This window comes from Deltaproteobacteria bacterium HGW-Deltaproteobacteria-6, assembly GCA_002840435.1.
GTDB lineage: Bacteria > Desulfobacterota > Syntrophia > Syntrophales > Smithellaceae > UBA8904.
On the sequence record PHAT01000002.1, the window covers coordinates 1 to 230,686 of the forward strand.

The 230,686-nt window shown below is 50.4% G+C and carries 214 protein-coding genes, 2 pseudogenes and 1 riboswitch (1 of these 217 cut by a window edge); of the genes and pseudogenes, 120 read left to right on the top strand and 96 right to left on the bottom strand.

Annotation, left to right across the window (positions count from 1 at the left end; genetic code table 11):
- Nucleotides 1-774, bottom strand: a 774-nt coding sequence (locus tag CVU71_04345; protein ID PKN19609.1) for a hypothetical protein, incomplete at its 3' end; no start/stop codon positions are given.
- 306 nt (nt 775-1,080) lie between these two features.
- Between CVU71_04345 and CVU71_04350 the strand changes: the two genes are divergently transcribed.
- The gene (locus tag CVU71_04350) at nt 1,081-2,034 is read left to right on the top strand and encodes a tRNA dihydrouridine synthase DusB (GenBank protein ID PKN19610.1); all 954 of its coding nucleotides are present in this window, start codon (nt 1,081-1,083) and stop codon (nt 2,032-2,034) included.
- A 336-nt stretch (nt 2,035-2,370) separates the two neighbouring features.
- Here CVU71_04350 and CVU71_04355 read toward each other — a convergent pair whose 3' ends face one another.
- Both CVU71_04355 and CVU71_04360 read right to left on the bottom strand, forming a co-directional pair.
- A complete protein-coding gene (locus tag CVU71_04355; protein ID PKN19611.1) occupies nt 2,371-2,562 on the bottom strand; it encodes a hypothetical protein in 192 nt (63 codons plus the stop codon).
- Nucleotides 2,563-2,679: 117 nt separating this feature from the next.
- Complete coding sequence (locus CVU71_04360; protein ID PKN19612.1) at nt 2,680-2,880, bottom strand: cold-shock protein; 201 nt, start codon at nt 2,878-2,880, stop codon at nt 2,680-2,682.
- A 434-nt stretch (nt 2,881-3,314) separates the two neighbouring features.
- On the opposite strand from CVU71_04360, the gene CVU71_04365 reads away from it, so the two are divergent.
- The 10 genes from CVU71_04365 (at nt 3,315) to CVU71_04410 (ending at nt 12,871) form a co-directional block, all read left to right on the top strand.
- Nucleotides 3,315-3,554 carry a hypothetical protein gene (locus CVU71_04365; GenBank protein ID PKN19613.1) on the top strand — a complete coding sequence of 80 codons (240 nt, stop codon included), beginning with the start codon at nt 3,315-3,317 and terminating at the stop codon, nt 3,552-3,554.
- Between the two features lie 42 nt (nt 3,555-3,596).
- Entirely contained in the window at nt 3,597-4,169 is a 573-nt protein-coding gene (locus CVU71_04370) for a DNA-3-methyladenine glycosylase I (protein PKN19614.1), read from the top strand.
- Nucleotides 4,170-4,293: 124 nt separating this feature from the next.
- Nucleotides 4,294-4,728, top strand: coding sequence for a hypothetical protein (locus CVU71_04375; protein PKN19615.1), 435 nt, complete (start codon nt 4,294-4,296; stop codon nt 4,726-4,728).
- Nucleotides 4,729-4,984: 256 nt separating this feature from the next.
- Nucleotides 4,985-7,207 (top strand): hypothetical protein, encoded by a 2,223-nt coding sequence (locus CVU71_04380; protein ID PKN19616.1) that lies wholly within the window; start codon nt 4,985-4,987, stop codon nt 7,205-7,207.
- Nucleotides 7,204-8,544 (top strand): sigma-54-dependent Fis family transcriptional regulator, encoded by a 1,341-nt coding sequence (locus CVU71_04385; GenBank protein PKN19617.1) that lies wholly within the window; start codon nt 7,204-7,206, stop codon nt 8,542-8,544. The genes CVU71_04380 and CVU71_04385 overlap by 4 nt, the downstream gene beginning before the upstream one ends.
- Nucleotides 8,545-8,553: 9 nt before the next feature.
- Nucleotides 8,554-9,291, top strand: coding sequence for a hypothetical protein (locus CVU71_04390; GenBank protein PKN19618.1), 738 nt, complete (start codon nt 8,554-8,556; stop codon nt 9,289-9,291).
- A gap of 122 nt (nt 9,292-9,413) precedes the next feature.
- On the top strand, nt 9,414-9,923 hold the full coding sequence (locus CVU71_04395) for a hypothetical protein (GenBank protein PKN19619.1): 510 nt from the start codon (nt 9,414-9,416) through the stop codon (nt 9,921-9,923).
- An 11-nt stretch (nt 9,924-9,934) separates the two neighbouring features.
- Complete coding sequence (locus CVU71_04400) at nt 9,935-10,894, top strand: tat (twin-arginine translocation) pathway signal sequence (protein ID PKN19620.1); 960 nt, start codon at nt 9,935-9,937, stop codon at nt 10,892-10,894.
- 4 nt (nt 10,895-10,898) lie between these two features.
- Nucleotides 10,899-12,434, top strand: coding sequence for a 4Fe-4S ferredoxin (locus CVU71_04405; protein ID PKN19621.1), 1,536 nt, complete (start codon nt 10,899-10,901; stop codon nt 12,432-12,434).
- A 23-nt stretch (nt 12,435-12,457) separates the two neighbouring features.
- Nucleotides 12,458-12,871, top strand: coding sequence for a hypothetical protein (locus CVU71_04410; GenBank protein ID PKN19622.1), 414 nt, complete (start codon nt 12,458-12,460; stop codon nt 12,869-12,871).
- Nucleotides 12,872-12,901: 30 nt separating this feature from the next.
- Here the strand turns inward: CVU71_04410 and CVU71_04415 are convergent, their stop codons facing one another.
- Nucleotides 12,902-14,506 carry a long-chain-fatty-acid--CoA ligase gene (locus CVU71_04415; protein ID PKN19623.1) on the bottom strand — a complete coding sequence of 535 codons (1,605 nt, stop codon included), beginning with the start codon at nt 14,504-14,506 and terminating at the stop codon, nt 12,902-12,904.
- A 220-nt stretch (nt 14,507-14,726) separates the two neighbouring features.
- Between CVU71_04415 and coaD the strand changes: the two genes are divergently transcribed.
- Nucleotides 14,727-15,230, top strand: a complete 504-nt coding sequence (gene coaD / locus CVU71_04420; GenBank protein PKN19624.1) for a pantetheine-phosphate adenylyltransferase — start codon at nt 14,727-14,729, stop codon at nt 15,228-15,230.
- 99 nt (nt 15,231-15,329) lie between these two features.
- Here coaD and CVU71_04425 read toward each other — a convergent pair whose 3' ends face one another.
- Together CVU71_04425 and CVU71_04430 are read right to left on the bottom strand one after the other, a co-directional pair.
- The gene (locus CVU71_04425) at nt 15,330-15,563 is read right to left on the bottom strand and encodes a hypothetical protein (GenBank protein ID PKN19625.1); all 234 of its coding nucleotides are present in this window, start codon (nt 15,561-15,563) and stop codon (nt 15,330-15,332) included.
- A gap of 1,052 nt (nt 15,564-16,615) precedes the next feature.
- Nucleotides 16,616-16,966, bottom strand: a complete 351-nt coding sequence (locus CVU71_04430; protein ID PKN19626.1) for a hypothetical protein — start codon at nt 16,964-16,966, stop codon at nt 16,616-16,618.
- A 610-nt stretch (nt 16,967-17,576) separates the two neighbouring features.
- Between CVU71_04430 and CVU71_04435 the strand changes: the two genes are divergently transcribed.
- The 4 genes from CVU71_04435 (at nt 17,577) to CVU71_04450 (ending at nt 22,342) form a co-directional block, all read left to right on the top strand.
- Complete coding sequence (locus CVU71_04435; protein ID PKN19627.1) at nt 17,577-17,795, top strand: CopG family transcriptional regulator; 219 nt, start codon at nt 17,577-17,579, stop codon at nt 17,793-17,795.
- Nucleotides 17,792-18,196, top strand: a complete 405-nt coding sequence (locus CVU71_04440) for a putative toxin-antitoxin system toxin component, PIN family (protein PKN19628.1) — start codon at nt 17,792-17,794, stop codon at nt 18,194-18,196. Before CVU71_04435 ends, CVU71_04440 begins: the two co-directional genes overlap by 4 nt.
- 428 nt (nt 18,197-18,624) lie before the next feature.
- Nucleotides 18,625-20,289: a long-chain fatty acid--CoA ligase gene (locus CVU71_04445; GenBank protein ID PKN19629.1), complete on the top strand. Its 1,665-nt coding sequence runs from the start codon at nt 18,625-18,627 to the stop codon at nt 20,287-20,289.
- A 190-nt stretch (nt 20,290-20,479) separates the two neighbouring features.
- Nucleotides 20,480-22,342, top strand: a complete 1,863-nt coding sequence (locus tag CVU71_04450) for an acyl-CoA dehydrogenase (GenBank protein ID PKN19630.1) — start codon at nt 20,480-20,482, stop codon at nt 22,340-22,342.
- 85 nt (nt 22,343-22,427) lie between these two features.
- Here the strand turns inward: CVU71_04450 and CVU71_04455 are convergent, their stop codons facing one another.
- The 6 genes from CVU71_04455 to CVU71_04480 form a co-directional block, all read right to left on the bottom strand.
- Complete coding sequence (locus CVU71_04455) at nt 22,428-22,784, bottom strand: hypothetical protein (GenBank protein ID PKN19631.1); 357 nt, start codon at nt 22,782-22,784, stop codon at nt 22,428-22,430.
- A 196-nt stretch (nt 22,785-22,980) separates the two neighbouring features.
- Nucleotides 22,981-23,412 (bottom strand): hypothetical protein, encoded by a 432-nt coding sequence (locus CVU71_04460; protein PKN19632.1) that lies wholly within the window; start codon nt 23,410-23,412, stop codon nt 22,981-22,983.
- Nucleotides 23,413-23,438: 26 nt separating this feature from the next.
- Nucleotides 23,439-23,780, bottom strand: a complete 342-nt coding sequence (locus CVU71_04465; GenBank protein ID PKN19633.1) for a hypothetical protein — start codon at nt 23,778-23,780, stop codon at nt 23,439-23,441.
- A gap of 231 nt (nt 23,781-24,011) precedes the next feature.
- Nucleotides 24,012-25,367: a two-component system response regulator GlrR gene (locus CVU71_04470; GenBank protein ID PKN20072.1), complete on the bottom strand. Its 1,356-nt coding sequence runs from the start codon at nt 25,365-25,367 to the stop codon at nt 24,012-24,014.
- Nucleotides 25,368-25,503: 136 nt separating this feature from the next.
- Nucleotides 25,504-26,031: a hypothetical protein gene (locus CVU71_04475; GenBank protein ID PKN19634.1), complete on the bottom strand. Its 528-nt coding sequence runs from the start codon at nt 26,029-26,031 to the stop codon at nt 25,504-25,506.
- Nucleotides 25,968-27,452 carry a hypothetical protein gene (locus CVU71_04480; GenBank protein ID PKN19635.1) on the bottom strand — a complete coding sequence of 495 codons (1,485 nt, stop codon included), beginning with the start codon at nt 27,450-27,452 and terminating at the stop codon, nt 25,968-25,970. The genes CVU71_04475 and CVU71_04480 overlap by 64 nt, the downstream gene beginning before the upstream one ends.
- Nucleotides 27,453-27,489: 37 nt before the next feature.
- Between CVU71_04480 and CVU71_04485 the strand changes: the two genes are divergently transcribed.
- Nucleotides 27,490-27,669, top strand: a complete 180-nt coding sequence (locus CVU71_04485; GenBank protein PKN19636.1) for a hypothetical protein — start codon at nt 27,490-27,492, stop codon at nt 27,667-27,669.
- 32 nt (nt 27,670-27,701) lie between these two features.
- Here CVU71_04485 and CVU71_04490 read toward each other — a convergent pair whose 3' ends face one another.
- The 3 genes from CVU71_04490 to CVU71_04500 are packed head-to-tail and all read right to left on the bottom strand — an operon-like array spanning nt 27,702 to nt 30,670.
- Entirely contained in the window at nt 27,702-28,352 is a 651-nt protein-coding gene (locus CVU71_04490) for a hypothetical protein (GenBank protein ID PKN19637.1), read from the bottom strand.
- A gap of 6 nt (nt 28,353-28,358) precedes the next feature.
- Nucleotides 28,359-29,246 carry a PhzF family phenazine biosynthesis protein gene (locus tag CVU71_04495; protein PKN19638.1) on the bottom strand — a complete coding sequence of 296 codons (888 nt, stop codon included), beginning with the start codon at nt 29,244-29,246 and terminating at the stop codon, nt 28,359-28,361.
- A gap of 2 nt (nt 29,247-29,248) precedes the next feature.
- The gene (locus CVU71_04500) at nt 29,249-30,670 is read right to left on the bottom strand and encodes an aspartate aminotransferase family protein (protein PKN19639.1); all 1,422 of its coding nucleotides are present in this window, start codon (nt 30,668-30,670) and stop codon (nt 29,249-29,251) included.
- A 109-nt stretch (nt 30,671-30,779) separates the two neighbouring features.
- On the opposite strand from CVU71_04500, the gene CVU71_04505 reads away from it, so the two are divergent.
- The gene (locus tag CVU71_04505; protein PKN19640.1) at nt 30,780-32,159 is read left to right on the top strand and encodes a PLP-dependent aminotransferase family protein; all 1,380 of its coding nucleotides are present in this window, start codon (nt 30,780-30,782) and stop codon (nt 32,157-32,159) included.
- 19 nt (nt 32,160-32,178) lie between these two features.
- Here the strand turns inward: CVU71_04505 and CVU71_04510 are convergent, their stop codons facing one another.
- A complete protein-coding gene (locus CVU71_04510) occupies nt 32,179-36,750 on the bottom strand; it encodes a hypothetical protein (protein ID PKN19641.1) in 4,572 nt (1,523 codons plus the stop codon).
- Between the two features lie 272 nt (nt 36,751-37,022).
- Between CVU71_04510 and CVU71_04515 the strand changes: the two genes are divergently transcribed.
- From CVU71_04515 to CVU71_04570, 12 genes are all read left to right on the top strand, one after another.
- Entirely contained in the window at nt 37,023-37,355 is a 333-nt protein-coding gene (locus tag CVU71_04515; GenBank protein PKN19642.1) for an Hpt domain-containing protein, read from the top strand.
- Nucleotides 37,356-37,419: 64 nt separating this feature from the next.
- Entirely contained in the window at nt 37,420-39,612 is a 2,193-nt protein-coding gene (locus CVU71_04520) for a hypothetical protein (protein ID PKN19643.1), read from the top strand.
- Between the two features lie 942 nt (nt 39,613-40,554).
- Entirely contained in the window at nt 40,555-40,863 is a 309-nt protein-coding gene (locus CVU71_04525) for a hypothetical protein (protein PKN19644.1), read from the top strand.
- Between the two features lie 6 nt (nt 40,864-40,869).
- On the top strand, nt 40,870-41,820 hold the full coding sequence (locus CVU71_04530) for a hypothetical protein (protein ID PKN19645.1): 951 nt from the start codon (nt 40,870-40,872) through the stop codon (nt 41,818-41,820).
- A gap of 8 nt (nt 41,821-41,828) precedes the next feature.
- Nucleotides 41,829-43,715: a hypothetical protein gene (locus tag CVU71_04535; protein ID PKN19646.1), complete on the top strand. Its 1,887-nt coding sequence runs from the start codon at nt 41,829-41,831 to the stop codon at nt 43,713-43,715.
- 1 nt (nt 43,716) lies between these two features.
- On the top strand, nt 43,717-44,049 hold the full coding sequence (locus tag CVU71_04540; GenBank protein PKN19647.1) for an ATPase: 333 nt from the start codon (nt 43,717-43,719) through the stop codon (nt 44,047-44,049).
- Between the two features lie 57 nt (nt 44,050-44,106).
- On the top strand, nt 44,107-44,412 hold the full coding sequence (locus CVU71_04545; protein PKN19648.1) for a hypothetical protein: 306 nt from the start codon (nt 44,107-44,109) through the stop codon (nt 44,410-44,412).
- A gap of 193 nt (nt 44,413-44,605) precedes the next feature.
- The gene (locus tag CVU71_04550; GenBank protein ID PKN19649.1) at nt 44,606-45,214 is read left to right on the top strand and encodes a hypothetical protein; all 609 of its coding nucleotides are present in this window, start codon (nt 44,606-44,608) and stop codon (nt 45,212-45,214) included.
- Nucleotides 45,215-45,247: 33 nt separating this feature from the next.
- Nucleotides 45,248-47,020: a V-type ATP synthase subunit A gene (locus tag CVU71_04555; GenBank protein PKN19650.1), complete on the top strand. Its 1,773-nt coding sequence runs from the start codon at nt 45,248-45,250 to the stop codon at nt 47,018-47,020.
- Nucleotide 47,021: 1 nt separating this feature from the next.
- A complete protein-coding gene (locus CVU71_04560) occupies nt 47,022-48,413 on the top strand; it encodes a V-type ATP synthase subunit B (GenBank protein ID PKN19651.1) in 1,392 nt (463 codons plus the stop codon).
- Nucleotides 48,413-49,036: a hypothetical protein gene (locus tag CVU71_04565; GenBank protein ID PKN19652.1), complete on the top strand. Its 624-nt coding sequence runs from the start codon at nt 48,413-48,415 to the stop codon at nt 49,034-49,036. The genes CVU71_04560 and CVU71_04565 overlap by 1 nt, the downstream gene beginning before the upstream one ends.
- A gap of 141 nt (nt 49,037-49,177) precedes the next feature.
- Nucleotides 49,178-49,663 (top strand): thioesterase, encoded by a 486-nt coding sequence (locus CVU71_04570; protein ID PKN19653.1) that lies wholly within the window; start codon nt 49,178-49,180, stop codon nt 49,661-49,663.
- Between the two features lie 42 nt (nt 49,664-49,705).
- Here the strand turns inward: CVU71_04570 and CVU71_04575 are convergent, their stop codons facing one another.
- Nucleotides 49,706-50,539: a monofunctional biosynthetic peptidoglycan transglycosylase gene (locus CVU71_04575; protein ID PKN20073.1), complete on the bottom strand. Its 834-nt coding sequence runs from the start codon at nt 50,537-50,539 to the stop codon at nt 49,706-49,708.
- A gap of 252 nt (nt 50,540-50,791) precedes the next feature.
- Between CVU71_04575 and CVU71_04580 the strand changes: the two genes are divergently transcribed.
- The 5 genes from CVU71_04580 (at nt 50,792) to rlmN (ending at nt 56,936) form a co-directional block, all read left to right on the top strand.
- Complete coding sequence (locus CVU71_04580) at nt 50,792-51,760, top strand: hypothetical protein (protein ID PKN19654.1); 969 nt, start codon at nt 50,792-50,794, stop codon at nt 51,758-51,760.
- Between the two features lie 171 nt (nt 51,761-51,931).
- Nucleotides 51,932-52,675, top strand: a complete 744-nt coding sequence (locus CVU71_04585; GenBank protein ID PKN19655.1) for a chemotaxis protein MotB — start codon at nt 51,932-51,934, stop codon at nt 52,673-52,675.
- A 39-nt stretch (nt 52,676-52,714) separates the two neighbouring features.
- Nucleotides 52,715-54,649 (top strand): aconitate hydratase, encoded by a 1,935-nt coding sequence (locus CVU71_04590; protein ID PKN19656.1) that lies wholly within the window; start codon nt 52,715-52,717, stop codon nt 54,647-54,649.
- A gap of 33 nt (nt 54,650-54,682) precedes the next feature.
- A complete protein-coding gene (locus CVU71_04595; protein PKN19657.1) occupies nt 54,683-55,906 on the top strand; it encodes an isocitrate dehydrogenase (NADP(+)) in 1,224 nt (407 codons plus the stop codon).
- Entirely contained in the window at nt 55,899-56,936 is a 1,038-nt protein-coding gene (gene rlmN, locus CVU71_04600) for a 23S rRNA (adenine(2503)-C(2))-methyltransferase RlmN (protein ID PKN19658.1), read from the top strand. The genes CVU71_04595 and rlmN overlap by 8 nt, the downstream gene beginning before the upstream one ends.
- Before the next feature lie 54 nt (nt 56,937-56,990).
- Here the strand turns inward: rlmN and CVU71_04605 are convergent, their stop codons facing one another.
- Both CVU71_04605 and CVU71_04610 read right to left on the bottom strand, forming a co-directional pair.
- A complete protein-coding gene (locus CVU71_04605) occupies nt 56,991-57,920 on the bottom strand; it encodes an alpha/beta hydrolase (GenBank protein PKN19659.1) in 930 nt (309 codons plus the stop codon).
- Nucleotides 57,921-57,953: 33 nt separating this feature from the next.
- Entirely contained in the window at nt 57,954-58,178 is a 225-nt protein-coding gene (locus CVU71_04610) for a hypothetical protein (GenBank protein PKN19660.1), read from the bottom strand.
- Between CVU71_04610 and CVU71_04615 the strand changes: the two genes are divergently transcribed.
- Nucleotides 58,159-59,508 (top strand): hypothetical protein, encoded by a 1,350-nt coding sequence (locus CVU71_04615; GenBank protein ID PKN19661.1) that lies wholly within the window; start codon nt 58,159-58,161, stop codon nt 59,506-59,508. The genes CVU71_04610 and CVU71_04615 overlap by 20 nt on opposite strands.
- Nucleotides 59,509-59,528: 20 nt before the next feature.
- Here the strand turns inward: CVU71_04615 and CVU71_04620 are convergent, their stop codons facing one another.
- The 7 genes from CVU71_04620 to CVU71_04650 all read right to left on the bottom strand — a co-directional run bounded on the left by CVU71_04620 (nt 59,529) and on the right by CVU71_04650 (nt 69,873).
- On the bottom strand, nt 59,529-61,178 hold the full coding sequence (locus tag CVU71_04620; GenBank protein PKN19662.1) for a hypothetical protein: 1,650 nt from the start codon (nt 61,176-61,178) through the stop codon (nt 59,529-59,531).
- 685 nt (nt 61,179-61,863) lie between these two features.
- The gene (locus CVU71_04625) at nt 61,864-62,154 is read right to left on the bottom strand and encodes a hypothetical protein (protein PKN19663.1); all 291 of its coding nucleotides are present in this window, start codon (nt 62,152-62,154) and stop codon (nt 61,864-61,866) included.
- Nucleotides 62,155-62,283: 129 nt separating this feature from the next.
- Complete coding sequence (locus CVU71_04630) at nt 62,284-65,418, bottom strand: AcrB/AcrD/AcrF family protein (GenBank protein ID PKN19664.1); 3,135 nt, start codon at nt 65,416-65,418, stop codon at nt 62,284-62,286.
- Entirely contained in the window at nt 65,405-66,529 is a 1,125-nt protein-coding gene (locus tag CVU71_04635; protein ID PKN19665.1) for a hypothetical protein, read from the bottom strand. Before CVU71_04635 ends, CVU71_04630 begins: the two co-directional genes overlap by 14 nt.
- Nucleotides 66,530-66,564: 35 nt before the next feature.
- Nucleotides 66,565-67,866, bottom strand: coding sequence for a hypothetical protein (locus CVU71_04640; GenBank protein PKN19666.1), 1,302 nt, complete (start codon nt 67,864-67,866; stop codon nt 66,565-66,567).
- 35 nt (nt 67,867-67,901) lie between these two features.
- Nucleotides 67,902-69,233 (bottom strand): hypothetical protein, encoded by a 1,332-nt coding sequence (locus CVU71_04645; protein PKN19667.1) that lies wholly within the window; start codon nt 69,231-69,233, stop codon nt 67,902-67,904.
- Nucleotides 69,223-69,873, bottom strand: a complete 651-nt coding sequence (locus CVU71_04650; GenBank protein ID PKN19668.1) for a hypothetical protein — start codon at nt 69,871-69,873, stop codon at nt 69,223-69,225. Before CVU71_04650 ends, CVU71_04645 begins: the two co-directional genes overlap by 11 nt.
- Before the next feature lie 171 nt (nt 69,874-70,044).
- Between CVU71_04650 and CVU71_04655 the strand changes: the two genes are divergently transcribed.
- Both CVU71_04655 and CVU71_04660 read left to right on the top strand, forming a co-directional pair.
- Nucleotides 70,045-70,911 carry a hypothetical protein gene (locus tag CVU71_04655; protein PKN19669.1) on the top strand — a complete coding sequence of 289 codons (867 nt, stop codon included), beginning with the start codon at nt 70,045-70,047 and terminating at the stop codon, nt 70,909-70,911.
- Between the two features lie 36 nt (nt 70,912-70,947).
- Nucleotides 70,948-71,454 (top strand): hypothetical protein, encoded by a 507-nt coding sequence (locus CVU71_04660; GenBank protein PKN19670.1) that lies wholly within the window; start codon nt 70,948-70,950, stop codon nt 71,452-71,454.
- Between the two features lie 12 nt (nt 71,455-71,466).
- On the opposite strand, the gene CVU71_04665 is transcribed toward CVU71_04660, so the two are convergent.
- The 7 genes from CVU71_04665 to CVU71_04695 form a co-directional block, all read right to left on the bottom strand.
- Nucleotides 71,467-72,261 (bottom strand): cation transporter, encoded by a 795-nt coding sequence (locus CVU71_04665; protein PKN19671.1) that lies wholly within the window; start codon nt 72,259-72,261, stop codon nt 71,467-71,469.
- 37 nt (nt 72,262-72,298) lie between these two features.
- Nucleotides 72,299-73,111, bottom strand: a complete 813-nt coding sequence (locus CVU71_04670) for a formate dehydrogenase family accessory protein FdhD (protein PKN19672.1) — start codon at nt 73,109-73,111, stop codon at nt 72,299-72,301.
- A 95-nt stretch (nt 73,112-73,206) separates the two neighbouring features.
- Nucleotides 73,207-74,349: a cystathionine gamma-synthase gene (locus tag CVU71_04675; protein ID PKN19673.1), complete on the bottom strand. Its 1,143-nt coding sequence runs from the start codon at nt 74,347-74,349 to the stop codon at nt 73,207-73,209.
- A gap of 259 nt (nt 74,350-74,608) precedes the next feature.
- On the bottom strand, nt 74,609-75,568 hold the full coding sequence (gene cysK, locus CVU71_04680; protein PKN19674.1) for a cysteine synthase A: 960 nt from the start codon (nt 75,566-75,568) through the stop codon (nt 74,609-74,611).
- A gap of 64 nt (nt 75,569-75,632) precedes the next feature.
- A complete protein-coding gene (locus CVU71_04685; protein PKN19675.1) occupies nt 75,633-76,925 on the bottom strand; it encodes an O-acetylhomoserine aminocarboxypropyltransferase in 1,293 nt (430 codons plus the stop codon).
- A gap of 298 nt (nt 76,926-77,223) precedes the next feature.
- Nucleotides 77,224-78,309, bottom strand: a complete 1,086-nt coding sequence (locus CVU71_04690; protein ID PKN20074.1) for a tRNA 2-thiouridine(34) synthase MnmA — start codon at nt 78,307-78,309, stop codon at nt 77,224-77,226.
- Between the two features lie 10 nt (nt 78,310-78,319).
- Nucleotides 78,320-78,760, bottom strand: a complete 441-nt coding sequence (locus CVU71_04695) for a hypothetical protein (protein PKN19676.1) — start codon at nt 78,758-78,760, stop codon at nt 78,320-78,322.
- Between the two features lie 224 nt (nt 78,761-78,984).
- Here CVU71_04695 and CVU71_04700 point away from each other — a divergent pair, with 224 nt between their 5' ends.
- The 4 genes from CVU71_04700 to CVU71_04715 all read left to right on the top strand — a co-directional run bounded on the left by CVU71_04700 (nt 78,985) and on the right by CVU71_04715 (nt 82,795).
- Entirely contained in the window at nt 78,985-79,866 is an 882-nt protein-coding gene (locus tag CVU71_04700; protein ID PKN19677.1) for an RNA polymerase subunit sigma-70, read from the top strand.
- A 33-nt stretch (nt 79,867-79,899) separates the two neighbouring features.
- Nucleotides 79,900-80,346: a hypothetical protein gene (locus CVU71_04705; GenBank protein ID PKN19678.1), complete on the top strand. Its 447-nt coding sequence runs from the start codon at nt 79,900-79,902 to the stop codon at nt 80,344-80,346.
- An 86-nt stretch (nt 80,347-80,432) separates the two neighbouring features.
- Nucleotides 80,433-81,308, top strand: a complete 876-nt coding sequence (locus CVU71_04710) for a hypothetical protein (GenBank protein PKN19679.1) — start codon at nt 80,433-80,435, stop codon at nt 81,306-81,308.
- 242 nt (nt 81,309-81,550) lie between these two features.
- The gene (locus CVU71_04715; GenBank protein PKN19680.1) at nt 81,551-82,795 is read left to right on the top strand and encodes a hypothetical protein; all 1,245 of its coding nucleotides are present in this window, start codon (nt 81,551-81,553) and stop codon (nt 82,793-82,795) included.
- Here CVU71_04715 and CVU71_04720 read toward each other — a convergent pair whose 3' ends face one another.
- The 13 genes from CVU71_04720 to CVU71_04780 form a co-directional block, all read right to left on the bottom strand.
- Nucleotides 82,796-82,990, bottom strand: coding sequence for a hypothetical protein (locus CVU71_04720; protein ID PKN19681.1), 195 nt, complete (start codon nt 82,988-82,990; stop codon nt 82,796-82,798).
- A gap of 44 nt (nt 82,991-83,034) precedes the next feature.
- Entirely contained in the window at nt 83,035-83,835 is an 801-nt protein-coding gene (locus tag CVU71_04725; protein PKN19682.1) for a hypothetical protein, read from the bottom strand.
- Nucleotides 83,836-83,861: 26 nt separating this feature from the next.
- A complete protein-coding gene (locus CVU71_04730; protein ID PKN19683.1) occupies nt 83,862-84,752 on the bottom strand; it encodes a F0F1 ATP synthase subunit gamma in 891 nt (296 codons plus the stop codon).
- Entirely contained in the window at nt 84,739-86,307 is a 1,569-nt protein-coding gene (locus CVU71_04735) for a F0F1 ATP synthase subunit alpha (protein PKN19684.1), read from the bottom strand. Before CVU71_04735 ends, CVU71_04730 begins: the two co-directional genes overlap by 14 nt.
- 66 nt (nt 86,308-86,373) lie before the next feature.
- A complete protein-coding gene (locus CVU71_04740) occupies nt 86,374-87,144 on the bottom strand; it encodes a hypothetical protein (GenBank protein ID PKN19685.1) in 771 nt (256 codons plus the stop codon).
- A 12-nt stretch (nt 87,145-87,156) separates the two neighbouring features.
- The gene (gene atpE / locus CVU71_04745) at nt 87,157-87,423 is read right to left on the bottom strand and encodes an ATP synthase F0 subunit C (GenBank protein PKN19686.1); all 267 of its coding nucleotides are present in this window, start codon (nt 87,421-87,423) and stop codon (nt 87,157-87,159) included.
- 27 nt (nt 87,424-87,450) lie between these two features.
- Nucleotides 87,451-88,176: a F0F1 ATP synthase subunit A gene (locus tag CVU71_04750; GenBank protein PKN19687.1), complete on the bottom strand. Its 726-nt coding sequence runs from the start codon at nt 88,174-88,176 to the stop codon at nt 87,451-87,453.
- Between the two features lie 32 nt (nt 88,177-88,208).
- Nucleotides 88,209-88,502 carry an ATP synthase subunit I gene (locus tag CVU71_04755; protein ID PKN20075.1) on the bottom strand — a complete coding sequence of 98 codons (294 nt, stop codon included), beginning with the start codon at nt 88,500-88,502 and terminating at the stop codon, nt 88,209-88,211.
- Nucleotides 88,503-88,509: 7 nt separating this feature from the next.
- Nucleotides 88,510-88,839, bottom strand: a complete 330-nt coding sequence (locus CVU71_04760) for an ATPase F0F1 (protein ID PKN19688.1) — start codon at nt 88,837-88,839, stop codon at nt 88,510-88,512.
- A 41-nt stretch (nt 88,840-88,880) separates the two neighbouring features.
- A complete protein-coding gene (locus tag CVU71_04765) occupies nt 88,881-89,261 on the bottom strand; it encodes a F0F1 ATP synthase subunit epsilon (GenBank protein PKN19689.1) in 381 nt (126 codons plus the stop codon).
- A complete protein-coding gene (locus CVU71_04770; protein PKN19690.1) occupies nt 89,251-90,636 on the bottom strand; it encodes a F0F1 ATP synthase subunit beta in 1,386 nt (461 codons plus the stop codon). Before CVU71_04770 ends, CVU71_04765 begins: the two co-directional genes overlap by 11 nt.
- Before the next feature lie 21 nt (nt 90,637-90,657).
- Nucleotides 90,658-91,110, bottom strand: a complete 453-nt coding sequence (locus tag CVU71_04775) for a hypothetical protein (GenBank protein ID PKN19691.1) — start codon at nt 91,108-91,110, stop codon at nt 90,658-90,660.
- Between the two features lie 138 nt (nt 91,111-91,248).
- The gene (locus tag CVU71_04780; GenBank protein ID PKN19692.1) at nt 91,249-91,560 is read right to left on the bottom strand and encodes a hypothetical protein; all 312 of its coding nucleotides are present in this window, start codon (nt 91,558-91,560) and stop codon (nt 91,249-91,251) included.
- 97 nt (nt 91,561-91,657) lie between these two features.
- On the opposite strand from CVU71_04780, the gene CVU71_04785 reads away from it, so the two are divergent.
- The 3 genes from CVU71_04785 (at nt 91,658) to trkD (ending at nt 97,716) form a co-directional block, all read left to right on the top strand.
- Nucleotides 91,658-92,992, top strand: coding sequence for a hypothetical protein (locus tag CVU71_04785; protein PKN19693.1), 1,335 nt, complete (start codon nt 91,658-91,660; stop codon nt 92,990-92,992).
- 253 nt (nt 92,993-93,245) lie between these two features.
- The gene (locus CVU71_04790) at nt 93,246-95,528 is read left to right on the top strand and encodes a hypothetical protein (GenBank protein ID PKN19694.1); all 2,283 of its coding nucleotides are present in this window, start codon (nt 93,246-93,248) and stop codon (nt 95,526-95,528) included.
- 250 nt (nt 95,529-95,778) lie between these two features.
- Nucleotides 95,779-97,716 carry a potassium transporter Kup gene (gene trkD, locus CVU71_04795; GenBank protein ID PKN19695.1) on the top strand — a complete coding sequence of 646 codons (1,938 nt, stop codon included), beginning with the start codon at nt 95,779-95,781 and terminating at the stop codon, nt 97,714-97,716.
- Nucleotides 97,717-97,718: 2 nt separating this feature from the next.
- Here the strand turns inward: trkD and CVU71_04800 are convergent, their stop codons facing one another.
- Complete coding sequence (locus tag CVU71_04800; GenBank protein PKN19696.1) at nt 97,719-99,764, bottom strand: 2-enoate reductase; 2,046 nt, start codon at nt 99,762-99,764, stop codon at nt 97,719-97,721.
- A 306-nt stretch (nt 99,765-100,070) separates the two neighbouring features.
- Between CVU71_04800 and CVU71_04805 the strand changes: the two genes are divergently transcribed.
- From CVU71_04805 to CVU71_04895, 19 genes are all read left to right on the top strand, one after another.
- Nucleotides 100,071-100,814, top strand: a complete 744-nt coding sequence (locus CVU71_04805) for a siroheme synthase (GenBank protein PKN19697.1) — start codon at nt 100,071-100,073, stop codon at nt 100,812-100,814.
- Nucleotides 100,780-101,631, top strand: a complete 852-nt coding sequence (locus CVU71_04810) for a hypothetical protein (protein ID PKN19698.1) — start codon at nt 100,780-100,782, stop codon at nt 101,629-101,631. The genes CVU71_04805 and CVU71_04810 overlap by 35 nt, the downstream gene beginning before the upstream one ends.
- A gap of 3 nt (nt 101,632-101,634) precedes the next feature.
- Nucleotides 101,635-102,894: a glutamyl-tRNA reductase gene (locus tag CVU71_04815; protein ID PKN19699.1), complete on the top strand. Its 1,260-nt coding sequence runs from the start codon at nt 101,635-101,637 to the stop codon at nt 102,892-102,894.
- 214 nt (nt 102,895-103,108) lie between these two features.
- Nucleotides 103,109-104,023, top strand: a complete 915-nt coding sequence (locus CVU71_04820; protein PKN19700.1) for a hydroxymethylbilane synthase — start codon at nt 103,109-103,111, stop codon at nt 104,021-104,023.
- A 4-nt stretch (nt 104,024-104,027) separates the two neighbouring features.
- A complete protein-coding gene (gene cobA, locus CVU71_04825; GenBank protein ID PKN19701.1) occupies nt 104,028-105,578 on the top strand; it encodes a uroporphyrinogen-III C-methyltransferase in 1,551 nt (516 codons plus the stop codon).
- Nucleotides 105,575-106,762 carry a 12,18-didecarboxysiroheme deacetylase gene (gene ahbC / locus CVU71_04830; GenBank protein PKN19702.1) on the top strand — a complete coding sequence of 396 codons (1,188 nt, stop codon included), beginning with the start codon at nt 105,575-105,577 and terminating at the stop codon, nt 106,760-106,762. Before cobA ends, ahbC begins: the two co-directional genes overlap by 4 nt.
- Before the next feature lie 2 nt (nt 106,763-106,764).
- Nucleotides 106,765-107,271: a cyclic nucleotide-binding domain-containing protein gene (locus CVU71_04835; GenBank protein PKN19703.1), complete on the top strand. Its 507-nt coding sequence runs from the start codon at nt 106,765-106,767 to the stop codon at nt 107,269-107,271.
- Nucleotides 107,272-107,274: 3 nt separating this feature from the next.
- The gene (locus CVU71_04840) at nt 107,275-108,252 is read left to right on the top strand and encodes a porphobilinogen synthase (protein PKN19704.1); all 978 of its coding nucleotides are present in this window, start codon (nt 107,275-107,277) and stop codon (nt 108,250-108,252) included.
- A gap of 99 nt (nt 108,253-108,351) precedes the next feature.
- Nucleotides 108,352-109,377: a heme b synthase gene (ahbD, locus tag CVU71_04845; GenBank protein ID PKN20076.1), complete on the top strand. Its 1,026-nt coding sequence runs from the start codon at nt 108,352-108,354 to the stop codon at nt 109,375-109,377.
- Nucleotides 109,378-109,527: 150 nt separating this feature from the next.
- On the top strand, nt 109,528-109,974 hold the full coding sequence (locus tag CVU71_04850; GenBank protein ID PKN19705.1) for an Lrp/AsnC family transcriptional regulator: 447 nt from the start codon (nt 109,528-109,530) through the stop codon (nt 109,972-109,974).
- Nucleotides 109,975-110,060: 86 nt separating this feature from the next.
- Nucleotides 110,061-110,789, top strand: coding sequence for a hypothetical protein (locus CVU71_04855; GenBank protein ID PKN19706.1), 729 nt, complete (start codon nt 110,061-110,063; stop codon nt 110,787-110,789).
- A 79-nt stretch (nt 110,790-110,868) separates the two neighbouring features.
- A complete protein-coding gene (locus tag CVU71_04860; GenBank protein PKN19707.1) occupies nt 110,869-113,526 on the top strand; it encodes a DNA polymerase I in 2,658 nt (885 codons plus the stop codon).
- Between the two features lie 595 nt (nt 113,527-114,121).
- Nucleotides 114,122-115,048 (top strand): hypothetical protein, encoded by a 927-nt coding sequence (locus CVU71_04865; protein PKN19708.1) that lies wholly within the window; start codon nt 114,122-114,124, stop codon nt 115,046-115,048.
- 149 nt (nt 115,049-115,197) lie between these two features.
- Complete coding sequence (locus tag CVU71_04870; GenBank protein PKN20077.1) at nt 115,198-115,488, top strand: addiction module antitoxin RelB; 291 nt, start codon at nt 115,198-115,200, stop codon at nt 115,486-115,488.
- A 9-nt stretch (nt 115,489-115,497) separates the two neighbouring features.
- A complete protein-coding gene (locus CVU71_04875; GenBank protein PKN19709.1) occupies nt 115,498-115,800 on the top strand; it encodes a putative addiction module antidote protein in 303 nt (100 codons plus the stop codon).
- A 365-nt stretch (nt 115,801-116,165) separates the two neighbouring features.
- Nucleotides 116,166-116,543: an anti-sigma factor antagonist gene (locus tag CVU71_04880; GenBank protein ID PKN19710.1), complete on the top strand. Its 378-nt coding sequence runs from the start codon at nt 116,166-116,168 to the stop codon at nt 116,541-116,543.
- A gap of 45 nt (nt 116,544-116,588) precedes the next feature.
- Complete coding sequence (locus CVU71_04885; protein ID PKN19711.1) at nt 116,589-116,987, top strand: hypothetical protein; 399 nt, start codon at nt 116,589-116,591, stop codon at nt 116,985-116,987.
- Nucleotides 116,988-117,209: 222 nt separating this feature from the next.
- The gene (locus CVU71_04890) at nt 117,210-119,078 is read left to right on the top strand and encodes a hypothetical protein (protein ID PKN19712.1); all 1,869 of its coding nucleotides are present in this window, start codon (nt 117,210-117,212) and stop codon (nt 119,076-119,078) included.
- Between the two features lie 126 nt (nt 119,079-119,204).
- Nucleotides 119,205-119,477 (top strand): hypothetical protein, encoded by a 273-nt coding sequence (locus tag CVU71_04895; GenBank protein ID PKN19713.1) that lies wholly within the window; start codon nt 119,205-119,207, stop codon nt 119,475-119,477.
- Between the two features lie 80 nt (nt 119,478-119,557).
- Here CVU71_04895 and CVU71_04900 read toward each other — a convergent pair whose 3' ends face one another.
- The gene (locus CVU71_04900; GenBank protein PKN19714.1) at nt 119,558-119,902 is read right to left on the bottom strand and encodes a hypothetical protein; all 345 of its coding nucleotides are present in this window, start codon (nt 119,900-119,902) and stop codon (nt 119,558-119,560) included.
- A 258-nt stretch (nt 119,903-120,160) separates the two neighbouring features.
- Here CVU71_04900 and CVU71_04905 point away from each other — a divergent pair, with 258 nt between their 5' ends.
- Both CVU71_04905 and CVU71_04910 read left to right on the top strand, forming a co-directional pair.
- Nucleotides 120,161-122,326, top strand: coding sequence for a cAMP/cGMP-dependent 3',5'-cyclic-AMP/GMP phosphodiesterase (locus CVU71_04905; protein PKN19715.1), 2,166 nt, complete (start codon nt 120,161-120,163; stop codon nt 122,324-122,326).
- A gap of 109 nt (nt 122,327-122,435) precedes the next feature.
- On the top strand, nt 122,436-123,593 hold the full coding sequence (locus tag CVU71_04910) for a hypothetical protein (protein PKN19716.1): 1,158 nt from the start codon (nt 122,436-122,438) through the stop codon (nt 123,591-123,593).
- Between the two features lie 35 nt (nt 123,594-123,628).
- Here CVU71_04910 and CVU71_04915 read toward each other — a convergent pair whose 3' ends face one another.
- The 6 genes from CVU71_04915 to CVU71_04940 form a co-directional block, all read right to left on the bottom strand.
- Nucleotides 123,629-125,704 carry a diguanylate cyclase gene (locus CVU71_04915; GenBank protein ID PKN19717.1) on the bottom strand — a complete coding sequence of 692 codons (2,076 nt, stop codon included), beginning with the start codon at nt 125,702-125,704 and terminating at the stop codon, nt 123,629-123,631.
- A gap of 83 nt (nt 125,705-125,787) precedes the next feature.
- Nucleotides 125,788-126,429, bottom strand: a complete 642-nt coding sequence (locus CVU71_04920; GenBank protein PKN19718.1) for an OmpA family protein — start codon at nt 126,427-126,429, stop codon at nt 125,788-125,790.
- Complete coding sequence (locus tag CVU71_04925; protein PKN19719.1) at nt 126,429-126,884, bottom strand: hypothetical protein; 456 nt, start codon at nt 126,882-126,884, stop codon at nt 126,429-126,431. Before CVU71_04925 ends, CVU71_04920 begins: the two co-directional genes overlap by 1 nt.
- A 134-nt stretch (nt 126,885-127,018) precedes the next feature.
- A complete protein-coding gene (locus tag CVU71_04930) occupies nt 127,019-129,241 on the bottom strand; it encodes an adenylate/guanylate cyclase domain-containing protein (GenBank protein PKN19720.1) in 2,223 nt (740 codons plus the stop codon).
- A 35-nt stretch (nt 129,242-129,276) separates the two neighbouring features.
- Complete coding sequence (locus tag CVU71_04935; protein ID PKN19721.1) at nt 129,277-130,647, bottom strand: two-component system response regulator; 1,371 nt, start codon at nt 130,645-130,647, stop codon at nt 129,277-129,279.
- A gap of 200 nt (nt 130,648-130,847) precedes the next feature.
- The gene (locus CVU71_04940) at nt 130,848-131,420 is read right to left on the bottom strand and encodes a hypothetical protein (protein PKN19722.1); all 573 of its coding nucleotides are present in this window, start codon (nt 131,418-131,420) and stop codon (nt 130,848-130,850) included.
- A gap of 265 nt (nt 131,421-131,685) precedes the next feature.
- Between CVU71_04940 and CVU71_04945 the strand changes: the two genes are divergently transcribed.
- From CVU71_04945 to CVU71_04955, 3 genes are all read left to right on the top strand, one after another.
- Nucleotides 131,686-132,483 carry a hypothetical protein gene (locus CVU71_04945; protein PKN19723.1) on the top strand — a complete coding sequence of 266 codons (798 nt, stop codon included), beginning with the start codon at nt 131,686-131,688 and terminating at the stop codon, nt 132,481-132,483.
- Complete coding sequence (locus CVU71_04950) at nt 132,456-134,663, top strand: hypothetical protein (GenBank protein PKN19724.1); 2,208 nt, start codon at nt 132,456-132,458, stop codon at nt 134,661-134,663. Before CVU71_04945 ends, CVU71_04950 begins: the two co-directional genes overlap by 28 nt.
- Before the next feature lie 63 nt (nt 134,664-134,726).
- Nucleotides 134,727-136,589 (top strand): excinuclease ABC subunit C, encoded by a 1,863-nt coding sequence (locus CVU71_04955; GenBank protein ID PKN19725.1) that lies wholly within the window; start codon nt 134,727-134,729, stop codon nt 136,587-136,589.
- Nucleotides 136,590-136,610: 21 nt separating this feature from the next.
- Here CVU71_04955 and CVU71_04960 read toward each other — a convergent pair whose 3' ends face one another.
- On the bottom strand, nt 136,611-137,036 hold the full coding sequence (locus tag CVU71_04960) for a hypothetical protein (protein ID PKN19726.1): 426 nt from the start codon (nt 137,034-137,036) through the stop codon (nt 136,611-136,613).
- Between the two features lie 409 nt (nt 137,037-137,445).
- Here CVU71_04960 and CVU71_04965 point away from each other — a divergent pair, with 409 nt between their 5' ends.
- Together CVU71_04965 and CVU71_04970 are read left to right on the top strand one after the other, a co-directional pair.
- A complete protein-coding gene (locus CVU71_04965; protein PKN19727.1) occupies nt 137,446-138,036 on the top strand; it encodes a hypothetical protein in 591 nt (196 codons plus the stop codon).
- Nucleotides 138,037-138,151: 115 nt separating this feature from the next.
- Complete coding sequence (locus tag CVU71_04970) at nt 138,152-138,445, top strand: hypothetical protein (GenBank protein PKN19728.1); 294 nt, start codon at nt 138,152-138,154, stop codon at nt 138,443-138,445.
- Nucleotides 138,446-138,591: 146 nt separating this feature from the next.
- On the opposite strand, the gene CVU71_04975 is transcribed toward CVU71_04970, so the two are convergent.
- Nucleotides 138,592-138,963: a hypothetical protein gene (locus tag CVU71_04975; GenBank protein ID PKN19729.1), complete on the bottom strand. Its 372-nt coding sequence runs from the start codon at nt 138,961-138,963 to the stop codon at nt 138,592-138,594.
- A 469-nt stretch (nt 138,964-139,432) separates the two neighbouring features.
- On the opposite strand from CVU71_04975, the gene CVU71_04980 reads away from it, so the two are divergent.
- The 5 genes from CVU71_04980 to CVU71_05000 all read left to right on the top strand — a co-directional run bounded on the left by CVU71_04980 (nt 139,433) and on the right by CVU71_05000 (nt 150,606).
- Nucleotides 139,433-139,987 carry a hypothetical protein gene (locus CVU71_04980; protein PKN19730.1) on the top strand — a complete coding sequence of 185 codons (555 nt, stop codon included), beginning with the start codon at nt 139,433-139,435 and terminating at the stop codon, nt 139,985-139,987.
- A 107-nt stretch (nt 139,988-140,094) separates the two neighbouring features.
- The gene (locus tag CVU71_04985; GenBank protein PKN19731.1) at nt 140,095-142,356 is read left to right on the top strand and encodes a hypothetical protein; all 2,262 of its coding nucleotides are present in this window, start codon (nt 140,095-140,097) and stop codon (nt 142,354-142,356) included.
- A gap of 31 nt (nt 142,357-142,387) precedes the next feature.
- Nucleotides 142,388-144,202 carry a DNA helicase RecQ gene (recQ, locus tag CVU71_04990; protein ID PKN20078.1) on the top strand — a complete coding sequence of 605 codons (1,815 nt, stop codon included), beginning with the start codon at nt 142,388-142,390 and terminating at the stop codon, nt 144,200-144,202.
- Between the two features lie 48 nt (nt 144,203-144,250).
- A complete protein-coding gene (locus tag CVU71_04995) occupies nt 144,251-147,958 on the top strand; it encodes a hypothetical protein (GenBank protein PKN19732.1) in 3,708 nt (1,235 codons plus the stop codon).
- A 317-nt stretch (nt 147,959-148,275) separates the two neighbouring features.
- Nucleotides 148,276-150,606, top strand: coding sequence for a trypsin (locus CVU71_05000; GenBank protein PKN19733.1), 2,331 nt, complete (start codon nt 148,276-148,278; stop codon nt 150,604-150,606).
- A gap of 83 nt (nt 150,607-150,689) precedes the next feature.
- On the opposite strand, the gene CVU71_05005 is transcribed toward CVU71_05000, so the two are convergent.
- The 5 genes from CVU71_05005 to CVU71_05025 form a co-directional block, all read right to left on the bottom strand.
- Nucleotides 150,690-152,318: a hypothetical protein gene (locus CVU71_05005; GenBank protein ID PKN19734.1), complete on the bottom strand. Its 1,629-nt coding sequence runs from the start codon at nt 152,316-152,318 to the stop codon at nt 150,690-150,692.
- 96 nt (nt 152,319-152,414) lie between these two features.
- Nucleotides 152,415-152,771, bottom strand: coding sequence for a hypothetical protein (locus CVU71_05010; GenBank protein PKN19735.1), 357 nt, complete (start codon nt 152,769-152,771; stop codon nt 152,415-152,417).
- Nucleotides 152,772-152,792: 21 nt separating this feature from the next.
- On the bottom strand, nt 152,793-153,902 hold the full coding sequence (locus CVU71_05015; protein PKN19736.1) for a hypothetical protein: 1,110 nt from the start codon (nt 153,900-153,902) through the stop codon (nt 152,793-152,795).
- A 98-nt stretch (nt 153,903-154,000) separates the two neighbouring features.
- On the bottom strand, nt 154,001-154,624 hold the full coding sequence (locus tag CVU71_05020) for a cytidylate kinase-like family protein (protein ID PKN19737.1): 624 nt from the start codon (nt 154,622-154,624) through the stop codon (nt 154,001-154,003).
- A 76-nt stretch (nt 154,625-154,700) separates the two neighbouring features.
- Nucleotides 154,701-155,879 (bottom strand): MFS transporter, encoded by a 1,179-nt coding sequence (locus tag CVU71_05025; protein ID PKN19738.1) that lies wholly within the window; start codon nt 155,877-155,879, stop codon nt 154,701-154,703.
- 361 nt (nt 155,880-156,240) lie between these two features.
- Here CVU71_05025 and glyA point away from each other — a divergent pair, with 361 nt between their 5' ends.
- Nucleotides 156,241-157,584, top strand: coding sequence for a serine hydroxymethyltransferase (glyA, locus tag CVU71_05030; protein ID PKN19739.1), 1,344 nt, complete (start codon nt 156,241-156,243; stop codon nt 157,582-157,584).
- Nucleotides 157,585-157,637: 53 nt separating this feature from the next.
- On the opposite strand, the gene CVU71_05035 is transcribed toward glyA, so the two are convergent.
- Genes CVU71_05035 through CVU71_05045 form a run of 3 tightly spaced genes read right to left on the bottom strand, consistent with a single transcriptional unit; the run spans nt 157,638 to nt 159,345 of the window.
- Nucleotides 157,638-158,195 carry a hypothetical protein gene (locus tag CVU71_05035; GenBank protein ID PKN19740.1) on the bottom strand — a complete coding sequence of 186 codons (558 nt, stop codon included), beginning with the start codon at nt 158,193-158,195 and terminating at the stop codon, nt 157,638-157,640.
- Between the two features lie 32 nt (nt 158,196-158,227).
- Nucleotides 158,228-158,542, bottom strand: coding sequence for a hypothetical protein (locus CVU71_05040; GenBank protein PKN19741.1), 315 nt, complete (start codon nt 158,540-158,542; stop codon nt 158,228-158,230).
- Entirely contained in the window at nt 158,539-159,345 is an 807-nt protein-coding gene (locus CVU71_05045; protein ID PKN19742.1) for a 5-carboxymethyl-2-hydroxymuconate isomerase, read from the bottom strand. Before CVU71_05045 ends, CVU71_05040 begins: the two co-directional genes overlap by 4 nt.
- 230 nt (nt 159,346-159,575) lie before the next feature.
- Between CVU71_05045 and CVU71_05050 the strand changes: the two genes are divergently transcribed.
- Entirely contained in the window at nt 159,576-159,890 is a 315-nt protein-coding gene (locus CVU71_05050) for a hypothetical protein (protein PKN19743.1), read from the top strand.
- A gap of 484 nt (nt 159,891-160,374) precedes the next feature.
- Here the strand turns inward: CVU71_05050 and CVU71_05055 are convergent.
- From CVU71_05055 to rplU, 7 genes and pseudogenes are all read right to left on the bottom strand, one after another.
- Nucleotides 160,375-161,331 (bottom strand): annotated as a pseudogene (locus CVU71_05055) (RNA methyltransferase).
- A 56-nt stretch (nt 161,332-161,387) separates the two neighbouring features.
- Entirely contained in the window at nt 161,388-163,379 is a 1,992-nt protein-coding gene (locus CVU71_05060) for a hypothetical protein (protein ID PKN19744.1), read from the bottom strand.
- A 33-nt stretch (nt 163,380-163,412) separates the two neighbouring features.
- Nucleotides 163,413-164,006: a hypothetical protein gene (locus CVU71_05065; protein ID PKN19745.1), complete on the bottom strand. Its 594-nt coding sequence runs from the start codon at nt 164,004-164,006 to the stop codon at nt 163,413-163,415.
- A gap of 58 nt (nt 164,007-164,064) precedes the next feature.
- Nucleotides 164,065-165,225 carry a glutamate 5-kinase gene (gene proB / locus CVU71_05070; GenBank protein ID PKN19746.1) on the bottom strand — a complete coding sequence of 387 codons (1,161 nt, stop codon included), beginning with the start codon at nt 165,223-165,225 and terminating at the stop codon, nt 164,065-164,067.
- 6 nt (nt 165,226-165,231) lie between these two features.
- Nucleotides 165,232-166,233: a GTPase ObgE gene (locus tag CVU71_05075; GenBank protein ID PKN19747.1), complete on the bottom strand. Its 1,002-nt coding sequence runs from the start codon at nt 166,231-166,233 to the stop codon at nt 165,232-165,234.
- A gap of 221 nt (nt 166,234-166,454) precedes the next feature.
- Nucleotides 166,455-166,709 (bottom strand): 50S ribosomal protein L27, encoded by a 255-nt coding sequence (locus CVU71_05080; GenBank protein ID PKN19748.1) that lies wholly within the window; start codon nt 166,707-166,709, stop codon nt 166,455-166,457.
- Nucleotides 166,710-166,721: 12 nt separating this feature from the next.
- Nucleotides 166,722-167,033: a 50S ribosomal protein L21 gene (rplU, locus tag CVU71_05085; protein ID PKN19749.1), complete on the bottom strand. Its 312-nt coding sequence runs from the start codon at nt 167,031-167,033 to the stop codon at nt 166,722-166,724.
- Nucleotides 167,034-167,444: 411 nt separating this feature from the next.
- Between rplU and CVU71_05090 the strand changes: the two genes are divergently transcribed.
- Nucleotides 167,445-168,314: a hypothetical protein gene (locus tag CVU71_05090; GenBank protein PKN19750.1), complete on the top strand. Its 870-nt coding sequence runs from the start codon at nt 167,445-167,447 to the stop codon at nt 168,312-168,314.
- 31 nt (nt 168,315-168,345) lie between these two features.
- Here the strand turns inward: CVU71_05090 and CVU71_05095 are convergent, their stop codons facing one another.
- Nucleotides 168,346-169,992 carry a biotin carboxylase gene (locus CVU71_05095; GenBank protein ID PKN19751.1) on the bottom strand — a complete coding sequence of 549 codons (1,647 nt, stop codon included), beginning with the start codon at nt 169,990-169,992 and terminating at the stop codon, nt 168,346-168,348.
- Nucleotides 169,993-170,073: 81 nt separating this feature from the next.
- Here CVU71_05095 and CVU71_05100 point away from each other — a divergent pair, with 81 nt between their 5' ends.
- A complete protein-coding gene (locus CVU71_05100) occupies nt 170,074-170,253 on the top strand; it encodes a hypothetical protein (protein ID PKN19752.1) in 180 nt (59 codons plus the stop codon).
- A gap of 4 nt (nt 170,254-170,257) precedes the next feature.
- Here the strand turns inward: CVU71_05100 and CVU71_05105 are convergent, their stop codons facing one another.
- From CVU71_05105 to CVU71_05135, 7 genes are all read right to left on the bottom strand, one after another.
- Nucleotides 170,258-171,610 (bottom strand): hypothetical protein, encoded by a 1,353-nt coding sequence (locus CVU71_05105; GenBank protein ID PKN19753.1) that lies wholly within the window; start codon nt 171,608-171,610, stop codon nt 170,258-170,260.
- Entirely contained in the window at nt 171,597-172,955 is a 1,359-nt protein-coding gene (locus tag CVU71_05110) for a hypothetical protein (protein ID PKN19754.1), read from the bottom strand. The genes CVU71_05105 and CVU71_05110 overlap by 14 nt, the downstream gene beginning before the upstream one ends.
- A gap of 2 nt (nt 172,956-172,957) precedes the next feature.
- Nucleotides 172,958-173,662 (bottom strand): ABC transporter ATP-binding protein, encoded by a 705-nt coding sequence (locus CVU71_05115; protein PKN19755.1) that lies wholly within the window; start codon nt 173,660-173,662, stop codon nt 172,958-172,960.
- A complete protein-coding gene (locus CVU71_05120) occupies nt 173,649-174,383 on the bottom strand; it encodes an ABC transporter ATP-binding protein (protein PKN19756.1) in 735 nt (244 codons plus the stop codon). The genes CVU71_05115 and CVU71_05120 overlap by 14 nt, the downstream gene beginning before the upstream one ends.
- A 4-nt stretch (nt 174,384-174,387) precedes the next feature.
- On the bottom strand, nt 174,388-175,431 hold the full coding sequence (locus CVU71_05125; GenBank protein PKN19757.1) for a hypothetical protein: 1,044 nt from the start codon (nt 175,429-175,431) through the stop codon (nt 174,388-174,390).
- Nucleotides 175,425-176,300, bottom strand: coding sequence for a hypothetical protein (locus CVU71_05130; protein ID PKN19758.1), 876 nt, complete (start codon nt 176,298-176,300; stop codon nt 175,425-175,427). The genes CVU71_05125 and CVU71_05130 overlap by 7 nt, the downstream gene beginning before the upstream one ends.
- 161 nt (nt 176,301-176,461) lie before the next feature.
- Nucleotides 176,462-177,721: a hypothetical protein gene (locus CVU71_05135; GenBank protein PKN19759.1), complete on the bottom strand. Its 1,260-nt coding sequence runs from the start codon at nt 177,719-177,721 to the stop codon at nt 176,462-176,464.
- A 394-nt stretch (nt 177,722-178,115) separates the two neighbouring features.
- Here CVU71_05135 and CVU71_05140 point away from each other — a divergent pair, with 394 nt between their 5' ends.
- Nucleotides 178,116-178,757, top strand: coding sequence for a TetR/AcrR family transcriptional regulator (locus CVU71_05140; GenBank protein ID PKN19760.1), 642 nt, complete (start codon nt 178,116-178,118; stop codon nt 178,755-178,757).
- A gap of 72 nt (nt 178,758-178,829) precedes the next feature.
- Nucleotides 178,830-179,630 (top strand): hypothetical protein, encoded by an 801-nt coding sequence (locus CVU71_05145; GenBank protein PKN19761.1) that lies wholly within the window; start codon nt 178,830-178,832, stop codon nt 179,628-179,630.
- Nucleotides 179,631-179,807: 177 nt separating this feature from the next.
- Here CVU71_05145 and CVU71_05150 read toward each other — a convergent pair whose 3' ends face one another.
- Nucleotides 179,808-181,013 carry a carnitine dehydratase gene (locus CVU71_05150; protein PKN19762.1) on the bottom strand — a complete coding sequence of 402 codons (1,206 nt, stop codon included), beginning with the start codon at nt 181,011-181,013 and terminating at the stop codon, nt 179,808-179,810.
- A gap of 330 nt (nt 181,014-181,343) precedes the next feature.
- On the opposite strand from CVU71_05150, the gene CVU71_05155 reads away from it, so the two are divergent.
- From CVU71_05155 to CVU71_05165, 3 genes are all read left to right on the top strand, one after another.
- Nucleotides 181,344-181,922: a hypothetical protein gene (locus tag CVU71_05155; GenBank protein PKN19763.1), complete on the top strand. Its 579-nt coding sequence runs from the start codon at nt 181,344-181,346 to the stop codon at nt 181,920-181,922.
- Nucleotides 181,923-182,201: 279 nt separating this feature from the next.
- Nucleotides 182,202-183,467 carry a hypothetical protein gene (locus CVU71_05160; protein ID PKN19764.1) on the top strand — a complete coding sequence of 422 codons (1,266 nt, stop codon included), beginning with the start codon at nt 182,202-182,204 and terminating at the stop codon, nt 183,465-183,467.
- A gap of 68 nt (nt 183,468-183,535) precedes the next feature.
- Complete coding sequence (locus CVU71_05165; GenBank protein ID PKN19765.1) at nt 183,536-183,979, top strand: cupin domain-containing protein; 444 nt, start codon at nt 183,536-183,538, stop codon at nt 183,977-183,979.
- Between the two features lie 128 nt (nt 183,980-184,107).
- On the opposite strand, the gene CVU71_05170 is transcribed toward CVU71_05165, so the two are convergent.
- A complete protein-coding gene (locus tag CVU71_05170) occupies nt 184,108-184,527 on the bottom strand; it encodes a secondary thiamine-phosphate synthase enzyme (GenBank protein ID PKN19766.1) in 420 nt (139 codons plus the stop codon).
- A 105-nt stretch (nt 184,528-184,632) separates the two neighbouring features.
- Between CVU71_05170 and CVU71_05175 the strand changes: the two genes are divergently transcribed.
- From CVU71_05175 to CVU71_05215, 9 genes are all read left to right on the top strand, one after another.
- Nucleotides 184,633-185,382: a YebC/PmpR family DNA-binding transcriptional regulator gene (locus tag CVU71_05175; protein ID PKN19767.1), complete on the top strand. Its 750-nt coding sequence runs from the start codon at nt 184,633-184,635 to the stop codon at nt 185,380-185,382.
- 29 nt (nt 185,383-185,411) lie between these two features.
- A complete protein-coding gene (locus CVU71_05180) occupies nt 185,412-185,891 on the top strand; it encodes a crossover junction endodeoxyribonuclease RuvC (protein ID PKN19768.1) in 480 nt (159 codons plus the stop codon).
- Nucleotide 185,892: 1 nt separating this feature from the next.
- Nucleotides 185,893-186,501 (top strand): Holliday junction branch migration protein RuvA, encoded by a 609-nt coding sequence (locus tag CVU71_05185; protein PKN19769.1) that lies wholly within the window; start codon nt 185,893-185,895, stop codon nt 186,499-186,501.
- A gap of 25 nt (nt 186,502-186,526) precedes the next feature.
- Nucleotides 186,527-187,555 carry a Holliday junction branch migration DNA helicase RuvB gene (locus CVU71_05190; GenBank protein ID PKN19770.1) on the top strand — a complete coding sequence of 343 codons (1,029 nt, stop codon included), beginning with the start codon at nt 186,527-186,529 and terminating at the stop codon, nt 187,553-187,555.
- A gap of 16 nt (nt 187,556-187,571) precedes the next feature.
- Complete coding sequence (locus CVU71_05195) at nt 187,572-188,114, top strand: hypothetical protein (protein PKN19771.1); 543 nt, start codon at nt 187,572-187,574, stop codon at nt 188,112-188,114.
- A 186-nt stretch (nt 188,115-188,300) separates the two neighbouring features.
- Complete coding sequence (locus tag CVU71_05200; protein ID PKN19772.1) at nt 188,301-189,230, top strand: UDP-3-O-[3-hydroxymyristoyl] N-acetylglucosamine deacetylase; 930 nt, start codon at nt 188,301-188,303, stop codon at nt 189,228-189,230.
- A gap of 128 nt (nt 189,231-189,358) precedes the next feature.
- Complete coding sequence (locus CVU71_05205; protein ID PKN19773.1) at nt 189,359-190,030, top strand: hypothetical protein; 672 nt, start codon at nt 189,359-189,361, stop codon at nt 190,028-190,030.
- A 43-nt stretch (nt 190,031-190,073) separates the two neighbouring features.
- Nucleotides 190,074-192,296 (top strand): PAS domain-containing sensor histidine kinase, encoded by a 2,223-nt coding sequence (locus tag CVU71_05210; protein PKN19774.1) that lies wholly within the window; start codon nt 190,074-190,076, stop codon nt 192,294-192,296.
- 32 nt (nt 192,297-192,328) lie between these two features.
- A complete protein-coding gene (locus CVU71_05215) occupies nt 192,329-193,699 on the top strand; it encodes a Fis family transcriptional regulator (protein ID PKN19775.1) in 1,371 nt (456 codons plus the stop codon).
- Nucleotides 193,700-193,807: 108 nt separating this feature from the next.
- Here the strand turns inward: CVU71_05215 and CVU71_05220 are convergent, their stop codons facing one another.
- From CVU71_05220 to CVU71_05255, 8 genes are all read right to left on the bottom strand, one after another.
- The gene (locus tag CVU71_05220; GenBank protein PKN19776.1) at nt 193,808-194,791 is read right to left on the bottom strand and encodes a hypothetical protein; all 984 of its coding nucleotides are present in this window, start codon (nt 194,789-194,791) and stop codon (nt 193,808-193,810) included.
- Nucleotides 194,792-194,830: 39 nt separating this feature from the next.
- The gene (locus CVU71_05225) at nt 194,831-195,232 is read right to left on the bottom strand and encodes a hypothetical protein (protein PKN19777.1); all 402 of its coding nucleotides are present in this window, start codon (nt 195,230-195,232) and stop codon (nt 194,831-194,833) included.
- Nucleotides 195,233-195,313: 81 nt separating this feature from the next.
- Nucleotides 195,314-196,372, bottom strand: a complete 1,059-nt coding sequence (gene dnaJ / locus CVU71_05230; protein ID PKN19778.1) for a molecular chaperone DnaJ — start codon at nt 196,370-196,372, stop codon at nt 195,314-195,316.
- Nucleotides 196,369-196,767: a hypothetical protein gene (locus CVU71_05235; GenBank protein ID PKN19779.1), complete on the bottom strand. Its 399-nt coding sequence runs from the start codon at nt 196,765-196,767 to the stop codon at nt 196,369-196,371. Before CVU71_05235 ends, dnaJ begins: the two co-directional genes overlap by 4 nt.
- Nucleotides 196,768-196,851: 84 nt before the next feature.
- On the bottom strand, nt 196,852-197,733 hold the full coding sequence (locus tag CVU71_05240; GenBank protein PKN19780.1) for a phosphoribosylaminoimidazolesuccinocarboxamide synthase: 882 nt from the start codon (nt 197,731-197,733) through the stop codon (nt 196,852-196,854).
- Between the two features lie 15 nt (nt 197,734-197,748).
- Nucleotides 197,749-198,378, bottom strand: a complete 630-nt coding sequence (locus CVU71_05245; protein ID PKN19781.1) for a hydroxyacylglutathione hydrolase — start codon at nt 198,376-198,378, stop codon at nt 197,749-197,751.
- 60 nt (nt 198,379-198,438) lie between these two features.
- Nucleotides 198,439-199,785 carry a 16S rRNA (cytosine(967)-C(5))-methyltransferase RsmB gene (locus tag CVU71_05250; protein ID PKN19782.1) on the bottom strand — a complete coding sequence of 449 codons (1,347 nt, stop codon included), beginning with the start codon at nt 199,783-199,785 and terminating at the stop codon, nt 198,439-198,441.
- 122 nt (nt 199,786-199,907) lie between these two features.
- Nucleotides 199,908-200,846 carry a methionyl-tRNA formyltransferase gene (locus tag CVU71_05255; GenBank protein PKN20079.1) on the bottom strand — a complete coding sequence of 313 codons (939 nt, stop codon included), beginning with the start codon at nt 200,844-200,846 and terminating at the stop codon, nt 199,908-199,910.
- A gap of 329 nt (nt 200,847-201,175) precedes the next feature.
- On the opposite strand from CVU71_05255, the gene CVU71_05260 reads away from it, so the two are divergent.
- The 10 genes from CVU71_05260 (at nt 201,176) to CVU71_05305 (ending at nt 209,104) form a co-directional block, all read left to right on the top strand.
- The gene (locus CVU71_05260) at nt 201,176-201,634 is read left to right on the top strand and encodes a hypothetical protein (GenBank protein ID PKN19783.1); all 459 of its coding nucleotides are present in this window, start codon (nt 201,176-201,178) and stop codon (nt 201,632-201,634) included.
- 48 nt (nt 201,635-201,682) lie between these two features.
- Nucleotides 201,683-202,141: a hypothetical protein gene (locus tag CVU71_05265; GenBank protein ID PKN19784.1), complete on the top strand. Its 459-nt coding sequence runs from the start codon at nt 201,683-201,685 to the stop codon at nt 202,139-202,141.
- Between the two features lie 93 nt (nt 202,142-202,234).
- A complete protein-coding gene (locus CVU71_05270; GenBank protein ID PKN19785.1) occupies nt 202,235-203,416 on the top strand; it encodes an MFS transporter in 1,182 nt (393 codons plus the stop codon).
- Nucleotides 203,417-203,665: 249 nt separating this feature from the next.
- Nucleotides 203,666-204,484: a hypothetical protein gene (locus CVU71_05275; protein PKN19786.1), complete on the top strand. Its 819-nt coding sequence runs from the start codon at nt 203,666-203,668 to the stop codon at nt 204,482-204,484.
- A gap of 19 nt (nt 204,485-204,503) precedes the next feature.
- Complete coding sequence (locus tag CVU71_05280; protein PKN19787.1) at nt 204,504-205,142, top strand: hypothetical protein; 639 nt, start codon at nt 204,504-204,506, stop codon at nt 205,140-205,142.
- Nucleotides 205,142-206,320, top strand: coding sequence for a glutathionylspermidine synthase (locus tag CVU71_05285; protein PKN19788.1), 1,179 nt, complete (start codon nt 205,142-205,144; stop codon nt 206,318-206,320). Before CVU71_05280 ends, CVU71_05285 begins: the two co-directional genes overlap by 1 nt.
- Before the next feature lie 145 nt (nt 206,321-206,465).
- The gene (locus CVU71_05290; protein ID PKN19789.1) at nt 206,466-207,395 is read left to right on the top strand and encodes a hypothetical protein; all 930 of its coding nucleotides are present in this window, start codon (nt 206,466-206,468) and stop codon (nt 207,393-207,395) included.
- Between the two features lie 200 nt (nt 207,396-207,595).
- The gene (locus tag CVU71_05295; GenBank protein ID PKN19790.1) at nt 207,596-207,841 is read left to right on the top strand and encodes a CopG family transcriptional regulator; all 246 of its coding nucleotides are present in this window, start codon (nt 207,596-207,598) and stop codon (nt 207,839-207,841) included.
- A complete protein-coding gene (locus tag CVU71_05300) occupies nt 207,834-208,109 on the top strand; it encodes a hypothetical protein (protein PKN19791.1) in 276 nt (91 codons plus the stop codon). Before CVU71_05295 ends, CVU71_05300 begins: the two co-directional genes overlap by 8 nt.
- A gap of 206 nt (nt 208,110-208,315) precedes the next feature.
- Entirely contained in the window at nt 208,316-209,104 is a 789-nt protein-coding gene (locus tag CVU71_05305; GenBank protein ID PKN19792.1) for a hypothetical protein, read from the top strand.
- Between the two features lie 208 nt (nt 209,105-209,312).
- Here the strand turns inward: CVU71_05305 and CVU71_05310 are convergent, their stop codons facing one another.
- From CVU71_05310 to rsfS, 5 genes are all read right to left on the bottom strand, one after another.
- Nucleotides 209,313-211,721, bottom strand: coding sequence for a primosomal protein N' (locus tag CVU71_05310; protein PKN19793.1), 2,409 nt, complete (start codon nt 211,719-211,721; stop codon nt 209,313-209,315).
- Between the two features lie 143 nt (nt 211,722-211,864).
- A complete protein-coding gene (gene dksA, locus CVU71_05315; protein ID PKN20080.1) occupies nt 211,865-212,227 on the bottom strand; it encodes an RNA polymerase-binding protein DksA in 363 nt (120 codons plus the stop codon).
- Between the two features lie 156 nt (nt 212,228-212,383).
- Nucleotides 212,384-212,872: a D-glycero-beta-D-manno-heptose 1-phosphate adenylyltransferase gene (gene rfaE2, locus CVU71_05320; protein ID PKN19794.1), complete on the bottom strand. Its 489-nt coding sequence runs from the start codon at nt 212,870-212,872 to the stop codon at nt 212,384-212,386.
- A 63-nt stretch (nt 212,873-212,935) separates the two neighbouring features.
- The gene (locus CVU71_05325) at nt 212,936-213,664 is read right to left on the bottom strand and encodes an amidophosphoribosyltransferase (GenBank protein ID PKN19795.1); all 729 of its coding nucleotides are present in this window, start codon (nt 213,662-213,664) and stop codon (nt 212,936-212,938) included.
- A complete protein-coding gene (rsfS, locus tag CVU71_05330; GenBank protein PKN20081.1) occupies nt 213,661-214,023 on the bottom strand; it encodes a ribosome silencing factor in 363 nt (120 codons plus the stop codon). The genes CVU71_05325 and rsfS overlap by 4 nt, the downstream gene beginning before the upstream one ends.
- A gap of 337 nt (nt 214,024-214,360) precedes the next feature.
- Here rsfS and CVU71_05335 point away from each other — a divergent pair, with 337 nt between their 5' ends.
- Genes CVU71_05335 through CVU71_05345 form a run of 3 tightly spaced genes read left to right on the top strand, consistent with a single transcriptional unit; the run spans nt 214,361 to nt 216,986 of the window.
- Entirely contained in the window at nt 214,361-215,155 is a 795-nt protein-coding gene (locus CVU71_05335; protein ID PKN19796.1) for an AP endonuclease, read from the top strand.
- 29 nt (nt 215,156-215,184) lie between these two features.
- Nucleotides 215,185-216,159, top strand: coding sequence for a diguanylate cyclase (locus CVU71_05340; GenBank protein ID PKN19797.1), 975 nt, complete (start codon nt 215,185-215,187; stop codon nt 216,157-216,159).
- Complete coding sequence (locus CVU71_05345) at nt 216,159-216,986, top strand: peptide ABC transporter permease (protein ID PKN19798.1); 828 nt, start codon at nt 216,159-216,161, stop codon at nt 216,984-216,986. Before CVU71_05340 ends, CVU71_05345 begins: the two co-directional genes overlap by 1 nt.
- 153 nt (nt 216,987-217,139) lie before the next feature.
- On the opposite strand, the gene CVU71_05350 is transcribed toward CVU71_05345, so the two are convergent.
- Complete coding sequence (locus tag CVU71_05350) at nt 217,140-217,985, bottom strand: hypothetical protein (protein ID PKN19799.1); 846 nt, start codon at nt 217,983-217,985, stop codon at nt 217,140-217,142.
- An 85-nt stretch (nt 217,986-218,070) separates the two neighbouring features.
- Nucleotides 218,071-218,262, bottom strand: coding sequence for a hypothetical protein (locus tag CVU71_05355; GenBank protein ID PKN19800.1), 192 nt, complete (start codon nt 218,260-218,262; stop codon nt 218,071-218,073).
- Between the two features lie 379 nt (nt 218,263-218,641).
- Between CVU71_05355 and CVU71_05360 the strand changes: the two genes are divergently transcribed.
- The 13 genes and pseudogenes from CVU71_05360 to CVU71_05420 form a co-directional block, all read left to right on the top strand.
- Nucleotides 218,642-219,418: a hydrolase TatD gene (locus CVU71_05360; GenBank protein ID PKN19801.1), complete on the top strand. Its 777-nt coding sequence runs from the start codon at nt 218,642-218,644 to the stop codon at nt 219,416-219,418.
- 64 nt (nt 219,419-219,482) lie between these two features.
- On the top strand, nt 219,483-220,169 hold the full coding sequence (gene queC, locus CVU71_05365; protein PKN20082.1) for a 7-cyano-7-deazaguanine synthase QueC: 687 nt from the start codon (nt 219,483-219,485) through the stop codon (nt 220,167-220,169).
- Nucleotides 220,170-220,332: 163 nt separating this feature from the next.
- Nucleotides 220,333-220,962, top strand: coding sequence for a 7-carboxy-7-deazaguanine synthase (gene queE / locus CVU71_05370; protein ID PKN20083.1), 630 nt, complete (start codon nt 220,333-220,335; stop codon nt 220,960-220,962).
- Nucleotides 220,963-220,972: 10 nt separating this feature from the next.
- Nucleotides 220,973-221,332 (top strand): 6-carboxytetrahydropterin synthase QueD, encoded by a 360-nt coding sequence (gene queD, locus CVU71_05375; GenBank protein PKN19802.1) that lies wholly within the window; start codon nt 220,973-220,975, stop codon nt 221,330-221,332.
- Nucleotides 221,333-221,475: 143 nt separating this feature from the next.
- Nucleotides 221,476-221,586, top strand: a riboswitch (TPP riboswitch).
- A 208-nt stretch (nt 221,587-221,794) separates the two neighbouring features.
- A complete protein-coding gene (locus CVU71_05380) occupies nt 221,795-222,466 on the top strand; it encodes a thiamine diphosphokinase (GenBank protein ID PKN19803.1) in 672 nt (223 codons plus the stop codon).
- 4 nt (nt 222,467-222,470) lie between these two features.
- Nucleotides 222,471-223,271 (top strand): bifunctional hydroxymethylpyrimidine kinase/phosphomethylpyrimidine kinase, encoded by an 801-nt coding sequence (thiD, locus tag CVU71_05385; GenBank protein ID PKN19804.1) that lies wholly within the window; start codon nt 222,471-222,473, stop codon nt 223,269-223,271.
- 16 nt (nt 223,272-223,287) lie between these two features.
- Nucleotides 223,288-224,559 (top strand): phosphomethylpyrimidine synthase, encoded by a 1,272-nt coding sequence (locus tag CVU71_05390; protein PKN20084.1) that lies wholly within the window; start codon nt 223,288-223,290, stop codon nt 224,557-224,559.
- A 93-nt stretch (nt 224,560-224,652) separates the two neighbouring features.
- Complete coding sequence (locus CVU71_05395) at nt 224,653-225,933, top strand: phosphohydrolase (protein PKN20085.1); 1,281 nt, start codon at nt 224,653-224,655, stop codon at nt 225,931-225,933.
- A gap of 164 nt (nt 225,934-226,097) precedes the next feature.
- Entirely contained in the window at nt 226,098-226,736 is a 639-nt protein-coding gene (locus CVU71_05400) for a hydrolase (GenBank protein PKN20086.1), read from the top strand.
- A 355-nt stretch (nt 226,737-227,091) separates the two neighbouring features.
- Nucleotides 227,092-227,271, top strand: a pseudogene (locus CVU71_05405) (hypothetical protein).
- 258 nt (nt 227,272-227,529) lie between these two features.
- Nucleotides 227,530-229,101, top strand: coding sequence for a carbohydrate kinase (locus CVU71_05410; GenBank protein ID PKN19805.1), 1,572 nt, complete (start codon nt 227,530-227,532; stop codon nt 229,099-229,101).
- A 223-nt stretch (nt 229,102-229,324) separates the two neighbouring features.
- Entirely contained in the window at nt 229,325-230,083 is a 759-nt protein-coding gene (locus tag CVU71_05415) for an ABC transporter ATP-binding protein (GenBank protein PKN19806.1), read from the top strand.
- On the top strand, nt 230,064-230,686 hold the 5' portion of the coding sequence (locus CVU71_05420; protein PKN19807.1) for an ABC transporter permease. Its footprint extends 298 nt past the window's final position; the window shows 623 of its 921 coding nt (coding positions 1-623); its start codon is at nt 230,064-230,066; the stop codon falls past the right edge of the window. The genes CVU71_05415 and CVU71_05420 overlap by 20 nt, the downstream gene beginning before the upstream one ends.

Sequence of the window (230,686 nt, forward strand, 5' to 3'; positions counted from 1 at the left end):
CAGAGACGACGACGTTTCTTCAATGGCACTGGCCTGATTCGACGCACCGTCGGAAAGCGCCTGCCCGGATCTGGAAACCTGCTCGGATGCTTCCGCGACATTTACCGCTTCTTCGTTAATTGCCACGGCGATGTGCTGAAGAGGAAGGCGAATGGACCGCCTGATCATGATGATCATGAAAATGACTGAAAAGATGATAATGCCGATGAAGATTCCCGTATTAAGATTCTGTTGATCCATGCCTGTTTCAACAGCTGTGCTGAAATTCACCTGAAGAGCATTTGTAAAATTACTGTTCATTGTTTCCAAAGAAGTTTTTATGGCTTCTCCCTTTGCATTCAAGGCATCCGCTTTCTCCTTGAGACTCTGATCGCCTTTACTCAAGGCCAGATAAACCTGCTTGGCTTCGTCCGTGTAGGCTTTGTGATCGTCTATCGCTTTTTTGATGGTCGAGGAAGATTCAGCATCGATCAACGGCAACAGGGACATCGTGCCGAGTATATCCTGAACTTCATCCGCCTTTTCTTGTGCCGATTCGACTTTAGACGGGTTGCTTAAATTGACGCCCTCAGTATATAAGTTGACTTGATCCCGGAAGGCAAACTTGACGGACAGACTGTGCCTTGCGCCCGGCATCAGAAATCTGCTGACAACATTTAAATTTTCTTTTACTTTCATGCCCGACACGTATCCCAACACGATGGATACCAGACACCCTGCCAATAGAATGCCGATGGCAAACCAGATTTTTTGAAATATGCTTAACTTTTTCATCTTCTGCATCTCCTTGCTTACGAACGACCTTTTTCATTTATTAAAATGTTGTGTGATTTTCAACCAGATGTATCAGTCTCCAATACACGCCATTATTGCTTCGGTCTTCTGCGATTTTGTTGAATCGTATTTACAATATAGTATCAAAACGCAGGACCTAGTCAATCTATTTATTGTGTCATGATACCCTGCATAGCCGAGGTCGTCCTAAATCCGGCCTTGACAAACCGCCGGCAATCGGAAAAAAGCAATCCCTGTGATGATTTATTATGCCAGGCTGCATTCAAAAGGATTTAAAGATTACCCATGATGATATACCTTGCGCCCCTTCAGGGGATAACCGACAGGATTTATCGCAACCTGTTTCCTGTTTATTTTAAAGGCGTTGACGCGGCGATTGCGCCGTTTATCTCCTCTTCGAAGAAGATGAAACCGGATAATAAACTTCTGCGCGAATTCTATCCTGAAAACAATACAGGCATCCCCACAATACCGCAGATCATGAGTTCAGCGCCTGCTGATTTCATCATGATCGCCAATAAATTGTATGACGTTGGATGCGGCACGGTAAACTGGAACCTCGGCTGCCCGTACCCCATGGTTGTAAGGAAGGGCAGGGGCGCGGGGCTTCTCTGCGATCCGGTCCGGGTCGAATCTTTTCTCGAAACGGCCATGCCTCTCCTGAAACCGAATTTGTCGATCAAGCTCAGGATAGGGCTGAAATATCCCGACGAGGTGCTGGAGCTTATGCCGATTTTCAACCGGTTTCCGATCGAGGAGCTGGTCATCCATCCGAGAACCGGCGCACAAATGTATGGAGGGAACGTCGACCTTGATATTTTCGGACAGTGTCTCGACATGTCGAAACACAGGGTTGTCTACAATGGAGATATCGATTCGTTTGAAAAATTTGAGTTGCTGACAAAGCGGTTTGGATCAATCGAACGGTGGATGCTTGGCAGGGGACTGCTGGCCAACCCTTTCCTTGCGGAGAAAATTAAATTCAATACGGAAAAGCCTTATGCTGAAAGAATCAAAATCATCAGAGGTTTTCATGATCATTTATTTGCTGAATATCTGAAAATATTGTCCGGCCCCTCGCATATCACCAATAAAATGAAAGCCGTCTGGACTTACCTGGGAGACTTTTTTGAAGACGGGGCGAAAATAAAAAAAAGAATATGGAAAACACATCACCGGGATAATTACCTTGATGTTATCAATAAAATATTCAGTGAGACACCCGTTTCAAAAGCGTAGCGCACTGAAATTGCCGATGTGTTTGAAAAGTCCACCCGGCTTCCCGCTAATATCTCAAGGTTTCAATTATAATTGATTTTCCGGCGCTTACTTTTTGCCCATTGCGTCATTGCTGTCAGGGTTTTCTTTTGGGCTGTTTATTCTGCTTGTCCTGCGATTTTTGTTTCTGCTTTTCAGCGTTTTGTTTCTGACCTTTTTCCTTATCTTTCTTGCCGCCCTTGTCTCCCATGATATCACTCCTTTTGTGTTTTTCGAAAACACCTTTTAGTCGTGTGGCTTCAGATGCAGACAATAGACCCATTGATGATTAAAGCTTTGCACATAAAGACGGACAGGTCAATCCGCACTTTGGGCAGTCGATCCGGTTAAGATTGGTTCAGCAGTATCCGGATGGGCTTTGGAAACAGGCATCCCGGCATGGATCTTCTTCTGCCGGGTCATCCTGCGTTTTAATTCTTTGCCGGCCTGCTTCTGCTGCCTTGCTTTTTCTTTGGCCTGTGTTCCGCTGAGGTTCAAGGGTCTTCCCATGATAAACTCCTGTTTTTATTTTTGCTGAAGACGTAAAAAACATCCATGAAAAATAGAGAGGCGCTCCGGGACAGTATATCTCCATAGAGCGCCTCTTTCTTGTTTACCTGTTTTGAATTAAAGGAGTTTCACGTTTTCCGCTGCCGGGCCTTTTGCACCCTGAACAACATCGAAGCTCACAGACTGGCCTTCGGCCAGCGTCTTGAAACCAGCAGCCTGAATCGCGCTGAAATGGACGAAGATGTCCCCGCCATCGCTCTTCTCGATAAACCCGAAACCTTTACTTTCGTTGAACCATTTTACTTTACCTTCTGACATAATTAGTATCCTCCTTTCCCCGATATTTACCTGAAGTCGAATGCCCTTATGACAGAAATAAAAAAGCCACCAACACTATTAAAGAGTAAGGTGGCCGCCTTTGCACTTCAAATTGTCATAACGCAACTTCTTCTGTACCCTCCTGATAAAGACCATTGAAAAGTACAGGATAGGGCTGCACCCTACGTTACTTATGCTGCAATGTCAAGCACCATTAATTGGTGATGATTCTGTTAATTGTTACTGATGCCGGGTTGCACTGAAGCCGCCCTCTTCAGACGTCGCTTCGTGAGAGGGCAATAATGAATGTTTATTTGATTTTAAACCGGTTTTTGTGTACAAGGAAAATCATTCCCAAGGCGGATTTTGCACCAGGAACCGGACTTTACCAGAGTCGCACATTAATGATCAGACCGACAAAAAGGAGGTAATGAATGAAAAAGATCATTGTTTTGTCAGCAGCGGTGACGGTGTTTTGCTGCGCATCAGCGTTTGCCGAAATCAAATCATGTGATGAACTGAAGGGGGAAATTGAAGCACGGTTAAAGGCGAAAGGGGTAAAGGAATACACGCTGGAGATTATACCGGCGGATCAGGTTAAAGATCAAAAGATTATCGGTTCCTGTGCGGGCGGCACAAAGAAAATTTCTTACTCCCGCCATAAGAGCAAATAGTCCTGATCGTTATGATTCATGACCCCAGGAGAGGTTTAATCAATGAAACGCTGTGAATGGGCCGATCAGAGCGAGTCCATGCGATCCTATCACGATCATGAATGGGGCGTGGCGATTCACGACGACAGAAGCCTGTTCGAGTTCCTGGTTTTAGAAGGCGCGCAGGCGGGGCTGAGCTGGTCCACCATCCTTAAAAAACGGGAAGGTTACAGGAAAGCATTTGACAATTTTGATGCCGGGAAGATCTCCCGATATTCCGAGGAGGACATTTCCCGATTGCTCGGTAACTCAGAGATCATCAGAAACAGGCTCAAAATTAAGGCGGCGATCGCTAATGCCCGTGCCTTCCTGCAGGTCAAGGAACAATTTGGCAGCTTTGATCATTACATCTGGCAGTTTGTCAAGGGAAAGCCCGTTCAGAACTCATGGAAAAAGATAGCGGATATACCCGCAAGCACCCCCGAGTCTGAAGCCATGAGCAGGGATCTGCAGAAAAGAGGATTCAAGTTTGTCGGGAAAACAATTTGTTATGCGTTCATGCAAGCCATTGGCATGGTCAACGATCATGTGGCGGGTTGTTTCCGGCACGAGGCTGTCAGGAATTCTGATCGATAAACTGACGCAGACACAGGCGATAAAATATTCCGCAAAAGCGGATAAAACATTCATAGGACATCATCACAAGGGCAATCCCGCCGGTCTTACATGCTCCGGCTGATTTTGCCGGACAAAAGGAGGAATGCACATGCCGGCATCTTTGGAGTCTAAAGTTCGTACACGCGCATTCGCCCGGATCATCGGTCCGTTCCTCGTTCTCGTCCCCGCCATTCTGGTTGTTCGGGCGCCCAATCTGGGAACGATTCTTACCGCCTTCTTCCAGAACGAAGCGCTGGTCTGGATGATGGGCAGTTTGCTGCTTTTTTGCGGTTTGCTGATCATCGCGTTCCACCAGTACTGGTCGAGTCCGGCGGCGGTCATGATCTCACTATTCGGATGGTTCCTTGCGCTTCGCGGCCTGGTTCTCCTTACCGCCCCGCAATTGATTCTGCAGGGCGGCATCGCTTCTATGGACATGATCCCGGCGGTAAGGATCGGCTTTTCCATTCTCGTTGCGGTGGGCCTCTGGCTCACCTATGCCGGCTGGATTGCCGGACCGCCGGCTAGTGACAAGTAAAAGACTTTTCCATCCGGATATTACATAACCGAACCATCCGGCTTGTCGCCGGACCCGCGCTGTTTTTTTGTTTCACCTCGCGTCTGTCGAAGGAGGGCAACCCCCGTTTTCAAAAGAAAAGTTTGACTTCTGCGGCAAAGCCAATATAATTATTTTCAAAGTTATTATTCAGATAGATTCTTCATCGCAGCCGGACCCGGGTTTGGAAAACCATTAGATTCATGTCAGCTCTCAACTTCAGGTAAAGGGTGGAATCATGAAGAACAGGCAGCAATCGGATGATGATCCCGTTCACAAAATTCAGCAGCTGCGCCGCCAGCTCAAAGACCTTAAACAATCGGAAAACAAACGCAGGAGCACGGAAGACGAACTCAGGGAAAGCGAGCAGCGGCTTTCGAGCGTCGTCAGCCGTTCCCCCATTCCCGCGTTTGTGATCGGCAAAGACCACCGGATTCTATACTGGAATAAAGCCCTCGAAGAACTTACGAAAATCAGGGCTGAAGATGTCATCGGAACTTCCCAGCAATGGCGGGCGTTTTACAGTAAGAAGCGCCCCTGCATGGCGGATCTGCTGGTAAGCCGCGAGCAGGAAAAAATTTCCAAATGGTACACCGGTAAATATACCCGTTCCAAACTGCTTGATGAAGCTTACGAAGCCATCGATTTTTTTCCCGAACTGGGTAATCAGGGCAAATGGCTCCGATTCACGGCGGCGATTATTCGCGACGACGCCGGTGAACTGATCGGCGCCATTGAAACACTGGAAGATATAACCCGACGCAAGAAAGCAAAGGAAGCCCTGCTGAAGGCGCACGAAGAGCTGGAAGAGCGCGTCCGGGAAAGAACGGCGGAGCTGGCCCGGGCCAACGAGGCGCTCCTGACCGAACTGATGGAACGCCACAAGACGCAGAAGGCCCTCAAACAAACCACCGATCACTTGTCGCTGCTCCTGGAATCCCTGCCGATTATCTCTTATACGCGAAAGGCCGACGGCGATTTCGGCATCACGTTTGTGAGCAACACCATTGAAGAGATTACCGGCTATCCCACGCACTGCTTTATTGAAGATGAAAATTTCTGGACGGACCATATTCATCCGGATGACCGGGCGCGCATTGTCGCCGATCTGCAAGCCGGGCGGGAGAAAGGCACGCACCGCTATAGTTACCGGTTTCGGGTCATGGATGATTCCTACCGCTGGTTTTCGGATTACTGGCGGATCGTCCAGCATCCGTCCGGTTCAACCAGTTATATTGTCGGCGCCTGGCAGGATGTGACCGAGGATAAAAGAATCCGTCAGGAAGGAGAACTGCGGCTCCAGCAGATGATTCAAACCCACAAGCTGACGGCGCTGGGCGAAGTGGTGGCCGGCGTTGCGCATGAGATCAATAACCCCGTCAGCTTCATTGCCTACAATGTTCCGATTCTGGAAGAAATCTGGAACACGGTGGAGACCATTCTTTCCCGCTCAAGCGCTCACCATCCCGATTGGGAAAAGCGCGGCCTGTCTTACGAGGAAGTATGCGGCAACATGCGCGAGATCATCGAGGCGTTCAAAATCGGCGCCAACCGGATCAGCCGGGTCATTACCAGCCTGAAGGAATTCTCGCGCTCCGATGAAGCTACTCAGAAAAAAATGGTTGCCGTACCCGACGTGATTGCGGGCGCGCTGGTCATTGTGGGGGCGCAGGTCCGCCGAACCGTGTCCAAAATCAATCAGGAAATCGCCGAAAAAATTCCTCCCGTTTCCGGCCATTTTCAAAAAATTGAGCAGGTCATGGCCAACCTGCTGATCAACGCCCATCAGGCGATCGAACCGGGGCAAAAAGGCTCCATCACCATTCGCTGCCGCTACATCGAACGTTTAAAATCCGTGGTCGTGGATATCGAAGACACGGGGAAGGGGATAGAACGCAAAAACCTGGAGCATATCTTCGATCCTTTCTTCACCACCCGCAGGGAGATGGACGGCACGGGCCTGGGCCTTTCCATTTCCTACGGACTGATCAAGGAGCATCATGGCTTCATCAGTGTTCTTTCGCGTCCCGGCAAAGGCAGCCGGTTTTCCATTTATCTGCCGGTGAACAGCGAGGTCAATCTCAGTTTGTGTCCCGCCCTGTTGTGCATCGATCATAATGTGACGTATCTCAAAGAACTCAAAGCCAACTTTGTGGACGCGGTGATCTGGCGTTCGGAAGCCGGGGACAAACCCGAGGATATTCTCAACTTCCTCGCGGAGAATCCGGAAGTGGATATGATCGCATCCGAGGTCCGTTTAAAGGGTTTTAACGGATGGGAGCTCATGGAAAGAATCAAGGCGAAATATCCCCTGCTGCCGGTGATCCTCTACTCGGCCGACCGCAAGGCGCTCAAGCCGCCGCCTCAGATCAAGCCGCTGCCCGACTATACGCTGCATAAGCCGTTCAATATTGACAAGCTTCAAAAAATCATCCACGATCTGGGGAGACAGCAGTTATGAAAATATTGATTGTCGACGACGAAGAGGTGTCCCTCTCTTCGGTTAAAAGAATACTCAAGTGGCATGGCCTGAAGAATGTCGAAATCTGCGACAACGGCCGGGAAGCGATCAAAAAAATCCGCCGGGATAATTTTGACATTGTCCTTCTGGATCTGCTCATGCCCGAAGTGGACGGCATGCAGGTGCTGGAATCCACCAAGCCTTTCTGTCCGCAGACGGAATTTATCATCCTGACCGCCGTGGATGATATTCCGACCACGGTCAAAGCGATGCGCCAGGGCGCGTATGATTATCTGGTCAAACCCGTGGACAATGAACTGCTCTTTTTGTCTATCGAAAGAGCTTACGAGAGAAAAGGACTGCTGGCCGGTTTATCCATCAACGCCAGCTGCGAGGCGGCTGATATTCCGCCGTCGTTTGCCGACACGCTCACGCAAAGCACGCAAATGAAAGCTTTGATTTCCTATGCCCAGGTCATGGCCCGCAGCGGCAACCCGATCCTGATTACAGGGGAGTCGGGCACCGGCAAGGAATTGATGGCGCGCGGCATTCACCGGGCGGGCCCATCGCCTGCCGGTCCTTTTGTGGCGGTCAACGTTTCCGCGATCCCGTCGACCATGTTTGAAAGCCAGTTTTTCGGCCACGCCAAAGGCGCGTTTACCGGCGCGGACGGGAGCCATGCGGGATTTTTTGAACAGGCGGACAGCGGCACACTGTTTCTGGATGAAATAGGCGAGCTGCCCATCGGACTGCAATCCAAGCTGCTACGCGTTCTGGAAGACAAAACCTTTACGCCGCTGGGCGCGCAAAGCCCCGTGCGCGTGGATGTCCGGCTTGTCTCGGCAACCAATACCGAGCTGGACCGCGCGTGTCAGGAAGGCAAATTCCGCATTGACCTCTTGTATCGTCTGAGGTCGGCTTATATCTGCCTGCCGCCTTTGCGGGAAAGAAGAAACGACATTCCGCTTTTGGCCGCCGGCTTTCTGCAAAAAGCCTGTCTGCGCCACAAAAAGGATATTTCCGGATTCACCACCGCCGCCATGCAGCTGCTGACGCACAAAGACTATCCCGGAAACATCCGCGAATTGTCGCAGATTGTGGAAAATGCCGTTCTGCTGGCTGATGGTCCGGTCATCACGCCTGCGCTGCTGGGCGGAAACGGAGCGCAAAACGGACAGGTTTCCGCGTCCAGCCGCAGCCTGTGCACGCTCAGGGAAAATGACGCGGCGCATGTGCAGTTTGTTCTGAACTCCACCGGCGGCAACCGCCGCGAAACCGCCCGGATTCTGGGAATAACGCTTCGTCAGTTGCAGAGAAAACTGGCCGAGGCGAAGTAGTTTATTGAGATGACGAATTATGGTAATAAAAGCCAAAAGGAGCTGGACATGAAAAAGAATGTTTTGATTTTGATGATCGGCTTGCTGCTGCCGGTTGTCTGGACGACGGCAATGGCCGAAAGGTACCTTCCCGGTAGTCGTTTGACAAGCGTTGTGAACTGGGGGAACGGCAAGGTCTATTTCTTTAACGGCGACCGGTATATTCGTTATGACGCGGCTGCCGACCGGGCCGATCCCGGTTATCCCAAACCCATCAATTCCGAGACATGGCCCGGTATGATCTGGACGGATGGGGTTGATGCCGTAGTCAACTGGGGGAACGGCAAGGTCTATTTCTTCAGAGGCGCTCAGTATATCCGTTATGACGTGAGGGCCGACCGGGCCGATCCCGGCTATCCCAAACCCATCAATTCCGAGACGTGGCCCGGCATGATCTGGACGGATGGGGTTGACGCCGTGGTCAACTGGGGGAACGGCAAGGTCTATTTCTTTAAAGGCGCTCAGTATATCCGTTTTGACGTAAAGGCGGACCGGGCTGATCCCGGTTATCCCAAGCCCATCAATTCCGAAACGTGGCCCGGCATGATCTGGACGGACGGCATTGACGATGCGGTCAACTGGGGAAACGGCAAAGCCTATTTCTTTAAAGGCAGCCAGTATATCCGCTATGACTTAAGGGCGGACCGGGCCGATCCGGGTTATCCGAAAACCGTTGATGACAGCACATGGCCGGGCGTTCGCTGGTAGGGAGCTGTCTTTTCAAGGACGCGGCTCCATGATCAGGACGGTCGGCATCCGGGGGCTGTCTCCCGCGTCCGCACCGACAGGGAGTTTTTACGGCCTGATGACTTAATAAAGGAGGTGTGAAAATGAAAGAAGCATCTTTGACGACAACCGGCGCGGCAGCATGGGTTCCCCGGGCAGCGCAAATTGCGGCGCTGCTCATCGTGCTGCCCTTTCTGCTCAGCCTGATTAATATTAATTTTGCACAAAGCTGGAAGCTGCACTTCTTCCCGGCGGCGGTCATTTTGGCGGCAATGGTGTTTGGCGCCGGGGGAGGCGTTGTCGCCGGGATATCCGGGTCCCTTTATTCCGCCGTCATTCTCGGCAACCCTTATCTCATCCTCGGGAACGCGCTTTTCGGATTGCTGACGGGCGTCTTTTACCGGAAGAGCGGAAAAATTATCCCTTCCGTTCTGATGGCCTATGCCTGTGAACTGCCCTGGCTGATTCTATCCGATTACTATCTTGCCCGCCTGTCCGCCGATTTCATCGCGAGGCTGGTGATCGTATTGCTGTTGTCCAATCTTCTGTGGGCGTCTCTGATCAATCTGGGAATCAAGCCGGTTAAGAAACGCTTGAACATTGAGGATCGTTAACGGGGGAGGCTATGGGAGAATTATTAAAAACGGACCGGCGCGGATTTTTGAAGCAGGGGATTGCTCTGGGGGTTGCCGCGGGCAGCTCGGTTATTCTGGGTAAGACGGACAGCATCTGGGCTAAAGATGTGACGCCGAATAGTCCCGACCTGGTCGCGGTAAAAAACGGTCAGCCGGACACGCTGTTTAAAAAGGCCATTTCCCTGATGGGCGGCATGGGGCAGTTTGTTAAAAAAGGGCAGACGGTTGTGGTCAAACCGAACATCGGTTTTGCCGGACGGCCGGAGATGTGCGCCACGACCAATCCGTTGCTGGTCAGGACGGTTGTCGAACATTGCCTGGCGGCGGGCGCCAGGAAAGTTTATGTGTTTGACAATGCCACCATGGCCGGCAGCGCTGCGGAAAACTGTTACCGGATAAGCGGGATTGAAGAAGCGGCGCGAAAAGGGGGCGCCACGGTTGTTCCGGGGAACGAAGAAAAGTATTATAAAGAGGTAAAAATTCCCGGAGGCAAAGTGCTGAAATCCGCAAAAGTCCATGAACTGCTGTTAAGTTCGGACGTGTTTATTAATGTGCCCATTTTAAAAAGTCACAGTTATGCCCATTTGACGGCAGGCATGAAAAATCTGATGGGAGTCGTCTGGGATCGCATGACCTATCACATGTCCGGTCTGGATCAATGCATTGCCGATTTCTGCCTGTACCGCAAGCCGGATTTAAATATTGTTGATGCCTACCGGGTGCTGATGAAAAACGGGCCTTCTCCCCCCAGAAGCGAAAGCGCGGCCGCCCGCGACATTGAACTGAAAAAGACGCTGCTGATATCCCGGGATATTGTCACGGTGGACGCCGCCGCGGCAAAAATATTCGGAAGCGATCCGGAAAGAATCCGCTATATCCGGACAGGCCATGAACAGAGAATCGGCAATATGCATTTAGACAAGCTGAAAATTGCCACGCACGCAATGTAAATATATGAACCTGGTGACGCTCAGAAAGAGTTTTTCCCTTCTGATCTTTTTTTTATTTATCCTGCTGTTTACCGTCGGGGAAAGCGCAGCCGATTTTCTTTCTTCGCTCTTGCTGCCGTTCCAGCTGGTTCCCGCCTTGCTGCACAGCCTTGCAAACCCCGGGGTCTTGTTTGTTTCCGGACTGATGATTCTTGCGGCTCTTTGCCTTGTTTTCGGCAGGGTTTACTGTTCCTTCCTGTGTCCGCTGGGCGTAATGCAGGATGGTTTTATCTTCCTGGCGCGCAAGGCGCGCATCCGCCTGAATCACAAAACGGAAAAGCCGTATAACCGGGTCAGATATTCGCTGCTGGCCGTCACGCTGGTTACCGCCGTATCCGGTTCCATGATCCTGCTCAATTTCCTTGATCCGTTCAGCCTGGCAGGCAGACTGATCACGCACCTGGGCGATCCTGTCGTTGCGGCACTGCGCAGCACTTACATCGGCATCCTCAAATATTTTGATATTTATCTGTTTGACGGGGCCATGAATCCTGTGCCGCTTTCTTTGCTGATGACAACCGTCATGTTTCTTTTCCTGATTATTTTTATGTCCCTTCGCGGCGGCCGCCTTTATTGCAATACGGTCTGCCCCGTGGGAACGCTTCTCGGGCTCATCGCGCGATTTTCTCTTTTTAAAATTTCCTTTAAGGGTGGCCGGTGCAATGATTGCGGGTGCTGCGAAAATGTCTGCAAAGGAGGCTGCATTGATCTGTCCAAAATGCAGATTGACCACAGCCGCTGCGTCAACTGCTTTAACTGCCTGAAGGCCTGTTCCCAATCCGCCATCAGCTATCGCCTGCCGCTTGCGGATGATGATCAAAAAGGCTGGTCGCCTGCGCGCCGCGGTTTTATTTTCAGATCAATCGCCGCAGCGGGATCGCTGGCGCTGGTTTTCAACTCCGGGATCCGCAATGTTGCCGCTTCGTCCGCCGTCGAACAGGAAGATATACCGGTCACGCCTCCCGGCTCGGGCGGCGTTGCTCATTTTACCAATGCCTGCAGCGCCTGCCATCTGTGCGTGAACATCTGTCCGACAAAGGTTTTAGTGCCGTCAATGTTCGCCTATGGCATCGGCGGTTTCATGCAGCCTCAGATGGATTATCGGAAAAGCTATTGCGATTTTGAATGCAAGGCCTGCGGCAGGGTTTGCCCGACGGGAGCCATCATTGATCTTCCGCTCGCGGATAAAAAGCAGACGCAGATCGGCGTTGTACAACTGCTTAAAGAGGAGTGTATCGTCTACGTGAAACATCAGAACTGCGGAGCCTGCGGCGAGGTGTGTCCCACCAGCACAATTTATTCGGTCAATAAAAATGATGTCCTTTATCCGGAAATCGACGATCAATACTGCATCGGCTGCGGGGCCTGTGAAAAGGCCTGCCCGACCGAGCCGAAATCGATTATCGTGAAATCCAACCCGCTGCATAAAAAAGCGGTGAAGTATGTTCTGCCTGCGGAAGTCGTCCAGCCCAAAAAAGCGGATAAGGACTTTCCGTTCTGATCAAAGCGTGAAAGGATAGACTGATGATTAATCCGGAACTTGCAAACTGCTCTCTGGCGTTGATTGACGGAGATAAAATTATTTACACCGCAAGCGGAGCGGGGCTTGCGCCTCTGTGGGAGTGTCTGGAGAAATTCCGCGACAGCGGGGGCCGATTTACCTTGTTCGATAAAGTGGTGGGGCTTGCCGCGGCCAGGCTGATTGTCTATTCGGGAATCATCGAGTCGGTCCTCACGCCTCTGGCTTCACAACCGGCAAAACAGTTTCTGGAGGAAAACGGCGTCAGGATAAGCGCAGATCAAGTTGTCGCCAATATTCTCAGAAAAGACAAAAGCGCGATTTGTCCGGGCGAGATCATGGCCATGGGCACGGATAACCGCGATGATTATCTGGCCGGGGTAAAAGCAATGCTTGCCTTATCCGGCGGGAGCAAATGAGTAGAGTCCGCTGCTTGTCCGGGCGCCTGATCAGCCCAGTTTGCGGAGTTCCCGGCGGAGAATCTTGCCGACGGCGCTTTTCGGCAGGGCATCCATCAGCTGAACGGCCTTCGGCCGTTTATAGGTCGGCAATTGCTCCCGGCAGAAGTTCATCAGATCCTCTTCCGTGACTTCGCCCTGCCGCTTCAGAACGACAAAGGCCTTGACCGCCTCACCGTAAACCGGATCGGGAATGCCGGTGACGCCCGCTTCGAGAACCGCGGGATGCCGGTACAGGATATTTTCTATTTCCCTCGGGAAGATATTTTCTCCTCCCCGGATGATCATGTCCTTCTTTCTGTCCGTGATAAAGATATAGCCGTCCTCATCCATATGTCCGATGTCTCCGGTATGCAGCCAGCCGTTGCGAATGGCCTCGGCCGTTTCCAGAGGCTTGTTCCAGTAGCCTTTCATTACGCCGGGGCCTTTAATCACAATTTCACCGGTTTGTCCGGCCGGGAGTGCGCGATCCTGGTCGTCGAATATTTTAATGGTATTAAACTTCTGGTAGCACAAGCCGATGGAGCCGTATTTGGGCGGCCGCCGCCCCGCCACATTACCGCAGTTGACGGTGGTTGCTTCACTGAGCCCGTAGCCTTCCCAGATATCGATGCCGTATTTTTGCTTCCAGCTGCGGGCGATTTCCAGGGGCATGGGCGCGGAGCCGCAGATGCAGGTTTTAAGCGAGCTTAAATCATACTGCGCGGCCAAGGTGTGGTTCAACAGTTGAATATACATGGTGGGTACGCCGCGAAAATCCGTGACCCTGTGTTTTTGAATGGCGTCCATGGCGAGAACGGGGTCCCAGCGGCTGAGCATGACCAGTTTGCCCCCGGTCAGAAATTCCAGGCTCAAGGCAAAAACCCCGTAGCCATGGAACAAAGGAAGCGTGATGAGCGAAACGCGGTTTCTGCTGACGCCGAAAACCTCGCCTTCGGGGCTGCTGCTTTTGGCCTGTCCGCCGTCCTGTTCGTGCAGCGTCCCTCTGGCCGTCATGCCCCAGCTGTCCAGCAGGACCAGATCGTAATAACCCGAGACATGGGTGTACCAGTTGAAATGCGTCAGCATGACGCCTTTCGGATTTCCGGTGGTGCCCGCCGTATAGATCATCACGGCCGTATCATCGTTTTCCGTTTCTTCAGGCGCCAGACGGTCGGAAGCCTTTTCAATGAATTGATCAAAGAACAGAACATCATCGCGGCCGGTTTCCTCCACCAGAATGACCGCCTTCAGATCAGGTGTTTCCCTGCGGGCCGCGTTGATATTCTCCAGACAGCTTTCAGAGCTGATGAGGACGGATAAGCCGGCATCCTTGTAAATATAAGCCAGATCCGGCACGCGCAAAGACGGATTGATCGGAACCAGTATGGCGCCCGCCTTGAACGCGGCAAAAAAAGACTGCACAAGTTGCGGACAATTCAGCAGCTGGACGCCGATCCGGTCGCCCTTCCGGATTCCCAGCCCTTTTAAAGCATTGCCCAGCCTGTTGGCCGCGCGATTCATGGCGACATTGGTATGCCGGTGTCCGTCATGATAAAGAAATTCGTATTCGCCAAACCTTTGGATATTGTCATCTGCCAGCCGTCCAATATTCATGGTCCACCCCGACTTTCTTCATATTAAAGTGGTACAGCGTTTGATTTCAGAATATCTTACAGGAATTTTTGAAAAAAGGAAACAGGAGGCTCATTCGTTGAACGCAGGGAAGATGATCCGTAGTTCCGTTTTTTTACTGAAATACCTCACAAGCATGCGCCTTGACCGGATGGCGCGGGAATGTTATGGGGGCAGATCAAATCGTTGGTGCGGGAGGACTATGAAGAAACAGAATCGAATTGCGGTGTATGCGGGGACATTTGATCCGGTTACTATCGGCCACCTGTGGATGATTAAGTCGGGGGCGAATCTATTTGACAAACTCGTCATAGCGGTTGGAACCAATCCGGACAAGAAGTGCCATTTCTCTTTGAAAGACAGAATTAAAATGCTTCAGGAATCGATAGCAGGATACGAGAATGTCACGATCGACAAATACCCGAACAAATTTCTGGTCAAGTATGCCGAAAGCATCGGCGCCAGATTTATTTTACGAGGAATCAGGAGCACGACCGATTACGAGTACGAGAAATCTCTGAGCTATGTTAACCGTCATTTTAATTCTGAAATAGCGACGGTGTTTTTATTGCCGCCAAGGGAAATGATCGAAATCAGTTCCAGCATCGTCCGGGGACTGGTCGGTCCTGAAGGATGGGAAGAGGTTGTCGGCAAATATATCTCGCCGCACGTCCTGAAGCGATTCATGTTAAAAAATAAGTTATAGGTCCGGCATCATAGGGCCAAGTCTTGATATAAGTTTTTCCCCGCCAGGTCAGGACTTCATAATGGTCTAAAGGACACCCCCATTGGCCCGCTGCGCGGATTACAGCGTTTTGTCAATATTTCCGGGGCCGCCGCATTCCGGCGTATAACAGGTGACATTTTTAAACTCGCATTTCCGGAAGCAGGATGGACATTGTTCCGGGAGCGTCGGCGCTTTCAGGATGTATCCGCATTCCCTGCATTTCCAGAATGTCTGTCCGCATTCAGGACAAATATCATCGTCAAACGGTGTTGCGGATTTATATCCGCAGGCAGCGCATTCTTTAACGGCCATTTCAATGCCTCCTTGAACAAAATTTTGTTGCTGATCGTCAGGCACAATGATGACAGAAAGTAAGGGCTGTTATCTACAGGCAGAAATCATGGGTTGGCCTGATGCGGTGCAGCCCATACCGTTACTATGTGCATTTGTAAATTGCCCGGACGAAGTAACGGTTATGCTGTAATTGCAGCCAGCCCCTCCACCTGAGCCATAAGGACTGCGTGAACTGACCCAATTGCAGGTTTTTCCCGCGACCCTGAAAGATATTGGTGCATCAGGCCGAAAGGCATACGTGAGAGTGCTGCTGCTTGAATGAGATGGGGTTATGAAGTCAGCCTGTAACGTAATATTTACCGTATCAGCATTGGCGGCGGTTGACAGCAACAGTAAAGCGGCAGCAGCAATAAAAATCTTTTTCATGTTAGCACCTTTCGTGGTTGTGCACGGAAGAGACGGACATACGCCCAAATCCCATACGCATGCAAAAGTTTAGTGAATCCGAAAATACCAGTAGAAATTGATAAGTCGTTGTTTTTCACGGCGATCAAGGTAGCAAAGGCTGTTTTGTGCGTCAAGAATATTATTTCACAATCGGGTGATTACCTGTGCTGTCGGAAAGGGGGGATTGGCTGAAGGCTGCCAACTTGTGTCAAGAGCAGACTTGAGCCCTCTAAAAGGTGGCAGTTGCACCGGGGCATCCGGCATGCGCCAGAGTTCCTGCCCTTCGCTCAATGCCCTCGACTGTGGCGCTAAGCTTGCTACGCTACAGCCGAAAACTCGCCCTTCGGGCTCAAACAGTTCGGCTGTCTGACGCTACACCGCGCTAAGCGCCACAACATCTCGGCCATGATTCGCGCAGTCACACCCCGGTGCAGCTGCGGGTGATAAATTAAATAGAATCGTTCCTGATTTTCTTCTTATTATATTTCTTGTATAACGACGAAGTGAGCCGGAGCGCAGCGATCGGCTCTACTGATTTGTTGGCAGTTCAATTATTTTCATAGACAATATTAATGCCTTTGACCTTACTCTCTGCTTTAAATATTCTTGCGTTTTTATGATGCTTAAAAATTACCGAAATTATTGTCTTGCCACGCAACTTCAACTATAAGTTCGTTGCCTTGCCCTGATGGTGCTTTTCCATGAGCTGCGTCTGCACTGAATAGATTGCCACCTTCATTTGCAAGAGACTGCTCTGAATTTATGACTGATGCATGAGTACTGAAACCAGTTGTAGCGCCACAATCTCTCACAAATATTATTATTCTATTATTTTGATTTGGCGATTTTACTTCCTTAATAATTTTATTCCCGCACATACCGTCTGCTAATCTGTTTAAAAGGAATGCTGTTAGGCCAACTAGAACTATTAGACCCACGAAAATATAAAGGCATACCTTCTTCCACTTTTTCATTATTTCTCTCTGCCAACAATTAATCTACCGCCGCGGTAAAACCCGGTTCCGGGCAAAAAATAACTTTGAACTCGTTTTTGACGTTTAAAAATACTTCTTGAAAATCAGCTAATTATAAATTACCGTAGCGGCAAAAGGTCCTTTTTTGTGAAATGCAGCAAAAGATATCTGTTTCTAGTGCATAGGGTCAGGTCTTGAAACATAAGTTTTCTGCCCTCCAGTTAATGTTTTATAATTCTTTGAAGATGAGTTTTTGTGATGTGCCATAATCCCCCTACGCTTCACTTCGGGGATAATTCGACTAACAAATTTCAATGCATTCTATTTCTGAAATTTGAGTCTCATTAACAACATCTTAAAAACATTGCAAGAAAAAATAAGAAAGGGGTTCAACGTTTAGCGGTTCACCGTTCGTACCCCTGCGGGGCATACACAGTTAAATGATAGATTGCCACGCCGTCTGAGAGACGGCTCGCAATGACAGGGGCCTCACTGAGTAGTTAATGGGACAGGTCTGCCGTTGACTTATGAGAATTAAGTATCAAGTCAACCTGATTTTTTAATTTGAATGATTTGGTATTGTAGTGTATTGTAGTGGCGGAGGTGCATTATGAGAAGCGTTCTATCTGTCAGTTTGCCGGAGAAGATGGCGTCGGAACTGGAGTCCATTGCCCGTGCAACAGGAAGAAATAAAAGCGATATCGTGAAAGAGTCGCTGGGGGTGTTTTTATGGGAAGCCAGATTCCGTCGGATGAAGAAGCGCCTGAGCCCCAAAGCGAAAGCGTCAGGCCTGATCACGGATGACGATGTTTTTAAGGCTATATCATGAAGGCGGTATTTGACACCAATGTTCTGATTGCCGCCTTTCTGACGGAAGGGCTTTGTTCAGGCCTGTTGATTCGCGCCCGCAAGCAGACATTCAGCCTCGTTCTGTGCGATGATATTATCAGCGAGTTTAAAGGTATTCTGAGAAAAAAATTCAAAATTACCCCGGCCGATATTACCGAAATTTCGGCCATAGTTTCAGAAGCAGCGACCGAAATCATTCATGATCTGAGTCCTGTTCCGAATATTTGCAGAGATCCGAATGACGATATGATTATAGCCTGTGCTGTCGATGCGCATGCCGATTATATCGTTACCGGTGATGAAGACCTGCTGATCCTCAAGAAGTATAAGGGTGTTGTCATCATTAATCCGCGCAATTTTGAAGCCTTGTTTGACGACTGACGCTGATGATTTCCAACCGGTTTAGTAGCTACTTTTTTCCTCACAGCTTCCGCTACGATCACGGATGAACTTCATGTTGACATTCCGAAACTTATGCACGCCTTATTAAGTTTATTAGTGCGCTCGAAATAAGCTAACAGACACTTCGTAATTGTGGCACGCACAAATTGTGACGTCCCAGATTGAGGCATGCCACAATCCACTAACTTTTCCAGCTTTCAGGATATTCCTTAAATCGTTTTGAAATTATTGATGATTACTGTTTGTTTGGCCCCGGCGCTTTCTGGCACGTTATCCGCAGGGAGCACTTACGAATTTGGAATTGCACGGATTAAGCCATTTGGTCTCTGCATTCAAAAAAATAACAACGGGACAGCGAACTGCATCCCCTGTCAATCTTAATAAACTAATTTTTTAGGAGGTAACACATGTTTGAAGCGAAACCCTGGCTGAGTAGTTACGATTACAATGTCCCGAGAACGATCCAGTATCCGAGGATCCCCGCACAGAACCTTGTACACCTTGCCGCCGCAATGTACCCCCACAAGGCTGCCACCAATCTTTATGGATCCAAGATGACATTCCGTCAAATCCGGTCCCAGATTCTGCGCCTGGCCAACGCGCTGGTCAAATTCGGCGTCAAAAAAGGCGATCGGATCGGCCTGGCTCTTCCCAATTGTCCCCAGTACATCATCGCTTATTATGCGGCGCTGTCCACAGGCGCTATCGTCGTCAACATGAACCCCCTTTACACCCATGACGAACTCAAGTTCATGATGGAAAATTCCGGTTTGCAGACCCTTTTCACTTTTGACATGGTTCTGCCCGTGATGCGCCCTCTGGCCAAAGAACTGGGTTTGAAAAATGTGATTATCACGAAGGTGACGGACTATATTCAGGGGCTCCCGGTCAGCACGGCCAAAAGCCTGGAACTGGAAGAAGGCTGGCATCATTTTTCGGAACTCGTAGAGAGCTCTAAAGACGAAAGCATACCGAAAGTGGCCGTCAATTCCGAAGATCCCGCCCTGATCCAGTTCACGGGAGGGACGACGGGGCTGCCCAAAGGCGCGCTTCTGACCCATTCCAACGTTGTCTCCGGAGCCTTTCAGGGAACCCTCTGGGGAAATTCCATTACCACCTATGTTCCCCACGCGCAGCGGGCCGTCATCGGCGCCATCCCGTATTTCCATATTTACGGCAACACTTTTTCCATGAACTGGGGCTTCCTTAATGCCGCAACCCAGGTCTTGTTCCCGAGATTCGAACTCGAAGAATTCATGAGCGTTCTGGCGACGCTTGACGAAATCACCTATTTCCCCACCGTTCCGACGATGGTTACGGCCATTGCCGGTCATCCCAAGGCCGCAGAGATTGATCTGGGCTCCCGCATCCGGCTCTTAAGCACGGGCGGCGCTCCCATGCCTGTCGAATTGATTCAGAAAGTCAAAGACATGGGCGTCTTCTTTAATGAAGGCTGGGGCATGAGCGAAACCGCCTCCGTCGGCATCAGCATTCCGATTCTCCGCCATAAGCCGGGTTCCATCGGCTGTCCGGTTCCCGACAATGAAGTTCGTCTGGTGGATCTGGAAACAGGCCAGCATGATGTCAAGCAGGGCGAGCCGGGTGAAATCCTGATTAAAGGCCCCACCGTCATGCAGGGATACTGGAACAACCCGTCAGAGACGGCCAATCAGCTCAAAGACGGCTGGCTCAGTACCGGTGATATCGCGCAGATGGACGAAGACGGTTATTTCTACATTGTCGACCGCAAGAAGGATATGATCATCGCCGGCGGCTTCAATGTTTACCCCCGCGAGGTTGACGAGGTTTTGTATCAGCATCCCAAAATCGCCGAAGCGGTTTCCGCCGGTGTTCCGGATGCCTATCGCGGCGAGACGGTCAAAGCCTTTGTCGTGCTGAAACCGGGCGTTGAAGCAACTGACAAGGAAATCATTGCTTTCTGCAAAGAAAAACTCGCGCCCTATAAAGTGCCGAAGATGGTTGAGTTCCGTCAGGAACTGCCGAAATCAGCCGTCGGCAAGATTCTGCGCAAGATTCTGCGCGACGAGGAAGTCGCTAAAAGCAAGAAATAGCGGATAGTTGTCAGATTTATGGTTGAAAAGCATACGCCTGCGCCAGGACGGAAAAATCCGGGTTGCAGGCGTATGCCGGTATAAATTAAAAAGATGCAGGCTGGCGGCAACTGTGGTAATCACCATGCAGTGAAAAAAGCAAAAACGCTTATGGTGTGAAAAATATTTTATCCAAAAGGAGTATCAACGTATGAGTAATTTGTTAGTCAATACCAGAGATCAGCAGTTTGTTTTGTTTGAGCAGTTGGGGATTGAAAAGCTGTTTGAATATGACGCGTACAAGGATTTTTCCAAAGATGATTTGACGATGATCCTGAATGAAGCCGAAAAGCTGGCCGTCAATGAACTGGCTCCGGCCTGCAAGGAAGGGGACGAAGAAGGCTGCCACATTAAAGACGGCGTTGTCACCGTTCCCAAATGCTTCCGCGCGCCTTACAAAAAGTTTTGCGAAGGCGGCTGGATCAACCCCATGGATGACGCGGAGGTTGGCGGGCAGGGCGTTCCCGCGGCCATCGGGTTTGCCTGCATTGAATATTTCGGCGCCGCCAATTACGCCTTTGCCATGTATCCGGGGCTCACGCACGGCGCGGCAAGTCTGATTCATGCTTATGGAACCGAGGAGCAGAAAAACAAATACATGTACAGAATGTTTTCCGGTGAATGGACGGGAACCATGTGCCTTACCGAACCGGGCGCGGGCTCGGACGTCGGCGCGCTGAAGACCACCGCTAAGAAGCTGCCGGACGGCAAATACCTGATCACGGGAACCAAGTGCTTTATCTCCGCGGGTGACCACGATCTGACCCCCAACATCATTCATCCCGTTCTGGCCCGTATTGAAGGCGATCCTCCCGGAACCAAGGGAATTTCCATTTTCATCGTTCCCAAAATCACCGTCAACGACGACGGAACGCTTGGCGAATCCAATGACGTCAAGACCGGCGGCATCGAGCACAAGATGGGCATCAAGGGGTCGGCCACCGCAACGCTGAATTTCGGCGAAGACGGAAAGTGTATCGGCGAACTGCTGGGCAACGAGCGCGAAGGCATCAAGATCATGTTCATGATGATGAATGAAGCCCGCCTGGGAACCGGTATGCAGGGACTGGTCCTTTCTTCGGCGGCTCTGGAACATGCCGTGCAGTATGCCAAAGAACGCATTCAGAGTACGGCGATCTGGGACATGAAAAACCCGGAGGCCAAGCCCGTGACCATCATCAATCATCCCGACGTCCGCAGAAAATTGCTCTGGATGAAATCTCACGTCGAAGGGTCCCGCAGCCTCTGTTACTTTACCGCTTTCTGCATCGACATGGCCAAAGTAGCGAAGACGGACGAGGAAAAAGCCAAATGGGAAGGCCTGCTGGATCTGATGACACCGGTTGTCAAAGCCTGGACGACGGACAAGGGGCTTTTGTCCTGCTCACTGGCCATGGACGTTTACGGCGGCTATGGCTACTGTTCGGAATACCCCGTAGAACAGTATCTGCGCGATGAAAAGATCGGCACCATTTACGAAGGAACCAACGGCATTCAGGCGCTGGATCTGGTCGGCCGCAAACTTGGCCAGCGCAAGGGCGCCAATGTCATGAACCTTGCCGCCATGATCCAGAAAACCATCGCGGATGCCAAAAAGAATCCGGAACTGGCCAAATATGCCGCTACCCTGGAAGAGGCATCCAACGCCTGTCTGGAACTGACCATGTTCTTTGCTCAGGCCGGCAAATCCGGTGATTTCCTGCTGCCGATTCTCAATGCCTGCAAGTTCCTGGAGATCTTCGGAGACGTGATCGTCGGCCATCTGCTTCTGGAAGGCGCCGGTGTCGCTTCGGGAAAACTGGCCGCCATTTATGAAGCCAATGGCGCCACGTCCATCGGCAAGCAGAAAGGCTTGCAGCGATCGGACAAAGATGCCGCCTTCTACAGCGGCAGAATCGCTTCGGCGAAATTCTTCACCAACGAAATTCTGACCACGGTCAAAGCCCGCTGCGAAGCCGTTAAGATGGGTGACAAGACCCCGTTGGAAATCACAGACGAGGCATTTGCCTGGTAGACGAAGATTTTTAGATGGATAGAAAAAGGGGCTGCGGTTGATTCCGCGCCCCTTTTTTTTCAGGAACAGTGTTCCTGTGTATCACTCAGCGATGTCTGTTCCGGCGGTGATTTTGGTAATCATCCCTCCATGTCGCCGGCACCTGCCGATAAAAAGAAGGAACCTGCCGATAAGGCGTCCAGTCGGAGTTATATTGCTTTGAACGATACCAGTGTCCGTTTCGGGAGCGCCACCACCAGCCGCGATAGAAAAAGACATCTTCTTCAATATCGGGAGCGGCATAGATATACGTTTCCGGAATAACGACTAATGCCGGCAACGCGGGAAGGACGACAGCCGGGGGAGCGGGAACGCCGATATGAACATTGACCTCTGCCGTTGCCGGTGCGGGAGGGCCAATGATCAATGCCAAAAGCAGTGCCTCGGAATATAATTTTACCATGATGTTTTCGCCTTGCGCGTAATTTATAACTATCAACTGCTATGAGGATTTTCTTCAACCATATAATTGTGCGGCTGGCCTGACCATGCCCGCACGGATGGAATTCCTGCCGATTTTCCATTGGAGTGCGGGCATGGTCCAGGCGAAGATTGGCCCAGTGATGAAGCCAATCTGAAAAGGGGCGCCTTTGGTTTGTTTATCGATAGGCCGATGCAGCGAAACGACCGGGCAGCAGGCGGGCATCGTCAATATGGACGGGAAGAGCCGGAGCATGCGGCCATGTGCGAAATCTGTTTTCGATTGCCTGTTCAATTTCACCGATACGAAACGGTTTGGCAAAACAGACATCGGCGCCCGCGGCGCTGAGTTTCTCAAGCGCTTCCGAAGAACCGCTCATTCCAATGATGTAAAGATCCGGCAATTCGGCTTTGATGAATTTGCAGAGGCCTGTTCCATCCATTCCGGGCATTTCAGAATCGGTAATAACAACGTCATAAACATGCTTCTGCAATAATTCCACCGCCTCTATTCCGTTGAGTGCTTTATCTGTTTCATGGTCCGACAACTCCAGAAAAGAAGCTAAAAGGTTCAGGATGTCCGCGCAATCATCCACTAGTAATATTTTCATGACAACTCTCCTTATGTTTTTTGTTTTCAGTTTGACGGCAGAGAAATGCCGTTATTGGTTTCCACAATAAAATCTCTCTGGTTGGCCGGGGATATTTTAATGAATTTGTAAGGGATCGCCACAGGTTCACGTCCGGTTGCCATTGTACGATACGTTAATATCCAGGTAAAACCTGTAGTTGTGTCCAGAAGATAGGCTTTGTCTTCACCGCCTGCCACGACCTGATATCTGGGCGTCTTTTCCGCCGCGAAAGCTGTATTACTCATGAAGACGACCGCCATCAATATGAAAGCGACCGCGATGAATATTTTATGCCTGCGCCGACGGCCCTTTGATGGATGGTTGCCACCATATTCTTTATTATTCATATGCCATCCTCCTTTTGCTTTGATCCTTGCTGCTGACTAATAAGGCAAGGGATGTGCCAGGAAAGAATTAATAAAGATATGTGTTTGATATTATTGTCTAATATGGTTGTAAAATCATGGAATAGGGCAGGATAGGAATGAAACAAAGTGTATGGATTATCCTACGGAGAAAATCATGACAGCGGCGGAAAGTGCCGCGAATACTGAAATGTCCGGTGAATGGTTTTCCCTTCAGTCCTTACGGTAATCCAACGGATTCAACTGGTATTTCTCCAGCAGGGCATAAAGATCGGCGCGGTACTTACCGGCCAGCTTAGCTGCCTGGCTGATATTGCCTTTGCTGATTTTCATCAGTTCAATAAGATAGTTGCGCTCGAAATCCTGTTTGGATTCCCGAAACGGCCGAAAAGTGGTTTCATCCGCTTTCTGGTTTATGACAACCATATCTTCATTAATCATATCATCTCTGGCCATGGCAACCGCGCATTCAATAACATTTTCCAATTCCCGGACATTACCCGGCCAGGAATGAATGATGATTTTTTGCAGGGCCTGCGGCGTAATATCCTTGATTTGTTTGTTCATCGCCGCGGCGCATTTTGCCAGAAAATGGTCGACCAGAAGCGGGATATCCTCCCGGCGGTCCCTCAAAGGAGGCATTTTAATGGGAATGACATGGATCCGGTAGAAGAGATCCTGGCGGAAGTTGCCTTCCGCCACTTCTTTTTCGATATCTTTATTGGAAGCGGAAACGATGCGGATGTCAACTTTGACTGGTTTCTGAGCGCCCAGCGGGTAAAACTCTTTTTCATCAAGCGCTTTGAGGAGCTTGCCCTGCATGGACAGAGGAATTTCCGATATTTCATCAAGGAAGATCATTCCGCCGTCAGCCTGCAAAAAAAGACCTTTCTTGCCGGAGACGGCGCCGGTGAAGGCCCCTTTTTCAAAACCGAACAGTTCACTTTCCAGCAGCGTTTCCGGAATGGCCGCGCAGTTAAGAGAGACAAAAGGCTTATCCTTCCGGTCGCTCAACTGGTGCAGCGCGCGGGCGATCATTCCTTTTCCGGTTCCGCTCTCGCCGCTGATGAAGATATTGGAATGGGACTGGGCCGCCAGAGCCGCCGTTTCAAAAACCTGTTTCATCACGTCGCTGTGGCCGATGATGCCCTGAATACCATGATCCTTGTGGATCATGCTTCTTAGTCTTTTGACCTCCCGCGAAAGAAAGGATTTCTCAATGCCGTTTTTGATCTGCAGGAGCAGCTCCCGGTAGTCGAAAGGCTTGGTCAGATAGATATAAGCCCCCTGTTTCATGGCTTCCACCGCACTTTCAATCGTCCCGTGAGCGGTCAGGATGATGATGGGGAGATCGCGATCCACCTCCAGGATATTCTTCATGAGGTCAATTCCGGTGCCGCCGGAGAATTTCATATCGAGAATCGCCAGATCGTATTCGTTCTTTAGCGCCAGGGCTTTGGCCGTTGCAATATCCGAAGCGGTTTCCACCTGATACCCTTCGGATTCCAGCCTCATTTTCAACACTTTTAAAATATTCAAGTCATCGTCTGCAATCAGGAGTCTGTTCATCATGGACCTCATTATTTTCCTGTAAACGGCATTGGCAGGAAGGTAATTTCCGCTGTATCACATCCGGTCATCCTTCCTGTTTTCTAAGATAACGGCCGGTGTTCTGTCCGGCAATGCTGTATAAAATTCCCCTTCATCACTCGGGCCTCTGCCCGGGCCGTATGCTGTAGGGAAATGTTTTTTTCCTCTCGTTTAAATTAATATCCACTTCTTTGAGCTGTTCCAACTGCTGTTCGAGCTTTTCGATCTGTCTGCGCTGCGCGTTCACTCTCTTGTCCGCGCCGGCAATATCGGCAATCAGGGCAACAAAGGTGTCGCCGGTCCTCCGGTAGCGGCTTTGCGGATAATCAGCGGCAAGCCGCTGAAAATATTCCAGAGCTTTGGAATAATCCTTTTGCCTGTTTAGCGGCAGCAGATAAATCATTCCCAACTGAAACAAAGCCCGGTCGCCAACCTGCGGATAGCGGCTGAGGATCTGTTCGTATCGGACGGCGGCCGCGCTGAAATTTCCCTGCCCGGTCTCATCTTCAGCCTGTGAAAAATCCGGCCCGGTGACTGCCTTTTCGTAAAGGTGCGTGCACCCGGATACGAGAACCGTCGTTATGATGACAAGGGCAAGGAGAAGGTAAAAGTGCTTCCCCCTCCTATTTTGCTGACTACCCATATGCGACCTCCATGTGTATTGATGATATGCCGGACAATGGCCAATCCCAGTCCGGTGCCCCGGATCGCGCCCCGGCGGTCGTCGACCCGTTTGAATTTTTCAAATACCTGCCGCAACCCGTCTTCGGGAATGCCCATTCCGGTATCGGTTACGGAAATTTCCAGTTCGCCCTTTTCACGATTATGAACAGCGGAAAGGGTAATGGTTCCTCCGGGCGGCGTGTATTTCCAGGCATTGCTCAACAAGTTTTCCAGAACTTCTTCTATTCTCTCGACATCCATCCGCAGTTCAGGAATATCCGGGGGGATGTCCCGGATGATGTTCATTTTCTTGTTCTGCATCAGCGGTGAAAACTTGGCGATGCTTTTTTCGATGACCGGGTAAATCGCTGCGTGCTGAAAAGAAAAATACATATCTCCGGCTTCCATGCGGGAGAAGTCAAGTATCCGGTTAACGGACGATATCAGCCTTTCGCATTCCTCCTTGATCACGTTGAATAATTCTTCCTGCTTTTCAGGAAATCTGGCAAAGACGCCCTGCTGGAGCATCAGCGACGCTTCCTTGATAACGGTTAAAGGCGTTCGCAGTTCATGGGACAAATGACTGATGTAATCAATCTTGATCTGATCCAGTTCCTTTAACCGTTCGGACATGACGTTAAACGCATTTGCCAATTCCCGGATTTCGGGCGGAGAGGATATTTCCACAGCCTCACCGAATTTTCCGGAGGCAATATCTCTTGTTCTTTCTCTCAGGAGCCTGATCGGCAAATTGATCTTTCGCGCATTAATATAGGTGATGATGAGGACCAGAAAAATAACAATGCTGATCGAAATGATATTGATGCCGAGAATCCGCGTCGCTATTTCCCGGGACTCCTGCAATTTTCTGTCACGGTCGCCCGTGGAACGAATCAGGAGATTGCGCAACAGCCGATCGACTGGCCTGGTAATTTCTTCCCTCATCTTTTTATAATGCCGGCGTTTTTCGGTTTGCAGCTGAGCGCCTGCGGGCGGTTTCCGTTCTTTCAGCAGGGCGTCGAACCGGATCAGAAATTTTTCAACGTCGCCAAGCAGGTTTCTTTTTTCCCGGGTGTCGGCCAAACCGGATAACTGAGTCACATCCTGATGGAAATCATTTTTGATCTGGCTGAATTGCCGGCGGTAGTCGGGATCTCCGGATATCAGATATTTGTCATCGGCGGCGGTCATCCGGTAGAGATCATCCAGCGCGACTTCAACAATTTTTATCATGCGCGAATCATGCTGGATGGCTGATTCAATGAGGTTGTTGAGGTTATGCAGATAAATGATCGTATAGATGCTGATCATGCCGACAAGCAGGATAATCAGAATATTGCTGATAATCAATCTGTTGAAAATAGTCAGTTTCAGTATCCGGGCCTCCCGATGCAAAATCACTTAAAAGTATAATCATCTTTAAGCCCGAAAGCAAATTTTGAAAGGCCCGCAACAGCCGGAACAGGAACTGCATCCCCGGCACCGGCATTCCTGTCAGCCGTTGCAGTCTCTCTTTCCGGTCAGGGAATGTCAATATTTCCGGTATGATGCCGCAGCAGTTGTTTGGAAAACGGCAAGAATGGAAAAAGCCCGCTTCATCCCTTTTATTTCTGAATAGCTCCTCGATGCCAGTGGAGATGAATATGCCGCTCAACAAAGTTTCATCATCAGGCGCGCGATGCCGAAGTCGCCGTAGGTTGTCTCGAATTCAGGATCGCGTTTTTCATCCACATAGCGGAAACCGGCTTTTTCATAGGCCCGGCGCGCGGGGGTGTTATTGATCAGCACGCTGATCTGTGCGGTTTGGCAGCCTTGCGTCCTGCCCTTTGCCAGGATTTCCTGAAGGAGCAGATTCATCATGCCCTGTCTTCTGGCTTCCGGCATGGCTGCCACGCTCTCCACAATCCAGACGCCTGAAACTTCGGTGGACATGCAGCTCACAAAAGGCGCCAGACGCCGGAAAGCTTCTTTGAGGTTGGCTTTGGTCCAGCCGATTTCACCGCAAGCCTCCGGAAGAATCTGAACAAAGTATTTCATGCCGTGAAATTCCGGGTTATATCCGCTTAACCCGGCGACGGCTTTCCCGTCTTTTTCAGCGATCATAAAGACATCATGGTGAAAGAGATGGGGCGTTTTTGTCACAGCGATTTTCTGCAGGAAAGACAGGCAGTCCTTCTCATCCCTTTTAACGAAATGGTCCCAGAGGCCATAAGGCCTGTGAGAGCGCGAAGCCGTCAGCATGACCCGGGCCAGAAACGGTGCATCATCCGCTTGTGCATTGCGAATCGTTACGTTCATCATTCCTCCTTATGTAAGAATATATTTCCCATCAATCCGGCAGACGCTTTGACCGCCGATTTGCAGCCGGTCACCTGCTTTCTTCAGGATAACAATATTCGGATTTTCGCGGGACATCCCCTGTTCAATTTTCAGTGTTGCTTCACGCCAGTGATCTCTTGAGGCCAGTAGATACCCGAGTGCCGCATTACCGGAGCCGGTTGCCGGGTCTTCCAGATAACCGAACAGGGGAGGGAAGACCCGCGTCCGGACGTCGGAATCTTTAAAGGTTGTATCGAAAGTATGGAGGGTGATGACGTCTATCTCATAATCTGAGCAGAACCGGCGAAGCGTTTCATAATCCGGCCGGCAATCGACGCAATCGGATAGTGTCTTCAATCCCACCAGCAGAGTATTCAGCCCAGCATTGACGGAGGCAATCGGGCATGACAGGTCCAGCGCCCCTTCGTTCAGGTTCAGTGCTTTGACCACGTCTGCCGCCGGGGGCTTAACTTCAAAAAACTGCGGAAGGGGCGCATGGATGAAAACGAGATTCTGATCGGAAATCCGATTCTCCACATCCAGCACACCAGCGGGAGTCTCGATTTTGACCGTTCCGGCATGGTTTGCCTTCTCTCCTCGTTTTAAAAGATCATACATGATGGCCACCGTGGCGTGCCCGCAAAAATTGACTTCCCGCTCCCGGGAAAAATATCTCAGCTCATAGTCCCAGTCTGTTGCCGGTGATGGCCACACATAGCCCACCTCTGAAACCAAATCTCCCAGTTCGCGGGCAATACGCTGCATGTCATTTGCGCTGATGTCACCGGGCGAAGTAAGCAAGACGCATCCGGCGGGATTTCCCGGTGATGCCCCTGTTGTAAACGCATCCAATTTTCTGAATGAACAGGATTTCATTATTATTCTCCTTCTGCTGCGGCGCCGGGTGTTTTACCCGAAGCAACGGACCGGGCTTCAATAAATGCTGCAATCGAGCATTCCACATCGGATGCCGTTGTTGCCCATGAACAGACACTGATGCGGATAACCGGTTCCCCTTTCCAGGTGGACCCGCCGCACCAGCACGTTCCGGATGACTGAATCGCCTCCAACGTCAACCGGGTCAGCTCCGGTGTGGCGCAGGCCACCAGCACCTGATTGAACACAACGTCATTGAGAATCCGAAATCCCTCCGCCCGCAAACCCTCCGCAAATTGTTGCGCCCTTTGACACAAGCCTTCTACCAGAGCATCAATGCCTTCTCGTCCCAGGGCCTTCAGCGTTGCCCACAGATCGACGGCGCGCGCCCTGCGGGACATTTCCGGCGTGTAAAGCATGCCGTCGCGATGTGCGCTGTAGGTAATGTAAGAGCCGGTTGCCTGCATGGCTTGCGCCAGCGCCTCACGGCTGCGGCACAGTACAATGCCGCAGTCATATGGCGCGTTCAAAGTCTTGTGGGCATCAACGGACCAGGAATCGGCTTTTTCCATGCCTGCTGTAAGATGAGCACGGGTTTGGCAAGCCGCCGCCCATAAACCGAATGCCCCATCCACATGAACCCAGGCGCGGGCTTGCTCTGCGGCACTGCACAAAGGTTCAAAAGGATCGAACGCTCCGGAGTTCACATTACCGGCTTGCAGAATCAACAGGGTATTTTGATCTAGCGCGGGAACCTTTTCCGGAATCATGCGTCCCTGACCGTCCGCCGGAACAAGAATGACCCGGTCCCTGCCCAGACCGATAAACGAAAGGGCCTTGAAGACCGAGGCGTGGGCCTGCTCACCGGCAATGACGCGTATTTCCGGCGCGCCGAAAAGGCCTTTGCCGGCCACATCCCATCCCATCCGTGTGAGAAGGTCATTTCGTGCGGCAACCAGTGCACACAGGAGCGCTGTGGATGTGCCGCTGACCAATCCCGCCGCCGTGTTTTGAGGAAGGCCGAGCAGGTCGGAAATCCAGATTTCACAAAGAGATTCCAGTTCGGACGCTACAGGGGACATGATATAGAGTCCCGCATTCTGGTCCCAGACATCGGAAAGCCATTTTGACGCCAGCGCTGCGGGAATTGCACCGCCGCATACAAAACCGAAGTAGCGTCCTCCGGTCTGGGCGACCGTGGCCGGGGAGCCTGTTGTGTGGAGCATATTCAAGATGTCAGCCGGAGGCGCCGGTTTTGCGGGCATCGGTTCCTTGAAAAGGTTGAGCGACTGCAAGGCCTGCCTGGTCGGAAAAACATTTCTGCCCGGAACCTTATCCATATAGTCGCAGGCATAACGCCTTGCCTGTTCGAACAGCGTTTTGTCTTCCATCTGAGTTTTTAATTGTTCCTGAAGTGTCTCCATAGGTGTTGCTCCATAATAAATTGTGTGGTATGTGTTACAATACAACCGATGATTGTATGCAGTCAATATTATTATTGTATGCATGACAATATTTTCAGGAGGACGGAGTATGTGGAAGCCGGCTCTGACGGATATCAGTCAGCCGAAATACAGCGCGATTGTCGATCGGCTGGAACAGGACGTCCGCAGCGGACTTTTGCGGCCGGGCGATCAACTGCCCACCCACCGGGATCTGGCGGATTTGATCGGGGTCAATGTTAGCACTGTCACGCGGGCATACAAAGAAGCGGAACGCAGAAGGCTCATCGCGGCAACCGTCGGCCGGGGGACTTTTGTTGCTGCGGATGCGTGCGCCGCTCTTGATCTGGTGCGTCCGGAGGGCATGCATCCGGAGTTGATTGAAATGGGGCTGGTTCTGCCTCTTTACGGCAAAGATGAGAATCTGGCGGAAATCGTCAAACGGCTGAGCCGTAACCGCCGCCTGGAAGATTATATGAAATATACAGACCCGGCGGGACTTCCGGAGCATCGGGCGGCGGGCGCCGACTGGGTGAAGCGATACGGCCTGAAGGCCGGGCCCGAGCGGATTGCGGTGACCGCCGGCGCGCAGCATGCGCTGGCCTGCAGTCTGCTTTCCTGCTTTCGGCCGGGAGACCGCATTGCGGTGGATGTCCTGACCTATCCGGGGTTTAAAACACTGGCCGGGATGCTGGGCATGAGGCTTACGGCCATTCCCGCGGACAGGCAGGGCATGATTCCGGAGGCGCTGGATGCCGCCTGCCGCCGTGATGAGATCAAGGGGATTTATCTGATGCCCGGAGTTCACAACCCCACGGTCATTCACATTCCTAAAAAACGTCGCGAACAACTGGCCGATATGATCCTGCGTCACCGGTTGCTGCTGTTGGAAGATGATGTTTACGAGCATACCTGTTTTGTGAAGACGAAGGCCATTTCAGCGCTGGTGCCGGATAACAGCATCTTTGTCGCCGGGCTGTCCAAAATTCTGCATGCGGGTCTGCGTTCCGCATACGCTGTCGCCGGTAAAAAGTATCGCGACTTGCTGACCAAAGCGATTCTGAATACACTCTGGATGGCCCCGACGCTCAATGCCGCGATCATTGCGGAATGCATCAATTCCGGCGCGATGGAAAAAACCATATCCGCCAAGGTGGCGGAGTCCGTCCGCCGCAATAAACTGGCTTCTGAGAAGCTGTCCGGAATCCAGTACGCAGGGTTGCCCGCCGGATACTTCATCTGGCTTCAACTGCCCAAACGCTGGTCGGGGATTGATTTTGAAAACCGGTGCCGCGGGCTGGGAGTGAACATTTTCAGCGCGGAAAAATTTGCCGTCGGCGGCACGCCTCCGCCCTCTGCAGTGCGGATTTCCCTTTCCGGGCCGGATACACAGGCCCAATTGGTAAAAGGCCTGGATGTTGTATCGAAACTGCTTCATGAACCTTACAATCCCGCTCCCCCGATTTTCTGAATTTTTAAACAGGAACGGGTCAGCGGAATTTTTGCAGGGCGGAGAGAAAATCCTGCTTCTTAATCGGTTTGGTCAGATGTCCGTTGCATCCGGCATCAATGCTCTTCTGCTCATCCTCCTGTAAGGCATGAGCGGTCAGGGCAACAATGACGGTCGGTTGAAGTTGATGGTCCTTCTCCCAACTTCTGATATGCCTTGTCGCCGTATATCCATCCATCACCGGCATCTGGACGTCCATAAAAATGATGTCGTACTGCCTGCCCTCAAGGATTTTATCCACCGCCTCCCGGCCGTTTACCGCCATATCCAAAGTATGCGGCAGCTTTTTGAGGTATGCCTGGATGAGAAGACGATTGTCTTCGTTGTCTTCAACCAGCAGGATATTGAGCGGATGTTCCGCACCGCCACTTGCCGGGGATAAAACCGATGGCTTTTCATTTGCCGTATCTGCCACAGCCGCTTTCCTGTATGCTTTCAGGCGGACTGTAAAATAGAAAGTACTGCCCAATCCTTCCGTGCTTTCGACCCAGATTTTTCCTTCCATGAGAGTGATCAGTTGCCGGCAGATAGCCAGGCCAAGGCCGGTGCCCCCGAACTTACGCGATATGGTAGAGTCTGCCTGGATAAATTTGTCAAATACATGTTCAACCATGCCCGGAGGAATGCCTATACCGGTATCTTTGACGGAAAAACAAAGACAGATGGCATCCGGCATCTGTGCGGCAGGATCGGTCGTCTGGTTTTCCATTCTTCCGACCATAATTTGGATACTTCCGGCAGCCGTAAATTTAAGCGCATTGCCGATGAGATTAAACAAAATTTGTCTGAGTCTCATCGGGTCTCCCACCAGTTCGTCATCAATATCCCTGCCCACCAGCCAGGAAAGTCCTATTTCTTTTTCTGCAGCTCTGAAGGTCATTGTATCAACAATGCTCTTCAGCAAATCACGGAGGGAAAAGGCCATTGATTCGAGAGAAATCTGTCCGGCTTCCAGTTTTGAAAAATCCAGAATGTCGTTAATGATACGCAGCAGGCCTTCTCCCGCGCGCCGGAACACATTGACATATTTCGCCTGATCTTCCGAAAGCGGACTGTCCAGCAGAAGATCAGCCATGCCGATAATGGCGTTCATGGGCGTGCGGATCTCATGGCTCATGCTTGCCAGAAAGTCGGATTTGGCAGCATTAGCCAGCTGAGCCTGGGTTGCCATTTCCCTGGCAAAGAGTGTCTGCTTTTCCAGCGCAATATTCATCTGGCGCAGCGCTTCCTGCGCGGCTTCTTTTTCCTTCTCAACCTGCTTTTGCGCCGTAATATCGCGGTGAGTACCCATGAATCTCAATGGCTTGCCGTCTTCGGTGCGCGCCGTACATGTGCCGCGAGCCCAGAACCAGCGCCACTGGCCGTCTTTTACCTTGATGAGGTACTGAAATTCAAAATATTTACTCCGGCCTTCCAGATAGGCCGCCAGGGCTTCATCGAAAACCTGAGCGCTTTTGCGGTGGACATGATCGGAAAACCACTGGAAATTGAAACTGTCGTCGCCCTCGGTAAACCCCATCGATCTCAGCAGGCTGGCGCTGAATTGCAGATCATTGTTCGTGATGTTCCATGTCCAGAAGCCCTCATCCGTGGCTTCCATCATCAGGTTGATTCGTTCTTCGCGGTCTTTAAGCGCTTCCAGGGCTGCCGCCCGTTCCTCTTCCGCCCGCTTCTGAACGGTAACGTCGCGGCTGACGCCGATCACGCCGATCAGAATTCCGTCCGGTCCCCAATAGGGTGTTTTGAGTGTATCGATCAGCTTTTTTTGCCCGTCGGGATAAGTAATCCATTCCTCGTTTTGCCGCGCCTGATGTGACTCCAGCATTTGCCGGTCGTATTCCCGGAAAGAGTCCGCAACGTCTTTATCGAAGAGGTCGTAGTCTGTTTTGCCGACGATTTCATCCCTGGACCGCCCGATAAACTCGCTAAAGGGCGGATTGCAGCCCATGTAAACGCCATGGATATCTTTGAAGAAGATGATATCGGGAATGGAATCGAGCAGTGAATTGATCAATCCGATCTGCCGTCTGATTTCTTCTTCCGCCTTTTTGCGTTCGGTGACGTCTTCCTTAACACAGATAAAACGGGTGATCTTTCCCTTTTCATCGGTCATGGGTGATATCGAGGCGTGCTCCCAGTATAGTTCACCATTCTTTTTCTTATTATGAAATTCACCCTTCCAAGTTTTTCCAGAAGTGATTGTTTTCCAGAGTTGCTGATACGCTTCCGGAGACATCTCGCCGGATTTTAAAATACGGGGATTTTGTCCTATGACCTCTGCGTAATTGTAACCGGTGATTTCTATAAACTTGGGATTGACGTAAGTTATATTGCCCTGAGGATCGGTGATGACAACTGCTGCGGGACTTGCTTCCGTGGCAAGCGACAGGTTCCGCAGGGAATCTTCAATCATCCTGCGTTCCGTGATATCGACAAAGGTAACCACCGCGCCGGATACTTTGCCATCCATTATCTGGGGATGAGACCAGTACTCCACGGGGAAGCTGCTGCCGTCGGCTCTCCAGAGGACTTCGTCGTCAACATGTACCTGCCTGCCTTCACGGAAGGCCTGATATATTTTGCATTCTTCAACGGGCATCGGATTGCCATTGGCATATGAATGGTGAATCAGCCGGTGCATTTTTTGGCCCAGCAGTTGTCCAATGTCGCTATAGCCAAGCATCCTGATGCAGGATGGATTGGCAAAGGTACAGTCGCCGGCAAGATCAATGCCGTATATCGCCTCTGCGGTTGAGTTGAGCAGGAGACGAACCTGCTCTTCACTTTTCTTCAAAGCTTTTTCCGCAGCTCTGCGCTCGGTAACTTCCGATGTCAACTGGCGGTTCACGTTGGAAAGTTGTTCGGTTCGTTCGATCACCTTTTCTTCAAGAGACCTGGCCATTTCCTGAATCTCTTCGTTTTTTCGTTTGATCACGGCAGTATGTCCGGTCAGGCCGAGCATCAGAATTTGTAAGAGAACGGCCAGCGCAAGTCCCACCGCCCCGGTGGCCCAAATCATCCAGGGCCGGTGCTGCTGCTGATAACCTTTAGTGACGTAAACCGATAATTCCCACTCACGATCACCCATGTACAGTGTCGTTTTCCAGTTGGCTGCCCGGTCAGGCTGGTTTCCGCCGTCTCCTTGAGGATCAGAATGGTAGAGCCGGTGCTGTTCATCGGGTCCATGGGTATCGATCAATTGAAACATCAGCCCGGGGGGCATATGTTTGCGGGTTGCAATATTGATCATTTCATCGACTTTGACCACGGCCACGGCAAAACCCAGCAGTCGGTCTTTTCTGTGATCAGCTGCCTTTGTAGGTACGGTGACGGGTAAAAGCTCAAGGATACCGATGTGTTTTTTCTGCTCCTGTACCAACTGGATGGGCGACGTTACAGCCATGCTTTGCGAGGTTCTGGCGCGCCGAATGGCATCACGGCGAATCGGTTCGGAATGGATATCGTAACCGACAGCCGGTTCATTTTTAGCCAGAGGCACAATGTAGCGAACCGCCACGTATTCGGGGCGCACCCCGGCGCGAACCAGGTGTCCTCTTCTGTCCCGTTCGGTAATCTGAAACGGTCCCAGGGGAGAAAGGCGGCTCATCATCTGTTCGTAGGATGATCGTTTGTCATGGGTGATCAAATCGTTGAAGCAGAGCGCGAAAATATCGGAATTGTCCTGGAGGGTGACGGAGGTAAACTGCTCGAACTGACTGAAAGTGAAATCCGGTATGGCCTCGATAAAGTGCTGCAGGGATGCGAGTACCTCGCGTTGAGCAATTAAACGGTCCGTGATGCTCCGGGCAATGGCTTCGCCATCATTATGAATATGGTTATCCCGGTCCTGTTTTTCCCAACGGGCGGTACCGTAAAAAGCCAATGCCACCAGTCCCAAGATAAGCAGCATGGGCAGGACGATGCGCCGCCGCCTTTCGCGCCACAGCTCATCCGATCTGTTGAAGAAACACAAAGTGAGCGGGGCGAAAATGATGATGCCCAGAACATCACCCACGTACCAGTTCCACCACGTGAAGAAAAATTCAGCGCTCTCAATGACGCCACTGGCATACAGGCCGGTTACCGCGATGGAGGGCGAAAGGATGCCGGCCAGCATCCCGCCAAAGGATAAAAACAAAAAGGCATCCCGTCCGTTTGCCAGATCACGCCAGGCCGGTCCCAGAAAGCGGTTCACGAGCCAGCATCCGGTCCATGACTGGGCCGTGGCGCCGGTGGCGATCAGAACCGCCACGGCCGTTGCAGATAGATTGAGTGTGCCATTTAAAAAGGTGGGCAACATATTGACGAGGATGGCGCCCAGCCAGATACCGGAAAATGCCCGGCGCCCAAACCAGAGCCCGCAAGCCAGCGCCAGGCCTGCAGCCGGGAATACAGGGCTGGCGTAACCAGATACCGTGCCAAGCGTAAGTCCTATAGCACCCAGCAGGGCGTAAGCCAAAGCAGTATATATTACCACACGCGTGGTTGAAGGGGAATTGGGTGTCGCGATGTTTTGAGCGGTCTGGCTCACAAGCCCCGGCTCCTTCTGCAATGTTAACTGATGATCAACAATTCTTACGAATTAGAAATCAAGGCCTGTTCAGTGATATTCTACTTAATAAGTGCACCTCAAACCGCCGCCAATAAAAATGGATTGATACTATTGAATGGATAAAGCCTTTACCATCTCAAGTATAGGGAAAATTGCCATGGGTGTCAATTGAATATTAGCCTTTGCCCTTTATGTCTGTATGATCACTCCAGTTAAGAGCCTTGCAAAAATAAGCATGCTCTGATACTTTTATTGCATGGAGAAAAACGGCGATGGCGGGCAAAGACCATGATTCCCTGAATGAAAAATTTACGGTGATTGTCGATGAAGACCTGCGGGATCTGATCCCCGGATATCTGGAAAATCGCCGGAAGGATATGACGGAAATCATCTCCGCTCTGGATCAAGGTGAATTTGAAGTAATCCGTTCCCTGGCCCATAAGATCAAGGGCTCCGGCGGCGGTTACGGATTTGACGGGATCACTGAAATCGGCAGGGCCTGCGAGGATGCCGCTAAACGATTGGACGCACAGGAAGTCCGGGAGCAGGTCGAGCGTCTGCAAGTTTATCTGGACAACGTTGAAGTGATCTTTGAACCATCCTGAAGAGATTGTTTGTCAAAACGTTTTTTATCAAACTGAGGAAGCCGGAAGATTAGGAGTAAAAGCCATGACTGCTTTACAAGACGGGCATCTTTATCTTGATTTTGGGAAATTTAAAGAACACATTCTCGGCAGCGCAACTCTGTCCGATTCAGCAAGGGACAAAATTCTTAAATACCGTCCATCCGAGCTTTACGCGATAGAGGAAGACCTGAAAATAACGGAGGCCGACTTTGTCGAACGTGTTGCCTCGTTTTTAGGTTTACCCCTTGTGTCTGTTATTCGCCCTGAGCAGTTTCAGGAAAATGTCATGTCCTACGATTTCTGCGCTCTAAACCTGGTAGCCCCCATCATAACGGAGACGGGAGAAGCAGTTTTTCTGCTGAGTAATCCCTTTGATTATGAACTTCTGGACGCTCTCAGAAAAAAAACCGCGGCCGACCAGCCCCTGCGCCTGATTATCTCTGCTCCGGCAAGCATTCGGGATCTGCTTGGCAAAATACAGGGGAGGCCAAGTCAATACTCCGGTAATGAGGACGAGGACACATCTCTTTTAAAAGATCAGGACGATGTCGCCATCATCACAACGGTCATAGACGATATGGAGCCGATCTCCGAAATGGAGCTGGAACAAAGGCCGGTTGTTTATGTCTCCAACAATATCCTCTATACCTCCGTGATGAAACGTGCGAGCGATATCCATATCGAGCCTAAAGAAAAGAATACCGTTGTACGATTCCGGATCGACGGCGATTTGCAGGACATCTTCACCCTGAAAAAACAAACAGGCATCATGGTTATTTCGCGTCTGAAGGCTCTTGCCGGTCTGGACATCGCGGAGCGGATGAAGCCTCAGGACGGTTCCGTAGAGGCCACCATCAGCAAACGGACTTTCAAGCTTCGTCTGGCAACGACGTCAACGCCGAATGGCGAAAGCCTGATTGTCCGCATTCTGGAACCGTCGGCCAAACCAAAAGCGCTCGACGAACTGGGCATGTCGGAAAGCCAGGCTGCGATCATGCAGGACTTCGCCACACGTCGCTATGGACTCATCCTGGTCGTCGGTCCGACCGGCGCCGGCAAGACAACAACCATTTACAGTTTCCTTTCCCATCTGGATTCAAAGACACGCAGTCTTATCTCTGTTGAGGATCCCGTAGAATATAGAATACCAAACGCCAATCAGCAGCAGGTTAACGAAAAGGCCGGTGTTACATTTGAGGCCCTGCTGAGATCATCTGTGAGGCAGGATCCTGATATCCTTTATCTTGGAGAGATCAGAGATAATTTTTCAGCGCGGATTTCCGTGGATTTTGCCAGTACGGGACATATGGCTGTTTCCACACTCCATACCAACAATGCCACCACGGCTATTTTTCGCCTCGAAAGACTGGGGGTGACCCGTGACGTCATGGCCGACGCCCTTTTGGGTATCATCGCCCAAAGGCTTTTTAAGAAGCTCTGCCCCCACTGCAAAAAAATCCTGCCCATTACACAGCAGGAAATCGAAATGCTGTCGCCTTTTCTGGATGCACTGCCTGCTGAAACAGCTCATCCTGTGGGATGCGAAAAATGTATCGGTGGATATCTCGGACGGGAAGGTGTTTACGAGGTCCTGGCCATCGACGCCCGGATGGCGGAATTGATCCGAAACGGGGCCCCCATCGCAGAAATCCGGGACTACATCCAGCAAAACGGGGGTTACCTGATCAGCCATCATGCCGCGCAAAAAGCAAAGGATTTAATGTTCCCGGTGAAGGACGTCTACGAAAAGATCCTTGTCGAAGATATCAAAGCACCAAAGCAGACACCGGCAAAAGAAGACACGACCTTCAAGAATGAACAGAAGAGGGAAAACATCGCGGTTGCACCGGTTGCTAAAGAGAGCAAAGGGCCGGGTTCCATCCTTGTCGTGGAAGACGATCAGGATACACAGCTACTGATTTCCACAATCCTTTCGAATCAAGGCTATAACGTATCCGTCGCCTCAGACGGTGTTGATGCTCTGATTCTTTTAGCCAAACAGGATTTTAATCTTATTATTTCAGACGTGAACATGCCCAATCTTGATGGTTTTAAACTGATAGAGATTATTCATCAAAAAGGCATCAAGGCACCTTTGATATTTTTAACCTCGCGCCTTGAAGACGAAGACGAAATCAAGGGATTGGAGCTCGGAGCGCTGGATTATCTGAAAAAACCCTTCAAGAAAAACATGCTGCTGCTCAGGGTTCAGAAAGCCATCGAGAAGTCAGCGTAAGGCAATTTGTTTGCTTCGGGCAACGGATTTGCCGATGGCTGCTTTCCAAAATCCAATAGATGGACATAACTTCTTCATGGCCGGCACGAATAATTAAACCACCCATTACCCGCGCATGGAGACATGAAGAAATGCTGCCGCATTGCATTGACATGATATTAGAGATGTTAAAAAGTTTATGATGCCTAACGTGCAAGAATGGAAGTTTGATAATTTCTCCCAATAGTGGAAGTTGCCCCTATGATGTATCTTAATTTATCAATACCAGATAATTCCATGCAGGAATCTTGAAATAATTGAAAGCATCTTCAAAATTTCGTCTCAGAAAATATACAGGATAATGGTTCATTGCCAAGAGCGATATTATTGGTAACAGAATGATAATTATGAACATTTCTTCCTGGTAAGCTTATCAATTGTTTCTGCTTTAAAATTGTGATGGATCATATGATGATCAAAAAAAGCAGTACCGGAGACAGATGTTTTCTTGGCAGAGAAAAACAGACGGTTGTTCTCTGCCACTTTTCATTCCGTTTCATTGGTTCTGATAAACCAGCCGTTATGAAGCCTTGCATTTGAAAGGATGTACCTTAATTGGTCAGCTCTTGTTTATTTTTTGTCATGATTTTCTCTTTTTCCCTTATTAGACCATTTTTTGTGTTGTTTGTGACAAAAAAACGATAACCCGCAACAGAAAATTTGTCTGCGACTGAAATATTAATGGTTCTGCAGATGAAGCCACGCGGGGCGGATGTACAGTTGAAAAGTCAGTAAATGATAGAGTCACGACTGGTGTTTAGATGCAATATCACCGCTGTCCTTCTCAAGCATTTCCATGGTTTTTACTATTATTTCATTGACATCCGTCAATCGCATCCCTATACTATTATTAAAGAAGAAAAGTTTTTTTAAACCCTTTTCCCGTTGAGAGGGACGATCTGCATGGACACTGTGGTTGCCCGGATAATAGAGATCGAAAGAGAGTCCACGCGGGACATCGAACGGGCCGAGGAAACCTCCCGGCAAAATATCGAGGCGCATCGGCTTGCCCTGGATAAAGAAAAAGAACAGGCACATGCCAACATTATCTCCACGGAAAATAACAGACTGGCTCAAGCTGTTCTGGAAGCCAAAAGACAAACCGAGGCAGCCTCTGTTGCTTTTCAGAGAGATTGCGAACATCCTTTTCATGACCCGATTCTGACTGAGACGATCAAAGAAGATATGATTTCCATCCTGCTCGAGGGCTAGAAAACGATGCGAAATTATGCCGATGAACCCAATTTACACACGCGTATCTACGCCATGAGAAGCCGCCTCTTCTCGCTTCGGGACTACACCCTGATGATCAGGGAGCCGGCCAGCATGCCGGGCAATATTTCAAACATTCAGGATCCAACCCGGGCCAAGGAGTCGCTCTTCAGGCAACAGATTGCCCCGGTCGTCAACCTGGCCCAGGCCTTTGAAAAATACACGCCGTTTTTTATCGCCAATCTCCGTCAATACGAGGCGCAAAACGCCAGGATTCTTTTGACCAGAGCAGCAGGTCATCAGGCGCTTGAGCAGTGGAATGACATCGGTCCCTTTGCCGCTCTGGACAGAGGGCTGCTTGAGAAAAAGCTGTCACTCGATGACGTCAAATCGCTTTTGGCCGACATCTACCTGGACGATGATTTCAAAACCATTTCCAGTTACCGGCAGCTGGTTATTCACCTGGATATATGTACAGCCAGGAACCTCTATCATTCCGGAGACCTGCTTTCCGGGGCGGCGGTGCAGGAGTTTCGGGAAATGATGCTCAAACGTCTGGCTGTGATGACCCTGATCTGGTCATACAGGCTCAGGGTCAATCACCGCTTCAAAGACGACAGGATCAGATTTTACATGGACAAGGTTCACAAACTTTATGGAGGCAAGGTGTGGTACCGGGTCAGCCTTGAAAAGGAGGCGCTCGCGGAACATCTTGAACAACTGCGCAAGGACACGGGGGAGGAACCCTCTGTTGCGAATATCGAACATCATCTTGAACAAAATTATTATGCCTGGATCACCTCCGTATTTCATCGGGATTTTCATTCCATTTACTGTGTTGTCGCCTATCTCTGGCTTCTCTTCTATCAGATCCGGAATCTGTTTCGGATAATCGACGGCCGGCGCTTCGGGATGTCCCAAGACGCGATCATTAACAGAATGATTTGTGAGGCGTGAGGTCGGATATGTTTATAAAATCGGATATCCGGAAAATTACCATTGCTTTTGAAAAGGCCTTCTATCATGAAGTGTATCTTGAACTGGGGAAAGCGGGTCTCATCCATCTTGCCCGTTTTCAGGAAAGAGATTCCGTGACGGACGGCGGACTTCAGGCAGAGGAGGCGCTGACCCGTGAAGTCCTGTCGGAAACGACGTATATCCTCAATGCCTTGCATATTTTGCCTGACGAGGCGGGTTCGGAGGTCAGGCTGGTTAATGCGGTTGAGGATGAAGCGTTTGCCCGGGCGGTGAAAAAAAAGCTGGAGTACACGGCAAGGCTTCGGGCCAAAATCTGTGAGCAGCAGGAAATTCTGACCCGGGAGATCCAGTACGCCGAAGCGCTTGAGCGCATGGGCATTGATGCCGGAGCATTCAAAAAAGGAAGAATTCTTCGGACGGTTTTCGGAACGGTGGAGAATACCGACTGGCAGGTTCCGTCCTACGAGCGGTTTATGATCGCCAGAACCGGGCACTTCGTGTTCGGCATGGCCTTGCCGGCTTTTGCCGCCGATATGCTTCAGTTCCTCAAGGAAAACGGATTTACCGACCATTCCGATGAACTCCGGCCGGTGGCTCTGACAACCCTTGCGAAGCGTGCCGATGCCCTGAAGCGGCGCGTGGAAACGCTTGCCGCCTATGTCAACCGTCTGAAGGAGGAAAAAGGACAGGCCTTCAGGCAAATGAACGCTGATTACCGGGCTTATGAGGAAATGCTCAAGGCCATGCGGATGTCCGTATTTTCATCCCGGGCGATGTTCATCACCGGATGGATGGATGCAAGAGAAAGAACAAGGCTTGTTGAAATCATGCAGACCGTGTGCGGCGGCAGGTTTATCGTGTCCGATGAGCAGGACCGGGATGCGCCCGTTCGCCTGAGAAACATGCGCTTGTTCCGGCCCTTTGAGCTGCTGGTGAAAACCATGGGAATGCCTTCCCCCGGCGAACTCGATCCCACGCCCCTTACCGCCGTCACTTATGTGATGATGTTCGGCCTCATGTTCGGCGACCTCGGCCAGGGGTTGATCCTCATGATGTGCGGCCTGATTTTGAGAAGATTCGGTCAGAAGAAGTTTCGGGAAGAACTTGTGCAGGCGGGCGGGATTCTTCTGGCCTGCGGCGGCTCAGCGGCTGTCTGCGGCCTGCTCTATGGCAGCGTCTTTTCCAGTGAACATCTTCTGCCCGCCCTCTGGTTCCATCCCACCGGCGATATTATGCGTCTGTTTTTCATGACCATCATGATGGGGGTGGTGTTTATCATGATCGGTTTTGGCCTCAATATCATCAACAGTTTTCTTAATTCGGATTATACCGAAGCCCTTCTGGAAAAGCGGGGACTGGCCATCCTTACCCTCTATGCCGCTATGGTCGTATTTGCCCTGAATTACCAGAGAACCGGTCAGCTCCCGGCGTTCTGGGCGGTTGGTGTTTTTATCTTTCTGCCCCTGATGGTTTTTTCACTGCGCGGCGTACTGGGAATGATGTTTTTTGAAAAACCAAAGCCGCACAGTATTTCAGAATACATCATCGAAACCGTCATGGAAGTTGTGGAGATTGGCCTGGGGCTTTTTGCCAACACGATTTCCTTTATCCGGGTGGGCGCCTTCGCGCTTTCCCACGCGGGCCTGAGCATTGTAACCTACACGCTCGCGGGCATGGCTGATCCTTCCCTGAAATCCGCCGGTGCCGTTATGATCATTATTCTCGGCAACATTTTCATCATCGGTTTTGAAGGCCTGATTTGCGGCATTCAATCCATGCGTCTGGAGTACTATGAGTTTTTCAGCAGGTTTTTCAAAGGAGACGGGGTGGTCTTTTCCCCGTTTACATTAAAGGCGAAAACATCGGAGGTGTAAGATGATCAGGGACAAGCTTTTGACTTTTTTGACCTGGGGGATTTTTTCATGCGCAGGGTTGTGCCTTTTTCCGGCGCTGTTATGGGCGGCTGAGGGAAGTCCGGGGAAAGCTTCCACCGACGCGATCGGATTGGCTTACATCGGAGCGGGAGTGGCCGTGGGATTCGCCTGTCTGGCCAGCGGTTACGCGGTGGCCAAAATCGGTTCAGCAGCCATCGGGGCGGTCAGTGAAAAACCGGAGCTGATGGGGCGAACCCTGGTTTTTCTGGGGTTGGCGGAAGGGATTGCCATTTACGGTCTCATTATCGCGATCATGATTTTGAATAAATTGTAATCCCGCTTAAGCGGGAAGAATGCTAAACTGCCGCAGCTTGCTGCGAGGTGTTTGATTATGGAAAAAATTTACATGATCGGGGACATGCATACGGTAAGCGCGTTTCGCCTGGCCGGCGTGGAAGGAGTGGTTGCGGTTCCCGCCCGGGCCGCAATCGTGCTCGAAGAGATTGTCAGAAAGAAAGACGCCGGGATCGTCCTGATCACCAACGAGCTGGCTTCCGGACTCGATGAGCGCATTGCGGAGATCAACCTCAACAGGCCGTCACCGGTGGTTGTTGAAATTCCCGGTATTGACGACCGGGAAGGCTTCCGCGGATCGGTGATGGGGTATGTGTCGGAGGCATTGGGTATCTCGCTATGACAATTTCGCTTGGAATATTCCGCTTTGCAGCGGAAATTCCCGGTAAGGTAGGCACTATTTATAATGCGCCCCTGGTCGGGATGCGCTCCCGGTCTTCGGTTAACTTTGTTGGCTGCGTCGTCGGCTTCCTCTTCGGGAAGTGACGCCGACGAGGCGGCAGCTTCAAATCGAAATGTCATCTAAAGGATTGGGCATGGACAATACAACACTCGAAAGTTCCATAAAACGGGAATCGGAAGAAATGATTGCCGCCATCAAAGATAAGGAGACCGCCGAGATCCGGCGACTCGATGAGGATTACGCCGCAGAGATTGAACGCTTCCGTAAAAAGATCGAAGCCGAAACCCAGGCTCGCATTGATCAGGAGCTTTCCCGCCTGGAAAACAAAGCCATTCTGGAAAGAAAAAAACTGAACCTGACGAGTGTGGAACAATTTATCAACTGCACGGTGGAAGAGGTGATGAAGGGGATCAGAAATAACCCGCGCTACAGGCAATTTCTGGTGAATGCGGCTTGCAGCGCCGCTCTTCAAATATCCGGCGGTGTGGAAGTGCGGCTGAAGCGGGAAGACCTTGTTCTGGGTGAGGAGATTACGGCGGCCATCCGGAAGGCACGCGGCAGTCAGCCCGTTGTCATCAACGCGGATGCCTCGATCGGATGGGGCGGATGTCTTGTTCTGGATGAGGCCCAGGGCCGCATCTTCAACCATACGCTGGAGAGAATATCCTACCGGAAAGCATTGCTGATCCGCCAGAAGGCCGTAAAAGTTATGACCGATCATACCGGAGATGATAAAAAGTAGAATTTTCCCGGGGCGGAATCCTAAGGAGTGACTGTGGACGAAACATTGACAGGTAAAGTGATTGCGGTAAACGGCCCGATTGTCAAGGCGGTCGGACTGTCCGGGATAAGAATGTTCGATATCGCCGAAGTGGGGCCCGACCGGCTCATCGGTGAAGTGATCCGGCTTGCTGAAGATGTTGCCATCATTCAGGTATATGAAGACAACACGGGGCTGAAGCCGGGCGACGAAGTGCTTTCCTACGGCCGGCCGCTTTCCGTTCTTCTGGGACCGGGACTGATTGCCAGCATCTATGACGGCATTCAGCGGCCTCTGGTCGGTATCTCCGAGATGTGCGGAAGTTATATCCGGAAGGGGATAAAACTCTCTCCTCTGGATACGGCGAAGAAGTGGGATTTTAAACCGCTGATGGAATCCGGAGCGGAGGTCAGGGAGGGAAGTGTTGTCGGCGAAATTCAGGAGAGCCCGCTGGTTCTGCACCGGGTGCTTGTTCCTCCCGGTATTTCCGGCAAACTGACCCGCATCGCCCCGGCCGGCGCCTACACGATCGAGGATGATATCTACGTGGTGGACACGGGGAAAATTATCTTTAACGGTAAGCTTGCCGCTTACTGGCCGGTTCGCAAACCGCGCCCCAATAAAAGCAGAAAGAAGCCTTCCCTTCCCCTGATTACGGGGCAGAGAGTTATCGATACCTTTTTCCCCATTGCCCGCGGGGGCACGGCGGCCATCCCCGGCGGATTTGGAACGGGGAAGACCATGACGCAGCATGCGTTGGCGAAGTGGTGTAATGCCGATATCATCATCTACATCGGCTGCGGGGAGCGCGGCAATGAGATGACGGACGTTCTGACGGACTTTCCGAAACTGGTTGATGAAAGAAACGGCAGGCCGCTGATCGAACGCACGGTCATGATTGCCAACACCTCCAACATGCCGGTGCCCGCGCGTGAGGTCAGTATCTACACCGGCGTGACCATCGCGGAATATTACCGTGACATGGGATACAGTGTGGCCGTCATGGCCGACTCCACGTCGCGCTGGGCGGAGGCCCTGCGGGAGCTCGCCAGCCGTCTGGGGGACATGCCCGCGGAGGAAGGATTTCCTCCTTATCTGGCGACGCGGCTGGCCGAATTTTATGAACGGGCGGGTCTGGTCGAAACGCTGTCGGGTAAGGAAGGGGACATCACCATCATCGGGGCTGTGTCTCCCCCCGGCGGTGATTTCTCGGAACCCGTCACCCAGCATACATCCAGGTTTGTAAGGTGCTTCTGGGCTCTGGACAAAACGCTGGCTGACGCGCGGCACTATCCGTCCATCAGCTGGATCGACAGCTATACCGAATATCTCTCCGACATCGAGGACTGGTGGAAGACCCTCGACCCGGAATGGCTCACCACGAGAAATGAAGTCATGAATATTCTGCTGGAAGATCACAGGCTCGAGCAGGTGGTGAAACTGGTTGGAAGCGACGCGCTGCCGCCCGCTGAACAATACATTCTTTTCTGCGCTGAAGCCGTCAAGAACGCCTTCCTGCAGCAGAACTCTTTCGATCCTCAGGACAAGTTCTGCTCTCCGGCCAAGCAGATCAAAATCCTGGCGTGCCTGCTCAGCCTTTATAAAAAAGGCCTGGAGCAGGTGCATGCGGGAATAACCGTGAAAGATATTGCCGCGCTGGATGTTGTCGCCCGGATCGTGCGGCTGAAATCCGAAATTTCCAATCAGGATATCGGAAAGATCGACGAGTATCAGAGAATGCTGGAGCAGAAACTGGCTTCGCTCAAAGCGCCGTCAGGAGGAGTGTAAAATGTCCGCGGAAATTGAATATTCAAACCTGTCAGGAATCTCCGGCCCGCTGATCTTTGTCGACGGCATCAAAGGGGTTGGTTACGGCGATATCGTGGAAATCCGGGACGCCTCGGGGGAAATAAGAATCGGCCAGACATTGGAGGTTGATGAACAAAGAGCCGTCGTTCAGGTGTTTGAAGGAACCAGCGGGCTTTCGGTGAAAGGTACAAGGGTAACTTTTGTGGGAAAGGCCCTTGAGATTCCCGTGGACCGCGATATGCTGGGCAGGGTCTTCGATGGCCTGGGCCGGCCCATCGACGGCGCCCCGCAGGTGATTACCGACCGGATGATGAATGTCAACGGCCTGCCGATCAATCCCTGGAGCCGGGAGTATCCCCGGGACTTTATTCAGACGGGTATCTCGGCGATTGACGGGATGAACACACTCATCCGCGGCCAGAAGCTCCCGATCTTCTCGGGCAGCGGCATGCCGCACAACCGCATTGCCGCCCAGATCGCCCGCCAGGCGAGGATTCTGACCGCCGAGGAAGAATTTACCGTCATCTTCGCCGCCATGGGTGTAAAGTTCGACGTGGCGAGATTTTTTATCGATTCCCTGGAAGAGTCGGGCGTGCTCACGCACTCCGCCATATTCTTAAGCCTGGCCGATTCGCCGTCCATTGAACGCCTGGTCACGCCGCGCACGGCGCTGACGCTGGCGGAGTATCTGGCCTTTGAGGAAGGGATGCATGTTCTGGTCATCCTGACCGATATGACGAATTACTGCGAAGCGCTCCGTGAATTGTCCAGTTCACGCGGCGAGATTCCTTCGCGGAAAGGCTATCCGGGCTATCTTTACAGCGACCTGGCTTCCGTCTATGAACGTGCCGGGCGGCTCAAAGGGGGGAAGGGGTCCATTACGCAGGTGCCGATCCTCACGATGCCGAGCGACGACATTTCGCATCCCGTGCCGGACTTGACCGGATACATTACCGAGGGGCAGATTGTTCTGGAACGGGCGCTTTTCAACAAGGGCATCTATCCGCCGATTGCCGGATTGCCGTCGCTATCGCGGCTGATGAAAGATGGCATAGGCGTCGGACGGACACGCAAAGACCACGGCCAGGTGGCCGCTCAGCTTTTTGCTTCCTACGCGAAAGTCAAGCGCATCAGAGCGCTGGCTGCGATTGTCGGGGAAGAGGAGCTTTCCGACCTCGATAAAATTTATCTGAAATTTGGAACGGCTTTTGAGGAGATATTTTTACGACAGGCTTATGAGGAAAACCGTTCCATCGAGCAAACGCTGGATATCGGCTGGCGCATGCTCTCGCTTTTGCCCCGCGACGAACTGTACCGCATCGCGAGGGAGGATATCCAGCAATACTATATGCCGGAGGCCCAGGGTTCATAATGCCGAAAATAGAATTGCCGCCCACAAAATCATCGCTCAGGAAGCTTAAGGAAGATCTTTCTTTCGCTTATGAGGGATACGACCTGCTCAACCAGAAACGTGAGATTCTGGCTATTGAGATTGTCCGGAAGATTGATGAAATCCGCAGGATTGAGGCGGATTTTCAGCAGGTTTTAAATGAACTCTATGCATCCTATCGCAAGGCGGCTGTGGATGTGGGGGCAGATGCCATGACCTTGCAGAGTTGCTCGGAAGTGAGAAGCTATTTCCTCCGTATGGACTTTACCAAACTCATGGGGCTGAAAATGCCGGTGATCAGGCTTGCTCTCAAAAAGCCTCATGCTGTTTTTACGCTGCAGCAAACCTCCGCCACTTATGATGAAGCAAAAGATCTATCCCGAAAGACGCTGCTGATCCTTGCTGAATACGCAACCATGACCAAGTCCATCATGATGCTTTCGCGGGAGTTGAAGAAAGTGCAGCGCCGGGTGAATGCCCTGGAGAAGATTTTCATTCCCCAGCATGAGGAAGCCAGAAAATACATCACCGATCGCATTGAGGAAATGGAGCGGGAAGAAGTGTATGTGAAAAAGCTCATCCGTCAGCGGATGGCCTCTGAATAAAACTTACCCTGATCCTTTATATTCTTCCCGGCGCAGGAAACAGCGTTTGCCGGCTGCCGGTATCCGGTACAATAGTTGACGAAACGGGTCAATGGTGTATAATCGAATCTATTGAAGACGTGCCGTCAATAAGGAGATCGGATGACAAAAAAAGCTTTTCAGGATTACTACCCGGACCATTTCAGCCACTGTTACGGCTGCGGCCGTCTCAACGAGCATGGCATGCAGATCAAGAGTTACTGGGATGGTGAAGAAGCCGTCTGTATTCACACGCCCGAAGCCCGTTACACGGGCGGGGCGCCCGGACATGTCTATGGCGGGTTGATCGCGTCGCTGATCGACTGTCACTCCATGGGCACGGCGGCCGCCGCCAAATACCACGCCGAAAACCGCGAAATGGGCGCCGAGCCGGCTCTTCGTTTTGTGACCGCGTCGCTGCATGTCAATTACCTTTTGCCCACTCCGATGGGCGGCCCTCTGGAAATCCGCGCGAAGGCCAGAGAAATCAAGGGACGCAAGGTGATTGTGGAGGCGCGTCTCATCGCGGGCGGCAAGGTCTGCGCGACCGGAGAAGTGGTCGCGGTCCAGGTGCCTGAACATTTGACGCCAAAGAATATAAAAGAATAAGAAAACCGGTCGGGACCGGGGGCAGCGTCCTCGCCTTGGCCATTAAGGTACTTCTTTGGGGGGCGTCATGACTTCGGATGCGCCGGTTTGAGGATTTTCACCGGACTCCCGGATTTCCTCTTTTTTCCCTTCAAGGGCGTCGTCTTTTTCTTCCAGGACTTCATCGTATTCTTCAATGACAATGCCGCGGCGCACCATGATCTGATAAATTCTATCCGCGCGGTTGGACGCATATTGTGAACTGCCGTCAGGTCGAAAGCGCCTTGGATTGGGCAGGGCGGCGGCCAGTTCCGCCGCTTCGCGCGGGCCAAGCCCCCCGGCGGATTTGCCGTAATATTTACGCGCGGCCGCCCCGATGCCGAACATGCCGTCTCCCCACTCGGCAACATTTAAATAGAGTTCCATAATTCTTCTCTTGCTCAGTTGCTGTTCAATACGCCAGGTCAGGATGGCTTCTTTGATTTTTCGAATCGGGTTCTTGTCCGGAGTCAGATATAAATTTTTTGCCAGTTGCTGCGATATCGTGCTTCCGCCGGCTTTAAATTTCTTCTTTTTAATATCTTTTTCCAGCGCCTTCTGCATGGCCTCAAAATCAAAACCTTCGTGAGACCAGAATTTATCATCTTCGGCAATAATAACCGCCTTCATGGCGTAAGGCGATATTTGTGAAAGCGGCACCCAGGATGTCGAAATTTTTTTCTTGATGCCTTTTTCCTTCCACATATCTTCCCGATACTCCATAAAAGCGGTTTTACCGGGACGATTCTTCGAGAGATCAGCCACGTTCGGATAGAAAAAATAACGGCCGACATCTATTGCGAAAAAAACCAGTAAGGCAAGGACGCTCCATAAAAATATTTTTTTCCAGTGATGCATCATGAATTGTTTCCCTTTTTTTCAGTTGCCGTTTCCTATACCTCATTAAAAAAGAATGCAAAATAAATTTGACAGTCCCTGTGTTTTTTAGTATGTCAACTAACACGAAGCTGGTGATAGGCTTTTTTATGTAGAACTTCGTTTTCTGTGTGCAGTAAATTATCCTTAGATATATTTACACTGAGCGGCAATGGGCTGCAATCTGTGCACCGTTAACAAAATGGGACCCCCCCGCAAAAAAGGAGGTACTTCATGATGAAACGGCGGATTTTAGTAGTCTCGGGATTTTTTGTTCTTTTTTTGTTATTCTGTTTCAACACCGGCGCTCATGCCAGCCAATACAAAGTCAAGAAGGGTGAAAACCTTTACACCATTTCCAAAAAGTTCGGTGTCAGCGTAGCTGATATCAAAAAAGACAACAATCTTACCGGTAACAAACTGAAACCCGGTCAGGTTTTGCAAGTCAGTCCAAAGAAATCCGATTCTCCCGCTTTAGCAAAATCAAAATTAAAATCAAAATCAAAATCCTTACCTCAAGCCACCTCTTCATACAAAGTTAAAAAAGGCGATACCCTTTCCACTATTTCAAGAAAAACAGGCGTTCCTGCAAAACAAATTGCCGCTTTAAATAATATTAAATCGAAAAAACTGCGCGCCGGCCGCGTCCTCATTTTAGCAAGAGCAAAGCCATCCGCGACCTCCGCCTCTGCGGGGGATGAAGATGAAGAGTTATTAGGCGAGGAAGAGGAAGTTGCTTCTCCCGAAGCCGGCAGCAGCATTGCCTGTGAGAACCAGGCCAGTGAAGAGCTTTTAGGCAAGTGGGGCAGCGTGGATGAAAGAAAATTGTTTATTAAAGTCTCCACCGGTTTCCTGGGGGCGCCTTACCGCCTGGGCGGCGCCACCGTAAAAGGAATTGATTGTTCCGCGTTTGTCCGGAAAATGTACGAATTATTCAACATCTCCCTGCCGCGCACCGCAAGCGAGCAGTCACACGTTGGCGTTCGGGTTGACCGCAATGAACTGGTTGAGGGTGACCTGGTTTTCTTCCGGACCAGAAAACCCATCGGCCACGTCGGCATTTATATCGGCAATAATGAATTTGTTCACGCGTCTTACCGGGGAAAATCCGTACGCATTGACAGTCTGGATCAGCCCTATTTTCAAAAGAGATTTCAACGGGCTGTTCGCGTTAAAGGTCTGGATGAGAACGGCGGTACCTGATTTGTCCCTGCTATAAAACATATCTTCAGAAAAAGGGGCTGTGACGCCTCTTTTTTTGTGTTTTTGCCGGTTGATTATCCCATCAGTTTATTATATGAAGTTAACCTTACCGGCGTGTTCGTTTACATTGATCAATGACGACTAACTTGGCAATTTTATAAGGAGGATTTTATGAAAAGAACAGCAGCTGTCTTTTTAAACATTTTTATGCTGGCTTTTCTATGCAGCGGTTGCCTGGTCGCGGAAAGCAAGTATCTGAAAAAAGCGGATGAAGCGGATCAAATGACCAAACAGGCGGCCGCTCTCGAAACGGTAAACAAAAATTTGAAAGAGCAAATAAAATCGTTAACCGGGCAAAATGAAGACCTCACCGGTGCTGTGGCAATCCTGGAAGCGGAAAACAACAAACTTAAGCAAAACGTGTCTCAGGTAACAAAAAAAACGCAGGAAGTGGAAAAAGCCAGCAATACCTATCGGGAACTCTTAAATGAAATGAAGGGTGAAATAGCCCAGGGGCAGATTACCATCAAAGAGCTCAAGGGTAAATTGACCATGGATGTCGTCGATAAAATTTTGTTTGATTCCGGAGAAGCAAAAGTTAAAAAAGAAGGCATCGAAGTTCTCAGCCGGGTTGTGGAAATTCTGAAGACTGTTAAAGATAAAAATATCCGCATTGAAGGCCACACGGACAATGTCCGGATTACCAGCAAGCTGGCCCGCGTGTATCCCACAAACTGGGAACTTGCCGCCGCGCGCGCCATTAATGTTTCAAAATATTTACAGCAGCAGGGCATTGATCCGACGATTCTCTCGGCAACCGCTTTTGGAGAATATCAACCGGTTGCCGATAACACGACGCCGGAAGGGCGGGCGAAAAATCGTCGCATAGCGATTATCCTGTTGCCGAAAGATTAGCAGCATTAAATATTATCAGAATGTATCAAGGAAGAATTGATGGGAAAAAACATTGTTGAAAAAATTCTCGACCGGCATCTGGTTTCAGGGAACCTTGTGCCCGGTTGCGAAATAGGCATCCATATTGATCAAACCCTTACGCAGGATGCCACAGGCACCATGGCCTATTTGCAGTTTGAAGCCATGAATATCCCGAAGGTTAAGACGGAACTGTCCGTCAGCTATATCGATCATAATACGATTCAAATCGGGTTTGAAAACGCGGACGATCACCGCTATCTGCAAAGCGTCGCCCGGAAATTCGGCGTGGTGCTTTCACGCGCCGGCAACGGCATCTGCCATCAGGTCCATCTGGAGCGGTTCGGCAAACCCGGCAAAACCCTGATTGGATCAGACAGTCATACACCCACCTGCGGCGCGCTGGGCATGATCGCCATCGGCGCGGGCGGCCTTGATGTGGCGCTGGCTATGGCCGGTGAACCGTTTTACCTCACGTGCCCTTCCGTCATTAAAATCAATCTCAGCGGTCGTCTGCAGCCCTGGGTTTCCGCGAAAGATGTGATCCTTAAAGTATTGGAAATTTTCACAACGAAAGGCAATGTCGGAACCGTTTTTGAGTATGGCGGAGAAGGGGTCGCATCGCTCAGCGTTCCGGAACGCGCTACCATCACCAATATGGGGGCGGAGTGCGGCGTGACGACTTCAATTTTCCCCGGCGACGAACTGACCCGGATTTTTCTTGCCTCGCAAAAAAGAGAAGCCGATTTTATTGAACTGAGGGCGGACGACGATGCGGCCTACGCAAAAATTGTCGATATTGATTTATCCGCGCTTGAACCGATGACGGCTAAACCGCACAGCCCGGAAAATATCGGCACCGTGCGCAGTATGAAGGAAATTGCCGTGGATCAGGTCTGTCTGGGCAGCTGCACCAATTCTTCGTATAAAGATCTGGTGACCGTGGCAAAGATTCTCGAAGGACGCGTGGCTCATCCCGATGTCAGTTTTATTTTAGCGCCGGGGTCCCGGCAGGTGCTGGACAACCTTGCCCGGGACGGCTATCTCGCCTCTCTTATCGCGTCAGGCGCAAGGCTGATGGAAAACGCCTGCGGATTCTGCATCGGCAACAGCCAGAGCCCGAAATCCGGCGCGGTATCCCTGCGCACGTCAAACCGCAACTTTCTGGGACGATCGGGAACGATGGACGCTGATGTCTATCTGGTCAGTCCTGAAACGGCGGCGGCAGCCGTCATCACCGGCCGTTTTACCGATCCGCGGGACCTCCGGATGGACTATCCGCAGGTTGCGATGCCCGGGGATCTGGTCATTGACGACAGTATGATGATCCGTCCGGAAAACGCCGGCAACAATATGGAAATCTATCGCGGACCGAACATCGGCGCTCCGCCCGCCAATTCAGCGCTGCCTGATGTTATTTCCGGCAAGGTTACGATTAAGGTCGGGGATAAGATCACGACGGATCATATTATTCCTGCCGGAGCGCGGATGAAATACCGCTCGAATATTCCCAAATATTCCGAATTTGTTTTTGAAAATGTGGATGACTCCTTTGCCCGGCGGGCCATGGCGCAAAAAGAAGCAGGAAAGCACAACATCATTGTGGCCGGCCTTTCCTATGGCCAAGGCTCATCGCGCGAACATGCCGCCATCTGCCCCATGTATCTGGGTGTGCGCGCGATCATCGCCAAATCGCTGGAAAGAATTCATGCCGCCAATCTGATCAACTTCGGCATCCTGCCTTTGACCTTCCTTAATGAAAGGGACTATGACACCGTCACAGAAGGCGATGATCTGGAAATCCCCGCGCTGAGAGCCGCCGTGATGGAAGGTAGAAATCCGGTCGTGCAAAACAAGACCAGGGGAACAATATTTGAGGTAAGCTGTTCTTTGTCGTCAAGACAAAAACAAATCATCCTGGCCGGCGGTGCGCTCAACGTCCGCAGTCAAAAATAAAAAATAATAAATGAGATGGAGTAATATTTTTACATGACGAAAAAAATCAAAGTGAAAACAACGCTTGTCGAAATGGACGGCGATGAAATGACCCGCATCATGTGGCAGATGGTGAAAGACAAACTGCTGCTGCCTTATCTGGATATGGATATTGATTATTACGATCTGCACGTTAAGCATCGTGACGATACGGATGATCAGGTGACGTTTGACGCCGCCCGCGCGATTCAAAAATACGGCGTCGGCATTAAATGCGCCACGATCACTCCCAATGAAGACCGGGTGAAGGAATACAATTTAAAAAAAGCATGGAAAAGTCCCAACGGCACGATCCGCGCCCTGCTGGACGGAACGGTTTTCCGGAAGCCCATCCTGGTCAATAATATCCAGCCGGGAGTTTCGGCGTGGAAAAAACCGATTACCATCGGCCGCCACGCGTATGGCGACGTTTATAATAATTTTGAGCTGAGCATTCCGCAGGCCGGAAAGCTGGAAGTCGTTTTCACGCCCGCCGACGGCGGCAAGCCGCAAACATCTCTGGTGCAGGATTTTCCGTCGGCAGGCATCGTTCAGATCAACCATAACCTGGAGCAATCGATTCTGAGTTTTGCCCGGGCGTGTTTCACCTACGCGCTCGCCGAGAAAATTGATGTGTGGTTTTCCACGAAGGATACCATTTCCAAAATATATGATGCGGGCTTCCGCGATATTTTTGACCGGGAATTTGAAAATAACTGGAAAGATAAATTTGCAGCCGCCGGCATTGAATATTTCTTCACGCTGATCGACGACGCGGTCGCGCGCATTATGAAAACGGAAGGCGGCATGCTGTGGGCGCTGAAAAACTATGACGGCGATGTGCTGTCGGACATGATTGCTTCCGCCAGCGGATCGCTCGCCATGATGACCTCCGTGCTGGTTTCCCCCAACGGCTGGTTTGAATATGAAGCCGCGCATGGCACGGTGCAGAAGCATTACTACAAACATCTGAAAGGCGAAGAGACCTCCAGCAATTCGATGGCGTTGATTTTTGCCTGGACCGGCGGTTTGCGCAAACGCGGTGAACTGGATGGAACACCGGATGTTGTCAGATTCGCCGATCAGGTTGAAAAAGCGGCGCTGGAAACGGTGGAGGGCGGCATCATGACCGGCGACCTGCTGCTTTTGGCCGAAAAGAGAGCTTCCAACAGAAAAGTGAATACGGAAGAATTCATCGATGCCATCGCGGAGACACTGAAGAAAATAATTAATGACTAATTTATTGCCCAATCTGCTGGATTTTACCCTCGAGGAGATGGAAGCGTTTATCTCCTCTTCCGGCAAGGAAAAGTTTCGCGCCCGCCAGATCATGAAATGGCTGCATCAGACAGGCTGTACATCTTTTGACACCATGACGACCTTGTCGCGTGATTTCCGGGGAAAGCTCTCCGCCAATGCGCGGATTTACCGGCCGGAAATTGTCAAAATTCAGAAATCGCAGGACGGCACGCAAAAAGCGCTGCTGCGGCTGGAGGACGGCCTTTTCATCGAAAGCGTTTTAATCCCCGGGAAAAGCCATTGGACGATTTGCTTATCGACGCAGGCCGGCTGCGCGATGGGGTGTGAATTTTGCCTGACGGCACGCCAGGGCTTTAAGCGTAACCTGACGCCCGCGGAAATCGTCGGGCAGCTGATTACCCTGAAGCACAAAACGCCGGATGGCGCGGGCATCAACAACATCGTCATGATGGGTATGGGAGAGCCGCTGGCTAACTTCGCAAGTACGGTCAAGTCGATCCGGATCCTTACCTGCGATTTCGGTCTGGGGATGTCCAACCGCCGGATAACGGTTTCCACCTGCGGGCTTGCGCCGCAAATCATCCAGCTGGGCAAAGACATCTGCATCAATCTGGCCGTATCGCTAAACGCCTCTGATGATGAAACCCGGAATCTGCTCATGCCGGTCAATAAAAAGTATCCGCTTGCCGCGCTGCTTGCCGCCTGTAAAAAATACCCCATGCCCGGACGGCGTCTGCTCACTTTTGAATATATTCTCATTGACGGCGTGAATTCATCCCGGGCGGACGCGGAAAAGCTGGCCCGGCTCTTGAAGGATCAGCGCTGCAAATTGAACCTGATTGTCTTTAATGAATATCCCGGATCACCTTATAAGTCACCGTCCGCAAAAGACGTGGAAGCCTTTCAGCAAATCCTGCTTGACCGGCACTTCACCACCATGCTTCGTAAAAGCAAGGGCAGCGATATCCTTGCCGCCTGCGGCCAGTTGAGCGGTGCTTTCGGAGCATAATGAGCTCGTTTATTTCGGTATTTAAGAGCGGCTCAATACGTTTCCGGAGAATCTTCATCTTTTCTCCTTCAGGAAGTTTAGATAAGGCTTTGCCGTTTCTTCGGGCTTTTCGATCATCGGGGTATGACCCGTATCTTTCAAAATCACTGATCTGGAAGTTTTCAGATGCTTTTCCAGGAATGGAACGCCTTCCACATTTACAAGTTTGTCCTGCTCTCCCCATATAATCAGGACCGGTGACGAAATGAGCGGCAGGGCCGGGGCGAGTGAGAATTTTTCAGGCTGCCAGTCTTTCCATATTTTCCTGTCAAACGCATTGTGCTCGGCCATATAGGCCGCAAATATTTTCTTAAAAGGCGCGGGGATGGGGGGTGGTTTTACAAAGATCAACGCCAGAAGATCGTCGTAATCCTTCGCGTTGCTGACCAGCAGGAGATTCCTGCCTTTTTCAATTTGGATGACAAACTCGCTTTTCTTCTGCGACGGCACGCCGGCCGGGGCCAGGAGGGCAAGCGTCAGAACTCTCTGTGTGTGTTTTGCTGCGTAGCTTGCGGCAAGAGCGCCTCCCATTGAATTTCCCGCCATATGGAATTTATCAAGTTTAAGCGCCTCCACAAACCGGTTGATGCGCGCCACCTGGCTTTCCATGCCGTAATGGTCCGCGGGCACCTGCGAGCTTTCACCGAAACCGGGAATGTCGGGTATGATCAAATGGTAGCCTTTCAAATATTTAGCGAACATGGGCCAGCTGTCCTTGTTGCTGCCGAATCCGTGAAGGAGGATGACGGTTTCTCCTTTTCCTCCTTCCAGGTAAACGATCCTGTGATTGTCGACCTGGACTTCCTTCTTGGCGAGATCGGCCGCGCGCCGCTGAGCATCAATCGCTATCTTGAACACCGATTCCGGGAAAAGGACGTAAAATGCCACCAGCAGGGCAGCGGCAGCAATAAGTGTGAGCAATCCATACTTCAAGATTTTATTCATTTTATTTCCTCGCCTTTTATGTTCGTATCGGGTCTAACGCACAGATATCGGGTAACCCTGTTTCAAAAAGAGGCTGCAATCAGCTGTTGCCTGCTTGCTGCGTTTTTTTGCCGGAAACGGATTGTCCTTTTTCAGCCGCTCGGGCGGATTAAATTTCTGGCAGCAATTTACAAACCATTGACAATATCTCCTGATTAAGTTAAATAATTCCATCTTATTATAATAAGAGAGGATTATCATGGGGAGAAAAATAAACATTACTTATTTTACCATCACTATTATAATCTATCTTATAACCATATGTAATGTGAGCATATCACTGGCTCAATATAATTCAAATGCAAATATAAGTGATTTTAATATTGATATTAAAAATTTGTCTACAAAGATAATTGAGGGGATAAAAGGTGAAACAATAGCTAACAAGAAAGATATAGTTATTATTGATTTTTGTACCTCCAGAGGAATAGTAAATAGTGACGGAGAATATTTAACGTCAAAGCTTAGCCAATATCTTGTGTCCCAGTCTATTTTCTATAAATACAACATATTAAATATGGACAAAGAGATAAATATTAAGCAGCAGCTTGTGGAAAAAAATATTAAGCCGATACAATTGGCAGATCCCCAAATATCTGCAAATTTTGGCAGACAAATATTTGCGGATTTAGTCATCACTGGAAGTCTAAATGAACTAGCGGACAAACGAGGTTATGGCATTTCGGTCAATATAATTAAGACTGACAATGCAACAGTATTAAAGACAATAAATGTTCAATTTCTGGCTGTATCTTCAAATAACCAGCCAGTTCCGACGGTAGTAACTCCGCGTAACCCACCACTACCTCCAAAAGTTTCATCACCACCTACGACACAGGCTACTGAGCCTTCCCCATCAAACGATAATCAATTATCACTATTTCTAGAACGAGCGAAGAAGATTCAAATTGATATTTCCAAATTAAGTGAAAAAATCATATCAAAACACCCTTTTGATGTAAATGACCCTTCACAAAACAGGGAAAAAGCATTAGTGATATTTGATGCTTTTATTAAAGACATTAAACCTCTAACCGACGAGTTGAAGGCCATTCAGAATAAAGATTTTATCGTGCCCAGAAATGCGTTTAGCTGCCGTATTGGTGACCCGCTTCCTAATTATGATGGATTTTTAGTTGAAGCTGTTTATGATTATAATACCTATAAGGGAATATGGAATATTAAAGATTCAGTACAAGGACAATCGCTCTCAAAAATTACACGAGCAATTGAATGCGAAGGGCGGTATAGGCTGGTTGAACGAAAGGATTCAGTGGTAGTCTCTGGATTTGATTTATTGGAAACAATCTTTGGGACAACAACCGACTTTATAATGGATATAGATATCCTAGCTGGCTTGAAAAGTGCAAGGATGATGCAAGTAAATTATAGAAACGATATAGAACCCACCTTAGCGGGTGCCATTATGAAACATCCCAGTATAAAAAAGATCAATCCGAGGGTAGAGTTAAACAAATTTGAATATTCATCAGCAATAAATGGCATGGAGCAAATCGAACTTGCCTATCAAATTTTAAAGCGGCAATGAATAATGCTCTATCTTTTTCTTCAATTGCAGGTTTTCTGAAGGCCTTCTTGGGCTTCCACATCTCTAGGATTCAGTTCAAGCATCTTTCGATAGACATCACATGCCTTGTTATTGTTGTCCATTTTAGTATATGATAGTGCTAGTATTTTCATTGCCTTTACATTTTTAGAATCTATCATAATTAACTCCGTTGCATAATTGATGGCTTCATCATACTTTTTTAAAATAAAAGCCTTACGGGCGTTAGCCATTAGCTTTTGTTCCTTTTCTGGATCTTCAACGGGAATGACAGCTCCAGAAAACTTAACCTTTAAGCCTAAAAGAACGCCACATCTTAATATTCCGCCCTCTCCTGGCCGGTATGAAATTCTTACAATAGGGATATTATAGGCAACAGGTACAGCCTTAGAATAAAAAGTACTGGCCTCTTCGCTCCGCAGGACATGATCTACAACAACAAAAAACTTGTATGATTTTAATTGCTCTGCCCGCATCAAAAGGTCTTCATAACCGCCTTTCGCCATTTTTTTAAATAAATCTTTCACGGGATCCTCGCTTTGCGATACCTCACTTTGAACAGTAAGAAGAATCATTTCCCTTTCCCGAACATGATTAACCAGCATGTTCTCAGCCTTGGTTCTGTCCTCATGAAGAGATTTAATTGTGACATCTTTATATGAGCTTTCTAATTCATTATCAATTTCATCAAGTTTGTTTTTTGCTTTATTTTTCTTTGATATTGCTTGCCCAATATTATTTTGATAGTCGTGATCTATTTCAGTCAGGAGTTGGAGCTGTCTTAAATTGTAGTCTTGAGTCTGCTTGTACATATTCTTGATAGACTCTTTATTTTTGACATTATCTGCAGTAAATTTATCGATCATTTCTCCTTTGTCAGGATCTAGCAAGACTTTTGCAGAGAATGTTCCAAGATCGGTCTTTGTTGTATTTTTCTGATCAGTTTTATCAGTATGGCTGACTTTTGCGAATTCAGGATATATCCTGTATTGCTGAAGCATATAAAAGTCTTTAAGGTCACTTGACATTTGTGTTACGGGATCTGTTTCAAAAGACTCAACCCTGCCGGCTTCTGTCGCCCTTATAATATCGCTGACAACCTTGAGCTGTTTTACTGTTGTGTCACCTGTGATAAAAGATGGCATATAGTTTTCACTTAAGAAGTGTTTAGATGATTTATCAAGTTTTCGGTTAATATCTTTTCTAGATTCTTTAAAAATATCGGCATTGGTCTTTGAAAGAAGAAGATAGCCTGTTGGAATGGCCTTTAATCGATTTTTATAAATTTCTCTTACGCTATCTATTGTTTCGTCAATTTGTTTCAATACTCGAATAATTTGAATTTTCCTATCGAGGAGTGATTTGTATCTCAGCAGTCTTTCATTAGTGTCTTGGAGTTGGGATACATAACTGAAATACAACTCATCCCATGCTCGGTTTTTTTCTATTGATTCTCTAAGAAGTTTATTGCTTTCCCTTGCTATTTCTTCGGTTTTATCCGTTTGCAAAATATTTTGTTCTCTAAAGTTTTCGACATCATATAATAATTGCTCTTTATTTGTAAAAGTTTTCCAACCATTCTGAGCATTTGCGGAACTAAAAGAAATAATTATCAAAATAAAGGTTAAAATGATGCAAAATCTGGATTTCATCTTCATTCTCCTTTTGGTATCTACTTTATGAAAGTATTATACGATAAAATGGCTGCTTGAATTCTGATGACGATTTTTTAATAACACATTCAGGGGTATAAATTAAAATATTCATTTTTTCTTTTTATAAAAATCTGCTGAAATTGCGCTTGACAGGCAAAATTTTACATAATCATTGAGAATTGTCAATGTTCAATTTAGTTAAGTCAAACATTTTATTCACATATTTAGCTTTGAAGTTTGTTGTTTCTCTTGTAGCTCGATTTACTTGCAGTGTTGCAGCATTTGTTTGATGAGATCTATTCTGACCATGAATTTTAATAATTATGCAGGTATTAACTAACATTTAGCAGGGTTATTATCAAAAGTTGTCGATTTGATAAAAACAAGGGGGGGACGGTGATTGCTGAGTCTGCGTAAACAACATTTTGTGGATATTTTCTACAAACACTTAATTACCAAGTGTTTCATAAATCTAATATTTCTGGACAATATATTTGTCTGAGCAAGAATATAAATTGACGTTTATGGCCCTTCTACTGCTTGCTGCGTTTTTTTGCCGGAAACGGATTGTCCTTTTTCAGCCGCTCGGGCGGATTAAATTTCTTTTCGCGCAGCAGCCGTGAGATGTCTTTTTGTCTGCGGGTATTTTTCTGATTAGCCATAACATCACCATGCGCGAACGTTAAATACATTCTTCCAGAGGAAAGGTAAACGCCCTCAGGCCGGCGCGTGGATGCGCTTCCTTCAGCTTCTTCGCGAGTTCGACAAGCTTCTGAATCTCATCATCCGGCACCCCCAGTAAAAGGGTATTGTTTCTGCCGGGCCAGTAATGCGTGTCCAGTTTGGGTTCGCTTTCCCGGCCTTCGCCCGTCGCACCATGCATTTTTGTATAAGATTTGTAACCGGCTTTTTTAAAGGCTGCTGTGATGATTTCATCGGAGGATTCGGCATAAACAACAAAAAACATTTTCATTCTGGCACCTCCAGGAGCATCCATACGTTATTTTCTAAAAACTCTGATTCTGAACGCATAGCGTAAACAAAGCCTGCGGCCGAATGGTCCCGTAAAAGGGGGGCGCAGTAGTCCGCAGCAAGCTGCGGACTACTGCGCCGGTGGTTTTTCAGCAAGTTCCGCTTTTTTGCTTTTTCTGTGTTTGAATTTTTCCTGCCAGTCATCAAAAATATCGTAGGCGGACGGAATAACGATCAAGGTCAAAACCAGTGATGTGAGGAGTCCGCCAATCACCGCGATACCCATCGGGGCGCGTGTTTCCGCCCCTTCTCCGACGCCGAGAGCAATCGGCAGCATGCCGAAAACCATCGCAAACGTCGTCATGAGAATCGGCCGCATCCGGACGGGTCCCGCCTGAAGGATCGCTTCACGGCGCGCCGTGCCCCGGCCCCGCAAAACATTGGTATAGTCTACCAGCAGGATGGCATTTTTCTTTACCAGACCCATCAGCAGAATCAAACCGATAAAGCTGAAAATGTTCAGGGTCTTGCCGGTGATAAACAGGGCGCCGAAAGCGCCGACAAAAGACAACGGCATGGAAAGCAGCACGGTGATCGGATGAACAAAACTTTCAAATTGCGATGCCAGAATCATGTAAGCCATGATGATGCCCAGCATCAGGGCAAAAAGCAGATAACCGAAAGATTCGCTCATCGTATCAGCCATGCCCTGATATTTGGGTAAATAATCGGAAGGCAGAATTTTACCGGCAATGGCATCGAGCTCACCTTTCGCCTGTCCCAGTGGTTTTCCTTCCAGCGAAGCGAATATGGTAATGGCCCTTTGCCGGTCAACACGGTTGATGACGCTGGGGCCGGTGCCTTCCTCTACTTTAACCACGTTAGCCAGCTCCACCAGCTTTCCATCGCGGGCGCGCACGAAAATACGCTGCATGCTCCTTGAACTTTCCCGGTCTTCCGGATTGAGCCGGACCCGGATATCGTACCGTTTTCCCTTGAGTTCGTCCTTGTATCTCGCGATGTCCAATTCGCCGCTGATCAGCAGGTTGATGGCCTCGGCAACCGTGGCCACATCCACGCCCAAAGCGGCTGCCCGGTCGCGGTCGATGTAAACCTTGAATTCCGGCTTGCCGACTTCCAGCGACGTATCCACATCCACGATTCCCGGCAGCTTGGAAAACTCGGACGTGATCTGCTTGGCATAGTTCTGCATGGCGCCAAGGTCCTGACCGCGGATGCTGTATTGAATCGGCACATTCCTGATGCCGCCGCCGACAACTGAAAGATCTTCGGCGGAGACTTTCAATCCCGGAATTTCCCGCAGTTTCGTTCGCGCTATTTTCTTAATGTCTTCCTGGCTGTTTTTACGCTGCGCTTTGGGCGTCAGGTTGATCATCATCCTGGCGCGATTGGCATACCCTCCGTATCCCTGAACGTAAAAGACGGATTTGACGCCCGGGATTTCCTGCATGATGGCTTCCGTTTTTCCCAGATACTGTTCGATCTGATCAACGGAATAATCAATCGGTGCTTCCATGCGAACAATAAATACACCCTGATCTTCAGGCGGTGTGAATTCCTTTCCGATGAATTTCGTCAGACCGATACTTAAAATAAAAATCATCAAGGCGCCTGCCAGCACGGTTTTACGGTACCCCAGTGTAAATTCCAGCGTTGCGCGGTAAAATAACTCCAGCTTGCCGTAATAATGTTCGGCATAATCGCTGATTCTCGTCCAGAGGTTCTTCCTGCCGCCCGTGTTTGCGGCCAGAGGATTGGGTATGGATTTTTTATGCGACTTGAGGAAAATCGACGCCATCATCGGCGTCAGCGTAAAGGATACCAGAAGGGAAACCATTACGGCAAAAACAATCGTCAGGGCAAACTGCAGGAAAAAGCGGCCGATGATGCCTTTCATGAAGGCGACGGGCAGAAATATGCCGACGATGGCGAACGTTGTGGCCATAACGGCCAGTCCGATTTCCGATGTGCCGAAGGTTGCCGCTTCCCGTGGTTCCATGCCTTCTTCCACATGCCGGTAAATGTTTTCAATAACAATAATGGCGTCATCAATCAACAGGCCCACCGAGAGCGACAGCGCCAGCATGGTCATGTTGTTGAACGTAAAACCGAAAGCGTTAATCAGCGCGAAGGTCGAGATGACGGAAACGGGCAGGGCTACCGCGCTGATGAGCGTTGTGCGCATATTTTTCAGAAAGATAAAGACAGCCAGAATGGCAAAAAGACTGCCGATAATTAAATGAAACTGCACTTCCTTAATCGAACGGACAATAAAAAGCGACTGATCCACGGCGGTGTTGATTTTCATTCCGGGAGGCAGTGTCTTATTAATGCGCTCCACTTCCTTTTTGACGCGATCGGCCACTTCCACCGTGTTGGTCCCCGATTGTTTCTGAATCGCCATGCCGACGGCAGGAACCCTGTTGAAACGCGACAGGGATCGTTTTTCTTCCATGCCGTCTTCCGCCCGGCCGATATCGCGGACCCGCACCGGCGCGCCTTTGTAATAACTGATGATCAAGTCGTTGAAATCCGGAATCTTGGCGAACTCCCCCTTGATCCGGACGGTATATTCTTTGGTTTTTGTTTCAATCCGGCCGCCCGGCAACTCGATATTTTCACGCTTCAGGGCCACAACCACGTCGCTTGGGGCTATCTGGTAGGCCTGCATTTTTGCGGCAGAAAGCCAGATGCGCACCTGGCGCAGCCGCTGACCATAGAAGATCACGTCTCCCACGCCATTGATGCGCTGAAGCTGCTCTTTGAGCACTTCATCCGCGTAGGTGGAAAGATCGCGTACGGAACGGGTTCCGGAAAGATTGATAAACAAAATCGGCGTGGCGTCGGGATCCACTTTGGCAATCTTGGGCTCGTCAATATCGGGGGGCAATTTGTTCCGGATTCCGGACACTTTTTCGCGCACATCCTGAACAGCCTGGTCGATATTTCTCTCCAGGACAAATTCAATGGTGGTAAGCGATACGCCTTCGTAACTTGTTGATGTGATGCTTTTGATTCCATTAATGGTATTGACGGCGCCTTCAATGCGATCAGCGACATCCACATCCATTACGTCGGGACTGGCGCCTTTCAGCTCCGTCCTGACGGTGACGATGGGAAAATCAATCTTCGGCAAAAGATCAACGCCGATGGACGGATAACTGACCAGGCCCAGCACCACCAGGGCCATGATCACCATCGTGGCGAAAACCGGTCGTTTAACAGAGGTATCAGCGAGCCACATGGACCTTCACCCCTTCCGATAAATTGTTCTGGCCGACAACAACAACCTGTTCTTTTTCTTTGAGGCCTTCTCTGATTTCTATATATTCGCCGTATTTGTTGCCTGTTTTAATCACCCTTTCCTGCGCTTTATTCCCGTTGACGACAAAGACACGGATTGTGGCGGCGTCATACAGAAGCGATGTGATGGGGATGACCACAACATCCCGCGCCGCCTGGGTATTGATTTGCACCCGGGCAAAGTATCCCGGCTTCAGCAGATGATCGGCATTGGGCACAAGGGCCTCCGCCTGAAGCGTCCGCGTGCGCTCTTCCACATTCGGATAAAGCAAACTGACCTTGCCTCTGAATTGTCTGCCCGGGAAAGCATCGACTGAAAAAACAACTTCCTGTCCTGTTTTCAAACCGGCAACATCTTTCTCGCTGATGGTAAAACTGAGCTTCAGCGCATTGATCTTAATCAACTGCAGAAGGGGCGTGCCGTTGCGGACATAATCGCCGACGGATACTTTCTTTTCCTTGACCGCGCCGACAAGCGGTGAATAAATTCTCGTCCGGATCAGTTTTTCGCGGGAGATGGCCAGGGTTGCTTTGGCCCTGTCCAGTTCCGCTTCCGCCAGAGCAACTCTTGTGACGATATCATCAAATTGTTGTTTGGTAATCAGTTCTTCCTTGAACAGAGCTTCCTTCCTCCTGTATTCGGCATTCGCATTGGCCCCAGAAGCCTGGGCCTGTTTCAGCGCTGCTTCGGATCTTTTCCAGTCCAGCTGATAATCGGTTTCATTGATTTCCACCAGAAGTGTTCTGACGCCGACGGAGGTTCCTTCTTCCACATGAATTTTTTTAATCAGGCCGTCGACTTCCGAACTGATCGTTACTTCTTCATCCGCTTTCAGGGTTCCCGTTGTTTCAAGATACGGCTGAACTCTTTTTATTTCAGCAGGCCAGACGCGCACATTCACCTGCCGTTCCGGCTCCGCTTTTTTTTCCTTCTGACAGGATGCAAAAGAAAAAACAGCCAATATCATCATCAGCAGCAGGACCGTTGAGATCAACCGTCCCGGCCGTGTGTTCGCGGAATTATTTTTTTTCTGAAACCCCATACCCTTCATCCTCCTTGTGACATGCCGGCGCGCATCTGTTTGAATTAAATGCCTTCCGTAATAAATTTCAGCAGTGTGCCGCTTGATTTTCTGACTTTCAGGTGGGCCAGTTGATAATTATACAAAGCTTCAGCCACATTCTTTTCCGATGATAAAAGAAGGGTGTTGGCATCCATAACATCCAGGCTTGTGGCCAGGCCGTTTTCATACTGCCTCAGGACGGCCTTGTAATTGTCCCGGGCAAAAACAAGTTGATCTTCCAGAAATTTCAGTGTGCCTTTTTGTGTTTCCAGGTCCAGGCAGGCTCCGCGCAATTCAATATCAATGTTTTTCTTTAGGTCATCATACGCCAGACGCGCCTGCCGCTCTTTGGATTTTGCTTCGTTGAGTTCGGCGACTCTCAAGCCGCCTTCAAAAAAAGGAAAGGTAAGCGAAACGCCGGCCAGCATGCTTTCCCGGAGAAGCGTTGCGGTGACGGGATTTTGATCAACCCCGTTGTAAACGGCAAACACGCCAACGCTGGGCCAGAAGGCGCCCCGGGCATACTTTACCTGTTGCCCGGCCATTTGCGTCTGCATGTCATAACTTTTTAAATCGGCTCTTGCGGCCATGGCCGTTTCGCGTATTTTTTCGAACCGGTCAAGATCAGCGGACGGAATTTCCGTTTCTTTCAGACGGAAGGTTTCCTCGATGCCCGTGATGCGGATTAACGCGGCGCGCGCGAGTTTGAGGGCATTGGTTGCCCGGAGATAATCGGCGCGGGCTCCCGATAATTCGCCGTTGGCCCGCAGCAAAGCTGTTTTAGTCAACTCACCGACCTTCACTCTCTTTGCCGCAAAATCACGGTACTGGGTCAGCCTTTCCATATTGTCCGCCGCAATGTCGAGAGCTTTTTTCGCTTTTAACACGTCATAGCAGGCCGACGCGACCGCCAGGACGAAATCCGATTTTGCGGCATCCAGATCAAACTCGTTTTTTGTAATATTCTGTCCGGCAAATTTCAAGGCGTCGAGTTCGCGCACGGAGAGAGAAAAAGATTGATCCGCACGGACGCTCCACGTTCCTGATTCTTCCGGCTGAATCAACGAACCGGCAACGGAGTATTTCTTATCGGTATAACGATTATAGGTTCCAGCCGCCGTCACTCTGGGAATTAAAACCGCCCAGGCCTTGTTTTTGCCCATCTGGGAGATGTAGACATTTTCCTCGGCATACTTGATTTTTTCTGAATTTTTCAGCGCCTGCTGATACAGATCCTGCAGGGTGTATTCCTGAGCCCACCCGCCAGATGCGGACATCAGGGTGACGGCCGGCAGCATCAACAGGCATAACCATACGTTCTTCATCCTCGAAAATCCTTTCCTGCAAAAACTAATGACTGTTAATTGGTGACGCCCATCGCTCTTAAGAGGCGGGCGTATGAAATATTATAATCGGCCAGTGCATTGGCATATTCGGATTTGGCTTTTGTGAGCAGCGTCTGGGCATCAAGCACTTCCGTTGAACGCGCCACTCTTTCTTTATAACGCGCTTCGGAAATCCGGAAATTCTCCTCGGCCTGATCGATCACTTTCTGCGAAACGGCGATCTGGCTTTCGGCTTCCTGCAAGAGGAGATAGGCATTTCTTATCTCCAGCGCAATCTGGTCGTTTAATTCTTTGGATTGATCAATGGCCTGATTTTCCGCGGCTCTTACGGCGTCAACCCGGAACTTTGTCTTTCCCCATTCCCAGAAATTCCAGTTGGCCACCGCCATGATCTGCCAATTTTCCCGGTCTTTATATTCGGTGCCGGAAACGGACGCCGTATCGCCTTGGCGCCCGTAGGTGCCGACAAGGTTGACCGAGGGAAAGAATTCACTTTGACCCGCGCGAACCATTTTGCCCGCCTGCAGGGCCTTGAGCTCGGAGATCCTGAGCTCCGGCCGGTGTGTCTTTGCGGTGACCAGACAATCCTGCAATGACTGACGGAGAGGTTTGTAGTCGAGAACATCAACAACCTCAACAGATGACAGCAATTCTCTTTTTAAAACGGTATTGAAGCGGGATTTCGCCAGTTCCACGGCATTTTGCGCTTTGACCAGCGCCTGCCTGCCGTTAGCCAGTTCCACCTCCGTTTGCAGGAGGTCATTCTTGGGGATCAGGCCGACGCGGAAAAAATTTTGCGCGACGTCACGATGGGCCCCCAGCATTTCCACCGCCTGACGCGACGTGTCCCGGAGCCTTTGTGTCCGCAAAATGTTGTAATAAGCAATCCTGACATCCTGAACGACATCATGAGATTTCGCCTTTTCTTCAACCAGGGCGGCGTCTTCGGCAATTTTATTGGCCTGATAGTTGGCGAGTATTCCTCCGCCGGCAAAAAGCGGCTGACGGGCTTCGACAATCCAGTTGTAATTATTAATGGTGCCGGTAACCATATTACTTGCGGGGATCAGGGGGGGGAATCCGGGAAAATAAAAACTGGGTTCTTGATTAAGCCGTGTATAGTTGTAGGATGTGCTGAATCTGGGCAGGAAGCCGGTCAGGGCCTCCCGTTTCCTGGCTTCCGCTCCCTTTGTTCCTTCCTTGGCGATGTGGATCACCAGGCTGTTTTTGAGGGCGATGGCAATGCTCTCGTCCAGCGTTAAAGGTTGTGATGCCGCGATGGACGCGGGCAGGAATAATAAAGCGGCAAACGTCACGACCAGCATGCACCGGGTTTTAATCGTCATGTTTTTTCACTCCGTTAAAAAAAATGTTCAGGATCATTTCTTTTTTGGAAACAAGCCTGTCTTGCGACGGTGTGATCAACCAGTTCATGATAGCCGCCCTGATCAGAAAGGACAAAGCTGCCGCAAGATCATGCGGCGGGATATCACGCAACACACCGTCTTTTACACCGGCTTTCAGGATGTTTTCGATAAAAGATAAATGTTTAAAATAATCGCTCGTCAACCGTTCCTGCATGGAATTCATCGTTTTAGCCGACAGCTCGTTTTCCCCCCGCAGAAAGATCCGGCAGAAATAAGCATTCTCTTCGGCAAACTTTAGCTGTGTGCCAACCAGAGCAGCGATCTTACCATTCAGATCGGAGACCGAATTCACTTCCTGCTTGATGATTTCATACATCATGGCCAGCTTTTCACTGATCATGGTTGTGTAGAGATGTTCCTTGCTTTTGAAGAACTGATAAAGGGCGCCCGTGGAAAAACCTGATGCGGATGCGATTTCGGCCATGGTCACATAATGATAACCTCTGGCGGAAAAATTCTTTTCCGCCTCGGTCAGAATCGCCGTGCGCCGGATATTATATTCACGTTCTTTTCTTTTTACCTTTTCCATGCATCCCTGGTTATGTGAACAATGATTCATTTTATGAATAATGGTTCACACAGATTGCAGGATTAGTCAAGATTTTTGTGGAGATGGCCCTGCTGCTTCTCTATAGGAATTCACTTGTTGAAGGATCGGAGAAAATATGTCATAAAGATGACGCTAAAGGGCAGAGCAAAAGCCATAATCCCACACATTTTCAAATGATGAGTGACCGTGAAGAAAGAAAAACTGACTAATTTACCGGATATCGTGTCGGACATCCCTTCTCTGCCGATTGTTGCTTCCCGGATTCTGCACATCATTGCCGATGACAAATCTTCGCTGGAAGAATTAAAAAAAGTCATCTCAATGGATCAGTCTTTTTCCTCCCGTCTGCTCAAAGTTGCGAATTCCCCTTATTACCGGGCCAGCAATACGATTTCCGATATTACCGACGCCATTACGCGCATCGGATTTACCACCGTTCAGGCGCTTGTCTTTGCCATATCTTTAAAAGACCTGCGCCGCGCATCCAATAAAACAGACATCCAGTTGTGGGAGCACTCTCTGGCGGTGTCTGTTGCGACGGGGCTGATTGCCAGGGAACTGGGAATGATGTCTTCGGGTGAAATGTTCGTCTATGGCCTGCTGCATGATATCGGGAAAGTTGTCATCAACCTGTCTTTAAAAAAAGAATATGCCGATGTCATCCGCATTGTCCAGGAACAGGATCTTCCTTTCTTTGAAGCGGAAAATAAAATACTGGGTTTTGATCACGGCGACATGGGCAAATACGTGGCCGATCAATGGCGCCTGCCGGCGGACCTAACCTTTGTTATTGCGAATCACCATGAAACCGACATTCTGGAAAGTCATACGGCAATCGATTTAAAGAAGAAAACTATGATTGTCCGGGCGGCCGACGCTCTGTGCTCGTCATTGGATATCGGTCTGACCTATAGCGGTGTCCTTTCAGAGGAGGAGTGGCAATTTCTGAAACTGGCCAATCTCAAAAAGCAGGACGCAATCCGCGCCAGAATAATGGAAGAGTATCAAGCCTACCGGGTTTTCATTATGGGGCAGGGGCCTCGCTGAAAAAGGGCAAAGACTTTAATCTTTTGAGAGGTCAGAATGGATACACTTCAGAATCAGGGCCGCCAGGAAATCATTTACCGCTATGCAGCGAAAAAAGCCCTGCAGGATTTGAGAAACGGCGAAGCGCTTGACGAGGCGCTCATATCGCATCTGAACGAACATCCTCTTCTTGGTTATTGCAGCGACGCCGTGAAAAAAGACGATAAGAATATCCTCAAGAAAAACGCAGCGGCAACCGACAATCCTCTTCTCCTCAGGCGTTTTTGTCTGAAACTGCTGCGTCCTTTCGGAAACGAACGGGATGTCCGGGATTTTTCATATGAACTGTGGAAGACATCGACCGATTATGAAATCAAGCTGGAGGTACTCTGGAGCCTGCTCAGCTATCAGGATCTGGCTGAAGAAATCTACGCGGATATCAGCCGTCACTTCGACGCGGCCAACTGGGACAAGTGGCTGCCGTTGATTGTGGAAAAGCTGGAGGGCGACAAAGAAGAAAAAAACCACGTCAAAGAACTAATGAAGCGATACTTTAATCTGTAGGATGTTAGAGCATTATTTCGACAGCTGTAGAATTCGATACGCACCTTTTCCGACCATAACAAAAACTATGGCCCCGACGATCAAGTCGGGAAGCATGGATTTCGTCAGATAGACTGTGACGCCCGCCAGAATAACACCGATGTTAACGATCACATCCATGGATGTGAAAATCATGCTTGCCTGCATATGCACTTCCTGACTTCTGGACTTCTGAAGCAAATACAGGCAAATCGTATTGCCGGTAAGAGCGAGAAGAGAAATAATAATCATCAGCTGAAAATCAGGTGTTTCTCCATGCCCGGCAAAACGTCTGATCACCTCTGCAAACCCCAAAACGGCCAGCGACAGTTGGAAATAACCGGCTGCTTTGGCAACGTTCTTCTTCCGCAAGGCCGCTCCCCCGACAACAGAAAGCGATAACCCGTATACAATGCTGTCGGCCAGCATGTCCAGACTGTCGGCGACAAGACCCATGGAACCGGCGATGAAACCGGTGAGCATTTCAAGGATGAAAAAGAATAAATTGATAACCAGAACCTGCCACAGGACTTTTCTTTCCTGACGGTGGCCGTCATGGGTATTTCCGATGTCCACTGGTTCGGAGGAAACAAGTTTCGTATCAAATTGAAGCGAATGGAGGGAGGCAAGGATGTCGTCATAGCCGTCTGTATGGCAAACCTCCAACCTGCGGTCGGGTATATCAAACCGCAGCGATTGTATGCCGGTCAGTCCTTCCAATTTCATTCTGATCATGCGCTCTTCAGAAGGACAGTCCATCTTTGATATTTTAAATGTTGTTTTCAGCATGAATTTCTTTTCACATCAGACAGGAAAATGCGACCCGTCACACCAACCGGTTTTCGCCGGAATAGACAAAGCCTGAGTTTTTACGCACATAGCCTAAAAGCGTAACGTTATACTCTCTGGCCAGATGGACGGCGGCAGCCGTGGGTGTCGACCGGGACACAAGAACCGGTACGCCCAGGCGAATGACCTTGGTGATGATTTCAGACGAAACCCTTCCGCTGACCAGCAGCATGCCGGTTGTAACCAGCGCCATTTTGTTGTTTCTCAGGAGTACGCCCCCGATCTTGTCAAAGCAGTTATGCCGTCCGATATCCTCGTTGAAAACAGAAAAGTCCGGGTGCCGGAAAAGGACACTGTGCACACCGCCCACACGCCTGTATACTTCCGACTGCCGCTCGAAATCTTTCATCACATTCAGGATGTCATTGATGGAGAATTTATCCTGATTGGCGACAGGCAGAAATTTCTCGTGCTTGAGCGGATTGATGTAGGTAAAGCATTTGCCGCAGCCCGACGTGACACTGCGCAGGCTCTCGCATTTTTCAACGGACTTACCGGGAGCAAGGTTGATCATGACGGCAAAGAGACGCTCGTTATAGGAGATGTCGGCGACATCGCCGATGCTGTCGATAACGCCTTCACTGTAGAGAAAGCCAAGGGCCAGTTCTTCCGTCAGTTGATTGAGGCACAAAAGCGACGCATATTCCGTCCCGTTGATATATATTTTCAGCGATATCTCGCCGATGACATCTTTTTCTTTATCGCGTAAAACGGTCGTGCCGTTATCAGCAGTAATTTCTTTTACGTCAAAAGTAGCGAATAATTTATCGTCCATATTTCCCCCATTCATGCTTTAATTGAACTGATACATAAACCATGTTCAGTCAGGTGTCAATTTCCGTTAAAACCGGAACCGACCATTTCGGCAGTCCCGCTAATGCGGAATCAAACAAGGGCCAGCGCCTGCTGCAGATCGGCGATCAGATCATCGACATGCTCGATTCCGACGGAGATGCGAATCAGATTGCCGGTGATGCCTGCGGCCTTGCGGACATCTTCCGGCATGGAGAGATGCGTCATCGTCCACGGGTGTTCGATAAGCGACTCGACGCCGCCCAGCGATTCCGCCAGGATGAAGAGTTTGAGATTTTCCAGCAGGCGAAACGCGTCTTCCTCTCCGCCTTTTACTTTGAAAGAGAACGTGCCGCCGAAACCGCGTGCCTGTGAGACGGCCAGTTTATGCTGCGGGTGACTTGCCAATCCCGGATGCAGAACGTCTTCAATTTTGGGATGCGCTGCAAGCCACAAAGCTATGGCCAGGGCGTTTTTGTTGTGGACTTCCATCCGCAGGGCCAGTGTCTTCAGGCCGCGTAAAACCAGAAAACAGTCATGAGGCGCCTGACAGGTGCCCATCGTGTTCTGATGGAAATAAACGCGTTTGGCCAGGTCCTCATTATTCACAACAATCGCGCCGCCCACGACATCGGAATGACCGTTGATGTATTTGGTGGTGGAATGCAGCACCATATCGATTCCCAAAGCCAGCGGATTCTGAAAGTACGGAGACAAAAAAGTGTTATCGCAGACGGTCAGCACACCTTTGGCTTTTGCGATGGCGGCAATGGCCGCGAGATCCAGAATGTTCATCAGGGGATTGGTGGGCGATTCCGTCCAGATCATTTTGGTATTGGATTTGATGGCCGCCTTCAAGGCGTTAAGATCCCGCAGATTGACAAACTGGACTTCAACGCCATGCTGAGTGGCCACTTTAGACATCAGACGATAGGTGCCGCCGTAAAGGTCGTTATGCACAATGACGTGGTCTCCGGCTGCAAGCAGAGCAATCGCGGTTGCTTCCGCAGCCATGCCTGTACCGAAGGTAAAACCGTGCGTTCCGCCTTCGAGGGCGGCGATGCATTCTTCCAGCGCTTTGCGCGTGGGATTGCCGGAGCGGGAGTAATCGAAAGGCCCCATCTGCTTCACGCCCTTGTAGGCGAATGTTGACACCTGGTAAATCGGCTGCATGACTGCGCCATACGCCGGGTCCGGCGCCTGTCCGGCGTGAACGGCAAGCGTTTCAAATTTCATACGCTATCCCCCTGGGGTTATTTTCGGGTAAGTTATATCATTCCTGCAATGAAAACAACCGCCCCTTTACAATGGCAAATCACCTTTTGAGTCCAATGAATCCTTTCAAACAAGGTTATCCAAATAAATTAATCAATGAGGCCGCAAATGAGATCCGCAAGCAGCTTTTCTCCCCGAGCCCCCGGGGCCATGTCCTGAATCCGGATTAATATGACCTGCAGCGGCCGCCCATTGGTCACAGGCAGCGCTGCCCCGGGCGTTAAGCCCCTATGCCTTCAAATAAAACGGTTGACAGATAACGCTCTCCGGCATCCGGCAGGATGACCACGATGGTCTTGCCCGCAAACTCTGCCTGTTTGGCCAGCCGCACCGCCGCTGCTGCCGCCGCACCGCAGGAGATGCCGACAAGCATGCCCTCTTCTTTAGCCAGCCTGCGGGCGAACTCTACGGCTTCCGCACTGTCCACCTGTTCCACGCGGTCGACAACCGACAAATCAAGCGTATCGGGAATGAAGCCCGCGCCGATTCCCTGAATTTTGTGCGGTCCCGGCTTTAAATCTTCGCCAGCCAGTTTTTGACTGATCACCGGGCTTTCTTTGGGCTCGACGGCCACGGAAATGATTTTCTTTCCCATTTTATTTTTGATGTAGCGGGAAATGCCGGAAATCGTTCCGCCGGTGCCGACGCCGGCGACCAACACGTCAATGGCGCCTTCGGTATCATTCCAGATTTCCGGACCGGTCGTTTTTTCATGGATCGCCGGGTTGGCCGGATTCTTGAACTGCTGCGGCAGAAAATATTTCTTCGGATCGGATGCGGCAATGGCCTCCGCTTTATTGATTGCGCCTTTCATGCCTTCCGCGCCGGGCGTCAGGATAAGATTGGCGCCGAAGGCGGCCAGGACTTTCCGCCGCTCTATGCTCATTGTTTCCGGCATGGTCAAGGTGAGCCGGTAACCGCGTGCCGCTGCGACATAGGCCAGAGCAATGCCCGTGTTGCCGCTGGTCGGCTCAATGATTTCCATGCCCGGTTTGAGCAGACCTTTCTCTTCGGCATCCCAGATCATCGCTGCTCCGATGCGGCATTTCACGGAGTAGGCGGGATTGCGGCCTTCAATTTTCGCCAACAGGGTTGCCTTGGCACCATCCGTGATGTGATTTAATCTGACCAGCGGCGTGTTGCCGATGGACTGTGAATTGTCCGCATATATTTTTTTCATGGCGCGCCTCCTTAGTTATTTAATGCAGAGGCACGAGGCCAGTCCTCGCACCTCTGCATGTGTTTCAGATTTTGCCCAGGGCCTGTTCAATATCCGCCAGGATGTCATCGACATGCTCAATGCCAATCGACAGACGGATAAAATCAGCCGTGACGCCTGTGGCCAACTGTTCTTCCGGTGAAAGCTGTGAATGGGTGGTCGATGCCGGATGAATCGCCAGCGTTTTGGCATCGCCGATATTGGCCAGATGTGAAATCAGCTCCAGGGAATTAATAAATTTCTTTCCTGCTTCAATTCCGCCTTTCACACCAAAACCCATGATTGCACCAGCACCTTTAGATAAATATTTCAGCGCTCTGTCTTTTTCGGGGCTGGATGCCAGTCCCGGATAATTCACCCAGGCAACTTTGGAATGCTTCTCCAGATAAAGAGCAACAGCCAGTGCGTTTTCACAATGTCTCGGCATACGCAGATGCAGCGTTTCCAATCCCTGAAGAAACAGAAACGCATTAAACGGCGACATAGCCGGGCCCAGATCGCGCAAAAGCGTAACACGCGCTTTAAGGATGTAGGCCAGGTTGCCCATCGGTTTTAGCGCTTCGACAAAATTCAGGCCGTGATAACTGGGGTCAGGATCGGCAATGAGCGGAAACTTCCCGTTCGTCCAGTCGAACTTCCCTGAATCAACAATAACACCGCCCAGTGACGTGCCGTGGCCGCCGATAAATTTGGTTGCGGAATAAACAATAATGTCCACGCCATAATCAATGGGACGCAGGAGATAAGGCGATACGGTGTTATCCAGAATAAAAGGGATGCCGTTTTTGTGAGCGATGGCGGCAATGCCTGCAAGATCGGCCACATCCATTTTAGGGTTTCCGATGGATTCCGCATAAACGGCTTTGGTCTTTGGCGTAATGGCCGCTTCCAGTGCTTTCAGGTCATTGGATTTGACAAAGTTAACCTTGATGCCCAGGCGGGGAAATGTGTAATGAAACAGTGTGTAGGTTCCGCCGTAGAGATTATCCGCCGAGACGATTTCATCGCCGGCTCTGGCAATATTCAGCAGGGCCAGTGTGATAGCGGACTGGCCGCTGGCCACCGCCAGCGCGCCGATGCCGCCGTCCAAAAGCGCGATTCTTTTTTCCAGAACATCCGTGGTCGGGTTCATCAGCCGCGTATAAATATTGCCGAACTGGGTGAGCCCGAAGAGGGCGGCGGCCTGATCGGTATCCTTAAACTGATAGGACGTGGTTTGATAAATGGGCACAGCCCTGGATCCGGTTGTCGGATCCGGTTCCTGTCCGCCATGAAGCGCTAACGTTTCTATTTTTAATTTTTCATCAATTTTACTCATTTTCATTCTCCTTTCCGAATGAAGACCATTATAAACTATCTTTTTATGTTTTGTTTTTCGATCCGTTCAAACGAACTTATCGATGAAGACTGTATTTCATCCGCCGGCCTGACCGTTCATCCGGAAAACGGCGGATGGATTATCCGTTCGCTGTAGCTATTGACACGATCGCATCAAGCATCGGAGATAACAAGAAGCGATCTCCGACAAAAGGCTCCCGCGAGTATTAAGGATACTGCAAAATAAAAAAATATGTTGATCTGTTGATTTTATATTCTTTAAATTATTCATATAGCTTTCACTCCGGTCCACGAATAACATCTTCGATGACCGCGCCGCCCAGCACTTCATCACCATTGTAGAATACGATTGCCTGTCCCGGCGTAATCGATTCCTGGGCTTCTTTAAAAATAACTTTTAATTTCCCGCCATCGTTTCTCAGGGTGCAGCGCGCCGGTTTTTTGCGGTAGCGGATTTTAGCTTCCACCTCTTCGGGGAACTGATCGGTCAGAAAATTCAGGTCGCCGGCAATTAAGCCCGATGCGTAAAGGTCTTCTTTATTGCCAACCAGGATCGAATTGGTGTGGGCATCAAAACGAAGAACATATAAAGGGGCCTTCGCGCTGATTCCCAGACCGCTGCGCTGTCCGATCGTATAATAAATGATGCCCTGATGACGTCCGAGAACCTTGCCTTCCTTGTCAACGATATTGCCCGGGGCGGCAGACAAATTTCTTTCTTCAAAAAACTGCCGGTAATTTCCGGTCGTCACAAAACAAATATCCTGACTTTCCGCCTTTTGTGCCACATGCAGCCCGGCATTTTTCGCCAGTATCCGGACGTCTGCTTTGCTGAGATTTCCCAGCGGAAAAAGAACACGCGGCAAGTCATCCTTCTTGATCGGATAGAGAAAATAAGTCTGATCCTTATTCTTGTCCTCCGGACGCTTGAGATGCCAGGCATTATCCGTTTGTTCGATTCTGGCGTAGTGGCCGGTAGCCAGATAATCAAAACCCATTGCGCGGGCCCGATCCAGGAGCGATCCGAATTTCAGGTAGCGGTTGCAGTCCACGCAGGGGTTCGGTGTTCTTCCACTTAAATATTCAGCGGTGAATTTACTGATCACCAGTTCTTCCATCAACTGAGCGAAGTCAAAGACAAAGTGAGGAACTTCCAACTGGCCGCAGACACGCTTGGCGTCTTCTATGGCGTCGCCGCCGCAGCAGCTTGAGCGGTCGCCGTTCTGCCGGATGCCCAGACACATGGTGACGCCGGTAACCGCGTAGCCTGCCTCTTTGAGCAGTAGAGCCGCGAGCGATGAATCAACGCCGCCGCTCATTGCCACAAGAACTTTTTTCCTTAAAGGACTGCTTTCGTCATTCATATTACTGCACTCAAATATCATTCATCAAATTATTATCCGCCTTTTGTCGACGGCTCCGAACCAGATCGGCCAGCGTAATCGCTTTCAGCGTTTCACTTATTTTTTCTCCCAGCATACCCCAGATATCCCGCGTCGGACAAGTGCTGATTCGTGAGCACCGTTTTGCGTCCTGCACGCAATCCACCAGGCATATTTCGCCCTCCAGGGCCTGCAGAATATCCCGAACCGTGATTTCTTCGGGGCGGCGAGTGAGGCTGTACCCGCCGTGTGCGCCTCTGACCGACTGAATTAAACCGGCGCTCTTCAAAGGAATGACAATCAGGCTTAGATACTTTTCAGAAATATCCTCTCTTTTGGCAATGTCTTTCAGCAAAATCGGATTGCTGCCGTAATGGTCGGCTAAATCCGTCATCATCCGTGTGCCGTATCTTGATCTCGTTGATAATTTCATTGTTCGTTGGTCTAAGCCTAGCATTCCTATCGTTTTAGTAGTAATTAGATTAAGGCCGATAAATTGTCAAGTATTTTTTAAGGGGATATTCAAAAATTATTACTAATCCGTTCATTTGATTGCAGTTAATTGCCCGTAGTGTTTAATGAATTTTTTCTGTAACACTTAGTAACTATTCCGGTATAAGATAACATATAGACAATAACTTAATATGCCGAGGAAAGATGCACAACCCTTTTCAAGAAAAAAACACCGACGATGGACGCGATGCCGACTATATCTTGCAATCGCTGAAGGGTGACCAAAACGCTCTGGAAGCTCTGATTCTTCGTCATCAGTCGTGGGTATTCAACATAGCGCTGACGATGACCGGTGATATTCCACTTGCCGAGGATGTCACGCAGGAAGTCCTGATCAAAGTGATCACAAAATTATCCACTTACGACCCGCAAAAAGCGGCGTTTCGAACCTGGCTGTATCGTATTGTTGTGAATCACATTGTCAATATGAAGGAAAACAGAAAAGAAAGTTTTTTTTCAAAAATGATGGAAAGCAATGACGATGAAATGTTCATCAACAACCAGCCGGATCGCCGAAAAACCGTGAGAGTGGAAAATGAACGATTGAAAGAAGAGACAAAGGCATCCTGCGTCCTTTGCGTGCTCCTGTGCCTGACGAGAAAGGAGCGAATGGTCTTTACCCTGGCGGCCGTCTTTGATGTTACCGACAAAATCGGCGCGGAGATCTGTGAAATGTCGCGGGTGAATTTCCGGCAGTCCCTGTCCCGCTCCCGTAAAAAAGTATATCAATACTTTATGAAGAATTGCAGTCTGCTTAATGAAAATAACCCCTGCGCCTGCGCCGATCAGACCAATTATTTGCTCAAGGCGGGGATCATTAATCCTGAGCGGCTGATTGTTGGACAGAATTCGTTGGGAAGCATCCAAAGCGCATTAGGCAACACGATAAGGGAGGTGGAAGGGTCCTACCATGAATTTATTTCTCTTTTTCGAGACCGGCCTTTTTTGCAGGGACCGGACATGGTTTCATGGCTCAGGGACTTGATGAAAAGCAGTCATTATCGCAGTCTGATGAACTGGACATAAACATAATCATCAATAAATAAAGGAGAGGCTGACATGATCAAAAAAGAATTGGTTGCACCATGCGGCTTGTATTGCGGCGTCTGCGGCATTTATCAGGCGACCGTCAAAGACGATCAGAATTTGAAAGAGAAACTGGCCAAAGCTTATGGCGACAGCTCCGACAGGATCAGCTGCCGGGGGTGTCTCTCCGACAAGGTTTACTGGTACTGTTCGGTCTGTTCCATCAAGAGCTGCGCCATCGAAAAGAAACTTGATGGCTGTCATCAGTGTGATCAATTTCCCTGCGATATAGTGGATTCTTTTCCCGTTCCCGAGGGGGAAAAAAATATCCTGCGGGCCGTTCCCGAGTGGCGCAAACTGGGTACGGAAGACTTTATTGCCGCTGAAGAAAAACGATTTATCTGCCCGCAGTGCCGGACGACACTTTTTCGCGGCGCCCGCAAATGCCGCATCTGCGGAACGCTGTGGGAGCCATCCTGAATCGGTGAGCGGATCACGTTTTTTATTGACACATCCCAGGTTATAAAGATATCAATGTTCCATCAAAACGAGAGGGAAAAGATATTTTGCCTGTTTCCATCGACCTTGTTTTTACAAAAGCTCCTTCGCTTCTCACCATCGGATTATCAATCCTCCGGGGGTACCGCTTCTCGTTGGACACGGCAAAACCCTTTCCCGCCATGACCGCGAGACGACACGGCATCAAGCCTGATGCCGCGCGCCTGGCCGATTTCGCGCGGATCTGCGGGATTAAAACCGGCGAAAGCCTGCCGCTCGTTTACCCGCTCACCTATATCTACCCCCTTGTTCAGATCATGCTCGCGCACAAGGAAGTGCCGCTGTCGCTTTTGAACACGCTCAATATCCGGACGCAAATCATCCGGTACCGCCCCATCCTCCCGGATGAGACATGCGACGTCTGCTGCCGGCTGGCCCGGCACCGCGTGTTGGAGAAAGGTCTGGAAGTTGATATCGCCTGCGCCCTCCAAATTGCCGGAGTAACTGTCTGGGAAAGCACGATCACCTTCTACTTTCGCGGGCGTTTCGGCAGCCCCGAGGCCGATTTTGTGCCCCCGCAATTGGAAGCTATTCCGGACGCGCCGGAAATTGCCTGCTGGTTTTTGCCTGCGGGAATCGGTTTTGCATTTGCCAAACTGTCGGGTGACGGCAACCCGATTCACTTTTGGAAGTTCTATGCAAAGATGCTCGGCTTTGCGCGCGATTTTGCTCAGCCGCTGCTTGTTTTGACCAAGGCCCTTTCCTACCTGGACGAGAAACCGTCCCGGGGCAAAGCGCATCTGGATATCGCTTTCAAGGGCCCCGCTTATTATGGAAGAAACGCCTGTCTGAAAGCGAAAGAAAACACGCAGTCGGAACGCTTCGATATTTACAGCGAGGGCAATCCCCGTCCCTGTATATGCGGAGATCTTCAATACGGATAATGCGCTGGGATATGAACAAATGCATTATGAATTCAGCAAGATATATAGTGTGAGCCGGTATTGGCAGATCAGGCTTCATCGATGCGCTTTTTCCAATCTTGCAATTTCACACCAACCTTGCTATTCAGTAATGTGCCATGAAAATAAATATTACAGGCAAAGTTGTAAATGTCTTTGATTCATTTGAGTGAAATGACCGGATCGGGATTTCATACCCGATCCTCGCTATACAGGAGCGCATAATGCAGGATCATTTTCTTCTCTTTATTTTGTTTCTGGCGACCACGGCCATTGTCAGTTTTGCCTATGCGATCTGGAGAGGCCGCAATGACCAGCAAATACTTCGCAGCATTATTCAAAGCTCTCCCATTCCGACATTCGTTATTTCAACGGATCATAAAATCCTTCACTGGAATAAAGCCCTGGAAGGACTGAGCAGCATCAAGGCGAATCAAGTGATCGGCACGGACCAGCAATGGCGGGCCTTTTACTCATCGCCCCGTTCCTGCATGGCCGATTTAATTTTAAAAGACAAAATCAGCAATTCTTCCAGCCTTTACTCAGGGGTGGTTACAAAGTCGAAAGTCCTGAGGGACGCCTATGAAGTAACGCAATTTTTCCCGGATCTGGGTGAAAAGGGGAAATGGTTCCGGATTACCTCGGCGTGTATTAAGGATTCCAGCGGCAGAGTTTTCGGCGCCATGGAGACCCTGGAAGACATCACCGACCAGAAAACAGCTGAAGAAGAACTCCTCAAAAGAACCAAGCTCGAATCATTGGGAACGTTCGCTGACGGCGTGGCCAAAGACTTTGACAGTTTGCTTTCAGCCATCCTGCGCAATGTTTTCCTGGCTAAAATATCCGCCAATGAAGAAGATAAAATTCTGGAAAACGGTCTGGCCATAGCGGAACGGGCCGGTCTGCAAGCCAAAGAACTGGCGCACCGGCTGATTACCTTCGCGCAGGGCGGCTATCCGGTTAAAAAAATCGAGACAGTCGGTGAATTAATCAAAGAAACCGTGCAAAAAACCCTGGCCGGTTCCAATGTGACCTGCCAGCCGGTTATCGCGCCGGATCTCTGGCCGACGGAGATCGATGCGATGCAGATTAAACAGGTGATTGAAAACATGGTCACCAATGCGAAAGAGGCCATGCCGGACGGCGGTATTGTGGAGGTGATTGCGGAAAACATCACAACCGGAACCAACATCCGGATGATGGGTAAAGGCAATTATGTCCGTATTGTTATTAAAGACCAGGGCGTCGGCATTCCCCGCGAAAACCTTTCGAAAATATTTGATCCCTATTTCACGACAAAGGAAAAGAAAGACCATGGCGGAATCGGCCTGGGGCTCGCCATCTGTGATTCCATTATTAAATACCACCAGGGGTTGATCAGTGTGGAATCGCTTGTCGGCGTCGGGACAACGTTTTTCGTCTATCTGGCGGCAGACCCCAATGACACGCGGGAAAATGTACAGCCATAGTCAGACACAGGCGTCACGGTCTTTTTTTACGTATTCAAGCAGATCCTCAATATTGCGCAGGCGCTCCTGGAATGTGGCAATACCCAAGACCGACTCCCGGGGATGCAGATTTTCTATCTCGGTGAGCCGGGTGCGCAAATGGAGAATAACTTCCTCCGCCAATCCTAAAAGAAGAGCGCGCTCATACTTTGTCATTACTGAAGTCCCATCATTGATAATTTATACGAACCCAGACGGCCTCACACCCGCTCCCGCGTGGACTTCCACGACAGAAAGGCCTTCTTAATGGATTCTGCCGCGCTTTCAATGCCTACATGCTCCGTATTCACCATCATGTCGTAATGTTTCGGATCGTTGATGTCTTCATTGAAATATTTTTTGATGAAACCGATCTGATAATCATCATACTTGCGCACATATTCCAGCGCTTCCGATTGCGTAATGTGACGATCACGCATGACTTTCTCCACACGCGACTGCTCGGGTGCGACAATACGGACACGAAATGCCTTGTCTTTCAGAATAAAGCTGCCGCCGCGGCCAATGATGATGATATTGCCGTGCTGCGCGTTGGTGTGCATGACCATCGACAAATGGCGCAGATATTCATTAGGCCAGATATGGCGGGCTTCGAAGAAGGAACTGATGAGGCTGTCGAAAAGCGAAATACTTTTTTCATCCAGTGATTTGATGACCTTGTCGCTCATATGTGCGCTTTCCGCAACCTTATGGATCAATTCACTGCCGACAATGTTCATTTGCAGTTCTGTGGCCAGAATGCGGGCTATCCAGCCTCCGCCTCCGCCTGTTTCGCTGGAAAGGGTGATCACGTGCCCCGGCTTTTCCTTTTTCTCTTTCTCCCAGCGCAGCACCTGATCTTCAACCAGCTTATCGACGTCCTTATCGCGCAGTTTAATATCCCGGGTGTAATCCGGGCAATTGACATCATAGAGGGCATTCGTTTTCACCCGATAACGCTTCGTGCATTCCCCGCGCCACGCGCAGATGACGCAAATCCTTTTATCCGATCCTGTTGACATGGGCCAGTCCCCCTTTCTGAATAAAGTTATGATGCCTCTTCCTGCAGCGCTTCAAATCCGGCAACGATGTCAAGAAGCTCTTCGGTGATGGTCATCTGTCGTGTGCGGTGAAACTGCACATGCAGATCCTGCAACTGTTCTTCAATGTTCTTTTCGGCATTCTGCATGGATGCGAGACGACTGGCGTTTTCACTGGCCAGGGATTCGGCGAATGCCCGGTACAAAGACACAAAAAGATATTCACGGATCAGCGAAGAAAAAATCTTGTCGGTGTCCATCCGGAAAATCGGCAGCGATTTGGAATCCCATTTTTTCCTGGCAATTGTCGTCAGCCAGTCCGTATTGACCGGCAGAAGTTGGAGCATATGAGGGTGGTAAGTGGCGCCGGTGACATATTCATTATAAAACAACAGAAAATGATCAATGTTGTTGCGAAAATGCCATTCGTCGATAATCATGATGATTTCCTGCACCAACGGCGTGATGCCCGCCGTGGAGCTCGGTGTGGTCAATAGCTCGTCCACAGGCTGTCCCGCATCTTCCACATAATCGGCCACGCGCGCGCCGACGGAAAGCACTTTGCGGTTTTCTTTTTTAACGCCGCTTTTTTTAAGATAGTCGAGCATGAAAACGGATATCTGCTCATTGAGCTGTCCGCACAGCCCCTGATCGGAGCCGAAAACAATGACGCCGAGCCGTTTCATCTTTGTATGCTTCTGACGCATTGTTGTGCCCATTTTTTCCTTGAGCACAATCTGCAGGCCCATTTCGACCGTCCGGTTGTAATCGCGCAGAGAATCCACCGCCCGCTGATATTGACGAATGCTCACCGCCGCCAGGGCTTTCATCGTCTTGACGACGGATAAAAGATCACCCGCGCTTTTCATTCTTCTTTTCAGGGACTCAGTTGTTTGCATTGGCATCCTCAATTTCTTCAAACGGTTGAATGGCCGGTTTGATTTTATTCATGATGCTGTCGCGATCCGCTATATCCATTTTCTTACCGTCTTCAATACGCGCGCACAATTCCGGCAGCTGATCTCTGACGGTTTCCAGAAGCTTTGCCTCCACCTCGCGAATCTTTTCCGTCGGAACAAGATCCAGCGCGCCGCCGGTCACCGAAAGCAGGGAGGCAATCTGTTCGGAGGCCCGCAGCGGTTTGTATTGCCCCTGTTTCAGAATTTCACGAACCCGCCAGCCTCTCTCCAGCGTCCGGCGGGTGCTTTCATCAAGTCTTGTGCCGAAGCGGGAGAAGGATTCCAGTTCTTCGAACTGTGAGTAGGAAAGTCTGAGATCGCCGGCCACGGACCGATAAGCGGGCAGCTGTGTTTTACCGCCCACCCGCGATACCGATTTGCCGACATCCACCGCCGGCAGGATGCCTTTGCTGAAAAGAACCGGCGAGAGATAAATCTGTCCGTCGGTGATGGAAATCAGATTGGTCGGGATGTAAGACGACATGTCCTGCGCTTCCGTTTCGGTAATCGGCAGCGACGTCAGCGACCCGCCGCCCAGTTCCGGCTTCATATGCGTGGAGCGCTCAAGCAGCCGGGAATGGATATAAAAAATATCGCCGGGGAAAGCTTCGCGTCCGGGAGGACGCCGCAAAAGCAGCGACACTTCACGGTAGGCTCGGGCGTGTGATGTCAGATCATCGTAAATAATCAAGACATCTCGTCCCTGCTCCACGAAATATTCTCCCATACTGGTGGCCGCGTACGGCGCGATAAACTGCAGGCCCGGCGTGTCTTCTCCGGTGGCTACCACCACAATGCATGATCCCATGACACCGTGATCCCGCAGATCGGCAATCACCTTCGCCACATCCGCGCTTTTCTTGCCGACGGCGCAATAAATGGAAATGATGCCGGTTTCCTTTTGATTGATAATGGTATCCACGGCGATGGCCGTTTTGCCGGTCATTCTGTCACCCAGAATTAATTCGCGCTGACCGCGTCCGACGGGAATAAGCGCGTCGATCACCTTGATGCCCGTCTGAAGCGGCACGACAACCGGAGCGCGGTCCATAACCGCCGGAGCCGGTCTTTCCACCGGCAGCCGCATGACGGTATTGACTTCGCCCAGACCGTCGAGCGGTCTTCCCAGGGGATCGACCACCCGTCCTAAAAGAGCGTCTCCCACCGGTACATCCAGTACCCGTTTCGTGCGCTGCACTTCCGATCCCACCTGGATGTGTTCACTGGGATCCAGAAGAATCACCCCGATTTCCTTCGGATCGATATTGAAAACAAGTCCCATATAATTTCCCGAAAAGCGAACCAGTTCCTCCGCGCGGATATGGGGCAAACCGCTGACCCGGGCAATATCGCGTCCGACAAATTGCACGGTGCCGATTTCATACTGCCTCAGCTCAGGGTTCTGCTCGTCTAAGACCTTTTCCATCGTATCGAACGTATCATCCAGAAAGGTCTTCAATTCCTGATTTTCGACTTTATTCACGTCTTGATTCATTATTCGCCTCCCGACCTTATTTCCATAATTGCCTATCGTGCCCCCTTGCCAAGGGAGCCGGCCTTGTTACGCCGCATGCGCCTCTTTCTGGAGCGTTTCGGTCAGACTCTCCACCAGGGTCTCCAGATACTCATTGAGACTCCAGGCGATTTTATGCCCGTTCACCCGCATTTCAATGCCTGACACAATATCCGGCTGTTTCATGTAGCGAATCGTAAAGCCATTGGTGATTTGCTTTTTCAGGACTTCCTCAATTTGCGTCTGTCTGGGAGCGGGAACGTCAAAAGCGCTCTGGATGATCACCCTGTTGCCGCCGCCGCTGATCGCTTTGCGCATCTGAGTGCTTTTTTCTTCATCAAGCGCCTGGATGCGCCGCAGAAATTCATCAACAATCCGTTCCTCCAGATCGGCATCCGCCAGATCCGAGAGCGCCTTGCGCGCCGTGGCATACAACTGCTTGGCCGCCCTCTGGCGCAGGTCATAGAAGAAGGCATCCTGCTCCCGGACGAGCATGTCCTGCCAGCGTGTTTTGACCGCGTCTACTTCGACGCGCACCTTTTCCATCAGTTCCTTGCGCTTGGCATCAGCCGCCATCGTTGCCTCATTGAGCATGATCTCCTTTTTCTCATTGAGGACCTGGTTGCGCTTCTCATAAAGCAGGGCTTCCTCTTTGGCCTTGGCTTTCAGGTCTTCGGCTTCGGCAAAGCGTGCGGCAATTTTTGCTTCCCGGTCATCCATGGCCTTGATAATCCGCCCGTAAAGAAAGCGTTTCAGCAAGTACATGAGCAGGAGGAAATTAAAGATTTGCGCTAAAAAAACAAACCAGTCGATATGCATGGATCATCCCCCTCACTTTATAATGAAACTCCAGAAAGGATTGGCGAAAATCAGAATCATGGAAATAACGAAGCAGTAAATGGCAATGGATTCAATCATGGCCAATCCGACAAAAAGTGTTCTGGTTAAAGAATTCCTCTCATCCGGCTGCTGAGCGATCGCGGCCAGTGCCTGGGCGATTGCCTGCCCCATACCCAGACCGGGGCCAATTGAACCGATCCCCATTGCCAAACCCGCACCAATAATCGAGGCCATCGCGACGAGACTTACTTTGTCCATAAAAACTCCTCCTTTAATTCAAATTTGTCAGGCTGGAGAGCCTTCTTTCTTTACTTCTACGTGAACTTCATCCTCTGCGCTGAGCGCGGAGGCTATATAGACCATGGAAAGGATTGCGAAGATATAAGCCTGAATCACGCCGATCAAGAGCCCCAGGATCTGCATGACAACCGGGAACAAAAAGGGCGTGACCGCCAGCAGAATTCCGATAACCTTCTCATGACTCATGATGTTGCCGAAAAGACGAACGGTAAGCGCCAGCGTCCGGGACAATTCGCCCATGACATGGAACGGGAAAAAGATAAAATTAGGCTGAAAATATTCCTTCACATAATGCAAAATGCCGTTGCGTGATATTCCGTAGTAGGGCACGGCAATAAAAACGCAGGTGGCTAGTGCCGCTGTGGTGGTCATGGACGACGTCGGTGCGACAAACCCCGGTACAATGACCAGCACATTGGATATGCAAATGAACAGAAAGAGCGTCCCGACCAGAGGGACATAATGATCCGCGCCCTTTTTCGTCATCTCGCCGATTTCACCCCGGATAACGGAAATAATTACTTCCATGAAATGCTGCCAGCGCGACACATTCATTTCCGAAGACAGGTTGCGGGTGATCAGCCAGGAACCGCCGACCAGAATAGCCATGACCAGCCATGTATAGAGGATCGTTACATTGAGGATGATAAATCCCCAACTCCAGATAATGACCTGATCCGGGCTGATTTGATTGAGCGCTACGACTTCCATAGTAACTCCTTTAACGGTTGATCAATGCCTGTCTATTCATGAACGGCTTCCATCGTCTTTTGGGGTCCGAAACGATTAGTGAGGATTTTGCGCATGGCCACAAAACCGATCATGGCCGCAACCAGCCGCTCCCAATGACCGCCCTGCATCATCAGGTAAAATGCCGTTAAGACGACCGCGAGGCGCAGGACGTAACTGACGGCCAGCAGGCGCACGCGGTTTTCCGTCTGTCCCAGCTTCTGCACGGTCTGCCACAGACTGATAAAGTAGAAAGCTCCCAGAGCCAGTCCCGCGGCAAACATCAGAATAATAAGCATCGCGTTCATATTCATGTCAGTCCTCTTCAATAATCCTGCTGCGAATTTTTCTGACCCAGTAAGCGGCGTTAATGCACCCGACGATCACGCCGAGAACCAGAAACATCAGCGCCCAGGAATACTGGGTGGGCCAGGTCCGGTCTATCCAGAGCCCCAGAGCGACTCCAATCAGCGTGGGGATGGACACCGCCCATCCGATGATGCCGAACATCCCCAAGCCGAACCAGACGGTTTCACTTTTATGTTTAAGTCCCTTAATCCGCAGAGCCTCCCTTTGAGCGACCTTTTCGGTGAAATGATCCGCCGCTTTCTGGCGCCGTTTGGATGTCCGTCTTATTTCGACCATGGTTCATTCTCCTGTATTGCGGCGTGTTCGGGGAACCCGCCCTACTTTAGTTCAACAAAACGTCTGATGAGACTTGCCTCCAGTTTTGCCGCGGCTGAGCGAACAAGTTTTTCCCGTTCATCCAGAACGTCATACTGCTCCACAACCACCTGTTTGAGTTTTCCCAGCTCCGCTGCCTTTACGGCATTGCGGGTGGAAACCAGCACGTCTGATCCTTTTTTCACCAGAGTGCCGACATCCATTGCCAGCAATTCCTGACCGCCTTCGGCCCTTTCATACGTGAAAATTCCCGGCGCCAGTGTGGCGACAAAATCAATATGATTGGGCATCAGGCAGAAAGAGCCGTTTTCCGCTTCCGCAACGATCTTTTTGACTTCCTGTTCCAGCATGATTTCGGCCGGTAGTAAAATTTTAAGCAACATGTTCAATCTTTGCCTCTTCTATGGGTCCAATCATGTACAGCGCTCTTTCGGGATATTCAGCGAACTCGTCATTAAGAATTCTTTCACATCCGTTGAGCGTGTCTTCCCGGGAAACCATCTTCCCGGCCGTACCGGTAAACTGCTCAGTAACAAAGAAGGGTTGTGTGAAAAAGCGTTCCAGGCGGCGGGCGCGGAATACCGTGCGTTGATCTTCCCGGGACAGTTCGGAAATACCGAGCATGGCAATGATGTCTTTTAAATCTTCATAGACGGCCAGTGTCTTGCGGATTTCCTGCGCGATCTTATAGTGGCGTTCGCCCGCGATGTTCGGCATCAGCATTTTGGAACCGGATTGCAGAAGGTCGATGGCCGGATATAAGCCTTCACTGGCCCGTTTACGCGACAAAGCAATTGTTGCGGATAAATGGCCAAAGGTATGAACGGCGGAAGGATCGGTGAAATCGTCCGCCGGCACATAGACGGCCTGAATGGATGTGATGGCGCCGGTTTTGGTGTTACAGATGCGCTCTTCCAGCTCCGCCAGCTCCGTGGCCAGCGTCGGTTGATAACCCAGGCGGGAAGGCAGCTGTCCCAGGAGGCCGGAAACCTCCATGCCCGCCTGAATAAAGCGGAAAATATTGTCAATCATCAAGAGGACGTCCTGCTTGGCATCATCCCGGAAATATTCCGCCATTGTCAGCGCCGCGTGACCCACTCGGAAACGGGCGCCGGGCGGTTCGTTCATCTGACCGAACACCATGACGGTATTGCCCAGAACGCCGCTTTCTTCCATTTCACGATAGAGTTCTTCGCCCTCGCGGCAGCGCTCTCCAATCCCGCAGAAGATACTCATGCCTTCATGGCCGCTTACCGTATTATGAATCATTTCCGTGATCAAAACGGTCTTGCCGACGCCCGCGCCTCCGAAGAGACCGGCCTTGCCGCCGCGTTCCAGGGGCGCCAGAACGTCGATCGCCTTGATGCCGGTCTCGAATATTTCGGAAACGGTGGATTGATCGCGAAGCGGAATCGGTTCACGGTGGATGGATCGTAATTCGCAGCCTTCGACATGGCCCTTCTTGTCGATGGTATTTCCGAAGACGTTAAACACTCTTCCCATCAGCGGAGTGCCTACGGGTACCTCAAAAGGCTTACCCGTATCGGTGACAATCTGGCCGCGGGCCAGGCCCTGCGTAGGCGTCAGGGCGACACCCCGGATGGTGTTGTTATCCAGTTGCGTGAATACCTCGATAACGTATTCACCCTTTTCACCGGCGATGAGCACATTTCGGATCGGCGGCGCCACGGGAAAGTGGACGTCAACGACGCTGCTGCGGATGGATAAAACCTTTCCTTGATTTATTTGTTCGGCCACGGTTCATTCACCTCGTCTTAATTATTTTGGGGATTTGTCGCCCCTTAATTCAGAATATTTTTCCGATACAATGTAAGTGATATAATCAAAAATCAGAATGGTTCTGGTCTGGCTCTCGAGTGCCTGATGCTGCTCCGTGATGGTAATAAAAATGGCCTGAAATTCGGCGTAAAGCCAGATATGACGGCGCATGAGGATGATGGCATAGAGTGTTTCATGCAAAGGCACCCCTTCCTTAAAGCGAGCCTCTGCGAATTTGGACATGAATTCTTTAATGGCGGGGTAGGGATCTTTCAGGGTATAGACAGCGCTCAGCTTACGATAAAAATCCGCTGCCTGCGGGACAAGATAATCTGCGTTCAGGTAATGGTAAAAAGGAGTTTTAGGATTTTTGATAACATCCTTCGCCCAGTTGCCGGCGATGGCTTCGGAATTATTGGCCATCAGGTCGAGTAACTTCAATGATGCCAGCATATGCGTCCTCCTTTTCTTCCGATTTGAAATAACTCCCATGCTTCAGACGAATACTGCATTACTGCTGTTCAAAGAAACGGTTGCTCTTTGACAGGAATGAAGAGCAACAGACATGCCAATTGTTTCATTTGTCGCAAACTATTGATGTGATTGAATTTGCGCAATCATGCTCCAGAACGCACTGATGAAAGATATGACCGCAATGTCTTCCTGAAGCATGGCCGATGCCGGATTAAAACTCTGCAAACGCTGACTGGTAAAGATCTGGAGCGCGGCGACTATTTTGTCATGGGGGTGCGACCGAAATGTCGCCTTTGGAAAAGCAAAAGGAAGTGATGATGGTTTTTTTGCGAAACGGTTATTATACCGGTTAAGAAGCGTTCGACGGCTGCCGTCGAGGCGGTATCCCCCGGCCGATAACCCATAGAAGAATGCTGTTTCGCCTTTCAACACCTATCCGTCATCATATCATTATTCCTGTTTGACATCATACGGCTCATTTGGTAGCTTCCCCTTGGCAACATCCCCGTTCAAGGAACCATACAACATGATGAAGGTACCCCTAATTTCCCATAACAGCAGAATGAAGATCGGCTGGGACCTTCTGATCGTTATTGCCGTCTTCGCTTCAGGCCTCATCATCCCTTATCGGATGGTTTCCGGTCAGGATCCCGCGGATTTAATTTATTGGCTGATTACCATCATTTTCTGCATCGATATTATCATTATTTTCAACACCGATGTAAAAAACGGGCTGGTTGTATTGACTGACCGCAAAGCCGTGGCAAAACAATACCTCACCTCCTGGTTTTTCCTCGACCTCCTCGCGGCGCTTCCCCTGGCCTCTCTGTTTGAGCTGGTTTCGTCCCATGATGTTTCGGGAACGCTGGCCTATCAAACCATGATGCTCTTCAGAATGTTCCGGCTTCTGAAGCTGGTCAAAATATCAACGACGTTCAAGGCGCTTCAGGAGCTCGTTGACATTCCTCCCGCGCTCATGCGCCTGATTGTATTTTTCTTCTGGTTCGCGCTTATCGCGCATTTCATGTCCCTGGGCTGGATTGCCATCGGCGCCAGCGAAGCGGCGCGGTCTTTCGGGGACCAGTACATCCGTGCGCTCTACTGGTGCATCACCACGATTGCGACCATCGGATACGGAGACTATGGTCCCAACCATGACAGCAACCTCCAGATCATCTACACCATCATTGTCCAGATCATCGGCGTGGGCATGTTCGGCTATATCATCGGCAACGTGGCCACACTCATTGTCAATATCGATACGGCGCGCGCGGACTTCCATGCCAAGATGGAAGAAGTCCGCAACTATATGCGCATCAAGCGCATACCGGCGCCCATCCAGGACCGCGTCAAAAACTATTACAACTACCTGTGGGAAACGCAGCATGGGATCCACGACGTCGATTTTATCCTGACGCTTCCCAAAACCCTGCGTTTGGAAATTGCGCTGTTTCTCAACAGGGAGATCCTTGAGAAAGTCTCGCTCTTCAAGAATGCGGATGAGGTGTTCATCCACGAGGTCATCGAAGAACTTGAGCCCCTTGTTTTCCTTCCGGGGGATTTCGTGATCCGGCAGGGAGAATTCGGGGATTGCATGTACTTTCTCAGCTCCGGAAGCGTGGAAGTGATTGTTGACGGGAAGCAGGTGGCCGTATTGGCCGAGGGATCGCCCTTCGGGGAGACGGCGCTCATCGAGAATGAATCGCGCAATGCCTCCATCAGGGCCGTTTCTTATTGCGACGTCTACAGACTTTCCCGGCACAGCTTCGAACAGCTGAGAAAGAGGCATCCCGAATTCGACAAACGGGTCTCTGAAATCTCTATAAAACGCCAGGAATCCCTGGAAAAAATACCTTCATAAAGACGACTATCCAATCAACTGCATCTTCAGGGCAGGCCTTGCGGGATGACTCCCTTTGCCGCCCGCGGATTTCTTCAGCATAAAATTTCCTTGCCGTGTAAAGCCCCCTGTGTTTAGATTAAAAGATGATAAGAAACATTTTTGTTGATCTCAATTTGTGTCATCAGCATTTTGACGCCTGCTCCGCAATGACCGTGCTTCGGTCAACCCCGGGAACAGCGGGGAGGACGCGGTGATTCGTCGATCCCTCCTTTTGCTTTTGACGGTAGTTCTGCTCGTTATCATCTTTCGTATCGGCTATCTGTATGTTGAAGTGGGTAAAGGAATTGCCGAAAGCACCAGTGAAGCCCCATCCATCTTTTACGGGCGTCCCCTGGAAATCAGCAGGGGCGATCATCTGGGGAATATTCACTTTGTTGAGCGGCTGAACAGGCTTTCCTATAGAAAAGTTATTGGAGAACCATCGGCCGCCGGCACATTTTCCAGGGAACCGGAGCATATCCGGATATTTCTGCACGATAAAGGCATTGAAAAGCGCTTTTTCAAAAGCGGTCCGGTGGATATAGCGCTCCGCGACGGCCGGGTCACAGCGCTTACGTCCGCAAGCGGCGGAGAGTTGGAATCGATCCGGCTGGAACCGGAAGAAATCGGCCGTCTGATCAGTTCGAAAATGGAATCCCGGCATCCGGTTACGCTCGCCGTTGTTTCCCCTTACCTGCAAAATGCGATACTCGCTTCCGAAGACAAGCGCTTTTATTCTCATTGCGGAATCGATATCCTGGCCATTGGCCGGTCATTGTTTGCCAACATCAAAGAGCAGCGTTTCGCCCAGGGCGCTTCCACCATTACCCAGCAACTTGCCAGAAACTTCTTTCTATCCCCCCGGAAGACCGTCGCGCGCAAACTGCGCGAAGTGGAGCTTGCACTCATCATTGAGCTGCGGTACTCGAAAAAACAGATACTGGAAATGTATCTTAACAAAATTTATTTAGGTCAGGCAGGTTCTCAGGGGATCTACGGCGTCGAAGAGGCGGCGGGATTCTATTTCTCGAAGCAGGCAAAGGATCTTTCCCTTGAGGAGGCGGCGCTGCTGGCCGGAATCATCCACTCCCCGAACCGTTACACCCACCCCAGAAATTCGAAAGCGGCAAAGGAGCGTCGGGATAAGGTTTTGCTCAGAATGCAAAAACTTGCCATGATCACGGAAGGTGATTTCCGCGGGGCATCAAATGCACCGGTAAAACTCCAATCCCGCAGTCTTCCTGTCCACCTGTCATCCTATTTTATTGATTATATCCAGAGGATCACCAGAGAAGAACTGGGGACTGAAAAATTCTACCACAAAGGGTATCATTACTATACCACCCTTGATCCCTTTCATCAGGCTGCGGCAGAGGAGGCTCTTGCCCGGGGGCTTTCGACAATCGAAAAAACGGCTCTTCCTGCCGGTGAACCGCTGCAGGCCGCGCTGGTTGCCATAGACCCGAAGACAGGAGCCATAACAGCCATGGTCGGCGGAAGGAACTATGGCCAAAACCGGTTCAACAGGGCCGTGGACGCGAAACGTCAGCCGGGGAGCGCTTTCAAACCTTTCGTTTTGCTGGCGGCGCTTTCCCAATCGCTTGCCAGCCACGGGAGCATAACACTTTCCACCCTGGTGTCCGGCGAACCGATATCCCTTCCGACGCCTGAAGGGACATGGACCCCGACAAATTTCGAATATAAAAAATACGGAAACATTACGATTCGTAAGACCATCGAAGATTCCATCAACACCGCCACGGTAAGGCTGGCCAATGATGTCGGCTTTAAGGAAGTCCTGAAAACCGCCCGCCTGGCCGGTATTACAAGCCCTCTTTTGCCTGTCCCTTCCATGGCCCTGGGAAGCTTCGAAGTCACGCCTCTGGAGCTTGCTTATGCCTATGCGACCATGGCATCGGGAGGCATCCGGTTTGAACGATTTCCCCTCTTCTCGGTCACTACGGCGGACGGGGATGCGATCATCACCAGAACCGTCAGGCAAAAACAGGTCTTTGATCCGAGGGTGACGTATCTGGCAGGCTATGCCCTGGAGGGTGTCCTTGAGCGGGGTACGGCAAAAGAAGCGAAATCTCTAAACATCAACTTTCCGGTATCGGGAAAAACCGGGACAACCAACGGCAACCGGGATTCCTGGTTTGTGAGTTATACCCCCGATATCGTTTGCGCCGTTTGGGTGGGCTATGACTCCGGAGCCGATACGGGGCTGACCGGGGCGGCCGGAGCGCTCCGCATCAATGCGCGGTTTCTGCGGGCCCTCTATTCCCAGGCAGGACCTTCCGCCGTCGTTGTGCCTGAGGGAATCGAAACAGCCGTAATCGATCCCGTCTCCGGATATCTGGTCACGGCTTCATGTCCTAAAACATTTAAGGAAGCTTACCTTGCGGGAACGGAGCCTAAGGAAATCTGCCCCGATCATCCGGTGAATCCCGTGATGGATGCCGTCCGCAACAAAATGCGCGATGCCGGGAATTTTCTGCGCAAGCTGTTCAAGTAAAAAATTTGGTGCGCCTTGACCCGCCAGAAGATGATTGACTTCCTGGAAAAGATAGTTTAGTTATCGCCCGACAAAAGCCCAATCCTGATTTTCAGGAGCGGAGGAACCAATTTTTTGGGGCGTATCGCTTGAGCGTAGGGTAACCTCTTCGACCCGAGCCCTTCAGCTAACTTCGTAGGCTTCGATGAGGAGAACCAACCGGAATGGTCCGGGAGGATGATTCTCCCCTGAACAATCTTCGGAGGTTTTTATGTTATCATCAGACGATGAGAATGAAGCTGCTGTCGAATCCAAATCCAAACGAAAATCCCCCCTCCAATGGCTTAATAAAAAAATCCTTCTGCTGGCAGCCGGATCGATTGGCGTAGTCTTTGGCGATATCGGGACAAGCCCTCTTTATGCCATCAAGGAATGTTTCCACGGAAAACATGCCATCATCCCCAGTGAGGCAAATATCCTGGGTGTTTTATCGCTCATCTTCTGGTCGATGATCATTGTGGTCAGCATCAAGTACGTTACGTTCATCCTTCGGGCCGACAATCGGGGCGAAGGCGGCATCTTTGCCCTGCTGGGTCTTTTGCATACGTCCGATAAAAGCATCTCCCGCCATCTTCAGGCCATCCTGGTGTTCGCCGGAATCCTGGGCGCGGGGCTTCTTTATGGAGACGGCGTCATCACACCGGCCATATCCGTCCTTTCCGCCATTGAAGGACTGGAAATCGCCACCAGAGCTGCGGCGCCTTTTGTATTACCCTTGACCTGTGTCGTGCTTGTTTTGCTGTTTTCATTGCAGAGTAAGGGCACCGCTCACATTGGAAAGTTGTTTGCTCCGATCATGGTGCTCTGGTTTGTGTCCATCGGCGCTTTCGGCATCATCCAGATCGTGCGTGACCCGGCTGTTTTTCGCGCCATTCATCCGGCCTATGCGATAGAATTCTTCATGAACAATGGCATGCACGGCATGGTGGTGCTTGGATCGGTTGTGCTCTGCATCACGGGTTGCGAAGCGCTCTATGCCGATCTGGGACATTTCGGCCGGGATGCCATCCGGCTGTCCTGGCTTGCATTTGTCCTGCCCGCATTGCTGTGCAACTATTTCGGACAGGGGGCTTTGCTGCTGGCGCACCCGGAGATGAATATCAGCCCTTTTTATAAAATCGTGCCCGAGTTTCTGCTGTATCCCATGATCGGACTTTCCACCGTTGCGACGGTTATCGCTTCTCAGGCATTAATATCCGGCGCCTTTTCACTCACGCAACAGGCCATACAACTGGGCTTCTGTCCCCGGGTGCGGATTGTCCATACCTCCAGTGAAATGCAGGGGCAAATCTACATTCCTTTCGTCAATTATGCTTTGATGATTGCCTGTATCGCTGTTGTTATCGGATTCAAAGAGTCCGGAGGCCTGGCCGGCGCGTATGGAATTGCCGTTACGGCAACCATGATTATCACATCACTTCTGTATTTCCTGGTGCTGACCCATGACAGAAAGTGGTCGCTGTGGAAGGTCATTCCTCTTGTCGGAATATTCCTGGCGTTTGATTTTGCCTATTTCGCCGGCAACATCTTCAAAATTGCCGACGGCGGTTGGTTTCCTCTCTTTGTCGCAGCCATTATAGCGGTGGCCATGACCACCTGGAAAAAAGGGCGGGAGGAACTTTACCGCAAGCTGATCGGCTCACGCCTTCCACTGGAAATGTTTCTTGCCGAAATACAGAGGAGCCGTATGCCGCGGGTTGCCGGAACCGCAGTCTTCATGACGTTATCCCCCGAAGGAACGCCGCCGACACTGCTTCACCACATCAAGCACAACCACGTACTGCATGAAAAAGTAGTGCTTCTGTCCATTATGTCCAAAGATACTCCGATGGTTCATATTGATGAACGGATTAAGTTGACCGATTTGGGGCAGGGCTTTTACCGTGTTGAGGCATTCTATGGTTTCATGCAGAAGCCCAATGTGCCGCAGATCATGAAAATCCTTGCCCAGTATGGACTCGTGACCGACCCGATGACCACGACATTTTACATGGGCAGAGAAACGCTCCTGACCGGCGGATCATCAAAAATGATGAAGTGGCGCAAAGCTGTTTTTGCCTTTATGTCCCGAAATGCGGGAAATCCCACTTCTTATTTTGGAATTCCCGCCAACCGGGTGGTCGAACTGGGCACGCAAATCGAGTTATGATTTTAAACATTTCTCGCAATTTCGTAGGCGTCCCAGATCGCTTTCATGACATTTTCCGGTTTATCCGCATCACCGATAAGATGGATATTTTCGCTCTTTATCTCGTCATACAGTTTACGGTCGCTTGTGTAGCCCACGGATACCACGATATGGTCCACCTTCAACTTTGATTTATCCGGTATTCCCGCGGGACCGGCGGTAAACATTAATTTTGCCCGGTTGGCAATATTGGGGAAATTTTTCACAGTGGTCAACAATTCGGCGACGCCATTTTCATAGCCGGTTACCGTTGTCGACAGCATGACCTTCACCTGATAGTAATCCAGCATATCCATCAGCATATTGTAGTTTGCCGCGCATATTCCAAAGGAGTTGAGCATGGTGTCACAGGCTTCCGCCACGGTTACGTTTTTCCCTTTTTTGCCGAGTTCACAGGCGATCTCAATACCGGTCAGTCCGCCTCCCACCACCAGTATATTCTGCCCTTTAATATCCGTGTGAAGCAGCGTGTCGATGGCATAGGTGACATTTTTACAGTCAAAGCCGGGGACGTCCAGCTTGCGTTCGACTGCTCCGGTAGCGACAAATACCGCATCATATTTATTTTCATTTACAATTTCTTTGCCGGCTTCTTTATTGAAAAATATATTGACATTCAGATTCTTCATTTGCCTGATGTACCACTGAAGCAGGCGCTTATCGTCCACTTTATAATCCTCGGTGGAAGCCGCGATAAAGGCGCCGCCCAGTTGACCCGTCTTTTCATAGAGATCCACCGTATGGCCGCGAAGCGCGCAGACTCTGGCGGCTTCCATGCCGGCCAGTCCGCCGCCGATAATCAGCACTTTTTTGGGCTGGTCCGCCCTGGCCACGCCGTAGCTTAGTTCTCTCGCGCAGGCGGGATTGACGGCGCAGCAGATATCTTTATACTGGAATATCCGGGAGAGGCAGCCTTGATGGCAGCCGATGCAGGGACGGATATTATTCAGATCCCCTGTGGCGAATTTGTTGGCCAGTTCAGGGTCCGCCAGCAAGGGCCGCCCCATGCCCATCATGTCTATTTCGCCTCCGGCGATAACATCATTGGCGAGCCCCGGGTCATCAAACTTTCCCGCACAGATGACCGGGATGGATACGTATTTTTTCAGAGCCTTTACATCCGCAAGGTTGCAGGCCTTGGGCATATACGTCGGTGGATGGGGCCAGTACCAGGAATCATAAGAGCCGTTGTCGCAATTGAGCGCGTCATAGCCTGCTTCCGCAAACTTCCGTGCCACCATAACGCTTTCCTCGAGGTTTCTGCCGAATTCTACAAATGCTTCTCCGGGAAGGGCGCCCCGGTTGAAGCCTTTCATGTAGCTTCTGACGCTGTAGCGCAGCAATACGGGGAAATCGCCGCCGCATTTCGCTTTGATGGCCTGCACGATTTCACAGGGGAAGCGCAGCCGGTTTTCCAGGCTTCCGCCGTATTCATCAGTTCGATGATTGGTATTGGCGATGGTAAATTGATCCAGCAGGTAGCCTTCATGAACGGCATGAACTTCCACGCCGTCAATGCCGGCCAGTTTGCAGGCCAGGGAGGCATTGGCAAACTTTTCCGTTAATTCATGAATTTCCTTCCGGCTTATTTCCGGATTCTTCTTTGTCGGGTCCCAGACATTTTGAATCTCACAGGCCGCGGGTTCGGATGCACTTACGCTTGCGCGTCCGGTCATCGCGGTAATCTGCACAACAACCTTCGCGCCGTATTGATGCACGCCGTCCGCCAGATATTTTTGCTGCTCCACATATTGATGGAAACCGTCGCCCTGGTCGCCGGGTCCGCGGCCTTTCGGGAAAAGGCCGACGGGCAGCAATCCGGTGATGATCAGGCCCGTGCCTCCTTTGGCTCTTTCAATATAATAGTCCGCTCCGTCCTTCGTATAAGCGCCATGAGGGCCCATCAGCCTTGGAGAGAACACGCCCATGGGCATCATGGCAATGCGATTTTTAACTTGCATACTCCCTATTTTGATCGGAGAAAATAAAGCAGGATATGAATTTGCCAAGGTTCATGCTTCCTTTCTATTTTATTAGAAGATGTTCTTATAAATTAAAGCGGATGCTTCTTCACTGCTTGAAGGCAGAATCAGGCTGAATGTTTCCTGCCCTGTCAACTTTTTGATAACACACATCAGCATGAAATGAGCATATCCTGCGTTGGGGTTGATGCCTGTTTCCGATCCGATGATCCTTCCGTATGGCTGGCGTCCGTTTATTTTGTGTCCAAGGTCATGATGGTCTTGCCTTAAATCTTGAAAATAGTAAGCCAAAGTGTCAGATGGTGTCAATATTTATTAATTCATTACAAATAGATAAAAAATAAACAGGCAAGATACCCTTGCTTGAATTTTGCCCTTCTTCATGGTAGCTTGCCCGCAAAGAAGGGAAAAAGTGTGTTTCGGCATCGGGAAAGGGAAAACTTGAAATATTATCCTGTCTTTTGGGACATCACCGGAAAAAAATGCGTCGTGATCGGCGGAGGGGATGTAGCGGCCAGAAAAGTTGCGAGACTTTTGGACTGTGACGCGAAAGTCTGCGTCGTGAGCCCTGTCCTTGTCCCCGAACTGGAGGTGTTGAAAAAAGATCAGCGTATCGAACACATAGATGACGAATATGCCGGAGAATATCTTTACGGGGCGTCTCTGGTCATCGGGGCGACGGATGATGAAAAAGTCAACGCCGCCATCTCCAGAGATGCGAAAACCAAGGGCATTCCGGTCAATATTGTGGATGATCCGCAAAAATGCGATTTTATTCTGCCGTCGCTTGTGGAACGGGGCGATCTGACGATTGCCTGCAGCACCGGCGGCAATTCACCGGCGCTGGCGCGCCATTTGCGCGAGGAACTGGAAGAAACCTATGGAGAGGAATACGCAACCCTGCTGAATATTTTAGGGCAGTTACGGATGAAGATGGAAAAGAATGCCGGTGTTGGCAAGACCTGGTTTGATCAGTTGATGGCGGCCGGTTTGCTGGACGCGATCCGGCAAAAACAGGGGGACAGGGTGAAACAAATCATTTATGACATTACCGGCTGGGAGGTGGCCATTGACTAGTCTGGAAACAACCTTGTTCGCGTTGGCCCTGATCTGCTGCGCACTGGCTACCGCCGGCTATCTGCTGTCGCTGCTGGTTCAAAAAATCGTGCTGGCCAAAGCGTCCATGTGGATTCTGGCGTCCGGTTTCCTTTTTCTGACGCTGACCCTTCTTCTGGCAGCCATTCATTCTTCCGGCTGGATCAATTTCGGTTCGCGGCATTTCCTTTCGATTTACGCCTGGGCGATTGCCGGCATTTATCTGGGGTTGCAGTTTAAGACAAAAACGCGATTGCTGGGCGCTTTTATCGCGCCGTTTATTTTATTGTTTCTGATTGCCGCCGCCGGACAGGGCTCGGGCAAGAATCTTGTGCCGGCCGAGTGGCAGGGATGGCTCACGGCTTTGCATCTGGTGCTGGCGATTGCCGGCGAGGCGCTTTTTGTTCTGGCGTCCGCCGCCGGGGCGATGTTCATGATACAGAACAGCCTGCTCAAACATAAAAAACCGGGCAGAATGGGCCGCCTGCTGCCGTCGCTTAGTGATCTGGACCGCATCAATCATCTGGGACTGCTGTGGGGGTTTCCGCTGCTGACGCTGGGGATGATCGAGGGCGCCGTTTACGCCGCTTTTGAATGGGGCGGTCCGTGGCCTGCCGACCCGAAAGTGATCTGGTCTTTTGCCGTCTGGATTGTTTACGGATTCCTGCTGCATCAGCGTCTGGCGATCGGTTGGAAAGGGTTCCGGATGGCGTCTTTATCCTGCGTGGTCTTTTTGTTTTTTTTAATGTCGGCTCTGGTGATCAGATTTTGTTGCACAACCGTTCATAACTTTATTTAAAAAATGATTGTATTAGTCGGATTAAACCATAAAACAGCGCCGCTTGCGGTGCGCGAAAGACTTTTTGCCGGATGCCGGGAAGAGATGAATCTTCTGGCCGGTCTGCAGGCGATTGACGGCGTGCGGGAGATTCTGCATCTTGCCACCTGCAACCGCGTAGAGCTGGTTGCTTCCGTTGACGATGCGCTGCAGTCGATGGATGCGCTCAGATCTTTTCTGGCGAAATATGGCGGGCTGACGAATGACGAAGCCGCCTGTCTTTACGGTTATCAGGGTGAAGAAGCGATTAAGCATTTGTTCCGGGTCACGTCCAGCCTCGATTCACTGGTAATGGGCGAGGCGCAGATTCTGGGGCAGGTGAAAGAAGCCTACCGTCAGGCGCTGGCGCAAAACGCCACCGGCATCGCGCTCAATCGTTTGATGCACCGGGCCTTCCGCACGGCTAAGCGCGTGCGGACGGAAACAGGCATTGCCGCCAATCCGGTGTCGGTGAGCTTTGCGGCGGTGGAACTGGCCAAGAAAATATTCGGAACGCTGGCGGGTAAAAAAACGCTGGTTATCGGCGCAGGCGAGATGGCCGAACTGACCTGCACGCACCTGATCGGCAACGGCGCAGAGGGCATTACCGTCGCCAACCGGTCACTTGCCCAGGCCGCAATACTTGCCGAAAAATATCACGGCAGGGCTCTCAGTCTTACCGCCCTTGACGAAGCGCTTTGCGATGCCGATATTGTAATCAGCTCCACCGGCGCGCCGACGTATATCGTGACACAAGAGATGGTTCGTCACTGTCTGCGCAAACGTAAAAACCGTCTGCTGTTTTTGATCGATATCGCCGTCCCGCGCGACATCGATCCCGCGGCTGACGGCATTGAGAATGTCTATCTATACAACATCGATAATTTGCAGGACATTGTCGATGAAAATATTAAAGGCCGCCGTCGCGAGGCGCTTAAGGCGGAGCAAATTGTTTCCGAAGAAGTGACGCATTATTTAAACTGGCTCAAGGAACTGGAAGCCGTGCCGACCATTGTGTCGCTCAGGACAAAGGCCGAAGGCATTGTGCGCATGGAAATGTCCAAAGCTGAAAACTGGATGTCGAAGCTCGAAAACGGTGATCGTGAAAAAGTGGATGCGCTGGTGAATGGCATTGTTAATAAATTACTGCATGCGCCGGTGGCAGTCATGAAGGAAGAAAGCGCCGAATTTAATTCGCAGGATATTGTGGCGGCGGCCCGGCAGCTTTTCCGGCTGGATGATTAAGAGGTGATGCGGCAGTTGAAGGGGCATTTTATCGCTCAGAATCCCCTGCAATGGTGGCTCTAAAGCTCATTGCGCGGCAGCCGAAAACTCGCCCTTCGGGCTCAAACAGTTCGGCTGCCTGATGCTTCATTTCGCTAAGAGCCACAGCATTTCGGGGATATTCGCTCAGCCAATGCCCCGATTCATTGCCGCAGGTTAGAATGAAAGGTTAAATATGAATATAAAAATTGGGACAAGAGGCAGCAAGCTGGCGCTGGCGCAGACCGGCTCGGTCGTGGAAAGTTTAAAAAAGATCGCGCCGGATATCCATGCCGAAATTTCCGTGATCAAAACCAGCGGCGACATCATGCAGGATGTTTCGCTTTTGCAGATCGGCGGCCAGGGCGCGTTTGTCAAGGAAATTGAAGAAGCGCTCCTTGCGGGCGGCATTGATCTGGCCGTCCACAGCATGAAAGACGTGCCGGGGGAAACGCCGGAAGGTCTGACCTTTGCGGCCATTCTGAAGCGTGAAGACGTGCGGGATATCCTGGTATCGCGCGACCGGATCAAGATGGAATTTATGCCCAAAGGGGCGAGAATCGGCACCGGGTCGCTGAGGCGGGGCGCACAGATCAAAGCCATCCTGCCGGACGTCGAGATCGTTCCGTTGCGCGGGAATATCGACACGCGTCTGAAAAAAGTAGAGACGGAAAATCTTACCGCCGTCGTTCTGGCGGCGGCCGGCATGAAAAGACTGGGATATGCGCAAACCATCACGCAATTTTTGCCGGTGGAACTGATGCTGCCGGCGGTGGGGCAGGGCGCGCTGGGTTTGCAGATTCGCAGGACGGATTCTGAATTGTTTGAGGTTTTGTCCAAGCTCAACCACGTACCTACGGCAACGGAAGTAACGGCGGAGCGCTCCTATCTGCGGGCGCTGGGCGGCGGCTGCCGTCTGCCGATTGCGGCCTACGGCGCAATCGAAGGCGGCCGTCTGACGCTGGAAGGCCTGGTTGCCGCGCCCAACGGTGGAACCGTGATCCGGGATAAAGTCTGGGGAGCGCTTGACGAGGCGGAAGAGCTGGGCAGGAAGCTTGCCGACATGATTATGGAAAAGGGCGGCAAAAAATTGCTGGATCTGGTGTGTTGAAAATATGGCTGAAAAAATAAAAACTGGAAAAGTTTATATCATTGGCGCGGGGCCGGGGGACGCGGGGTTGATTACCGTCAAAGCCGTCTCGTGCCTTCGTCTGGCCGATGTCGTGATCTATGATAATCTCGTTAATGAAGAACTGCTCAAATACGCGCCGTCCTCCGCCCGTTTCATTTACGCGGGTAAAAAAGGCGGCGACCACACGTTGTCGCAGGACAAAATTAACGAACTGTTGGCTAAAGAAGCGCTGGACGGCAACACCGTCGCCCGTCTCAAGGGCGGCGATCCTTTTATTTTCGGACGCGGCGGTGAAGAGGCCGAAGTGCTGGTGGCTCAGGGCGTCCCGTTTGAATTGATTCCCGGCGTGACGTCGGCTATTGCGGTTCCGGCTTACGCGGGCATACCGCTTACGCATCGCGGTCTCACCTCCACGGTGGCTTTTATCACCGGCCATGAAGATCCGACCAAGGAACAAAGTGATATCGACTGGCAGGCGCTGACGGGGATCGGCACGCTGGTTTTTCTGATGGGCGTGAAAAATCTGTCACAGATTACGGAAGCGCTGATGGCGCACGGCAAATCTCCGGAAACGCCTGCGGCGTTGATTCGCCGCGGCACCACGCCGCACCAGGAAATCATTACCGGTACGCTGTCCACGATGGTTGAGTTGGCACAGGCCAGACATTTTAAGCCGCCGGCTATTCTGGTGGTAGGTCCGGTTGTGGACTTGAGAGAAACGCTTGGTTGGTTCGATAAAAAGCCGCTGTTCGGCCTGGGTGTGGTTATCACGCGTCCCGAACGGCAGGCCGATGATCTGGCGAGGCTGCTTATGGCTGAAGGCGCTTCGGCTATTGCTTTTCCGACCATCAGCATCGTGCCGCCTGCCGACTGGAGCGAACTGGACCGGGCACTGGAAACACTGGCGGACTATCACTGGCTAATTTTCACCAGCGCCAACGGCGTGCATTTCTTTTTCGACCGCCTGCGGGAAAAGGGCGGGGACGTGCGCGATCTTAAGGGAATAAAAATCTGCTGCATCGGTCCCGCCACGGCCTCGCAGATTGAAGCCAGAGGCATCCGGGTGGACCTGGTGCCTGATGAATTTATCGCCGAAGGGATTCTGAAATCCTTTGCGGCGCTGGATTTGTCGGGAAAGAAAATTCTGATTCCACGCGCCCAAAAGGCCCGCGACATTCTGCCCGAGGGTCTGAAAAAGCAGGGATCTTTTGTTGATGTCGTCACCGCCTACCGGACGGTTAATTCGGGCGCGAAAAAAGAAGATCTGACGGCATTGATCGAGGCGGGTGAAGTGGACGTGATCACCTTTACCAGTTCATCCACCGTGACCAATTTTATTGAAATCATGGGCGGCGATTATGTGTTGCCGCCTCAGATCAAAACAGCCTGTATCGGGCCGGTGACGGCGGCCGCCGCGAAAAAAGCCGGCTTCCGGATTGACATTACACAGGAAGACTATACGATGAACGGTCTGGTGCAGTCGCTCATCCGATACTTTAAAGACCGGGCTCTTCCGGGAGAGGAAAATCAATGATCGGTATTTCCAAGTTATACTGCGGGGCGGTGGAGCCTTCCGATGTGCTCCGGTACAACCGGCATTCCGGACAGCTGCCTTCGCATCTGCTCCAATTTTCATCGGATAAAAAACCGGTGGTCGTCTGGAATATGACGCGCCGCTGCAATCTCAAGTGCATTCACTGTTATTCGGCCTCCGCCGATATCGACTATCCCGATGAACTGACGACCGAAGAAGGCAAGAAGCTGATTGACGATCTGGCGGCATTCGGCTCGCCGGTGATCTTGTTTTCCGGCGGCGAGCCGCTTTTGCGCCCCGATCTGCTGGAACTGGCGCAGTATGCGACGGACAAGGGTATGCGTGCGGTCATTTCCACCAACGGCACCCTCATCACGAAGGAGATTGCGGCCCGGCTCAAAAAGATCGGTCTGTCCTATGTGGGGGTGAGCCTGGACGGCCTTCAAAAAACGCATGACCGGTTCCGCGGCAGCAAAGGAGCGTTTGAAAAGGCGATAGAAGGCATCCGCAACTGCCGCGATGCGGGCATCAAGGTGGGTTTGCGCTTCACGGTTAACAAGCATAACGTGGCCGATGTTCCCGATATGTTCGATTTGCTGAGAAAGGAAAAAATCGAACGGATGTGTTTTTACCATCTGGTGTACACCGGACGGGGCTCCAAACTGCGCGAAGAGGACCTGACGCATGAGGAAACGCGCAAGCTTCTGGATTTAATTGCCGCGAAGACCCGGGAAATGTTTCAAGACGGTTTGGCGCCGGAAATTCTGACCGTGGACAATCATGCCGATGGCCCGTATCTCTATTTGAAAATGAAGGAAGAAGACCCAAAGCGCGCAGGGGAAGTGCTGGAACTTCTCGAAATGAACGAGGGCAACTCCTCCGGTGTCGGCATCGGTTGCGTGAGCTGGGACGGCGAAGTCTATCCCGACCAGTTCTGGCGCAATCAGCCACTGGGGAATGTAAGGCAGAAGCCATTCAGTAAAATCTGGACAAATGAAAATAATGAGCTCCTGATGAAATTGAAAGACAAGAAAAAGCATGTTCACGGCCGCTGTGCCGCGTGCTCGTGGCTTTCCGTGTGCGGCGGCAACTTCCGGGCGCGGGCGGAATCGGCAGGTGATGTCTGGGGGCCGGATCCCGCCTGTTACCTTACAGATGAAGAAATCACGCAAAGGGAGGAGTGAAAATGAAAGTTGAATTGTTGAAAGAAAATTTAGAGCTGATAGAGAAATTGAAAAATGTTCCGGTGCTGCATTCTTTTGGCAAAAGGGACATTGGTAAGCTTTTCAACTTCAGCAATGTGAAAAAATACTTTGCGGGGGAAACCATCATTGAGGAAGGAAGTTATGACAACTGGATTTATTTTTTAATCAGCGGCCATGTCCGCATTATTAAAAATGGCGAAGAAATCGACACGCTGAGGCGCACGGGAGATATCTTCGGAGAAATGTGCGTGATTGACGGCTGTCCCCGTTCGGCTTCAATTGAGGCCATGGACGACGTCGTATGTCTGGCCACGGACGTATCCTTTATGGACAGCCTCTACAGTGATGACAAGGTGGCCTTTTGTTCGATGTTTTATCAAATGGTTGCTGAAGTGCTGGCCTGCCGCCTGCGGGAAACCAGTTCTGAACTGGCCAAATATAAAGAAGAACTCCAGAAGTTGAAAAGTGTCAACAGCAAGGGAGGTTAAGAAATGCAATTTCCGGAATATCGTCCCCGACGAATAAGAAAAAATGAAAATTTCCGTCGCCTGGTCCGTGAGACGAAATTAAGCGTGGATGATCTGGTCTATCCGTTGTTCGCGGTTCCCGGCAAGAGCGTTAAAAAACCGATTACCTCCATGCCCGGCCAGTTTCAACTTTCGGTGGATTACATTGTTAAAGAAGCGCGCGACGCCTGTGATCTGGGGATACCGGCGGTGCTGCTTTTCGGCATTCCGTCAAAAAAGGACGAGCAGGGCACAGGCGCTTTTGCCAAAGACGGCATCGTGCAGCAGGCGGTGAAAAGAATCAAAAACGAAGTTCCCGAAATGCTCGTGATCACGGATGTCTGTCTGTGTGAATACACCAGTCACGGCCACTGCGGCATTCTGGAAAAAGGTCTGGTGCAAAACGACCTGACACTGGAAGTGCTGGCGGAGACAGCCCTGTCGCAGGTCAAGGCCGGCGCGGATATGGTCGCGCCCTCGGCCATGATGGACGGGCAGATTGCGGCCATCCGGGAAGCGCTGGACGAAAATACGCTGGAAGATATACCGATTATGGCCTATTCCGCGAAATACGCCTCCTCGTTTTATGGTCCTTTCCGGGAAGCGGCGGAAAGCGCACCACAATTCGGCGACCGTAAGGCCTATCAGATGGACCCGGCCAACGGCGATGAAGCCATCCGCGAAATCTCCCTGGATGTCTCCGAAGGCGCGGACATTATCATGGTAAAGCCCGCGCTGGCTTATCTGGACATTATCTGCCGCGCCAAACAGGAATTCGATCTGCCGCTGGCCGCGTATAATGTGAGCGGCGAATATTCCATGATCAAAGCCGCTGCCCAGCTGGGCTGGCTGGATGAAGAAAAAGCCATGCTGGAATCATTGACGGCAATCAAGCGGGCGGGTGCGGATATCATCATTACGTATTGGGCGAAACAGCTGGCGCAAATCATGAAGAGAACGTGAAGCGTGAAGTGTGAGGCGTAAAAAAATAAAGCAGAAAAACAGGCAAGGTGCATTTGTTTGGACAAGACAACAGAACATTTTAAAAAAAATCAGGTTCGCATGATCGCGTGGGAAGTGACGCGCAGCTGCAACCTGAACTGCAAGCACTGCCGCGCCGCGTCGCACCTCGGGCCGTATCCGGGGGAGCTCTCTACTGAAAAGTGTTTGCGCCTTATTGACGATATTGCGGCCACGTCGCAGCCGGTGATCATCCTTACCGGTGGTGAGCCGCTGTTGCGCCCCGATATTTTTGAGATTGCCGCTTACGGAACCGGCAAGGGGCTGCGCATGGTCATGGCGACCAACGGCACGCTGGTCGATGAAGTTGTCGCGCGAAAAATGATGGAAAGCGGCATCCAGCGCGTCAGCATCAGCATTGACGGCAAGGACGCCAAAAGCCACGATGATTTTCGCAATGAGCCCGGCGCGTTTGACGGCGCGCTGCGCGGCATCGAGGCGATGAAATCCGCCGGTCTGGAATTTCAAATCAACACAACGATCACCACCGCCAATCTGCATCAGATCAGAGACATTCACAATCTGGCGCTGAAAATCGGCGCAGCCGCGCATCATATCTTTCTGCTTGTGCCGACGGGGCGGGGGAAAGATCTGGCCTTGCAGGCCATCACGGCTGCCGATTACGAAGAAACGTTGATGTGGTTTCATCAGGAGAGCATGACGTGTGAAATTCAGCTCAAAGCCACCTGCGCGCCGCATTATTTCCGCATTATGCACCAAAACAGGCCGAAAGGGGAAAAGCCGGTGAGAAAAGCAGGCGGGCATTTTCACGAATCGACGCGCGGCTGCCTGGGCGGCATTTCGTTCTGCTTTATTTCCCATGTGGGGCAGGTGCAGCCCTGCGGCTATCTGGAACTCGATTGCGGGAACGTGCAGAAGCAGAGCTTTGGCGAAATATGGGAAAACGCCGAGGTGTTCTGCAATCTGCGTGATTACGGCAAATACGGCGGCAAATGCGGCCGTTGCGAGTTTATCAAGGTCTGCGGCGGTTGCCGGGCAAGGGCGTATGAGGCGACCGGGGATTATCTATCTGAGGAACCGCTCTGCTTATATGAGCCAGGCCGTTGAAAACTACCCACCTGCGGCGTTGCGCGTCGTCCTTCGTCGTTGCGGCGTATTCAACGATACGCCTCTCTCCTCAGGACTCGCGCGCCTTGCATCTGGCCAGTTTTGAACGGCCTCAAAAAATATAGAAAGAATAAAAAGATAGAATGAATTATGGATGCAATCGATAAAAAAATTCTCAACATCCTGCAGACGGAATTTCCTCTTGAGGAGCGGCCTTTCCTGGTTATTGCCTCGCGGTGCGGAATCAGTGAAGAAGAAGCGCTTGCCCGTATTCAGCAGATGAAAGACAAGGGCATTATTCGCCGCATCGGGGCCGTGTTTGACGGCGGGAAACTTGGACGTGTCAGCACGCTTTGCGCCGCGCGTGTGCCGGAGGATAAAATCGACGCCTTCGTTCAGATCGTCAACGCCAATAAAGGCGTCACGCATAATTACCGCCGCCGTCACGAATACAATATCTGGTTTACCGTAAGCGCCGCGACGGCTGAAGAACTCACGGCTTTTCTCCGGGGCGTCAGGGAGAAAACCGGCGTAACGGATATTCTGGATATGCGGGCGGTGAAAACATTCAAGATTAACGCTTCCTTTGATGTCTAGGTTTCATTGACGGAAAATCGCAGCTGTGACACACATACGCCATAATAGTTTCAGCTTTCCCAAAAACAAAAAAGGAGGACGAAAAGATGGACCCGAAAAGTATTAATTTTGCGGCCATGCCTCAGACAGCAATCGAGATAGTTACAAAGCCTGCTGAATTTTTTAAGGGAATGCCTAAAACCGGCGGATTTACCGAACCGCTTGTTTTTGCCGTCATGATGGGGTTCATTGCCGGTATTATTCAGGCGATACTGGGTTTCATCGGTCTGGGCCACGCCGGAGGTTATGACGGAGGCATGATGGGCAGCTTCAGTGTTATTATTATCATGCCGATTGCCGCCGTTATCGGCACTTTTATCGGCGGCGCCATATTCTTCTTGATCTGGAAACTGATAGGGTCGCAGGAAAATTATGAAACAGCCTTTCGCTGCGGCGCTTATCTGATGGCCCTGTCTCCCATTACCTCGGTTGTCGGTGTTGTGCCGTATGCCGGCGGCCTCATCACGATGGCCATCTATATATTTTACATGGTGACGGCGAGTATTCATGTTCATCATATCCCGGCTCAAAAAGCATGGCTGGTGTTCGGCCTGATCGGTTTGATCGTTGCGTCAATCGGTCTTTTCTCCGAATACAAAATCAGGCATATGGCCTCTTCGATGGATCAATGGCGTCAGAGGGGCGAAGAATACCGGAAGTCGGCCAGAGATATGGGAAAATCCAGTGAGGAAATACGGAAGCAGGCCGAAAAAATGGTTGAGCAAATCAAGGAACAGGCCGAGGATGTTAAAAGACAAACGGAGCGAAATCGATAGCCCTGGAAATGATGATTAACCCGGTGCATACCCGCCTGTCGTTTGATCGGGCAAACATGCGCCTTAAAATGGAATATTTATGACTGAAGAAAAAAAGACCCCTCTGCTCGCCCTGGTGGACGGCAGCAATTATCTTTACCGCGCTTACTACGGCATTCCCGCGTTGACCAACTCGAAAGGCTTTCCCACCAATGCCATTTACGGCTTCACCACGATGCTGCTGAAACTGATGCGTGATCTGGAGCCGGACTACGTTGTGGTGGCGTTTGATCTCAAGGGGCCGACGACGCGCCATGGAGAATTTGAAGATTATAAAGCGACGCGCAAACCCATGCCCGATGATCTGATTCCCCAGGTCCCCTTCATCAAGGATATTATCCGCGGCTTTTCGATTTGCATCATGGAGCAGCAGGGCATTGAAGCCGACGACCTGATCGGAACACTTACGCTTCAGGCCACCAAAAAGGGATGGCGCACGGCCGTCATCTCCGGCGACAAGGATTTGATGCAGCTGATTGGCGACCACGTGACGATGGTCGACACGATGAAAGACAAAACCTATGATGCGGCCGCCGTGAAAGAAAAGTTTGGCGTCGGTCCGGACAAAGTCGTGGAAATTCTGGGACTGATGGGCGATACGTCCGACAATATTCCCGGTGTTCCGGGCATCGGCCCCAAAACAGCGAAACGGCTCATCGAAGAATATGGTTCCGTTGATGTGGTCATTGAAAACGCGGAAAGACTGCATAACGTGAAGCTGCGCGATAGTTTCCGCCGGTATGCCGATCAGGCCAGGCTGAGCCGTCAGCTTGCGCTCATTCGCACCGATATTGATTTGAACATTCATCTCGAAGACACGGCGCGAAGAGAGCCGGATAAAGATACCCTGACCCGGCTCTTCAGCGAGTTTGAATTTTCTTCGCTTTTGCAGCAAATCAAAACCAACGCCGTCAAACCGGTTAAAGCCTGCAACGTGGTAGCGGATAGTACCGCGCTTGCCGCGCTGGCCGGGAAGCTGCAAGGCAGTGCGGAAATCGCCTGTGAAATCATCTGGGAGAAGAATCCTCCGCAGGAATTAATCGGATTGAGCGTCAACACGGGCGGTGAACTGTTTTACCTGCCGATTGGCCACACCAACGCCAAACAACAGTTGGCGGCGCGTGAGGTGTTTGCCGCGCTGGCGCCTGTCTTTGCTAATGCTGCCATTAAAAAATATGTTTACGATTTGAAAACAACGCTGGTCGCCATGCCGGATCTCGATATTCACTCAGGCGTGGATTTACAACTGGCCGCTTATCTGCTTGATCCCGCGAGGCACTCCTATGAGCTCAATGAAGTAGCCTGGGAATATTTGCACGAAAGAATTGCCGCGCCCAATGACGTCGCCGGCGGCAAGGGAAAAACCTATCCGCTGGCTCTGGTCCCGATGGATAGAATGGCCGCCTACGCGGGTGAACGCGCGGAAGCGCTTCTGAATATGGCTTTGCCCGTAAAAGACAGGCTCGAAGAAACGGGCGCCGCATCACTGTATAACGACGTGGAAATGCCGCTCTTGTTTACGCTGGCCGCGATGGAGAAAAAAGGTGTTCTGGTCGATGCCGCGCTTTTAAAACAGATGTCCGAGGATCTGGGGCAATTGCTGGCTCTTTCGGAAGAAAAGATTCACCGCCTGGCCGGAGAAAAATTCAACATCAATTCTCCCAAACAATTGCAGACGATTCTTTTCGAAAAGCTGAAGCTTCCTAAGGGCAAAAAAACGAAGGAAGGCTACTCCACGGATGTGGATGTGCTTTCCGACCTGGCCCGCGGCCATGAACTGCCCGCAGAGATTCTGGCTTACCGGTCTCTTGCCAAACTCAAGTCCACCTACGTGGATGCGCTCCCCGCTTTGATCAATCCTCAAACGGGCAGGATTCATACCTCCTACAACCAGACCGTGGCGGCGACCGGCCGGCTCTCCAGCAGCAATCCCAATTTGCAAAACATTCCCATCCGGACGCTGGAAGGCAAAAGAATCCGCCAGGCCTTTATCGCCGATCCCGGGTCGGTATTGATTTCCGCCGACTATTCCCAAATCGAACTGAGGGTGCTGGCGCATTTGTGCGAGGACGAAACACTGCTTGCGGCCTTCACCTCCGATGAAGACATCCATACCCGGACAGCCTCCGACGTTTTCGGTGTCTTTCCGCAAATGGTCAGCCCTGATATGCGCAGGCAGGCCAAGGTCATTAACTTCGGCATCCTCTATGGTATGAGCGCTTTTGGTCTGGCCAAGGAACTGGGCGTTCCTCTGAAAACCGCCCAGGCCTATATCGACGGCTATTTTGCCCGCTACAAAAAAGTGCGCGCCTATCTGGACGGTATTCTGGAAGGCGCAAGGCAAGACGGTTTTGTCTGCACGATCCTGAACCGCCGCCGCTACCTGCCGGAATTAAAAAGCCAGATTCCCTCCGTGCGCCAGTTTGCCGAACGCATGGCCATTAACGCCCCCATTCAGGGCAGCGCCGCCGATCTGATTAAAGTCGCGATGGTCAACATCGACCATCTGCTGACGAAAAAAAATCTTGCCGCCCGCCTGATCATGCAGGTGCATGACGAACTGGTCGTCGAAGCAGCGGTTCAGGAAAAAGCAGAAGTCATGGCACTGGTCAAAAAAGAAATGGAAGAAGTCATTAAACTCAAAGTGCCGCTGAAGGTGGAGATTGCGAGTGGAGCCAATTGGGACGAAGCCCATTAATAGGACGGCTGAAAAGCACTGATCTGCGTTGTTGCGCTGCGAACCCGTGTCGTTCAACGTACAATAAAGTACGCCTCACAACACGGGTCTTGCGCGCCTAGCATCTCAGCACTTTTGAGCCGTCCTGGAATTTTATTATCCCTCACTCCTCAAGGACTCGGTGGCCTTGCATCTGGACATTTTTGAACAGCCCTGAAATGTTGTTGTTGCTGTCATTGCGAACCGCCCCTTGGGCGGTGTGGCAATCTTTTTGTGCTTGCATCATTTCAGCCATGCAGAAGTTATTTTGGTGCCAGGTGTAAAGAAAAGCTGTAAATATTACTTCCTGTAAGAGAGTCTCCTGTATTTATCGATGGCAGGCATCGTTTCAGGTTGTACTCATTGATGCCGGTATTTATTAACTGGACAAATTTCCCATAAATTACCTTGCAGGCTTTTGGTCTTTATTACCGTGAAATGCCGAGTGCCTAAATTTCATTCCCTTTGATTTTAAACATATTTTCACTTTCGATTCTTTTTTAAAGAGAGTATAAAGATAACGAAAAATCGGAAAATACCAGCCACGGTAGATTAATTGTTAACTGTAGAGGTGATTATGAAAGGTTTTCTTTGTAAAAAGTTTTACTTTATATTTTCTTTAATTATTTTTTCCGTATTTTTGTGTAGTTGTGAAGACTATGACAAATATTATATAAATCTGGGCAATTCGCGTTTATCGTCCGGCAAATTGGATAGAGCAAAGGAATATTTTGAACATGAATTAAAACGTAACAAAGATAGTGCCGAAGCTTATTTCGGCCTTGGCAGTGTTGCTCTGGCGAAAAAAGAATATCCCGCAGCTATTGATCTATTTACAAAAGTTATTGGACTGAATCCTAATCTTGCGGGGGCATATTTTAATAGAGGCCTTGCTTGGAAGGAGATTGGAGATATTGAAAAGGCAATAGTTGATATAAATAAAGGAATGGAGATAAATCCAGGGCATCCTCTTGCATATGGCCTGAGAGGGGATATTTATTTTGACAAAAAAGAGTATGACCTTGCTATTGCTGATTATGACAAGGCATTAACAATTGATCAAAAGAATGAGTGGCTATATTTAAAACGGGCAAATTATTGGTTTGTTATTGGGAATTTCAAGAATTCGATTTTTGACTTAGAAAAGGCCTTTAAATTGAATCCTTCAAATATTACAGCCTTAAATGATTATGCATGGCTGCTCGCCACTTGTTCCGAAAAACCATATAGAAACGGTGAAAAATCTGTACAACTAGCAGAGAAAGCTGTGGTGGTATCTCGTTCAGCAGGAACATTAGACACATTGGCTGCAGCATATGCGGAAACAGGAAGATTTGAAGATGCCGTAAAGATTCAAGAAGAATCGATAAATATTCAGAAAAAAACAGGGAGTAATGTGTATTTGTCTGCTTCAATAGAACGTCTTAAAAGTTACAGGGGTAAGATAGCTTGGACAGATTATTCTAGAAAAACGTTTGAGATTGAAAAGGTAATTTCGAAATGAGGTTTAGATGTGTAAATTGCAAATATTAAAAATAGTTAACAAAATCAATACAGCCGATCGATTACGCTACGGCTGATTTCATCGTTGGGCATCACAACAAACCTAAGAATCTATTTGACAAAGTGTAGCCATTGGGCTACATTAAGTTCATGATTGAAATTCGCAAAACCGCCATATTCGCCAAGTGGATTGATGGTCTGCAGGATGTTCATGGCCGTGCGCGTATTCAGGCAAGAATCGAGAGATTAGCTATGGGCAATCCCGGAGATGTTAAGCCCGTAGGTGAAGGCGTTTCTGAAATGCGTATTAATCATGGTCCCGGCTATCGGGTTTATTATATTAAGCGTGAGCGCACAATGATAATCATGCTGGCTGGTGGAGATAAAAGTACACAGGCAAAAGACATTAAAACCGCAATTCGCTTAGCAAGAAATTTGTAGGAGTTGATTATGGCAAGAACAGTTACTACCAAATATGATGTATCCGAGCACCTTCGTACACCTCAGGAGATGGCCGCTTATCTGGAAATGTGTATCGAAGAATCGAACGGTGATGCGGCATTTATCGCAAAGGCATTGGGAGACATTGCAAAAGCTAAAGGTATGTCTCAAGTGGCGCGAGATGCCGGGTTGTCGCGTGAAAGTTTATATAAAGCTCTATCCGGTGAAAGAAGTCCGGAATTTGATACTATTCTTAAGGTACTTGGCGCCCTGGGTATAAAGTTACATGCAGAGGCTGTTCGTTCAATATAATTTGTAACCCGACTGAAAAAGTAATGAACCAGTTCTATCTAAAAGAATAAGAAGCGCTAACAGCTCGTGTTTTTGCCTTGGATCATTTCAGTTATGTATGAAGTTGTTTTGGTATCAAGTGTAATGAAAACCTGAAAAAATTTCATTTCAAGTCTGCCGTCATAAGCAATCAAAACAATCACTGATTTCTGATGGCAATAATTATTTTCTATCCTGAAATCCTGTTTGTCCATTTTGCCGCTTTCTGCTATATTACGAACCGCATCAGTTGGAATATCAATGAGATGGTAACGTCGAAAAAAAGTCAACCAGGATATCGGAAGTAACCGCTCTCTTACGACTCAAATGAAAAAGGAGAAAAAGAAATGTCCCTGATGATGAATATTGAAAACAAAATGCCCGGTTATTATGTTGTTACTTTAAACGGCCGGCTCGATAGTATCACCTATGCCGATTGTGAAGCAAAAATCACCCCCATTCTGATTCCCGCGACCAAGAGCATCGTAATGGACATGTCCAATCTGGATTATATCAGCAGCATGGGCCTGCGAGTAATCCTTAAAACGAGACAAATTATGGAAACCCAGGGTGGCAAGGTCTTCATCGTCAATATGCAGCCGCAAATTAAAAAGGTGCTGGAGATTGCCAATCTGCTGCACGGGATGACTCTCTTTGCCAGCATTAAGGAGGCCGACGACTATTTTGATGCCATGCAGAAAAAAGTCCTGGAATCCTTAAAATAGCAGCAAGAGCTGTGAGGGCACAGTTAAAATACGGATTATGGAAACATGGTTATTTTAGAGAAGCAGAATGTGGTGACAGGGGAAGGAGAAAAATTTATGGGCATTATTAAGATGAATAAAAAGTCCCTGATGATGGTCATGGTGTTGATCGTATTTTTTTTGATGGATATTACACCTGGTGCCACAGAGCAATATTACTGTCAGGCGGCCTCCGATATTTGTAATTACAACCGCACGGTATTAACAATTAATGTAGGATGCATGAATTCCCAGTCATGGGTGTGTACGCGAGCGATCGGCAGTACCATAGAATGCGTTGCCGGGTCTTTGAAAAAGACACCGTCACAGACTGATTGGTTTAGCCCTCAGAAGATGTGTGACAGTTTATGTAATGTGTGCACCAGTGGCTGGAGTCTCAAGCAAAGCGGTGGATCTATGTATTAACAATCTTCGCACTGCTCTTTGTAACTTCATATGATGCGGATAAGACCGGTTCCCGCGCCGCCTTCCCTGTGCCCGCTTGAGATTTATTTGTTCATATTTTGCGATCATTGCTCCGCCCGGAAGTTTATTTAACCTTGCATCGCACGTACAATTCCTGTAACAATCACGTCGTTTTTATAATGAAATCCGGAGGAAAACCAAGTGAGAAGATATTTTCATACAATGGCCATTCTACTTTTTGCATGCGGCGCGATTATGCCGTTTTATGCACAAGCCGGACAATCATCCCGGCCGGCGATTTACCAGGCCATTATTAACGACAGCATTGACAGGGTCAAAGCCGCGATAGACAAAGGCGAGGCAAACGCGGTCTGGGAACAGGAAACCCCGCTGTGCTTTGCGCTCTCTTATGGCAAAAGATGGGATGTCGCCAAAGCGATCATTCAATCGTCCCGGGCGGACGTCAACAAGAGAGGCACCCGTGAGGATGGATTCGGCAATACGTGGGAACGTACGCCCCTGCTGATAGCCGCGGAAAACGGACAAACGGAAATCGTCGATCTTCTGCTGAAAAAAGGCGCCGATATCAATGCCAGGGATCGGACCAATGGCGCGCCGCTGTCCCAGGGGAATTCAGCGCTGATTCTGGCCGCCGCCATGAATCATCCGGATACCGTCCGGCTGCTTCTGGCCCAGGCCAAAAAACCCGATGTCCTTCTGAAGGAAAGAGAAGGCAAAACCGCCTTCTGGTTTGCTGTGGCCAATGAAAACCTGGAGATGGTCAAGCTTCTCTACAGCCACGGCTCAAAAATCAACCTGCCGGACAAAACAGGCGCATCGGTGCTGACCACCACCGTTTTACACAAGAGACATGACGTGCTGGATTTCCTAGTCAAAAATGGCGCGGACATTAACAAGGCGGACAACAACGGAACCACCCCGCTCATCGCGGCCATTGGCTGGAAGAATAAAGATCAGGCCGTGGTGTTGAAGTATCTGGAAAAGTTTCTCACCTTCAAACCCAAGGTGAACTATGCGGGCGGTGATTATTCAGCCCTGCATAACGCCACCCACTATGATTTTGTTGAGGCCATCGGACTCCTCCTGGACAATGGAGCAAATATCAACCTTTTATCCCCGGCCAGCGGCCGTACCGCGCTATATGTCGCCGCCATGTCAAAAAAAATCGATGCGGCCAAATACCTCATGTCGCGCGGGGCTAAAACGGAAATTCAGGACAAAGCCGGTTACACACCGCTGATCGCGGCCGTAATTGTCACGGATCCGGAAATGGTCCAGGTTCTGATGGAAGGAGGCGCCGTGACCGATGTAAAATCTCCGGCAAGTAATCTGACGCCGTTGGTTATGGCAGCCGGCAATCCCGACCCTTTTAAACACAAAAGCTACATCAGGATCATGACCATTTTATTGGACAATAAAGCGGATATTGATTTCCCGGCCTCCGACGGCCGAACCGCGTTAATTGCCGCGGCTATGTGCGCTGATCAAAAACAGGCTCTCGAAAAGGTTTCCTTGCTTTTGGAGAGAGGCGCGAAACCCGATATGGTAAAACACGGGGGAGAAACGGCTTTGATGCTGGCCGCAGGCCGTGGGCATGACGAAGTTGCCGAATTGCTGATTGAAAAGGGCGCCGATGTGAACCTGAGAAACGGCGCCGGTGAAACGGCCATGAGTTACGCGAAACGTTCCGGTAAAACCGCCATCATCACCCTTCTTGAATCGAAGGGCGCGAAACCCGATGCGCCCGTGGTCATGAAAAATGTCTCTGTCAAAGAGCTGGTCGGAACCTGGGAGGGTTTTCAGGATGGACTGCCGCAGGCGCGGTTCAAGCTTACCCTGAACAAAAATAATACATTTGATTTTGTTTCCCGATTGACGCCGGAAGTCCTGAAGACGCTTCCCAAAGGTTCCGTGAATCCGGTCATTGCCGCCCAGAAAGGGACTTACACCGTCAACAACGACATCCTGATCCTGAATCTGACCGGCGCCGCGCCGGTTTCCCGGAAGTGGAAACTGGAAAACAAGATGCTGATCCTCGACAACATTATCCGGTTGAAAAAGATGAAATAAACCTCCTTTATGTTTGCAGCGGATTAGTTGTTTTACGGCATGCAGGTCATAAAAAGAAGAAAGTTTTTGCCGTCTCGCGACATAGTAGTCGTGGACAAGAGAAAACTTATTATGTATAATTAACCCATGGAAATAATTCTGGGCACACAAATCGCGGTTCCTCTTTCTCAGGTGGCTTTGCTGCTGGGAATCAGCACGGTGACATTATTTTTTGGACGGATAAAAGTTGCCCTGATCATCAATTATTGTTTCACGCTTTACTGGGGCTTTTTTTTGAATCCCGGTTTCTTCTCCGACAATGGAGACCTTATCTTAAACAACTACACGTTTGCTTATTTCGGGTTTGGTCTGCTTATTGTTGTTCTGGCGGTTATCGGTTTTATGTTCAGCAAAGAATGAAACGGACAATCGCTGAAAGCTGATTGCTTTGATCAGGTGCTTCCCGCTGTACTGATTTTCCTGACCGGTCCGTTTAGACTTTATCTGGAGAGCTTTCCTCCGCAATCGGATTTGCCCATGCCTCGCCCTTCAGTTTCTTCTTTGATCAAATTGCCGCTTTCATCAAAAACCAGTGAGTAAAAAAAATCATTGTCGCCGCAGTTATATTTCCAGGCCTGACCCCGGTTGATGCATAATCCTGTTTCTCTATGGCGCTCAAGGCAGATGGATTCTTTGGATGTAGGGGCTCCGCAGGTGAAGAGCAGTTTTGTTTTGGAATCGCCAAGTGTGATGAGACCGGTTCCGCAGGAAAACGCCCATCCGCTGTCCGTTATCATCAACATGCTTGCCATAACACAGAACAAAAAAATGATGTGCTTTTTCATCTTTCCTCCTTTTCGCCCTTATTGCAAATGGCGAACTTCGTGCTCAGCGCCGTTTCAATCTTGATTTCAATATATTACATTATTTTTCAGGGTTGTTCAAGCACTCCGCCCACCGGCGGACAGTCTGAGGATTCGTGTGTTGTAAAGCCTTCGGCTTTTTATTGATTATTCGAGGACTTCTCTGTTATAAGAACTACCATGGAAGATACAGGATTCATGACCTTCATCAATGCTCATTCATGAAAAGGAGACGGGATCATGGCTGAAAAAAAGGGGTCTCTGATTTTCTTATCTCGCGGAGGCATTTTGATTCCGGCGTCTACCGGAAACATCCAGCTGGGAATTCCACCGGAAACAATAAAAGATACGATGAAGCTTAAGGGCGGCGTGCCTGATACGTATATTGTGCCCGGGGATATGTTTGATCTGCATTACGGGGTCGCGCTGGCCGAGATGGAATTTCCCGTCTATTACAATTTCTTTATCAAGAAGGAAAAAACAAGAATCATCTGCCATGAAGGCCAACGGAAAAGAATTGAAACGGTCATCTCGGAAGCCCTGTTCGGGCCGGAAACAATGGACTACGTTAATGAATATGCAGACGGAGAGAATACGCCGGGTTTTCCGGATCTGAGAGCGGAAATGAACCATTTCAGAAAGTCCATGGGCCCGGAGGGCAGCGTGGACCTGGAGGACTTGATAGACTTCTGCGTTCTGGATGATCACGGGAGAGCATCCTATAACGGGATTGATGTCCAGTTTGACAGCGATGATAATTTAAGAGTCTATGAAAAGGGAAAGGAGATCGCGTTTGTCGGCAGGGATGTGTCTGTTATGGTCCGTAAAGCGGCGGCTGCCCGTTCCAAACTCAATTTCCGGCCGCCCTTATTCGGCGTGACAACCCTTGGGGCCGGTCATGGCTTCGATCCTGAAGCGGATACATCAGGGCTGATCATCTGGGTAAGCCGGCGGGGGATTATGGTGGATCCTCCTGTTGATTCCACCGAGAAACTGCTGGCCTTAGGCGTCGGTCCAAAATGGATCGATAGTGTCATCCTGACGCACTGTCATGCGGATCACGATGCGGGAACGCTGCAGAAGATTCTTCATGAAGGAAAAATCAACCTGTACACAACGAGCACCATTTATAACAGCTTTATGAAAAAGGCCGGGGCTTTGACGGGTATTGAAGAGTCGCGGCTCAAGAGGCTGGTTCATTTTTACCCCGTCTGCATCGGGAAGCCCATGATCATCAGCGGGGGCAAATTCAATTTTAATTATACCCTTCATTCCATTCCGACCATTTCCATCCAGGCCTCTTTGTCCGGAAAGAGCATGGTATACAGTTCAGATACAATGAACGATCCGCAATATATTGAACAACTGTACGCGGAGGGTATTCTGACGAAAAGCCGCCGGGACTCTCTGGTGAATTTCCCCTGGGATCGGGATGTCATTTTTCACGAAGCGGGCATACCGCCTATCCATACGCCGCTTGACTTTCTTTGCAACCTGCCTGCGGACATCCGGAAGCGAATGTATCTGGTCCATGTAAATCCCGAGAGCATCCCCTGCGAAAGCAGTCTGCGTATCGCCCCCACAGGGTTGGCCAACACCATCGAACTGGACGTCAAGTCCATTCCGCATGATGAAGCTATTGAAATGCTGGACACCTTTTCCCGCGTAGAACTGTTTGAGAACCTGGCCTTTGAAAAGGCCAGGGAGTTTTTACTGGTTGCCGGGGTTGAACATTACAAGGCGTCCGACGTCATCTTCAGTAAAGGGGACAAAGGGGATAAGTTCTACGTGGTGATGAGCGGCATTGTGGATATTACTCTGGGCGGCAAGATGATCACGACATACGATGTCGGCGGCTATTTCGGGGAAAAGAGCCTGTTTCTGGATGAAAACCGCACGGCAACGGCAACCTCCCGAACGGATGTAAAACTGCTCACCATTCGGAAAGATGAAATGTTGAGCCTGATACGCGGAACGGAAAGTGAATACCTGCTGCATCAGATTGCTGATTTTCAGAATGTCAAACTGCGGAAAACCCTGAAAAATAATCCAATCCTCGGCAGTTTAACGGCAACGCAGAAAACCCGGCTTCACGGACTGATCAGACCTTTTGCTCATTCCTTCCATCCGGGAGATATTATCGCCGGTAAAAATTCGGCGGCGGGATTCACTTATCTTGTCGGTGAGGGAAGCGTCGATGTCTACCAGGGACGAGTATTGATTGACACGTTGATCAAAGGCGGTCTGTTTGGCGTGAAGGATCTCTTTGAAGGAAAAGATAAAAAAACATTTTCATTTGTCGCGAAAGAAGAGACATGCCTTTACTGCATCGAGCATGCCGACCTTAAACATTTTTTGGATACGAATCCCGGCGTCTATGTAAAAATGTATCATATTCCTTATTGATGCGGCAGGCGCGCTTTCATCATAGCCCGGACTTCACCCATAGAACCGGTGGCAACCGGTAAAAAAGAAGTATATACGTTTTATGTTTGTATTTTGCGCATGAGGGGGAATGGCAATGATGATTCCATCGGACATCAAGCGTTTGTTTCAGGACCATGGCACCGAGATGATTCTGGAAAAAGGAGACGTACTGTTTCGCCAGGGAGATGCCAGTGATGCGGTATACTACGTCATGAGCGGCAGTTTGACGGTATACGTGCGAGAAGGCAGCGCGGACCCCCACCTGCTCAACGGCGTCGGAGCAGGAGAACTGCTGGGCGAGTTGGGCGCCATTACCCAGCAACCCCGTTCAGCCACCCTGATTGCCTCATCGCAGGTCGTGCTTTCATACATTCCCACACTCAAATTCCGGGCTCTGCTGGCCGATTCCTTGCCTCTGGTTGAGAATATGACCTTGACCAGTCGCGAACATGTGATTTCCGCGGACCGGGCGCGGATTCAGTTCGGAAAAACCTATCAGCAGATGCAGAAGCGCCTTGCCAGTCTGGGCGAAGAAAAAGAACAGCTGCAGGAGCTGCTGCGCCTGCGTGAAGAGCTTGAGGCCATGGTGGTTCATGATTTGCGCAATCCGTTGAACACGGTCATGATGGTCCTAAGCCTGATGGAAAGCATGAAGGATCAGGTCAATGACCCGGATGCTTTCATGCACCTGTCCAAACTGGCCAGCGGCGCCGCATTGCGCATGAATCAACTGATTTCCACCCTGCTGGATATTGCCCGGTTGGAAGCCGGTAAATTGGTTTTGAATATCCAGGAATTTGACCTCTCGATCCTGTTGGCGGATGTGATCGATATACAGCAGCCGATTGTGAAAGGTGATGTTAAAATTGTTAATCAGACGACGCCGGGTTTGATCATCAAAGCCGACCGCGAAGTGTTGAGGCGTGTGGTGGCTAATTTATTGGACAATGCGTTTAAATTTGCGCCCCCTTCCAGCCAAATCGAAATCACGGCCCAATCGCTCAACAACCGGGCCGTCCGCATCAGCGTTATTGATGCCGGGCCGGGTGTTCCACCCGAGGAACGCGAACGCATTTTCGAAAAGTTCACGCAGGTGAAAGATGCGGTGCACGAGAGGCGCATTGGCACGGGGCTGGGGCTGACCTTCTGCCGCATGGCGGTGGAGGCGCACGGTGGTTCCATTTGGGTCGAGGACGGCCCTTCAGGTGCGGGAAGCTGTTTCAGCATCCAGCTCCCTCAGGAGTAAAAACGGATTCCGCTTTTTTGAATATATCCCTTACTTCAGCCCAGATACTTTGAAATATCGACATGATCGATTTGTTCCGGCCTGAGATAACGGCTGGCGTAGCGCAGGTAAACGCCCGAAGTCAGGAACAGGTCGAACAGATCGGGATCGATGTGTTTGTCCTTCTTGAAGAAGGAAAGGATTTTCACCGATTCGGAGAGCGTCTTAGCTTTTTTATACGGGCGGTCAGAAGCGGTGAGGGCTTCGAAAATATCGGCAATCGCCATGATGCGGGCCGGGATGGATAGATCGTCCTTCGTAAGCCCGAGAGGGTACCCGGAACCCGTCAGGGTTTCATGATGGCTGCCCGCGTATTCAGGAACTCTCGAAAGCTCCTTGGGAAAAGGCAGCGCCTCCAGCATGACGATAGTCTGGATAACGTGCTCATTGATCTTGAAACGTTCCTCTTCGGTGAGCGTGCCCTTCTCCACGCACAGGTTTTGTACCTCGCCAAAGTTATAAAGATGTTCCGGCACCTTCATCTTGAAGCCGTAGTGGGGATCGGGTACGTTGCCGACGCCCCGGGGGATGATGTGGCAGGGCTTATCGGCAAGCAGGTTTTCAACCGCAGGCAGCGCGGAGACAGGCATGCTTTCATATCGCTGTAATTCTTCGTGTGACAGGCCGAGGCGGTCGTCAAAATGGCGCGTCCAGGTCTGACCGGCAATCCTGTTAATCTGGTCGATCCGCTCCGGCGCCATGAACTCACCGCCCATGTTGCATTCCGCCAGGAATGCGAAATCGGCGATCAACTGCATGTGCCGTTCATGGAATTTCTGCGCAGTTGCAGCGGGATCGGCTCCATTTTGGATTGCCTTGAGAGATGTGATCTCGGCATCGCGCAACAAGACCTCGAATCGCGCGCGCACCTCATGGATTCGGTTGTAGATCATTTCGAGCTTGGTTGCTTTGTCGACCACGTATTCGGGGGTAGTGACTTTGCCGCAGTCATGCAGCCAGGCGCCGATCCGGAACTCCCGCCATTCTTCATCAGAATGAAAATCGAAACCGGCGAGCGGCCCCTCCCTGACACTGGACGCCTCCCGGGCCAGCATGACGGCCAGTTCCGGCACCCGTTCACAATGGCCGCCGGTATAAGGACTCTTCGCATCAATTGCACCCGCCACAAGTTTAATCATCGAATCGACCAGCGCACGCTGTGCCGCAAGCAGATTGCTGTTTTCCAGGGCGACCGCCGCCTGCGAGGCAAGTGCTTGCATAAACCCCACCAGTTCTTTCGGAAACGCGATGACTGCTCCGCTGCCCGGATCCAGGGCGTTCAGAAACTGCAACACGCCAATGACCTCTCCTTCGCGCGGAGACATGGGGATGGTCAGCATGGATAAGCTCCGGTATCCGGTCCGGTCATCGAAGTGGTGTGAGCCGCTCATATCAAACCGCTTTTCAGCGTAGACATCGTCGATGATAACGGTTTCGTTATGCAGTGCCACATAGGTCGCCACGTATTTCTCATTTGGCGCGCCCGTGCCCGGGTCCGTAAGCGGAATCTCCATCGAGGGCAGCAGGTCGTCCTTGGTGCGCAACGCAAAGACCAGTGTGTTATGATCGGTTTTCAGGTACATTGTTCCGGCATCACAGTTGCACAATTGCTTCCCGCTTTCCAGAATATGCCTGAGCAGTGTTTGCCAGTTGCGCTCCCGTGACAGCAGGATGCCGGTTTCCACCAGGCTGGCCAGTTTCTGTTCGGCCACCGTCAGGGCTTTGGTGTGTTGATCGAGCGTGCGCTTCATGGCCTTGTGGGCTTGCCCCAGAATGTTGACTTCATGGAGGATGGTAGGCCGGGGATCAACCTCGCCTGTGAAATCCAGATTTGCGATTTGCTCCGCGTCCGCGGCAAGGATGGAAAGAGAGCGTCCAATCCGGCGCGCGCCGATAACCGAGAGGGGGATCATGACCAGAAGAAGAGCGATCATCACGTAGATGACCTGGCTTCGCGCCTCAATGATCAAACCGCCGATGAGGACCAGGGCGGTGATCATCAGAACGATGCCCAGAAGAATCAAGATGACAAAGTTGTGAAAACGCAAACTCAGACCAGAGATGCGGGACATGCTGACTCCTTTCGACTGAATCAGTCGCGCAGGCTTACCCATGTTCCGGGGTTCGTGTTTTCCGCAATTGTTTTTATGCGGTATCAGCGAACCGTGATCTCCACGCGCCGGTTTTTCGGTTCCGGCGTGTTATCCGGTGTGGAGACAAGCAGATTTCTTTCGCCATGAGATGCAATCGTTATATGAACGTCGTCTTTCCTGATGCTTTCCGCTTTTTTAATTTCCGCCCTGATAATGTCCGCGACAATCTGCGCCCGTTCCAATCCGAGTTTCTCGTTGGCGTCGCCGTCTCCCATGGTGTCGGTGTGGCCGATCACCGATACATCGGGCGCCGGATGACTTTTGACTGCGGCTAGAATCGCCGGTTTCAGGGCGTCCGACTCGGCGGTCAGCTCCGTGCCGCCGGCCTTGAAGTAGAGCATGAAGCTAACCGGAAGCGGCGGCTGTGCGGCGATGGCGTCGCCGAAGTCCCGTTTGATCCTGTTTTCATCTACCGCGTAAGGCGTGCCTGCCTTACCATCAAGGTCAACGCCGGTGCGGGGCGTTGCAAGAAGGACCTCGGTTTTTGCATCGGTTGCGCCGTCCTTAACACCGCTTACCGCCAGTTTTCCTATCGTTCCATCCGCGTTGTCCATCAGAACGACATACGATTTCTGTGACGAGCAGCCCATCACAATAAGCAGGACGGCAAAAACGGCGAATCCGGTTCTTAAGTTGCGAATCATTATTGTTCCCTCCCGTCCGACGGCTCGACCTTGACCAGAAAATGTGTTCCGCGGCAACCGATCATGGCCGCCGGCGTCTTGACGGTCACGGCTTTCGGCTTGAGTTTGGCGATTACGCCCGACACCACCTGCATGGAGCCTTTCGACATGCTTGTCCCGAATTTCAGATTTCCTGTCCCCGGCGAATAGAGGTATTCATCCACCGTCAGTTCGGTATCCGGTCCGAAAGACATAACGGTGTTGTCCCTGAAAGTCACACCCATGGTTCCTTTGGAACCGGTCTTCAATGTGTTCCCCATTTTAACGGGCGTGCCGACCTGGGCCGTAACCGGCTTTCCGGAATCGATCACCGCCGCGCTGCCCGATACCGTTTTGACGAATCCGATTGTATCCTGTGCCCATGCAGCGGACACAGCCATAAGCAGCATTGTGATTACCATGATGAAGCGGATCATTATTTGTTCCTCCTGTTTTGCATTTGCGGTTCGGTGCGCCTTGCCTGATGCACGGCCGCTTTTCAGCGTTGATGATGCCGTTCCCCGGCACCCTGATGCGGTATCCGCCGGATTCTTCCGCCCGGATAGCCTCTCTATTTTTCATCAAAAATGATTATATCACCCTGTTCGCCCTTCTGCAACCGCTCCAGATGAAGACCGACCAGCGGATCCCGTGGTCTTTCCATAGCCAGCTGTTCGAAAGCTTTTCGGGCCAGCGGATCACTGTTCTTCAGCAGTTCAAAGGCCTTTTCGTAAGCGATGTCGCGCCGTGGTTCTGATCCCGTGATTGGTTCATAGACCATCAGGGGCTGTGTTTTACCCTTCAAAACCAGGGATCCCACGGGGCGAACAACAGCATCGGGGCAGCCTTGCAGGGTTGCCCCGGAAACGCAGATCAGGGTCCCCAGATGTTTGTTGACACTTTCGAGCCGGGATGCTGTGTTCACCGCGTCACCCAGCGCGCGATAGTCAAACATGGTTGAACCGCCGAAGTTTCCGACGATGACCTCGCCTGTGTGGATGCCGAGGCGGGTCTGCCCGAAGGGAATGCCTTTTGCGTTATATTCATTCGCATAGGACGTCGCAAAAGCGTGCATTTCCAGCGCGCACTGAAGCGCCCGCGCGCGGTGATCCGGCTGGATAACCGGCGCCGAGAACATAATGGCAACCGCGTCTCCCACAATCCGGTCCAGGGTGCCGCCGTGATGAAAGGCAATCGTAATCATCCGGTCGAGATAGGCGTTGAGGATCGCCACCGCATCCGCCGGGTCCATTTTTTCCATGAGAGCAGTAAAACTGGTGAGGTCCGTAAAAATGAAGCTGCACTCCTGACGCCGTCCCCCCAATTCCAGCTGGTCGGGGTGATCAACAAGATAATCAACGCGGTTGGGAGAGACATAGCGCGAAAAAGCCTCCCGGACCCAGCGCTGACGGCGCTCGCTGGTCATGTGGTGAATAACACTGCCCAGTATAAAGGTGATCAGAAGCGCCAGTCCCGGCGTGACAGGGTCCAAAAGCAGACCGTAACGGATAAATGCCGTCCAGGCGGCCCAGAAGGCGGCGAAAAGAACCAAAGCGGTGATGCCGGCCGAGACGAGGGCCGGCGTGGCAAGAGCAATGATCGCAAGGATCAGTCCTCCGAGCACAATAACCAGGGCTTCGATGGCCCCTGCCCATGACGGGCGCGTGAGATAGGTCCCCGAGAAAATCTGTTCCAGCGCCTGGGCATGCACCTCGACTCCCGGAATGATCATCCCCATCGGACTGAACCGGAGATCCATGAGCCCCTGCGCCGACGTGCCGATAAGCAGAATATGACCCTCCACCTGTTCCCGGGTCACCTTGCCGTCAAGAACTTTCCACGCCGGAATGTAACGATCCGGGACGGGGCGGGTATAGTGCACCCAGATTTCTCCCCGGGGTGTTGTCGGTACCGTCATGGCGCCAATCCGGACTTCCTGAAGGCCGGTTCCCTTTTGTTCCAGAGTCTTTAAAATGTAATTGCGCTGCCCCTGGGCTACTCTCAGGGATTCGGCGGCAAGCGACGGCATCACCTGATCGTGCAGTCTGATCATCAATGGTATGCGGCGGACGACGCCATCCGAATCCGGGATAAACGTCAGGGCTCCGCTTCCTTCGGCTGCGCCCGCGAGCGATGGAATCGATGTCAGCGCGCTGGAAAATGTGTGCAGGAAAGGAAGAGGAGATTCTCCTGAAAAGACCGTTCGAAAAGGACGCGGCGGGAGCGATCGTGCCGGATCGCCCTGCTCAGCCGCAAAGCCCAGTACAACCAGTCCCTGCGACACGGTTTCAGCCAGCACCTCATCATGATCGGGGATGTTTGCCAGCCGGCGGCGGACATCACCGGGCAGATTCCAGGTAGCGGACATCGATTTCGGCGATGTCCGGTCCGGTTCGGCAAAGACAATGTCCAGACTGATCGTAGCTGCACCATCCTTGCGGAGGCGCCGGATCAGTTCAGCGACCCGCGTGCGCGGCCAGGGCCACTGGCCCAGCCGCTTCAGACTTTCTTCGTCAACATCAATGATGCGCACCGGGGCAGGTTGATACAGCCGGGGATGCCAGCGCTGGTATTGATCGAAAACAGCGTTTCGCAGCACCTGCAGCGGCAGCGGTTCGAAGAGAAACATTGCGGCGCCAAAGACGACGGCGGCAAAAGGCGCCAGCATGCCAAGGGTGAGTTTGGGGAAGAACTTCATCGTTCCACCATCCTGTTTTGTGTAACAAGGACGCAGATGATACGATAGAAGACTATGGATGTCAACCATTACACGGCAGGTGTTGTGTGCGATCAACAGCGGGTTTGAAGCCGGCGTTCAACGATGCCAAATCAAGGAAGGAATTCAGCGACCTGGAAAGGGGAGAGCTGGCTGAACGCATCGACGCAATCCGGGCAAAGCTGTGTTCCCCGGACGTTCTTAATAATAATCATGGCCTCTTCATGACTCATGCCCCGGCGGTAGGGACGATCGCTGGTCAGGGCGTGATAAGTATCGGCCACCGCCGCTATTCTGGCCCAGAGCGGGATCTCCTCACCTTTAAGTCCGTCGGGATAGCCCTTGCCGTCAAATCGTTCGTGGTGGTGAAGAATGACGGGCAGAAGAGGCTGAAGGCTGGGGATGGCTCCCAGAATGGAGGCTCCGATTACGGGATGCTTCCGGATGATGCAGAATTCTTCTTCGGTCAGTTGATCGGGTTTCAGCAGGATGGCATCGGGGATGCCGATTTTGCCGATGTCATGGAGCTTGGCGGCGATGATCAGGGAATCGATAGTGTCCTCACCGGCGTCCATCTGCCGTCCGATTTGTGTTACAAGCCTGGCAACCGCTTCGGAATGACCCTTTGTGTAGGGATCGCGGGCTTCCAGCGCGGCAATGAGGCTGGTGATGCCGGCCAGCATTATTTTTTGTTCGGCATCGAGGCGCTCTTTTTCTTTGAGCAGAATCAGAAACTGATGCGAGAGCAGCCGCTCGACGGTGATCACGATTTGTTCCAGATTAAAGGGTTTGACCAGATAAGCGGACGCTCCCCAGGAAAGAAGGCGGCGCATGATGGCCCGGTCGCTGTTGGCGCTCATGATGACGAAGGGAATGACGGCCAGGTGGGGATCGGCATGAATGGCTTTGCAGAATTCAATCCCGTCCATTTCGGGCATGTTGATGTCGCTGATAATCAGGTCGGGCCGGTGTTCAGCAATGCGGATGAAAGCATGCTTCCCGTTTTCCGCGGTCATCACCTGGAAACCGGCTTCTTCAAGCGCTTTCGAGACCAGCTTGCGGATAGTCGGAGAATCATCCACCACTAAAATGCGGCGGCTGTGGGAAAAACTGAACTGCTTGAGCACATCTTCGATCGTGCTGTTTAAATGACCGGGGGCTTCCGACTTCGAAATGTAAGCGGCGGCGCCCACCTTAAATCCCTGTTCAATGTCCTTGTCCGCATCGAGTGAACTGAGGATGATGACGGGTATGCCCCGTGTGCGGACGTTGCTCTTCAGGCGCCGGCAAAGGCCGAAGCCGTCCAGCCTCGGCATTTCCACGTCGGTGATGATCAGATCGAAATCGGCAATCAGCGCCGCTTCCCAGGCCTGTTCTCCATCTTCCGCCTGGGTGACTCTGGCGCCGTAAGCCTCCATCTGCCTGTTCAGCGCTTTCCGGATGGTGGCACTGTCATCGACAATGAGAATGCGGGGTTGATCCAAAGATAGAGATCCTTTCTCCTGCTATTTGTCTATATCGCCCGTGATAATTTGCTGGTCAATGATGGACAAAAAATGAACCCGGTATCACCACAAGCCACCTGCCCGGTCATGCATCCCTCGCCGGTTTCTGATCAACTTCCTCGAATTTTCCTGTAAAAAATTATCCGTTTTTCCGGTGGTGCGTCATTATTAAAATGCGCTCAGGGCGTGGCCGCTTTTCTCCCCAGCTCAAAGGCCTCCTTGATGGCCTTTTCATTGTTGGTAATGTCCCCCTTGTTGGTGGCGGAGGCCATGACGGCGCCGAGCCAGGTTAATTTTGTCAACTCCGCGGTTGACTTGAAGCTGTGGACAATCGGGTCGGCCGTGTGCACGTTCGGGTCTCCGCAGACGGTGATCAGGCCGATGCGCTTGGCGCGCATTTTCGGATAGTAAATCTTCTGCCAGCGCCATTCTTCGTCAAAGAAAACGCACCACCGGTCCAAGTACGCTTTCATCTGTGCGGTCATTGACCAGAAGTAAACCGGGCAGCTGTGGATGACGGCGTAGGCGTCCAGAATTTTTTTCTGGATTTCCTGCATATCGTCCTTGACGGCGCAGACACCCATTTTGTTGCATTTTTTGCAGTCCTTGCAGCCGGAAATGTGCTTGCGATCGAGGATAATTTTTTCCACGGAATCCGCCCCGGCATCTTTAGCGCCGGCCAGCGCCTGGCTTAAAAGAACATCGCTGTTGCCGCCGATTCGCGGGCTTCCCAAAATGCCGAGTACGTTCATGATTACCCTCCTGAAGAATTTGAATTAAAAAAATTGTGGATACCGGTTTAAGTGTTCACACTAGATAACAATTTCGATATGTTTTGTAAACAATAAAAAATTGAAGAACTCTCTACTTAAATGTGCTACAAATTAATCGTCAGGTTCATACAAGTCTATAATTAACGGAAGTTTTCTGTAAACGGACTCCCTGTCCTTTTTTTCGGATGCGGCAAGGCACGATGGAGAATATCAGTTTCAGTATATTTTTATTGCGGTGTTAAAAATGACCGGACCTTCCCGTCAATGCAAAGACGATTTCACCATTATCGCTCATCGGGGCGCGTCGGCTTATTATCCGGAAAATACCCTTGTCTCGTTTGCGGCCGCGATCAGCATGGAAGCCGACATGGTGGAGCTCGATATCCAACTTACGGCGGACGGCGAGGTCGTTGTTTTTCATGATGAAAAAATAAACCGCTGCACAAACGGTAAGGGAGTGATTGCCGACTACACCTTTGCCCGTCTGAAAAAACTGGATGCCGGGAGCTGGTTCGATAAAAAATTTGCGGGTGTCCGCGTGCCTTCGCTTGCGGAAGTTCTGAAACTCTGTAAGAACAAAATTGCCGTTAACATTGAGATCAAAACCGAGGCGGTGGCAGATGCCGTTTCCGGCGGGATAGAAGAAGCCTGTCTGAAAATTGTCGATCAAACCGGGATGCGCGATCATGTCGTGTTTTCCAGTTTCGATCCCCGCGCCATTTGCCATCTCAAGCAAATCGACTGCCTGGCGCCTGTTGCCGTCCTGTTTGAAAAAAAATATTACGGGTCCTCGCTGCCTTCGCAGATTGTAGAATCACTGGGCGCCGATGCTTTCAACTGCTCCGTGCGGGAGCTTGGCGCAACATGGCTGGCCGACCTTGCGCAGCACGGCATCCCGGTGAATGTCTATACGGTCAATGATGCAAAGATAATGGCGCGGCTGCTGTCCCGGGGCGTCAGCGGCATTTTCACGAACAAGCCGGATATTTTGAAGTGTGTGCTGGAGGATTTTCTGTGGAAACGAACCATCAGCAACACCTGACCTCAAGAATCTCCCATGCCATGATCCGCAGCATCATGATCGCGCTGGATGTTATTTTCAAGGCTTCGGGCACGGACGTCCGCATGCACGGCACGGAAAATGTGCCGGATCAGCCGGTTGTTTACGTGGTCAACCATTTTACGCGCATGGAAACCATCATCATGCCGTATGTCATCAAGAAGCATATCAAGAAATATCCGCTCTCTCTGGCGGATTCCTCCTTCTTTATCGGGAAGCTTGGTGAAATCATGGATCGCGGCGGCGGAATTTCCACGTCTGATCCCAACCGGGACAAGATTCTGATTAATGCGCTGCTTACCGACAGCCACCCGGTGATTATTTTCCCCGAAGGACAGATGATCAAGGATAAAAAAATTATCGAAAAAGGCAAATATCTGATCAACACCGCCACCGGCCGCCGGCCGCCGCATACGGGCGCGGGGCGCATTGCGCTCCGGTCGCAGTTTATCCGTGAAAAACTGAGGCTGTTGCGTGAACGAAATGATGCGGAATCCATTGCCGCCATTGCCGCGCATTTCGGTTTTGATCCGGCGGACGTGGACAGGATTCTCGGCAGAGAAACATTCATTGTGCCGGTCAACATCACGTACTATCCGGTCCGCGCGAGGGACAACGCCATCAGCAGGCTGATCAACCGCTTTGTTCACGATATTTCCCTCCGCATGAAGGAAGAGATGCAGGTGGAAGGTTCGATGGTCATGGACGGCGTGGATATGGATATTAATATGGGAACCCCGATACCGGTAAAGAAATACCTGGCGGAAGGTGCCGGTATTCAGAAGATGCTGACGGATTCGGGGCTTTATCTGGACCCGGCTGAATTAAAACATGTTGTATCCTTCAAGAAGATTTATGTCGATATGATGTATGAATATATGCATGCCATCTATGAGATGACGACGGTCAATCATGACCATCTGGCTTCCTACATCATGATGAAGTACATAAAAAACAGTTTTGCCGAAAGCGACTTTAAAAACCGCATCTATCTGGCGGTGGACCATCTGCTGAAGACGGGCATTTCCAATTATCATCAAACGCTGAACCATCATCAAAACCATCTGCTGAGCGATGATGTTCACGAGAAATATGAAAATTTCATCAGAGACGCGATTGCCGATAATCTCCTGTCGCGTCAGGACGGCATCATCACGAGAAACCAGGAACGGTTCAGCAAGCCGCATGAGCTGCATACCATCCGCCAGGATAATATTATCGAGGTGCTCAAAAATGAAATTGAACCCCTGAAAAAACTGACCAACCGGCTGGATTACCTGATGCTGTTCCCTTCGGGATTGATCCGGCAGAAAATCAGAAAACAATTTCTGGAACTGGACCGGCAGATTTTTGAGACGGATTACTCGCGGCATTATGTGGAAAGCGAGAGCAAAGCGAAATCGATCGGCGAACCTTTTTTGCAGAAGCGTTTTTTCGGTACCCGGGGCGTCATTCTGGTCCACGGCTATATGGCCGCGCCGGAGGAAATTCAGCCGCTGGCGGAATTTCTGTATAAAAACGGCTACAGCGTTTACGGCGCCAGACTGCGGGGACATGGCACGTCTCCCGAGGATCTGGCGGCGCAGGAATGGCAGGAGTGGTATCAGTCCGTGAACCGGGCTTATATCATCATGAAGAACACCATGAAATCTTTCGCGATCATCGGATTTTCCACGGGCGCGGGCCTTGCGCTCCTGCAGGCGGCCAATAAGCCGGGATGCTTTGCCGGCGTTATTTCGATCAACGGTCCCGCCCGGCTGCAGGATTCATCGGCAAAGTATTCTCCCCTGGTTGTCGGGTGGAATAAATTCCTGTCCCTTTTGCACCTGCAGCGGGGCAAAAAAGAATATATCGTTAATGAACCCGAAAACCCTCATATCAATTACAGCCGTAATCCCGTGCGCGGTGTGTATGAACTGGAACGCCTGATGAAATATGTCAAATCCCGGCTCGGTGATGTTAAAAGTCCGGTTCTGGTGATTCAGGGGTCGGATGATCCCGTGGTTCATCCGGAAAGCGGGGCGGATATCTATGCGCGATTGGGCGCCGCCGATAAACAACTGGTACAGATTTCCGCCGATCATCACGGCATCCTGCGCGGCAAAGCGTCGGACGAGGTTAAGGAAAAGGTTCTGCTGTTTTTGAAAAGTGTTTTTAAATAAAAAATGCAGGGAACGGTCGCGATAACCTGAAGGTCACAAGACCGTTCCCTACGGAATATCTGGATGGGTAAGGGTAAGGAAATACCGATGGAAGAGAACACCGCCTTAAAAGAAAAAATGACTGCCGCGCCCCGCAGCCCCGGCGTTTATATTATGCAGGACGCGCAGGGGAAGGTGATTTATGTGGGCAAGGCTAATGATCTGAAAAGCCGCATTGCCTCGTATTTTACCGGCCGCGACACAAGGCCGATGGCGCCGTTTTTAATGGCGCGGGTGAACGATATTGAGTTCATCACGACCGCCACTGAAAAAGAGGCGCTGATTCTGGAAAATAATCTCATCAAGAAGCACCGTCCGCGCTACAATGTCATTTTGCGTGATGATAAAACCTATTATCATCTGTCTCTTGATCCATCTGAAAAATATCCCCGCCTGCAACTGGTGCGCAAAAGACTCAACAACACGGCGCTCTATTTTGGTCCTTATCCGTCAGGGCTGGCCGCGAAAGAAACCCTGCGCTTTGTTCAGCAGGTCTTTCCGCTGCGCACCTGCCGCAACCGGGATTTTCAACTCAGGCCCCGGCCTTGTCTGGAATATCAAATCGGACGATGCCTGGCGCCCTGTAAGGAGTTGATCGATGAAGCAGCCTACCGGAAACTGGCCGAAAGCGCCGTGGCTTTCCTGCAGGGGCGGCGCCGCGAGCTGATTTCCGATTTAAAAAAGCAAATGGAACAAGCGGCGCAGGATTTAAACTTTGAAGAAGCAGCGCGCCTGCGCGACCGCATTGGCGCACTCACGCAGGCGTTGGAGAAGCAAAATGTTGATTGGGGCGGTGAAGAGGATCAGGATGTGCTGGGCATCTATTCAGAAGGCGATACCTGTCAGCTCTGTATTTTATTTGTGCGCGCGGGCAAGCTGACGGGAAGCAAATCATTTACGCCTGTAAAAACAAAAGCGGATGCGGGTGAAGTGATTGCGTCGGCGCTGCAACAGTATTATGACGTCTCCAATATGCCGGAAGAGATCATCCTGCCTGCTCACCTGCCCGATGAAGATGTGATTGCCGAATGGCTGGCTGATAAAAAAGGAAAGAAAGTGCTGCTCACGGTTCCCCAGCGCGGTGCGAAAAAAGCCCTCTCCGACATGGCCTGTGCCAACGCCCGCGAGCTCTTTGTATCCGACCGGAAGAAAGAAGATCAGAAGACGGCCGCCCTGCAAATCCTTCAGGAAAAGTTGTCTCTGACCAAACTGCCGCGGCGAATGGAGTGCTACGACATTTCCAATATCAGCGGCAAAAATGCCGTGGGATCGATGGTAGTCCTTCAGGACGGCGAACCGGATAAATCGGGTTACCGGCGTTTTCGCATAAAAGCCGCAGACGAGCCGGACGATTACGGCATGATGCGCGAAGTGCTTACCCGGCGTTTTACCGGCAAGGATCCGCTGCCCGATCTGGTGGTGGTTGACGGCGGCAAGGGGCAGCTCAATGTCGCGCTTTCCGTCCTGAACGAATTGAAAATCAAGCTGGATGTGATCGGACTGGCGAAGGAAGAGCGAAGCTTTCTTGCAGCGAAAAACAAGCTCCGGGGGAAAGCAGCAAAGTCGGAGGACCGCGTTTATCTGCCCCGCCGCAAGGATGCCGTCTATCTGTCGTCCCGTCCCGCCGCGCTGGCGCTTTTGCAGCGGGTCCGCGATGAGGCGCACCGCTTTGCCGTAAGTTACCATCACAAGCTCAAACAAAGAAATGATTTGAGTTCGGTGCTTGATGCCATTCCCGATATCGGCCCGGCCCGCCGGACGCAGCTTCTGAAACACTTCGGCTCCGCAGCCGGGGTGCGCAAAGCGTCACTTGCGGATCTGCAAAACGTGCCGGGCATAGGCCCGGACCTGGCGGAAAAAATCCATGCGGCTTTATCCTTAAAATAAGGAACGGTTCTGCACGACTGATTATTTCCAGCAACCGGTGTCGTAATAGGATTTCTGCTGACAGGCGGTCATGCAATAGGTTGGATTGTTTAACCGCGGGTCGTATGTCACGGTGACATAAGAGCTCGGACACTGGTTTTCCGTGCATTGCTGGCTGAAGGTGCATGTCCCCAGAACCGTGCCGGATGAGTTGTTCTGGCGGACTTCAACCCGGTTCAATCTGCACATGCTGTCGAAACTCCAGCCGTGATCGACCCAGGCGCTGGGCGCGAAGGCATTGGGGAAAGACTTGGAAGCCTTGGCGCAGCCCGGTTGGTAGTAAAAGGTGATCCACACGGTTTTGCTGCTCCAGTTATAAATCGTCAGACCGGTGTCCCATGCCATTGCCGTCCATGGAAAACACACCGCAAGATAAATAACCAAACCTGAAAGAAAACGTTTTTGCATAGCGCCCCGCCTCTTCTATTTTTTTTGTTGCCGCGAAGTATAAACGAAGGAAAAATGCTGTCAAGTGCGAAGATGCTTTGTGTAATGGAATTTTGTTTGGACGCAGGGTGTGCGCTGATTCTGAATCATTTTCAGATCAGCTTTTGTCCTCCCATGGGATAAAAGCCTTTTTTCCGGCGCCAGTTTCTTATTCAGAAGAAAGGTTTGAAAGTCCGGAAGAACTTATTTTTTAATCACGCTGGTCGATTTTCCCATATTTTACCCATTGGGTATTTAGCCCTTATTATCACCAAAAGCCCCATCTCCCAAGTTAAAGAATGTTGATTATACAAGGATTTTTTCTTTTATTTCTTTTTGTTTTGCAGTATGGTGCCATAACACTTCATAAATTACCCATAGGGTATATTAATTGTTAGGCCTTATGAATAAACCAAAGTTATTTAGAAAAGTAGAAGAGAGAGAATTTTTCGCTCATCACATGTTATTACATGCTGCTGAATTAGAAATCTCATCTGCAGAAGAAAGTCAACTTGGCCGCTTCAATAAGTGTCTTGCCGCAATGGTAATGACAGCCATCGCTGTCGAATCCCTTCTGAATGCAGTAGGAAGCCGCATTGTAGAAGACTGGCCTTGCTTTGAGCGGCTTCGCCCCTACGAAAAAATCAATTTAATCGTAGATCAACTTAAACTTCAGCGTGACCCGGAGAAAGAGCCTTGGACTACCCTTACGTTCTTGAGTGGGTTTAGAAATGATATTGCTCATGCCAAACCAGAGCCAATTATCAAAGAAAGAATTTTGCCTGAGGTCGCATTAGCAAAGACGGCCTTTGATACACCCCACTCAACGCTCGAACGAAAAATCACTCTCGGTAATGCACGACGGGTTTTCTCTGCCGTCCATAAGCTTAAAGGTTTACTCACAGATGCAATGCCTGCAGATCTGAAGTTCGGTATTTATACGGACATGTGGTCTGGGAGCACTACCGAGCATGGGGCCTAACAATACGTTCAACCGGACAGTTTGCCGGCAAGCCGGCTCCGTTCTGCCTGTTAACTTGGCGTTAGGCTCTGTATGACCATGAAGGCAGAAGAAAACGTTTCGGCAGGAGGAAAAGATGAAAACTGGAAATATCAAACCTCAAGAGTTGCTGGAGTACGCAAAATCTTTACATGGGACGACATTGGAAACAACAGCGCAACACCGCAAATTTCTATTCAATGTGGATGATAAAGGATTTCACTATACGCCTACGAGCACAATGAAACCCCGGATTCAAGAGAACAAATACATTGAGCTTGTTATTGAGAGATTTAACAAGGAAGGATCATGGAGTCCACAAGACTATAAGGATATCACCATGAATGCTTCCTATCTTCTTGCAGTCATGAATAAATATGTAAATGCCTAAAGCAATGCACCCGATCGCTACGCTCCGGCTGATGTTGCCGTTGAGCCTGGAATAAAAGGGGACGATCCCCTTTTTTACGCGACATGCTTATGATGGCAACTCGTCCGCTCGAAGGCTGCTCACAAGCCCGGATGCGGCTGGAATCATTACTGGCAGCCAGTCGTGTCCCACGGCGCTCTGGTCAGAACGTCTAAACTCTTGGTAACGCCCGCCTGTTTGCATGTGCCGCGTCCCGAAATAATAGTCGTCATTTTACAGGTCGCATTGGCATCTTTACCCGCTGACTTGTAGAATGTTGAAATATACTTATCGCTGCCCTTGTAATCTATTTTCCCCCCGCTGACTTCCTGCCCGGTCCACTGAGCCAGTTCAGCCGTCGAAAGGGTGTAAGAAGCGTTCATTCCGGAACAGAGCTGTCCGGCAATTTTGTCCCCCAGAGGACTGGCGGATGCCTGGGTTGCAAAAGAAAGCATGAGCAACATAATGGGGAATGCAACATATTGGCGTGATATCTTCATTTTTGTTTTCCTCCCGGCAAGATAATTTGCTGAAACTTTTTAATCTCCATTGGCAGGACATCCGGCGGTTTTCCCGGAATGTCCATGGAAGCTTGTCTTTCACAGGATGAAACCTGCAACAGCTGGTTTCATTTTTCATGACAACCATGGTAATAGACGGAAGTAGGAATGCCATAAAATAAGCCATAATGCAATCAACTCATGCACCGGTCTGCGGACATTTTTCCCTTCCGGGCTGTTTAACAGACAGGATTCCCTGATCCGCCGGCAGTGAATGAGCGGAGCAGGTCTTGACGATATGATCATTCCGCATCGGGAAGGGCGCACGCCGGGTTTCAACAATGACCAACGCCATCGTTGTGAAAGGCGATGGTCTGCAAAATTATCATCTTCATGTCCCTATTTACTTTTCATCGGTCCTGTGGCTATAAAATAAAAACGATAACAGTTCAGGAAAGTGCTGCTTAATATGAGTCTGATAACAATATTTCTTCTGGCAGTTGGTCTGGGTGTGGATGCGTTTTCCGTGGCCATCGGCATCGGCGCTTCAAATACCAGGAAATCCTGGGCTCCGGTTTTACGGCTTGCCCTGGCTTTCGGTTTTTTTCAGTTTTTGATGCCGCTGATCGGCTGGCTGGCCGGTTCGACGGTGGTTGATCTGATCCGGGGTTTTGACCACTGGGTCGCTTTTGCGCTCCTGGTTGTGGTTGGCGGGAAGATGATTCGGGAAGGCTTTGAAAAAGAAAGCGATGAGGAAAAAGCCGATCAGACGCGCGGCTGGCCGCTCTTACTGCTTTCGATTGCGACCAGCATCGACGCGCTGGCGGTGGGATTCAGTTTTTCGCTCTTAAAAACACCTATCCTGTTTCCGGCCGTGATGATTGGTGTGGTTTGTTTTCTGATGACGGCGGTCGGGATGGTTTTCGGCAAGGGGCTGGCGCGGATCTTCGGCAGGAAAGTGGAAATCCTGGGCGGTCTGGTATTGATTGCAATCGGCGTGAAAATTTTAATTGAGCATTTGTAAGGAGCAACTGATTTGTGACGCCTCCACTGAATGAGTGACAGGAGCGGCATGAATCGGGATGGTCTCAAACCATCATAATCCAACAGGTGCAATGAACGGTATATTTAATGAGCCCAGGTGTTTCCAGACTTAATCGTGTGATGCCGAAAATCAATACGCTGCTTTTATGGATGCTCATCAGCGCATGCCTGCTTGCGGCGGCTGACGCGCAGGCCGGGCCGGCTGCAGCGGACGGCCGTCCCCGCATCGGTCTGGTCTTAAGCGGCGGAGGGGCGCGCGGAATGGCCCATGTCGGTGTTATTCAGGTTCTGGAAGAAATGAAAATTCCCATTTTCTGCATTGCCGGAACCAGCATGGGAGCGATTGTCGGCGGACTTTATGCGGCCGGCATGTCACCTGCCGATATGGAAAAATTTGTAACCAGTATGGAATGGAATGAGGCTTTCAAAGACAAGCCTCCTCCCAGCGACCTGGCCTTTCGCCGCAAGAGGGATGCAGCCGATTATCTGATTAATTTTGACCTGGGTTACAAAGACGGCAAGCTAACCATACCCAAAGGCCTGCTTCAGGGACAGAATCTGAACCTGATATTAAAATCGCTGCTTTTCCATACGGAGGGCATTAATGATTTTAGCAAACTGAATATTCCCTTCCGGGCCGTTGCCACGGATATTGAAACCGGTGATGCCGTCATTTTAGAAAAGGGAGAATTGGTCAAGGCTGTCCGCGCCAGCATGTCCATTCCCGGTGTTTTCGCCCCTGTGGAGATTGACGGCAGAATTCTGGTGGACGGCGGGGTTTCCAATAATTTGCCCATCGATATCGCCCGCCAGATGGGTGCGGATGTTGTGATTGTCGTCGATATCAGCACCGATCTGAGCCGCCGCGATCAACTGACGTCTTCAGTTGAAATCACGGCGCAATTAACATCCATCATGATTCAGCGCAATACTTACGCTCAAATCCGCACGATGCGTGAGGATGATATTCTGATCCGGCCGGAGCTTCGCGACATTACCAGCGGCGATTTTTTCAGGGCCGTCGAAGCGGTTGCCACGGGCCGGAAAAAAGCTGAGACGATGAAGCCGCAGCTTGCCCGTCTGGCCGTCGAAGACAGGGACTACCTTGCTTATCTGCAGATTCAAAGGAAAAAAATTCAGGAGATGCCGGTTATTGACGCTGTGGAAGTCGTCAATAAAACGTCGCTGCCCACCGGCCTGATTGCGGCTCATATCCACATGAAGCCGGGTGAAAAACTGGATTTGAACGAGTTGAAACAAAATATCGACCGCATCTACGGCATCGATACATTTGAAAATGTGGATTTCCGACTGAGAAAGAAGGACAAAACCTCCGACCTAGTCATCGAACCCGTGGAAAAATCGTGGGGGCCGGATTATTTCCGTTTCGGCCTAGGTCTGGAGGACAACTTCAAAGGATCCAGCAATTACGGGTTGACCATGCAGTTTACGAAAACGGCCATCAACAGCCGGGCCGGTGAATGGCGCAATGAACTGCGTATCGGAGAAACACCGCTCATTTTCACCGAGTTTTATCAACCGATTGATTATGCCCTGCATTATTTTGCCGCCGCCAACGTGCGATATGCCATAAGAAATATTAAAGAATACAATAAGGATGGCGAGGTTACTACGGAATACCGGGCTAACGCAATTCAGGGAGGCCTGGATGTCGGCCGCCAGTTCGGCAACTGGGGCGAATTGCGCCTGGGTCTTCGCCGGGAGTACGGCACGGTGAAAGTGCTGATCGGCAATCATCAGACGAGTGAGCAAGGCTCTTATGGCAGAGGCGGTGTTATCGCGTCCTTCGCTTACAGCACGTTGGATAATTATGTTTTACCTTTAAGTGGATCGGACGCCTATCTGATTTGGACCCATCATCTTTCGCAGCTGGGCTCCGACATCCAGAGCCAGACTCTGGGCGTCAAATGGATGAGTGCGTTTACCTGGAACAAATACACGTTTACGCCTTATATTGATATTCGCACGACGATCGATAATGACGATCTGCCTGTCCAGGACACATTCCCGCTGGGCGGCTTTCTTAATCTGTCAGGGTATTCATCAAATGAAATCTACGGTCGCCATACAGGCCTGGCCTGCCTGGTGGCCTACCGGGAGATAGGCGCAGCCGGGCTGGGAGCGCTCAAAATGCCTCTCTATGTCGGCATGTCCGCGGAAACGGGGAATGTCTGGAATAAACGATCGGATATCAAATTTGAATCGTTGATTCTGGCGGGCAGTGTTTTTCTGGGAACAAAGACCTTTCTCGGACCGATTTATCTTGCCTATGGCCAGGCTCAGCGCGGTCACTCGTCCATTTATCTTTATCTCGGTAAACGCTTTTAAAAGGAAAAAATATGAAATGGATTTTGCCCGGATGATGACCAAACACGACGCCTTAAAAAAATATTTCGGTTACGAGATATTCTATCCGCTGCAGTCGGAAATCATCGATCACGTTCGGGCCGGCAAAGACGCGCTGGTTTTGATGCCGACCGGCGGGGGAAAATCGGTCTGCTTTCAGATTCCGGCGCTGATCACGGAAGGCACGGCCATCGTGATTTCGCCGCTGATTGCTTTAATGAAGGATCAGGTGGATTCTCTGACCGCCAACGGCATTGCCGCGGCGTTTCTCAACAGCAGCCTGACCGACTCCGAGAGCGCGGAGATTACAGGTCAATGTCTGAAGGGCGGCATCAAGCTGCTTTATATTTCACCGGAGCGGCTGGCGGCTCCCTCAACCATCAGCCTTTTGCAAAAGCTCAGGCTTTCCCTTTTTGCTGTGGATGAGGCGCACTGCATTTCATCGTGGGGACATGATTTTCGTCCCGACTATTTGAAATTGTCTGTTTTACGGGAAAAGTTTCCGGCTGTTCCGCTCCTCGCGCTCACCGCCACGGCCGACCGGGTGATCCGCAGGGACATCCTCCGCCAGCTTGCCATTCCCGAGGAGCATCAGTTCATCGCGTCCTTCGACCGGCCGAATTTAAGCCTCGCGGTGTATTCGGGGCAGAAGCGTCTCGATCAGATTCTCCGCTTTCTGGCCAAAAGAAAAAATCAGCCGGGAATTATTTATTGCCTCAGCCGCAAGACAACGGAACGCGTGGCCGGAAGGCTTCAGGACCGCGGTTATCAGGCGGCGTATTATCACGCCGGCATGGATAATGACGAACGCAGCAAGATTCAGGACGGATTTATCCGCGACAAAATTCAGATCATCTGCGCCACCATCGCCTTTGGTCTGGGGATTGATAAATCTAATATCCGCTGGATCATTCATTACAGTCTGCCGAAAAATATTGAAAGCTATTATCAGGAAATCGGACGGGCCGGGCGCGACGGCGCCCCCGCCGACACCGTGTTGTTTTACAGCTACGCGGACGTCAAAACCCATTATGAAATGCTCAAGGATTTGCCGCAGGACCGGCAGGACCTGCTTTCAGCCAAGCTCGACCGCATGAAGCGCTACGCGGAAGCGGACGTCTGCCGCCGTCGGATTCTGCTCAGTTATTTCAATGAACAGCCGCAGGGCGACTGCGGCAACTGCGATGTGTGCAAAAATCCGCCGAAAAAATTCGACGGCACGATCATCGCCCAGAAGGCGCTGTCGGCTGTCGCCCGCTCGGGCGAAAAAATCAACATGACCACCCTGATCAATATTCTGCGCGGCTCGGCTAATCCGTTCATCAGAGAAAACGGCTACGACCGGATCAAAACATTCGGTGCCGGCCGCGATATCAAATACGGCGAATGGGCGGAATATATCTTTCAATTGCTGAATTCCGGCTTTGTTGATATTGCCTACGATGAAGGCTACGCGCTGAAATTAAACGACCTGAGCCGAAAAATTCTGAAGGCGGAAATGGATGTGCTCCTGACGCAGCCTCTGGAATTGGAAAAGAAGCTTTCAACCATCGCCGCGCCTCCCAAAAAACAAACCCCGGCCGACGGGCTTTTCGAGCGCCTACGCATGTTGAGAAAAACGCTCGCGGATGAAAATAATGTGCCGGCTTATGTTGTGTTTTCCGACAGAACGCTTCTGGAAATGGCCGATACGCGGCCGCAAGATGAAATCGAAATGCTGGGCGTGAGCGGCGTCGGGGAACATAAAATGAATAAATACGGAAAAATATTTCTCGAAGAGATCCGGCGCTACGCCCGTGAGGAAGACCGGGGGACGTCGATTAATTAAATCAGCCGTGGCGGGAACAATTATTTTTTTAACGGATATTTAAATTAAATGAGGTGGGTTATGCTAAAATCATCGACAGGTAGATCGTCAGTTCTGCTCGCTGTTTTAATATTTATTATCGCGCCGTTTTCTCTTTTCGCCCAGGAAAGTGCCTCGCTTGGCGTCCAGGTGCGAAGCATGCCTGAGGCTGAGATACAGGCCCGGGCTATGGCCGCTTTCGGCGGACGCAGAGCGGCAACAATGACCGGACTGATTGTTGTCAGCGTAACCAAAGACAGTCCCGCCGAAAAAATGGGTTTGAAAAACGGTGACCGAATCCTGAGCGCCGGTGGCAGAAAACTTATCCATGTCGCGGATCTGGCTAATTATGTTGCGGAAAGCAGACCGGGGCAAAGCATTTTTCTGGATGTATTACGCGACGGGCAAAAAATATTTTTGAACGGGAAATTGGGAGCGATGCCGCAAACGGCAAAAGCCGCAGTGGATAGAGTGCCGCTGACTAAAATATCCGACGACACCGAGATAATCGTGCAAAAGGGTAATACTTCGGGCGTCAGCCATGTTATTTTTTCACCGTCAGGTAAATTCCTTCTTTCCAGTGCCGTAGCCAAAACTCTCAACCTCTGGGATGTGGAGACAGGCAAAGAAATCAGATCATTTTCCGATGAGGATGACAATATCAATGTTTTTGCTTTTTCCCGTGACGAATCATTCTTCGTGACCGGCAGCTGGAAGGGGCTTGTAAAAATGCGCAATCTGGAAACAGGGGCAACACTCTGGACGGTCAAAGGTCACTCTGATTATATTCAAAGAGCCGTTTTTTCCGCGGACGGTAAAATCGTCGTGACGGGAAGCTCTGATAAAACAATCAAAATCTGGGATGCGGCAACAGGAGGGGAAATTCGCACTCTTGCGGGCAACGCTGAAGCAGTCACCGGTTTGGCTTTTTCTCCCGATGATAAAAATATTCTGTCTGCCTCCAAAGACGGAGTCATCAGGCTCTGGGATACGGCAACAGGCCGTGAAATCAGAACCTTTGCCGGCAAACCGGGTTGGATAAAGGCCGTTGCTCTTTCACCAGACGGCAAATATGTCATGGCGGGCAATGAAAAAACCGACATTGTGGTCTGGGAAACGGACACCGGCCGTGAAGTCAAATCATTTTCGATTAAACCGGATGAGGTATCGCGGGTGGTATTTTCGCCGGACACCCGCCGGGTATTGACGGTCGGCACGGATCGCGTCTTCCACCTTTGGGATGTATTGGCCGCCCGGGAAATTTTAAACTTCACCGGTCATTCAATTCTTATTTCGGACACCTCATTTTCCCGGGACGGCAAATATATTGTTTCCGGCAGCGAGGACCGCACGATTAAAATCTGGGATGCGGCAACGGGGATACAGCTGAAGACCCTCAGCGGCAAGGCTTCCTGGGTTTATGATGCGTCATTTTCACCCGCTGGCAAGCAGGTGCTGTCCGTCAGCGAAGACCGAAGCGTTAAACTCTGGGACATGGAGACAGGCAGGCAGACATCCGCCTTTCGCTTCCGGTGGACGATGGATTCCAAAGAAGAAAAGGAACGTTATGAATACTTGAAAAGCATCGTAAAGACGGCAATGTATTCCCGTGACGGCCATCGCGTGCTGTCGCGCGCCGAAGGTGAAAAAGGGGCCATTATTATCTGGAATGCCGCGGATGGAAAAGTGACGAAATTTTTCATTGACCGGAAATTTCTTCTTGGAAAGAACGCTTTACAATTTTCTCCCGACGAAAAATTAATTATCTCGGGCGGCGGTGACAAATTAGTTAAGATCTGGGATGTCGCTTCAGGAAAGGAGTTAAAGCGATTTGCCGGACATGAAGGCGACATTAACGCCGTCTCTTTTTCACCGGACGGCCAATACGCTCTCTCGACGGGCGGACAAGTATGGAGCCATAAGGACGGCGTCATCAGACTGTGGGATGTGGCGACCGGAAAAGAAATAAGAAAATTTGCAGGCCACACAGGCGCGGTATGGTCTGCCGCTTTTTCGCCGGATGGCAAACAAATCGTATCGGGCAGCTCTGATCGAACAATCCGTCTGTGGGATACCGCTGCCGGTAGAGAGATTAAAATGTTTTCCGGTCATACCGGAGGCGTCAGTTCGGTTGTCTTCTCCAGGGAGGGTAAAATGATATTGTCCTCCTGCGGGGATTATTCAATCAAGCTCTGGGATGTCGCCTCGGGGAAGGAAATCAGGACATTTTCCGGCCATACGGCATGGGTTAACAGGGCTTTATTTTCTCCCGATGGAAAGAAAATCATATCGGCCGGTTTTGATGCAACAACCCGGATCTGGGATGTTGCATCAGGCAGCGAACTGGCAAAATTTATCGGTTTTCAGGACGGCGAATGGGTCGTCATCACGCCTGAAGGCTATTACAATTCTTCGCCCAATGGTCATAAACACTTGAGTTTGCGTATGGGGAACAGCATCTTCGGCATCGATCAGTTTTATGATGTGTTTTATCGGCCGGATATTGTAGCCGCAAAGTTGAGAGGTGAAAACGTCAGCCAGCTGATCACGCTGACGATTGCTGAAGCTGTGAAAAATCCTCCTCCGGAAGTTCAATTTGCCGACGCGGGTCTGCCGGACAACGAACCGCGCGTCAAGGTTTGCTATCAGATAAACAATACGGGCGGAGGCATCGGCGAAGTGCGGGTATTTCATAACGGCAAGCTGGTTCAATCAGACGGCTTTTACCGGGATACCGCTAAAACAGCCCAAAAGATGCAGGTGGCCTCTTTAGACAGCAAGGCGATATACGCGGAAATGCGCAGTATCAAAATAAAGGAAAAAACAAAACAAAGCCCGGTTAAAAGCAACCCGAAAGGTAATTTTTACGAATCCTGCCGTGAAATTGAAGTTGTGCCCGACGAGAATGAAATCAGCGTCACGGCCTTTAACGGCAATAACACCGTGCAAAGCAGAATGAAACAGATCAGTTTTCGTTCATCGCTGCCAAAGCAGGAGCCTCACCTTTATCTGATCGCCGTGGGCATCGATGATTACAAAGACCGGAGCATTAACCTGAAATACGCCCGCAAGGATGCAAACGATATAAGCAGTATGATCGTCAGGCAGTCCGCCGGTTTGTATCGGCCCGAAAATATTCATGCGGAGCTTCTGGCCGATCGTGACGCGACAAAAACAAGGATCATCGGCAAAATTGATGAGATGGCGCGCCTGATCAAACCCGGCGACGGCTTTATATTATTTGTGGCCGGGCACGGTGTGCTGCTGCAAAATCAGTATTACATGCTGACGCATGACTATCAGGGTGATTTAAACGATGCGGGCCTGATCAGTTCCAATGAAATTGTCGAGATGTCCAAGAAGATAAAATCTCTGAATCAACTTCTGATTTTCGATACCTGCCATGCCGGCGGGGTTGATTACATTGTCAGCGGCCTGTATGATGCCCGCATCTCTGTTCTGGCGAAAAAAATGGGTCTTCATATCTACGCTTCAGCAAACGACAAACAGTCAGCGCTGGACGGCTATAAAGGAAACGGTCTTTTTACTCACGTCTTGCTGGGCGGATTGAACAACAACAGGGAAGCCGACAGGAACAAGGACGGGAAAGTCACGGTAGTGGGGCTGGGCGACTATTCAAAGATTAAAACCGCGGAAATATCCAAACAGATCGGCCATGAGCAGATACCGCTTATTATCAACTTTGGCAAGGACAGCCCGATATATAAATTGCAGTGAATCTTTCCATGGGTGATCGATCAGGACTATTCATCAAAGTGAGCCGGAATATTTTATGGCCGTCGTAATGACAACCCCCTTAAGGCATCTGCCTTAAGGGGGTTGTTTGCATGTATTTGATAGGGAATATTATTATTAATGCCGCGTTTTGGTCCTGAAGCCCGTAAACCTCCGTCTTTTCGCTTTTGCCGCGATGAACCATTAAAAACGTTGAACAAAATATGGAAATATAAAAATCCGGGAACTTTTTCAGCTGTTCCTTTGTCTAAATTTCAAAATCTCGAAAATTGCGGTTAATTTTACAAAGGAGGCAGCAGATGAGAAAAGTTAAACATGGATTGCTTGTTTTAATGGCTTTGGGTTTTGTGTTGATCTGGTCACAGGCGTTTGGTCAGCCGGGAGAATCGGATGACCGGACATTATCCCCGTATTTCTTTGTTAACAGTGACAACCCGGATACGGACCGTTTGCCCCTGAAATCCACGCGGGCGTCGGTCAATATTTCCGGGGTCATTGCCGATGTTCTGGTGACGCAGGTGTATAAAAACGACGGTAAAAAACCGCTGGAGGCCGTCTATGTTTTTCCGGCTTCCACGAGGGCCGCCGTTTATGCCATGAAGATGACCGTCGGCAAAAGGGTGGTTGAGGCAAAAATCAAAAAACGCGACGAGGCGCGCCGCGAATATGAACAGGCGCGCGACGCGGGAAAGAACGCCTCGCTTCTGGAACAGCAGAGACCTAATGTTTTTCAGATGAACGTCGCCAATATCATGCCCGGCGATGAAATCAAAGTGGAGCTCCGATACACGGAGCTGCTGGTTCCGACGGATCGCATCTACGAATTTGTTTATCCCGCCGTTGTGGGGCCGCGCTATTCCAATGCAAAAGCGGGCAGTGTGCCACCCTCCGAGTTCTGGGTGGAAAATCCCTATCTGCGCCAGGGCGAACTCCCCTCAACCACGTTTGACATGACCGCAACCATCAACGCCGGGATGCCCGTTAAAGATCTAACCTGCTCATCCCATAAAGTAAGCACGGCTTATGAGAGCGCGTCAAAGGCGAAGGTGTCATTGGATAAGTCCGAAGCCCATGGAGGAAACCGGGACTATGTTCTGCGATACCGGTTGGACGGGAATAAAATTCAAACAGGGCTTTTGCTGAGCCACGGAGAGAAAGAAAATTTCTTTGTCCTCATGATGCAGCCGCCGAAAAGGGTCACGAGCGCGAATATTCCGGGGCGTGAGTATATCTTCATTGTGGATGTCTCCGGTTCGATGCATGGGTTTCCGCTTTCCATTTCCAAAAAGCTTCTGTCCAATCTGATCGGCAATCTGCGGGAAACGGACAAATTCAATGTTCTGCTGTTTTCCGGCGGCAATTCTGTCATGGCCGAAGCATCTCTGCCGGCAACATCCGCCAATATTCAAAGAGCTATTTCGCTGATTGACCGCCAGCAGGGCGGCGGCGGAACGGAGTTGCTGCCCGCGCTTAAGCGCGCCCTGTCGCTCAAAAAAGAGGATGGTTTTGCCCGAAGTGTGATTATTGTCACGGACGGTTATGTGAGCGTGGAAGAAGAAGCCTTCGACCTGATCCGCAATAACCTGGATCATGCCAATATGTTTGCCTTTGGCATCGGTTCCAGCGTCAACCGGCACATTATCGAAGGCATGGCGCATGTCGGCATGGGCGAACCGTTTATCATCACCAAACCGGATGCGGCCCAGGGGCAGGCCGAACGGTTTCGTAAAATGGTTCAGTCCCCCGTGCTGACAGAGGTGAAAGTCGGTTTCCAGGGGTTTGATGTTTATGATGTGGAGCCCGTTTCCATTCCCGATGTGCTGGCCCAGCGGCCGGTTCTGGTGTTCGGTAAATGGCGCGGCAAGCCGCAGGGATCGATCCAATTAACCGGCATAACCGGGGATGGCAAATATTCAGAGGCAATCTCTGCTTCGGATTACAAACCGTCTAAAGACAATGCCGCCCTCAAATATCTCTGGGCGCGGCATCGCATCACGATTTTGTCCGACTACAACAAGCTGCGCAATGACGGCAAGCGCGTGCAGGAAGTCACCGAACTGGGGCTGAACTACAATATGCTGACGGCTTATACCTCGTTTGTAGCAGTGGACAACGACGTGCGGAATCCGGACGGCAGGCTCACAACCGTCCGGCAGCCCCTGCCGCTGCCTGACGGCGTGTCGGACCATGCGGTTGGCGGCCATGGCAATTATGCCGCGTCTCCCGCCCTGTATAAAAGCCGGGAGATGAGCGGCAAGGCGGAAAACCGTTTGGCCATGGACAAGCCGGCTCTGCACGACATTCAGTCTCCGCAGAAAAAAGACAAGGAAAAGAAGATCATTCTTGTCGATGCGGTTGCCGGGAAGGGGCTGGAGAAAGATGAAATTCTGAAAGTTGTCCGGAGCAATTTAAATGAACTTGAAAAGTGCCTGACGGGTAAAAATTTATCCGGATTAATTAAACTTGATCTGACGATCAATACGGACGGAACGGTTAATACCGCTGAGATTGCCGCGGTAATAAAAGATGCAAAACTGCGCCAGTGCATTATTGATCGTCTCCTGCAATGGCGCTTCCCGTCAACGGCAAAAGGCCGGGTGGTGAAGGCGACGATCACTCTCAAAATTTGATGCGGGTGTTTGCAAAAAAAAGCAGGGAGCGGTTTAGATCGCTCCCTGCCTTCCAGTCCGAGTGCGCAAGCGGCTTGTTTCCTTTATCGGATACAAACGCTCAGAACTTCCATCATGTCGGTCTCCCCTGCCATAACCTTCGACACGCCGCATTGGAGCAGGGTTTCCATGCCTTCAGCCATTGCCGTTTTACGAAGGGCGGCAATGGATTTGCGGTTGGTAATCATTTGCTTGATATTGTCGGAGGCGATGAGCAGTTCAAACAGCCCCATTCTGCCGCGATACCCCATATCATTGCATTCCTTGCAGCCTTTTGCCCGGTAGAGTTTGAAATCGTCATGATAGGGAATGTTGAGCGCGGCGAAGGCCTTTTCACCGTAATGATGGGCGAGCTCCGCAAATTCCTGCGCGGTCGGATGATAGGCCTCTTTGCATTTGCTGCAGAGGCGCCGCACGAGTCTCTGGGCGAGGACGCAAAGCAGGGAATCGGCGAAGGCAAAGGGATCGATGCCCATATCGAGCAGGCGCACGATGGTTTCAGGGGCATTATTGGTGTGGAGCGTGCTGATCACCAGATGGCCGGTTGTGGAAGCTTCTATTCCCATTTTTGCCGTTTCGTAATCCCGCATTTCCCCGACCATGATGACGTCGGGATCGGCGCGCAGAAAGGATCGCATGGCCGCCGCGAAATCCAGGCCGATTTTATGATGGATCTGCAGCTGCCTTATGCCGTGCTGGGTAATTTCCACGGGATCTTCCGCCGTCCAGATCTTGACGTTGGGTTTGTTGATGACCTGAAGCGCCGCATGGGCGGTTGTTGTCTTTCCAGAGCCTGTCGGTCCGACCAGAAGAATAAGACCATAAGGCTTGGTCAGCTGGGCTTTGAAGCGATGGTGAACATTTTCAGGCATCCAGAGTTCGTCGAGGGTCATGATTTCGCCCCTCGTGAGCAGGCGCAGGACGACGTCTTCCACATACCCGTGTGTCGGCAGCGTGGCAACCCGAAGTTCTATTTCATCAGCGCCCGGCACCTTGTATTTGATCTTTCCGTCCTGGGGAAGACGTTTTTCCGTAATATCGAGGTCGGCCATGATTTTAATGCGGGAGACGATGGCCGCCCTGTATTCATAGGGGAAATTCTTATAGTGGATGCATTCACCGTCGATCCGGAAACGGATATTAACCAGTTTATCCTTGGCGTCCGGTTCAATATGAATGTCGGAAGCGCGCTTGTCATAAGCTTCATTGATGGCATCATTGATCAGTTTCACAATACTGACATCCGCCTCAGTAACGCCATTGGCGGCTTCCTTTTTGGCATCATCGTCCGTATAGGCATCTTTATCTTCCGGTTCGCCGACATCGTAAAAATATTCAATGAATTTTCCTATGTCCTGTTTTGTGGCTGAAATGTATTCCACAGCCTTGGTTTTCAGGATGTTTTCAATGATATCCCTTTTGATGATGTTGCTGGGATTATCGACGATTACGGCTATCTTTTCTCCGCGTAATTCCAGAGGCACCCATAGTTCGCGTCTTAAATATTCATAACGCAGATTCTTCAGCAGGCCTTCCGGAACGGGATATTCCCTGCTGAATTCAATGGAATTTCCGGCCGCCGGGGAAACTGATTTTGCCTTGGCTTCATATTTGGGATGAATGTTTTTTGGAGCGGCATTATCTTCCCGGTCAGCTTTAGCTTTGTTATTCATAAGATGGATTCCTGTAAAAAATCGATAATTTTATGTTCTGATTATAGGAGAACAGGCTCTGAAGGTCAATTCTTAAAAAAAGCATTTTTGCGATGATTAAATGACTTCAATGCCTTCTATTTGAAACTTTGCGCCTGAAATGAGCGTGTAATTCGGGGTGAAACAGTCCGGGCAGAGAATATCCTCGCCGGCGTAGCGATCCCGATCGATTTCAAAATCCTTGTCACAGTCCCGGCAGTGACAGACGATGGGGTCCGGGATAATCAGAATTTCGGCATTTTCGGCAATGGTTCCCTTGCTGATGTAATTGAAGTAGTGTTGAATCCATTCTTTTTTGATATCCCGGAGCGCGCCCAGCCTGAGCGCAATGGTTACAACCTTTTGCGAATTCGTCTTTCGGGCATACCGGAGTGCCGTGTCCAGGATATTTTTTGTCAGGGGGAGCTCGTGCATGAGGATTTGCTCTGCTTCCTGTTATGCTTTAGCTGCCGCTAGCCTGAGTTTATCGATCTGCGCTTTTTCCAGTCCCATGAGCTCCTGATTGTCAAAAAACTTTTCTTCCTGAGGCAGGGTCAGCAGGTGATCGGGTTTTCGCTCCAGAATCAGGGAATCGGTGGGGCAGGTGGTCACACAGAGGCCGCAGCCGACACAGTTATCCCTGTTCAATACCGTCTTGTCATCCGCGTTGACGGTCATCGCCTTTACGGGACAGCGTTCGACGCATTGTCCGCAGTCAATACAGCTTTCTTCATCCTTGACGCATTTGTAGTTGCCCCAGGAATCATAGCCCGTGCCATGATGAATCTTGGCCGCCATCAGAAAACCGCAATGGCACTTGGAACAGTTGCAAAAACCGGAGCATTCCTTGGCATGAGCCATCTGCACAAACAGTCCTGCGGGGTCGTCATGGTGCAGAATTTCGAGGGCCTGTTCGATGGTGATCACGCGCGGGTTGGCGATTTTTGTCTCCAGGAGGTATTGGGCCATTGAGCCGAAAGCGATACAGACGTTCATCTCATCCGTACACGGGCAGTGCCTTTTGGCAAACGTAGCGACCTTTCTGCAGGCGCAGTCGCTCGCGACAATCAATGTCTGTTTTTTGATAATGGCTTCAATGTCGTCATCCGGGAGAAGTTTTCCGTCCTTTACCGTATCGGCACGGACCGGAACGATTCTCGCGATCGGAATATGATAGTCCATCAGCACTTTCCCGTAGGCTTCCGCGTAATACTGCCCCATGTTGATGGCATCTTTCTGATCAATGCTGTCTACATTGAATTCCCAGATGCCATGGATAAAGGGCACGATCCGGTATTTTTTTTCGTCACCCTCGCGTTCCCAATACATCAGGCCTCTCTGCGACATGGATTCCAGTTTTTCGGTCGCGTCTTCGACGCTCATGCCCAGGTCGCAGGCCACCTGCTCGGGCGATTGCAGACCCCGCTTAAACTTGATGAAGATTTCCGCGTCTTCTTCCGTGAAGACTTTTTTCAGGAATACCAGCTCAGACCCTTTTTCGGTTTTGGGATAACCTTTGGTCATCCCGTCTAATTTCTGCCTCAATTTTTCATAGACATCTTCCATTTTTCTTTTCCTCACTTTGTCCGTCAACGTGTCTGCGCCACGTAAAGATTTTATGCAGCCTGATGCTCTTTAACATGTCCCGTGCAGGACGGCTACCCTTAAATTAAGTCCAGATATTTCAAAATCAGTTCAATGCATTTATCAACGCCTGTTTTACTCGTATTGATAGAAAGGTCATATCGTCTGGCGTCCGTCCATTTCTGCCCCGTAACGGTTTGATGATAGATGGCTCTTTCTTTATCGCTTTGGGCGATCATGCTTCCGGCGGCTTCTTCTGATACGGCATACAGCGTCTGGATGCGGTTTTTGCGGAAGGGGATGTCGCCATGCAAAAACAAGCTGACATGATTCGGATGTTCACGAAGGATATAAGCGCCGCAACGGCCAATAATCACCGCCGAACGTTCTTTGGCAATCCTCGCTATGATTTCACTTTCAGTTTTAAATAAGGCATGGTCTGACGGGGGCATGATATGCGGTTTTACATAGGTATCCGGCGCAACGGCATATGATCGGATGAACGACTGCCAGAAGGAAAGTTTCTTTTCGTCGCGCGATTTCAAATCCTCTTCCAATACCGAAAACTGTTTGGCTGCCTGATTGATGATTTCACGGTCTGCATAAAAAATATTCAGACTTTTGGCCAGCTGCTGCCCCACGTAGCCTCCTCCACAGCCTAATTGACGGCTGATGGTAATTGCAAAGGGTGACGTAATTTTCACTTTTCATGCCTCCTGATTTACGAAATTTGTTTATCATGACCATTCTACGGTTCCTGAACAACATGTCTGAACGCGACTATTCAGATGACGCCTTTCTTCCATATAAAAAGTAATAAAGAGGAATCGTTGCCAGGATCATGATGGACATGATCAGGTACAAGCCGCGGTATCCGGTGAAGGGCACCAATGAACCGAGTAAATACGGTCCTACGCCGAATCCTAAATCTACAAAAATGAAAAATGTGGATGTGGCCAGGCCCAGCCGATGAGGCGGCAGACCTTTAATGGAAATGGCCTGAGCGGAGGATATGAAATTTCCATAGCCCAGGCCGATGATCACTCCCGCCAGGAGCAAAGCAATGCCCTGATTGGCCAGACTGAATAAAAGCATCCCGGCGGCGTAAATGAAAAGGGAGGGGTAGACGACGAAATCAGCTCCTTTTATGTCCAATAAACGTCCGGACACGGGCCGCGAGAAAAAAACCGTTATGGCGTATACCAGAAAATAGAAGCTTGCCGCTTCCACCAGATGAATCTGCTTGGCATACAGGGGGATAAAAGTTAATAAGCCGGAATAACTGAACCCTATGATTAAAATAATAATCGATATCGGGACGGCTTTAAATTCCAGAAAATTGGAAAGGCGAAACCCTTTTACAGCCCTGTCCTGGCCATACTCCGGTGATTCATAAGCCGGTTGAGCAACGACAAAAGACAGCGCAAAACTGCCGGCGGCTAATATCGACGTCACAACAAATATCATCTTAAAATCCACGCCGTGAATTAAAAACATTCCCATAAAAGGACCCAATGCCACGGCCAGTATTGCGCCCATACTGTAGCAGCCGATGCCCTCTCCGCGCCTGCTGTCCGGAATAATCTGGGCGACGATGGTCCCCGTGGCGGTGCTGGCCGCCCCGAAAGCTATTCCATGTAAAAGCCTGATGATGATCAACAGGGATAAATGAATTGCCGCGAAATATAATACGGAAGTGATAATAAAAAATATGGTGCTGATGATGAGCACTTTTTTACTGCCCGTATCTTCTATAATCCGCCCGGTCCCCAATCGGCCTATTAATGCGCCAATGATAAAAATGCCCGCGACAAGCCCCGCGATGTTTGTGGAAGCCTGAAATTTATCCACGGCATAAGACGCGATCGTGACCATCAATAAGAAGTGCGTCAGGAATACCAGGAAATTAATCACGGACACCGTGACGAAATCCTTTGTCCATAGCCTTTCCTTATCCATGTTCTCCGCCTTTAAAAATCCCCGTTGCCCATCCGGCCCGGAGGGCTTTGCTGACAGCTTTTTTACCGCTCCCGGAAACGGGAGGCAACTTGTTTTTATTTTCCGTTTAATTTGTGAGCGGGAATAACGGGATTGTCAATCAGAATCTGACTGTCAGAAAAAAGCCCATATAATTCAAGCCAATATATGAGGCGCTTCCCCGGGCATCCAAAAAATGCTTGCAAAATAATTCACCATTCTTTAAAAGACAAGCCAGTCAGCAACTGGCGTTGTGGGTGGAAATAACCATCAGGAAGCTTCCTTCTTTTGCCGTGCGCCTGGGCAAAGAAAAAATATTTAAAAATATTTAAAGGAGGAGCCCATGGTTACGAAAAAGCAAAACCCGTCCATCAAGAACACATCTTTAAAGAAGCAAAATCACTCTTTTGAAAATTGCAGCAACAGCAATTGGGAAAGCCTCAGGCAAAACGATCCGGATGTTTTTCAGGCCATTGCAGGTGAAGAACAGAGAGAACGCAAAGGGATCGAATTGATTCCGTCGGAAAACTATACCTATCCGGAAGTGCTGGCGGCCAACGGTTCCATTTTTACAAACAAGTATTCCGAAGGATATCCCGGCAAGCGCTACTACGGCGGACAGGAATTTACCGACCAGATTGAACGGCTGGCCATTGAGCGGGCCAAAAAAGTGTTCCGCTGCGAGCATGCCAATGTTCAGGCGCTCTCGGGATCACCGATGAATCAGGCGGTCTATCTGGCTTTTCTGAAACCGGGAGATACCATTCTGGGGATGGATCTTTCCCACGGCGGACACCTGACACATGGCGCTCCCGTTTCCCATATGGGGAAATTATTCAATTTCGTCCGCTATAAAACAAACCCTGACAATTCAGGGAAAATCGATTTTGACGCTTTAATGAAAACCGCCCTGGAAACGAAGCCGAAAATCGTCTTGTGCGGTTACACATCCTATCCCAGAGACTATAACTATGACAATTTTAAGAGGGTGGCCGATGCAGTCGGCGCCATTACCATGGCGGATATCTCTCACATCGGCGGACTGGTCGCGGCGGACGTGATGAAAAATCCCTTTGACTCCGGATTTGATATCGTTACGACAACAACGCACAAAAGCCTGCGGGGCCCCAGAGGCGCATTGATCATGTGTAAATCGAAATACGCAGGTGTGATTGACAAGTCGGTGTTTCCGGGGCTTCAGGGCGGGCCGCATATGCAGACTATCGCGGCCATTGCCGTTACGCTGGGCAAGGCGCTGGAGCCTGAGTTCAAGGTGTACGCAACGCAGATTTTGCGGAACGCCAGAGTGCTTGCCCAGACGCTGATCAAAAACGGCGTCAAGTTGATTACTAACGGAACGGACAATCACATGATGGTGATCGATACGGTCAAAAGTTTTGGCATCGACGGAAAACAGGCGGAAATTATTCTGGACAGCGTCTCCATCACCACCAACAAGCAGATTATTCCGGACGATCCAAACCCGCCGCTTCGACCCAGCGGCATCCGGCTGGGAACGCCGGCGGCAACCACCCGCGGTATGAAAGAGGCGGAGATGATTCAAATTGGCAGCTGGATTGCCACGCTGCTGAAAAATTATCAGGATGAAGCATTGAACGGGAGGATGAAGCAGGACGTGGAAGAATTCTGCATGAGATTTCCGGTTCCCGGATTGATCTTATCCTAGACGATTACTCCGTGGCGGCGTTGCGGACCGCGCCGCCATGGAGACCTGTCCTGTTATTTTGTGTTGATCATTTTATTATACAGTTTAACGTAAGGGCCGTCTTCGCGCCATGCATGGCAGGTGTTGATCAGGTATTTCAGCATAAACCCGGCGTGATCGGAACGGGAGGCAGGAGGCTTCTGCGACTGGTGTGCCGCAAATCCCTGCACGGCAGCCGGAGCCATGGCCAAAAGGAGCTCCAGTAAATGGGTGCAGCCTTTATTGCCTCCGGCTATTTTTTTTACTTTTGACGTGAATCCCCGGGTAATTGTCAGGCCCCTGATGGGAGCAAGGCATTCGATGGTTTCCCGGCATGCCTCTCTGGGCACGGCGATCAGATCAACATCAATATCCTCAATCATTAAACTGGAACAGTTAATCAAAAGACGGATGCCCATGTGATGAATGACGCCGCGCGGAAACGTTTCGCCGGTTACCGCATGCGTTTCCTGATAACGGTCGTCTTTCAGGAGGCCTTCGACGATGATTCTCTGTCCATCGTATTCATACGTCGATACTTCAATCTTCCGGGTATGTATTTTTCTCCCTTTTGATTCCCAAACGGTCTGCATTTCATGCTCCTTGTTAAGGCAGGATGTGCCGGTTATAAATACTTCAGCCAGTGATAAGCTTTTCGGTTGCCCGGGTATTGTTCATCATGCTCATGATCATAGGCTTCTTTTTCAAAGGCGATATTTCTATAGGCGCTTCCCCTCCCGAACAATCGAATCAGCCATTCTGCTGCATACCACAGATAAAAGAAGACATAGAGCATTTCTTTCATCTGAAGCGTGTGGATGACTTCGTGGTTGATTGTTTCGGGGGCTATCGGCGAGCCCTTCGGGGCCAATAAAATACCGAAGAGATTGACGGCCGCATATTTATGCAGGGGTATAATCTTTGTATAAATGATTTTCATTTTTCTTTGATGACGTTGTTGGTCAGTGTTCCGATCTTTTCGATTTCAACGCTGACCGTATCGCCGTCTTTGAGGAACAATGGCGGCTGGCGCGTGAAGCCCACGCCTTCCGGTGTGCCGGTCAGGATGATGGTGCCCGGCAGCAGCGTCATCGAACGGCTCAGGTTGCTGATAATCGTCTGAATATTAAAAATCATATCCGAGGTTCGGGCATGCTGAACAACCTTGCCGTTGATGAGGCAGCGGATGCCCAGGTCGTTCGGATTCGGAATTTCATCTTTGGTGACGATCCAGGGACCCAGCGGACAGAAGGTGTCAAAGCTCTTTCCCCTGGCCCACTGTCCTTTTTGCTTGTCGAATTGCCAGTCGCGGGCGCTCACATCATTGGCGCAGGTGTATCCCAGTACATAGTCCATAGCGTGGGCAGGGGAGATGTTTTTTACTTTCTTCCCGATGATGACGGCCAGCTCCGCTTCGTAATCCACCCGGTCAGGTCCGGCCGAAGGCAGCATAATGGGGGAACCGGATCCGGTGGTACTGCTTACCGCTTTGATAAACAGAATCGGCTGGTCGGGATAGGACATGGCCGTCTCATCGCCGTGTTTTTTATAATTGATACCCAGCGCCAGAATGTTGATCGGCATAATGGGGGAAAGCCATTGGCTGATCCTGGCTTTCCGGTCAGTGATTTTGTAAGAGCTGGAAATATCGCCTTCAATGATGCAGGCAAAGTTCGGACGGTCCGTCGAGTAAACTCCGGTGAGCACGTCTTTGTGTTCGGAAACAAAACGGATTATTTTCATGTCACAAAAGCTCCTTGTTCAGGATTTCAATTTTCGAAAAATGCTTTGCGCTTCGGTTTTTACCATGCCCCCGGGGTGAATTCAACTGTTTGTCGCCATGGATAATAGGTCTTGTCATCCGGGAGGCTTTTCCTGTATAAAAAGTAAAAGTGGTTTGAAAACATTCAGTATACGCTTGACTGAAAGATGTTGGCCGAACGCGATTGTTTCCTGAAAATAGGTTTTGCCGGATGGATATTCTGGACTATATCAGCACCTGGTCGGTTCTCAAATGGGTGATTCTTGTTTTGATTGCCGGGTTTATCGGCCAGTTCGGCAAAATGATGGCCGAAGCCATTATCGCCCGTGTGCGCCTTCGCCGCGTCAAACAGCAACAAGTGCTGGATGATGAGCAGCCTCGTGAGACGCCGACGGTTTTGCCTGTTGATGCTCCTCCCGCGGCGTTACCCCCAAAGTCCGTTTTGCCCGCGGAAGCTTCTGATAAGAAAGCGCTCAAGGCAATGGCTAAAGTCCGTAAAAAAGAAGCAAAAAAGAAAACAACATAGGAACTGTTTATATAGGTCGGTGTTCTGTCATTTCGACGGCCGGAAAAATCTTTTCGAAGATCTTAAAGATTTCTCAGTCATTTTATTCCTTATCCTGATGGGCAGGAGTCGAAACGGCATCAATGATTACAGATGGAGCGGTGGCCTGATCTTCGGGTGCGGCATGTTTTTTACTGCCCGCATAAAGCTCATATTCCAGCAGGCGGCATTCAATTTCGCCGTTGTAAAAGGCCAGCCTTCTCTTGGTGCGAAGGCCCACTTTTTTAATCATGTCCAGATTGCCGGTGAAAATATAACCGCGATAGCCGCGGGTAATGCTTTTAAACCAGTCACCGCAGCCCTCGTAAAGCGCCTCCAGGCGTTGCAGGGTGCTTGGACCGTTGCTTTTATGAGCCATGTCGGCGGCCTTGCGGAGAATGACTTTCTGCCCCGGTGCGATCTCTTTCCGGCGTTCGGGATGCAGCGTTTTGATTTTTAAAGGTTCCATCCGCTCGCCGTATGGCGGATTCATGACGATAACACCGCCGCCTCCCGGTGTCGGTGTTTTTTCAAATGAGCAGGTCATAAATTCAATCAGGTGGTCAACGCCCGCCGTTTTTGCGTTCTGGCCGGCCGCCTGCACGGCTGCCGGATCGATATCCGTGGCGAGAATTTTCGAGGGCAATTGCCTGCTGGATGCGTTGCGGGCTTTTTTGCGCAGTTCCTGCCATTGTTCATGGGGAAAATCTTTAATATACATGAATCCGTAGTTGTTCCGTCCCAGGCCCGGCGCACGATTGAGGGCGATCAGGGCCGCCTCGATAGCCAGTGTGCCGCTGCCGCACATCGGATTGACAAAAGGCGTTCTGCCTCGCCATCCTGTGGCCAGAATCAATGCCGCCGCCAGTGTCTCCTGCATCGGCGCAGCGAGCGGGATCTTGCGATACCCGCGCATGGAAAGGCGGTCACCGGAGGTGTCGATATAAACCATTGCCTGATCATTTCGCCAGTAAACATGAACGACGGCCTTGTCTTTTGCCGGTCCGGAATCGGGCCTTACGCCGCTTTTTTCGCGGATGCGATCGACAATGGCATCCTTGGCCTTGAGGTTGGCAAAGCGCGTATCGGTGATCAGCGGATTATCCACCACGGATGTGACGCAGACATAAGCGTTGGGGCCGGAATCGTGTAAAAATATCTCCCAGGGAATGGCGTTGATGCGTTCATAAAGAGCGCTGGGGGAGATGACCTTGAAGATTTGCAGTTGATACAGAACGCGCTGGGCCGTGCGCAAATGAATATTCAATATCATGGTATCGGCAAGCGTTCCTTCCGTGGAAATCGCGGTGTCGATTTCATGTAGGACGGGAAATCCCAATGCTTCAATTTCCGCCTTCAGATAAGGCGCAACGCCTTTCGGACAGGTCACCAGTATTCTGTTTTTCTTTTGCCAGATGCTCATAGACGGGGCTTTAGCACAGCGCTGAGGACTTCGCAATGATTATAAAGCGCGTTGATCTAAGCGGCATTCATTGCCGGCTTTGATTCCAAAAACGGCGGCAGGGGGCATTGAAGCGCGAGCGCGACAACGCGCAGAAGTTCCCCTTCTTCAAACGTGACGGTTTTATCCGCAAACGCGCAGTGCGCGCAGGCGTCCATGACCGATTCCTTGATTTTGAAGGACGCATCGCCCAAACGGGTAAGCGCGGTGTTTACTCTGGTGTAGAAGGTGCTTTCTTCATAAATAAAAACGGGCTTGCGGGCCGCCAGTTCCGGAATCCTGCTGAGACCCGCCTGAAAGGCCTGCTCCGCTTTGACCTTGTCTTCGGCGTGTCCGGCCCGGGCCAATGCCCCAAGCAGTACGACGATGTCCAGGCCTATCTTGGAATACGTGAAAATCGTCACGCTTTTAAAAAGCTCTTCGGAAGGGTTTAAATGTTTTTCAAGAATCCATTGAATGGACAATTCCATAAGCGTCAACCTGCCGTCGGCGTTGACCAGCGATTGCAGAATCAGCAGGAAATTTCTTTTTTCCATGCTGGTCATTGCCGACAAGGACGGCATGGCTAATTCCAGAAGGGGCAGTTTAATCCTGCTTTGCAGGCCGGATAATTGATTGCTCAACTGAAAGACCCTGTCAATGTTTCCCTGCAAAACCAGCGCTCTGCCCAGCGCCGTCATCTGTTGATTGCGCACGGATGCATCATTGTCCATGAGCAGCGCGTAAATCATGCAGGCGGCTCCCTGCGGTGTTTCAACAAGCTGACGGATGTCTTCCGGTATGGACGTCATCAGGGCCCGGCTCTGTCCAAGATGGTCCGGTGTGGGGTTGCCGATGGAAGCTGACACGAAGGCGGACATCGCCGCCGCAAGCGGTGCGGCGGGCCGCTGATAGAACCCGGTGCCGCCGAATGGCTCTGTGTACAGGGGTTTGGGCCCGGACTGACCGTCAATGATCTTTACAAACTTGCCGTCAAAAGACGGGTCCAGAAGCCGGATGCGTGTGACCAGCGGCGGATGGGTATCCAGAAAGGAAAACCACGAGGCGGGATGACTTTCGCCGAAGAATAAGTGACTGGCCTGCCGTGCCTCGGGCGCATTGATGCGCGCGCCGAAGGCGGAGCCGCCGATTTTTTTGAGCGCACCGGCGAGCCCCAGCGGGTTGCGGGTAAACTGCACGGCTGACGCGTCCGCCAGCAACTCCTGCTGCCGGGAGATGGCGCATTGCATCAGTCTGCCCAGGAAGGAACCGGCGTAACCGATGATGACCAGAAAAATACCCGCGGCTATGGCCGGGAGTCCCGCCCGAAAAGAAACTCTTCCGAAGGAAAGAAATTTCTGGCCGGCAATGCCCAGGAAAAGAATGCCGAAAAGGATGCCGATCAGCTGCACATTGAGGCGCATGTCTCCGTTCAGGATATGGCTGAATTCGTGGGCGACGACGCCCTGCAATTCGTCGCGGGTCAGTTTATCCAGAGCTCCTTTGGTGACGGTCACCGCCGCGTCGCTGAATTCCAGACCGGCGGCAAAGGCGTTGATGTTGTTTTCGGAATCCAGAACAAAGATTTGCGGGACGGGGATGCCTGCGGCTATCGCCATCTCCTCCACCACGTTAATCAGACGGCGCTCTGCCGGAGTCGTTGCGTTCCCGCCGATGCGGCGGGCGCCCAGCATTTCCGCCACGGCGGAACCGCCTTTTTGCAGAGCGTGCATTTTGTACAGGCTGGCTGCGAGAATGATGATGACAATCAGCATGGACATAAAAATAAAAAACGCGGGATCAAAAAACGTAAAAGTGGCGAGCTTGCGATGGTAGCGGGATGCCTCGCCGCTGTTCAACGACGTGTAGGCGTGGGTGCTGACGTATAAATACCAGGCCAGACGAATGGCCAGGGTGGTGACCCCGACAATAATGGATACCGCAAAAACAAACAGGATCATCTGATTCCTGCAGCTTTTACGGGCATGCTGCTGCCTGGCAAAAAAATTAGTCGAACGATCAGCGCTCATTTTAAGAAATCAATCGTGTCGGTTTATGGATTTTCAGGTAAAAGACACTTTGGGCGCCGTCCGTTCTTCGGCTTTTTCCACGACTTCCAGGAGGGCGGCCTTCTTAAATTCAAAGGTTGAGGAGATCACGTTGTTGGGAAACTGTTCCCGCTGGGTATTGTAATCGGTTATGGCATCATTGTATGCCTGCCTGGCAAAGCTAACTTTGTTTTCCGTGGAGGTCAGCTCTTCCATCAGATCGCTGATGGTTTTATTGGCTTTTAAATCCGGGTAGGATTCCACCACTGCCAGCAGTTTGGAAAGCACGCCGGCAAGCGACCCTTCCGCCCGGGACAGTCCCGCCATGGCCTGCGCGTTGCCCGGAGAAGCCGCCGCGAGTTTGCTTGCGTCCAGCGCCGTGTTGCGCGCCTGAATGACGGCTTCCAGCGTGCCGCGTTCATGGGCCAGATACCCTTTGGCTGTTTCCACCAGATTGGGAATCAGATCATAGCGGCGCTTCAACTGGATGTCGATCTGGGTGAAGGCGTTGAGGTAAAGATTGCGCAGCGCAATCAGGTTGTTGTAAATTCCGACAAAATAAAAAGCGACGGCGGCGATGATAACGACTAAAACGATCAATGGAATCATTTTACCCTCCTTATTTACGGGCGCGTCCCCGCGCAAAATTGATGGATGAGATTCTTTACTACGCGGTACAGTTTTTGTTTTTCCTGATATCGCCGGTAATCACCAGATTGTCACGATGAATCACTTCATCATAGTCTTTGTGCCCCAGGACGGAAAAAATCTGCGATGTTTTCAATCCCAGAATTTTGCGGATGTCGGCCGCGCTGTAATTGACCAGCCCCTTGGCCAGCAGCGTTCCTTCGCTGTCCACGCAATTGACGGGATCACCCGTGGCAAACTTTCCTTCCACGGCGGTAATACCGGAGGGCAGCAGGCTTTTGCCCTTGTCCAGCAGGGCTTTTTTCGCGCCGTCATCGACGATCAGCCGGCCGCAGGGACGCAAGGTAAAAGCGATCCAGTATTTTTTGCTGTTGAGCCGGGACGTTTGCGGCAAAAACAGTGTGCCGACTTCACGCCCCGCCAGAATGTCCGAAAGAACTTTTTTTCTTTTGCCGGGCGCGATAATGCAGGGGATGCCGATGGACGTGACTTTTTTGGCGGCGATAATCTTGCTTTTCATGCCGCCCGTGCCGACGGAAGACGTTTCATCCGTGGCTCCCGCCTCAATGGCGTCGGTGATTTCGCGGACGATGGGAATCAGTTTTGCTTTTTTGGATTGCGACGGATTGCAGTCGTAAAGCCCGTCGGTCGCCGTCAGGTTGATGAATAAATCCGCCTCAATCACATTGGCAATCATCGCGGCAAGGTTGTCGTTGTCGCCGAACTTGATTTCATCGACGGCAACGGAATCGTTTTCATTGATAATGGGCGTCACATGCCATTCCATCAATGTGGAAAGCGTGTTGCGGATATTCAGGTATCTTTGCCTGTCGGTCAGGTCCGCAAGCGTGAGCAGAATCTGCGCGACGTAAAGGTTGTTTTTTTCAAACGCTTTGGAGTAGACACGCATCAGTCTTCCCTGGCCGACGGCCGCCGCCGCCTGCTTTTCGGGAATGCTTTTGAGTTTGCCCTGGATGTTCAGACGGTGCTTGCCCGAGGCGATCGCTCCGGAGGTGACGAGGATTATCGAAAAGCCCCGGCGCGTCAGGTCGCACATTTCCTGGGCCAGGGAATCGATGATTTTCAGATCCAGACCGTCTCTGCCTGTGAGCACCGCAGAGCCGATTTTAATGAGAATTTTTTTTGCGGATGCGAACGTTTCCAGACGAATGTTATTCATGGTTTTTCAAGTCTTGTTTAAGACGGTCACAATCTTTCTTAAAATGTCCTGCAAGCCAACGCCAGTCGCGGCGGAAAACGGATGAAGTATTATCCCTTTTTTCGAAAATTGCGCAACTGATTTTTTGACTTTTTCCTTTACCTGCGGCAGATCGATTTTGTTGAGTGCGACAATCTGGGCCTTTTCCAGTAATTGCGGATTGTAGAGTTTCAGCTCTTTGATGATGGCGTTATAATTTTTCAGCGCATTGGTGTTGGGCTCTTCGGAAATGTCGATCAGATGCAGCAACACCGACGTTCTCTCCACATGACGGAGAAACTGAATGCCCATGCCCATGCCTTCATGCGCCCCGGCAATCAGGCCGGGAATATCAGCCACGACAAAGCTCGGGCTGTCCGCGTATTTGACCACGCCCAGATGCGGTGTGAGGGTGGTAAAAGGATAGTCGGCAATTTTGGGACGGGCCGCCGAAACCCGCGAGATAAACGTGGACTTGCCTGCGTTGGGGAACCCGACGAGTCCCACGTCGGCCAGCAGTTTGAGTTCCATTTTGAGCCAGCGTTCCTCGCCTTCCATGCCTTCCTGGGCGAAACGCGGCGTCTGGTGCGTGGACGTCTTGAAATGGGCGTTGCCCTTGCCGCCGATGCCGCCTTTGGCGACGATAAAGGTTTGCCCCAGTTCCGCGAGATCGGCCAGGATCTCACCGGTTTCGAAATCTTTCACAACGGTTCCGGGCGGAACAATCACTTCCAGATCTTCAGCACTGCGGCCGGTGCGGTTATTGCCGGACCCGTGCCCGCCGTTTTTGGCGATTTGATGCTGCTGGTACTTTAAATCCAGCAGGGTGTGGTGGCTTTTGTCTGCGCGAAAAATCACATCGCCGCCTTTGCCGCCGTCGCCGCCGTCCGGGCCGCCTTTGGCGATAAACTTCTCCCGTCGGAAACTGATGCTGCCCGGGCCGCCATGTCCCGCCTTCACAAATATCTTTGCTTCGTCAACAAATTTCATAATGCGTGTACCTTTTTATTTAACTATATGACAGATCGCGTAAATTATCTATCCAAAGTATAAAGCGACCTGCGACGTCCCCGCAGGCGCATCTTGTCAATAGGTTGAGGGGGGCAGTGGAACTGACAACAAAGTTATACTGGAGAAGAGGGAATTTACGTAAAAAATAAAAAGGCGCTTAAGTAAGCGCCTTTGAATATCCTGAAACCGATTCGTTTTCTCTATGAGGCGTAAACGCTGACCTTTTTCCGGGTTTTATCCAGTCTCTCATATTTCACGACGCCGTTGATCAGCGCGAAAAGTGTGAAATCCTTGCCCAGGCCTACGTTGTTGCCCGGATGAATTTTTGTACCGACCTGCCGCACGATAATGGATCCCGCGTGAATTTGTTCACCGCCATATACTTTGACGCCGCGTCGCTGCGAATTGGAGTCTCTACCGTTGCGGGAGCTTCCCTGACCTTTTTTATGTGCCATGATGTCCTCCGCTTATATCGAAATCTTATTTATTTTCATGCTGGTTAATGCCTGACGGTGTCCGGTCTTCTTGCGATAACCCTTACGTTTCTTCATTTTGCCGATAATCAGCTTGGGGCCTTTGGTCTGGGCGACGACTTCGCCTGTGACTTTGGCGCCTTCCACGAAAGGCTTGCCGATTTTGACGGAGTTTTCATCCGATACCATCAGAACTTCATTAAAGACAATCTCGGTCCCTTTTTCGCCAGCCAGTTTTTCAACAGACAGAACATCGCCTTCGCTGACCTTATGTTGTTTTGCACCTGTTTTTATGATTGCGTACATATACTTATCCTTAGTTAACGTTAAGATCGAAGCTTATAGACAAATTACGACTATTTGTCAATAAAATTCAGCCATATTAAAAATATTTTCCCCGGGTGGCCTGGAGGCATGGTAAGCTGTTGATATTAAATAAAATGTAGTGATGGGAGTCTTTCCCGGAATGAAGCATGCCGCTGATCGATGATGCCGGGCGGACTTCAAAATATTTCCAAAACGACTGGTTGGCTGTTCATGATATCCGTGCAATGCCGAATGCCGGATCGAGCCTGTTGCGGTGTCGCAACGTGCAGATTTTCATCGAGGACCTGTTTATTGTCCGGGAAGCGGATAAATCCGCTTGCATAAATCAGACTCCGAAATGTAGTATGACCGGCAAATCATTTTGGGAAGTTCACAAGCTAAGGCGGATGGGTGCGAAGAAATTTTATATATCTGATTATTGTTATCCATATTATTCTGCTCTATCCGTCTTCCGGTAATACCGGCGAGCCGCAGCGACGGGTGGTCGAAGAATTGCTGATCGCGGAAGGGCTTGATCCATGCCAGGCGCACAGCATCATGCAGGATCACCGTGTATCCGTCCGACCGGATATCATCATCAAAAATCTTTTCTATTCCAGTCCGAAAGGAACGGCCGGAAAGCCCGGCGTCATGGAGGTTAATCCCCGGCAGATTAAACAGGGGAAAGCTTTTATGAAAGAGCGTGCCGTCGTGTTATCTGCGGTGGAGAAGCGTTTTGGCACATCCCCCCGGATTATCACGGCCATTCTGACGATCGAGTCCCGGCTGGGAACCCATCCGATGTCCTATGGCGTGGTTAACGCTTACGCCAATCTGGCCTTTATGCTGGACCCGGGATATTGGAAAGAAGTGCAGGACCGTTACGCGGCGGTTTATCCCCAGCTGCTTGAAGAGGCCACCATTGCCCGGGCCAAACGAAAAGCGAAATGGGCGGCAGGCGAACTGGCCTATCTGGTGCACATTGCCAATCACCTGAATATCGATCCTTTGAGTATTTCGGGATCATTTGCCGGAGCGATGGGGCCGGCGCAGTTTATTCCGTCATCTTTCTGGATTTTCGGCATCGATGCCGACGGCGACGGCACCGCCAGTCCTTTTAATATGACAGACGCGAATCTCAGTATGGGAAATTACCTCAGAAAATACGGCTGGCGGGAGGATGCCTCCCTTGAGCAAAAACGCAAGGCGATCTGGTATTATAACCACAGTGATGTGTATGTGAATACGGTCATGATGATCTATGAACAACTGGGGCGCTGAAATGCGCCCCGGTTGTTCAAATTCTTTTCTTTTACCATGGATCAACAAAAGAATGACAAGCATCCTCTTGCTTCCACGCGGGGGCGGATTTCAACCCCTGCATGATCCACTTGCGAGTGTCGGCCGGATCGATAACCGCGTCAATTTCCAGATGGGCGGCCATGTTAATGGCTTTGCCTCTTTCGTATAACTGGCCGACCAGGAACTCGTAGAGTTCTTCGCGTTTTTGAGGATCTTCAATGGCGGCCAGTTCTTTTTTGAACCCCGCCTTGACCGCGCCCTCCAGTCCCATCCCGCCGAATTCTCCCGAGGGCCAGGCGGCCGTGAAGAACGATGCGTGGAATCCTCCCCTGGCCATGGCCATCGCGCCCAGGCCGTAGCCTCTGCGCAGCACAATGGTAAAGTAGGGTACGGTGATGTGCGAACCGACCACAAACATGCGGCAAACATGGCGAACCTGCGCGCGCTTTTCGATTTCCGGTCCGACCATGAAACCCGGTGTGTCGCATAAAGACAGAATCGGCAGGCCGTGTGCGTTGCAAAGCTGCATCAGGCGGGCAGCCTTGTCTGCGCCTTCGGCTTCGATGGCGCCGGCTGTGACCATGGAATTGTTGGCGATGATGCCGAACGGCCGGCCTTCAATGCGGATGAGGCCCGTGACCATGCTGGGGCCGAATTTAGGCCTGATTTCCAGAAAAGAGTCGGTGTCCGCCAGAGCTTTGATCAGCGTCTTGACATTGTATGCCCGCTTGCGGCTTTCCGGAACCATGGTGCGCAGTTTGAGCGGGTCAGAGGCTTTCCACGATGATGTTGCACCCTGAAAATAGGAAAGATATTTTTTGGCCGTGGCGACTGCTTCCACATCGTCTTCCACTTCAATATCAACGACGCCGTTTTGTGTCTGGACATCCATCGGGCCGACTTCCTCCGGTTTGAAGACGCCCAGGCCGCCCCCTTCGATCATGACCGGTCCGCCCATGCCGATGCTGGAATTCTTGGCGGCAATAATGATGTCACAGCAGCCCAGAAGGGCCGCATTGCCCGCGAAGCAAAACCCGGAGACAATACCGACGACCGGCACGTACCCGCTCAGCCTTGCAAATGCTCCGAAGGTGGTCAAGTCCAGTCCGGCCACCATGACGCCTTCCGCGTCGACGTCACCGGGCCTTCCGCCGCCGCCTTCCGCGAAGAAAACAACCGGCAGCCGTTGTTCATGGGCCAGATGCAGCATGCGGTCTTTTTTCTTGTGGTTGAAGTACCCCTGCGTGCCCGCCAGAACGGTATAGTCATAGGCCAGCACCATGCAGCGGGCCTTGTCATCACCAAACTGTGCGGCGTTTATGGACCCGATGCCCGCGATCATGCCGTCCGTCGGGGTTTTGGCAATCAGGTCATCCACTGAACGCCGTCCGCGCTGTGCGGCAATGGCCAGAGCGCCGTATTCAATGAAGCTGCCGGCATCGCAAAGGTCCATCACGTTGCCCCGGGCGGTGCGCTGTTTTTTTTCTTTTCTCTTTGCGACAATGGCAGGGCGATTCTCGTCCAGACCGAAGGAATGTCTGTGGATCACCTCGGCAAGGTCGGGCCGAATGACGCTGTTGTCGGTTTTTGGTTGTCCGGCCGGCAGGTTTTTGGCCGGCGCCGCTTCGTTCTTATTTTTCTCTGTTTCCATGTGCATTGTACTCCCATGTTTGTTGAAGTATATTTATTCCGGCACGGAGTCGTCCGGTTCTTCAGCTTTCGAAATGAAGGAAGCTTATTGATCAATGCTTATAATTTTTTTCTTCGTATTTCCATATTTTTCCCGGCAAAACTGCCGGGGATTTTGCGCTGTCATCCAGATAGGATAGAAGTTCAATCCCCGGCAGGAGAACTTAAAGTGATTATTGATTTACCGGCTGCCGCCGAAGCAGGAAACGCGGGGCTTTCCTTTCTCTGATGGTCTATTCGGTCTTTGCGCCGGCGTTCAGTCCGTATTTTTCAAAAATATAGTCGTTATCTTCGCCGATGTTTGCGGAAATCCATTTCACCCGTAAGGGTGTTTTGGTCATCTTCCCGGTTGTCGGCAGTGTCACGACACCAAATGAAGGATGGGAAATTTTCGGGAAAGTTTCGCGCGCTTCCCAGTGCTCTTCCTTGAGGACTTCATCGGGCGTCAGCATTTTTGTTGTAACGGGAAGACCGCCCCCCCGCCATTTGGAACCGGCTGCTTTAACACTGTAGGCGGCGAATTTTTCGTTGATCTGCCGGAAGGTATATTTTCCGACGGCGTTTTCGACGATATGGTTGAGCTCTTTGACTTTTTCAATGTCGTCCGTGATCCGGTCGAGCAGGGTTTTCCAGTCCTCTTCAATCTTCCACTGGCCCAGAAGTTTCAGAGCCGCCCGGAAGTCCTGGTCACGGAAGCAGGCGATGGCCACGTAACCGTCCTGGCATTTGAAAAATCCGTAGGGACAAAGGCCGTAATCAAGCGTGCCGTAGCGCAGCCTCGGTTTCTTCCAGATATAGCCGATGGTCGGCGGGAAACCGACGCACGACGCATAAGCATCCGCTGTCGCAATGTCGATCATTTGCCCTTCGCCCGTCCGGCGTTTGAAGAAGGACGCCGTAAGTCCTCCGCAGGCCGCTCCAACCGCGGACGTATAACCGGCGGCATAAAATCCGGCGCGAGTCGGCCAGTTATAAGGCTCCGGCGCATCCGGGAGATCTCCGATGAGCGCGGCAAGACCGGACTCGGCCTGCGAGGTCAGATCCGTCCAGGGCATCTCGGCCATTTCTCTGCCTTTGGCCGTGTAATGCCCGTAGGGCGAAATGGCGATGTAAATCAGGCCGGGATTGAGTTCGCGCAGTTGACGGTATCCGATTCCCCACGCGTCCATCTGTCCGGGGACATAGGTTTCAATGAGCATATCCGCACGCGCAGCTAATCGCCTGAGATTGTCCTGGCCTTCGGGACTTTCCAGATCCAGCGTGATCTGGCGTTTGTTGCGGCTTTCCATCAGATAGGGGATTCCCACCCCGCTGACGTTGGCCCCGAACGGGCTCATGGCACGAGACGGGTCTCCTTCGGGAGGTTCAACCTTAATGACTTCGGCCCCGGCTTCAGCCAGAAAACTGGCGGCGACGTTTCCGGAAAAATTGGCGTAGCTCAGATCGAGGACCATCATATCATCGAGCGCTTCCGGCTTTCCCTCGGACGTTTTCAACAGCGTCAGAATATTTTTCCAGTCGGACAGTTTGGAGGCGCCTTTTTTTTGCAGGTATCTTGAATAAACTCGCTCTTTAATGGTCCTCACCCCCTTCGTAATTAAAAATTTTATCCTTGGCCAGATCGTGATAAATCGGCGGTCTCTGGCCGACCCGATAATCCCAGGTTCCCACAACCCTTTCTTTTTCGAGGGCCTTGATCTGATCCTCCGTCAATCCCAGAATTTTCTTGAAGACATAGCGGTTGTGATAACCCAGCGGCCGGGTCAGCCACTTGATCCGGCCGGGCGTCTTGCTTAGCATGGCGATGGGACCCTCCACGAGCAGTTTTTTATACATGTCGTCTTCAAAGAGAATGGCGCTGCCTCTCTCTCTGCGCCACGGATCCTCGCTGATCTGCACATCGTCCATGACTTCGGATGCGGCAAAGCGATGCTTGCGGGCCAGTTCGGTGATTGCGGATGCATCTGTGGTGCCGGCCCATTCTTCAAGCACTTTGTTTAACGTCAGCGCATTTTCTTTTTTAAGCCTGTCTGCGGCTTTTTTATATGCTTCATTGCGGGCCAGGTCATCACGGCCCAGCGCTTTGCACAGGGACTGGAACTGCTTATCCGTGGCAATGGCGACGGCCAGGAATTTTCCGTCACGCGTCTTGAATATCCCCGAGGGGGAAGTGGTCGGGTCCATATTGCCGGTGCGCCCCAGGTTTTCTCCGGTCGCGTCATGGTAAGTGAAATGGCTGAGCGTCCTCATCAGGATTTCCGCCTGACAGCCGTCGATATACTGTCCCTCTCCCGATCGTTCCCGGTAATTGAGCGCGATGAGGATGAGCATGGCCGCGTAATAGGCCGGGAAAAAATCACCGAAGAAATCGGGAACTTTAAAATATTTATCCGTATCCGGATGACCGGTGACGGACAGGACGCCGCTTGCGCCCTGAGCCAGCAGATCCCAGCCCGGCGCATACCGCCGCGGGCCGAATTGCCCGTAGGTGCTGAGGCTGGCGTAAATGACTTTTGGATTAGTCTTGCTGACCTGGGAATAGCCGATGCCCCAAGCCTCCACGGTTCCGGAGGTGAAATTTTCGATGATGACGTCGGCTTTTTCGGCAAGCTGAAGGATCAGATCCTTGCCCTTCGGTTTCTTGACGTCAATGCCGACAAAATATTTGCCCGGATTGATGAAATGCCACAGGGGATTGGAGTGTTTCCAGTATTTGCCCCAGTAGGTTCCGCCCCGCCAGTAGTCGCCCTGATGGGGAACTTCCACCTTGATCACTTCGGCGCCGTACTGCCCCAGAAACTTTGCCGCCGTCGGGCCAAAGATCATATGGGACAGGTCAAGAACCCGGATGCCTTTGAGCGCTTCCGCTTTTTTGCCGATATCCTCCCGGGCAAAAAGCTTGTCTGTAAAATTAAAATAATCTTCTGTCATGGTTACATTCCTATATAAGCTTTTTTAACCAGTTCGCTGTTCAGCAGAAATTCACTGGTTCCCGTGAGCACGATATGACCATCCTGCATCACATAACCCCGGTTGGCGATTTCCAGGGCATACAACGCATTTTGTTCCGACAGAAGCACGGTAATGCCTTCGTCGGGGAACGTTTTGATCACGTCGTAAATCTGCGACATGATGAGCGGACTCAGTCCCAGGGAGGGCTCATCGATCATCAGGAGTTTTGGCCGGGCCATTAATCCCCGCGCAATGACCAGCATCTGCTGCTCTCCACCGCTCATCAGGCTTGCCCGCTGATTGGTGCGCTCATTCAGGATGGGGAACAGGGTATAGACCTTTTCCAGCATTTCCCTGCGCTTTTTCCAGGCTTTTTTCGTGCTGGCGCCCATCAACAGATTTTCTTTGACGCTCAGGTAAGGGAAAATTTTTCTTCCCTCGGGGATCTGGGATATACCGAGATTGACAATCCGGTCGGAAGACAGATGCTGAATGGGTTCCCCCAGAAAGGAAATGGTTCCCGATTTGGCGGGCAGCACCCCGGAGATGTTGTTGAGCAGGGTTGTTTTTCCCGCCCCGTTGGCGCCGAGAAGCGCGACAAGTTCGCCTTCCCGGATTTCCAGATTCACATCGTGAAGGACGGGGATCACGCCATAGGCCGCATTCAGATCTTTAATGTTGAGCATATTTCGCTCCTAGGTAGGCCTCGATAATTTTGGGGTCCGAGGTGACTTCTTTGGGCGGACCTTCCGCGATCTTTTTGCCGTATTGAAGAACAACCACCCGCTGGGTCGCGTTCATGATGATTTTCATGACGTGTTCGATCCACAGGATGGTAAAGGCAAACTGTTCCTGAGCGCTCCAGATCATATCCAGCGCGTGTGACGCTTCCGTGGGATTGAGGCCCGCCATGACTTCGTCCAGAAGCAGGAGCTTCGGCGTCGTGGCCAGAGCACGGGCAAGCTCCAGCATGCGCAGTTCATAAAGATTCAGATCGCGCGCCAGCGTGTCGCGCTTGGAGAAGAGCCCCACGAATTCCAGATAGTAGGAGGCCTCCAGAGCCGCATCGGGAACGCTCATGTTGGGGCGATATTTTCCGTTTAAGACGCCGACCATCACTCCGGCCAGGGCGGTCATGGACTCAAAGGGTTGGGGAATCTGATAGGTTCGGGAGATGCCCAGCTTGCAGATTTTATGGCTGGGAAGGCCTGTGATATCCGTTCCGTCGAAACGGATAGACCCCTGGTCCGGCGTGTAAATACCGCAGATCAGGTTGAGCATCGTCGTCTTCCCGGCGCCGTTGGGCCCGATCAAACCAACGACCTCCCCCTCGGCGACATTGAAACTGACGTCGCTCACGGCGGCAAGCCCTCCGAAATTTTTTGATACAGTTGTTATCTCCAGCACAGCGCTATTCTCTCCTTACATGCAGTTTTGGAAAATAATCCCGGGGGCGTCTTTTTTTATAGAGACCCCACAGTCCTTCTCCGCGCGGTAGAAAAACAATCAGGGCAATCAGAATCAAAGGGAACACGAAATAGTTTACAGGACCGAGCCCCCTCAACGAATCTTCGACGATGGAAATCAGGTAGGCTCCGGGGATGGCGCCATAGAGGAAAGCTCTTCCCCCGACGATGACGATGATCAGAATTTTGGTCATGAATTCCAGAGGGAGATACGTCACGCCGGCGAAGGTACGGAAGGTATGGACGATAAACCAGCCCACGATTCCGGTCAGGATGGACGGCGCCACATAGAAAAAAACTTTGTAGGCGTTTACGTTCACCCCCATCATGCGGGCCACATTTTCATTTTCGTTGACCGCCGCCATGCTGATGCCGATCCGGGACCGCACCGTGCGATCACAGAACAGAAGATATATCAGCATTAAAAAAAGGGATAAATAGTAATAAGCGATATAATTCCAGGAAACTTTTTCAAATGTCAAAAGCGGGCTCATTCCCACAAGGCCCACTTCCCCGCGAAAGAGGTCTCCCCAGATGTAGGTGACATCCAGGAAGGTCAGCGGCAGAATCAGGGTGATGAGGGAAAAATATAGTCCTTTGGCGATCAGGGTGGTCGGGCTCAAAATGAGCGAGATGACCGCGCAGACGGTAATCGTTGCCGCAAGCGTCATCGCCGGACTCCAGCCGAAATGGAGATTCAGAAGCGCGGCGGTATAGCCGCCGATTCCCAGATAGAGCTGCGGACCGAAATTCACCCGCCCCGTCCCCAGCATTTGCAGAGCCAGCGGAATGGCCAGGGCCGCATAAAGATTGGCTGTGGTGATCATCGTCAGGATGTTGGGATAGGAATAAACGAAGACCGGCAGAATGAGCAGGATGCTGATCCCGATGGTCGGATTTCGCCAGTAGCGCGGTTCAATCACCCATTCCGTTTTCTTGTCTCGAAAGCGCACGACGATGCGATCGCGGCGTAATTCAAAATTTACCATAAGGTTTCTCCTGCAAAAATACCACCGCGCCGATAAATCATCACAACCAGAGTAACAATCAAGGCGGCAAGCCCCATGAAACGGGACACAAAGATGAAGCTGACCGAGGCATGAATGAATCCGATCAGGTAAGAAGCAACAATACTTCCCTTGAGATTGCCTAAACCTCCGAGAATGGAAATCAGCATGGCGGTCATGAGCAGCGATGCGCCCATGAACGGATCAACCCCCCAGAAAGGCGCGATCACAATCAGGCAGATGGTGGGAGGGATCACCGAGAGGATCATGGCCAGATAGTACATCCGGTTGACATTTGCCCCCATGAGCATGGCAGCGGGCAGGTTCTGGCTGATGGCCCGAATGATCAGGCCGATTCTTGTTTTCATAAACCAGACCACATAGACGGCCGTCACCAGAATTCCTGTCAGCGCCGCAATAACCATCTGGTAGGCGATGGTGACGGAGCCTACGGACAGAACATCATCGATGATGGTTGAAGGAATACTGACGCCGGCTGTGACCGGATACAGATAGTTGGCCAGATGGGCGACGGCGAGAAAAATGAGGATGGAAAGGGTCAGGAGAATTTCCTCCTCTTCCAGATAGCGCTGAAAGACGCCTTTGTAGAAGACAAGCAGGGCAAAGGCGCACTGGACCAGCATCATGAGCAGGATGCTGGGCACCAGCCCCAGATGTGCTTCCTCCATAAAAGCCCAGGTCACATAAGCGGCTAAAACAAAGACGACGCCGTATCCCAGATGGAAGATGCGGAGCACCCCGCAGATGAGCGAGAAGCCCAGCGATATCAAAAGATAGATGGAACCCCAGATGACGGTGTAAATGATAATCTGCAGAAGAATATTACTCATAGGGTCTGCGCCACCCCCTTTTGTTGTCTGAAGCTGTCTGATTTGACGTTACTGATTTTAAAAAAATGCATGCAACACCGGATCGTCCCAAAGGAAAAAAATCAATAAACTTGTGTATCGGGGAATCCGCGCGCAAGATGAGCGCGGATTCCCCGCACGTTTTATTTCCGCAAATCTTTCGGTGCTTTGTATTCAGCCATTTTATATTTCAGAGGATAGATGACTTTCATTTCACCTGCCTGCCACTGGACGATGGGCGTCACATACTTGGGAGGGGGAAGGTTGTAGTGGAATTTTGCATTCCAGCCGATGGTGCCCAGAACGGCCACTTCTTCGACCTGTTCCAGCTGCTTAATCAGATTGTCGATGTTTCCCGTTCCTCCGGCTTTTTCGATGGCTTTCTTGAAACCGTAAATGGTGTCGTAAGTGGTATGGGAACCGAAAATGGGGCCGACTTTATAATTTTTAACCAGATTATCCATGAACGGAATCGTTTTGGGCGTAATGGGGACTCTGACCAGAGAGGAGCCAACCATGACGCCGTTTACTTTGCCTTCGGTCATTTTCCAGATCGGGGGCATTCCGGCGAGTCCTCCCCAGATAAATACGGGGATGTTCCGGGCGCTGGATTGAGACCACTGTTTGATAAAGGCCGGCTGATCAATGTAACCGACGACGCAATCGATGAGATCGGCTCCGGATTTGGCGATCTCTTCAAAGATGGGGTTAAACATTTTCTGATCGAGGGACGTGGTTGTCTGATAAACAACATTGACCCCCTTCTTTTTGTAAATATCAGGCAGGGATGGTGAAACATTGGGGATGCCCATACGCAAAGGCTTGGTCCATTCCATGTCTTCATAAAGGATGGCTACTTTTTTGGCTTTAATCTGATTTTTGAAGCAGTCGATGTTGTCCGGCGCCAGAATCTTCAGGTAGTTGGTCGAGATGGCATAGTACGTCTGGAATCCGAACCGGTATTTTTTATAGTTGTCGCGTACGCGATGCCAGATGTCATCTCCGGAACCGATTGTGCTGAAGAAGATGTGCGGATATTCGGGAAACAATTCCGCGCCGATCTCCATGCCGGCCACGCCCATTTCCACCTTTTCCCCGATGAAAACAGCGAGCACGCGGTCGCTCATCACCAGTTTCTTGTAAATTTCCACACATTTGGGGATTTCACCTTTGGTGTCTTCAACGATGAGTTTGATTTGCCGTCCCCCAATGCCGCCTGCTTTATTGATTTCATCAACAGCCATGGTAGCGGCGCCTTTGGCGCTGAGCGAGAAGGGCGCGGACATATTTCCCATGAAGCCGATTTTAATCGGTCCCTTGGTATCCGGGCTGGCAGCCCATGCTCCTGTGGTGATTAGCAGAAAAACTAAAACCATTCCGGCAAACAGATGTATCTTTTTCATCGTGCTCCCTCCCTGTTTTTTAAATTTTTCTTGACAAGAAACCCACTTGGTAAGACTCTATAACGGTCATTATATAAAATAAGATCTCACGGTGTCAATGAAAAATAACTGTTCGGTCATGGCGGGGACGTTGTGAACTTTGAAAATGGTGTAATAATATCAACATGGGATGAATGTTTTTTTTATTCTCTTCTGAAGGATGGTCTGATGAAGCATCCGGGACCGGCCCTGCTTTTTTCGAGCCGGTCCTTTGTTCCTGTGTGTTTGCATTCAGTTACCGTATGAATGGTTTTATAAGATTGACAAATTAATCCGTTTGTCAATATATGCGGAAAATGACGGGAAACGATTTTTATCAGAAAAAAATATAACCGGAAACAGGTTGAGGAGAAAAATGGCCGGAAAAAAGGGCAGGCCGGTAAGAAAAAATGTCGAGTCTGAATCCCGGCAGCAGATTCTGGACGTGGCTCTCGTGTTGTTTGCCAAGAGAGGATATGCCGCGACAACGGTGCGGGAAATTGTGGATGCGGCGGGCATCACCGCTCCTTCTCTTTATTATTATTTCGGCAGCAAGGAAGGCCTTTACCTGGAGTTGATGCAGATACATTGTGCTCTGATCGATTCGGCGCTGGAGCTGCATTTGCACACATCCGAAAGCGCCAGGTACCGTTTGAAAGATCTGGTGGACAAGATTTTTCTTCATGTCATTAATGACAAGGATTTTTTCCGGCTGATGTTTACGATTTACTACGGTCCGTCTCAGGGCGCGCCTTATTGCGATTTCATTTCCTATCATGTCAAATTTCACGCGGCGATTAAAAAGATCATCGAAGACGGCATCGCGTCAAAGGAGTTTCAACCCGGCAACACGGGGCACATGACCTGGGTTGTCCGCGGTGTGGTTCAATTGGCCATGGAGGAGCAAATCAAAGACGACCGGGAAAAAATAGACCGGCCCGGTGTGCAAAAGATTTTGGATTTGATTCTGGACCGTTTCGAACGACCGCTGTCCGTAAATTCTAAAGAAGCAGGATAACGTAAAAGTCATCTTTATAAGGGAAAGCAGTATGTACGAGTACACAAAAATATTCCGAGGAGGCCGAAAAGTATGGATTTGAAAATTAAAGATAAAATTGCCATCGTGACGGGCGGGGGAAACGGTATCGGTGAAGCCGTCTCTTTATGCCTGGCCTCGGAAGGGGTGAAGGTGGTTGTGGCGGATTTAAATATCGAAGCCGCGCAAAAAGTCGCTCGCGCGATAAAAGCAGGTGGCGGCGATGCTCTAACCGTTGCCGGCGATGCGACAAAGCCGGAAGATGTGGATGCCCTGATGCAAAAGGCAATGGATGCGTACGGCGCAATCGACATCCTGGTCAATAATGTGGGTGGCGGATCAGGCATTGCCCTGATTGCGAAATCCGCGATCGAAGATTGGGACCGGACCATAGAGATCAACCTGAAAAGCGCTTATCTCTGCTGCCGCGCCGCGGCCAGGGTCATGATTCCCAGAAAGCAGGGCAGGATCATCAATATGTCCTCCGTCTCGGGCAGGCAGGGCGAACAGCTTCTGGGGGCGTACTGTGCGGCGAAATTCGGCGTGATTGGATTTACGCAAACGCTGGCCAAGGAATTGGCCCGCCATAATATTACCGTCAATGCCGTTTGTCCCGGCTATGTTTATACACCGGGCTGGGAGACGCTTGCGCAGGCGGTGAAAGACATCCAGCCCGCATATGCGGATAAGAGCCTTAATGAAATATTCGACGCCAGGGTTAAAGAAGTCACCCCGCTCCGCCGTCCCCAGGATGCTGGTGAGATTGCCGCTCTGGTGGCCTATCTGGCGTCTTACGAAGCCCGCAGCATCACGGGCCAGGCTGTGAGTATAGACGGCGGCATTGTGATGAGATAATTCCATTCCTAAATCAAGCGCTATCTTTGTTGGCGTTGTCGTCGGCTTCCTCAGCGTATGTACAATACGCCTCGTTGCCTCCTCCTAGCCGCCGCGATATCATCATTGATTTAGAAATGGAATAAAGGCGGCATTAAGCCGCTGTTCAATAATCACTGTAACATTTCTTAACGGCCCCTAATCGGGAATCAGGGCAATACCTTCCTGGCGGAATGCTTCTATTTCTTCGGGCCGGCAGCCGATTTCTTCCAGAATGGATTTTGAGTCCTGGCCCAGAGCAGGCGACGGCCAGGCAGGTTCAGCCGGTGTTTCCGAAAATTTCAGGGGAACACCAATGCCCTTGATCTTGCCGGAAACGGGATGGGCCTGTTCATGAATCATCCGCCGCGCCTTTATCTGCGGGTCTTTTTCTATCTCTGAAATATCCAGCACAGGGGTCAGGCAGACATCCAGTGTTTTTGCCGCAATCATCCATTCATCCCTTGTTTTTGTCCGGAAAAGATCCGCGATTTCCCTGCGCAGACTTTCAGCCTCTTCCCCCATGACCAGATGCTTTTCGATCCATTCCGGGTGACCGGTCATTTCGCAGAAAATTTTCCAGAACTTGGTCTCCAAAATGCCCAGAGCGATATGTTTGCCGTCGGCGCAGGAATACACGCCGTAGCAGGCCAGACCTCCGGAAAGGGGCGGCTCTCCCGGCGCAAAGGAAATTCGGGTTGCCTGATAATGCGCCATCTGCAAAGTCATCAACGGCAGAACGCCATCCAGCATGGACACGTCTACCTGCTGACCTTTGCCGGTTTTTTCTCTGGCCCACAGAGCGGAAAGGCAGGCGATGACGGACATGTAGGCGCCGCCCGCCACATCGCCTAACTGGGGCCCCGGAATCACGGGGCCTGTCCCGCACGCGCCGGTTGCCGCAAGGATTCCGGCATATCCCATAAAATTGATATCGTGTCCGGCGTCATTGGCGTAAGGTCCGTCCTGCCCGTATCCGGTAATGGAAACATAGATGATGTCGGGTTTTGCCAGGCAGGCATCTTTGTAGCCAATGCCCAGTTCAGCAAGCACTCCCGGCCGGAACTGCTCAATAACAATATCGGCTGTTTTGATGAGCGACAAAAAAATACCGGCGCCTTTTTTGGTTTTAAGATTCAGGGCCAGGCTGCGCTTAGATCGGTTGACGGCGATAAAGCCTGCGGACTCGGATTCGATATAGGGAGGATAGTATCGCATATAATCCGGCGCATTGATATCCTCGATCTTGATGACATCAGCGCCCATATCGGCGAGCATCATGGTGCCGAGCGGCCCCGGGTAGAGCCGGGTAAGATCCAGAATGCGAATTCCCTGCAAAGGACCGTTTTGAGGTTTTCTTGCCATGGCTTGATTTCTCCTCCCGTCGCCGGAATTTTCGATTGAAATTCCCGTCACGACTTTTTTAGTTTAAATAACTTCAATTGTGGACGTCAGGATAGACGCAACACCGCAGGTAACACTGGTGTTAGCATTCGTAGCGCCTGCTTTCCCTTTCTGCCCTCATCAGCGGCTCCTCAGGATGGAGGATAGTATGAAAATGTTTAAATGAAATTGTCCTGTGATTCAAGTGCTAAGAATTATTATTTCTAATTGTAATTTTCGCGGGTTCGGTTTAATGATCTTAAAACGTAAGGGTGATCCACTTGATGACCTGTGCCGTGATGGAGAAAACCAATGAGCAAAATAGGCGATCTTTTATTTGTCAGAAAACATCATGTTTGCCCCCGCTGGCTGTGCTTTACATTTGACAACTGGGTCCGCAAACGTTTGCAAAATCCCGATCAGATCATTAAAGATTATATCAGACAGGGCGACACTGTGCTGGACGTTGGTCCCGGCATCGGCTTTTTTACCATTCCCATGGCCCGCCTGGTGGGAGATAACGGACAGGTTGTCGCGGTGGATATCCAGGAAGAAATGCTTGCTGCCATATCCAGGCGGGCCATACATGCGGGAGTTGCAAACCGGGTTCGTCTGCAACTGGCCAGTCCGGATTCTCTGAATGTTACGGATCGGGCCGATTTTGTTCTGGCCTTTTGGATGGCGCACGAGGTCCCCGACCAGGCCGGATTTTTTGCGCAATTATATGCTGTCCTGAAAGACGACGGGAAATTTCTTCTGGCGGAACCAAAACTTCATGTTTCCAAAGCACAATTTGATGCCGAGCTCGATTACGCGCAAAAGGCCGGGTTTAAACTTCTCACCAGACCGGCCGTCCCCATGAGCCTGGCTGTCGTGCTGGTAAAACAATAATTATAACCCGGCGTATGCCGGGCGAAGTGCCTAGTGCAGTGTTCCAATGAACAGCTTTATAATAATGTCATTTCGAACGAAGTGAGAAATCTTAAGGAATCTGGCACAAAGTAAAGATATCTCCCTCCGGTCGATATGACAATACTTTACTGTTACACTACACGGGTCTGACGCTCTTAAGCCATCTCAAGATTTTTTTGTCAGAAATTTCTTGACAAGGTGGGGCTGTACGTCGATATAAACCGCAGGTTTTTAATTTCTGCAACACAGGATGGAACTATGCTGAGACATTACATTAATTATTTTATTCCTGCATCCATAAATCAACAGGAAGACGAATACCGACGCACCTTCCAGCTGACAGCCTTCACGCAGCTGTCGGTGATTTTCTTCCTTCCCAACGTTATCAAATGGTACAAAATGGGTCATACGGAACTGGCTGTCAGCATCTTTTGCGTGATGGTTTTCTGTGCGCTGATCTGTCCATTCATTCTGAAATTCAGCGGTTCGCTTAAAATCATGGGAAATTGCATCATGGCGGCGCTGGCCTGGCATTTTTCCGTTCTGCCCGCCGTGACGGGCGGTATTTTATCCTCATCGCTTGCCTGGAATATTATCCTGCCGATTTTTGCGGTAACCTTTGTCGGGTTTGCCAGCTTCATCTTTTGGTCCGCTTTCATGTTTCTGGAGGTTCTGGTTTTTCTGGGGATTCATCTGACCGGCTATACGCTTCCCGTCATTGCTCTGACGCAGGCGCAGATGGTCCAGGCTCAGATCGCCAATGTTCTGGGTCCGTTTCTAACGATGGTCATTACCCTGACGTTCGGCGACCGTGGTTTGAAGAGCGCGCTTATGGCGCAAAAAGCGGCGGCCCGGGCTCACGGGCGGGCGGAACTGGAGCAGCAGAAATTAAGAGAAAAATCCGATGAACTGGCGCGTCAACTGGAATCTGTGTTTGTCCAGGTTCGCGAACACACGGAGCGGCTGGCCCGGGACATCGTGGAAAAAATGGCCGGTCTGACCCGGGAAGCGGCTCAAAACGCGATGGAAGCCAATGATCTGATCAGTCAGACGGGCGATGTCGTAGATCAGACCAATGTCTCCATGAAAGCATTGACGTCGCAGATGGCGGACATTACGCGAACCAGCGAAGAGACATCCAAGATCATCAGGACGATTGACGAGATTGCATTTCAAACCAATCTGCTGGCCCTCAACGCGGCGGTGGAGGCGGCTCGCGCGGGAGAGGCGGGTGCGGGATTTGCCGTGGTGGCCGATGAAGTTCGGAACCTGGCCATGCGTTCCGCAGAGGCGGCCAAAAATACATCAGGCCTGATTGAAGATATTATTTCGCATATCCGGCAGGGGTCATCACTGGTATCGGAAACGAACGACCGTTTCGCGAAAGTTTCCGAAAATGTGACAAAATCCGTCAGTCTGGTGGATGGCATCGCCCGGTCTTCATCCACGCAAAGTCAGGGCATCGAAGAAATCAAAAGAGTTACGTCAACCATTAACGATTTGGTTGCGCAAAAGACCGGTTGATTCCGGCCGGACCGGAATTTTACCGCTGAACTGAAAGAATAAAGGATCCGAATGCTGAAGGTACGCGTATGCCGTTGATAAAAAAACGTGTGTGGGCATGGACAGGTTTCATGCTGCTGCTGCCTTTCGGAATCGCAGCGGCCGCCGGATATGACACTGGTGTGCAGGCAAAGGTCATCCTCGAGACGGAGACGATGAGCAATGGCCAGCTTATTGATTATCAGGATACCGATCATCCCAGGGTAACCGTCATGGTCGTGGATATTGCTCCGGGGGCCGAGACGGGCTGGCACAGCCATCCGATAGCTGTTTACGCTTATGTCATGGCCGGGACGCTTTCGGTGCAGATAGAGGGCGGGAAAACATCCGAGTTTAAAGAAGGCGAGGCCATTATTGAGGTCGTTAAGCTTAATCACAATGGCATCAATCATGGGAAAGTTCCGGTTAAACTGGTTGTCTTTTATCTCGGCGCAAAAGACACTCCCAATGTGATCAAGGCGGATAAACCCTGATTTCGTCGTTCGTCAATCGTATCTCGTATTTCGCATTTCGTGAAGGATTGAGAGCGCTGGTGACAAACTAAAGATCACCAGTTGTTTCCTGTTGACGAGATACGAACGATGCCTCACGTATAACGATCTTATTCGCCGATGATTTTGACAAGCACTCTTTTCTTTCTGCCGCCGTCAAACTCCCCGTAGAAAATCTGTTCCCACGGTCCGAAATCCAGTTTGCCGCGGGTCACGGCAACAACCACCTCTCGTCCCATGATCTGTCTTTTTAAATGAGCGTCTCCATTATCCTCTCCGGTGCGGTTATGGAGATAATGAGATAACGGTTCATGCGGTGCCAGCTTTTCCAACCATTTTTCATAGTCCTGGTGGAGGCCTGATTCGTCGTCGTTGATGAATACCGACGCGGTGATGTGCATCGCGTTTATAAGTATTAAACCCTCTGCAATTCCGCTTTCCTGCAAACAGGCTTCAACCTGATGCGTGATATTAATGAAGGCTCTCCGTTCGGGAATGTTAAACCATAATTCTTCACGGTAGGATTTCATGGGTTAAACCTCATGGTGAAAATGTATTTAACTTTACATCGTTACCGCCTTATGCTATGAGGCAAAAAAATATGCAAGATTATCTTTTTTCAGGAGTTAGAAAATATGTCCGGCCATTCTAAATGGAGCACCATCAAAAGGAAAAAAGGGGCGATTGACGCCAAACGCGGTAAAATATTTACCAAAATTATTAAAGAAATCACTCTGGCGGCACGTTTGGGCGGCGGCGACATGGAAGGGAATTCCCGTTTGAGACAGGCGGTCATGGCGGCCAAGGAAGAAAACATGCCCAAGGATAACATCGATCGGGCCATCAAAAAGGGCACCGGCGGCGGTGAGGGTGCGGCGGCTTATGAAGAAATCACCTATGAAGGCTACGGTCCCGGTGGCGCGGCGGTTATTGTCGATGTCATGACGGATAATAAAAACAGGACTGTTGCGGAAATCCGCCACATCTTCTCCAAACATGGCGGCAATCTGGGTGAAAACGGCTGTGTGGCCTGGATATTCTCAAAAAAAGGGAGCATCGTCATTGATAAAAAACTTATCGGTGAAGACGAACTCATGGAACTGGCGCTGGAGGCCGGAGCGGAAGATGTGAAGGCGGAAGGCAATGAATATGAGGTAATCACGGAGCCGGCGGCTTTTGAAGCCGTAAAAAAGGCGATAGACGATAAAGGCATCAAACATCTGGAAGCGTCCATCAGCAAGATTCCTTCCAATACTGTAAAACTGGAAGCGGGCAAGGCGGAGTCCATGCTGAAATTAATGGAGAAGCTGGAAGACAATGATGACGTCCAGAATGTTTACTCCAACTTTGATATTGATGAAGATGTTATGGAAAAGTTGAGTTAAAAAACCAATTTTTCACGAAAGTAGATATTTTGCGAATTTTAGGCATCGATCCCGGAAGCATTGTGACCGGTTATGGGGTGATTGATAAAAGCGGCAATTATCTGCGTCATGTTATTCACGGTGAAATTAAACCTCCTAAAGCCTCGCTTTTGTCTGACGTCTTAATGGATATTGCAAGCAAGCTCAGGGCGGTCATTGCCGGAACAAGCCCGCAGGCGGTTTGTCTGGAAAATATTTTCTATGGTAAAAATGTCCGCAGTTTGATCCGGCAGGCCCAGGTTCGGGGCGTGGTGATTTTTACCTGCGCCGATTGCGGTATTCCCGTTTTTGAATATTCTCCGCTGGAAATTAAAAAGGCTGTTGTCGGCTATGGCCGGGCTGAAAAACGTCAGGTGCAGATGATGGTGAAGGCTATTTTAAAACTCGATGCCCTGCCGCCCGCGGATGCCGCAGATGCCCTGGCCGCAGCCATCTGCCAGGCCAACTTTGTAAAGGAGCAGCCCATTTGATATGATCGCACTGCTATCCGGTAAAATTGCTTACAAGGGCATTTCGCATATTGTGGTGGACACACAGGGCGTCGGTTATCGTGTTTTTATACCGCTCACGACTTTTTATGAGCTTCCCGAAGCAGGCGAGGCGGTCACCCTGCATATTCATACGTCCGTTAAAGAGGATGCGATCAATCTGTTCGGTTTTTACACGCTCCAGGAGCGTGAACTTTTCCAGCTGATGATTTCCGTCAGCGGGATCGGGCCGAAAGTGGCCATGAATATTCTTTCCGGTATTTCTTCCACGGAATTGCTCGAAGCGATATCGGGCGGTAATCTGGCTAAGTTGATTACCATTCCCGGCATCGGCCGGAAAATGGCTGAACGCTTGATTCTGGAACTCAAAGAAAAAGCCGTTAAAAAGATGATGGCGGATCAGATTCCGGTTACGGATGCCCGGCAAAAGCAAAATGATATGATCCGGGAAGATGTTCTTTCCGCGCTGGTTAATTTGGGTTATAAAGCCAATGCCGCCAGAGACGCGCTCGACAAGGTCGTGCGCGATGCGGAGGGAGAGCCGGCAATGGATCAGCTTTTGAAAAAAGCATTAAACATTCTTGCCGGTTGAGGCCGGCAGGAAAAGGTAGAAACCTATGGATGCCCATCTGAAAAACCCTTTAATCGATCCGGTTTGCGCCGAAGACGAAAGCCATCTGGAGAATTCTCTACGGCCGCCCAAACTTATCGATTATGTCGGACAGGACAAGGTGAAAAGCAATCTGTCGATTTTTATTGAAGCGGCCAGAAAGCGGCGTGAGTCGCTGGATCATGTGCTTTTATACGGCCCGCCGGGTTTAGGCAAAACCACGCTGGCCTATATTATTGCCAGAGAATTGGATGTGGACATCAAGGTGACTTCCGGGCCGGTGATTGAACGTCCGGGGGATCTGGCGGCGATTTTAACGAATATGCACGAGCACGAGGTGCTCTTTATCGATGAAATTCATAGACTATCTCATGTGGTTGAAGAAATTCTGTATCCGGCCATGGAAGATTTTCACATTGATATTTTAATTGGACAGGGGCCGTCGGCCCGGTCGATGAAACTCGACATTCCCAAATTCACACTGGTAGGCGCGACAACGCGCGCGGGATCCCTGACCTCGCCGCTTCGCGACCGTTTCGGTATGCACTTCCGGCTCGAATTCTATACACCGCAGGAACTGTCTGTGATTATTCAGCGGTCAGCCTCTATCCTGGGGGTAAAACTTATCGGCACAGGCGCTGATGAGTTGGCCGGGCGGGCGCGAGGAACGCCTCGTATTGCTAATCGGCTGCTCAAACGTGTTCGTGACTATGCGGAAGTAAAAGGAAACGGAATCATTGACGGGAAAATCGCCCGCGAAGCACTGGACGCTTTTGAAGTCGATCAGAAAGGTTTTGATCAGATGGATCGCAAACTGCTTCTGGCGTTGATTGAAAAATTCAATGGAGGGCCGGTCGGTGTGGAGAGCCTTGCGGCGGCGATTGGTGAAGAGAGAGTGACGATTGAAGATGTTTACGAGCCTTACCTGATCCAGGAGGGATATCTGCAAAGGACGGCGCGCGGCCGGATAGCCTGTTCCAAAGCCTATAACCATTTTGGTCTGAAAGCGTCCGGCGCTCAAAAAGAGCTGTTCTGATTCAGGGGATTATTTTATGAAACTGCTCATGCATATTTGCTGCGGACCCTGCACGATCTATCCGCTCAAGGAATTGAGGACGCACGGTCATGATGTGACTGGCCTGTTTTACAATCCCAATATTCATCCTTATCTGGAATATTCACGTCGTAAGCAAACCCTTCAGGACTATGCGGAGAAAATTCTTTTAAATGTCACCTGGCCGGAGGGTTATCTTCTGGAAGAATTCTTAAATCAGGTGGCCTCCCGCCCCAAAGACCGATGTGTTTATTGTCTGACGGATCGTTTGAAGTTTACGGCCGAACAGGCCAGGAAAGAAAATTATGATGCTTTTACTTCCACACTGCTCTACAGCCGCTATCAAAAACATGATTTGATCCACGAGATTGGTGAGACGCTGGCGCATAAACTGGGAATCCATTTTCACTATCAGGATTTCCGCAGTGGCTGGAATGAAGGCGTTAAGATTTCCAAGGAGTTAGAGATGTATCGCCAGCCATATTGCGGTTGTATCTATAGCGAAAAGGAAAGATTCTGTAAAGAAATCAATATATTTTAGGTCGTGGTCGCGGCCGGGGCCGGGTGTGTCGTTTTGGCCACAGAAAGGCTGAAAAGCGAGGGGCCGATTCGTGAACGTAATTTAAAATAATAATATATACATGATGTTGCCATGATAATTCCCTGCGGCTTAATTTGGTACGGTTATTGCTGAATTAGGAATTCAGTCTTTAAATAAAGGTTCAATATGCATTTGCAACGTACACTGAAAAAAGAAATACTTTGCACCAGTATCGGTTTACATACCGGCCGCAAAGTTAATATGAAGATTAAACCGGCGCCGGTTGATACCGGTATCGTTTTTATCCGAAAGGATCTGCCGGACGCCAGACCGATTATCGCCAATTTCGAGATGGTTTGTGATACCACCATGGCCACTACTCTGGGTTCTGGTGGTGTTACGGTCTCTACCGTAGAACATCTTCTGTCGGCATTCAGCGGTATGGGGCTCGATAATGCCTTGATTGAAATCGACTCTTTTGAAGTACCCATTATGGACGGCAGTTCCCGTCCTTTTGTCAACATGCTCAAGGAAGTGGGCACACGACCGCAGGGAAAATCAAAAAAAATGCTGCTCATTAAAAAACCTGTCTTCGTGAAAGAAGGAGATGTCAGCGCCATGCTCCTGCCTTCTGAAGAATTTAAAATAACCTATGAAATTGATTTTGCTCACCAGGCCATCGGCAGACAATCCTACAGTTTCATATTTACCGATAAAAACTATGAAGGTAAGATTTGCGACGCCAGAACTTTCGGGTTTTTGAAAGAAGTTGAATTTTTACAGGCCAGGGGCCTGGGGTTGGGCGGATCGCTGGACAACGCGATTATTCTCGACGATGAAAAAATTATCAACAAAAACGGTCTGCGGATGCCTGATGAATTTGTCAAACACAAAATACTGGACGCCATCGGCGATTTATTTTTGCTGGGAATGCCGATCATCGGTCACTTTGTGGCGCACAAATCGGGGCACCGGCTGAATAATCTTTTATTGCGGGAACTCATGCAACATGAGAGCAATTGGGAAATTATCGAGGAATATGATCGAACGCAATCAACGAAATTTACGTCCTGCAGGATTCCATCATTCACCATTCTGGATGCCGCGCAAATCTAATCGTTTTGCGCTGAATCATCAACAGACTTGTCCCGTCTAAATTAACCTTGATTTTTATTGGCAGGTTACCTAGTATACCCCATTAAAAAAATTGGCAGCGGCTTAGTATCTTTGCGGTCATTTGCCGTATGAAGTTAACTATACTGATTATTGATGTCGATGGCTGTTTGCCGGATGCAAAACTCAATTCTTCTCATCGAAAGAAAATGGTTTGTATGAAAAATAATAAAGACCGATTCGGGAAGGCGATTTGTGCCTGTTTGATGATGATACTGATCACGGTTGCCGGTCCGTTATCGGTTCAGGCGGATATGGCGCCCAGGATGACGGATATTTTAATCACCAATAATACGGGAAATGTGCTTTTGTATGCACGTTTGGTGGATTGTTTTAAAAAAGAAATGGAAACAGCCATCCTGGCCGGTGTGCCCGCTGTCTTTACGATTCAGCTGGATGTCTATCAGGAAAGATCTTATCTGTGGAATAAACATGTTGTCAGTAAGGAGATTCGCCGTATTATCAAGTATGACAATTTGAAAAAAATATTTTCGATTACCACGAACAGTGACAGTCAGCCGGTGATTCTCCAGGATTTTGAAAGCGCGCAAAAAGCCATGGCGGATTTGAATGGAATTTCCGTGATCCCCATTTCTTATTTGTCCAAAGGCCATAATTACAATGCCCGGATCAAAGTTAAAATCGATAAGGTGCGGTTGCCTTTCAATATGGAATATGTCTTGTTCTTTGTGTCACTGTGGGATTTTGAGACGCCTTTGTATAAGATAAGATTTTCCTATTAATCATCAGTTTCGATATTGGCGGGAAAGTTGATCAAATCAGCTCATGAAGATTAAAAAGAACTCCAGAAGAGACTATCTTGATGAAAAAGAATTAAGAAAGCGCCGGCGCGAAAGCATTCTCATGCTGATTGTCGGTTGCCTGGCGATCGTTTTTACGATCCTGGCCAGTCAGTTGTCTTCCCGGAAAGAGCTGCCGATATCAGCCAATATTCTGGTTTACGGCCTGACCAGCATCAATATTATCCTGATCCTGCTTTTGCTTTTTCTTATTCTCCGCAATATTTTTAAGTTATTTTCCGAGCGCCGCAAGGGGCTTATCGGCTCCAAGCTGCGCACCAAGCTGGTTGCCGCGTTTGTCGGCCTGTCGCTCGTTCCGACCATATTACTTTTTTTGTTTGCCATTAATTTTCTTTCCTACTCTATTGAGTTCTGGTTCAATATCAAAATCGGCGATGCTTTGAACCGATCTCTGGAAGTCGCTCAGATCTATTACACGCAGGGGGAGGAACTGGCCAAATTCAATGCCCGTCAAATCAGCGCGGATATCACCAAAAACCGTCTTTATGAAACGGGAAGGGACGATTACCTTAACAGTTTGCTCTCTATGCGTCAGAAAAATTACAAAGTCGGAAGGGTGGAAGCTTATTTTGATTTTAAAGGCGAAAGCATCGTTTTTGCCGACGCTGAAAATTCCTCATCGAACCCCATTTATCTGTCGCCAAAAATGCTGGAGGATATTTATTCCGGGAAGGAAATATCCACGGTCACCCCCATCAGCACAGGGGAGGTCATTGTCGGTGTCGCGCCGGTTTTCTCCTATGCTGTCCCGACGGAAGTCATCGGCCGTGTTTCCGTCAGTTACAGCGTCCCGCAGGGATTTGTCGATAAACTACGGGGTATTGCCAATGCCTCCGAACAATACGGACAGATCAAAGTGTTGAAAAATCCGATCAAGTTTAATTATGTTGTAACCCTGTCGATTGTAACCCTGGTCATAATTTTTCTGGCGACATGGTTTGGTCTGTCACTTGCCAAAACCATTACAAATCCTATTCAGGACCTTGTCCTGGCGACTAATAGAATTACTCAGGGGGATCTGACAAGCCGCATCGAGATCGAGGCGGATGACGAAATCGGACTTCTCGTCAAATCATTCAATTCCATGACGGATGACCTGCAGAAAAGCAAAGCAGGCCTGATCGAGGCCAATATTTCTCTGGAAGAGCGGCGAAAATACATTACCGCCGTTTTACGCAATGTTTCGGCCGGGATTATTTCGGTTGATAAAAACGGCATGATCACGACGATTAACCGCGCCGCGGAAGCCATGTTTGAGATAGACGCCTCCCAGTTTCTTTTCCGGAATTATCGAAAACTTTTACTGGAGGAGCATCTTGCGCTGGTCGATTCCTTCTTACTGGAAATGAAGGAGAACAATGAGCGAATACTGGAAAAGCAGCTGGAGATGATGCTGCGGGACAAGGCGCTGACGGTGCTTTTGACTTTGACGACGATTGAGGATGAAGAAGGCAACGATTCAGGCATCGTTGTCGTGTTTGAAGATTTGACGGAATTGCAGAAGGCGGAACGCGCCGCGGCCTGGCGGGAAGTGGCCAGACGCATGGCGCATGAAATTAAAAATCCGCTCACGCCCGTGCAGCTTTCCGCTCAGAGGCTTCAGCGCAAGTACGGTGATAAATTGGGGGAGGACGGGTCGGTTTTCAAGGAATGCACGCAGACCATCATCGATCAGGTGGAAGTGCTTAAAAATCTGGTTAATGAATTTTCCCGTTACGCGCGGATGCCCGTGACGACGCTTGCCCCTAATGATTTGAATGTCGTAGTGTCCGATGCGGTGACGCTTTTTGTGGATGCGCATAAGGACATTCAGTTTGAATACAGTCCGGCGGAAGGATTGCCGAAGTTTAATTTGGATGCCGAACAAATCAATCGCGTCATGATCAATCTACTGGATAATGCCGTGGCCTCACTCCATAAAACAGCAGGCCATATCGGTGTGATCATCCGGTATGACGAGACGCATAAAAAAGTAACCGTAGCCGTGGCGGACGACGGCGCCGGCGTGCCGGCCAGTTACAAGCGTAAAGTATTCGAGCCGTATTTTTCAACCAAAAAGTCCGGAACGGGGCTTGGATTGGCTATTGTCAGCTCCATCATTTCGGATCACAAAGGTCAGGTCAGCGTCAGTGACAACTATCCGACGGGAACGATCGTATCTTTTCAGTTGCCTGTTTCCGAAGTATAATTTATAAGTAAAAGCGAAGTTGAGTATAAATTATGAATGAAACTATTCTGGTCGTAGATGATGAAGTTGAGATTTGCCGGTCGTTGAGGGGCATTCTGGAGGACGAAGGCTATCAGGTGCTGGTGGCGGGCAGCGGCGAAGAGGCGATTAAGGTTGTCGCCGAAGAAATGCCGCAGCTGGTCCTGCTGGATATCTGGCTGCCGGGTATTGACGGATTGGAAGCGCTCAAAGCCATTCATGCCGCTCATCCGAATGTTTTAATCATCATGATGTCCGGCCACGGCACTATTGAAACAGCGGTGAAGGCAACCAAACTCGGTGCGTTTGACTTCATTGAAAAACCCCTGTCGCTGGACAAAGTGATTATTCTGGTAAACAACGCGTTGAACGTGGTTCGCCTGGAAGAAGAAAACATTCTTTTAAAGCAAAAGGTATCGCATCAGTATGAGTTAACCGGAAACAGTCAGGTTATTAACGATCTTAAGGAGATGATCAGTATTGTTGCGCCGACCAATGCGTGGATTCTGATTATGGGTGAAAACGGCACGGGAAAAGAACTGGTGGCGCGTTCCATCCATCATTTAAGCCGCCGGTCGCACAAACCTATTGTGGAAGTCAACTGTGCGGCGATACCCGAGGAACTGATCGAGAGCGAATTATTCGGACACGAAAAAGGCGCCTTTACCGGCGCGACCGAAAAAAAGCGCGGTAAATTTGATCTGGCCCACGAAGGAACTATCTTTCTTGATGAAGTTGCCGACATGAGTCTCAAAGCGCAGGCAAAAATTTTGCGGATCCTGCAGGAGAAGAAATTCGAGAGAGTCGGTGGAAATAAAGTTATCGATATGGATGTACGGGTTTTGGCCGCGACGAATAAAGATCTGGAAAAAGAAATGGATGCGGGCCGCTTCCGGCAGGATCTCTATTATCGTCTGCACGTTATTCCTCTGCATGTACCGCCGCTCAGAGACAGAAAGGAAGATATTCCTTATCTGACGCAGCGTTTTCTTCAGGACTTTGCCGCGAAAGAGGGTCAGCAGCCGAAAACCCTGACGGTTGGCGCTTTAAAAAAATTAATGGAACATGACTGGCCCGGCAATGTCCGTGAACTGAAAAATATTATTGAAAGATTAATTATTATGACGCCGTCCAATGAAATCAACACGGATGATATTCCTGAACTCAATGTAAGAACGGAGCAGGGTTCCGGAACACCGGAGTCATCCATGGCCAGCGATTCTTTAAGGGACGCCAGACTGGATTTCGAAAGACAGTTTATTATAAAAAAACTGGAAGAATACGACGGCAATATTTCCAGAACAGCCGAAGCCATCGGTCTGGAACGCAGCAACCTGCATAAAAAGCTTAAAAGCCTGAAGGTGGTGACGAAAGAAACAGGCTGAAGGCTGAAGGCCAAAAGGTAAGGGGTAAGACATTGCATGCAACGTCTTACCCCTTTATGTTTTTTATTTCAGATGAAGTGCGAAGCACATCCCTGTAACCTTCGGCCTTCAGCCTTCAGTCTTATTCATCTGCTTTGTCATATCGGAAATGGAAAATTTATTAAAGGGCAGGAAGGCCGTGCCCAGGGCGACTATTACGAAAATTGACAGGAAGTGATAAACAAGGGCGAAGGAAAAAGCTTCCGGTTTGGCAATGTTAAACAGGCTCAATCCCAGAATACAGGCGTAATGCCAGTTGCCGATAAAACCCGGCGCCGTCGGAATCGCGATGCCCGCAACCAGGATGACCATGATAATGAAGGCTGCCAGAACCGGCAGGTCAAAACCGAAGGCCAGAAGCAGAGAATAAATCGCGGCAACATCCGTAAGCCAGACCACGGCGGACAGGAACAATAGGTACATAAGTCTCTTTACGTCGGCAATGACCAGAAAACCATCAATGAAATGATGGATGACGTTATTCACTTTTTGCGCGAGCTTTCCGGGCAACAGACGTAAAATCCGGTCAATGATTTTAACGGCATTATCTCTGCGCCAGACTAATCCGACAACAACGGCAATCATCAGCAGGGTCAGCATAAAAAAAATGATGCCGGATTTGATCATCCAGGACGGCAAATCATTGAGCATAAGAACAACAATGGTAATGGTCAGTATGGACAGACTGTCCAGCACCCTTTCCACAACGACTGTGCCGAGCGCCGAAGACATTTTGATAGAACTTTTTTTCGCGATCAGATAGGGCCTGGCCAGTTCGCCAATGCGCGCAGGTATTGCTGTAATAGCCAGAAACCCGACGCAGGTTACGGAAAAGAGGTTAAACTGAGAGATCTTTTCCATCGGCTGCAGAATAACCCCCCATCGGTAGGATCGCAATATCTGCATGAAAATGATAAAGAAAAGAGATAATGCCACATAACCCAGATGGATTTTCTTCAGGTGAGAAAAGGTTTCATTAAAATTGATTCCCCGAACAGAGAAGTAGATCAGCACAATGCCGAGCACAATGCCGAAAATGAGTTTCTTATTCATGAGAATGCTTAGCCGGGCCTTTATTTTATTTGTAGAAAATTAATTCTTGGCCAGGTTTTCGGCAATTTTATCGTGGAGACGCTGGGACGACAGCTTATCTCCAACCAGGCCCACACGGATAGAGACGTTGGTCTGATCTTTTGTCCGATAGGTAACTTCGATCTTTACCTTTTCATCATTGATGACCGTCGTGATTTTTCCCTGGGCGATTTCTTTTACAGGCCGGACTTCCATGCCGCGCATATCAGCGACCATTTTTTCACAAGCACTCCAGGTTTTATCGAAAGAAGCAGCGTAGTCTGTTTTAAGCTCGCCATCGATATAGAGAAACGTGCCGGTGCCCGCGCTGACCGCTGCTCCGCCTACCGCCAGAACCGCGCAACCGGAAAAAAGAAAAAGAGCGGATAATAGAATAAAAAATGAATATAAATTCCTTTTCATATTTGCCCCTCCAAACCATTTGAGTTTGTCTTTTTAAACATATTGTTCAATGGATTGCAACCCTATTATGTCAGGATATCACTATCTGAGCTTTTCAAATTCCCGGAGAAGATCTTCCTGCTTTCTTGTCAACTCCGTTGGAATCTGCACAAAGACTTCAATGATCTGATCTCCCCGGCCATATCCCTGCAAATGAGGGATCCCTTTGCCTTTAAGACGGAATGTACGGCCTGTCTGGGTGCCTCTGGGGATTTTGATTTTCTCGGTTTCTTTTAACGTGGGCACTTCAAGGGTTGCACCCAATGCAGCCTGAACAAAAGAGATGGGAACACGGCAGATAATATCATCGCCTGAGCGATCAAAGAAATCATGATCTTCCACATGCAAGAAGACATACAGATCGCCGCTGGGACCGCCCTGGTCTCCTGCTTCGCCTTCACCGCGAAGACGCAGCCGTGAACCGGTTTCCACGCCGGCGGGAATTTTTAATTCGACTGTTTTGCGCTGCTGCTCTTTGCCCGTGCCGCGGCAGTTATTACAGGGTTTGGTTATAAATTTGCCATGACCGTGACAATGGGGACAGGTGGAACTGATGGTGAAAAAACCGCTCGATTGAACGACTTGACCTCTTCCATGGCAGGTTGGGCAGGTCGAAGGCGAGCTGCCGGCCGCTGCGCCTGATCCCTGACATTCATGGCAGGTGTAAAGCTTTTCCAGATCGATGGTCGTCGTCAGACCAAAGGCCGCATTGAGAAAAGATATTTTCAGGTCGTAACGCAAATCAGCGCCGGCACGGGCCGTTTGCCTCGTCCTTCCGCGACCGCGCTGATGGCCGAACCCGAATACATCTTCAAAAATATCGCCAAAATTGGAGAAAACATCATCAAAACCGCTGAACCCCTGGAAACCGGTGTTGCTTAAACCGGCGTGGCCGTAATGATCGTAGATTTCCCTTTTCTGTTTGTCGCTTAAGACTTCATAGGCTTCGGCGGCTTCCTTGAATTTTTCTTCCGCCTGCTTGTCTCCCGGGTTTTTGTCGGGATGACACTGCATGGCTATCTTCCGGTAATTTTTTTTGAGTTCTTCATCCGAGGCTGTTTTCCCGACACCCAGAATTTCGTAATAATCCTTTTTGGTCATGCGCTTTGTTTTACTTCCTCCGCTTTTATCTTAATCATCAGCGCGTTTAATAATTCCGCGTTGTTGGTTTTTTCCAGCGCATGCTTTGCAAATAAATATTTTTTAAGTTCGGTTGCCTTTTGCGCGATATCTTCCCAGTCGGCGTCTCGAAGTTCAATACCCTGCGCCTTGGCTGCGCTCTGGAAAAGAAACGTGTCGCCGCTTTTAAGTGCAAGATCTTTAATCTTTTGCACGCCGGCTGTATGGCCGGCTTTGGCATAGAAGTCCAGCGCATCGGAGAGCGCTCCTCCTTCCAGATATAAATCCCCGTAGCTGACAAGTGAATCAGCGGATGTCTTGTCTATGTATAATATTTTTTGTTTTAGTCGGTAATCCGGCAGTTTTCTTATACTCAAGGAATTCCTCCTGAAAAAATAACATCATGCGGATAAGCACGTGGTAATGTAATAATGGTTTGGTTTCTGTCAATGGTCAAAATATTATTTTACAAGGCGGGAGAATGCCTCTTCATATTTTGCCCTGGTTTTTTCGATAATGTCCGGCGGTAATTCGGGTGCGGGCGGTTTCTGGTTCCAGCGAATGGAAAGCAGATAATCGCGTAAAAACTGTTTATCAAAACTTCTCTGTGACCGGCCTTCTTCGTATTCATCGGCCGGCCAGAAGCGGGACGAATCGGGTGTAAGTAATTCATCGATCAGAATCAATTCCTGGCCAAGCAAACCGAATTCCATCTTGGTGTCCGCGATGATAATGCCGGCTTTCAAAGCGATTGCTGCCGCCCGTTCGTAAATCGCCAGGGATATTTTGATAACCTTAGCGGTGAGCTCCGCCCCGATAATGTCTTCCATCTCGGAATGGGTGATTGGCGAGTCGTGATCGCCTTCCGGCGCTTTCGTCGTCGGCGTAAAAATGGTTTGAGGCAGGCGGCAGGATTCCTTCAAGCCTTCCGGTAGTTTGATTCCGGAAACAGTCTGACTGTGGCGGTAATCATTCCAGCCCGAGCCGGATAAATATCCGCGCACGATACACTCCACCGGCAGGGGGGTCGCCTTTTTAACCAGCATGCTGCGGCCCTTGAGCGTTTCGAAATAGGGCGCACACTCCGGCGGAAAGTCCGCGGCGTCCGTTGATATAATATGGTTGCCGATAATATCCTCCATTTGTTTAAACCAGAATGCGGACATTTTGTTGAGGATCACGCCTTTGCCCGGAATCGGATTGGGCATAATGACGTCGAAGGCCGAGATCCGGTCGGTGGCCACGAGGAGCAGATAGTCTTTAACGGCATAAAGGTCACGCACCTTGCCTCGATTGAGGAATTTTAGTTTCGGAAAATTCGTCTGTGAAATACTTTTAGTCATAGGTCGTCTGCTCCTTTAGCGAACTGAGGGGTTATGCTTTTTTTCATGGCCAATGGTGGACGTCGGTGTCCGGCCGTAATTGTGGCCTGGCATGACTTTGGTTTCATCAGGCAAAGTAAAAAGCTTTGTCTTGATTGCGTTATACATGGTTTGCCAGGAACCGCCGGGCAAATCGGTGCGGCCGACGGCTTCTACAAAGAGAGTGTCGCCGGTAAAAATATAACCGGGCGTGTAAAGGCACATGCCGCCGGGGGAGTGGCCGGGCGTGTGAATGACCTTCAGATCGACATTGCCGACGGAAATCATCTGGCCGTCCCGGACCAGAATATCGGGAGCCGGCGACTGTGCTGCCCCGAACATACGCAGCATTGCTGCAGGTGTGGAGGTGAGCATGATGGCGTCATCTTCATGAACAATGATTTGAGCGCCGGTAAGCTTCTTCATCCCGGCGTTCCCGCCAATGTGATCCACATGGCCGTGTGTGTTAACGATGTAGTTAATGCGCAAATTGTTTTTTGCGGCCTTTGCAAGTATTTCGTGAGTGTTGTCGGCCGGGTCAATGACCAGCGCGTCGCCGGTAACGGAATCCCCGACCAGGTAGGCGAAAACCGCCATGTGGCCGACCTGCATCTGTTCTACAAACATAAACGCTCCTTTATAAATTATGGGAGCGTAAGCTAGCATGATTGTGCCGAATTCGTCAATTTAAATCCGGTGGCGTAAAACGGCACCAAAAAAACCATCCGTATGATGGCGATGAGGGTAAGTCCTTAAAAAACCACGGCTATCCATGAGGCTGCCAGGGATGGCGGCAGGGGGTGCTATAACGGCAAAATGCGGATGATCCGTCAAAAAAGGCCGGATCACTTCTTCGTTTTCATGAGGGAGTATGGAACAAGTGCAATAAATCAGATGACCGCCCTTTTTAACAGCGCTTGCAGCATTGTGTAATATCCTGATCTGGGCTTTCGACAACGTATTCAAGTCGGAGGTCGTGAGCCGCCATTTGATTTCCGGGTTGCGTCGGAGCGTACCGGTGCCGGAGCAAGGCGCATCCACCAGAACATGATCAAATTTTTCGATGAATTCAGCGGACAGAGGCCGGTTCAGGTCAGCCTGCAGGGGTTCAATGATTGAAATTCCCATTCTTGATGCATCTTTTTTCAATTGTGCTATTTTCCCCGCATCCCGATCCAGGGCTACAATCCGGCCTTCGTTTTTCATGAGGGCCGCCAGATGTCCCGTCTTACCGCCGCTGCCCGCACAAACATCCAGAATGTTTTGACCGCAAAGAGGGCTGACCAGATAGGAAACCAGTTGAGCTGCCTCGTCCTGAAGACGTAAAAGGCCCTCTTTAAAGAAGGTCGTTTTTTGAACAGGTCTTGGAGGATCGGGAAGGTTGATGCCGTCGGGTGAAAATTGGGTCGGCGTGCAAATGAAATCTTCAGCTTTCAGCTTGTTTTCCAGTTCTTCCCTTGAAATTTTCAAAGAATTGGCGCGGAGTGTCAAAGGCGGCAATTCATTATCGGCTTTACACAACGATAGTGTTTCTTCTGCGCCAAAAATATCGAGCCATATTTTAACTAGCCACAGCGGATGGGAATAGAATGCAGCAATATGTTCAGCCGGATTTTTCTCTAAAGAGGGAAAGGAAATTTTTTCCGTGTTGCGCAGGTAGTTTCTCAAAACGGCGTTTGTCAATCCGTCGGCAGCCGGAGCGGCCTTTTTAGCTATTTTGACGGCTTCATCCACCACGGCAAAGGCCGGCAGCCGTTCGCTGAATTTGATCTGATAAAGTCCCGTGCGCAGGATATTTCTAACGACTTCCTCCATTTTGGCATAATTGCCGCGATAGAGCTGGGTAATGATCCAGTCCAGATGGCCCTGCATGCGCAGAACGCCGTACACCAGATGCGTGAGCAGACGTCCGTCCGCCGTACCGGAAAGCTTCTGTTGCTCCAGTGTTGCATCCAGCAAATCTCCGGCAAAGATCTGACTTTGCGAAACTGAATTTAAAATGTCCACGGCCTGATGGCGAATTGTTTTCTTCATATTGAACCTTAAAACTGATGGTTAACGGCCTGATGGATTATAGCACAAATGCGCGTGGCCTTTCGTTCATACCTCGGGCAGATACCGGGTAAACTGCCGGTTTCGGCACTTCTTGCTCCACTTCAGCCTAACACACTTCCCTGTTTCAGTTTATACCCGCGCAGAAATTCATGAACAGGCATTCTTTTTTTTCCGGCCAGTTGGACATCTTTTAAAATCACATAACCGTCGGCTGCTGCAACGGGCAGGCCTGTGGGTGAAGGGGGGCCGATGGCGCCGGGGGGCAGGTCTGCTAAACCCGGCTGACCTTCAGCCGTAAATATTTTCAGAGTTTGTCCGTCCAGAGATGAATAAGCCGCAGGCGTCGGGCTCAGGCCGCGGATGAGATTGACAACATTAAATATCTTGTCGTGCCAGTTGATGTTGCCTGTTTCTTTGGTCAGTCGGGGGGCGAGGGTGACACAGGAGGCATCCTGCTTTTGTCTTTGAGCCGTACCGGCAGCCACCTGCTCAATGGTTTTGATGAGCAGCTGCGCACCGAGATTTGCCAGTCGGTCATGAAGTTCGCCGTAGTTTTCTGCGGCGTCGAGCGGTGTTTCGTCCTGCATCAGGATGTCGCCCGAATCCATGCCTTCATCCATCATCATAATCGTCACACCGGTTTTGGTTTCACCGCGGATAATGCTCCAGTTCAGCGGCGCCGCACCACGGTATCTGGGTAAAAGCGACGGGTGAATATTGAGGCACCCCATCTTGGGAAAATCGATGATCACTTTGGGGAGGATCTGGCCAAAGGCTGATACGACGATCATGTCGGGATTGAGCGAATAAAGCGTTTCCAGAAAATCCTGATTTTTAACCTTAGTTGGCTGCAAGACCGGCAGTCCCAGTTTCTGTGCCAGCAGTTTTATTGGCGGGGCCACTTCTTTTTGTCCCCGTCCCGCGGGACGGTCCGGCTGTGTGGTAACCGCAATGATCGGGTAATGATGGTTATGCAGTATTTCCAGGGCGGGCAGAGCGAAAGCCGGTGTCCCCATGAAGAGAATGCGTGGTTTGTTTATCATGATACGTCCTTGTCATGTCCATTCGCGTTTATTGAAGGATAGCGCGGGCAACCAACGTCAGCCAAAGACCGGAATCGTGTGCCGCAAGGGAAGCACGTGTGAAATTATGCATCTCTCCTGACCGGTCATGACCGCCTGTTTTGTGGTCGTCACAGGCGGATGGGCATTCGTTTTCGTAATCTATATGGAAATAACAGGAATGTGTCAAGAATTACCCGTGACCGGTGGTTTTGTGACAATTTCCTATTGTCAATTTGCATTTCATGATTTATATTAAAATCAAAGAGATCTTTCTAGGTACCTATCAAACGGAAAGGAGATAAAGCATGAAGACCTACGCCATTAAGTATGTGGAACTGGCCGAAAAACACGCAGGGAGGATGGCCAAAAGATGGACGATGGATGTGCAAAACAATGCCCGGACAAAAAGGTATAAGGAACTTGATGAAGAGACCATTATGAATCAGGGGGTAAAATTTTATCACAATTTCAGTAAAATGTTTGCCGAAGAAAAGATCAGTGAAGGCACATTAAAATATTTTCGCACTTATGCTCAGGAAAGTTTCGCCCTGAAAATCTCCATGGACGAAGCGGTGTATGCACTTATTCTTTTGAGGAGGCACATCTGGTTATATGCTGAGTTCCAGACGATCTTCAGTTCCGGCATTGACCAGCGGCAGGCGCTGGATACTTTAAGCCGCACCATCCTGCTTTTTGATTATGCTATCTATGAAGTAACCAAGGAATATCAGGAATTGATGAAAAAGGAAAAAGGCAAGAAATAATTTCCGTTTCCCTATACGGCCTTATCATTGGAGAGAGGAGAACATAATATGGTAGAATCGATTAAGCTGCTGGATGTACTGGAAGCCAATATTGATGAAATAGCGGGGCATTGGGCCGCCGATGTCAAGAAGAACAAAAGAACCACCCATTATCAGGACATTCCTGACGAGAAGCTGGTGTTGCAGGCTATTAAATTCTACAGCCAGTTAAGAAATATGCTGGTTGCCCCCAATCGTTATGACAAGGCGCAGGAATTCTTCATGCACTACGCGAGAACCTGTTACGAAATGGGCGTTCCGCTGCATGAATCCATTTACGCCTTAAACATGATGCGCCGTCATATGTGGCTTTATGCGGAATTTCAGGCGATTTTTATCAACGCCATCGAGCACAATCAGGCGATCGACTCCGTGATGAGAATCATGCTGCTCATCGATTATGCCGTCTATGAGATCACACAATATTATCAGGATCGCATTCGTCTGGAAACAAAACAGAAAGCATAGCGTCAGGCAAGACGTTTCAGCAAAATAACATCGGTAAAACGGCAGCGGGTGATTAACGCTGCCGTTTTAGCATCTCCATCACGAAGGATTTGAATTATTATCAAGCGAATCAAAAATAAGATATCGGGACTGCCGCGGGATTTCCGGTTGTTTCTGGCTGCCACATTCGTTTTTGGATTTTCGCAAAGCATTGTCGATTCCACCTTCAATAATTTCCTTAATGAGACATTTTTTATCAGCGACTGGCAGCGGGGCTTCCTGGAATTGCCCCGGGAGCTGCCGGGTTTTCTGGTTATCTTTTTTGCCGCGCTTTTCTTTTTTCTGTGTTCGCGCAGACTGGCGTTTCTGGCCAATCTGTTATGCGCCTTCGGCATATTGCTGATCGGTTTTGCGTCACCCGGTTTTTCCGTGATGCTCATCTGGCTGTTTATTTTCAGCGTCGGCCAGCACTTGTTCATTCCGCTCAATCAGAGCATCGGCATGGAACTGGCTGATAAAGGCCAGGAGGGCAAAAGGCTGGGGCAGTTTTCCGCTGTGGCCAATCTGGCCATGATCCTGGGCAGCTTTGCGATTTTTGTGGGATTTAAATTCTTTCATCTCACCTTTCAGCTGTCCTACGCGGTTGCCTTTGCGGGATTTCTGACCGTGGCCGTTCTTTTATATCAGATGCAGAAAGATCAGCCGTACGCCGCCGCGACGAAATTTCAGCTGCGCAGGGAATACAAACTGTTTTACTGGCTCAATATTTTATACGGGACGCGCAAACAGATTTTTCTGACCTTTGCGCCCTGGGTGCTGGTGACGGTTTTTCATCAAAAAACACAGATGCTGGCGACCCTGTTGACCATCGGCGGCGCAATCGGCATTTTTTTCAAGCCGGTTCTGGGACGGGCGATTGACAAGCTGGGCGAAAGATTCATCCTCACGTCGGAAGCGGTATTGCTGGTATTTGTCTGTATCGGTTACGGGTATTCGCTGGTATTATTTTCAGAAACGACGGCTTTGATTGTAGCGTCCGCCTGCTTTATCGTGGATCAGCTCCTGATGTCCGTTGGCATGGCGCGGGCAACTTACCTGCTGAAAATCGCCGTCCGGCCTGAGGATGTTACCCAGACCCTGACCATGGGTGTGACCATCGATCATATCTTTTCCATCTCCGTCGCGCTTCTGGGAGGCTTTATCTGGGTGACCTGGGGATATCAATTTGTCTTTTTACTGGGTGCGGCCATTGCCGTTTTGAACTTCTTTTCGGCATTGAGAGTTCGGACGAGATGATGTAGATTATTGAATCGAATGGGCAGAAGAGTCATTTAGCATGATCTTGCAGGAAGCCGAATACGCTATGAAGTTGCCATGGGGCATAACCTGATGACCTGACCACCTAAAGGTGGCGCGAGGTCACGCGGGGTCCGAGCGCCGGAATCCAGGATGTTTTTAAAAAAGTTCCAGAACCCGGCTTTTGCCGGATGACGATCTGGGCTTTTTCATCAGTAAAATAAATCAAAAATAAAGGAAACAGGACTTATGGAAAAATACCTTGTAAAGATCATTTACATTGTGCTGGTTATCGTATTTCTGTTTTTGAGTAAAAAAATTGCCGATGCCATTACCCGGTTTGATGATGATGCGCAAATAAGTCAGAATGAAAATCTGGCGATTGCGCTCAGGCGCTTCGGCATTTTTGTAGGGATTTGTATCGCCTTGCAGGCGCTGAACATTGGCGCCTCGACTTACCGGGACATCGGTCTCTTCGCAATCTACGCTCTCATTGTGGTGCTCATCTTTTTTGCCGCTCATTTCATCAACGATTTTATTATCATTCCCAGTGCCTGTAATAATGAGCTGGTCAAAGCCGGCAATGTCCCGACAGGCCTTATCGAAGCGGGCGCGTTTATCGCCACCGGTATTCTGGTCAATGGGGCTTTCTCCGGAGAGGAGGGCGGTATCTTAAGCGCGGCGGCTTTTTTCTTTTTGGGACAGGTCGTCATGATTGCGGCGATTTACATCCACGAAAAAATATATCGCTTTCATGTCACCCGGTGTGTGCAGGATAATAACCTGAGCGCCGGCGTGGCGGTGGCCGGACTCCTCGTGGCCTACAGTATCATTTTACGCGCCAGCATTGCCGGAGATTTTACCGGATGGGTTCCGAGTCTTACGGCATTTGCCGTAAGCGCCGTTACAGGAATGATCGCTCTGATTATTTTTGAGAGGATTGCCGCGTTGATTTTTCTTCCTAAAACGTCGATTGGCGATGCCATCCGGGACGGCAATACCGCGGCCGTTGTTTTAGTACAGGCCATTACGATCGGGCTGTCACTCATGATCAGCCAGCTTATTTGACGAGGGTCGGAAGCAAATCATGAAAAAAAATACAACCGGCAAAATAATTATCGGCGGCATATTTTTTCTGGCCAACAGCCTGATCATCGGCTGCGATTCGGCGGATGATCAGGTGATGCAGGGTGGAACGCGCTCTTTCGGAGACAATGCCGGCAGCGGGGCTGCCTACCAGCAAAGCGGTGTCATGACCATGGTGGAAGAGATCGCTCCTGACGAATTCCGGATCGACAAAGAATATCCCAGTAAAACAACCGGCGTGGTCGTTTCGCGTCTGGACGGAACCAAAGAAGTGATCCCCGAAGAAAAACTGCCGGCGATCATGGAGCAGCAAAATAAGGAGAAGGGCATGGGGCTGGGATCCGTGCTGGCCGCGGGTATGGTCGGTTACATGATGGGGAAAAATTCTTCGCTCAGCCCTTATGTCTATAAGGATGACAATCTTTACAAACAAAGCTTGCTGAATCGGCAACTTTTCTACCGGCAGCAGGAAGAAGAGGACAAGCGGCGGGGCTATACAGGCGGCTACTGGTCGGGCGGCCGTTATTACAACCCTTCACGTTCCGCGGGCGGTGGACAGCAGGTCGGGAGGCCTGGAACCGGTTCGGCCAAAACCGGATTTTTCTCCCGTCTGGGCAGCAGCTTCCGGGGCTTAAGCTGATGAAAATTATTCCCGTCAGACCGGTGCCCGATGAAATCTACGAGAAACTGGGGTTCTACTGGTATGCATCCCCGCAGGATAAATCGTACGTTGCCGGTGAACTGGTTGTGGTCAGCAAAAAAGAAGGCGACGCCTATTACAGCGCCGCCAACGAACTCTATGATATGTATGTGCAGGCCGGACAATATGTCATTGACCGGAAGCTTTACGCAGAGCTCGATATTCCGCCCAGCCTTGTGGAAATGATTGAAACCAGTTGGGAAGACGACAGCCACTTTCATTTGCTGGGGCGTTTTGATCTGGCCGGGGGCCTGGATGGCTTGCCCATCAAGCTCATCGAGTTCAATGCCGATACGCCCTCGCTGATTTTTGAAGTGGCGCTGGTCCAGTGGCTGCTTTTGAAGCACAACAAAATGACGGAAGAAAATCAGTACAATAATCTCTACGAGGCGATTAAAGAAAGTTTCGGCAGGTTAAAAGCGCGGCATCCCGTCTTCGGCAAGGCTGACGACCGCATTGCGCATGCGTTGTTTTCCTGTCTCGAAGGCGCGGGCGCAGAAGATGAAAACACCGTGAGGCTTATCGAGGAGATTGCCTACGAGGCAGGATTTATCACCGGATTTGACTATGTGGAAAAAGTTTTCTTCGGGGCGGAAGAAGGTATTCTCGACAAAGAAGGGAATGCTTTCGATTACTGGTTCAAGCTGCTTCCCTATGAGCACATCTGCGTTCACGAGCCGGAACTGGCGGTGCTGCTCACTGAGATCCTCCGCCGCAAACGCTGCATCCTGCTCAATCCTCCTTATACGCTGCTTTTCCAGTCCAAGATGATTATGAAAGTGCTCTGGGACCTGTTTCCGAATCATCCACTGCTGCTGGAAACGGATACCAGGTATCTGACCGGCAAAAAGTGTGTGGAGAAGCGGACGTTCAGCCGGGAAGGCGACAACATCCGCGTTTTTGACGCACAGCGAAATGTGATCGATATGCGCCATGGTGAATACGCGATGTACGGCAAAATTTATCAGGCCTGGGCCGACCTGCCGCAGGACGCGGAAGGCAGGCTGTATCAGGCCGGTGTATTCTTCTCTTATGAAGCCTGCGGCCTGGGCTTCCGCCGTGAAAAAGGCATCATCCACAACCAGTCGCAGTTTGCGGGACACTATGTGGAAGGATAAATAACATATTTGCTGTAATATTTTGCTCGATCCCCATTCTGTTCATCCCTCAAGTTTCGTAATAACTTAACCGATATCATCGTTGAAATACTCTGAAAAAATCGGGAGAAAAGAGAAAAATATTCTTGCAGAGAGGATCGTGCAGATGACCGGTATCAGTCAAACAGGAGCTTATCTTTCGGCGATCGACCTGCTGGGGAAGAAATATGCTTCAGCCAATAGCAAACCTCGCACAGCAAAGGATACTATTATCGACAGCATCCGCCGGATCGATCCGAAAAACGCCGACGCACTGGAAAAGCAATTGAACGATACTAAACAGGTGATTGCGCAGTTGCAAAACAGCAAAGTTTACGGGGCGCAGTCAAGCAAAGCGGCTGCCGCAGAAAAACTCAAGCGCATCAAGGCGGAAATACAAATGCTGAAAGCGATGGGTGGTGATCCCAGGGTCGTTGCGAAGCAAATTGCCAGGCTGGCCAAAGAACTTGCGGCCGCGGTTCGTGAATATGCTTCCGCCAGCGGCGCGACCTCTCCTGATCAGACAGCTTCGACCGCTGTCGCAGCAAATACCTTCGGCAATAACGTTACCGCGTTAAATACCGTCGCAGGCAGCACAACCGATAGTGGGACGGCTGTATCGGCGAGTGTTGCTGCTACGGCAGGGTCCGGTGAAACATCCGCGCCCGAAGGAAAAGATAAAAAGGTTGATGGCGCCACGCAGGTGCAGGATTCCGCAGCGACGGCCACGACCGGAGCGGCGCTGGCTCAAGGCGCTCGGCAATATCAGGAAACCCAACAGCAGAAATTCAAAAACGATGTCCAGGAACAGGGCGCGAAGATCATGAAGAAGACCCTGGGGGCTATTGCCGACCGGGAGTTTGCCAATGATGTGAGCATCGTGGCGGCCCGCCTTAAGGCACTAGCCGGGCAGATAAAGCAGCGCCTGCATGAGAAGGGGGACCACAAAGTGGATCAGGATATCCGCCAAATCGGCCAGGAGCTTCTCAATGTCGAAAAAATCGTTTCCGCTATTACCGCTCCAAATCAGGGCATCATGGCGAATGATTACGCCTGAAGCATTCAGGTCTCGAGACGTTTTTCATTCATCCCGTTGAATAATTTTCCTTTCGTAACAACATCAGCCGGGCGTTTCCGAATCATTTACCCCGAAAAAATCATCGTCCCGCAGTTTATAAGGTTTTATGTGGAATGATTTAAGCTTGACAATAGAATACAGAAGAATATAATGTATTCAAAATAACGAGAAGGTGAAGCATGGCAAAAGTTGTAACATTACGGTTAAATGACGATGTTTATCATCTGTTTGAACACTATGCAAAAGATGATAACCGGCCCCTGTCCAATTTCATAGAAACGGCGGCAAGACGATACATTGAACAAAATGTTGAGTATGTCGATGAGTATGAGATGGACGAAATTAAAAATAACGCGGCGCTGAATGACAGCATCAAACGCGGCGTCAAAGACGCGAAAAACAAAAAAGGACGCTTCGTTGCCTGATTATAAAATATTTGAAACGAACGAATTTATCAATTGCCTGGAATCTCTGCCGAGAAAAGAGAAGACGCAGATTGAAAAAAAGTTAGTTCATTTCATCTACCCGCAATTAAAGACAGAACCGCATTACGGTATTAATATAAAAAAGTTGCACGGATACAAGCCCGATACCTGGAGATATCGGATAGGCAGCTACAGAATATTTTACATCATCGAAAATCAAATCATTAACATCTTGTCCATTGATCACAGAAAAGATGCGTATCGATAAAATATTTGAACGGTTTAGTCGACCCTCCTGCTGGTTCAATCATTCTGATTGAACCTTTTATTTGATCTTGCTATAAAGCACAAATCTGCGAGCCACATTATTAATTGGGAAAACATACTGGTTCAATCCGTTGGATTGAATCCGCAAGAGGAATGATTTACCGCATCATGCGTATGTTTATACAAAAGACATTTTAAGGAGGCGGCATGGAAAAACATCGTCAATGGAACAATAAAGTAAACATCCGTGTAATGATCTTATTCGTTTTAATTGCAGTAGTGATTACGAGCATCTGTGCATGCGGATGGCTGGATTCAACAAGCTGGAAGGAAGAAGTGCTTTTGCATGACGGCAGCAAAATCATTGTGAAGCGGTGGCAAAAACAGATGCGTAATTTAGGGCAAAAATCACTTATTGAGGAGCAATCCATTAGTTTTAAACTGCCGGGACAGAACAAGAAGATCACATGGAAAGATGGGCCCACCAAGGATATTCGATCTGCAAATTTTCATTTGATTGCAATGCATATAAAGGACAACGTACCCTACATAATCGCAACAGCATATGGCTGTTTATCTTATAATAAATGGGATCGACCGAATCCACCCTATGTGATTTTTAAATTTGATGGCAATGAATGGCAACGTATTCCGCTACCGGATTTGCCGTTGGAGTTTGTAAACGTCAATCTTATTATTAATTCAACAGGGCATGAAGAACAAAATGCTGCCCGTCAAGGCGTGGTCTACGCAGAAGATATAAAGGAGCTCAATAAAAGTCTAGTACAGAAAGAATATAAGTCTATTGCACGCACACCGTTGGTTGGCGTGGGGTGTGAAGGTATGATTTATGATGGGAGCGGATGGAGGGGTGTTGATTATTCTAAAATGAAAGTATCTTATAAAAGATGCATTGAGCTGTGTAAGAAGATGTTATCTAATATGAAATATTGTCCATGCGACAAATATTTTAGTAAAGACAGTTTAGGGGAATGAAAATGGGCAACTATTGCTGGTCAACAGCCAAACTAATTCCGGCGTCCAATCGAAGATGATATCAAGGCGTCAAGATATTTTGGGCTGTTCAAAAGTGCTCAGATGCAAGGCCCCCGAGTTCTGAGGAGTGAGGCGTATCTTAGTATACGCCGCAGCGACGAAGGGCGAGGGAAACGCAGCAGATGGGCACTTTTCAACGGCCCCACCACTACATGAAGTTTTCCGGATCCACGTCTATACTCACCCTCACCGCGCTGTTGGCGCATTTTTCCAGAATTTCCCGGGCGATGGCATGAAGAATTTTGATGTCGCGGCCTTTGATGAGCATTTGCCTGCGCAGACGCCCCTGAATCCTGGCCAGCGGGGATTCCGCAGGGCCGATGATTTCTGCGGCATTGCCGTGTTTAGCGGAAAGCTTGCGAGCCAGTTTTCCCGCCGCGGCCGTCTGATCGTCCAGGGCTTCTTTATTGGTTGAAGACAGGCGGATGTTGATGATCCGGCCGAAGGGCGGGTATTGCAAGGCCTTGCGGTGTTCTATTTCTTCGGCGTAAAATGATTGGTAGTCATGATTTTGGGCATGCCGCAGGGCGTAATGCTGCGGGTTGAAGGTTTGAATGATGACCTTGCCGGGTGTGTTCCCGCGTCCGCTGCGGCCGGCCACCTGCGTGAGCATTTGAAAAGTTTTCTCCGCCGCACGGAAGTCCGGCATGTTCAGCGAGGTGTCCGCGGCAATGACGCCGACCAGCGTGATAAAAGGGAAATCATGCCCCTTGGTGATCATTTGCGTGCCGACCAGAATATCGATTTCCTTTTCCTGAAGGTCGCGCAGAATTTCTTCCTGCGACCCTTTTTGGGCTGTCGTGTCCGAGTCCATCCGGCGGACGCGCGCCGCGGGAAACAACCGCTCGATTTCTTTTTCCAGTTTCTGCGTGCCTGTGCCGTAGCTCAAAATCCGGCTGCCTTTGCACGACGGACAAAGCGGCAGCGCTTTGATGGTGTAATCGCAGTAATGGCATTTCACCAGCTTTTCCGTCAGATGACTTTTCAGGGAGACGTCGCAATTGGGACAGCGGAAATTATAGCCGCAGTCGGCGCAAACCAGAAAGGTGTCAAAACCCCGTTTGTTCAGGAAAAGCAGGACCTGCTCATTTCTGCCCAGCGTTTCTTCCATCTCTGCAATCAGTTCATGCGACAGGATGGGGATTTTGCCCTGCATTTCTTTCTGCGCCTTCATATCGACGATTTCCACCAGGGGCAGGGGTTTATTTTCCACCCGTTCGGATAATTCCAGACGGAAATATTTTTTGGTTTTGGCGTTAAAATAAGAGCGAACGCCCGGTGTGGCGGAGCCCAGCACAGCCACCGCGCAGGAAAGCTTTGCCCTCAGCACGGCCAGGTCGCGAGCGTGATAGCAGAGGCGGTCATCCTGTTTGTAGGAGGCGTCATGTTCTTCATCGACGATGATCAGCTTCAGATCGGGAAGCGGCGCAAAGAGCGCCGAGCGGGCGCCGATGACCAGATTGATTTTACCGCGTTTAATCTGCCGCCATTGATCGAAGCGCACGGCTTCGGCGATGCCGCTATGGAGTACGGCAATCTTTTGTTCATCGAAGCGTCCGGCAATGCGGGAAATCAGCTGGGGCGTCAGGGCGATTTCCGGCACCAGGTAAATGGCTGAGCCGCCGTTTTTCAAAACCTCTTCGATGGCGTTCAGATAGACTTCGGTTTTGCCGCTGCCCGTCACGCCGTGCAGCAGAATCGGCGCAAACGCCTTTTTCTCCAGATGGCGGCAAATTTCTGAAAACGCCTGCTGTTGTTCGGAATTGAGCAGAAAACCGCTTGGGTCATTCCCGATTGTAGACGTAAGCGATGTCTTCCGGATTTTTTCTTCGGAGGATAAAACGATAATCCCTTTTTCGTGCAGGTTTTTGACCACGGCTTTGGACGTGTTGGCCTTTTTGATTAAATCATTGAGCGCCATGGTTTTGTGAATCTGCATGAACTCGACCAGCGCGCTTTGTCTGGCGGTTAATTTCACTCCGGCAATCTTATCTTCGTCCAGACGCACAAATTTTTCCGTCTTTGCCGCCAGTTGCCTGTTTTGTCTGGTTTGAATCCGTATCCGCCCCGCCAGACAAAGGTTATGGACGATGGAAGAGGTGTTTTTGAGGTTGCTGACCGAGGCCAGGTTGTTCAACGTAATGCCCTGAGGATACTGCTGAATAAGGGAAAGTAAATTTTTTTGCGCCGAGGACAAAATGAGATCGTCGTCTGCCGCAAGCGGCGTAATCCAGAGAAAATCTTTTTTTTCGGCCCCCGAGGGGATCAGCTCAGCCAGTGTTTTACCCAGCGGGTACATGAAATATTCGGCAATCCAGGAATAGAAATTCAGGTCGGCGCTGCCAAAGAGCGGTTCGTCATCCAGAATTTCCTGAATGGTTTTGACCTCCGCGAGATCGCAGGTATCGGAAAGAGCAACGATAAAACCCGTGCGTTTGCGATTCCCGAAAGGAACAAAAACACGTTTGCCGATCTGAACGGCGGGCTGAAGATTTTCCGGGACTTCATAGGTGAAAAGTTTATCAGCCGGAATATTGAGGGCGACATTTACATACATGGGTGATGATTATCATTTTTGAAATAAAAAAGAAATGTCGGACGTGAAATTATTCCATTTCCAGGCCGCTGTTGCAGGCAGGGAACAACCAGCCATAAAAAAAGCCCCGTTGGCGGGGCTTTTTATCGGCTATGTATATTTTTTTATTCACCTTTGAGTTTCTCAAGCTTCTCCTGCTTGGTTTTGCAGTCGATGCACTCGGTTGTGACAGGTCTCGCCAGCAGTCTTTTTTCGGAAATCGGTCCGCCGCAGGCTTCGCAAATGCCGAAGGTTCCGTCGTCAATTCGCTTAATGGCTTCCTGCATTTTCGCAATGAGTTTGCGCTCCCGGTCACGGATACGCAACTCGAAGTTGCGGTCGGATTCCAGCGATGCACGATCGTTGGGGTCGGGGAAATTTTCCTTGCCGTTGGTCATTTCCGATACGGTTTTGCCCGCCTCACTCAGCAGCTCATTGATCTTCTGGGTGAGCAATTTACGAAATGCCTCCAGTTTTTCCGGCTTCAAAGTCGTTTGTTTTTCCAATGCCGCTACTCCTTTGCGATGTGATAATGAAATTGATGCCCCTTTTACCTAATGGCTTTATGTTTGTAAAGCAAAAAATTTTATCCTGAAGAACGGGGTGGGGAACAGATTCCCCATTTCAGTATAATAGTTTTAATATCATAAACTTCCTGAACAATATACGGCTATTATTTTATCCACGATATTGGTCGTTGATTTTCCAATTATTTCCGGAATAAGGATGACATTTCCGCCCCATTGTTTGATTTCATCGCGTCCGACAACTTTGTCTTCTGGCCAGTCGCCGCCTTTGATTAAAGCGTCCGGTTGGAGATAGCAAATCAACTCAAGCGGCGTCGGTTCCGGAAATATTGTTACAAAATCAATGCATTCCAGGCCAGCCAGAACTTCCGCTCTTTCTTCTTCAGGCACGAGCGGCCTTTTGTCGCCCTTGATCGTTCGCACCGAAGAATCGCTGTTGAGCGCCAGAACCAGTACATCGGCCTTTTTGCGCGCTTCCTTTAAATAACGGACATGTCCGACATGCAGTATATCAAAGCAGCCGTTGGTGAAGGCGATCTTTTTTCCTTCTTTACGCAGTGCGTCGATTTTTTCTTTGAGCGTTTTTCTGTCCAGAATCTTATTCATAATCACTCCTTTAAAGATGTCTCTCTTCAGCCGATATGACAGTGTTTCACTATCGCAAGGATCCTAAAGAACTCTGGCCAGTGTGATGACCGCCACTTGTTTTGCACCGGCCTTTTTCAGCGTTTTGGCGCATTCGTTGATTGTCGCACCCGTCGTCAGCACATCATCGACCAGAATAATGTTTTTTCCTTTAATCCTTGCGGGTTGTACCACAACAAATGCTCCTTTAATGTTTAGTGCCCGTTCCTTTTTATCCAGTCCTGTTTGCGTTAAAGTCAATTTACGCCTTTTTAGCAAGGAAAAATCGACATTAACTCCATGCTTCTGGCCCAGAGCCCGGGCCAGAATGAGAGCCTGGTTGAAACCCCGGTTGCGCAGACGCCGAATATGCAGTGGAACGGGGATCATGAGATCAGTTTTGCTCCAGTCCATATCGGGGAAATTAAAGTCGGCCAGCAGTCCGGCCAGGAGAGCGCCGTGACTGATGTTGCGTCCGTATTTAAATTGATGAATAGCGTCAAGGATAATGCCTTCATAAGCCAGTGCGGCGCGGGCGAAAGAATAATGAGGCTTATTTTCCAGGCATGAACCGCAAAGGTGGTTCCCTGAGGGTGAGTCGGGAAAGGTGATGCCGCACACCGGGCAGTGGCACTGGTTGATATAATGAATGTTCTGGCGGCACTCCCCGCAGAAGACCTTGTCCTCGCAGGCAGGCAGAACGTTTGCGCAGGAAATACAAAGAGGCGGAAAGAATACATCTGATATGTCGTGGAACAAATCAGCTAAAATCAAGCCATGTCCTTGGTTAATTTCTTGATTTCGGTGGCGTTTTCGTCAATTTCCATCCTTGGAGCATCCCAGAGGCCTTCCAGTCCGTAAAACGAACGGGCCGACTCCTGAAAAACGGAAATGACCACATCATCATAATCCAGCAGCATCCATTCCGCGTTTGCCTGGCCTTCCACGCCCAGTGGCAGGATGCCTTCTTTTTTCATGTATTCCTGAATTGCGGAGGAAACCGCCTGTACCTGCCGGTCGGTTGCGCCCGAGCAAATCAGCATATAGTCCGTGAAGGACGACATCTCTTTAACATTTAAAGCTACAATGTTTTTTGCTTTTTTCTGCAGAACGGCGTTGATGCATAAAAGCAGACGCCGCGCCGATTCGTTCTTTTTAGCTGCCAAAATTAGCTCCTTTGAAAATAGGTGTATAGGCTGAAGTCCGAAGGCTGAAGGCTAAGATGAAAGGCGCGCAACGCGCCGTCACTTAGAAATGTTAAATGCCGAAGGCGCGCCAAATAGACCTTCAGTCTTCAGCCTTCGGCCTTCAGTCTGTTTTCTTTATGTCACAATTGCAAAAACTTGACAATATGTCATTTTTCGGTCGTCACCTGATCTGCGCTGCCGGTTATTCTCATTCGTGTTGTGAAAAAAAAATGACTATGGTAAATCAACCATCATTATTATTATATCTTTAAAGGGATTTTGCATGCTGGCTATTTTAAAAAGAGTTCACACCCATATGCCTTATACGCTTCTATCCCGTCATCTGCCGATGATCCTGGAGAAGCAGCTTAACCTGGAAATTTATTTCAATCATATTGCGTTACAGGCGCTGGATAAAAATGAATGCCGTGAGCATGCGGCAAGGCTTAAGGATGCCGGATTAAAAGTGACTTTTCATGCTCCTTTTGTGGATCTGCGGCCCGGCGCACTTGATGATCAGATCAGGAGGACCAGTCTGGACCGGATCAGGCAGGTGTTTGACCTGATCCCGTATTTTCAGCCGCTGAAAATTGTCTGCCACCCCTCCTTTGACGACCGCTACTACGTGTCCTGTGACGATTTGTGGCTGGAAAACAGCATTAATTTCTGGCGTCAGCTTATTCCATTGGCCAAAGATGGAGGGGTGATGATCGCTCTGGAAAATGTTTATGAAAAAGAGCCGGATATTTTACGCCGTCTGCTTGCAACGCTTGCCTCGGATCAAGTCTGCTTTTGCTTTGATACGGGTCACTTCAACGTTTTCTCCCATGCGGATTTAAATACATGGATGGAACAGATGGGCGGTTACATCGGTCATCTGCATCTGCATGATAATTTCGGCAAGCTCGACGAACATTTGCCGGTCGGCGCGGCAACATTTCCGTTCGATCAGTTTTTTGCCGCCCTGCAGGCCTTAAAGGTTAAACCGACGATCACACTGGAGGCGCATTCGCAGGATAATTTGTGGAAGTCTCTGGCTAATTTGCAAAAGATGTCGCTTTTGGATAGACTGGATTAGAGAATTGAATTTTTGACGCGGAGCACCGGATGTCCAAATATCTGATCAAGAGAGTCCTCTTTATGATACCGCTTCTGCTCGGCATCACGGTCATTTGCTTTTTTGTGATGCGGCTGGCGCCCGGATCACCCACGGATTTGCAGACGCAGATGAATCCAAAAGCGTCCGCCGAGATGAAGGAGCGCCTGATGAGCCTCTATGAACTGGATAAGCCCATCCATGTTCAATACTGGTCGTGGCTCAAGAAGCTGGGACGGGGTGATCTGGGCACTTCCTTTTCATCCGATCACCGGAAGGTGTCCGACAAAATTATGGAACGTCTCCCGATCACGATTGTTATCAATTTTCTGTCCCTGATCATTATCATTGCGGTGGCTGTGCCGATCGGCGTATTGTCGGCGGTTCATCAAAATTCACTTTTCGATAAAGTGACCGCGGTGCTTGTGTTTATCGGTTTTGCCGTGCCCACTTTCTGGCTGGCATTACTGCTGATGATCTTTTTCGGCATTCACCTGGGGTGGCTGCCGATTTCGGGGTTGCGATCCCTCAATTATGAATATTTGAGCGCCTGGGGACAGCTTGTGGATCTGGCCTTGCATCTGGTCCTGCCGGTATTCATTTCCGCTTTCGGCGGGCTGGCCGGATTGTCCCGCTACATGCGCGCCAACATGCTGGAGGTTATCCGTCAGGATTACATTCTGACGGCGCGCGCCAAGGGGCTGAGTGAAAGGCAGGTTATTTATAAACATGCCCTGCGCAACGCGCTCCTGCCCGCGATTACCATTCTGGGGTTGTCCATTCCCGGCCTCATCGGCGGCAGTGTCATCTTTGAAACAATTTTCGCGATTCCGGGCATGGGGCAGTTGTTTTACATGTCGGTGATGGCCCGCGATTATCCGACGGTGATGGGAATCCTGCTTATCGGCGCGATCTTGACGCTGGTGGGAAATCTGATTGCCGATCTGTCGTATGCGCTGGCGGACCCGCGCATAAGGATTTCATAATGGGTTTCTGGGAAATGTTTTATAAAAATAAACTGGCGCTGACCGGCTGCGGAATTGTCCTCGCGTTATTTGTCGTCTCGCTTCTGGCGCCCGTGATTGCGCCCTACGACCCCGGCGCGATTGATCTGAAAAATGTTCTGGCGCCGCCGTCCGCTGGTCACTGGTTCGGCACCGATCAACTCGGGCGCGATGTCCTTTCCCGGATGATCTGGGGGGCGCGCATTTCACTGAAGGTCGGGTTTGTCGCCACGGGGCTGGCGATTTTGATCGGGATGATTCTGGGCGCTGTCGCCGGTTATTACGGCGGCTGGATTGACGCGACGATCATGCGTTTTGTGGATGTCATGCTTTGTTTTCCCACCTTCTTTCTGATCCTGGCGGTGATCGCCTTTCTCGAGCCTTCAATCTGGAATATCATGATCGTGATCGGATTAACGGGCTGGATGGGAGTGACGCGTCTGGTGCGCGCGGATTTCATCTCGCTTCGCGAAAGGGATTTCGTCCGGGCTGCCCGGGCTATCGGCGCAAACGATGCGCGGATTATTTTCATGCACATTCTTCCCAACGCGCTGGCTTCCATCCTGGTTGCCGCCACTCTTGGAATTGCCGGTGCGATTCTGACGGAGTCGGCTTTGAGCTTTTTAGGCATCGGTGTGCAGCCGCCGATACCCAGTTGGGGAAATATTCTGACGGCGGGCAAGGATAATATCGATATTGCCTGGTGGCTGTCGCTTTATCCGGGTCTGGCAATCTTGATCACGGTGGTCGGTTACAATTTGCTGGGAGAGGGGATTCGTGATGCGTCCGACCCCCGTCTGAAAAGATAATCCAATTCAAAATCAAAGCGCTATCTTTGTTGGCGTCGTCGGCTTCCTCAACGTATTAGTAATACGCCTGCGGAGCCTCCTCCTAGCCGCCGCGATATCATCTTTGATCGCGTGCCCTTCAGGGTATTAGAACTGGAATAAATCTGAAAAGGTTTAACCAATCCATTGTTCAATATACTTCTGCATCTTTAAACCTTCATAGAAGTACGGATTAAGTTGAATGGCCTGGCCGATGCATGTCTCGGCATCTTTTTTCTGGCCGATTTCCATGAAAGCCCTGGCCATGTTGTAGTGAAGATGTTCATCCTTCGGAGAAATGGACAGAGCTTTTTTGTATTCGATAATCGCTTTGTCGATATTGCCTGATTTTCTGTAGTTGATGCCGGCTTCGTTGTAAAAGGCTAAAACCAGCGAGCCCAGGCCATCGTTGGCGGCAACCAGCTCCTGAAGCATGGATAATTCCCCTCTTTCCGCCAGGGATACCATCAACTTTGCTGTTTCCCGGTCTTTTTTGCTGAGGTGGTCCAATTTAAGCGATTGGTTGATGCCATCGTTGACCAGAACGCTGGCGATTTCCTCTTCTTTGATCATAATCAACTGGCATAAAAAATCATAGGACGTTGCAAAATCATCGTCCCGAAAAATAACTTTTCCGTATAAATCAATGAACTCGGGCGATTCGGCAAGTTTTCGCTGAACCTCGTTAATAATATTCGCCAGAGTAGTCCTGTCTTTCGGCTGAATATCTTTTGTTTTGGTATAGAGGTTCAGGACTTCGCGGAGAGCGACAATGCTGGAGAAGAGATTTCCTTTGCGAAGGTGCTTTTCGCCTTCCGTGATCTTGTGCATGATTTCTCTGGCGCCAACCGTGTTCGTTTGCGACGGCATTTCCATGCGCTGGATATCTTTCTTCGGGGGGGATAACTGATTTCTTTTTTGCTTGATCTGCTGCACGATGTCCGCAGGGCTGCCTGATTTTTTATGGGGCATCATTTCCATGTGTTGAGTGTCCTTTTTCAGAGAAGTATTTAATTTATTTTACTCTTTCCTGATATGATCAGGCGCCTTCAGGCGTCTTTCTCTTTCACAAGGTCTGTATGGAATGCTGTTCGATCAGCTGACCGGCCTGCCCCGGCGCATCTGTCCTGATCCTGGCGGCAATGCCGGCAAGAGCTATGCTGTTGTTTTGTTTGATGGTAATATCAATGAATGTGTTTTGATTACAGGCTTGCCCGGCTGGTTCTTTTTGACAGGCGTCAATGAGTCTGATAGCCATAACGATTACTTCTCTCTTCGAAAGAAAAAGCATAAAGCGCTGTTAATTACGGCAATTATTTTATTATAAGTAGATAAAAAGTCTTTTTCTGTCAAGATTTATTAAATAAACTCTTGGGACTTGATTATGTTTTTAAAATGTAATAATAGTCCGCCACTATTAAAAGCCTGACGGCAAAGTCAAATTGTAAAATTTCCCAGGAGGACCGAATGTCCAAAAGAGTTAATACGGAATTACTGAAAATCGACCGCCGGATCATTTCCCGCAAATTGCTGATTGGTGAATTATCGGAGAAAGACTTAACGAGTCTTTTAAAGAAACTTCCCGATGTGGCGGACAATGCGGAAGAAATTCCGTTTCAGGTAAACGAAAAATAGTTATGCTGATCGACTCCCATGCCCACCTGGAGATGAAAGAATTCGATTCGGACCGCCAGGACGTGATCGAACGCGCCAGGGTTGCGGGTGTTGACTGTATCGTTACGGTGGGAACCAATCCGGGCTTGAGCCGCAAGGCATTATCGATCGCCCGTCAATACGAAAACATTTATGCAACCGTCGGCGTTCATCCCCATGATGCGGCCGCGGCCTCCGATAAATCACTCGATGAACTGAAGGCGCTGGCCTGCGACCCGAAAGTTGTCGCCTATGGCGAAATCGGTCTGGATTATTTCCGCAATATCTCCCCGCGTGGCAAACAAACCGAGATCTTCGGCAAACAACTGGAATTGGCGAATGAACTGAACCTGCCGGTGATTATCCATGATCGCGACGCGCATGAAGAGACGCTCAGCATGGTAAAATCCTCGGGTATCCGCCTCGGTGTCTTTCATTGCTTTTCCGGCGACTGGGGCATGGCCAGACGATGCATTGATCTGGGTTTTTATATTTCAGTGCCGGGCGTCGTGACCTTCGACAAGTCCAAAGTACTGCAGGAGGTGGTGAGACAGGCGCCCCTTGATTCCCTTCTTTTGGAAACGGACTGCCCTTATCTGACACCCGTGCCTCATCGCGGGAAACGAAATGAACCTTCTTTCATCATCCATACGGCAAAGAAAGTTGCCGAAATAAAAGGCATGAACTGGGAAATCGTCGCCGAGAAGGCGGCGGTCAACACCCGGAAGCTTTTCCGCATCGAATCCTCTCCCGCTAAATAGCCCGGGCGAATTTTTATAAAATCTGATAGACCATCTGACCATGGACAAAGAATTCGATAAACCAATGAAGAAAGCCGTTGTTCTGCTCTCCGGCGGCGTTGATTCCGCCACCACGCTGGCTATCGCCCGGAACATGGGATTTGAGATATATGCGTTGAGTTTCCGTTACGGTCAACGCCATCTGGTCGAACTGGAAGCAGCCGCGCGTGTTGCCCATCGGGACCCGGTGGCGGAGCATCTGATTGTGGATATTGACCTGAGGCTCATTGGAGGTTCCGCATTAACCGGCGATCTGGCTGTTCCCAAAAGCCGCTCGGTGGAAGATATGGGGAAGGATATTCCGGCAACCTATGTTCCGGCGCGCAATACCATTTTTCTTTCTTACGCTCTGGCCTGGGCGGAGGTGGTCGGATCGTCTGATATTTTTATCGGTGTGAATGCTCTGGACTACAGCGGCTATCCCGACTGCCGTCCCGAGTATATCGAGGCTTACGGGCGCATGGCCAACCTGGCGACCAAAGCGGGTGTGGAAGGCCGGCAAAAATTAGAAATTCATACGCCGCTCATTCATTTGAGCAAAGCGCAGATTATCCGCAAAGGTGTGGAATTGGGCGTCGATTATGCTCTGACCCACAGTTGCTATGATCCGGGATCGGACGGCGCCGCCTGCGGCCAGTGCGACTCCTGCCTTTTACGGCTGAAAGGCTTTCATGAAGCGGGGCTTGAAGATCCGGTAAAATACAGGCTATAGACTGAAGGCCGAAGGCTGAAGGACAAATACTTGGATGTGGTGCGAGGGACAACGGAACAGAGTCAAAAAAATATAAAAACATAAGGCATAAAGGCACCGTGTTAAACCTATTAAGGATTGAAGTATTTTGCCTTCGGTCTTCAGCCTTCAGCCTAAAGGGCTTATGTATTCTGTTAAAGAAATATTTTACTCGATTCAGGGGGAAGGCTATTACAGCGGCCGTCCGGCGGTCTTTTGCCGTTTTGCAGGCTGCAACTTATGGTCGGGAAAAGAAGAAGATCGAAAAGATGCACTCTGTCCGTTTTGTGATACGGATTTTGCCGGGACGGACGGTACGGACGGGGGGGTGTATGAAACCGCAGGTCTGTTGGTCCGGAAAATATCTCAGCACTGGCCGCAATCAAATGGCCGTCGGTTTGTGGTTTGCACGGGCGGAGAACCGTTGCTGCAAGTCGATGATGCATTGATTGCCGCCCTGCGTGAAGAGAAATTTGAAATTGCCGTGGAGACCAACGGTACGATCGTCGCGCCCGCAGGCATCGACTGGATTTGCGTCAGTCCCAAGGCCGGCGTTGAATTGGCGCAGTCCGGCGGAGATGAGTTAAAACTTGTTTATCCGCAGGACGGAGCTTTACCGGAAAAATACACAAGCCTGAATTTTCGGCATTTTTTTCTGCAGCCGATGGACGGCGTTGCCAGGGAAGAGGCCACAAGGCAGACATTAGAATATGTTCTGGCGCATCCGCAGTGGCGAATCAGTTTGCAGTTGCATAAAATATTAGGTGTTCGATAAGGAATCAAAAATGGAAATTTATAAAGTGTTCAAATTTGATGCGGCCCACCATCTGCCCCGTGTTCCGGCGGGCCACAAATGCGCCAAGGTGCACGGCCATTCTTTCCGCGTCGAAATTCATCTTCGGGACAAGACCGATCCCCGCACCGGCTGGGTAATGGATTTTGCCGGCATCACGGCGGCTTTTGACCCCATTCTGGATCAGCTGGATCACAAGAATTTAAACGACATCGAAGGCCTGGAAAATCCGACCTCGGAGAACCTGTGCCGGTGGATCTGGCAGCGTCTTTTGCCTGCGCTTCCGCAACTGTGCAGGATCGTCGTTCAGGAAAGTCCCGAATCCGGCTGCATCTATGAAGGGGATGAATAAAATATTCATTTAATCCCGCTTAAGGGCGACGAGCATTAATCCGCCGCAGCTATTGCGACATGAAAACGTTCATTGCATACCCGGACAGCTTGCTGCGGGGTGGCTGATTTAAAAAAATTGCTTTTTGAAAGTTAATGTATTAATTTTTGTCCGTGGGGTGCCATATATTCCGGTTTACGGAACCTATGGCTGAGAATACACCCTTTGAACCTGACACGGGTAATGCCGGCGTAGGGAATGGCGATCTAAAAAACCAGTTTGAGCCATATCCTTTTCAGGTAAAGGGATATGGCTTTTTTAGTGAAACTTCAATTCCGCGTAGTGGAAATGAAGTTTCACTAATGAGACTCCAACAGGGCAAGCGCAGCGCAGTCTTGTTGGTCAGTCGAATTATCCCGTAGCCAAAGGCTATCGGGGTTATCCCGCAAAGCGGAGGGCGCAAGCCCGTGATTGGGGACAGTTATGCATCAACACATTGTTATCGTCAGCGGCGGGCGTCTGGGGGATATGAATTTCTTCCGGACGAAGGTGGAGCAAACAGATAATCGCTTGCTGATCTGCTGTGACGGCGGCGCCCGCCATCTGACGGTTGCCTCGATAATACCGGATGTGCTGGTGGGGGATATGGATTCCCTCGACCCGGAGCAACTGACGCGTTTTGAACGTCTGGGTGTGAACATCATCCGGTATCCGGTCAACAAGGATTTTACCGATACGGCGCTGGCGCTTGATTATGCAATGTCCCTCCAGCCGGAAGCGATTGATATCTGGGGCGCACAGGGCGGAAGAATAGATCATGCCCTGGCGAATCTTTTCTTACTGCTCAGAGGCAAGGAAGCGGGGATTAAAACCCGCCTGCTGGATGAATACTGTGAAATGTTTATTGCGGACAGTGAGGTTGCCTTTGCGGACTTAACGGGCTGTCTGGTTTCGCTCATCGCACTTTCTCCCGAAGTGAAAGGTGTTACGCTTCAGGGATTCCTCTATCCGCTTAACGAAGCGACATTGAGCATGTCCGAGTCAAGAGGCGTCAGCAATATCATTCAGGCCGAACAGGCCTGCATTCGCGTCCGCTCGGGTCATCTGCTGGTGATCCGCTACCGGCAAAAAGATGTTTTTCCGGAGGCGAACTAAAGTGATGAGGCCGTTTAAAGTCTTATGTATTGGAGGATCCGATTCCGGCGGAGGCGCGGGCATTCAGGCGGACCTGAAGGCTGTGAGCGCCTGCGGCTGTTACGGCACGAGCGCGATTACGGCGTTGACCGCGCAAAACACACGCGGCGTTCAGGGGATTCTTCCGGTGCCGCCAAAATTCATTGCGGCGCAATTGGATGCCGTGTTGAGCGATATCGGCGCGGATGCCGTGAAGACCGGCATGCTTTTAACAGCAGGTGCGGTTCATGCCGTTGTCCGTAAGGTTGAACAATACGGGCTTTCGAATCTGGTGGTCGATCCGGTCATGATTGCCAAGGGCGGTTGCACCATGATGCAGGAGGCGGCGCTAAAGGCGATCATCAAAAAGCTGCTGCCGCTGACGGGGGTTCTTACCCCGAATGTACCCGAAGCGGAATCTCTGGCGCACATGAAAATCCGATCGATTGCCGGCATGAAGAAAGCTTGCACCATTATTTCGGATCTTGGTGTGAAAAATGTGATCATTAAGGGAGGGCATCTGTCGGGCAGAAGGACTGCGGGCAGTATAGATGTGCTTTATGACGGGAAACAATATTATGAGTTTCCGGCAGATTGGATCAAAACAAAGAACACACATGGCACCGGCTGTACGTTTGCCTCTGCGCTCGCCGCAAATATTGCTCAGGGTAAAACGATTGTGGAGTCGGTAGAGCAGGCGAAAAGGATTGTGACAGAGGCGATTGCCAACTCGCTTTTCGTGGGAAAAGGTCACGGGCCGGTGAATGTTTTTGGAAAAATGTATTAATATTTTGGAGGAAAAAATGACACAGTTGGAAAAAGCACGCCAGGGGATCATTTCAGAAGAGATGAAAATCTGCGCGGCGGAAGAAGGCGTTGAGGGAGAGTTTATCCGGCAGGGCATGGTGGATGGAAATATCGTGATTTGCCGCAATGTGAACCATACGGGAATCAAACCGCTGGCGATAGGACTTGGTTTGCGCACCAAAGTCAACGCCAATATCGGGACATCCAGGGACAATAATGATTTGGCCGTTGAATTGGAAAAATTAAAAATTGCCGCGGCGGCAGGGGCCGACGCGGTGATGGATCTTTCTACCGGCGGCAATCTGGCGCAAATCCGCAAAGCGGTGATGGAACAAGCTACCGTGGCCATCGGGACGGTGCCGATTTATCAGGCCGCGGTAAAAATTCTGGACGAGAAAAAAGCGATTTCCGAAATGACGGCGGAAGATATGTTTGCCGTGATCGAGGAAAACGGCCGCGACGGCGTCGACTTCATTACCGTGCACTGCGGCGTCAATCGCCTGAGTGTGGCTGCAGTCGAGGCGCAGGGAAGGGTCCTGGGCATCGTCAGCCGGGGTGGTTCCATGACAGCCAACTGGATGCACTGCAACAAGCGGGAAAATCCGCTTTATGAGGAATACGACCGGCTGCTCGAAATCGCGCACCGCTATGACATGGTTTTGAGTCTGGGTGACGGTTTGCGCCCGGGAGCCACCGATGACGCGACCGACCGGGGACAATTGCAGGAGCTGATCATTCTGGGCGAGCTCGCGGCCCGCGCCCGTAGGAAAGGCGTACAGGTCATGATTGAAGGTCCGGGACATGTGCCGATTACCGAAGTGGAGGCCAATATCAAACTTCAGAAGAAAATATGTCAGGGCGCTCCGTTTTATGTTCTGGGACCGCTGCCCACGGACATCGCGCCCGGTTACGACCATATCACCTCCGCGATCGGCGGGGCGATTGCCGGAGCCGCCGGAGCTGATTTTCTCTGCTACGTAACGCCGGCAGAACATCTGCGTCTGCCTTCGCTTGCCGACGTCCGCGACGGCGTTATTGCCGCGCGGATTGCCGCCCATATCGCGGATATTGCCAAGGGCGTCAAAGGGGCGCGTGAGCGGGACCGGAAAATGTCCGAGTGCCGGAAAAATTTCGACTGGCAGGGACAGGTGGATTTATCCATCGATCCGGAAAGAACCGTCGCGCTTCTGGAAAAAAGCAAGAGCGCTCAGGATGAAGGCTGCTCGATGTGCGGCGAGTTTTGCGCAATCAAATTAGGCAAACGATAAATAAAAGGGTGCTTTGAGGAGCTCGTATTGGACCTGGCCTTTGAAAAAGCCGCCGAAAGCAAACGCCGCACAGCCGAGGTCATTGTGCGTCGTCTGAAGGAAGCCGGATTTGAAGCCTATTTCGTAGGCGGTTGCGTCCGGGATTTTATCCGCGGCAAGGTTCCCGGCGATTATGATATTGTAACATCCGCCCTGCCCGATCAGGTGATCCATCTGTTTGAGCGCACCGTTGCCGTCGGCGCCAAATTCGGTGTGGTCGTGGTGATGGAAGGCGGGCATTCCTGTGAAGTGGCTACTTTTCGCAGCGACGACGTGTACGAAGACGGACGCCGGCCCTCCCAGGTTCACTTTTCATCCGCCCGGGAAGATGTTTTCAGACGGGATTTCACCGCTAACGGCCTGTTAATGGATGCCGTGACGGGAGAGATTATTGATTACGTGGACGGCCGCGCCGATATTCAAAAGAAAATCATTCGCACGATCGGCGATCCGGCTCACCGTTTCAATGAAGACTATTTGAGAATGATGCGGGCAATCCGTTTTGCCGCTAATCTGGATTTTGCCCTGGACGAAGCGGCGAAAGATGCCATTACCCGGAATGCGGCCAAGATAAAAGAAATCAGCGCGGAACGTGTGCAGGAGGAATTAAATAAAATGCTCACGCGCGGCGGCGCAAGGCGGGGCTTTGAATTAATGGCCGAAACGGGCATCCTCAGGCAGGTATTGCCGGAAGTGGATGGTATGCGCGGGGTGGCGCAGCCGCCTCGTTTTCATCCGGAAGGCGATGTCTGGCAGCACACGTTAATCATGCTGGATATATTATCCATGGAAGATAAACCCGAAGCCAATGCGGTGCTCGCCTGGGGGGTGCTGTTGCATGATGTCGGCAAGCCCGTAACAAGGACGGAAGATGAAAACGGCGTCCATTTCTACGGGCATGTGAAGCTGGGAGAAACCATCGCCGACGCTTTGATGCGGCGGCTGCGATTCTCCCGCGCCGACCGGGAAACGGTTCTGAGCTTAATTCATCAGCACATGGTTTTCATGAACGTACAGCAAATGCGGCCGGCCCGTCTGAAACGATTTCTGCGGATGCCGGATTTTAATCTGCACCTGCAATTGCATCGACTGGATTGCCTGGCCAGCCACGGGATGCTGGACAATTATGATTTCTGCCTTGAGCGGTTGCAGAATATGGAGCAGGAGGAGCTGCATCCGCCGCGGTTGTTGACCGGTGATGATTTGCTGGCGATGGGCTTTTCTCCGGGAAAGCTGATGGGGGAGGTCTTGCGGGCGCTGGAAGAAGAACAGCTGGAAGACAGAATCCATACCAGGGAAGAGGCGGCGGCCTTTGTGCGAACCCGCTGGAAATGACAAGACCGCCGAGCGACAGGTAAACCCTAATGGTGAAATTGAAAAAAAACTGTTTGAGTCTTGCGATGTTCTTGATTGTCGCGCTGTTGCTGCAATCGTGCGCGAGCCGGGGAGCGAAGGTGCAGCCTGTTTCACCCCGGCCGCAAAAACGGCAGCTGGCCATGATGGGCCACACCATCCAGGCGGGCGCTTTTGCGCAGGTGGAAAACGCCGTGCGCCTGACGGAAAAACTTAAAGGCCAGGGACTTTCCGCCACCTATTTCAAAGCAGCCGACGGGCTGTTTAAAGTACGGTTCGGCAATTTCTCATCGAAAGAAAAGGCGCGGCTTCGGGCCCAATCGCTGCAAAGTGCGGGGGTGATCGAAGCATTCTATATTGTGCTGCCGGAAGATTCCGCCGCGGCAAAGCGCAAGCAGTATGGCGAAGATTATTTAAGAGAGTCGCTGGTCAAATCGGCGCGGGACTTTATCGGCGTGCCTTATCTGTGGGGCGGCGTGTCCGCTGAGAAGGGATTTGACTGCAGCGGCCTGACCATGACGGTCTATCAGTTGAATGGTCTGGATCTGCCGCGGCATTCGCGAACGCAGTATGATGCGGGCGATACGATTGACCGGCGCGATCTGCAGAAAGGCGACCTGGTTTTTTTTGCAACGCGCGGGCAGGGAAAAATATCGCATGTGGGCATTTATATCGGTGACGGTCAGTTCATCCATGCGCCGTCGCGCGGTAAAAAAATCCGGATAGACTCTCTGTCTGCGGAATATTATGTCCGCCATTATGTCGGCGCAAAAAAATATTTATAATCTCATGACTCGAATTTCAGCGTCAAAAAAATAGATCGTTCTTGAAAAATCTCCGCAAAATACTTTATTATTATAAATGTCCAAACGGCTATGAAGCCCTGTAAGCATCACTGTGACTGAGTTACAGCGTTTGTGAAAGCAATATTGTTTTCCGCAAACGGTTGGCGTTGTGTTGTTTGAAATTTTTTTTGATGAAAAAAAATTCTTCGCGCGTCGGAATAAAAAATTAAAAAAACAAAATATTTTTATAGTTTTTGTTGACCGGAAGGAAAAAATAAAGTAAAATCAGGCCACATAAGTCAGATTACTAATTCTGCAAAGAAAAAGTAAACTCAATTAAAGGAGGCTAAACCCAATGACAGCAACAGCAAAGAAGGTAGTGAAGAAGGCTGCAAAACCCGCAGCGAAGAAAGCGGCAGCAAAGAAAGTAGTCAAGAAGGCAGCAGCGAAGAAGGTTGTCAAAAAGGCCGCAGCGAAGAAGGTTGTCAAAAAGGCCGCAGCGAAGAAAGTTGTCAAAAAGGCAGCAGCCAAGAAGTAACACCCATCAACAAAGATAATTTAAAGAGCAGGCGGACGCAAGTTTCCTGCTCTTTAAGTTTCAGCGCCGGTCTGTTCCTTCCTGTCCGGCAATTTTCCGCAAATTCTTTGCATTCAATTATTGATCTGAGCAATAAATCCTTTTTAAAAAAAAGAATTCAATGCTATGACTATACGGCATTGATTTACACCGGAATGGTGACGTATTCCCATGACAAGCGGACCTTGCATCTGTGTTTCCCTATAAAGGTGATTCATGACTCAGGACTTAATTCTCAGTATTGATAACGGCACGCAATCTGTCCGGGCTCTCATTTTTGATTTAAAGGGCAATTTGCTTTACCAAAAAAGAGTTCCCATGCAGCCTTACGTTTCACGACAGCCGGGTTGGGCGGAGCAGGATGTTCCCTATTACTGGAAATCGCTCTGCCAGGCCTGTCAGATGCTCTGGAGTGAGACATCCGTGCCGAAGGAAGCGATCGCGGGCGTTACGCTGACCTCACAGCGCTGCACCATGATCAATCTCGATAGAAACGGAAATCCACTGCGACCGGCAATGGTCTGGCTGGATCAGAGACGCACCAGCGGTTTGAAGCCGATTGGCGGATTCTGGGGTCTGGCTTTTAAATTGTCGGGCATGAGCGAAACCGTTGCCTACCTTCAGGCAGAAGCGGAGAGCAACTGGATCAAACGTTATCAGCCGGAGGTCTGGAGCAAAACGCACAAGTTTTTATTTCTCTCCGGCTATCTGACGTATCGTCTGACCGGACAATTTGTTGATTCAATCGGATGTCAGGTCGGCTATATTCCCTTCGATTACAAAAAAAAGGCCTGGGCGTCATCCTGGAATTGGAAATGGCCGGTCACCCAGGTCGAACCCCGGATGCTGCCGGATTTGATCGAGCCTGCGGGCGTGCTGGGACAGATCACCCGTCAGGCTGCCGCCGATACCGGAATACCGGAAGGACTGCCGGTATTCGCCGCCGCCGCAGACAAGGCTTGTGAAGTGCTCGGCGCCGGATGTCTTGAGCCGCATATCGGCTGTCTGAGCTATGGCACATCGGCGACCATTAATACAACACACTATAAATATATTGAGGCCATACCGCTGATTCCCCCTTATCCCTCGGCAGTACCGGACGCTTACAGCCTGGAAATACAGATTTACCGGGGGTACTGGATGGTCAGCTGGTTTTCAGAGCAATTTGCTCATATGGAGCAGCAGATGGCCGGGGAGCAGGGTGTTAAAGTCGAAACGCTTATTGAAGAACTCCTGCATGACGTGCCGCCCGGTTCCATGGGATTGATTCTCCAGCCCTACTGGTCGCCGGGCATTAAAGTGCCCGGACCGGAGGCCAAGGGGGCTGTGATCGGTTTTGGCGACGTGCACAACCGGGCGCATTTCTACCGTGCCATTCTGGAAGGTCTGGCGTATGCCCTCAGGGAGGGCAAGGAGCGCGAGGAAAAGCGCAGCGGCGTGGATATTACCGAATTGCGCGTTTCCGGCGGCGGATCGCAAAGCAACTCGGCCATGCAACTGACCGCTGATATCTTCGGCATGCCGACCGCGCGCTCGCATATTTATGAAACATCAGGGCTGGGCGCGGCCATTGATGCGGCAGTCGGGTTGAAGATGCACCGGAACTTCAAGGACGCTGTTGCGGAGATGACCCGTATCGGACAATATTTTGAACCGGATCTCAATACGCACAAGATATATGATCAACTTTACAATCGTGTTTACAAACAAATGTATAAAAAGTTAAAGCCGCTTTATGAAGAAATCCGCGACATCACCGGCTATCCCAAAAGGGCGGGGGAGGGGTAGGCAGAAGAATGAAGTCTTTCAGGCCGAAGGCTGAAGGTTTGTTTTGCAGGCCTTCGGCGTTATTATATCTTTCCGGATGCCGGCGAAAGCCTGCATGACGCAGCGTTTCGCGCCTTTCTCTTAACCTGCCAGCCTTCAGTCTTTATCCCTTCCCCCTATTGACAGAAGAAAGAAACAATCATATAGCGGTGACATCAAAATATTATCAGAAAAGGCAGAATTCATGCTGGAATTAAAGAATTTGTATTTTACGGTGCAGGAAGATGACGAAGCCGGAGGGAAGAGCCGCAATATCATCGATGGGATCGATTTCACTTTTCAGGACGGCAAATTCTACGCCATTACCGGCCCCAACGGCAGTGGTAAAACCACGCTGGCTAAATTAATCATGGGCGTCAATCCGGCATCACAAGGCGCCATCCTTTTCAACGGACAGGATGTTTCCGCATGGACCATCACCCAACGGGCCAAGGCGGGCATTGCCTATAGTTTCCAGCAGCCTGCCCGTTTTAAAGGCATCACGTTTCGCGATTTGCTGACGATTGCCACCGGCATTGAGGATGAAAACAAGCTTCTGGCGATTCTTGGCCGGGTAGGCATCTGTCCTCTGTCTTTTCTGGACAAAGAAGTGGATGCCAGGCTTTCCGGCGGTGAAATCAAAAAAATTGAGCTGGCCACCACCATCGCCGCTAATCCCAAACTGGCTATATACGATGAACCGGATACGGGAATTGATTTATGGACCATAGGTCCGATGGTCAATCTTCTGAAGAAGGAGCTGGCTGACAATCATACGACAACGATCGTCGTCAGTCACAACAGAGCCTTTTTAGAGGCGGCGGATGAGATTCTGATTATCAATTCGGGCAAGATTGCCTATAGCGGAAACCTGGAAGGCGCTATGCCGCTTCTGGATGATTTGAGTGTGTGTACTTACCGGGACAGTTGTGAAGGAGATCATGATGCTGGATGCTATAGATAAAACATTATTAAAAACGGTTGCCGATTTGGAAAGTTTGCCCAAGGGCGCCTACAATATACGAAAAAACGGCAAACTTCTGAGCCGGCAGGTATCGGCCAATATCAACATTGAAACCAATGCTGAAGGAACAGGCATTATCGTTACCATCAAGCCGGGGACAAAAAACGAATCGGTTCATATCCCGGTCATCTTGAGCCAGGCCGGTCTTTATGATGTGGTCTATAACTCCTTTATCGTCGGAGATGATGCCGAGGTGACCATCATTGCCGGTTGCGGCATTCACTGCGGTTCGTCTGAACCGGAAGGGCATGCCGGCATCCATGAATTTAAAGTCGGCAAAAAAGCGAAGGTTACCTATGTTGAAAAGCACTATGCCGCAGGCGACGGCAAGGGACGCAGGACACTCAATCCGACCACCAGGGTATACCTGGAGGATGGCGCACAGGCGAACATGGAGCTGACCCAGATTGCCGGTGTGGATGAAGCCAACCGGTTGAATGAAGCGGTGCTGGGTCATGGCAGTCTTTTGTTGATTACGGAAAGGGTTTTAACGGATGGTGATCAGACAGCCGTATCCACGAATAATATCGCTTTAAAAGGCGC

What these genes read in the sequence shown, in the direction of transcription:
- CVU71_04350 (PKN19610.1), top strand. Translation starts at nt 1,081, where the DNA reads ATGATGATATACCTTGCGCCCCTTCAGGGGATAACCGACAGGATTTAT.
- CVU71_04355 (PKN19611.1), bottom strand. Translation starts at nt 2,562, where the DNA reads ATGGGAAGACCCTTGAACCTCAGCGGAACACAGGCCAAAGAAAAAGCA.
- CVU71_04360 (PKN19612.1), bottom strand. Translation starts at nt 2,880, where the DNA reads ATGTCAGAAGGTAAAGTAAAATGGTTCAACGAAAGTAAAGGTTTCGGG.
- CVU71_04365 (PKN19613.1), top strand. Translation starts at nt 3,315, where the DNA reads ATGAAAAAGATCATTGTTTTGTCAGCAGCGGTGACGGTGTTTTGCTGC.
- CVU71_04370 (PKN19614.1), top strand. Translation starts at nt 3,597, where the DNA reads ATGAAACGCTGTGAATGGGCCGATCAGAGCGAGTCCATGCGATCCTAT.
- CVU71_04375 (PKN19615.1), top strand. Translation starts at nt 4,294, where the DNA reads ATGCACATGCCGGCATCTTTGGAGTCTAAAGTTCGTACACGCGCATTC.
- CVU71_04380 (PKN19616.1), top strand. Translation starts at nt 4,985, where the DNA reads ATGAAGAACAGGCAGCAATCGGATGATGATCCCGTTCACAAAATTCAG.
- CVU71_04385 (PKN19617.1), top strand. Translation starts at nt 7,204, where the DNA reads ATGAAAATATTGATTGTCGACGACGAAGAGGTGTCCCTCTCTTCGGTT.
- CVU71_04390 (PKN19618.1), top strand. Translation starts at nt 8,554, where the DNA reads ATGACGAATTATGGTAATAAAAGCCAAAAGGAGCTGGACATGAAAAAG.
- CVU71_04395 (PKN19619.1), top strand. Translation starts at nt 9,414, where the DNA reads ATGAAAGAAGCATCTTTGACGACAACCGGCGCGGCAGCATGGGTTCCC.
- CVU71_04400 (PKN19620.1), top strand. Translation starts at nt 9,935, where the DNA reads ATGGGAGAATTATTAAAAACGGACCGGCGCGGATTTTTGAAGCAGGGG.
- CVU71_04405 (PKN19621.1), top strand. Translation starts at nt 10,899, where the DNA reads ATGAACCTGGTGACGCTCAGAAAGAGTTTTTCCCTTCTGATCTTTTTT.
- CVU71_04410 (PKN19622.1), top strand. Translation starts at nt 12,458, where the DNA reads ATGATTAATCCGGAACTTGCAAACTGCTCTCTGGCGTTGATTGACGGA.
- CVU71_04415 (PKN19623.1), bottom strand. Translation starts at nt 14,506, where the DNA reads ATGAATATTGGACGGCTGGCAGATGACAATATCCAAAGGTTTGGCGAA.
- coaD (PKN19624.1), top strand. Translation starts at nt 14,727, where the DNA reads ATGAAGAAACAGAATCGAATTGCGGTGTATGCGGGGACATTTGATCCG.
- CVU71_04425 (PKN19625.1), bottom strand. Translation starts at nt 15,563, where the DNA reads ATGGCCGTTAAAGAATGCGCTGCCTGCGGATATAAATCCGCAACACCG.
- CVU71_04430 (PKN19626.1), bottom strand. Translation starts at nt 16,966, where the DNA reads ATGAAAAAGTGGAAGAAGGTATGCCTTTATATTTTCGTGGGTCTAATA.
- CVU71_04435 (PKN19627.1), top strand. Translation starts at nt 17,577, where the DNA reads ATGAGAAGCGTTCTATCTGTCAGTTTGCCGGAGAAGATGGCGTCGGAA.
- CVU71_04440 (PKN19628.1), top strand. Translation starts at nt 17,792, where the DNA reads ATGAAGGCGGTATTTGACACCAATGTTCTGATTGCCGCCTTTCTGACG.
- CVU71_04445 (PKN19629.1), top strand. Translation starts at nt 18,625, where the DNA reads ATGTTTGAAGCGAAACCCTGGCTGAGTAGTTACGATTACAATGTCCCG.
- CVU71_04450 (PKN19630.1), top strand. Translation starts at nt 20,480, where the DNA reads ATGAGTAATTTGTTAGTCAATACCAGAGATCAGCAGTTTGTTTTGTTT.
- CVU71_04455 (PKN19631.1), bottom strand. Translation starts at nt 22,784, where the DNA reads ATGGTAAAATTATATTCCGAGGCACTGCTTTTGGCATTGATCATTGGC.
- CVU71_04460 (PKN19632.1), bottom strand. Translation starts at nt 23,412, where the DNA reads ATGAAAATATTACTAGTGGATGATTGCGCGGACATCCTGAACCTTTTA.
- CVU71_04465 (PKN19633.1), bottom strand. Translation starts at nt 23,780, where the DNA reads ATGAATAATAAAGAATATGGTGGCAACCATCCATCAAAGGGCCGTCGG.
- CVU71_04470 (PKN20072.1), bottom strand. Translation starts at nt 25,367, where the DNA reads ATGAACAGACTCCTGATTGCAGACGATGACTTGAATATTTTAAAAGTG.
- CVU71_04475 (PKN19634.1), bottom strand. Translation starts at nt 26,031, where the DNA reads ATGGGTAGTCAGCAAAATAGGAGGGGGAAGCACTTTTACCTTCTCCTT.
- CVU71_04490 (PKN19637.1), bottom strand. Translation starts at nt 28,352, where the DNA reads ATGATGAACGTAACGATTCGCAATGCACAAGCGGATGATGCACCGTTT.
- CVU71_04495 (PKN19638.1), bottom strand. Translation starts at nt 29,246, where the DNA reads ATGAAATCCTGTTCATTCAGAAAATTGGATGCGTTTACAACAGGGGCA.
- CVU71_04500 (PKN19639.1), bottom strand. Translation starts at nt 30,670, where the DNA reads ATGGAGACACTTCAGGAACAATTAAAAACTCAGATGGAAGACAAAACG.
- CVU71_04505 (PKN19640.1), top strand. Translation starts at nt 30,780, where the DNA reads ATGTGGAAGCCGGCTCTGACGGATATCAGTCAGCCGAAATACAGCGCG.
- CVU71_04515 (PKN19642.1), top strand. Translation starts at nt 37,023, where the DNA reads ATGGCGGGCAAAGACCATGATTCCCTGAATGAAAAATTTACGGTGATT.
- CVU71_04520 (PKN19643.1), top strand. Translation starts at nt 37,420, where the DNA reads ATGACTGCTTTACAAGACGGGCATCTTTATCTTGATTTTGGGAAATTT.
- CVU71_04525 (PKN19644.1), top strand. Translation starts at nt 40,555, where the DNA reads ATGGACACTGTGGTTGCCCGGATAATAGAGATCGAAAGAGAGTCCACG.
- CVU71_04530 (PKN19645.1), top strand. Translation starts at nt 40,870, where the DNA reads ATGCGAAATTATGCCGATGAACCCAATTTACACACGCGTATCTACGCC.
- CVU71_04535 (PKN19646.1), top strand. Translation starts at nt 41,829, where the DNA reads ATGTTTATAAAATCGGATATCCGGAAAATTACCATTGCTTTTGAAAAG.
- CVU71_04540 (PKN19647.1), top strand. Translation starts at nt 43,717, where the DNA reads ATGATCAGGGACAAGCTTTTGACTTTTTTGACCTGGGGGATTTTTTCA.
- CVU71_04545 (PKN19648.1), top strand. Translation starts at nt 44,107, where the DNA reads ATGGAAAAAATTTACATGATCGGGGACATGCATACGGTAAGCGCGTTT.
- CVU71_04550 (PKN19649.1), top strand. Translation starts at nt 44,606, where the DNA reads ATGGACAATACAACACTCGAAAGTTCCATAAAACGGGAATCGGAAGAA.
- CVU71_04560 (PKN19651.1), top strand. Translation starts at nt 47,022, where the DNA reads ATGTCCGCGGAAATTGAATATTCAAACCTGTCAGGAATCTCCGGCCCG.
- CVU71_04565 (PKN19652.1), top strand. Translation starts at nt 48,413, where the DNA reads ATGCCGAAAATAGAATTGCCGCCCACAAAATCATCGCTCAGGAAGCTT.
- CVU71_04570 (PKN19653.1), top strand. Translation starts at nt 49,178, where the DNA reads ATGACAAAAAAAGCTTTTCAGGATTACTACCCGGACCATTTCAGCCAC.
- CVU71_04575 (PKN20073.1), bottom strand. Translation starts at nt 50,539, where the DNA reads ATGCATCACTGGAAAAAAATATTTTTATGGAGCGTCCTTGCCTTACTG.
- CVU71_04580 (PKN19654.1), top strand. Translation starts at nt 50,792, where the DNA reads ATGATGAAACGGCGGATTTTAGTAGTCTCGGGATTTTTTGTTCTTTTT.
- CVU71_04585 (PKN19655.1), top strand. Translation starts at nt 51,932, where the DNA reads ATGAAAAGAACAGCAGCTGTCTTTTTAAACATTTTTATGCTGGCTTTT.
- CVU71_04590 (PKN19656.1), top strand. Translation starts at nt 52,715, where the DNA reads ATGGGAAAAAACATTGTTGAAAAAATTCTCGACCGGCATCTGGTTTCA.
- CVU71_04595 (PKN19657.1), top strand. Translation starts at nt 54,683, where the DNA reads ATGACGAAAAAAATCAAAGTGAAAACAACGCTTGTCGAAATGGACGGC.
- rlmN (PKN19658.1), top strand. Translation starts at nt 55,899, where the DNA reads ATGACTAATTTATTGCCCAATCTGCTGGATTTTACCCTCGAGGAGATG.
- CVU71_04605 (PKN19659.1), bottom strand. Translation starts at nt 57,920, where the DNA reads ATGAATAAAATCTTGAAGTATGGATTGCTCACACTTATTGCTGCCGCT.
- CVU71_04615 (PKN19661.1), top strand. Translation starts at nt 58,159, where the DNA reads ATGGGGAGAAAAATAAACATTACTTATTTTACCATCACTATTATAATC.
- CVU71_04610 (PKN19660.1), bottom strand. Translation starts at nt 58,178, where the DNA reads ATGTTTATTTTTCTCCCCATGATAATCCTCTCTTATTATAATAAGATG.
- CVU71_04620 (PKN19662.1), bottom strand. Translation starts at nt 61,178, where the DNA reads ATGAAATCCAGATTTTGCATCATTTTAACCTTTATTTTGATAATTATT.
- CVU71_04625 (PKN19663.1), bottom strand. Translation starts at nt 62,154, where the DNA reads ATGAAAATGTTTTTTGTTGTTTATGCCGAATCCTCCGATGAAATCATC.
- CVU71_04630 (PKN19664.1), bottom strand. Translation starts at nt 65,418, where the DNA reads ATGTGGCTCGCTGATACCTCTGTTAAACGACCGGTTTTCGCCACGATG.
- CVU71_04635 (PKN19665.1), bottom strand. Translation starts at nt 66,529, where the DNA reads ATGAAGGGTATGGGGTTTCAGAAAAAAAATAATTCCGCGAACACACGG.
- CVU71_04640 (PKN19666.1), bottom strand. Translation starts at nt 67,866, where the DNA reads ATGAAGAACGTATGGTTATGCCTGTTGATGCTGCCGGCCGTCACCCTG.
- CVU71_04645 (PKN19667.1), bottom strand. Translation starts at nt 69,233, where the DNA reads ATGACGATTAAAACCCGGTGCATGCTGGTCGTGACGTTTGCCGCTTTA.
- CVU71_04650 (PKN19668.1), bottom strand. Translation starts at nt 69,873, where the DNA reads ATGAATCATTGTTCACATAACCAGGGATGCATGGAAAAGGTAAAAAGA.
- CVU71_04660 (PKN19670.1), top strand. Translation starts at nt 70,948, where the DNA reads ATGGATACACTTCAGAATCAGGGCCGCCAGGAAATCATTTACCGCTAT.
- CVU71_04665 (PKN19671.1), bottom strand. Translation starts at nt 72,261, where the DNA reads ATGCTGAAAACAACATTTAAAATATCAAAGATGGACTGTCCTTCTGAA.
- CVU71_04670 (PKN19672.1), bottom strand. Translation starts at nt 73,111, where the DNA reads ATGAATGGGGGAAATATGGACGATAAATTATTCGCTACTTTTGACGTA.
- CVU71_04675 (PKN19673.1), bottom strand. Translation starts at nt 74,349, where the DNA reads ATGAAATTTGAAACGCTTGCCGTTCACGCCGGACAGGCGCCGGACCCG.
- cysK (PKN19674.1), bottom strand. Translation starts at nt 75,568, where the DNA reads ATGAAAAAAATATATGCGGACAATTCACAGTCCATCGGCAACACGCCG.
- CVU71_04685 (PKN19675.1), bottom strand. Translation starts at nt 76,925, where the DNA reads ATGAGTAAAATTGATGAAAAATTAAAAATAGAAACGTTAGCGCTTCAT.
- CVU71_04690 (PKN20074.1), bottom strand. Translation starts at nt 78,309, where the DNA reads ATGAATGACGAAAGCAGTCCTTTAAGGAAAAAAGTTCTTGTGGCAATG.
- CVU71_04695 (PKN19676.1), bottom strand. Translation starts at nt 78,760, where the DNA reads ATGAAATTATCAACGAGATCAAGATACGGCACACGGATGATGACGGAT.
- CVU71_04700 (PKN19677.1), top strand. Translation starts at nt 78,985, where the DNA reads ATGCACAACCCTTTTCAAGAAAAAAACACCGACGATGGACGCGATGCC.
- CVU71_04705 (PKN19678.1), top strand. Translation starts at nt 79,900, where the DNA reads ATGATCAAAAAAGAATTGGTTGCACCATGCGGCTTGTATTGCGGCGTC.
- CVU71_04715 (PKN19680.1), top strand. Translation starts at nt 81,551, where the DNA reads ATGCAGGATCATTTTCTTCTCTTTATTTTGTTTCTGGCGACCACGGCC.
- CVU71_04720 (PKN19681.1), bottom strand. Translation starts at nt 82,990, where the DNA reads ATGACAAAGTATGAGCGCGCTCTTCTTTTAGGATTGGCGGAGGAAGTT.
- CVU71_04725 (PKN19682.1), bottom strand. Translation starts at nt 83,835, where the DNA reads ATGTCAACAGGATCGGATAAAAGGATTTGCGTCATCTGCGCGTGGCGC.
- CVU71_04730 (PKN19683.1), bottom strand. Translation starts at nt 84,752, where the DNA reads ATGCAAACAACTGAGTCCCTGAAAAGAAGAATGAAAAGCGCGGGTGAT.
- CVU71_04735 (PKN19684.1), bottom strand. Translation starts at nt 86,307, where the DNA reads ATGAATCAAGACGTGAATAAAGTCGAAAATCAGGAATTGAAGACCTTT.
- CVU71_04740 (PKN19685.1), bottom strand. Translation starts at nt 87,144, where the DNA reads ATGCATATCGACTGGTTTGTTTTTTTAGCGCAAATCTTTAATTTCCTC.
- atpE (PKN19686.1), bottom strand. Translation starts at nt 87,423, where the DNA reads ATGGACAAAGTAAGTCTCGTCGCGATGGCCTCGATTATTGGTGCGGGT.
- CVU71_04750 (PKN19687.1), bottom strand. Translation starts at nt 88,176, where the DNA reads ATGGAAGTCGTAGCGCTCAATCAAATCAGCCCGGATCAGGTCATTATC.
- CVU71_04755 (PKN20075.1), bottom strand. Translation starts at nt 88,502, where the DNA reads ATGAACGCGATGCTTATTATTCTGATGTTTGCCGCGGGACTGGCTCTG.
- CVU71_04760 (PKN19688.1), bottom strand. Translation starts at nt 88,839, where the DNA reads ATGGTCGAAATAAGACGGACATCCAAACGGCGCCAGAAAGCGGCGGAT.
- CVU71_04765 (PKN19689.1), bottom strand. Translation starts at nt 89,261, where the DNA reads ATGTTGCTTAAAATTTTACTACCGGCCGAAATCATGCTGGAACAGGAA.
- CVU71_04775 (PKN19691.1), bottom strand. Translation starts at nt 91,110, where the DNA reads ATGCTGGCATCATTGAAGTTACTCGACCTGATGGCCAATAATTCCGAA.
- CVU71_04785 (PKN19693.1), top strand. Translation starts at nt 91,658, where the DNA reads ATGATGAAGGTACCCCTAATTTCCCATAACAGCAGAATGAAGATCGGC.
- trkD (PKN19695.1), top strand. Translation starts at nt 95,779, where the DNA reads ATGTTATCATCAGACGATGAGAATGAAGCTGCTGTCGAATCCAAATCC.
- CVU71_04810 (PKN19698.1), top strand. Translation starts at nt 100,780, where the DNA reads ATGACATTACCGGCTGGGAGGTGGCCATTGACTAGTCTGGAAACAACC.
- CVU71_04815 (PKN19699.1), top strand. Translation starts at nt 101,635, where the DNA reads ATGATTGTATTAGTCGGATTAAACCATAAAACAGCGCCGCTTGCGGTG.
- CVU71_04820 (PKN19700.1), top strand. Translation starts at nt 103,109, where the DNA reads ATGAATATAAAAATTGGGACAAGAGGCAGCAAGCTGGCGCTGGCGCAG.
- cobA (PKN19701.1), top strand. Translation starts at nt 104,028, where the DNA reads ATGGCTGAAAAAATAAAAACTGGAAAAGTTTATATCATTGGCGCGGGG.
- ahbC (PKN19702.1), top strand. Translation starts at nt 105,575, where the DNA reads ATGATCGGTATTTCCAAGTTATACTGCGGGGCGGTGGAGCCTTCCGAT.
- CVU71_04835 (PKN19703.1), top strand. Translation starts at nt 106,765, where the DNA reads ATGAAAGTTGAATTGTTGAAAGAAAATTTAGAGCTGATAGAGAAATTG.
- CVU71_04840 (PKN19704.1), top strand. Translation starts at nt 107,275, where the DNA reads ATGCAATTTCCGGAATATCGTCCCCGACGAATAAGAAAAAATGAAAAT.
- ahbD (PKN20076.1), top strand. Translation starts at nt 108,352, where the DNA reads ATGATCGCGTGGGAAGTGACGCGCAGCTGCAACCTGAACTGCAAGCAC.
- CVU71_04850 (PKN19705.1), top strand. Translation starts at nt 109,528, where the DNA reads ATGGATGCAATCGATAAAAAAATTCTCAACATCCTGCAGACGGAATTT.
- CVU71_04855 (PKN19706.1), top strand. Translation starts at nt 110,061, where the DNA reads ATGGACCCGAAAAGTATTAATTTTGCGGCCATGCCTCAGACAGCAATC.
- CVU71_04860 (PKN19707.1), top strand. Translation starts at nt 110,869, where the DNA reads ATGACTGAAGAAAAAAAGACCCCTCTGCTCGCCCTGGTGGACGGCAGC.
- CVU71_04865 (PKN19708.1), top strand. Translation starts at nt 114,122, where the DNA reads ATGAAAGGTTTTCTTTGTAAAAAGTTTTACTTTATATTTTCTTTAATT.
- CVU71_04870 (PKN20077.1), top strand. Translation starts at nt 115,198, where the DNA reads ATGATTGAAATTCGCAAAACCGCCATATTCGCCAAGTGGATTGATGGT.
- CVU71_04875 (PKN19709.1), top strand. Translation starts at nt 115,498, where the DNA reads ATGGCAAGAACAGTTACTACCAAATATGATGTATCCGAGCACCTTCGT.
- CVU71_04880 (PKN19710.1), top strand. Translation starts at nt 116,166, where the DNA reads ATGTCCCTGATGATGAATATTGAAAACAAAATGCCCGGTTATTATGTT.
- CVU71_04885 (PKN19711.1), top strand. Translation starts at nt 116,589, where the DNA reads ATGGTTATTTTAGAGAAGCAGAATGTGGTGACAGGGGAAGGAGAAAAA.
- CVU71_04890 (PKN19712.1), top strand. Translation starts at nt 117,210, where the DNA reads ATGGCCATTCTACTTTTTGCATGCGGCGCGATTATGCCGTTTTATGCA.
- CVU71_04895 (PKN19713.1), top strand. Translation starts at nt 119,205, where the DNA reads ATGGAAATAATTCTGGGCACACAAATCGCGGTTCCTCTTTCTCAGGTG.
- CVU71_04900 (PKN19714.1), bottom strand. Translation starts at nt 119,902, where the DNA reads ATGAAAAAGCACATCATTTTTTTGTTCTGTGTTATGGCAAGCATGTTG.
- CVU71_04905 (PKN19715.1), top strand. Translation starts at nt 120,161, where the DNA reads ATGGCTGAAAAAAAGGGGTCTCTGATTTTCTTATCTCGCGGAGGCATT.
- CVU71_04910 (PKN19716.1), top strand. Translation starts at nt 122,436, where the DNA reads ATGGCAATGATGATTCCATCGGACATCAAGCGTTTGTTTCAGGACCAT.
- CVU71_04915 (PKN19717.1), bottom strand. Translation starts at nt 125,704, where the DNA reads ATGTCCCGCATCTCTGGTCTGAGTTTGCGTTTTCACAACTTTGTCATC.
- CVU71_04920 (PKN19718.1), bottom strand. Translation starts at nt 126,429, where the DNA reads ATGATTCGCAACTTAAGAACCGGATTCGCCGTTTTTGCCGTCCTGCTT.
- CVU71_04925 (PKN19719.1), bottom strand. Translation starts at nt 126,884, where the DNA reads ATGATCCGCTTCATCATGGTAATCACAATGCTGCTTATGGCTGTGTCC.
- CVU71_04940 (PKN19722.1), bottom strand. Translation starts at nt 131,420, where the DNA reads ATGAACGTACTCGGCATTTTGGGAAGCCCGCGAATCGGCGGCAACAGC.
- CVU71_04945 (PKN19723.1), top strand. Translation starts at nt 131,686, where the DNA reads ATGACCGGACCTTCCCGTCAATGCAAAGACGATTTCACCATTATCGCT.
- CVU71_04955 (PKN19725.1), top strand. Translation starts at nt 134,727, where the DNA reads ATGGGTAAGGGTAAGGAAATACCGATGGAAGAGAACACCGCCTTAAAA.
- CVU71_04960 (PKN19726.1), bottom strand. Translation starts at nt 137,036, where the DNA reads ATGCAAAAACGTTTTCTTTCAGGTTTGGTTATTTATCTTGCGGTGTGT.
- CVU71_04970 (PKN19728.1), top strand. Translation starts at nt 138,152, where the DNA reads ATGAAAACTGGAAATATCAAACCTCAAGAGTTGCTGGAGTACGCAAAA.
- CVU71_04975 (PKN19729.1), bottom strand. Translation starts at nt 138,963, where the DNA reads ATGAAGATATCACGCCAATATGTTGCATTCCCCATTATGTTGCTCATG.
- CVU71_04980 (PKN19730.1), top strand. Translation starts at nt 139,433, where the DNA reads ATGAGTCTGATAACAATATTTCTTCTGGCAGTTGGTCTGGGTGTGGAT.
- CVU71_04985 (PKN19731.1), top strand. Translation starts at nt 140,095, where the DNA reads ATGAGCCCAGGTGTTTCCAGACTTAATCGTGTGATGCCGAAAATCAAT.
- recQ (PKN20078.1), top strand. Translation starts at nt 142,388, where the DNA reads ATGATGACCAAACACGACGCCTTAAAAAAATATTTCGGTTACGAGATA.
- CVU71_04995 (PKN19732.1), top strand. Translation starts at nt 144,251, where the DNA reads ATGAGGTGGGTTATGCTAAAATCATCGACAGGTAGATCGTCAGTTCTG.
- CVU71_05000 (PKN19733.1), top strand. Translation starts at nt 148,276, where the DNA reads ATGAGAAAAGTTAAACATGGATTGCTTGTTTTAATGGCTTTGGGTTTT.
- CVU71_05005 (PKN19734.1), bottom strand. Translation starts at nt 152,318, where the DNA reads ATGAATAACAAAGCTAAAGCTGACCGGGAAGATAATGCCGCTCCAAAA.
- CVU71_05010 (PKN19735.1), bottom strand. Translation starts at nt 152,771, where the DNA reads ATGCACGAGCTCCCCCTGACAAAAAATATCCTGGACACGGCACTCCGG.
- CVU71_05015 (PKN19736.1), bottom strand. Translation starts at nt 153,902, where the DNA reads ATGGAAGATGTCTATGAAAAATTGAGGCAGAAATTAGACGGGATGACC.
- CVU71_05025 (PKN19738.1), bottom strand. Translation starts at nt 155,879, where the DNA reads ATGGATAAGGAAAGGCTATGGACAAAGGATTTCGTCACGGTGTCCGTG.
- glyA (PKN19739.1), top strand. Translation starts at nt 156,241, where the DNA reads ATGGTTACGAAAAAGCAAAACCCGTCCATCAAGAACACATCTTTAAAG.
- CVU71_05035 (PKN19740.1), bottom strand. Translation starts at nt 158,195, where the DNA reads ATGCAGACCGTTTGGGAATCAAAAGGGAGAAAAATACATACCCGGAAG.
- CVU71_05040 (PKN19741.1), bottom strand. Translation starts at nt 158,542, where the DNA reads ATGAAAATCATTTATACAAAGATTATACCCCTGCATAAATATGCGGCC.
- CVU71_05045 (PKN19742.1), bottom strand. Translation starts at nt 159,345, where the DNA reads ATGAAAATAATCCGTTTTGTTTCCGAACACAAAGACGTGCTCACCGGA.
- CVU71_05050 (PKN19743.1), top strand. Translation starts at nt 159,576, where the DNA reads ATGGATATTCTGGACTATATCAGCACCTGGTCGGTTCTCAAATGGGTG.
- CVU71_05060 (PKN19744.1), bottom strand. Translation starts at nt 163,379, where the DNA reads ATGAGCGCTGATCGTTCGACTAATTTTTTTGCCAGGCAGCAGCATGCC.
- CVU71_05065 (PKN19745.1), bottom strand. Translation starts at nt 164,006, where the DNA reads ATGATTCCATTGATCGTTTTAGTCGTTATCATCGCCGCCGTCGCTTTT.
- proB (PKN19746.1), bottom strand. Translation starts at nt 165,225, where the DNA reads ATGAATAACATTCGTCTGGAAACGTTCGCATCCGCAAAAAAAATTCTC.
- CVU71_05075 (PKN19747.1), bottom strand. Translation starts at nt 166,233, where the DNA reads ATGAAATTTGTTGACGAAGCAAAGATATTTGTGAAGGCGGGACATGGC.
- CVU71_05080 (PKN19748.1), bottom strand. Translation starts at nt 166,709, where the DNA reads ATGGCACATAAAAAAGGTCAGGGAAGCTCCCGCAACGGTAGAGACTCC.
- rplU (PKN19749.1), bottom strand. Translation starts at nt 167,033, where the DNA reads ATGTACGCAATCATAAAAACAGGTGCAAAACAACATAAGGTCAGCGAA.
- CVU71_05095 (PKN19751.1), bottom strand. Translation starts at nt 169,992, where the DNA reads ATGCACATGGAAACAGAGAAAAATAAGAACGAAGCGGCGCCGGCCAAA.
- CVU71_05110 (PKN19754.1), bottom strand. Translation starts at nt 172,955, where the DNA reads ATGACAGAAGATTATTTTAATTTTACAGACAAGCTTTTTGCCCGGGAG.
- CVU71_05115 (PKN19755.1), bottom strand. Translation starts at nt 173,662, where the DNA reads ATGCTCAACATTAAAGATCTGAATGCGGCCTATGGCGTGATCCCCGTC.
- CVU71_05125 (PKN19757.1), bottom strand. Translation starts at nt 175,431, where the DNA reads ATGGTAAATTTTGAATTACGCCGCGATCGCATCGTCGTGCGCTTTCGA.
- CVU71_05130 (PKN19758.1), bottom strand. Translation starts at nt 176,300, where the DNA reads ATGAGTAATATTCTTCTGCAGATTATCATTTACACCGTCATCTGGGGT.
- CVU71_05135 (PKN19759.1), bottom strand. Translation starts at nt 177,721, where the DNA reads ATGAAAAAGATACATCTGTTTGCCGGAATGGTTTTAGTTTTTCTGCTA.
- CVU71_05140 (PKN19760.1), top strand. Translation starts at nt 178,116, where the DNA reads ATGGCCGGAAAAAAGGGCAGGCCGGTAAGAAAAAATGTCGAGTCTGAA.
- CVU71_05145 (PKN19761.1), top strand. Translation starts at nt 178,830, where the DNA reads ATGGATTTGAAAATTAAAGATAAAATTGCCATCGTGACGGGCGGGGGA.
- CVU71_05150 (PKN19762.1), bottom strand. Translation starts at nt 181,013, where the DNA reads ATGGCAAGAAAACCTCAAAACGGTCCTTTGCAGGGAATTCGCATTCTG.
- CVU71_05155 (PKN19763.1), top strand. Translation starts at nt 181,344, where the DNA reads ATGAGCAAAATAGGCGATCTTTTATTTGTCAGAAAACATCATGTTTGC.
- CVU71_05160 (PKN19764.1), top strand. Translation starts at nt 182,202, where the DNA reads ATGCTGAGACATTACATTAATTATTTTATTCCTGCATCCATAAATCAA.
- CVU71_05165 (PKN19765.1), top strand. Translation starts at nt 183,536, where the DNA reads ATGCCGTTGATAAAAAAACGTGTGTGGGCATGGACAGGTTTCATGCTG.
- CVU71_05170 (PKN19766.1), bottom strand. Translation starts at nt 184,527, where the DNA reads ATGAAATCCTACCGTGAAGAATTATGGTTTAACATTCCCGAACGGAGA.
- CVU71_05175 (PKN19767.1), top strand. Translation starts at nt 184,633, where the DNA reads ATGTCCGGCCATTCTAAATGGAGCACCATCAAAAGGAAAAAAGGGGCG.
- CVU71_05185 (PKN19769.1), top strand. Translation starts at nt 185,893, where the DNA reads ATGATCGCACTGCTATCCGGTAAAATTGCTTACAAGGGCATTTCGCAT.
- CVU71_05190 (PKN19770.1), top strand. Translation starts at nt 186,527, where the DNA reads ATGGATGCCCATCTGAAAAACCCTTTAATCGATCCGGTTTGCGCCGAA.
- CVU71_05195 (PKN19771.1), top strand. Translation starts at nt 187,572, where the DNA reads ATGAAACTGCTCATGCATATTTGCTGCGGACCCTGCACGATCTATCCG.
- CVU71_05200 (PKN19772.1), top strand. Translation starts at nt 188,301, where the DNA reads ATGCATTTGCAACGTACACTGAAAAAAGAAATACTTTGCACCAGTATC.
- CVU71_05205 (PKN19773.1), top strand. Translation starts at nt 189,359, where the DNA reads ATGAAGTTAACTATACTGATTATTGATGTCGATGGCTGTTTGCCGGAT.
- CVU71_05210 (PKN19774.1), top strand. Translation starts at nt 190,074, where the DNA reads ATGAAGATTAAAAAGAACTCCAGAAGAGACTATCTTGATGAAAAAGAA.
- CVU71_05215 (PKN19775.1), top strand. Translation starts at nt 192,329, where the DNA reads ATGAATGAAACTATTCTGGTCGTAGATGATGAAGTTGAGATTTGCCGG.
- CVU71_05220 (PKN19776.1), bottom strand. Translation starts at nt 194,791, where the DNA reads ATGAATAAGAAACTCATTTTCGGCATTGTGCTCGGCATTGTGCTGATC.
- CVU71_05225 (PKN19777.1), bottom strand. Translation starts at nt 195,232, where the DNA reads ATGAAAAGGAATTTATATTCATTTTTTATTCTATTATCCGCTCTTTTT.
- dnaJ (PKN19778.1), bottom strand. Translation starts at nt 196,372, where the DNA reads ATGACCAAAAAGGATTATTACGAAATTCTGGGTGTCGGGAAAACAGCC.
- CVU71_05240 (PKN19780.1), bottom strand. Translation starts at nt 197,733, where the DNA reads ATGACTAAAAGTATTTCACAGACGAATTTTCCGAAACTAAAATTCCTC.
- CVU71_05245 (PKN19781.1), bottom strand. Translation starts at nt 198,378, where the DNA reads ATGTTTGTAGAACAGATGCAGGTCGGCCACATGGCGGTTTTCGCCTAC.
- CVU71_05250 (PKN19782.1), bottom strand. Translation starts at nt 199,785, where the DNA reads ATGAAGAAAACAATTCGCCATCAGGCCGTGGACATTTTAAATTCAGTT.
- CVU71_05260 (PKN19783.1), top strand. Translation starts at nt 201,176, where the DNA reads ATGAAGACCTACGCCATTAAGTATGTGGAACTGGCCGAAAAACACGCA.
- CVU71_05265 (PKN19784.1), top strand. Translation starts at nt 201,683, where the DNA reads ATGGTAGAATCGATTAAGCTGCTGGATGTACTGGAAGCCAATATTGAT.
- CVU71_05275 (PKN19786.1), top strand. Translation starts at nt 203,666, where the DNA reads ATGGAAAAATACCTTGTAAAGATCATTTACATTGTGCTGGTTATCGTA.
- CVU71_05280 (PKN19787.1), top strand. Translation starts at nt 204,504, where the DNA reads ATGAAAAAAAATACAACCGGCAAAATAATTATCGGCGGCATATTTTTT.
- CVU71_05285 (PKN19788.1), top strand. Translation starts at nt 205,142, where the DNA reads ATGAAAATTATTCCCGTCAGACCGGTGCCCGATGAAATCTACGAGAAA.
- CVU71_05290 (PKN19789.1), top strand. Translation starts at nt 206,466, where the DNA reads ATGACCGGTATCAGTCAAACAGGAGCTTATCTTTCGGCGATCGACCTG.
- CVU71_05295 (PKN19790.1), top strand. Translation starts at nt 207,596, where the DNA reads ATGGCAAAAGTTGTAACATTACGGTTAAATGACGATGTTTATCATCTG.
- CVU71_05305 (PKN19792.1), top strand. Translation starts at nt 208,316, where the DNA reads ATGGAAAAACATCGTCAATGGAACAATAAAGTAAACATCCGTGTAATG.
- CVU71_05310 (PKN19793.1), bottom strand. Translation starts at nt 211,721, where the DNA reads ATGTATGTAAATGTCGCCCTCAATATTCCGGCTGATAAACTTTTCACC.
- rfaE2 (PKN19794.1), bottom strand. Translation starts at nt 212,872, where the DNA reads ATGAATAAGATTCTGGACAGAAAAACGCTCAAAGAAAAAATCGACGCA.
- CVU71_05335 (PKN19796.1), top strand. Translation starts at nt 214,361, where the DNA reads ATGCTGGCTATTTTAAAAAGAGTTCACACCCATATGCCTTATACGCTT.
- CVU71_05340 (PKN19797.1), top strand. Translation starts at nt 215,185, where the DNA reads ATGTCCAAATATCTGATCAAGAGAGTCCTCTTTATGATACCGCTTCTG.
- CVU71_05345 (PKN19798.1), top strand. Translation starts at nt 216,159, where the DNA reads ATGGGTTTCTGGGAAATGTTTTATAAAAATAAACTGGCGCTGACCGGC.
- CVU71_05350 (PKN19799.1), bottom strand. Translation starts at nt 217,985, where the DNA reads ATGGAAATGATGCCCCATAAAAAATCAGGCAGCCCTGCGGACATCGTG.
- CVU71_05355 (PKN19800.1), bottom strand. Translation starts at nt 218,262, where the DNA reads ATGGCTATCAGACTCATTGACGCCTGTCAAAAAGAACCAGCCGGGCAA.
- CVU71_05360 (PKN19801.1), top strand. Translation starts at nt 218,642, where the DNA reads ATGCTGATCGACTCCCATGCCCACCTGGAGATGAAAGAATTCGATTCG.
- queC (PKN20082.1), top strand. Translation starts at nt 219,483, where the DNA reads ATGAAGAAAGCCGTTGTTCTGCTCTCCGGCGGCGTTGATTCCGCCACC.
- queE (PKN20083.1), top strand. Translation starts at nt 220,333, where the DNA reads ATGTATTCTGTTAAAGAAATATTTTACTCGATTCAGGGGGAAGGCTAT.
- queD (PKN19802.1), top strand. Translation starts at nt 220,973, where the DNA reads ATGGAAATTTATAAAGTGTTCAAATTTGATGCGGCCCACCATCTGCCC.
- CVU71_05380 (PKN19803.1), top strand. Translation starts at nt 221,795, where the DNA reads ATGCATCAACACATTGTTATCGTCAGCGGCGGGCGTCTGGGGGATATG.
- thiD (PKN19804.1), top strand. Translation starts at nt 222,471, where the DNA reads ATGAGGCCGTTTAAAGTCTTATGTATTGGAGGATCCGATTCCGGCGGA.
- CVU71_05390 (PKN20084.1), top strand. Translation starts at nt 223,288, where the DNA reads ATGACACAGTTGGAAAAAGCACGCCAGGGGATCATTTCAGAAGAGATG.
- CVU71_05400 (PKN20086.1), top strand. Translation starts at nt 226,098, where the DNA reads ATGGGCCACACCATCCAGGCGGGCGCTTTTGCGCAGGTGGAAAACGCC.
- CVU71_05410 (PKN19805.1), top strand. Translation starts at nt 227,530, where the DNA reads ATGACTCAGGACTTAATTCTCAGTATTGATAACGGCACGCAATCTGTC.
- CVU71_05415 (PKN19806.1), top strand. Translation starts at nt 229,325, where the DNA reads ATGCTGGAATTAAAGAATTTGTATTTTACGGTGCAGGAAGATGACGAA.